At 66.0% G+C, this 230,686-nt stretch carries 177 protein-coding genes, 2 tRNA genes and 5 pseudogenes (1 of these 184 cut by a window edge); 77 read left to right on the plus strand and 107 right to left on the minus strand.

The features are described from left to right. The 3 genes from ACQR0W_RS23015 to ACQR0W_RS23025 all read right to left on the minus strand — a co-directional run. A partial coding sequence (locus tag ACQR0W_RS23015; RefSeq protein ID WP_316235348.1) for a cytochrome c3 family protein occupies positions 1–974 on the minus strand: 974 nt, incomplete at its 3' end. A 490-nt stretch (positions 975–1,464) separates the two neighbouring features. Further along, positions 1,465–2,823 carry a cytochrome c3 family protein gene (locus ACQR0W_RS23020; protein ID WP_316170822.1) on the minus strand — a complete coding sequence of 453 codons (1,359 nt, stop codon included), beginning with the start codon at positions 2,821–2,823 and terminating at the stop codon, positions 1,465–1,467. A gap of 12 nt (positions 2,824–2,835) precedes the next feature. After that, positions 2,836–3,714 carry a pyridine nucleotide-disulfide oxidoreductase gene (locus ACQR0W_RS23025; RefSeq protein WP_315717740.1) on the minus strand — a complete coding sequence of 293 codons (879 nt, stop codon included), beginning with the start codon at positions 3,712–3,714 and terminating at the stop codon, positions 2,836–2,838. A gap of 358 nt (positions 3,715–4,072) precedes the next feature. On the opposite strand from ACQR0W_RS23025, the gene ACQR0W_RS23030 reads away from it, so the two are divergent. The 8 genes from ACQR0W_RS23030 to ACQR0W_RS23065 all read left to right on the plus strand — a co-directional run bounded on the left by ACQR0W_RS23030 (position 4,073) and on the right by ACQR0W_RS23065 (position 13,616). After that, positions 4,073–5,374: an NAD(P)-binding domain-containing protein gene (locus ACQR0W_RS23030; protein WP_315754742.1), complete on the plus strand. Its 1,302-nt coding sequence runs from the start codon at positions 4,073–4,075 to the stop codon at positions 5,372–5,374. A gap of 46 nt (positions 5,375–5,420) precedes the next feature. Next, positions 5,421–6,863, plus strand: coding sequence for an ankyrin repeat domain-containing protein (locus ACQR0W_RS23035; RefSeq protein ID WP_316217534.1), 1,443 nt, complete (start codon positions 5,421–5,423; stop codon positions 6,861–6,863). Between the two features lie 299 nt (positions 6,864–7,162). Then, a complete protein-coding gene (locus ACQR0W_RS23040) occupies positions 7,163–9,151 on the plus strand; it encodes a heme lyase CcmF/NrfE family subunit (RefSeq protein WP_315717736.1) in 1,989 nt (662 codons plus the stop codon). Positions 9,152–9,159: 8 nt separating this feature from the next. Beyond that, positions 9,160–9,696: a DsbE family thiol:disulfide interchange protein gene (locus ACQR0W_RS23045; RefSeq protein WP_315754748.1), complete on the plus strand. Its 537-nt coding sequence runs from the start codon at positions 9,160–9,162 to the stop codon at positions 9,694–9,696. After that, complete coding sequence (locus ACQR0W_RS23050; protein ID WP_315717734.1) at positions 9,693–10,205, plus strand: cytochrome c-type biogenesis protein; 513 nt, start codon at positions 9,693–9,695, stop codon at positions 10,203–10,205. Before ACQR0W_RS23045 ends, ACQR0W_RS23050 begins: the two co-directional genes overlap by 4 nt. Next, on the plus strand, positions 10,202–11,521 hold the full coding sequence (ccmI, locus tag ACQR0W_RS23055; protein ID WP_315827884.1) for a c-type cytochrome biogenesis protein CcmI: 1,320 nt from the start codon (positions 10,202–10,204) through the stop codon (positions 11,519–11,521). The genes ACQR0W_RS23050 and ccmI overlap by 4 nt, the downstream gene beginning before the upstream one ends. Positions 11,522–11,584: 63 nt before the next feature. Next, positions 11,585–12,238: a response regulator transcription factor gene (locus ACQR0W_RS23060; RefSeq protein ID WP_315717732.1), complete on the plus strand. Its 654-nt coding sequence runs from the start codon at positions 11,585–11,587 to the stop codon at positions 12,236–12,238. A 4-nt stretch (positions 12,239–12,242) separates the two neighbouring features. After that, the gene (locus tag ACQR0W_RS23065; protein WP_316170824.1) at positions 12,243–13,616 is read left to right on the plus strand and encodes a HAMP domain-containing sensor histidine kinase; all 1,374 of its coding nucleotides are present in this window, start codon (positions 12,243–12,245) and stop codon (positions 13,614–13,616) included. 179 nt (positions 13,617–13,795) lie between these two features. Here ACQR0W_RS23065 and ACQR0W_RS23070 read toward each other — a convergent pair whose 3' ends face one another. Further along, positions 13,796–14,287, minus strand: coding sequence for a c-type cytochrome (locus ACQR0W_RS23070; protein WP_316170825.1), 492 nt, complete (start codon positions 14,285–14,287; stop codon positions 13,796–13,798). Positions 14,288–14,380: 93 nt separating this feature from the next. Here ACQR0W_RS23070 and ACQR0W_RS23075 point away from each other — a divergent pair, with 93 nt between their 5' ends. Together ACQR0W_RS23075 and ACQR0W_RS23080 are read left to right on the plus strand one after the other, a co-directional pair. Further along, positions 14,381–15,553: an FIST N-terminal domain-containing protein gene (locus ACQR0W_RS23075; protein WP_316170826.1), complete on the plus strand. Its 1,173-nt coding sequence runs from the start codon at positions 14,381–14,383 to the stop codon at positions 15,551–15,553. Then, on the plus strand, positions 15,550–16,902 hold the full coding sequence (locus ACQR0W_RS23080) for a hybrid sensor histidine kinase/response regulator (protein ID WP_315717728.1): 1,353 nt from the start codon (positions 15,550–15,552) through the stop codon (positions 16,900–16,902). Before ACQR0W_RS23075 ends, ACQR0W_RS23080 begins: the two co-directional genes overlap by 4 nt. Here the strand turns inward: ACQR0W_RS23080 and ACQR0W_RS23085 are convergent. From ACQR0W_RS23085 to ACQR0W_RS23110, 6 genes are all read right to left on the minus strand, one after another. Further along, positions 16,856–17,590: a response regulator transcription factor gene (locus ACQR0W_RS23085; RefSeq protein WP_316170827.1), complete on the minus strand. Its 735-nt coding sequence runs from the start codon at positions 17,588–17,590 to the stop codon at positions 16,856–16,858. The genes ACQR0W_RS23080 and ACQR0W_RS23085 overlap by 47 nt on opposite strands. A gap of 207 nt (positions 17,591–17,797) precedes the next feature. Then, positions 17,798–18,487, minus strand: a complete 690-nt coding sequence (locus ACQR0W_RS23090; protein ID WP_316170828.1) for a response regulator transcription factor — start codon at positions 18,485–18,487, stop codon at positions 17,798–17,800. A gap of 69 nt (positions 18,488–18,556) precedes the next feature. Further along, on the minus strand, positions 18,557–19,768 hold the full coding sequence (locus ACQR0W_RS23095) for a c-type cytochrome (RefSeq protein WP_316170829.1): 1,212 nt from the start codon (positions 19,766–19,768) through the stop codon (positions 18,557–18,559). 142 nt (positions 19,769–19,910) lie between these two features. Continuing rightward, positions 19,911–21,602 (minus strand): PQQ-dependent methanol/ethanol family dehydrogenase, encoded by a 1,692-nt coding sequence (locus ACQR0W_RS23100; protein ID WP_410051268.1) that lies wholly within the window; start codon positions 21,600–21,602, stop codon positions 19,911–19,913. A gap of 469 nt (positions 21,603–22,071) precedes the next feature. After that, positions 22,072–22,776, minus strand: a complete 705-nt coding sequence (locus ACQR0W_RS23105; protein ID WP_315717723.1) for a Crp/Fnr family transcriptional regulator — start codon at positions 22,774–22,776, stop codon at positions 22,072–22,074. A gap of 171 nt (positions 22,777–22,947) precedes the next feature. Then, positions 22,948–23,244, minus strand: coding sequence for a putative quinol monooxygenase (locus tag ACQR0W_RS23110; RefSeq protein WP_315717722.1), 297 nt, complete (start codon positions 23,242–23,244; stop codon positions 22,948–22,950). A 352-nt stretch (positions 23,245–23,596) separates the two neighbouring features. Here ACQR0W_RS23110 and ACQR0W_RS23115 point away from each other — a divergent pair. The 4 genes and pseudogenes from ACQR0W_RS23115 to ACQR0W_RS23130 form a co-directional block, all read left to right on the plus strand. Next, a pseudogene (locus ACQR0W_RS23115) lies at positions 23,597–23,917 on the plus strand (SDR family oxidoreductase); the annotation flags it as partial. Between the two features lie 97 nt (positions 23,918–24,014). Beyond that, positions 24,015–24,386, plus strand: a complete 372-nt coding sequence (locus ACQR0W_RS23120; protein ID WP_410051269.1) for an SDR family NAD(P)-dependent oxidoreductase — start codon at positions 24,015–24,017, stop codon at positions 24,384–24,386. Between the two features lie 8 nt (positions 24,387–24,394). Continuing rightward, positions 24,395–25,237, plus strand: a pseudogene (locus ACQR0W_RS23125) (SDR family NAD(P)-dependent oxidoreductase); the annotation flags it as partial. After that, positions 25,234–25,731 carry a nuclear transport factor 2 family protein gene (locus tag ACQR0W_RS23130; RefSeq protein ID WP_316170832.1) on the plus strand — a complete coding sequence of 166 codons (498 nt, stop codon included), beginning with the start codon at positions 25,234–25,236 and terminating at the stop codon, positions 25,729–25,731. The pseudogene ACQR0W_RS23125 and the gene ACQR0W_RS23130, both read left to right, overlap by 4 nt. 863 nt (positions 25,732–26,594) lie before the next feature. Here the strand turns inward: ACQR0W_RS23130 and ACQR0W_RS23135 are convergent. After that, a tRNA-Leu gene (locus ACQR0W_RS23135) sits at positions 26,595–26,679 on the minus strand. Between the two features lie 135 nt (positions 26,680–26,814). Further along, a complete protein-coding gene (locus ACQR0W_RS23140; RefSeq protein WP_409997775.1) occupies positions 26,815–27,108 on the minus strand; it encodes a FliM/FliN family flagellar motor switch protein in 294 nt (97 codons plus the stop codon). A gap of 20 nt (positions 27,109–27,128) precedes the next feature. On the opposite strand from ACQR0W_RS23140, the gene lipB reads away from it, so the two are divergent. Beyond that, positions 27,129–27,851, plus strand: coding sequence for a lipoyl(octanoyl) transferase LipB (lipB, locus tag ACQR0W_RS23145; protein ID WP_315754767.1), 723 nt, complete (start codon positions 27,129–27,131; stop codon positions 27,849–27,851). A 2-nt stretch (positions 27,852–27,853) separates the two neighbouring features. On the opposite strand, the gene ACQR0W_RS23150 is transcribed toward lipB, so the two are convergent. Then, the gene (locus ACQR0W_RS23150) at positions 27,854–28,282 is read right to left on the minus strand and encodes a tautomerase family protein (protein WP_316170833.1); all 429 of its coding nucleotides are present in this window, start codon (positions 28,280–28,282) and stop codon (positions 27,854–27,856) included. 108 nt (positions 28,283–28,390) lie between these two features. Between ACQR0W_RS23150 and ACQR0W_RS23155 the strand changes: the two genes are divergently transcribed. Both ACQR0W_RS23155 and ACQR0W_RS23160 read left to right on the plus strand, forming a co-directional pair. After that, positions 28,391–29,248, plus strand: a complete 858-nt coding sequence (locus tag ACQR0W_RS23155; RefSeq protein ID WP_315717715.1) for a LysR family transcriptional regulator — start codon at positions 28,391–28,393, stop codon at positions 29,246–29,248. Positions 29,249–29,307: 59 nt separating this feature from the next. Continuing rightward, positions 29,308–30,354, plus strand: a complete 1,047-nt coding sequence (locus ACQR0W_RS23160; RefSeq protein ID WP_315754769.1) for an AraC family transcriptional regulator — start codon at positions 29,308–29,310, stop codon at positions 30,352–30,354. A 16-nt stretch (positions 30,355–30,370) separates the two neighbouring features. On the opposite strand, the pseudogene ACQR0W_RS23165 reads toward ACQR0W_RS23160, so the two are convergent. The 3 genes and pseudogenes from ACQR0W_RS23165 to ACQR0W_RS23175 form a co-directional block, all read right to left on the minus strand. Continuing rightward, positions 30,371–31,807: pseudogene (locus ACQR0W_RS23165) on the minus strand (TIGR01777 family oxidoreductase). Continuing rightward, complete coding sequence (locus tag ACQR0W_RS23170; RefSeq protein WP_315827875.1) at positions 31,804–32,463, minus strand: DUF4166 domain-containing protein; 660 nt, start codon at positions 32,461–32,463, stop codon at positions 31,804–31,806. Before ACQR0W_RS23170 ends, ACQR0W_RS23165 begins: the two are co-directional and overlap by 4 nt. A gap of 16 nt (positions 32,464–32,479) precedes the next feature. Continuing rightward, entirely contained in the window at positions 32,480–33,040 is a 561-nt protein-coding gene (locus ACQR0W_RS23175; protein WP_315717711.1) for a GbsR/MarR family transcriptional regulator, read from the minus strand. 148 nt (positions 33,041–33,188) lie between these two features. Here ACQR0W_RS23175 and ACQR0W_RS23180 point away from each other — a divergent pair, with 148 nt between their 5' ends. Then, entirely contained in the window at positions 33,189–33,998 is an 810-nt protein-coding gene (locus ACQR0W_RS23180) for a class I SAM-dependent methyltransferase (RefSeq protein ID WP_315717710.1), read from the plus strand. A 24-nt stretch (positions 33,999–34,022) separates the two neighbouring features. Here the strand turns inward: ACQR0W_RS23180 and ACQR0W_RS23185 are convergent, their stop codons facing one another. From ACQR0W_RS23185 to ACQR0W_RS23205, 5 genes are all read right to left on the minus strand, one after another. Continuing rightward, on the minus strand, positions 34,023–34,325 hold the full coding sequence (locus ACQR0W_RS23185; protein ID WP_315717709.1) for an acylphosphatase: 303 nt from the start codon (positions 34,323–34,325) through the stop codon (positions 34,023–34,025). Then, positions 34,322–35,188, minus strand: a complete 867-nt coding sequence (locus tag ACQR0W_RS23190; protein WP_316170834.1) for an isocitrate lyase/PEP mutase family protein — start codon at positions 35,186–35,188, stop codon at positions 34,322–34,324. The genes ACQR0W_RS23185 and ACQR0W_RS23190 overlap by 4 nt, the downstream gene beginning before the upstream one ends. A 181-nt stretch (positions 35,189–35,369) precedes the next feature. Continuing rightward, entirely contained in the window at positions 35,370–37,385 is a 2,016-nt protein-coding gene (locus tag ACQR0W_RS23195; protein ID WP_315827872.1) for an acetyl/propionyl/methylcrotonyl-CoA carboxylase subunit alpha, read from the minus strand. A gap of 156 nt (positions 37,386–37,541) precedes the next feature. After that, entirely contained in the window at positions 37,542–37,769 is a 228-nt protein-coding gene (locus tag ACQR0W_RS23200) for a hypothetical protein (RefSeq protein WP_315754780.1), read from the minus strand. A gap of 68 nt (positions 37,770–37,837) precedes the next feature. After that, positions 37,838–38,965 (minus strand): zinc-binding metallopeptidase family protein, encoded by a 1,128-nt coding sequence (locus ACQR0W_RS23205; protein WP_316165053.1) that lies wholly within the window; start codon positions 38,963–38,965, stop codon positions 37,838–37,840. 226 nt (positions 38,966–39,191) lie between these two features. Between ACQR0W_RS23205 and ACQR0W_RS23210 the strand changes: the two genes are divergently transcribed. The 3 genes from ACQR0W_RS23210 to ACQR0W_RS23220 all read left to right on the plus strand — a co-directional run bounded on the left by ACQR0W_RS23210 (position 39,192) and on the right by ACQR0W_RS23220 (position 44,333). Further along, positions 39,192–41,657 carry a PAS domain-containing hybrid sensor histidine kinase/response regulator gene (locus ACQR0W_RS23210; protein ID WP_315827871.1) on the plus strand — a complete coding sequence of 822 codons (2,466 nt, stop codon included), beginning with the start codon at positions 39,192–39,194 and terminating at the stop codon, positions 41,655–41,657. 122 nt (positions 41,658–41,779) lie between these two features. Continuing rightward, on the plus strand, positions 41,780–43,060 hold the full coding sequence (locus tag ACQR0W_RS23215; RefSeq protein ID WP_316170835.1) for an MFS transporter: 1,281 nt from the start codon (positions 41,780–41,782) through the stop codon (positions 43,058–43,060). Positions 43,061–43,082: 22 nt separating this feature from the next. After that, a complete protein-coding gene (locus ACQR0W_RS23220; RefSeq protein WP_316170836.1) occupies positions 43,083–44,333 on the plus strand; it encodes an arsenic transporter in 1,251 nt (416 codons plus the stop codon). Positions 44,334–44,377: 44 nt separating this feature from the next. On the opposite strand, the gene ACQR0W_RS23225 is transcribed toward ACQR0W_RS23220, so the two are convergent. Then, the gene (locus tag ACQR0W_RS23225; protein WP_316170947.1) at positions 44,378–45,502 is read right to left on the minus strand and encodes an FAD-dependent oxidoreductase; all 1,125 of its coding nucleotides are present in this window, start codon (positions 45,500–45,502) and stop codon (positions 44,378–44,380) included. An 81-nt stretch (positions 45,503–45,583) separates the two neighbouring features. Between ACQR0W_RS23225 and ACQR0W_RS23230 the strand changes: the two genes are divergently transcribed. Further along, on the plus strand, positions 45,584–46,255 hold the full coding sequence (locus ACQR0W_RS23230) for a TetR/AcrR family transcriptional regulator (protein WP_316170837.1): 672 nt from the start codon (positions 45,584–45,586) through the stop codon (positions 46,253–46,255). A gap of 184 nt (positions 46,256–46,439) precedes the next feature. Here ACQR0W_RS23230 and ACQR0W_RS23235 read toward each other — a convergent pair whose 3' ends face one another. Then, positions 46,440–46,934, minus strand: a complete 495-nt coding sequence (locus ACQR0W_RS23235; RefSeq protein ID WP_315737676.1) for a ferritin-like domain-containing protein — start codon at positions 46,932–46,934, stop codon at positions 46,440–46,442. 204 nt (positions 46,935–47,138) lie between these two features. Between ACQR0W_RS23235 and ACQR0W_RS23240 the strand changes: the two genes are divergently transcribed. After that, a complete protein-coding gene (locus ACQR0W_RS23240) occupies positions 47,139–48,995 on the plus strand; it encodes an alkaline phosphatase family protein (RefSeq protein ID WP_316170838.1) in 1,857 nt (618 codons plus the stop codon). A 205-nt stretch (positions 48,996–49,200) separates the two neighbouring features. Here the strand turns inward: ACQR0W_RS23240 and ACQR0W_RS23245 are convergent, their stop codons facing one another. Together ACQR0W_RS23245 and ACQR0W_RS23250 are read right to left on the minus strand one after the other, a co-directional pair. Continuing rightward, positions 49,201–50,325, minus strand: coding sequence for a S1C family serine protease (locus ACQR0W_RS23245; RefSeq protein ID WP_315717696.1), 1,125 nt, complete (start codon positions 50,323–50,325; stop codon positions 49,201–49,203). A gap of 160 nt (positions 50,326–50,485) precedes the next feature. Beyond that, positions 50,486–51,055 carry a hypothetical protein gene (locus ACQR0W_RS23250; protein ID WP_316170839.1) on the minus strand — a complete coding sequence of 190 codons (570 nt, stop codon included), beginning with the start codon at positions 51,053–51,055 and terminating at the stop codon, positions 50,486–50,488. 365 nt (positions 51,056–51,420) lie between these two features. Here ACQR0W_RS23250 and ACQR0W_RS23255 point away from each other — a divergent pair, with 365 nt between their 5' ends. Next, positions 51,421–52,080, plus strand: coding sequence for a peroxiredoxin (locus ACQR0W_RS23255; RefSeq protein WP_315717694.1), 660 nt, complete (start codon positions 51,421–51,423; stop codon positions 52,078–52,080). A 108-nt stretch (positions 52,081–52,188) separates the two neighbouring features. Here the strand turns inward: ACQR0W_RS23255 and ACQR0W_RS23260 are convergent, their stop codons facing one another. The 3 genes from ACQR0W_RS23260 to ACQR0W_RS23270 all read right to left on the minus strand — a co-directional run bounded on the left by ACQR0W_RS23260 (position 52,189) and on the right by ACQR0W_RS23270 (position 55,317). Beyond that, the gene (locus ACQR0W_RS23260) at positions 52,189–52,590 is read right to left on the minus strand and encodes a DUF2177 family protein (protein WP_315717693.1); all 402 of its coding nucleotides are present in this window, start codon (positions 52,588–52,590) and stop codon (positions 52,189–52,191) included. 72 nt (positions 52,591–52,662) lie between these two features. Continuing rightward, entirely contained in the window at positions 52,663–54,630 is a 1,968-nt protein-coding gene (locus ACQR0W_RS23265) for a DEAD/DEAH box helicase (RefSeq protein WP_316170840.1), read from the minus strand. 180 nt (positions 54,631–54,810) lie between these two features. After that, positions 54,811–55,317, minus strand: a complete 507-nt coding sequence (locus tag ACQR0W_RS23270) for a Spy/CpxP family protein refolding chaperone (RefSeq protein WP_315754798.1) — start codon at positions 55,315–55,317, stop codon at positions 54,811–54,813. Here ACQR0W_RS23270 and ACQR0W_RS23275 point away from each other — a divergent pair. Then, a complete protein-coding gene (locus ACQR0W_RS23275) occupies positions 55,316–55,939 on the plus strand; it encodes a DUF6789 family protein (protein ID WP_316170841.1) in 624 nt (207 codons plus the stop codon). The genes ACQR0W_RS23270 and ACQR0W_RS23275 overlap by 2 nt on opposite strands. Before the next feature lie 548 nt (positions 55,940–56,487). Next, positions 56,488–56,631 (plus strand): annotated as a pseudogene (locus ACQR0W_RS23280) (C4-dicarboxylate ABC transporter permease); the annotation flags it as partial. A 9-nt stretch (positions 56,632–56,640) separates the two neighbouring features. Here ACQR0W_RS23280 and ACQR0W_RS23285 read toward each other — a convergent pair. After that, positions 56,641–58,344: a methyl-accepting chemotaxis protein gene (locus ACQR0W_RS23285; protein WP_315717688.1), complete on the minus strand. Its 1,704-nt coding sequence runs from the start codon at positions 58,342–58,344 to the stop codon at positions 56,641–56,643. 126 nt (positions 58,345–58,470) lie between these two features. Here ACQR0W_RS23285 and ACQR0W_RS23290 point away from each other — a divergent pair, with 126 nt between their 5' ends. Together ACQR0W_RS23290 and ACQR0W_RS23295 are read left to right on the plus strand one after the other, a co-directional pair. Next, positions 58,471–59,916 carry a cryptochrome/photolyase family protein gene (locus tag ACQR0W_RS23290; protein ID WP_316170842.1) on the plus strand — a complete coding sequence of 482 codons (1,446 nt, stop codon included), beginning with the start codon at positions 58,471–58,473 and terminating at the stop codon, positions 59,914–59,916. A 72-nt stretch (positions 59,917–59,988) separates the two neighbouring features. Beyond that, positions 59,989–60,282, plus strand: a complete 294-nt coding sequence (locus tag ACQR0W_RS23295) for a histone (protein ID WP_316170843.1) — start codon at positions 59,989–59,991, stop codon at positions 60,280–60,282. A 248-nt stretch (positions 60,283–60,530) separates the two neighbouring features. On the opposite strand, the gene ACQR0W_RS23300 is transcribed toward ACQR0W_RS23295, so the two are convergent. Continuing rightward, positions 60,531–60,974, minus strand: coding sequence for a hypothetical protein (locus tag ACQR0W_RS23300; protein WP_315717685.1), 444 nt, complete (start codon positions 60,972–60,974; stop codon positions 60,531–60,533). 221 nt (positions 60,975–61,195) lie between these two features. Here ACQR0W_RS23300 and ACQR0W_RS23305 point away from each other — a divergent pair, with 221 nt between their 5' ends. Both ACQR0W_RS23305 and ACQR0W_RS23310 read left to right on the plus strand, forming a co-directional pair. Continuing rightward, positions 61,196–61,456 carry a hypothetical protein gene (locus ACQR0W_RS23305; RefSeq protein WP_315717684.1) on the plus strand — a complete coding sequence of 87 codons (261 nt, stop codon included), beginning with the start codon at positions 61,196–61,198 and terminating at the stop codon, positions 61,454–61,456. Between the two features lie 116 nt (positions 61,457–61,572). Next, positions 61,573–61,649 (plus strand) — tRNA-Arg (locus ACQR0W_RS23310). Between the two features lie 119 nt (positions 61,650–61,768). Here the strand turns inward: ACQR0W_RS23310 and ACQR0W_RS23315 are convergent. The 5 genes from ACQR0W_RS23315 to ACQR0W_RS23335 form a co-directional block, all read right to left on the minus strand. Further along, positions 61,769–72,310: a LysM peptidoglycan-binding domain-containing protein gene (locus tag ACQR0W_RS23315; RefSeq protein WP_316187174.1), complete on the minus strand. Its 10,542-nt coding sequence runs from the start codon at positions 72,308–72,310 to the stop codon at positions 61,769–61,771. A 14-nt stretch (positions 72,311–72,324) separates the two neighbouring features. Continuing rightward, on the minus strand, positions 72,325–73,740 hold the full coding sequence (locus ACQR0W_RS23320) for a hypothetical protein (RefSeq protein ID WP_316170845.1): 1,416 nt from the start codon (positions 73,738–73,740) through the stop codon (positions 72,325–72,327). Continuing rightward, positions 73,737–77,360, minus strand: a complete 3,624-nt coding sequence (locus ACQR0W_RS23325) for a hypothetical protein (protein ID WP_316170846.1) — start codon at positions 77,358–77,360, stop codon at positions 73,737–73,739. The genes ACQR0W_RS23320 and ACQR0W_RS23325 overlap by 4 nt, the downstream gene beginning before the upstream one ends. A gap of 7 nt (positions 77,361–77,367) precedes the next feature. Further along, the gene (locus ACQR0W_RS23330; protein ID WP_315717680.1) at positions 77,368–78,120 is read right to left on the minus strand and encodes a hypothetical protein; all 753 of its coding nucleotides are present in this window, start codon (positions 78,118–78,120) and stop codon (positions 77,368–77,370) included. A gap of 222 nt (positions 78,121–78,342) precedes the next feature. Continuing rightward, positions 78,343–78,738: a hypothetical protein gene (locus tag ACQR0W_RS23335; RefSeq protein WP_315717679.1), complete on the minus strand. Its 396-nt coding sequence runs from the start codon at positions 78,736–78,738 to the stop codon at positions 78,343–78,345. Between the two features lie 318 nt (positions 78,739–79,056). Between ACQR0W_RS23335 and ACQR0W_RS23340 the strand changes: the two genes are divergently transcribed. Beyond that, complete coding sequence (locus ACQR0W_RS23340; RefSeq protein ID WP_316170847.1) at positions 79,057–80,481, plus strand: acyltransferase family protein; 1,425 nt, start codon at positions 79,057–79,059, stop codon at positions 80,479–80,481. A 129-nt stretch (positions 80,482–80,610) separates the two neighbouring features. After that, complete coding sequence (locus ACQR0W_RS23345; protein ID WP_315717677.1) at positions 80,611–80,823, plus strand: hypothetical protein; 213 nt, start codon at positions 80,611–80,613, stop codon at positions 80,821–80,823. 75 nt (positions 80,824–80,898) lie between these two features. Here the strand turns inward: ACQR0W_RS23345 and ACQR0W_RS23350 are convergent, their stop codons facing one another. Beyond that, positions 80,899–81,138 (minus strand): hypothetical protein, encoded by a 240-nt coding sequence (locus ACQR0W_RS23350; RefSeq protein ID WP_409999270.1) that lies wholly within the window; start codon positions 81,136–81,138, stop codon positions 80,899–80,901. A 456-nt stretch (positions 81,139–81,594) separates the two neighbouring features. On the opposite strand from ACQR0W_RS23350, the gene ACQR0W_RS23355 reads away from it, so the two are divergent. After that, entirely contained in the window at positions 81,595–81,780 is a 186-nt protein-coding gene (locus tag ACQR0W_RS23355; RefSeq protein ID WP_315752594.1) for a hypothetical protein, read from the plus strand. 158 nt (positions 81,781–81,938) lie between these two features. Continuing rightward, a complete protein-coding gene (locus ACQR0W_RS23360; protein ID WP_315827831.1) occupies positions 81,939–82,133 on the plus strand; it encodes a hypothetical protein in 195 nt (64 codons plus the stop codon). Positions 82,134–82,199: 66 nt separating this feature from the next. Here the strand turns inward: ACQR0W_RS23360 and ACQR0W_RS23365 are convergent, their stop codons facing one another. From ACQR0W_RS23365 to ACQR0W_RS23380, 4 genes are all read right to left on the minus strand, one after another. Beyond that, positions 82,200–82,646, minus strand: coding sequence for a host attachment protein (locus ACQR0W_RS23365; RefSeq protein ID WP_315717673.1), 447 nt, complete (start codon positions 82,644–82,646; stop codon positions 82,200–82,202). Between the two features lie 70 nt (positions 82,647–82,716). Continuing rightward, positions 82,717–83,130, minus strand: a complete 414-nt coding sequence (locus ACQR0W_RS23370; RefSeq protein WP_315752592.1) for a DUF3775 domain-containing protein — start codon at positions 83,128–83,130, stop codon at positions 82,717–82,719. A 202-nt stretch (positions 83,131–83,332) separates the two neighbouring features. Then, entirely contained in the window at positions 83,333–83,797 is a 465-nt protein-coding gene (locus tag ACQR0W_RS23375) for a hypothetical protein (protein ID WP_315752591.1), read from the minus strand. A 114-nt stretch (positions 83,798–83,911) separates the two neighbouring features. Further along, on the minus strand, positions 83,912–84,622 hold the full coding sequence (locus tag ACQR0W_RS23380; protein ID WP_316187173.1) for a hypothetical protein: 711 nt from the start codon (positions 84,620–84,622) through the stop codon (positions 83,912–83,914). Between the two features lie 222 nt (positions 84,623–84,844). Here ACQR0W_RS23380 and ACQR0W_RS23385 point away from each other — a divergent pair, with 222 nt between their 5' ends. Next, positions 84,845–85,228 carry a VOC family protein gene (locus ACQR0W_RS23385; protein WP_315717669.1) on the plus strand — a complete coding sequence of 128 codons (384 nt, stop codon included), beginning with the start codon at positions 84,845–84,847 and terminating at the stop codon, positions 85,226–85,228. A gap of 16 nt (positions 85,229–85,244) precedes the next feature. Here ACQR0W_RS23385 and ACQR0W_RS23390 read toward each other — a convergent pair whose 3' ends face one another. From ACQR0W_RS23390 to ACQR0W_RS23425, 8 genes are all read right to left on the minus strand, one after another. Continuing rightward, positions 85,245–85,706 carry a hypothetical protein gene (locus ACQR0W_RS23390; protein WP_315752605.1) on the minus strand — a complete coding sequence of 154 codons (462 nt, stop codon included), beginning with the start codon at positions 85,704–85,706 and terminating at the stop codon, positions 85,245–85,247. A gap of 120 nt (positions 85,707–85,826) precedes the next feature. Further along, the gene (locus ACQR0W_RS23395; protein ID WP_315827826.1) at positions 85,827–88,508 is read right to left on the minus strand and encodes a PAS domain S-box protein; all 2,682 of its coding nucleotides are present in this window, start codon (positions 88,506–88,508) and stop codon (positions 85,827–85,829) included. 113 nt (positions 88,509–88,621) lie between these two features. Then, positions 88,622–89,425: an NUDIX hydrolase gene (locus ACQR0W_RS23400; protein WP_315717667.1), complete on the minus strand. Its 804-nt coding sequence runs from the start codon at positions 89,423–89,425 to the stop codon at positions 88,622–88,624. Positions 89,426–89,427: 2 nt separating this feature from the next. After that, positions 89,428–90,381, minus strand: a complete 954-nt coding sequence (locus ACQR0W_RS23405; RefSeq protein ID WP_315717666.1) for a dihydrodipicolinate synthase family protein — start codon at positions 90,379–90,381, stop codon at positions 89,428–89,430. 75 nt (positions 90,382–90,456) lie between these two features. After that, a complete protein-coding gene (locus tag ACQR0W_RS23410; RefSeq protein ID WP_315717665.1) occupies positions 90,457–91,335 on the minus strand; it encodes an SDR family oxidoreductase in 879 nt (292 codons plus the stop codon). Positions 91,336–91,421: 86 nt separating this feature from the next. Continuing rightward, on the minus strand, positions 91,422–92,282 hold the full coding sequence (locus ACQR0W_RS23415; RefSeq protein WP_316187172.1) for a MaoC family dehydratase: 861 nt from the start codon (positions 92,280–92,282) through the stop codon (positions 91,422–91,424). A 249-nt stretch (positions 92,283–92,531) separates the two neighbouring features. Further along, positions 92,532–92,921, minus strand: coding sequence for a Zn-ribbon domain-containing OB-fold protein (locus ACQR0W_RS23420; RefSeq protein WP_315752583.1), 390 nt, complete (start codon positions 92,919–92,921; stop codon positions 92,532–92,534). Beyond that, positions 92,921–94,069, minus strand: a complete 1,149-nt coding sequence (locus tag ACQR0W_RS23425; RefSeq protein WP_316165024.1) for a thiolase domain-containing protein — start codon at positions 94,067–94,069, stop codon at positions 92,921–92,923. The genes ACQR0W_RS23420 and ACQR0W_RS23425 overlap by 1 nt, the downstream gene beginning before the upstream one ends. Before the next feature lie 1,064 nt (positions 94,070–95,133). On the opposite strand from ACQR0W_RS23425, the gene ACQR0W_RS23430 reads away from it, so the two are divergent. After that, positions 95,134–95,868 carry a metallophosphoesterase family protein gene (locus ACQR0W_RS23430; RefSeq protein WP_316165023.1) on the plus strand — a complete coding sequence of 245 codons (735 nt, stop codon included), beginning with the start codon at positions 95,134–95,136 and terminating at the stop codon, positions 95,866–95,868. Positions 95,869–95,930: 62 nt separating this feature from the next. Here the strand turns inward: ACQR0W_RS23430 and ACQR0W_RS23435 are convergent, their stop codons facing one another. Further along, positions 95,931–96,659 (minus strand): sulfite exporter TauE/SafE family protein, encoded by a 729-nt coding sequence (locus ACQR0W_RS23435; RefSeq protein WP_315752581.1) that lies wholly within the window; start codon positions 96,657–96,659, stop codon positions 95,931–95,933. 38 nt (positions 96,660–96,697) lie between these two features. Beyond that, on the minus strand, positions 96,698–96,880 hold the full coding sequence (locus tag ACQR0W_RS23440; RefSeq protein WP_315752580.1) for a hypothetical protein: 183 nt from the start codon (positions 96,878–96,880) through the stop codon (positions 96,698–96,700). Between the two features lie 119 nt (positions 96,881–96,999). On the opposite strand from ACQR0W_RS23440, the pseudogene ACQR0W_RS23445 reads away from it, so the two are divergent. From ACQR0W_RS23445 to ACQR0W_RS23465, 5 genes and pseudogenes are all read left to right on the plus strand, one after another. Beyond that, positions 97,000–97,113, plus strand: a pseudogene (locus ACQR0W_RS23445) (LysR family transcriptional regulator); the annotation flags it as partial. A 134-nt stretch (positions 97,114–97,247) separates the two neighbouring features. Beyond that, positions 97,248–97,571 (plus strand): ArsR/SmtB family transcription factor, encoded by a 324-nt coding sequence (locus ACQR0W_RS23450; protein ID WP_315717658.1) that lies wholly within the window; start codon positions 97,248–97,250, stop codon positions 97,569–97,571. Beyond that, positions 97,568–97,978 (plus strand): SRPBCC family protein, encoded by a 411-nt coding sequence (locus ACQR0W_RS23455; RefSeq protein WP_315717657.1) that lies wholly within the window; start codon positions 97,568–97,570, stop codon positions 97,976–97,978. Before ACQR0W_RS23450 ends, ACQR0W_RS23455 begins: the two co-directional genes overlap by 4 nt. Positions 97,979–98,014: 36 nt before the next feature. Further along, entirely contained in the window at positions 98,015–98,236 is a 222-nt protein-coding gene (locus tag ACQR0W_RS23460; RefSeq protein WP_315717656.1) for a hypothetical protein, read from the plus strand. A 170-nt stretch (positions 98,237–98,406) separates the two neighbouring features. Further along, the gene (locus tag ACQR0W_RS23465) at positions 98,407–99,042 is read left to right on the plus strand and encodes a LysE family translocator (RefSeq protein WP_316170854.1); all 636 of its coding nucleotides are present in this window, start codon (positions 98,407–98,409) and stop codon (positions 99,040–99,042) included. Positions 99,043–99,241: 199 nt separating this feature from the next. Here ACQR0W_RS23465 and ACQR0W_RS23470 read toward each other — a convergent pair whose 3' ends face one another. From ACQR0W_RS23470 to rpiA, 4 genes are all read right to left on the minus strand, one after another. Next, a complete protein-coding gene (locus tag ACQR0W_RS23470; protein ID WP_316170855.1) occupies positions 99,242–100,000 on the minus strand; it encodes a DUF4336 domain-containing protein in 759 nt (252 codons plus the stop codon). Positions 100,001–100,144: 144 nt separating this feature from the next. Then, positions 100,145–101,530 carry a glutathione-disulfide reductase gene (gene gor / locus ACQR0W_RS23475; protein ID WP_315827820.1) on the minus strand — a complete coding sequence of 462 codons (1,386 nt, stop codon included), beginning with the start codon at positions 101,528–101,530 and terminating at the stop codon, positions 100,145–100,147. Between the two features lie 33 nt (positions 101,531–101,563). Then, complete coding sequence (locus tag ACQR0W_RS23480) at positions 101,564–102,085, minus strand: DUF2059 domain-containing protein (RefSeq protein WP_315717652.1); 522 nt, start codon at positions 102,083–102,085, stop codon at positions 101,564–101,566. A 48-nt stretch (positions 102,086–102,133) separates the two neighbouring features. Continuing rightward, a complete protein-coding gene (gene rpiA / locus ACQR0W_RS23485) occupies positions 102,134–102,826 on the minus strand; it encodes a ribose-5-phosphate isomerase RpiA (RefSeq protein ID WP_315752604.1) in 693 nt (230 codons plus the stop codon). A 174-nt stretch (positions 102,827–103,000) separates the two neighbouring features. Here rpiA and ACQR0W_RS23490 point away from each other — a divergent pair, with 174 nt between their 5' ends. The 13 genes from ACQR0W_RS23490 (at position 103,001) to ACQR0W_RS23550 (ending at position 115,479) form a co-directional block, all read left to right on the plus strand. Beyond that, positions 103,001–103,687: an HAD family hydrolase gene (locus ACQR0W_RS23490; RefSeq protein WP_316170856.1), complete on the plus strand. Its 687-nt coding sequence runs from the start codon at positions 103,001–103,003 to the stop codon at positions 103,685–103,687. Between the two features lie 266 nt (positions 103,688–103,953). Beyond that, entirely contained in the window at positions 103,954–104,337 is a 384-nt protein-coding gene (locus ACQR0W_RS23495) for a hypothetical protein (RefSeq protein WP_316165017.1), read from the plus strand. A 185-nt stretch (positions 104,338–104,522) separates the two neighbouring features. Next, positions 104,523–105,554 carry a GTP 3',8-cyclase MoaA gene (gene moaA, locus ACQR0W_RS23500; RefSeq protein ID WP_315717648.1) on the plus strand — a complete coding sequence of 344 codons (1,032 nt, stop codon included), beginning with the start codon at positions 104,523–104,525 and terminating at the stop codon, positions 105,552–105,554. 232 nt (positions 105,555–105,786) lie between these two features. Then, entirely contained in the window at positions 105,787–106,419 is a 633-nt protein-coding gene (locus ACQR0W_RS23505; RefSeq protein WP_316170857.1) for a DUF1326 domain-containing protein, read from the plus strand. Between the two features lie 36 nt (positions 106,420–106,455). Beyond that, on the plus strand, positions 106,456–107,277 hold the full coding sequence (locus tag ACQR0W_RS23510) for a DUF2182 domain-containing protein (RefSeq protein ID WP_315717645.1): 822 nt from the start codon (positions 106,456–106,458) through the stop codon (positions 107,275–107,277). A gap of 137 nt (positions 107,278–107,414) precedes the next feature. Then, positions 107,415–108,092, plus strand: a complete 678-nt coding sequence (locus tag ACQR0W_RS23515; protein WP_315752574.1) for a spermidine synthase — start codon at positions 107,415–107,417, stop codon at positions 108,090–108,092. Between the two features lie 227 nt (positions 108,093–108,319). After that, entirely contained in the window at positions 108,320–108,706 is a 387-nt protein-coding gene (locus ACQR0W_RS23520; protein ID WP_315752573.1) for a nuclear transport factor 2 family protein, read from the plus strand. Positions 108,707–108,925: 219 nt separating this feature from the next. Continuing rightward, entirely contained in the window at positions 108,926–111,187 is a 2,262-nt protein-coding gene (locus tag ACQR0W_RS23525; RefSeq protein WP_316170858.1) for a DUF2235 domain-containing protein, read from the plus strand. A gap of 31 nt (positions 111,188–111,218) precedes the next feature. After that, positions 111,219–111,362 carry a hypothetical protein gene (locus tag ACQR0W_RS23530; RefSeq protein WP_316170859.1) on the plus strand — a complete coding sequence of 48 codons (144 nt, stop codon included), beginning with the start codon at positions 111,219–111,221 and terminating at the stop codon, positions 111,360–111,362. Positions 111,363–111,479: 117 nt separating this feature from the next. Next, a complete protein-coding gene (locus ACQR0W_RS23535) occupies positions 111,480–111,752 on the plus strand; it encodes a hypothetical protein (protein ID WP_315717640.1) in 273 nt (90 codons plus the stop codon). 237 nt (positions 111,753–111,989) lie between these two features. Beyond that, positions 111,990–112,880, plus strand: a complete 891-nt coding sequence (locus ACQR0W_RS23540) for a cation diffusion facilitator family transporter (protein ID WP_315752571.1) — start codon at positions 111,990–111,992, stop codon at positions 112,878–112,880. Positions 112,881–113,197: 317 nt separating this feature from the next. After that, the gene (locus ACQR0W_RS23545) at positions 113,198–113,779 is read left to right on the plus strand and encodes a TRAP transporter small permease subunit (RefSeq protein ID WP_315752570.1); all 582 of its coding nucleotides are present in this window, start codon (positions 113,198–113,200) and stop codon (positions 113,777–113,779) included. Positions 113,780–113,802: 23 nt separating this feature from the next. Further along, positions 113,803–115,479, plus strand: a complete 1,677-nt coding sequence (locus ACQR0W_RS23550) for a TRAP transporter large permease (RefSeq protein ID WP_316170861.1) — start codon at positions 113,803–113,805, stop codon at positions 115,477–115,479. 98 nt (positions 115,480–115,577) lie between these two features. On the opposite strand, the gene ACQR0W_RS23555 is transcribed toward ACQR0W_RS23550, so the two are convergent. The 4 genes from ACQR0W_RS23555 to ACQR0W_RS23570 form a co-directional block, all read right to left on the minus strand. Next, on the minus strand, positions 115,578–116,666 hold the full coding sequence (locus ACQR0W_RS23555) for a TRAP transporter substrate-binding protein (RefSeq protein WP_315752568.1): 1,089 nt from the start codon (positions 116,664–116,666) through the stop codon (positions 115,578–115,580). Positions 116,667–116,844: 178 nt separating this feature from the next. Next, on the minus strand, positions 116,845–117,939 hold the full coding sequence (locus ACQR0W_RS23560) for a TRAP transporter substrate-binding protein (RefSeq protein ID WP_315752567.1): 1,095 nt from the start codon (positions 117,937–117,939) through the stop codon (positions 116,845–116,847). Positions 117,940–118,119: 180 nt separating this feature from the next. Continuing rightward, positions 118,120–119,250 carry an Mrp/NBP35 family ATP-binding protein gene (locus ACQR0W_RS23565; RefSeq protein ID WP_315752566.1) on the minus strand — a complete coding sequence of 377 codons (1,131 nt, stop codon included), beginning with the start codon at positions 119,248–119,250 and terminating at the stop codon, positions 118,120–118,122. Positions 119,251–119,382: 132 nt separating this feature from the next. Further along, complete coding sequence (locus tag ACQR0W_RS23570; RefSeq protein ID WP_315827817.1) at positions 119,383–119,829, minus strand: VOC family protein; 447 nt, start codon at positions 119,827–119,829, stop codon at positions 119,383–119,385. Between the two features lie 261 nt (positions 119,830–120,090). On the opposite strand from ACQR0W_RS23570, the gene ACQR0W_RS23575 reads away from it, so the two are divergent. The 6 genes from ACQR0W_RS23575 to ACQR0W_RS23600 all read left to right on the plus strand — a co-directional run bounded on the left by ACQR0W_RS23575 (position 120,091) and on the right by ACQR0W_RS23600 (position 127,706). After that, on the plus strand, positions 120,091–120,960 hold the full coding sequence (locus ACQR0W_RS23575; RefSeq protein ID WP_315717630.1) for an NAD(P)-dependent oxidoreductase: 870 nt from the start codon (positions 120,091–120,093) through the stop codon (positions 120,958–120,960). 365 nt (positions 120,961–121,325) lie between these two features. Next, positions 121,326–123,725, plus strand: a complete 2,400-nt coding sequence (locus ACQR0W_RS23580; RefSeq protein ID WP_315827816.1) for a TonB-dependent receptor domain-containing protein — start codon at positions 121,326–121,328, stop codon at positions 123,723–123,725. A 7-nt stretch (positions 123,726–123,732) separates the two neighbouring features. Then, the gene (locus tag ACQR0W_RS23585) at positions 123,733–125,163 is read left to right on the plus strand and encodes a PepSY domain-containing protein (protein WP_315827815.1); all 1,431 of its coding nucleotides are present in this window, start codon (positions 123,733–123,735) and stop codon (positions 125,161–125,163) included. 137 nt (positions 125,164–125,300) lie between these two features. Further along, positions 125,301–126,896 (plus strand): sensor histidine kinase, encoded by a 1,596-nt coding sequence (locus tag ACQR0W_RS23590; protein WP_315717627.1) that lies wholly within the window; start codon positions 125,301–125,303, stop codon positions 126,894–126,896. 47 nt (positions 126,897–126,943) lie between these two features. After that, positions 126,944–127,141, plus strand: coding sequence for a DUF1289 domain-containing protein (locus ACQR0W_RS23595; protein ID WP_315717626.1), 198 nt, complete (start codon positions 126,944–126,946; stop codon positions 127,139–127,141). Between the two features lie 28 nt (positions 127,142–127,169). Continuing rightward, positions 127,170–127,706: a TIGR02281 family clan AA aspartic protease gene (locus tag ACQR0W_RS23600; RefSeq protein WP_315717625.1), complete on the plus strand. Its 537-nt coding sequence runs from the start codon at positions 127,170–127,172 to the stop codon at positions 127,704–127,706. 78 nt (positions 127,707–127,784) lie between these two features. Here the strand turns inward: ACQR0W_RS23600 and dusA are convergent, their stop codons facing one another. Next, positions 127,785–128,804 carry a tRNA dihydrouridine(20/20a) synthase DusA gene (gene dusA / locus ACQR0W_RS23605; RefSeq protein ID WP_316187169.1) on the minus strand — a complete coding sequence of 340 codons (1,020 nt, stop codon included), beginning with the start codon at positions 128,802–128,804 and terminating at the stop codon, positions 127,785–127,787. Between the two features lie 373 nt (positions 128,805–129,177). Here dusA and ACQR0W_RS23610 point away from each other — a divergent pair, with 373 nt between their 5' ends. After that, entirely contained in the window at positions 129,178–131,805 is a 2,628-nt protein-coding gene (locus ACQR0W_RS23610) for a spermidine synthase (protein WP_316170893.1), read from the plus strand. 4 nt (positions 131,806–131,809) lie between these two features. Here the strand turns inward: ACQR0W_RS23610 and ACQR0W_RS23615 are convergent, their stop codons facing one another. The 3 genes from ACQR0W_RS23615 to ACQR0W_RS23625 form a co-directional block, all read right to left on the minus strand. Beyond that, positions 131,810–132,433, minus strand: coding sequence for a 2OG-Fe(II) oxygenase family protein (locus tag ACQR0W_RS23615; RefSeq protein ID WP_316187168.1), 624 nt, complete (start codon positions 132,431–132,433; stop codon positions 131,810–131,812). 93 nt (positions 132,434–132,526) lie between these two features. Continuing rightward, complete coding sequence (locus ACQR0W_RS23620; RefSeq protein ID WP_315717488.1) at positions 132,527–132,856, minus strand: hypothetical protein; 330 nt, start codon at positions 132,854–132,856, stop codon at positions 132,527–132,529. Positions 132,857–132,976: 120 nt separating this feature from the next. Continuing rightward, a complete protein-coding gene (locus ACQR0W_RS23625; protein WP_315827811.1) occupies positions 132,977–135,001 on the minus strand; it encodes a hypothetical protein in 2,025 nt (674 codons plus the stop codon). A gap of 281 nt (positions 135,002–135,282) precedes the next feature. Between ACQR0W_RS23625 and ACQR0W_RS23630 the strand changes: the two genes are divergently transcribed. Genes ACQR0W_RS23630 through ACQR0W_RS23650 form a run of 5 tightly spaced genes read left to right on the plus strand, consistent with a single transcriptional unit; the run spans position 135,283 to position 138,928 of the window. After that, positions 135,283–136,167: a peptidylprolyl isomerase gene (locus ACQR0W_RS23630; RefSeq protein ID WP_315717486.1), complete on the plus strand. Its 885-nt coding sequence runs from the start codon at positions 135,283–135,285 to the stop codon at positions 136,165–136,167. Further along, complete coding sequence (locus ACQR0W_RS23635; protein WP_316170895.1) at positions 136,164–137,144, plus strand: HupE/UreJ family protein; 981 nt, start codon at positions 136,164–136,166, stop codon at positions 137,142–137,144. The genes ACQR0W_RS23630 and ACQR0W_RS23635 overlap by 4 nt, the downstream gene beginning before the upstream one ends. A 17-nt stretch (positions 137,145–137,161) precedes the next feature. Beyond that, positions 137,162–137,773, plus strand: a complete 612-nt coding sequence (locus tag ACQR0W_RS23640) for a HupE/UreJ family protein (RefSeq protein ID WP_316164902.1) — start codon at positions 137,162–137,164, stop codon at positions 137,771–137,773. Continuing rightward, positions 137,770–138,390, plus strand: a complete 621-nt coding sequence (locus tag ACQR0W_RS23645) for a HupE/UreJ family protein (RefSeq protein WP_316170896.1) — start codon at positions 137,770–137,772, stop codon at positions 138,388–138,390. The genes ACQR0W_RS23640 and ACQR0W_RS23645 overlap by 4 nt, the downstream gene beginning before the upstream one ends. Positions 138,391–138,436: 46 nt before the next feature. Further along, positions 138,437–138,928, plus strand: coding sequence for a prepilin peptidase (locus ACQR0W_RS23650; RefSeq protein WP_315717476.1), 492 nt, complete (start codon positions 138,437–138,439; stop codon positions 138,926–138,928). Between the two features lie 18 nt (positions 138,929–138,946). On the opposite strand, the gene ACQR0W_RS23655 is transcribed toward ACQR0W_RS23650, so the two are convergent. The 10 genes from ACQR0W_RS23655 to ACQR0W_RS23700 are packed head-to-tail and all read right to left on the minus strand — an operon-like array spanning position 138,947 to position 147,095. Then, a complete protein-coding gene (locus ACQR0W_RS23655) occupies positions 138,947–139,573 on the minus strand; it encodes a hypothetical protein (protein WP_434840834.1) in 627 nt (208 codons plus the stop codon). Continuing rightward, a complete protein-coding gene (gspM, locus tag ACQR0W_RS23660; protein ID WP_316193699.1) occupies positions 139,573–140,136 on the minus strand; it encodes a type II secretion system protein GspM in 564 nt (187 codons plus the stop codon). Before gspM ends, ACQR0W_RS23655 begins: the two co-directional genes overlap by 1 nt. Beyond that, complete coding sequence (locus ACQR0W_RS23665) at positions 140,133–141,209, minus strand: PilN domain-containing protein (RefSeq protein ID WP_434840833.1); 1,077 nt, start codon at positions 141,207–141,209, stop codon at positions 140,133–140,135. The genes gspM and ACQR0W_RS23665 overlap by 4 nt, the downstream gene beginning before the upstream one ends. Next, positions 141,206–142,150, minus strand: a complete 945-nt coding sequence (locus ACQR0W_RS23670; protein WP_434840832.1) for a general secretion pathway protein GspK — start codon at positions 142,148–142,150, stop codon at positions 141,206–141,208. Before ACQR0W_RS23670 ends, ACQR0W_RS23665 begins: the two co-directional genes overlap by 4 nt. Continuing rightward, positions 142,150–142,869 carry a PulJ/GspJ family protein gene (locus ACQR0W_RS23675; protein WP_434840831.1) on the minus strand — a complete coding sequence of 240 codons (720 nt, stop codon included), beginning with the start codon at positions 142,867–142,869 and terminating at the stop codon, positions 142,150–142,152. The genes ACQR0W_RS23670 and ACQR0W_RS23675 overlap by 1 nt, the downstream gene beginning before the upstream one ends. After that, a complete protein-coding gene (locus ACQR0W_RS23680) occupies positions 142,869–143,267 on the minus strand; it encodes a PulJ/GspJ family protein (protein ID WP_434840830.1) in 399 nt (132 codons plus the stop codon). The genes ACQR0W_RS23675 and ACQR0W_RS23680 overlap by 1 nt, the downstream gene beginning before the upstream one ends. Beyond that, a complete protein-coding gene (locus tag ACQR0W_RS23685; protein WP_315717469.1) occupies positions 143,260–143,724 on the minus strand; it encodes a prepilin-type N-terminal cleavage/methylation domain-containing protein in 465 nt (154 codons plus the stop codon). Before ACQR0W_RS23685 ends, ACQR0W_RS23680 begins: the two co-directional genes overlap by 8 nt. Continuing rightward, a complete protein-coding gene (gene gspG / locus ACQR0W_RS23690) occupies positions 143,717–144,199 on the minus strand; it encodes a type II secretion system major pseudopilin GspG (RefSeq protein WP_315827805.1) in 483 nt (160 codons plus the stop codon). The genes ACQR0W_RS23685 and gspG overlap by 8 nt, the downstream gene beginning before the upstream one ends. Positions 144,200–144,219: 20 nt before the next feature. Further along, positions 144,220–145,431, minus strand: a complete 1,212-nt coding sequence (locus ACQR0W_RS23695) for a type II secretion system F family protein (protein ID WP_434840829.1) — start codon at positions 145,429–145,431, stop codon at positions 144,220–144,222. An 8-nt stretch (positions 145,432–145,439) separates the two neighbouring features. Next, entirely contained in the window at positions 145,440–147,095 is a 1,656-nt protein-coding gene (locus tag ACQR0W_RS23700) for a GspE/PulE family protein (RefSeq protein ID WP_316170898.1), read from the minus strand. 255 nt (positions 147,096–147,350) lie between these two features. On the opposite strand from ACQR0W_RS23700, the gene gspD reads away from it, so the two are divergent. The 4 genes from gspD (at position 147,351) to ACQR0W_RS23720 (ending at position 153,645) form a co-directional block, all read left to right on the plus strand. Then, on the plus strand, positions 147,351–149,654 hold the full coding sequence (gene gspD, locus ACQR0W_RS23705) for a type II secretion system secretin GspD (RefSeq protein WP_316170899.1): 2,304 nt from the start codon (positions 147,351–147,353) through the stop codon (positions 149,652–149,654). Then, a complete protein-coding gene (locus ACQR0W_RS23710; RefSeq protein ID WP_316170900.1) occupies positions 149,626–150,174 on the plus strand; it encodes a tetratricopeptide repeat protein in 549 nt (182 codons plus the stop codon). Before gspD ends, ACQR0W_RS23710 begins: the two co-directional genes overlap by 29 nt. 244 nt (positions 150,175–150,418) lie before the next feature. Further along, the gene (locus tag ACQR0W_RS23715; protein WP_316170901.1) at positions 150,419–152,296 is read left to right on the plus strand and encodes an alkaline phosphatase family protein; all 1,878 of its coding nucleotides are present in this window, start codon (positions 150,419–150,421) and stop codon (positions 152,294–152,296) included. A gap of 230 nt (positions 152,297–152,526) precedes the next feature. Continuing rightward, the gene (locus tag ACQR0W_RS23720) at positions 152,527–153,645 is read left to right on the plus strand and encodes a hypothetical protein (RefSeq protein WP_316170902.1); all 1,119 of its coding nucleotides are present in this window, start codon (positions 152,527–152,529) and stop codon (positions 153,643–153,645) included. 79 nt (positions 153,646–153,724) lie between these two features. Here the strand turns inward: ACQR0W_RS23720 and ACQR0W_RS23725 are convergent, their stop codons facing one another. Continuing rightward, positions 153,725–154,594: a ferritin-like domain-containing protein gene (locus ACQR0W_RS23725; protein WP_316170903.1), complete on the minus strand. Its 870-nt coding sequence runs from the start codon at positions 154,592–154,594 to the stop codon at positions 153,725–153,727. A 209-nt stretch (positions 154,595–154,803) separates the two neighbouring features. On the opposite strand from ACQR0W_RS23725, the gene ACQR0W_RS23730 reads away from it, so the two are divergent. The 7 genes from ACQR0W_RS23730 to ACQR0W_RS23760 are packed head-to-tail and all read left to right on the plus strand — an operon-like array spanning position 154,804 to position 163,728. Continuing rightward, complete coding sequence (locus tag ACQR0W_RS23730; RefSeq protein ID WP_316170904.1) at positions 154,804–157,104, plus strand: 4Fe-4S binding protein; 2,301 nt, start codon at positions 154,804–154,806, stop codon at positions 157,102–157,104. Between the two features lie 10 nt (positions 157,105–157,114). Next, a complete protein-coding gene (gene nosZ / locus ACQR0W_RS23735; RefSeq protein WP_316170905.1) occupies positions 157,115–159,040 on the plus strand; it encodes a TAT-dependent nitrous-oxide reductase in 1,926 nt (641 codons plus the stop codon). A 3-nt stretch (positions 159,041–159,043) separates the two neighbouring features. After that, positions 159,044–160,435, plus strand: a complete 1,392-nt coding sequence (locus tag ACQR0W_RS23740) for a nitrous oxide reductase family maturation protein NosD (RefSeq protein WP_316170906.1) — start codon at positions 159,044–159,046, stop codon at positions 160,433–160,435. Next, the gene (locus ACQR0W_RS23745; protein WP_316170907.1) at positions 160,432–161,352 is read left to right on the plus strand and encodes an ABC transporter ATP-binding protein; all 921 of its coding nucleotides are present in this window, start codon (positions 160,432–160,434) and stop codon (positions 161,350–161,352) included. Before ACQR0W_RS23740 ends, ACQR0W_RS23745 begins: the two co-directional genes overlap by 4 nt. Beyond that, positions 161,349–162,179, plus strand: a complete 831-nt coding sequence (locus tag ACQR0W_RS23750; protein ID WP_316170908.1) for an ABC transporter permease — start codon at positions 161,349–161,351, stop codon at positions 162,177–162,179. Before ACQR0W_RS23745 ends, ACQR0W_RS23750 begins: the two co-directional genes overlap by 4 nt. Next, positions 162,176–162,733: a nitrous oxide reductase accessory protein NosL gene (locus ACQR0W_RS23755; RefSeq protein ID WP_315717454.1), complete on the plus strand. Its 558-nt coding sequence runs from the start codon at positions 162,176–162,178 to the stop codon at positions 162,731–162,733. Before ACQR0W_RS23750 ends, ACQR0W_RS23755 begins: the two co-directional genes overlap by 4 nt. Then, positions 162,730–163,728 carry an FAD:protein FMN transferase gene (locus ACQR0W_RS23760; protein ID WP_316187167.1) on the plus strand — a complete coding sequence of 333 codons (999 nt, stop codon included), beginning with the start codon at positions 162,730–162,732 and terminating at the stop codon, positions 163,726–163,728. Before ACQR0W_RS23755 ends, ACQR0W_RS23760 begins: the two co-directional genes overlap by 4 nt. Before the next feature lie 106 nt (positions 163,729–163,834). On the opposite strand, the gene ACQR0W_RS23765 is transcribed toward ACQR0W_RS23760, so the two are convergent. The 34 genes from ACQR0W_RS23765 to ACQR0W_RS23930 form a co-directional block, all read right to left on the minus strand. Continuing rightward, a complete protein-coding gene (locus ACQR0W_RS23765; protein WP_316187166.1) occupies positions 163,835–164,461 on the minus strand; it encodes an FMN-dependent NADH-azoreductase in 627 nt (208 codons plus the stop codon). A gap of 3 nt (positions 164,462–164,464) precedes the next feature. Further along, on the minus strand, positions 164,465–166,060 hold the full coding sequence (locus tag ACQR0W_RS23770) for an isochorismatase family protein (protein WP_316187165.1): 1,596 nt from the start codon (positions 166,058–166,060) through the stop codon (positions 164,465–164,467). An 18-nt stretch (positions 166,061–166,078) separates the two neighbouring features. Further along, the gene (locus ACQR0W_RS23775) at positions 166,079–166,927 is read right to left on the minus strand and encodes an MBL fold metallo-hydrolase (protein ID WP_315717450.1); all 849 of its coding nucleotides are present in this window, start codon (positions 166,925–166,927) and stop codon (positions 166,079–166,081) included. A gap of 39 nt (positions 166,928–166,966) precedes the next feature. Then, a complete protein-coding gene (locus tag ACQR0W_RS23780) occupies positions 166,967–167,854 on the minus strand; it encodes an amidohydrolase family protein (RefSeq protein ID WP_316187164.1) in 888 nt (295 codons plus the stop codon). Beyond that, complete coding sequence (locus ACQR0W_RS23785; protein WP_316187163.1) at positions 167,851–168,969, minus strand: VWA domain-containing protein; 1,119 nt, start codon at positions 168,967–168,969, stop codon at positions 167,851–167,853. The genes ACQR0W_RS23780 and ACQR0W_RS23785 overlap by 4 nt, the downstream gene beginning before the upstream one ends. Then, positions 168,966–169,847: an AAA family ATPase gene (locus ACQR0W_RS23790; protein WP_315717447.1), complete on the minus strand. Its 882-nt coding sequence runs from the start codon at positions 169,845–169,847 to the stop codon at positions 168,966–168,968. Before ACQR0W_RS23790 ends, ACQR0W_RS23785 begins: the two co-directional genes overlap by 4 nt. Positions 169,848–169,853: 6 nt before the next feature. Further along, the gene (locus ACQR0W_RS23795) at positions 169,854–170,876 is read right to left on the minus strand and encodes a xanthine dehydrogenase family protein molybdopterin-binding subunit (RefSeq protein WP_316187162.1); all 1,023 of its coding nucleotides are present in this window, start codon (positions 170,874–170,876) and stop codon (positions 169,854–169,856) included. A 1-nt stretch (position 170,877) separates the two neighbouring features. Next, complete coding sequence (locus ACQR0W_RS23800; protein WP_316187161.1) at positions 170,878–172,452, minus strand: xanthine dehydrogenase family protein molybdopterin-binding subunit; 1,575 nt, start codon at positions 172,450–172,452, stop codon at positions 170,878–170,880. 12 nt (positions 172,453–172,464) lie between these two features. Beyond that, positions 172,465–172,944: a (2Fe-2S)-binding protein gene (locus ACQR0W_RS23805; protein ID WP_315717444.1), complete on the minus strand. Its 480-nt coding sequence runs from the start codon at positions 172,942–172,944 to the stop codon at positions 172,465–172,467. A gap of 3 nt (positions 172,945–172,947) precedes the next feature. Then, positions 172,948–173,769 (minus strand): FAD binding domain-containing protein, encoded by an 822-nt coding sequence (locus ACQR0W_RS23810; protein WP_316187160.1) that lies wholly within the window; start codon positions 173,767–173,769, stop codon positions 172,948–172,950. A 15-nt stretch (positions 173,770–173,784) separates the two neighbouring features. Further along, entirely contained in the window at positions 173,785–174,228 is a 444-nt protein-coding gene (locus ACQR0W_RS23815) for an SRPBCC family protein (RefSeq protein WP_316187159.1), read from the minus strand. Between the two features lie 4 nt (positions 174,229–174,232). Then, a complete protein-coding gene (locus ACQR0W_RS23820; protein ID WP_316187158.1) occupies positions 174,233–174,670 on the minus strand; it encodes an SRPBCC family protein in 438 nt (145 codons plus the stop codon). A 6-nt stretch (positions 174,671–174,676) separates the two neighbouring features. Then, positions 174,677–177,574, minus strand: a complete 2,898-nt coding sequence (locus tag ACQR0W_RS23825) for a flotillin family protein (RefSeq protein ID WP_316187157.1) — start codon at positions 177,572–177,574, stop codon at positions 174,677–174,679. Positions 177,575–177,650: 76 nt separating this feature from the next. Beyond that, positions 177,651–178,496: a phosphoenolpyruvate hydrolase family protein gene (locus tag ACQR0W_RS23830; RefSeq protein ID WP_316170917.1), complete on the minus strand. Its 846-nt coding sequence runs from the start codon at positions 178,494–178,496 to the stop codon at positions 177,651–177,653. 5 nt (positions 178,497–178,501) lie between these two features. Then, positions 178,502–180,721 carry an ABC transporter permease gene (locus ACQR0W_RS23835; RefSeq protein ID WP_316170918.1) on the minus strand — a complete coding sequence of 740 codons (2,220 nt, stop codon included), beginning with the start codon at positions 180,719–180,721 and terminating at the stop codon, positions 178,502–178,504. Next, positions 180,714–181,496 carry an ABC transporter ATP-binding protein gene (locus tag ACQR0W_RS23840; protein WP_315717437.1) on the minus strand — a complete coding sequence of 261 codons (783 nt, stop codon included), beginning with the start codon at positions 181,494–181,496 and terminating at the stop codon, positions 180,714–180,716. Before ACQR0W_RS23840 ends, ACQR0W_RS23835 begins: the two co-directional genes overlap by 8 nt. Next, the gene (locus tag ACQR0W_RS23845) at positions 181,489–182,577 is read right to left on the minus strand and encodes a branched-chain amino acid ABC transporter permease (protein WP_315752527.1); all 1,089 of its coding nucleotides are present in this window, start codon (positions 182,575–182,577) and stop codon (positions 181,489–181,491) included. Before ACQR0W_RS23845 ends, ACQR0W_RS23840 begins: the two co-directional genes overlap by 8 nt. Position 182,578: 1 nt before the next feature. Beyond that, positions 182,579–183,589: a branched-chain amino acid ABC transporter permease gene (locus tag ACQR0W_RS23850; protein WP_315752526.1), complete on the minus strand. Its 1,011-nt coding sequence runs from the start codon at positions 183,587–183,589 to the stop codon at positions 182,579–182,581. Positions 183,590–183,788: 199 nt separating this feature from the next. Then, positions 183,789–184,613 carry an AraC family transcriptional regulator gene (locus ACQR0W_RS23855; RefSeq protein WP_315752525.1) on the minus strand — a complete coding sequence of 275 codons (825 nt, stop codon included), beginning with the start codon at positions 184,611–184,613 and terminating at the stop codon, positions 183,789–183,791. Between the two features lie 119 nt (positions 184,614–184,732). Then, positions 184,733–185,983: an ABC transporter substrate-binding protein gene (locus tag ACQR0W_RS23860; protein ID WP_315752524.1), complete on the minus strand. Its 1,251-nt coding sequence runs from the start codon at positions 185,981–185,983 to the stop codon at positions 184,733–184,735. 314 nt (positions 185,984–186,297) lie between these two features. Continuing rightward, positions 186,298–186,651: a hypothetical protein gene (locus tag ACQR0W_RS23865; RefSeq protein ID WP_316170919.1), complete on the minus strand. Its 354-nt coding sequence runs from the start codon at positions 186,649–186,651 to the stop codon at positions 186,298–186,300. Positions 186,652–186,848: 197 nt separating this feature from the next. Beyond that, complete coding sequence (locus ACQR0W_RS23870) at positions 186,849–188,180, minus strand: lysine N(6)-hydroxylase/L-ornithine N(5)-oxygenase family protein (RefSeq protein ID WP_315827783.1); 1,332 nt, start codon at positions 188,178–188,180, stop codon at positions 186,849–186,851. Positions 188,181–188,198: 18 nt separating this feature from the next. Next, entirely contained in the window at positions 188,199–189,260 is a 1,062-nt protein-coding gene (locus tag ACQR0W_RS23875; protein WP_410051247.1) for a GNAT family N-acetyltransferase, read from the minus strand. 133 nt (positions 189,261–189,393) lie between these two features. After that, positions 189,394–191,127 carry a cyclic peptide export ABC transporter gene (locus ACQR0W_RS23880; RefSeq protein WP_316187156.1) on the minus strand — a complete coding sequence of 578 codons (1,734 nt, stop codon included), beginning with the start codon at positions 191,125–191,127 and terminating at the stop codon, positions 189,394–189,396. Continuing rightward, positions 191,124–192,107 carry an alpha/beta hydrolase gene (locus tag ACQR0W_RS23885; protein ID WP_316164880.1) on the minus strand — a complete coding sequence of 328 codons (984 nt, stop codon included), beginning with the start codon at positions 192,105–192,107 and terminating at the stop codon, positions 191,124–191,126. Before ACQR0W_RS23885 ends, ACQR0W_RS23880 begins: the two co-directional genes overlap by 4 nt. 7 nt (positions 192,108–192,114) lie before the next feature. Then, entirely contained in the window at positions 192,115–208,521 is a 16,407-nt protein-coding gene (locus ACQR0W_RS23890) for a non-ribosomal peptide synthase/polyketide synthase (protein ID WP_316187155.1), read from the minus strand. Continuing rightward, positions 208,514–215,104, minus strand: a complete 6,591-nt coding sequence (locus ACQR0W_RS23895; RefSeq protein WP_316187154.1) for a non-ribosomal peptide synthetase — start codon at positions 215,102–215,104, stop codon at positions 208,514–208,516. The genes ACQR0W_RS23890 and ACQR0W_RS23895 overlap by 8 nt, the downstream gene beginning before the upstream one ends. Next, positions 215,101–224,826 (minus strand): non-ribosomal peptide synthetase, encoded by a 9,726-nt coding sequence (locus ACQR0W_RS23900; protein ID WP_316170925.1) that lies wholly within the window; start codon positions 224,824–224,826, stop codon positions 215,101–215,103. The genes ACQR0W_RS23895 and ACQR0W_RS23900 overlap by 4 nt, the downstream gene beginning before the upstream one ends. 43 nt (positions 224,827–224,869) lie before the next feature. Continuing rightward, positions 224,870–225,754, minus strand: a complete 885-nt coding sequence (locus ACQR0W_RS23905; RefSeq protein ID WP_315827776.1) for a TauD/TfdA family dioxygenase — start codon at positions 225,752–225,754, stop codon at positions 224,870–224,872. Between the two features lie 165 nt (positions 225,755–225,919). Further along, on the minus strand, positions 225,920–226,648 hold the full coding sequence (locus ACQR0W_RS23910; RefSeq protein ID WP_315752515.1) for a thioesterase II family protein: 729 nt from the start codon (positions 226,646–226,648) through the stop codon (positions 225,920–225,922). Between the two features lie 20 nt (positions 226,649–226,668). Further along, entirely contained in the window at positions 226,669–226,899 is a 231-nt protein-coding gene (locus ACQR0W_RS23915; protein ID WP_316170926.1) for an MbtH family protein, read from the minus strand. 332 nt (positions 226,900–227,231) lie between these two features. Next, positions 227,232–229,511, minus strand: a complete 2,280-nt coding sequence (locus tag ACQR0W_RS23920) for a TonB-dependent receptor (protein ID WP_316170927.1) — start codon at positions 229,509–229,511, stop codon at positions 227,232–227,234. A 687-nt stretch (positions 229,512–230,198) separates the two neighbouring features. Continuing rightward, positions 230,199–230,474: a hypothetical protein gene (locus ACQR0W_RS23925; protein ID WP_316170928.1), complete on the minus strand. Its 276-nt coding sequence runs from the start codon at positions 230,472–230,474 to the stop codon at positions 230,199–230,201. Beyond that, positions 230,471–230,686 carry the final stretch of a PepSY-associated TM helix domain-containing protein gene (locus ACQR0W_RS23930; RefSeq protein WP_316170951.1) on the minus strand. 915 nt of this gene lie beyond the right edge of the window, so the window shows 216 of its 1,131 coding nt (coding positions 916–1,131); its start codon lies off the right edge, out of view — the gene reads right to left on this strand; its stop codon occupies positions 230,471–230,473. Before ACQR0W_RS23930 ends, ACQR0W_RS23925 begins: the two co-directional genes overlap by 4 nt.

Raw genomic sequence — 230,686 nt, forward strand, 5'->3', positions numbered from 1 at the left:
GCATGCTTGAACGCCGCACCGCCCCAGCTGGTGAAGCCGCCCGAGGCCGCCTTGGCGTGACAGCTGACGCAGTCGGCACCGCCGGTGGCGACGTGGTTCGGGTACGACGCGGTGCCCATGGCGCCCTTGGTGCCCTGGCCGGTGAAGGAGCCGTTGTGGCAGCTGTCGCAGCGCGCGGTCGCCACCGCGGCGTGGTTCATGGTGTAGGTGGCGAAGCTCGCCGCGGTGTTGCTGTGGCAGTTCGAGCACTGCAGCGTCCCGGTCGGGATGTGCGGCGGCGTCGTCATCCCCATCGCGGTCTTGCCGTTGTGGCAGGTGGCGCAGTTGGTGTCGGTCGCCGCGTGCTTGAATGCCGCGCCGCCGAAGCTCGCCGTGCTGGTGTGACAGGACTCGCACGGCAGATTGGTCTGGAGATGGTTGCTGGACTTGCCGCGCGCCGTCGTCCCGTTGTGACAGTTGGCGCAACCGGCGACGATGCCGGCGTGGTCCATCTTCATTCTGATGCGAAAACTCGCCGTCGACCTGTGGCACACATCGCATGGCGCCGCCGTCGTGATGTGATCCTTCGACTTGCCCCGTGCCATCACGCCGTTATGGCAGGTCGTACATGACGCCTTCGCCTGGGTATGATCGATCGCCCGAACGTCCTTCCATGTCGAGGTCTGGTGGCAGCTCTCACATCGCCTCGTGGACATCGGGTGGTTGACCGACATGCCCGCCGTCTGCGCGCCGTTGTGGCAACTGGCGCACTGCGTCTGCGTGCCCTTGAACCGCCCGCCGACGTGACAGGACGAGCACTCCACCCCGACATGGCTTCCGGTCAGCGGAAAACCTGTCGAGACATGGTCGAATGAGCTCTGCGCGGCAGCATGCCCTGCCAACACGAGAGCGAGCAGCATACAGGCGAGCAGCCACTGCACCATACGGTGCGAGGCTCGCGCCACCAGCCCCAGCTTGCTGTAGCAGCTGCTCAACTCCAACTCCGCTCTTCACTCTCGACTCGATCGCCAGCCGGACATCCGACGGAGACCGGCCGACCCCAATCCAGCCGAGACCGTTGAGCGTCCGCTGCTCGGCGGTCGCCCCGACAAATCCAAGACACCCTTGCGGATTTCCCCTACGGCCCGGCGGCACGTCTTCCCCAGCCACCGAATACTCGGAACGCTCCGTGCTCCCTTGATCGAGCGCTGCATCGATCGGGCGACGACGGAGTCATCGGCCAGATCACGCAGCCTTCGCTACGCCTACGACAGGGCTTCCAGAGACGCGCAAAGCTGGCCCAAAACTGGGCCAAGCTGAACTCAAGCTGAATGGAGGTTAAGGTTTCTGACGTCGCGCGCGCGCAATGGTCCCGCAAGCTCATCATGCAAGCCATTGATCTGCATGCGAACTGATAGCTGCTGCGAGCCGATGTCAGCTCGACACGATCTCAGACGCCGTGTGCGGCCAACGCAGCCGTTCGAATCAGTTCCTGATCTGAACGTTGCGCCATCCCGTTGCGACATGGCAGCGCTCGCACGTCTGACCGAAGGTGCCATTGTGCACGTCCGAGCTGCGATGACAGCTGAAGCAATCCATCGGCAACTTCAGATCCGGCGGCGACTTGGCCTTGTGACAGGCCTCGCACGTGATCTTCTGGTGGACACCGACCAGCGGGAATCGTGTCTGCCGCGCGTGATCGAAACGCCAAAGCCGCCACCCATTCGGATTGTGACAGCTGGCGCACCGCCCTCCAAGCTTCCCCTGGTGGAAATCCTTGTGGCAGCTTTCGCAGCCCATCGGCGTATTCTTGTAGGTCGGCGTCCGGTGGCACTCCTCGCAAGGCACCGACTTGTGCAGACCTATCAACGGAAAACGCGTAATCTCGTGATCGAAGGTGAGCTTCTTCCGCCAGCCCGCATCGCTATGGCACGTCTCGCAGCGTTCGCCGAGCTTGCCCTGATGCGGATCCTGCTTGCGGTGACAGGACACGCATGACGTCGCGAGTTTGTCCCGATAGAGATCACCCGTATGGCAGCTCTCACACTTCACCTTGGCATGCGCATTTCGCAGCGGGAAGCGGGTCTTGTCGTGATTGAAGCGGACCGTCTTCCATTTCTCCTGATCGTGACACGTCTCGCACTTGTCGCCGAAGCGGCCGCCATGGACGTCCTGAAGACGGTGGCATGAGCCGCACGACGTCTGCAGATCCTTGTATTGCTCGCCGGAGTGGCACGTCGCACAAGCGACCGACTTGTGGGCGCCCACGAGGGGAAACCGGGTCTTCGTGTGGTCGAACTCCTTGGTCGCGCGCCATTTCACCGCCGTGTGGCAGTTCTCGCAGCGTTCACCAAGCCGGCCGCGATGCGGATCGAGCGCCTTGTGACACTCGAAGCAGGTCGAGGGCGTGTTGCGGAACTTCACCTTCGCGACGTGACATCCCGCACAAGGCACGGTCTTGTGCGCATCGACCAGCCGGTAGTTCGTCATGTCGTGGTCGAAGGTTTCCTTGTCGAGTTGGACGATGTCGGTTCCACGCCCCTTGTGGTCGGTGTGACACTGCCTGCACTCCTGGCTCAGCGCCGCCTGGTCGCGTCCGTGCAGGCGCTCACGCTGCCTGCGATCGACGGCAATCTCCTTGTGGCAATCGAGGCAGAGGCCCGACTGTGCCTTCCGGGTATAGGCTTCGTGGCACTTTCCGCACTCGCTCTCGAGCTTGGCATGCTTCTCGGCCAGCGGGCCGGGCATGACCAGCTTTTCCAGCAACGTCTGTGCTCGAACTCCGGCCGATAGCATGGCAACGCCGGCCAGGACGGCGACAACGACCGCAACACGCCACCGCATCACGCAACTCCGTCAATAGTGATGGACGGCCCAGACATGAACGACGCCCGCCAGCAGCATGAGAAAAAACAGCGGCAGATGAAGCACATGCCACAGCGAAAACAATCGTTCGAAGAACGTCAGCTCAGCGGCCTTGCGCACTGCGGCGGCGTAACGCCGCACCACCTCCTCGATTCGCTTCTCGCGACGCCGTCGCTCGGACCACGACCATCGCGCGCGCTTGGCTTCGGCGCGAATGAGCCGGCGCGCTTCCGCAACCACATTGGCGCGCAGCCGTCTCGTCCGCGCTGCGATGACCGCGCCAGTCCGCAGGCTGCCCAGCGCAGTTCGCGGCACCTTGTTGTCGAGCCCCTTGCTGAAGGCAGCCAGCTCCCGCGACACGAACGAGACGGCCTGCATCTCCTCACCGAGCTCCGTTCGCATTGCCTCGGCCTCGGCGAGCAGCTCCTTGACACGCGCTCTCCCGCCATGGAGGCCCATATGGATCTTGCCATAGATGTAACGGCCGATCACGCCGCTGATCGCCACGATCAGCATGGTGAAGAATGCCACGTTGCTGTTGAGCGCCCCCAGTTGGAAATTCGCATGGAATAGGATGAGCACGGGACCAACGACGCCGAGCAGCATGTGGGTCCTGAACCAGAACGGCACCGAGCCGATGCCGCGCAGCGACTTGAAGCGCTTGCGCATCGAATAGGCCAGCAGCGACAACATGGCGACGCTGCCGTAGATCCCGAGCCAGTATCCGGTGCCGGAGCCCGGCGTAATATACTCCTCCTCCTTCTGCAGCCACCCGACGGCAATCGCTCCGAGGACGATGACCGTGATGACGACCGGAATGGTTCCTCGAAGAGGATTGCCGCTCGCGCGAGCGACCGCTGCTCTGCTCATGACCTCGACGTTTCCTGTGAATCCCGAATGCCGGATCGGCGGAAGCCAGACCCGTTCGCGGAGCCCCGGATCTCAGTCGAGAGAGAACTTAGTGATAACCACTTGCAACAACCCTCTCCGTCTTCCGACACCGACGTCATTAGTCCGAAATCAGTGCGAGCCATATTTCCGCCGACGGCATCTGTTCAACGAATGATCCAATCCTAGTCTCCAAGACGTCAGATCATTCTGGAATTTCTATGTCGGCATCTCTTGAGAGGAATTTGCATCTAGCACCGCATCCGACCTTTTCACGCGGAGTTTGCGGTCGGCGACTCTCTATCTTCCGCTGTTAGTTCGTAAGAAAGAGAGAGACGACATGGCGATCGATCTCCTGATTGTCTACGCCGCGCCAATGCTCGGCGTCTGGGCCACTTACATGGCCGTGCGCAAGCGGAAGGAAATAAAGAGCGTCGCGAAGCTCTCGGCCGCCAAGGACGCCGGTCTTCTCGAGCCGGCATCGCTCCATCCCATCATCGATCCTGCCTTGTGCATCGGCTGTGGCTCATGCGTCAGGGCGTGTCCGGAGGGTGACATTCTCGGCCTGATCGGCGGCAAGGCGTCGCTGGTCGAGCCTTCGCATTGCATCGGACACGGCGCCTGCAAGGCAGTGTGCCCCGTGAACGCCATCACGCTGGTGTTCGGCACCGAAACGCGCGGCATCGACATTCCGAACGTGGACGAGGCGTTCCAGACCAACGTGCCCGGCATCTTCATCGCCGGAGAGCTCGGCGGGATGGGGCTGGTCCGCAACGCCATCGAGCAGGGACGCCAGGCGATCGACTCCGTCCGCAAGGTCAAGAACATCGGCAAGTCCGATATGCTCGACGTCGTGGTCGTCGGCTGCGGTCCGGCCGGTCTCTCCGCCAGTCTCGCCTGCCTGCAGCATCGGCTGCGCTTCGTCACGCTCGAGCAGGACTCGCTCGGCGGCACCGTCGCGCACTTTCCCCGCGGCAAGCTGGTGATGACGGCACCTTTCACGCTGCCGCTCGCGGGCAAGTTCAACTTCAGAGAGCTCAGCAAGGAGCAGTTGATCGCCTTCTTCATGAGCATCGTGCGCAAGTCCCGCCTCAAGGTGAACGTCGGCGAGCGCGTCGAGGCCGTCACCCGAGTCGGAGAAGGCTTCGACGTCAGGACGAACCGCGGCAGCTACAGAACGCATGCCGTGCTCCTGGCGATCGGGCGCCGCGGAACGCCGCGCAAGCTGGAGGCTCCAGGCGAAGAGCAGACCAAGGTCGTCTATCGACTGGTCGACCCCGAGCAGTATCGCGGCCAGCACGTGCTCGTCGTCGGCGGCGGCGACGCTGCATTGGAAGCCGCTTGCTCCATCGCCGATGAGCCTGGAACGACGGTGACCCTGTCGCATCGCAGCGAGTCGTTCGGTCGCGCCAAGCTGAAGAACCGTCAACGGACGGAAGCAGCCGCCCAATCGGGCCGGCTCCGCGTCATCTACAATTCGTCAGTCAAACGGATCGGCGGTGACGACGTCGAGATCGATGCCAATGGCAGCACGAGCACGATCCCAAACGATGCCGTCATCGTGTGCGTCGGCGGCATTCTGCCCACCGCATTCCTGAAGAGCATGGGTATCGAGGTCGAGACGAAATATGGCACGGCTTAAGTCCTCTTACGTCATCATCCCCCTGATCTGTCTTGTCGGCTCGACCGTGCCGTCGGTCGCCCCGGCCGGCGAAACGCCGGCCGGCGTGAGCTCCGAAGCATCCGCGAGCCAGGCGGCCGATGCCGCGATCCGCGCCGGACATCCCGAGGACGCACTGAAGCTGCTCGAGCGCGCCGCCAGCGCCGGCAATCCGGAGGCGCAGTACCGACTTGCATCACTTTACCGCGCCGGTCTCGGCACCAGAGCAGACGACACGCTGGCGTTCAAATGGATGGAGGCAAGCGCAAGGAAGGGACATGTCAAGGCGCAGTATAATGTCGCAGCGATGTGGCTTGCGGGCCGTGGAACGCCGGCCGATCCCGACCGGGCGCGGGACTGGCTACGCAAGTCGGCGGCGGCCGGCTATCAGCCCGCCGAGCAGTTGCTGGCCGACATGGTCAACCGAAATGCGCGCCCGCGCGCCGGGGAGCCGGCGCGCGAAGCTGCGCGCAGGCCGCCCCCGACGCTCGATGCGCAGGCCGCCATGCGAAACGGCCATCCGGCCATCATCGACGCCGCCCTGCGCGGCCAGTTCGATCCGATGCGCCAGCTCATCGCTGCGAAGGCTGACGTCAACGCGGTCAACGAGGACGGCGATACGCCTCTGGCGATCGCCGCGGCCGCCGGGCATCTTCGGCTGGTGGAGCTCCTGCTCGCCTCGGGAGCCAATCCGAACACCAGCAACCGGCGCGGCGACACGCCATTGATGCTGGCAGCGGACAAGGATCATGGAGACATCATCAGACTGCTGCTGACCAAGGCGGCCGACCCGTCTGCAGCGCGTGCAGATGGCGCGACCGCACTACTGATGGCGCTCAGCCGCTGCAACGGCGCCGCTATCGCCGCGCTCCTCGACGGCGCCTCCGGCAGTCTGCCCGCGTTGGCAGACGGCCGGACCCCACTCATGATCGCGGTCGCGTCGTGCCCAAATGGCCCGCTCGATCGGCAACTCGTTCAGAGATCCGACCTCAACGCCGCCGATGGGCAGGGCCGCACCGCACTCTGGCACGCGGCCGGCAATGGCAATACGCACGCGATCGGACAACTGATCCGCGCAGGTGCGGACGTCAACCGCGCGGACACCGACGACAAGACGCCGTTGCTGAATGCCATCGAGGGCCGCAGCGCCGCGGCCTCGCTGCTTCTGTTGGACCATGGGGCCGACCCGAAACGCGCGACAAGAGGCGGAAATACCGCTCTCATCCTCGCCGCGCGCGCCGGGCTTGCGGATGTCGTCAGTGAGCTTCTCAGGCGCAAGGCCGACCCGAACATGCGCAACGGCCAGGGCATGAGCGCGCTGATGATGGCGGCCCATGAGGGGAATATCGGCATTGCGCACAGCCTTCTCGCCGCCGGTGCCGAAAAGCAGTTGAGGAACAAGCGCCGCGAACGTGCCACCGACATCGCCGCTGCCAGCGGTCACGGCGATATCGCCAAGCTTCTGGAATAGCGGACGATTTCGTTTCGCCACCCTGCCTATCATGCGGTCGACGTCGCGTTCGCTGCTCGATGGCGCGGCAGATGATTCGCGCGATATATCTCATTGAATATCACGCTAAGTACCAAGACGCCCCGATGATACCGTTCTCCGGCCGCGGGTGCGAATGAGTTGCAGTTACACTACGATGCACGTCGATGGATCATCATCATTCCGTACGAATGATGCCTCATTCGGCGCATTGATTGTCGGCGCATCACAGACACTTGATAGTTAGCTGCAGGAATATCCGCTGCAGTCGGAGATACCAAATGACAGCGGAGGTCGGATCGTTTGCGCTCATTCTCGCGCTCCTCGTATCGCTGGTGCAGTCGATCGTTCCGTTCGCAGCGCTGCGCCGCCAATCCGCGATGATCGCCGGCTTCGTTCGTCACGCTGCCTTGACCCAGTTTCTGTTTGTCGCGATCGCATTCGCATGCCTGACGTCGCTGTTCGTCCACTCCGACTTTTCAGTCCAGGTCGTCGCAGCGAATTCGCACACGCTGAAGCCGCTGCTCTACAAGGTCTCCGGAGTCTGGGGAAACCATGAGGGATCCATGCTGCTGTGGGTCCTGATCCTCTCCTTGTTCGGCGCGGCAGTTGCATTGTTCGGAACGAACCTTCCGGAGCGGCTGCAGAGCAACGTTCTCGGCGTGCACGGCATGATTGGCCTCGGCTTTCTGGCGTTCATCGTCTCGACGTCGAATCCGTTCGCGCGGCTGGTCGATGCTCCCCTCGAAGGCAACGGACTGAATCCGATTTTGCAGGATCCTGGCCTCGCCTTTCATCCACCGTTTCTGTATCTGGGTTACGTCGGCTTCTCGATGGCGTTCTCGTTCTCGGTCGCCGCGCTGATCGAGGGAAAGGTCGATGCCAGCTGGGCCCGCTGGGTCCGACCGTGGGTGCTCGCGGCCTGGTGCTTTCTCACGATTGGAATCACGCTGGGCAGCGCATGGGCGTACTACACGCTCGGCTGGGGCGGCTGGTGGTTCTGGGACCCCGTCGAGAACGCCTCCTTCATGCCGTGGCTTGCGGGGACTGCGCTCCTGCATTCCGCCCTGGTGGTCGAACGTCGGAGCGCCCTCCAGAGCTGGACGATCCTGCTGGGGATCGTGACCTTCTCATTGAGCCTGATCGGGACTTTCCTGGTGAGGTCCGGCGTGCTCACCAGCGTTCATGCCTTCGCACAGGACCCGTCGCGTGGCGCATTCATCCTGGCGCTCATCCTGGTGGCGACCGGCGGGGCGTTGACGCTGTATGCGATCAGAGCCCCAAGCCTGAAGCACGGTGCGCTGTTCGCGGCCGTCAGCCGCGAGAGCGGCCTCGTCCTCAACAATGTGCTGCTCACGGCAGCCGTGGCCACCGTGTTTCTCGGCACGTTCTACCCGCTCCTCGTCGACATGCTCGGAAACGACAAGATCTCCGTCGGTCCTCCCTACTACAACTTGACGTTCGTTCCGATCATGGTTCCGCTGCTGCTTGCCATGGTGATCGGCCCGGTTCTGAAATGGAAGCGCGATCTCCTCGTTGCGGCCCTGCAACGACTCCGCCTGGCCGGGGGACTTGCGGCATTCATTGCCGTCGCGATCCTCGTCGCGACGTTCGGACAGCGTTTCCTGGTTGCGTTCTTCTTCGGCATCGCCGTCTGGCTCGTGATCGGCTCGCTGATGGTGCTGGCTCATCGCGTCCGCCTCGGCATGACGACTCCCTTGGCGACCTCGCTCAACCTCGCGCGCACCACCCCGCTCGCGGTCTACGGCCTGGTGCTGGCCCATGCGGGAATGGGCGTCACCGTCGCAGGCATTACCGGGATGACCGCGTGGGCCAGCGAGAAGGTGCAGATGCTGCGGCCGGGCCAGAGCCTGCAGCTCGCGGGCTACGACATCAAGCTGCGCTCGATCGGAAAATTTCCAGGCCCCAACTACGAAGCCGAGCGTGGCACGTTCGACATCACGCGGAACGGCAAGCCGTTCACGCAGCTTTCCAGCGAGCGCCGCTTCTATCCCGTCAGACAGCAGCAGACGACCGCCGCCGGCATTCGAACCAACCTGATCTGGAACGTCTACGTGACGCTCGGTGATCCCGACGACAAGGGCGCGTGGGCGGTGCGCTGCTACTATCACCCTCTGGTGCCGCTGGTCTGGATCGGCGCACTGATGATGGCTTTCGGCGGCTTCATCTCGCTGGCCGACCGGAGATTTCGTGTCGGTGCTCCGCGACGGGCGATGCGGGCCGTACCGACTGCCGTTCCTGCTGAATAGGACGAGATATGCCGCGCCTCCCCTATCTCATACCTCTCGTGGCTTTCGCCGCACTGGCCGCTGGACTGGCTTTCAGCCTGACCAACGATCCGCAGCGAATGCCCTCGACCCTGATCGACAAGCCGACGCCGCGTTTCCAGCTCGCGTCGCTCGACGGCAAGAGCGGCGGTCTTGCCAATACCGACCTGCAGGGCGACGTGGTCCTGCTCAACGTTTTCGCATCCTGGTGCCCCGGATGCCGCGTCGAGCATCCCATGCTGCTCAAGCTCGCAGAGAGCTCCGCGATCCCGATCTATGGGCTGAACTGGAAGGACGATCGGAACGACGGCAAACGTTGGCTTGCCAAGCATGGCAGTCCCTATGCCCGTGTCGGCTCCGATGAGTCCGGCCGGGCCGGCATCGATCTTGGCGTGACCGGCGTTCCCGAAACCTTCGTGATCGATCGGGCCGGCCGCATCCGCTTCCGCTATCCCGGCCCGCTGACCGAAGATGTATGGCGTGACGATTTCGAACCTCTGCTGAAGGCACTCAGGAGCGAGTCATGAACTGCCGGCGGATCAAGCGCGCGGCCGAAGCGCTGCTCGTCAGCTCGCTCGTGCTGACGGCGACATGGTCACCATCTCGTGCGGTGCTTCCCGACGAAATGTTGCGCGACGAGGGACTGGAGGCGCGCGCGCGCGCGCTGGGCCAGGAGCTGCGCTGCGTCGTTTGTCAAAATCAGAGCATTGACGACTCGAACGCTCCATTGGCGCATGATCTGAGGGTGCTGCTGCGCGATCGCCTGCAGGCCGGCGACAGCGACCGGCAGGCGGTGGACTTCCTGGTCGCACGCTACGGCAACTTCGTCCTGCTCAAGCCTCCCTTGCAGTGGAATACCATCGCGCTGTGGATCGGTCCCCTGCTCGCCCTGCTCACGGCCATCGTCGGCTTCGGCCGCTACGTGCGCCGGGCGGCAGCCAATGCGAGTGCGCCCGAGGCGGAGCACGTCGCTCCGCTCAGCGCCGACGAACTCGAAGCCATCGAGGCGATCCTCGATCGACGGAGCCTTTCATGATGCTGTGGCTGATCCTGACGGCGATGATTTCCGTGGCCGCCGTGCTCATATCGACGCCATTCATCCGCAGCTACGAGCGGAGACGGTTGGCTTCGGCTCAGGGACTTGCCGTCCACCACGACCAGCTCCGCGAGATCGAGAACGAAACCGCACGCGGCCTGATCGACAAGTCGGATGGCGAGAACGCGGCCAGCGAGATCAAGCGGCGCATTCTCGCCGCAGCGGCCGCCGAACAGCCGCCGGCGCCCTCCCTCACCAGCTCCGAACGAAAATTTGCGCTCAGTGTCGTCACGCTGACGGTGGTGTTCGGCTCCGTCGGTCTGTATGCGGTTGTCGGAAATCCGGATGTCCCCGCGGCCGGACCGGGCCAGACCGCCAGCAGCACCACGGCGAGGTCGGTTGGCGAGGCGCGATCCGACGCCGGCACCCAGGCCATTGCCTCGCTGGAGCAGATGACCAGCCAGGACGGTCGCGCCCGACCGCAGCAGAGCAGCGGACTGCCGCCGGTCGAAGAGATGATCCAGCGTGTGCAGACCAGACTGGAGCGGAATCCCAAGGATGCCGACGGATGGCGGCTGCTGGGCTGGTCGCTGTTCAACATCGAGCGCTTTGCAGAGGCGGCACAGGCCTATGCGCGCGCAATGGAGCTGCGGCCAGGCTCGGCAGAATACCGCAGCGCACGCGGCGAAGCGCTGGTGCGGGCCGCGGACGGCACCGTCACGTCCGAAGCCCGCGCGGACTTCGACGAAGCACTCAAACTGGATCCCAAGGACGCGCGCGCCCGCTTCTTCATCGGCGTCGTGAAAGAACAGGAGGGAGACAAACGGGGTGCGATGGCCGACTGGACGGCGATCGTATCGGAGGCCGATCCGAACGAGCCGTGGCTGCCCGATCTCAAGCAGCGGCTCGGCGCGCTTCGTCGCGAGCTCGGAGAGGATGACGGCTCGCCATCGCCTGCCCGGCCGAACCTGTCCGCCGAGCGCATGCAGGAACTCCTGCGCTCCGGCAAGACCTCCGCGACCGAGCCGACGGAGCCGCGCGGCCCCCGCGCCGAGGACATCCGCAAGGCGGAAAGCATGTCCACACAGGACCGCAACCTCATGATCCGGGGCATGGTGGATGGCCTTGCGAGCCGACTCGAGCAATCACCGCGCGATGCAGAAGGCTGGATCAAGTTGATCCGCTCGCGGGTGGTACTGGGCGATGTCGAGGCGGCGAAACAGTCGCTGCAACGCGCACTGTCGGTCTTTGCGGAGGACGTCCCGGAGCGCACGCGCATCGCTGACGCAGCCAGAGAGCTCGGGATCAATCCATAGCGTTCGAGGCCCGATCAGCGTGTCCGCATCGTCGGAACGCGTTCGGCAACCGGAGGAATGGCAATGCGCATTCTGCTCATAGAGGACGAGCCCATCTACGCGGAGCGCATCAGGGAAAGCCTGGCCGATGCCGGTTTCGAGGCGGATCTCGCCACCGATGGCAAGCAGGGCTGGATGCTGGGCAACAGCCAGCCCTATGATGCCGCGGTGCTCGACCTCGGACTGCCGTGCATTTCGGGCCTCGACGTGCTGCAACGCTGGCGTCATACCGGGCACACGCTGCCGGTGCTGATCCTGTCCGCCCGCAGCGGCTGGGTCGAGCGTGTGAACGGCCTGAACGCAGGCGCGGACGACTATCTCGAAAAGCCCTTCAAGGCGCAGGAGCTCGTCGCGCGGGTCAAATCGCTGCTCCGTCGGGTCTCCAGCAGACCGGACGCCGTGCTCCGCCTCCGGCAGATCGAATTCAACGCGGCGGCCGGCCTGGTCAAGAAGGACGGGGAGATCGTCGACCTGACTGCACTCGAGTTGCGCGTTCTCGAACTCCTCATGCGCCGCGCCGATCATATCGTGTCGCAGACCGAGCTGCTGGAGCACATCTATCCGAGCAGCGACCATCGCGACTCCAATACGGTCGAAGTCTACATTGCCCGGCTCAGGAGAAAGCTGGGGCGTGACTGCATTCGCACCGTCAGAGGCATGGGATATCGCTTCGGGTAGAGCAATGTTCAGCCGCAACTTCCGAGCCCGGATGCTCGCGGTCGCCGCGATCTGGATTTCCATCGTCTTGTTCGCCAGCGGGCTCGGGCTCTCGATCGTCATTCGCCGTGTCGTCGAGGCCCACTTCGATCATGACCTGCTGGATCACGCCCGCGAGCTCGCCGATCTCGTGGAACTCGACGCCACGCAGCGGCTGTTCATCGCCCGCGATCTGAGCGATCCGCGTTTCTCCCCTGCCCGTTCCGGAATGTATTGGCAGGTCATCCTGCAGAACGGCGAAAGCGCGCGCTCGCCGTCGTTGCAGGATGACCTTTTCCTTTCATTCACGCCCGACCAGAGTCGCGAGGGTTCCCTGCCCTCCTCCACGGCGCTTAGTGTGGAGGGACCGACCGGGCCGATGCGCATGGTCCGAAACATCAGCGAGCCGTCTCGCCTCGGGCAACCCGTCGAAATCCGTGTCGGTGCAGACGAGCGACTGATTAGTGACGAGATGCAGCACCTCAATCTGACGCTGATAGCGACGCTTGGTATCATGGCCCTCGCCATGGTTGGCACCGCCTACGCTCAGGTCGCTTACGGCCTGCGGCCGCTCCAGCGCATGAGTCGCGCCATCGTGGACGTGCGTAGCGGCAAGACCTCAAGGCTGCCTGAGGACCTGCCGGAGGAAATCATGCCGCTCGTCACCGAGCTGAACGGAATGATTGCGGCAAATCTCAACATGGTCGATCGCGCTCGCGTACTCGCAGGAAGTTTTGCACACGCGCTGAAGACACCTCTGGCAATTCTCGACGAGGAGGCAGCACGGCTGAAAGCGTCCGGTCAGGAGATCCACGCTCAGATTCTGTCGGAGCAGTGCTCGCGAATGGCGCTGCTCATCGACTACCAGACGGCGCGCGCAAAGGCCTCCACGATCGCGAATGCAGGTGCGTTTGCGGTCGTCGCAGACGTCTTGAGGAGCGTCATCAATACCTATTCGCGATTCAGCCCAGGGCACGACCGGCGGTTCGAAGTCGAAGGAGCAGCGGACGTCGTCGTTGCCTGCGACACCAACGATCTGACCGAACTCATCGGCAACCTGCTCGACAATGCGGCAAAATGGGCACGTGACCGCGTCGTGATTTCGATCGAGGATCTCGACAGCACCGTCTTGATCACGGTTGAGGACGACGGGCCCGGCATTCCAGTGGAACACCGAATGCGCGTGTTCGACGTGGGCACGAGACTTGACGACGCGAAGCCCGGCACTGGGCTCGGTCTGGCGATCGCCCGCGACCTGACCAGCCTCTATGATGGCCGACTGTGGATCGAGGATTCGAGAATTGGGGGCGTCGCCCTGAAGCTTTCGCTTCGAAAGAAGGGTGATCCAAGCTCATCGTGACATGCCTGGTACCCGCAGCCTCAAAACCGCTTGCAGAAACGCCGGCCCGACACCCAACCCGCTCATAGCGATGATGCCCTGGGCCAGCGCGCCAACGATGCCAGTCGTAATCGGTGAGCGGCTCTTTTCCAACGGCGCGGCCTGCAGCGTCGGCAAAGTCGCCGGCTTCCCCGGCTACGCTATTTCAGAGTCGACAGATAGGCGACGACGTCGGCCCGCTCCTTCGCGTCCGCCAATCCTTTGAAATACATCTTGACGCCGTGAACGTCCCCGCGAGGATCGGCGATATAGGCATCCAGTGCCGTCGCGGTCCAAGGCGCATTGTTCTTTTTCATGCTCTCCGAATAGGCGTAGTCCGGCACAGCCGCTGGCTGCCGTCCAACGATGTTCCAGAGGCTCGGGCCGACCTTGTTGACGCCGATCTCGGCAGAGTGGCAGTTCTGGCAGATGCGCTGGAAGATGCTTTTCCCGGCGGCCGGATTTCCGTCGAGCGCGCGGGCGCTCGGTGCCAGGCTGGCGAGAACGGCGACAAGAGCGATGCGGCGGAGCATGCGAAATCTTTCCCTTTTCGATCCGGAGCGGGCGCGGGCCAGCCCCCCGGGCCAGGCCGGTGAGCAGATCCGCGCGGATGATCGGACGACAGCCCGGCCCAAGTCCTTGTCCTGGATCAAGCCGCGCGGTTGCCGTTGCTGCTCAATTGGCTTAATATTCTAAAAAAACGAACGATCGCCAACAAACCAAAGTGTCGTTCTGGGAGGTGCCCGATGGGAGACGCCGATCCTCGGCCCTCGCGTCCGTCTGGCGTGACTGCTGCAAAGTCCAAGGCTGCGACGGAGGCCGCTGCGGCGGCCGACATCTGCGGCCAGTTGCCGGCCGGGGGGTTGGCGATGGTGCTGATCTTCCTGTCGCCCCACTACGATCCAAACGAGTTCATGGTGGAGGTGACGACCCGTCTTGCGGACGTCCCCGTATACGGCTGTACGACGGCCGGAGAGCTGTCGCCCGATGGCTGGGACGACAACAGCGTCGTCGCTCTCGGATTTGCCGCCGAGGATTTCACGGTATTCGCACAGCCCATCTTCGGGTTGTCGGGCTTTCGCGTCGATGAAGGACGTCGCCTCGGCAACCAGATGAGGCAGGACCTCTCGCGGCACGGTGGTCGCGACGACGACGGCGTGTTCGGGCTCGTCCTGATCGACGGCATGTGCCAGCGCGAAGAGGCGATCATGTCGGCGATCTACGCCTCGCTCGACAATATTCCCCTGGTTGGCGGGTCGGCCGGCGACGGTCTGCGGTTCGAGCGCACCTGGGTCTTTCACGACGGCAAGGCCCACACGGACATGGCCGTGCTGATCCTGATCAGGACGTCATTGCCGTTCCGGCTGTTCAAATGCGACAATTTCGAGCCGACCTCGACCAAGATGGTGGTGACGGAGGCCGATCTCGAGCAGCGTATCGTCAAGCAGCTCAATGCCGAGCCGGCGGCGGAGGAATATTGTCGCGCGATCGGAATAGCCGATTCCGAGCTCGACCCGTTCCTGTTTGCGGCCCATCCGGTCCTGGTGCGCGTGGGAGGCTCCTATTTCGCGCGCTCGATTCAGCGCGTCAGCCCTGACGGCTCGCTCCGGTTCTTCTGCGCGATCGACGAAGGAATGGTGCTGACGGCGGCGAGGTCACGCAACTCCGTGGCGGCCGCCCGCGAGATGCTGGCCGAGGTCCGCGACGAGATCGGCGAGGTCTCGATCTTCATCGGTTTCGAGTGCATCCTCAGGCGTCTTGACGCAGAGCAGCATCAGTTTGCGCGGGAAATGTCCGATCTCTATCGCGACAACCGGATCGTCGGATTCCATACCTATGGCGAGCAGTACGGTTCAATGCACGTCAATCAGACGCTGACCGGGGTCGCGATCGGCAAACGTGGAGCGGCGCAGCCATGACCGCCGCGGGGTCTCCGGAAGACCTGCAGCGCGAGGCGGCCAAGCTCAGGAAGATCAACGCCGCGCTGATGTCCCGGGTCGAACGCTCGATGGACCAGCAGTTCAATGCGTTCTCGCTGTTCGAAACGGCGATCGCGCTCGATCAGCAGGTGCGCGAGCGGACGCGCCAGCTGCGTGATGCGCTGCGTTCGATCGAAACCGCCAACAAGGACCTCTTTCGGGCCAAGCAGCAGGCTGAAGCGGCCAGCTCCCTGAAATCCTCGGTTCTCATCTCCGTGACGCATGATCTGCTTCAGCCGCTCAACGCCGCGCGGCTCACGCTCTCGACCTTGGCGGACGAAGTCTCGTCCGATCGCGGAACGGCCATGGTCGGCCAGGTCGACCATTCGCTGGCCATGCTCGAGGATCTGCTGCGATCCCTGCTGGAGATTGCCAAGCTCGATGCCGGAGCCCTGCGCCCCGATGTCAGGCCCGTTCTGCTCTCGACCCTGTTCGAGCCGCTCGAACGCGAATTCGCCCCGATCGCTGCCAAACGCGGGTTGTCCCTGCGCATTTGTCCGTGCTCGATCGCCGTGGTCTCGGATGCCATGATGTTGCGGCGCATCTTGCAGAACCTCCTCGCCAACTCTCTGCGCTACACGCGGCGAGGCGGCGTCGTCATGGGATGCCGGCCGGGGCCGGGAGCAGGCCGGGTTCGCATCGAGGTCCACGACACCGGCCCGGGCATTCCCAAACCGCAACAAGAAGCGATCTTTCTCGAATTCCAGCGCGGTCAGCCGAGCGCCGAGGATCAAGCCGGCTTCGGGCTGGGCCTGTCGATCGTCCGCCGCTTCGCCAAGGCATTGGACCATGAGGTCGGGCTGGCTTCGCGGGTTGGACATGGATCCACATTCAAGCTCGAGCTCGACCGCGCCGACCCGGCAGCCGTACTGCCGGATCCGCATCCTGCGGATCACGTCGACCACGACTATGGCGGGCTCGAAGGCGCCAAGATCCTGCTGATCGAAAACGACCTGGCCACCGCCGAGGCCATGGTCAGTCTGTTGGAAAAATGGGGCTGCGACGTCGTGGCGACGGCGTCGCTGAATGACGCTTTGCAGCGTTTGAGTGCGCTCGGGGCGGTCCCCGAGACGATCATCGCGGATCTCCACCTGGATGGCGACGAGAGCGGGCTTGCCGCCATCCGGGACATCAGGCAATTCCTCGGCCGTGATGTTGCGGCCATGATCGTGACCGCCGACTATTCCGAAGACGCAGCCAGGGAAGCAAGCCAATACGGGCTCGAGATCTTGACCAAGCCGGTCAGGCCTGCGGAGCTTCGCGCGCTGTTGTCGTTCTTGCTGTCATGAGCGCCTCAGCGCCGTTTGCCCGAGCCGGCGCGCGCGGCTCGCCGATGAGGTTCACGAAGTCGATCTTTTCCATCTCGATGATGGCCTTGGTCCTGCTCATGACGCGAAGCTTTCGCAGGATCTCCGAGACGTGGACCTTCACCGTCGTCTCGCAGATCCCGAGCTCATAGGCGATCTGCTTGTTCTGCAGTCCGCGGCGGATCAGGTCGAGCACGCGCAGTTGCTGCGGCGTCAGTTCGTGAAGACGCTTCAGGAGGTCCTGAGCAGGAAGTCGGCCACGGCGCGCACTGGCGCAGAGGGAGCCGCCTTCAACATGGACCTCGCCCCCCAGCACGGCCTTGATCGCGTCGGCAAGTTGCTGCTTCGAAGTCGACTTCGAGATGTAGCCGGAGACACCCAGCGCGAGAACATGGGCGACGAGGTCCGGGTCCCGATGCGCGGAAACCACCAGGATCGGTGTGCGCGGCGCGGTCTTGCGGATGCGGATGACGCCGGAGAGTCCGGTCGTTCCGGGTGTCGAGAGGTCGAGCAGGATCAGGTCGAATCTCGGCGGAGATGAAAGAAGCCCGACGGCCATGTCGACGGACGTCGCCTCGCGCATCTCGGCATCAGCCAGAGCGGCGCGGATCGCGCTCTCCAGCGCCTCCCGAAACAGCGGATGGTCCTCGACGATGAGCAATCGAGCCACGTGCCTGCCTCCCCCGGCCGGATCGAAGATCCGGATCATTCAGTGTCGCGGATCCGACATTCAACCAGCGTGCGGGCTGCGTCTTCGAAGGAACGTCAGAACCGGAGCATCAGCGATACCGCGTTGGTTGGCATCAATCAACGACCAAGACGCCATCGACGTCGCCACGCCTGCGGTGGCCGTGGAGTCGTGCGGCGCAACAATTCGCTACGGGTGCTTTCGACCCGAAGCGGTGCGCGATCCCTGCCGGTCGGCCGGCACGTTCAGCGCGATCTTGCCGATCTCGATGACGGCCTTGTTGCGGCTGAACAGACGGAGTTTTCTCAGGATCTCGGTGATGTGCGCCTTGACGGTCGACTCCGCAAGCTGAAGCTCGCCGGCGATTTCCCGGTTCTGATAGCCACGCCTGATCAGGTCGAGGACGCGAAGCTGTTGTGGCGTCAGCTCCTCGAGACGCGCCTGCAGCGCGCGAGATGACCCCGTCCCGTGGCGCTCGACGACGGGCACGAAGTCTTTCGGGACCGAGATCGAGCCGCTGAGCACGCGCTCGATCGCGGACGTCAGCTCGCGCTTCGAGGTCGACTTCGGCAGATAGCCGGCCGCGCCGAGCGAAAGCGCCTCGCGCACGACGTTCTGGTCCTCTTCACTCGAGACGATCGCGACCGGAAGCCGCGGATACGCGGCGCGAAGCCGCTGGAATCCCGAGAAGCCCATGGCATCGGGCAGCGTCAGGTCGAGCAGCGCCAGGTCGATGTCGGGTTTCATTGCGAGGGTGGTGAGCGCATCGGCAATCGACAGCGCCTCGAAGATCTCGGCGTCGGGATGCGCCAGACGCACCGCATTGCCGAGAGCTTCGCGAAACAGCGGATGATCGTCGATGATCAGAAAGCGCGTCATGTCCGACCTTCACTCGCCGCCAGCACGTGCCGGGTGATCCGGCAGATCGTGTCGGCCGGTGTCCCTCCTTCAATTTGCCGTTTCTGACGACTGCACGGTCAGCAGGAACGTATAGATGCTCTCGAACTGGTCGTCGGTAAAGACCTCCTTCCAGGCGGGCATGCCCTTGGAGGGACGGCCTTCATGCACGGTGGTCCAAAATTTGTCGCGCATGTCCTCGCCGTAGCGGGTCCGCAGCCGTCGCAGGTCGATGCGCCGTTCCGCCTGCACGGCGTCTGGTCCGTGACAATGCGCGCAGGTGCCGTTGAAGATCTCTTTGCCCAGCGTCACCGCCTCGGTCTTCGACTCGCTCGCAGTCGAGTCCGAAACCCTCATCACGGCGGCCTCGGCGACCGGCTGGCGGAGAAGCTGAGCAGGGTCAGTCGCCGACGCCAGCTTGATCGGGCGCGGCACGGCGCCGAGCCTGATCGACGGCTCGCTCGGCAGCCCGTATTTGACCGCCAGCTCGGCGATCCGCGGTGCGAGCTGCGGCAGCGCGGCGTCGATCTGATCGCGCAATTGCGTGGAGCTCTTGGCAAGGCCGATCGCGGCATCCCAGGACAGACCGTCGCCCTCGACCGGCTGGATCCGGAAACTGCTCTGGTAGATCGTCTTGTTCAGCCAGCCTGCAACCGGCCCCCAGATGAAGGCGATGTCGGCCTTGCCGTGGGCCAGCGCCGCCAAGCCTTCGTCCGGTGTCAGCACCGTCACCTTCTCGATGTCGTCGCGCTGGGCCAGCAGATTTTGCGGCGTGGTCTGGTATTGCACCGCAACCCGCTTGCCTCGGAGGTCGTCGATGCCATGGACGAGCAACGTTCCGCGGCTGACGAGCGCGTAGGTTTCGGTTGCGATCTTCTGCGAGAAGATCACTGCCGGTCCCATGAAGTCCGCTGACAGCGGCAGGCCGATCATCGCGTCGCACTGCTTGCCCAGCAGCGTCACGCGCACGGTGCGCTTGCCGAAATAGGATTTGTACCAATCATACGTCACGGGGCGGCCGAGCTCGCGTGACAGCGCCTGGCCAACCTCGAGATAGAATCCCGGCTGCGTTGGATTGTCGCTCGAGAACGGAAGATTGGTCGGGTCCGCGCAGAGTCGCAGCGGCTCCGCCTCGTTGGCCCGGCCCGCCGCCGACGCGGCCAGCACGGTGGAGGCCACCAAGGCGACGAGAGCCGTCGCGCTTGCTGCCAGTTCGGCGGTGGCCCGCCAATTCGAGCCAGTCTGACGGCGATTCAGGCGCATCCTCGATCCCTCAGGTCTTGTCTATCTGCTTGTACGGCTCGGTCTCGCGGCCGGGCCGTCTTCGTCCGCTTGATGCGGATTGGCTGAACGCCGCGCGTGTCCCCGCGGCCGGGGCCACGCGCAGCCGTCGCGAGCGTTGCGGTTATTGGACCGCGAACACGAACAGAGCGCCGCCCTCGGGAGCTGCGTTCGTCATCTTCTTGCCGATCTCGCCCAGGAACGCCGGGATCGAGGCGGTGCGGCCGACGACGACGGCAACGTACTGCTTGCCGTCCACCGAGTAGGTCACCGGACCGGCGCCGATGCCGGAGCCGAGATTCTTCTTCCACAGGATCTTGCCGGTCTTGGCGTCGATGGCGCGGAAGTCGCCGTGAAGATTGCCGGAGAACACCAAGCCGCCGGCGGTGCTCAGCGTGCCGCCGTTGAACGGAAGGTCTTCCTGGATCGACCAGACCTTCTTGTTGTTCACGGGATCCCAGGCGATGAGTTCACCGAGGAACCCGCCGGGGCCTTCCTTGGTCGGGAATTCCGCACCGAGATAGAACACGCCGCGCTTGTACGAGACGTCGCTGACCGACCAGTCCATGCAGACATTGTTCGCCGGGACGTAGACCAGGCCGGTGTCCGGATTGTACGACATCGGCTGCCAGTTCTTGCCGCCGATCAGGTTCGGGCAGACGTCCTTGACGGGATGTCCGGGGCCCGGCCGTTTGTCCGGATCCTCGACCGCGCGCAACGTCGAGGTGTCCCATTTCTGCGCCCAGTTGGCGAAGACGTATTTCTCGGCCGAGATCACCTTGCCGGTCTCGCGGTTGGCCACGAAGAAGAAGCCATTGCGGTCGGCCTTCATCAGCGTCGGGACAGCCGCACCGCCAACCTTGAGATCGGCGAGAATAGCCTCGTTGACGCCGTCATAGTCCCAGGCATCGGCAGGCGTGGTCTGGATGTGCCACTTGATCTTGCCGGTGTTCGGATCGAGCGCCAGCGTGGATGCCGTATACAGATTGGTCAGCTTGCCGAAATCGCCATTGCCGGTCGAGCGCACGGCGGTGTTCCAGGGACCTGGATTGCTGGTGCCCCAATAGACCGTGTCGCTCTTCGGATCGTAGGAGCCGACCAGCCAGGCCGCGCCGCCACCATGCAGGCCGGTGTCACCCTTCCAGGTCTCGCTGCCGGGCTCGCCGGGCGCAGGCACCGTGTAGGTCTGCCAGACCATCTTGCCGGAGTTGATGTCGTAGGCCTGCAGCGAGCCGCGCACGCCGTACTCGCCGCCGCCGAAGCCGGTGATGACCTTGTCGCGCACGACCAGCGGCGGCGAGGTGATCACCGAGCCCTGCTTGTAGTCCACCACCTTGGACGTCCACAGCTCCTTGCCGGTGGCGGCATCGAGCGCGGTCAGCTTGCCGTCGAGCCGGCCGACGAACAGCTTGCCGTCGGCATAGGAGATGCCGCGGCTGTTCACGTCGCAGCAGGCATATTGCAGCGTATCGTCCGGAATGTCCGGCTCATAGGTCCATTTGCGCGCGCCGGTCGCGGCATCCAGCGCATAGACGTATTTCGGCCCCCACGACGTCGAGACGTAGAGCGTGTTGCCGATCACGATCGGCGAGGCCTCGTTCGAGCGTAGCGAGGCCAGCGAGAACGAATAGACCAGCGACAGCTTGCTGGCGTTCTCGGTGTTGATCTCCTTGAGCGGGCTGAACCGGGTGTTGCCGTAGTCATGCCCGGTCATCGCCCAGGCGCCGGGCTCGCTGGCGGCCTTCAGCGCCGAGTCGTTGGCGCGGACGCCCAGCGTGCCGGCGACAAGGAAGGCAACCGTCGAGATGCCAGCCAAGAATCTCCTGCTCGTGAAGTTCATCAGTTCCCTCCGCTTATGTCTTTGTTGTGGTCGTATGGCGCGTGCGCCAGCCCCAAGATGAGCAGTCGCGCTGCAAGCAACGGGGCGATTACAGCATCAGCTCCGCCCGGCTCTCATAGGCGGAAGGTAGTAGGCGCAGGGGATCGGGGTTGAACGCCGATTACCGCGCCTTTTCAGCGACTTACCTGAATTCCGTGACCTGCGGGCCGAAGGATCGTTGTCGCCATGATGAACGAGGCGCGCGTCTACTGTGCGGTCTCGTGGCAGCCCGGCGTCCTCGCGATCGCCACACCGAGGGAAGCCCTCGCTCTCGAGATGACGCCTTGAACAACCCGGACCGAACGGCGGCATCTTTTAGTTCAGACGCGCCGCCCGCTGGAATACGCAGGGCTCGGCGCCAGACAGGGAAACCCGAGCGCAAAGCTCGCTTTTGGCCTGGTGATGCCTAGCTCTCCGCGGGGTCGCTCGAACTGAGACGTTCGATCGCCTCCAGGTCGTGAATCGTGACCGACGCGTACTTTGCCGTCGCAATTCCATCCTGCTCGAGACTCTTGAGCAGTCGGTTGATCGTCTGCCGGCCGACCCCGATCATCACCGCGAGGTCCTCCTGCGACAATCGCAAATCGATGATCATCCCCTTCTCGGTCTGGCGCCCGTGACTCTCTGCGAGCCTCTGCAATTCCTGCGCAAGCCGGTGAAGTGGACGCCGATTGCGCAGAATGATCAGGTTCTGCATCGAGACGCGCAGATGATCGCAGACCATTCGGACGAACGCAGAATAATACTCATTGCTCTCGCTGATGAGCGCCTCGAACCGCTCCTGGCTCACGTGAAACAGCACCGCCCTGCCAACGGCGAACGCATCGTAGCCATAGGGGCGCCCGTCGAGGGCCGAGGTGACGCCGATCCAAGATCCAGGCGAAGAGATCAGCAGGAAGGAGGGATTGCCGGACAGCGAAAAGCTGGTCAGTCGCACCTGCCCCGACACCAGGGCAATCAATCCGTCCCGGGAGTCGCTCGCGGAATAGATCAGGGAGTTGTCCACGTTTCGGATGCGACCCAGACGAAGAATGCTGTCCGCCAATGACGAAGGAAGGCCGGCAAACCACTTGTTCCTGCGCAGAACAGCCTTGAGCACCGCTTTGTTCATTCGTCGCCACACATGAAGACGGGCTTTGTCGCTGTCGCAACATCTGTGATCCCATATCAGTCTAGCGGAGATCAATCGAGGTGGTCGGGTTCGCTGCGGTGCAGGCCCACCCCAGCGCGAGTCGCCGGGTGGGGTAAAATGATGCGCGTCAGACCTGTGGGCCGGCTGGCGCTAGAACGATTTTTCCTCGGCCTCATAGATGGTCATGACTGGCGGTCTCGCGCACAGCTTGGCGACCTCCTGCACGAACGCCCGTGACTCGGGTCGGGCGAAATGCGCCTTGAGCGCGACGGCGTCACGCCAGCGCTCGAAGAAGCGCAGACGGAGGGAGTTTTCGCAATCAACCTGCACGGTGTGCTCCACGCAGCCGTCTTCCGCACGCGAACGATGCACATGCGCCAGGCAGATCTTCATCAGACGATCAAAGCTTTCGCCAAGCCCATCCACAGATCCCACAACGATGATCATCGGCTCTCATCCTCTCACATTGTCTTCTTCAGCAGGCGCCGGATGGCTGTCCTCGGCGAATGGCATGAGCGGGATCGTCCGGACGTCGAGACCTCGACGCCTGGGATGGACACCACAACATTCGTTGCCTCGGTTGTCATGGACCGCCCGTCCCCCTCGAAATTGTTGATGTTCTTGCGCGCGGCGACCTGCGTCCCGGCCCCCTCGCCGGCTCAAAGCTAGGGTGATTTTGTGCATCGATTGTCGCGATTGCGACAGTCTCGGCCATGATCTGCGCTTGTCTCTTGGCGGCGTCACGACGCGGCTCGGCCGGAGGCGCAACGGGCGGCCATGTCGAAACGAGGAGCCCCTCATGTCGCTGACGGCCGAACGCCTCTTCGCAGTCAACGGCCTCGTCACCATTGTGACCGGGGCCGCGAGCGGACTTGGCCTGGCCATTTCCCGGACCATGGCGGCCAACGGCGCCGATTTGATCCTGGTTGACAGGAACGAGAAGGAACTGAGGCGGATCGGCGAGGAGATCATCCCGGGGGCAGATATCGCGACGGTCGATGTCGCAGATCCAGACGCCATCCGGCGGACGGTCGATGACGTCGTCACGCGCAAGGGCCGGCTCGACGTGATGTTCGCGAACGCCGGAATCAGCGGGGGAGCCGGAATTCGATTGCCGCAGGGCCACATCGAGAACGTCGATTTCGCTGCATGGGAGCGAGGTTCTCGCCATCAACCAGACCGGTGCATTCGCGACCATCCAGGCTGCGGCGCGACACATGAAGGTGCAGCGCAGCGGCCGGATCGTGGTCACGGCATCGGTCGGAGGATTGCGAGGCTCGGCAGCGACCGCCTATGCGTATGCGGCCGCCAAGGCCGCGGTCGTGAACCTGGTCAGGCAAGCCGCGCTCGAGCTCGCCACATTCGACGTCAAGGTCAATGCCATTGCGCCCGGCTTCTTCCGGACAGGGCTCGGCGGTGGCCGCCTGCTGGACGAGGCCGCGACAGCGCCGCTCCAGGCCATGGTGCCGATGAACCGGCTTGGGATGCCCGACGAGATTGCCGGCGTCAGCCTGCTGCTGGCATCGCCAGCCGCGAGCTATATCACCGGATCGGTGTTCACCGTGGACGGCGGAATCAGCGCGGCATGAAGCAGCTCGGGGGCAAGGTCGCGGTGATCACGGGAGCTGCGAGCGGCATCGGTCGCGAGCTGGCTGCGGCCTGCGCCGCGCAAGGAATGAAGCTCGTTGTCGCCGACGTCGATCGCGACGGACTATCAGCCACGAAAGACCTGATGCCGAGCGGGATCGCCGTGCGCACCGCACAGTGCGACGTGTCCAGCGTCGAGGCGGTTCAGCGCCTCGCCGACCTTGCATTTGAGGAGTTCGGCAACGTTCACCTGCTCTTCAACAACGCCGGTGTCGCGGCGCTTGGCCCGCTCTGGTCCGCAACTCCCGAGGACTGGAAATGGGTGCTCGGAGTCAACCTCCTGGGCGTCGCCAACGGCATTCGCAGCTTCGTGCCGCGCATGATGGCTGCAGGCGACGAGGGCCACATCGTCAACACGGCGTCAGCCGCGGGGTTGACCGCCGTTGCGGGCTCCGGCGTCTACTGCGCCAGCAAGCACGCGGTCGTCGCCTTGTCCGAGTGCCTCTTGAAGGACCTTCAGCTCGCCGGCTCTCCTCTCAAGGTCAACGTGCTGTGCCCCTCGCTCGTCAAGACTGCCATCGCCGACTCAGGCCGACATCGCCCCATACATCTGGCTTCAACAAACCCCGACACTGCAGCGTATGATCAGCGCGTCAGAGCGGGAATGGCGGCATCCGAGGTCAGCGCCGCCGATGTGGCCCGGATGACGATCCAGGCCATCCACGACGACGAATTCTACGTCCTTCCGCATCCAGCGGTACGGCTCCGCGTCGAGGAGCGGCTCCGCACCATCATCGGTGATCACCAGCACCTCCAGCCAGACGGCCTCCCTGCCGAGACGGATGAACCATGAGCAACTCAGACGACAACGTCGATCTCAGAGCCAGGATCGAGGCGCTCGAGAAGCGCCTCGCCGAACATGACGATCGCGAGGCGATCCGGACACTGCGCTGCACGTACCACGAATACGTCAACCAGGAGCGCGTCGCCGATCTGGCCGATCTTTTCGCGGAGAACGCCACGGTGTCCTATGGCGGACGGCCACCGGTCACCGGCCGCGAGGCGATCCGCGACTTCTTCCTCAATTTCCCGATCAAATGGGCGCGCCAGTTCATCCACGCGCACGTCATCGAAATCGATGGCGACCGCGGCAGAGGCTACAGCCATCTCGACGGCCGTCCCGTTCTCAACGGCAAGAGCCTCATGGTCGGCGGCCGGTTCGATGATGAATATGTCAGAGAAAGCGGCCGTTGGCTGTTCTCGAAAGTCGTACTGACGACCTGGTACATGGTCCCGGTCGAGCCCGGCTGGGAAGCTGCGGCCGCAACCAAGCCGGCCCAGTCGTGAGCTGCACGAACTCAGGCTTGCTGATTTGACGGCCGAACTCCATCAGACGTGATAGCGGCACGCCCCCGCTCATCTGGCGATCATGGTTGAGCGATGACGCCACGCAGGCGCCGCAGGGTGGGCAAAGGCGCGCCAACAGCGATGGCGTCATGCACGATCTCTCATGGGCCGTGCCCACCGCCCCCACTGGCGCCAATGGTGGGCACGCGTCGCCTTCGGCGTCGCTTTGCCATCCCATGGCAGCGTCACGTGCGGCGGAGTCGGGGTGCACGGCGCGACAGACTCCATCAGCGTCATCAAGCTGATTTGGCCCGCCCAGACCTTCTGAAGAAAATAATCTTGTTGCTATTTTTCCGAATATGTGCTTGTGTATCGCCATCCTGGACCCGCCGAGAGGGGCGCTTCGCGATCGTCACGAGACGTGGGGTCTGGGGATGCGGTGGCCGCAGGCGTGCTGCAGCGGGCTCACGGGCTCGCCGACGAACGGCAGGTTTGCGGACGTGAAGACGCGTGGTCCTGGCGCCCCGATGCTGGCGCCAAGTCGTCGGGCGATGATCCCGAGGGCGACGGTGGCTAAAGAGCCGGACACCGGGGAGATCGCGACATAAGCGTGAAAACCATCGCGCGGGGAATGCCGGGATGTCTCGGCTGAACCTGTGGTTCCTGCCGCCTGCATTTTTTTCGCAGGCGGGCCATGGGTGCGGCCAGCGCCCGGCATTCCCTGCGCCCTCTCATTCTCGAGGGCGGAACGACCGGCACAACTCGGACGCCATCGCGCCGCGGGATCGCAGCCCATCGCCCGAACAAAGGGCGCGAGGCCGGAACAAACCGCAAACAGATTTGAAGTTTTGGGGAGAGAGGGATGGTGCGCTCGGAGGGACTCGAACCCCCACGGTGTTACCCACTGCCACCTCAAGGCAGCGCGTCTACCAATTCCGCCACGAGCGCGAAGAAGAAGCCGGAGCCAGAGGAAGGGCGGCACCGGATCAGTGGCGCCCGTGTATCAAATCGATGTCGGGGGGACAAGGCCCGCCCTGCCCTAAAATACCGGATTGTGGACGGTTTTGGCTTGGCCGGGGCGCGCTATCGCGACGTCGGCGTCGGCGAGCGCGGCAGCATCTGCTTGACCTCGACCGCGATGCGGTTGCGGTCGACCAGCACCACCCCATTTGCGATCGGCAGATTGTTGGCGAGCACCTTGACGTCGTCGGCCTCGGTGGCGTCCAGCTCGATGATGGCGCCGCGGGACAGGCGCAGAACCTGGTGGATGGGCATGGAGCAGGTGCCGAGAACGACCATCAGGTCGACTGTCACTTTATCGAGGGTTGACACTGCAGGACCACCGAAGTCACGACTGGATTTTCGTTGCCCAGACATCACCATGTTGTGGTTAGCCAATGGTTAACAGCCGCGAAACACTCGATCTGACCACCTTTGCTGGGCCCCCCGGCAACGCCGTGGCGTGGCGCATCTCCGATTCGCTGATCGACTACGCCCAGGCCACCGAGTTCATGGAGGCGCGGGCGGCCGCGATCGCCGCTCACGAGGCCGCGGAGATGGTCTGGCTGCTTGAGCACCCGCCGGTCTACACCTCCGGTACGTCGGGCAAGGCCGAAGACCTGCGCGATCCGCGCTTTCCGCTGGTGCCGACCGGGCGCGGCGGCCAGGTCACCTATCATGGGCCCGGCCAGCGGGTGGCCTATGTCATGCTCGACCTCAAGCGGCGCCGGCCGGATGTGCGAGCCTATGTCGCGGCGCTCGAGGAGACCATCATCCGCACCCTCGATGCCTTCAACGTGCGCGGCGAGCGGCGCGAGGATCGCGTCGGCGTCTGGGTCAAACGGCCCGACAAGGGCGAGGGCCATGAGGACAAGATCGCCGCGATCGGCGTGCGGCTGAAGCGCTGGGTCACCTTTCACGGCATCGCCATCAATGTCGAGCCGGACCTGTCGCACTTTCAGGCCATCGTGCCCTGCGGCGTGACCGATCCGCGCTACGGCGTCACCAGCCTGGTTGATCTCGGCCTGCCGGTGACGCTCGCCGATGTCGACATCGCGTTCCGGCAGGCGTTCGAGAGCGTCTTCGGCGCCGTCAGCGTCGCGCAGCCGGAGACGGCATGAGCTCACGCGCCGCCCTGCTGCGGCGGCACGTCGAGCTTCGCCGCGACATAGCGGCGCTCCTGGCTCAAGCCACCGAAGCCGTAGGCATCCGCCTTGACCTCGTCGACATGAAGGTAGGTCTCGTGATGCAGCGGGCCGATCAGCTCGGCCATGCGCGCGAACACCGCGGCCAGATAGGCGGCCTTCTCGTCCTTGGTGTTGGTGCCCTCGCTGACGTGAACGTCGATCCAGTAGCTGGCAAGCCCCTGCTCCGCCAGCGAGGCGCCGCCGGCGAACCAGTCCGCGGCATCCGCTTCCGAGACGATGACGGCGGTGACCTTGGGATCCTTGCGCAGGATCCGCGCCGTCAATTCGGTGACGGCGTCCGCGATGGCCTTTTTCAGCGACGGCGAGCGGCGCTGGCTGGCATAGACGATGTTGATCAACGGCATGGTTGGCTCCCGGTATCCAGCGCGTGACTGCGCCTCGACAGCAAAGCTAGCCGCGCGCCTGTCATTTTGGTATCTTATCGGGATGGATATCAATGATAACGATCGCATATGACAGCCACGCTCGACATCGCGACCGTCCGCGCCTTTCTGCTGGTGAGCGAGCTGCACAGCTTCACCCGGGCGGCCGAGACGCTCGGCACCACGCAGGCCGCGGTCAGCCTGAAGCTGCAGCGCCTGGAAGCGCTGCTCGGAAAGCGGCTGGTCGAGCGTTCGCCGCGCGCGGTCCGGCTCACCGCCGACGGCGCGGCCTTCGCCGAGAACGCCCGCGCGCTGGTTGCCGCACATGACCTCGCGCTGACCGGCGCTCCTCGTGCCCGGCCGCTGTTGTCGCTGGGGATCAGCGATCACGTCGCCGGCCCCGAGCTGGTGCCGATGCTCGAGCAGTTGCATGCTGCCATGGCGGACCTCGTCCTGTCGGTCAGCATCGGCTTCTCGCGCGACCTGCTCGACCGCTACGATGCCGGCAAGCTCGACGCCGTGATCGTCCGCCAGGAGGCGAGCCGCCGCGGTGGCGAGGCGTTGATCACGGACGAGTTCGGCTGGTTCGCAGCTCCCAGATTTCGTCTGCCGGCGGCCGGCACGCTGCCGCTCGCCACGCTCGCGCCGCCCTGTGGCGTGCGCAGCATCGCGGTCCGCGCGCTCGAGCGCGCCCGAATCAGCTTCAGCGAGACGTTCGTCGGCGGCGGGGTGACGGCCGTTGCGGCCGCCGCGCGGGCCGGACTTGCGATTGCGCCGCTGGCCCGCCGGATCGCACCCAGCGGACTGATCGATGTCGGAACGGATCTCGGCCTGCCCAAGCTCGGCCGCTCCAAGGTGATGCTGCATGCGAAGGCGGGCGATGCGGCCAAGCGCGCGGCCTTGCGCACGCTGGCCGCAGCATTCCGAAGCGCCGCGATCTCGAAGTAATTGACGCCCGCGGAGCCTGATGTAGCATGGATTAATAATCGGAGTTCAGGAGCAGCGGCTTGAACCGTCTCTTGACCGCAGCTGACCTCGTCAGCGCCCCAGCAAAGCCGAGCCCGGCCTCGACCGGCGCGACCGGCCTCGAACCATTGCATCGCCACGCGCTGATCCGAACCTCGAACGCCGACGTGCTGCGCGACCTCGCGGGGCGCCGGCTCGGCGCCGAGCGCGTCGACTTCAGGAACGCCGAGCGCTTCGAGGCGATCGTCAACCTGATCGAGCTCGAGACCATCGGCCTCGCGTTCGGCACCACGACCTGCGACATGGTCTGCGACCATCGCGCCGCCGATTTCATGAGAGTGCAGATCGCCCTGAAGGGACGCGCGGTCAGTTGCGCCCGCGGCGAGGCGACCGACGTCAATGAGCATCAGTTCGCAGTCGCGCCGGCCGGCGTGCCATGGCAGATGGCGTGCCAGGGTGGCCATCGGCGACTGACTCTGCGGCTCGATCCGCAGGCGCTGCGACGGCGCCTGACGGCGCTGGTCGGCGTGCAGCCGCGCGCCGACTTTACGATCGACCCTGCCATTCCGGCCGCCGATCCGCAGGCCCGCAACCTGATGCGGCTGCTGGATTTCCTGACGACCCAGCTCAACGAGCAGGATGCGGCGTTCCCCGCCGCGGTCTATCGCGAGCTGGAGGATGCGGTGCATGTCGCCTTCCTCTGCGCCAGCCGTCATCGTTTCCGCGACACGCTCCTGGATCCCTCCCCGATGCCGGACTTCGGCCTGGTCAAGCGGCTCGAGGACTACATCGAGGCGAACTGGCGCGAGCCGATCACGATCGAGCACCTGGCGCGCGAAGCCGGCGTCAGCGCCCGCTCGATCTTCCGTCTGTTCGAGCGCGTGCGCGGCTATTCGCCGATGGCCTTTGCCAAATCGGTGCGCCTGCGGCGCGCCCGCGAGATGCTGCGCTCCGGCGATCCCGACGTCACGGTGGCAGCGGCCGCCACCGCCTGCAACTTTGCCAATGCGGGACACTTCGCCCGCTACTACCGCGCCACGTTCGGCGAGCTGCCATCGGCGACGATGGCACGCGCCGAGCAACCGTGACGCTTTTTTCGACCGCTCACAGGATGGCTTCGAGCGCGCTACGCAGGCTCTGATGCCGGAACACGAAGCCGCTCGACAGCGCCTTGTTCGGCACCACGCGCTGGCCGCCGAGCAAAAGCTCCTCGGCGAAGTCGCCGCCGATCCGGCGCAGCAGGCCGGCGGGGACGCGCAGCAGCGCCGGACGCCGCAGGCAGCGCGCGAGTTCGGCGGTGAAGGCGAGATTGCGCACCGGCAGCGGCGCCGTCGCATTGACCGGCCCGGTGATGGCCTCGGTCGCGATCACATGCGCGATCAGCCGAACGAGATCGTCGCGCTCGATCCAGGACATCCATTGCAGACCGGAGCCGAATGGCCCGCCGAGGCCGAATTCGAACGGCGTCAGCATCCGCGCCAGGAAGCCACCGTCGCGGCCGACCACGAGCCCGATCCTCAGCAGTGCGACGCGGACGCCGTGCGCTTCGGCACCGCGAGCCGCTTGCTCCCAGGCGTCGCAGAGGTCATGGCTGAAGCAGGCATGCGACTTGGCGGATTCGGTCAGCGGCTGGTCCTGCCACAGGCCGTACCAGCCGATCGCCGAACCGTTGACCAAGACCTTCGGCTTACGGTCGAGCCGCGCAATCAGGGATAAGACGGCTTCCGTCGTAGCCAGCCGGGACTGCAGGATCGTCGCGCGCCTGGCCGCGGTCCACGGCGCATTGCCGATCGGTTCACCGGCGAGATTGACGATCGCGTCGATACGGGTGTCGGACGCGAGCTGGTCGAGATTGGTGATCAAGGTCAGCGGCGCCGGCAACATTGCGGCCTTTGCCGGATCACGTACCAGGGCGACGACGTGATGACCGGCCGCGGCGAGACCGGCCACCAGCCGCGCGCCGATGAAACCGGTCGCGCCGGTGATGAGGATGGTCTGCGCCGGCGGCAGCGCCGCGACCAGCCCGGCCGCATCCGGCTGCGACATCCGCGCAAGGCGCCGTGCCGCGGTGAAGTCGCGCAGGCCGCACAGGGCAGCGCCAACCGCGGCGGCAGCCGCAATCCAGCTCAGCAAGCCGGCAAAGGCCGGCACGATCGCCGAGGGCTGCATCGCCCAGCCGATCAGCAGCGGCACCAGCAGCATGAGGATCGCGCCGTAGTTGATGGCGAGCAGCGTGTGGTTCACGCGTTCGCTCGGCGGCAGCTTGCGCGTCAGATCCTCCTCGACGAAATCGGTCAAGGTGATGCCGATCTCGGCCACGAGCACCGCGAGCACGAGGATTGCGAACAATCCATGCACCTCGCACCAGCCGATGACGGCGAACAGCAGCGCATAGAGCATATTGCGGACGCCGTGCAGCTTGAGCTCGCCCTGCTGTGACGGGCGCTAGGCCAGGCGCTCGGTGAACTCATGGTGATAGACGGTGTCGAACACGCCCATCACGATCTGAAGCGCAATCAGGGACCAGAGCAGCGGCGTCATGGTGCGGACTCCCGGAACATTGCGCTCTGGCGGATGATGCGCCCGAAGCGCGGATGGATGATCTCGAGCGAGAAGCGAAAGACGCCGCTGCCGAGATCTGAATGGGTGACGGTGAGGTCGCCGGGCGTGAGCCATGCCGGCAGCGCCCAGCGCCGGCCCGCGAAGTCGAACGTGTAGCCGGCGCTATGGAAATGAAGCGCGCCATCGGCGACGCCGACGCGCAGGCTCATGCTAAGGCCCCAGCCGAGATATTCCTCGAGCCCCGTCGGACCGGCGAAGCGCTTGGCGGAATGGATCACCTGCGGGAAGCCATGCGGGCGTCCGCAGATGCGCGTCCAGATCTGGCCGCCTCTCGCCGCGTCCTCCGTCACCGCGACGATCATCGGCACACCGATGTCTGCGTGCGTCGGCAGCGGCCCGCCGATCAGCCGCGCCAGATGCGCGAACCAGAAGCCGGCACGACTGATCTCGGCCTGATCGACCTCGCCGACATAGACGACGGTCGCGCCGTCGGCGAGTTTCTTGGAGAAGCGGCGCCAGATCGACACCGGCAGCCGCCCCCAATCCTCGGCGGACAACAGCGCACGAAACCTGTGATCGTCATGAAGCCGGGCGTTGGAGGGCGTTGAAAGTCCGAGATGTCCCATGGTCACCATGACGCCCTCCGCTCATCTACGACCTTGATCTTCCCGACGGCAGCAGATTTGCGATCTTCTCGCCGAGCTTGATCAGCGCGACGAGACGCGGCCGCGGCACCTTCAGCATCTGCACGTACCAGCGGTCGACCAGCTCGGTGAACGCCAGCATGTCTTTCAGCCGCCTGGCTGCGACCGTGCTGATCGCGGGATCGCCGGTCGCTTCCGCGACGCAGGCGCGCAGCGCAGCGATCGCGGGATCGATCTCGCGCTCCTTGCGGCCGGCCGCGATCCGCTGTGCGACCTCCCAGATGTCGGTCTCGGCCTCGAAATGATCGCGGCGGTCGCCGAGGATCGGCACGCGCCGGATCAAGCCCCAGGCGAGCAGCTCCTTCAGCGAGTTCGAGACATTGGAGCGGGCCATGCCGAGCGTGTCGGCGATGTCCTCCGCCGTCATCGGCTTCTCGGCGAGGTACAGCAGCCCGTGGATCTGGCTCACCGAGCGGTTCACGCCCCACCGGTCGCCCATGTCGCCCCAGTTGAGGATGAAACGCTCGACGGCGGGCGGAAGTTTTCGATGACCTGTAATTTCTGTCATGACAGAAATATCTGACGTACGAGGATGAATGTCAAGAGACCCGCTCTTGAACCGGGCTGGGGGCTGGCCCGACGGATGTTACGGCGCCCATTTTGCGCCTGCCGACCGCCCGGTTCCCCGCCTGCCCCCTCTGCAACAGGAGCAAGCCATGACGGCATCCGACAAGGCGTTCACTGGATCGATCCCACAGATCTACGATCAACTGATGGTCCCCTTGATCTTCGTGCCCTATGCGCTGGACCTCGCGCGGCGCATCGCGGCGTACCTGCCGCGCGACGTGCTGGAGACGGCGGCGGGCACCGGCGTGGTTACGCGGGCCCTGCATGCTCAACTGCCGCCGGAGGTCCGGATCACCGCCACCGACCTCAACGAGCCGATGCTCGCGCAGGCGAAGACCCATCTCGCCGCTGCGGACCGCATCGCATTTCATCAAGCCGATGCGCTGGCCCTGCCCTTTGCCGACGCGAGCTTCGATGCCGTCGCATGTCAGTTCGGCGCGATGTTCTTCCCCGATCGCGTCAAGGGCTATGCGGAGGCCCGCCGCGTGCTCAGGCCCGGCGGACGTTTCGTCTTCAACGTCTGGGACCGGATCGAGGAGAATGAAATCCCTCACGTCGTTCACGAGACGTTGCAGCAGGTCTTCCCCGAAAGCCCGCCGCAGTTCTTCACCCGGACTCCGCACGGCTATTTCGATGCCGGGCGGATCGAGGCCGATCTGACCGCAGCGGGCTTCACCGACATCGCGATCGAGACGGTGACGCATCGCAGCCGCGCGGCGTCGCCTCAGGACCCGGCCACGGCATTTTGCCAGGGCACACCGATGCGCGGCGAGATCGAAGCACGCGGCACGCCCGGCCTCGCCGCCGTGACGCAGGCGACCGCGGACGCGCTGGCGCGCCGGTTCGGCAACGGACCGATCGAGGGCCGCATCCAGGCGCTGGTGATCTCGGCGGGGTGAGCGGCGGGCTCGCGCGCCGTGTCGTTAGAGCGTCGGCAACACGGAGAACGCCTCGCCCGGCCGGCGCGGTTTGAGCTGATCGGCCGTCGCCGGGTTTTCCATCACGGCATCGACATGCGCTGCTGGCGGTCCCTCGCGGCAGGCTGCCAACACGGCGGCAACGTCGTCCGAGGGACCCGCGAACAACGCCTCGACACTGCCATCGGTGCGGTTGCGGACCCAGCCTTCGAGGCCGTTCAGGATGGCCTGGTCCTCGACCCAGGCACGATAACCCACTCCCTGGACGCGGCCGCGCACCAAGACGTGGACGATGGCGCGATCGATCATGATCCGAGCCCCAGAAAATCGCGCAGGCGCTTCTTCACATCCGCCTCGCGCATCACGCGTGCCGTCAGCTCCGCCGACGGCAGCCCCTTGAGCTGCTTCGGCGAGGCGCCGTCGCGGAGCGCCTTCAGCGTCTCATACACCGCCTGCGTCGCCGCGGCGATCGGCGCATGGCCCTGTAGCGCGACGCGGACACGGCGCGAGGCGAGATAGCCGAGATCGGACATCTCCTCCGGCGCGCCGCCGAGCACGATCGGCAGCGTCGTCGCCGCCGCGACCGCATCGAGTTGGTCGCGCGCGGTAATGCCGGTGAAGAACAGGCCGTCGACGCCGCAGGCCTCATACGCCCTGGCTCGCGCGATCGCGTCGTCGAGCGAGGTTATGGAAACGGCGCCCGTCCGTCCCAGGATGACCAGCGCGGGATCGTCGCGGCCATCGAGCGCGGCCTTCACCTTGCCGACCCCTTCGGCAAGCGAGATCAGTTGCGGCTTCGCTTCGCCGAAAGCCTGCGGCAGCAGGGTATCCTCGATGGTGAGACCCGCGGCACCGGCCGCTTCCAGTTCCTGCACCGTGCGGCGCACGTTCATCGCGTTGCCGTAGCCGTGATCGGCATCGACCAGCACCGGCAGCGCGGCAGCGCGCGACATTCGCCGCATCTGCTCGGCCAACTCCGTCAGCGTGATCAGCGCGATGTCGGGGTCGCCGAGCACGGCGAGCGAAGCAGCCGAGCCGCCGAACATGCCGAGCTCGAAGCCGAGGTCCTCGGCGATCCGGATCGAAATCGCGTCGTATACCGATCCCGGATGGATGCAGCGATCGCCGGCGAGGATCGCACGGAGCGCCTCTCGACGTGCACGGAAAGTCATCCTCGCCTCCTCTCTCCCGTCATTGCGAGGAGCCAACGGGTCCGCACAAAGCGCGGCCCGATGACAGGCTCCGCGACCAGGCAATCCGGAGTCGTCTCCCGAGCCCCGGATTGCTTCCGCCTTCGCCTACAGGCTTCGGCGGACAAAGTCGCTTCGTTCGCAACGACGTCGACTTCTGAGCTTACGCAAACTCCAGGATCAGCGCGTCCACCGCGAGCGTAGCGCCGGCTGTCGCGTGGATCTTCTTCACCGTACCGTCCTGCTCGGCGCGCAGCACGTTTTGCATCTTCATGGCTTCGACCACGGCGAGCGTCTCGCCGGCCTTGACCTCCTGCCCTTCGGTCACGGCGATCGAGACCACGAGGCCGGGCATCGGGCACAGGAGCTTCTTGCCGCTATCACCTGCGGTGACGACCGGCATCAGCCGCGCCGCGGTCGCCTCGGCTTCCGTGTAGACGTAGACCGGCGCTTCGACGCCCTGATGCGCGAGCCGCACACCGTTCGCAATGAGGCGCGTCTGCACGGCGATGGCCGCGCCATCGATGGTGCCGTGCCAGACCGCATCGCCCGGTTTCCAGTCCGACACCAACTGATGCGCCGGACCGACCTTGCCGTCGGCCCCGACGAAGCGGACCGTGATCGCGCCGTTCTCCCTGGTGATGTCGAGCAGGATCTCGTCACGCCCGAGCCACACCGCGCGGCGGCCCTGTCGCTTCACAGGCCGGCCGATCATCTGCTGCGAGATCTGCCGCTTGCGCTCGCCGAGCACGTGGTCGATCGCAGCACCCACCGCCGCCAGCCGGCGCGCGATCTCGCCTTCCGGCGCACGCGCGGCAAAGCCCTTGGGAAACTCCTCGGCGATGAAGCCGGTCGACAGCCGGCCCTCGCGCCAGCGCGGATGGTTCATCAGCGCCGACAGGAACGGGATGTTGTGGCGGATGCCATCGACATAGAACGCATCGAGCGCGGTCGACTGCGCCTCGATCGCGGCAGCCCGCGACTCCGCATGGGTGACGAGCTTGGCGATCATCGGATCGTAATAGATCGAGATCTCGCCGCCCTCCTGCACGCCGGTGTCGTTGCGCACGGTGATGCCGTCAGCCTTGCTCTCGGCCGGCGGGCGATACTTCACGAGGCGGCCGATCGACGGCAGGAAGCTGCGGAACGGATCTTCCGCATAGACGCGCGATTCCACCGCCCAGCCGGTCAGCGTCACGTCCTTCTGCGCAAGCGAAAGCTTCTCGCCGGCGGCGACGCGGATCATCTGCTCGACGAGATCGATACCGGTGACGAGCTCGGTCACGGGATGCTCGACCTGCAGGCGGGTGTTCATCTCGAGGAAGTAGAAGCTCTTGTCCTGGCCGGCGACGAACTCGACGGTGCCGGCGGAGTCGTAGTTCACGGCCTTGGCGAGCGCGACCGCCTGCTCGCCCATCTTGCGCCGCGTCTCCTCATCGAGCAGCGGCGACGGCGCCTCCTCGATGACCTTCTGGTTGCGGCGCTGGATCGAGCATTCGCGCTCGCCGAGATAGATCACGTTGCCATGCTTGTCGCCGAGCACCTGGATCTCGATGTGGCGGGGATCGACGATGAACTTCTCGATGAAGACGCGATCGTCGCCGAACGAAGCCTTGGCCTCGGCCTTGGCGAGATTGAAACCCTCGGCGACCTCGGCGGTCGAACGCGCGATGCGCATGCCCTTGCCGCCGCCGCCGGCGGAGGCCTTGATCATCACGGGGTAGCCGATCTCGTCGGCGATGCGCACGGCGTGCTTGTCGTCCTCGATGACGCCGAGGAAGCCGGGCACGGTCGAGACCTTGGCCTTGGCGGCCGCCTTCTTGGATTCGATCTTGTCGCCCATGGCGGCGATGGCGCCGGGATTGGGGCCGATGAAGACAGTGCCGGCCTCGGCCAATGCCCGCGGGAAAGCCTCGCGCTCGGACAGGAAGCCGTAGCCCGGATGCACCGCCTCGGCGCCGGTCTTGCGGCAGGCCTCGACGATGCGGTCGATCAGGAGATAGCTCTCGGCGGCGGCGGGCGGGCCGATCAGCACGGCGTCATCGGCCATCTCGACATGAAGCGCATCGCGGTCGGCTTCCGAATAGACCGCAACGGTTCGGATTCCCATGCGGCGGGCGGTCTTGATGACCCGGCAGGCGATCTCGCCGCGGTTCGCGATCAGAATGGTTTTGAACATTTCTTGCTTGATACCTTTGGGCGGGCTCCCCGCTCGTGGCACAGGCGTAACACCGCGAGCTTGACCGGTTCGTCTATACCAAAATCGCCCGCGCGCAACCCGCCTCTCGTTCCGCCCCTGCCGTCCGGCGAGGCATGCCAGCCGTGTCCCCTGCCGTCAGCCGGAATAGCTGTGGAAACGTCCGCGGGCATAGGCGTGCGACACCGCCTTCATCAGCTCGCCGACCTCGGTCTCGAGGAAATCGTTCGCAACGATCAGGGCACGAATGGCCGCCCGCGGATCGCCTTCGCAGGCAGCGATGGCCTCGTCCACGGCGGCCTCCAGCGCGAGGTCTTCGCTGTCCGCGGCTTGAGCATTGGTCTTGGATTGCGATCTGGGCTGCATGCGCGATGACGGTCCTCGCTCCGGTCACGCCTTCATGTTCACTTTATGTTCTCAAGAGTCAAGGCGGATCACGCCGCCCCGATCTCTTCCTGCTGCGGCTCGGCCTGTGGCTTTTCGGGAGCCAGAGCGACAGACTCTTGCTGTGCACCCTGCCGCACCAGGCGGTGGATGAAGCCCAGCTTGCCGATGACCGGCGGCGTCAGGATGAAAGGATAGAGATCCCGCGCGCCCATCGCTCGCGCGACGCTGTTCATCGCAAAGGTGAACGGCAGCCAGGCGTTGACGATGGTGTCGAAGTCCTCCGCGACGTACGGATCGAAGGTGACGCGCGCCGTCAGCCCGCCGATCTGGTCGGCGGGCGGATCAATCTCGATACCGAACTCGGAGGCCATCTCCAGCGTATCGACGATGTGGAGGTAGTGCGCCCAGGTCTCGGCAAAATCCTCCCACGGATGTGTGGTGGCGTAGGCCGAAACGAAATTGTCCTGCCAGTCCACCGGCGGCCCCTGATCGTAATGCCGCCTCAGCGCCGCGCCGTAGTCCTGGGTATCGTCGCCGAACATGGCCCGGCATTCCTCGAGCCTGCCGGCATCGCGCACCAGCACGTCCCAGAAGTAGTGCCCGACCTCGTGGCGAAAATGACCGAGCAAGGTCCGGTACGGCTCGCCCATTTCGAGCCGGCGCCGCTCGCGCTCGAAATCGTCGGCCTCGGCCAGAGCGATGGTGATGAGGCCGTTGTCGTGGCCGGTCAGGACCCTCTGCTGACCGGCGGGGTCATCGGCAAGGAAGTTGAAGATCAACCCGTGCCCGGGATCCTCGATCCGTGTCTTCACAGGGAGTTTCCAGCGGATCAGCGAATAGAACAGCCGGTGCTTGGCCACCTCCAGCTCTCGCCATCCGGCGAGTTGCGCGGGATCAGACAGATTGGGAATCGTACCGTTGTGCCGGCAGGCGCGGCAGAAGCCCGAAGTCTCGCCGATCTCGAGCAGCCAGTTGCAGGCGTCGTGCTCGGCATTGGCGCAGAAGAAGCGCCCCGTCCCGTGGTCGGCGAGCGTCCGAAAGCCCTCCTCCGCCGGCTCGATCGCCGACAGGATCTGGCGCTCCGGCATGAAGGCGAGCTGATGGCCGCAGCGCCCGCAGCTGCGATTCTCGAAATACAGGATGTTCTTGCAGGCCTGACAGACGAAGAGCTTCACAGCGTGGACCTTCGTGTTGCGGTGTTCAGGGCCTGACGACGCACGACAGTAACAGTCCGTTCCGGGAGCACGGAACTTTTTATCTGCCCTCACGTTCACGTCATGCCGGCGTTTGCCCGCCATAATCTCTGGTCAGTTTGCTTTCCTTGGTCCCAATGTCGCCACGCTTCCGAACACCCGCGATGGAATGCTCGGGCGACTGCTCGCCACATCAGTGCAGGTCAGCATGAACAGCGCGGATGCGCCCAGAGACGAAGTGAGGCCGGAGGCTGCCGCCGATGCGCTGCGCCAGCATATCGAGGAGATAGCGCGCGATCGCGATGAGGCCTATCGCGCGCTGCAGGAACGCGAGGCGGAGCTCGCGCGCATCCAGCGGATCGCCCGGGTCGGCGGCGTCGAGGTCGACCTGCGCGAAGGCTACCGCAACCGCCGCTCCCCCGAATACCTGATCATTCACGGCCTGCCGCCGGAGGCTGTCCACGAGACTCACGAAGACTGGGTCAGACGCGTGCATCCCGACGACCGCGTCAAGGCCGAGCAGGACTTCATTGCTGCAGTCAAGAGTAAGCAGGAGGACTACACCACCGAATACCGCATCATCCGTCCCAGCGACGGCGAGATCCGCTGGGTCCGCGTCATCGCCCGCATCGAGCGTGACTGGAACGGCCGCGCGATCCGTCTGGTCGGCGCGCATATCGATGTCACCGACCAGATGCTGGCGCAAGCCAAGCTGCGCGAGAGCGAGGAACGCTTCCGGCTGATCGCCGACAGCGCGCCGGTGCCGATCTGGGTGACGAAGCTCGACCGCACCCGCTCCTTCGTGAATCGCGCCTATATCGATTTCCTCGGCATGTCCCCTGACGAGGCGCTGGCCTTCGACTGGCGCAAGGTGCTGCATCCCGAGGACCTTCCGCGCATCCTCGAGCAGCAGCAGTCGGGAGAGCGCTCGCTGAAGCCGTTCTTCCTCGAGGCACGCTACCGGCGCGCCGACGGGGAATGGCGCTGGCTGCGATCGGAATCGCAGCCGCGCTGGGATGCGAACGGCAAACATGTCGGTTTCATCGGCGTAGCTCACGACGTCACGGCCGCCAAGCAGGCCGAGATCGAGCTGCGCCGCATCAACGAGACCCTCGAAGAGCGGATCAGGGAGCGCACCGCCCAGCTCGAGGCCAATGAAGCGCGCATGCGCGCGATCTTCGACACCAGCAATCAGTATCAGGCCATCCTCGACGTCGAGGGCCGCGTGATGCATGCCAACCGCATCGCGGTCGCCGGCATGCGCGCCGGTGAAGTGAACGTCATCGGCCAGCCGCTCTGGGATGCGCCCTGGTTCACCCATACGCCGGGCGTGACCGAGATGCTGCGCAAGGCGTTCGCCCGCGTTCTCGCCGGCGAGAGCTTTCGGACCGAGATGCGGCTCGACTTCGCCAGCGGCCAGCGGCATTTCGAGCTTTCGATGCGGCCGCTGTTCGACCAGCATGATGTCGTGACCGGCGCGGTCGCCGAGGCGATCGACGTGACCGAGCGCATCCAGGGTGAGGAGCTGTTGCGGCAGTCGCAGAAGATGGAGGCGATCGGCCAGCTCACCGGCGGCGTCGCACACGACTTCAACAACCTGCTCACCATCATCCGCTCGGCCACCGACTTCCTGCGCCGCCGCGATCTTCCCGAGGAGCGGCGCCGGCGCTATGTCGATGCGATCTCGGAGACGGTGGAGCGCGCCTCGAAGCTGACCGCGCAGCTCCTGGCCTTCGCGCGGCGACAACCCTTGACGCCGCAGGTGTTCAATGTTGGCGAGCAGGTCGAGAGCGTCGTGCAACTGATCCGTCCTCTCGTCGGCAGCCGCATCCAGATCGAGCTCGCGGTCACGGACAGCGGGCTGTTCACCCTCGCCGACGTCGCGCAATTCCAGACCGCGCTCATCAATCTCGCCGTCAATGCGCGCGACGCCATGAACGGTGAAGGACATCTGAAGATCGGCGTGCAGCGGACCGAGAGCATCCCGGCCTTGCGTGGCCAGAGCACCCGGCCCGGTGCCTTCATCGCGATTTCGGTCGCCGACACCGGGGGCGGCATCGCGCCTCAACATCTCAACGCAATCTTCGAACCCTTCTTCACCACCAAGGAGGTCGGCAAGGGCACGGGTCTCGGCCTCAGCCAGGCGTTCGGCTTCGCCAAGCAGTCCGAAGGCGACATCGCGGTCGACAGCCGCATCGGCGACGGCGCGACCTTCACGATCTATCTGCCGCAGGCCACGGCTCCGCAATCCGGCACGGAAGCCGGCTCCGCGCGCATCGAGCCGGCGACCATCGGGCGCGGCTACCGCGTGCTCGTGGTCGAGGACAATGACGAGGTGGGGCAGTTCTCGACCGAGCTGCTCGAGGATCTCGGCTATGTGACGCGCCGCGTCGCCAATGCCGCCGATGCGCTGGCAATCCTGGCGAACGACGAATTCGCGGTCGACCTCGTGTTCTCCGACGTCATCATGCCCGGCATCAACGGCCTGGAGCTCGCCGGCATCATCCGCGACCGCTATCCCGGCCTGCCGGTGGTGCTGACATCCGGCTACAGCCACGTGCTCGCGGAGAACGCCCATCACGGCTTCGAGCTGATCAAGAAGCCCTATTCGGTGGAGTCGCTGTCGCGCATCCTGCGCAAGGCGATGGCCGAGAAGGCGCCGCTGCCGCGCTGAGTAGGTAGTGCGCGCTTCGCGCGCCCCGGAATGCCACGTGGACGGAGTGGGTCACACCGAGGGCCCTGCGGAACCAAATGGCGTACACCGCTGTTGCGATGGATCACGCGCAACGAGGCGGCATGGCGGACTTCGATAGCGGCAAGGACCTGGCCCGCGCCGGCCATGCACTCGACACCACCAATTTCTTCCTGGCCGATGTGCGTGACGGGCTCGGCCCTTATCTCGCGATCTATCTCCTGACCGAGCAGAAATGGGACGAGGCCTCGATCGGCGTCGTGATGTCGCTCGCAACGATCGCGGGCATCGTCGCGCAGACGCCCGCCGGCGCGCTGGTCGACGCCACCAGGGCAAAACGGCTGGTCATGATATCAGCCGCGATCGTCGTCACGGCCGCTTCGCTGCTGTTACCTCTCATGACCAGCTTCTGGCCGGTCGCGATCTCGCAGAGCATCGCCAATGCCGCCGGCGTGATCTTCGCGCCGGCGATCGCGGCGGTGTCGCTCGGGATCGTCGGCGCCAAAGCCTTCACCGCGCGGGTCGGCCGCAACGAGACCTTCAACCATGCCGGCAACACGGTCGGCGCCGTCATCGCCGGCGCTGCCGCCTACGCGCTCGGACCGTCGGCGGTGTTCTATCTGATGGCGGTGACGTCGGCCGGTAGCCTCATCAGCGTGCTCGCCATCCCCGAGCGCGCCATCGACCATGACGTCGCGCGCGGACTGGCGCATCAGGCGGAGGGCAATCGCCCGAAGCGGGGCGAGCAGCCCTCGGGCCTCAGCATTCTCCTGACCTGCCGTCCGCTGCTGATCTTCGCGGTCTGCGTCGCGCTGTTTCACCTCGCCAACGCCGCCATGCTGCCGCTGGTCGGCCAGAAGCTGGCGCTGCAGGACAAGAATCTCGGCACCAGCCTGATGTCGGCCTGCATCGCCGCGGCCCAGCTCGTGATGGTACCGATGGCGCTGCTGGTCGGCGTCCGCGCCGACCGCTGGGGCCACAAGCGCTTCTTCCTGACGTCGCTGCTGATCCTGCCGCTGCGCGCGGTGCTCTATACGCTATCGGACGACAAGGCGTGGCTGGTCGGCGTGCAGCTGCTGGACGGCGTCGGCGCCGGCATCTTCGGCGCGATCATGCCGGTGATCGTCGCGGACCTGATGCGCGGTACCGGACGCTTCAACATCGCCCAGGGCGCTGTGATCACAGCGCAGAGCATTGGCGCGGCGCTGTCGACCGCGCTGGCGGGCCTGGTCGTCGTCCATAGCGGCTACAACGCCGCATTCCTGGTGCTCGGCGCGGCGGCCGCGCTCGCCGTGATCGTATGCTGGCTGCTGCTTCCCGAGACCGGTGGAGCAGAGGCCGCGCACCCGAATGCGGCGCCCTCGCCCGCTATCCCCGCCGAATGATTTGCTCTATCGATCCCTGATCATGTCCCTGCACGATACCTGGCTCGCCTACGCCATCATCATTCCCGCCACCGCTGGCGTCATCATCCGCCCCTTCCGGCTGCCCGAGGCCGTGTGGGCCGTCGCCGGCGCGATCCTGCTGGTCGCGCTCGGCCTGCTGCCTGTCGCTGAAGCGCTCACCGGCATCCGCAAGGGCGTCGACGTCTATCTGTTCCTGATCGGCATGATGCTGATTGCCGAGCTGGCGCGCCGCGAGGGCCTGTTCGACTATCTGGCGGCCTATGCGGTGGAGCATGCGCGCGGCTCGCCGCAGCTCCTGTTCCTGCTGGTCTATGCGGTCGGCACCCTGGTCACCGTGCTGCTCTCCAACGATGCGACCGCGATCGTGCTGACGCCGGCCGTCTATGCCGCCACCCGCGCCGCCGGCGCCTCGCCGCTGCCCTATCTGTACGTATGCGCCTTCATCGCCAATGCCGCGAGCTTCGTGCTGCCGATCTCCAATCCGGCCAATCTGGTCGTGTTCGGCGAACGCATGCCGCATCTCACCGAATGGCTGCGCCAGTTCACCCTGCCCTCGATGGCCGCGATCGCCCTGACCTTTGTCGCGCTATGGCTGACCCAGCGCCGCGCGCTCCGTGAGGAGACGCTGCGCACCGATGTCGAGAAACCGCACCTGAGCCGCGAGGGCCGGCTCGCCGCGTTCGGGATCGGCGCCATCGCAGCGGTGCTTCTGACTGCCTCGGCGCTCGACGTGCAACTCGGCCTGCCGACCTTCGTCTGTGGCGTCGTCACGGCGACCGCGATCCTGCTGGTCAGCCGGCAATCGCCTTGGCCGGTGATCCGCGGCATCTCATGGGGTGTGCTGCCCCTGGTCGGCGGCCTGTTCGTGATGGTGGAGGGTCTAAGCCGCGCCGGCGCGATCGGACAGCTCAGCGCCTGGTTGCACCAGGGCGTGACGTCGTCGCCGCACGGCACGGCGTGGGCCGCGGGCCTGATCACGGCGGTGGCCGACAACATCGCCAACAACCTGCCGGTCGGCCTGGTTGCGGGCTCCGTCGCCGCCAGCGACCACCTGCCGCATGAGGTCATCCGGGCCATCCTGATCGGGGTCGATCTCGGCCCGAACATCTCGGTCACAGGCTCGCTTGCCACCATCCTTTGGCTGACGGCGTTGCGGCGCGAGAAGATCGAGGTGACCGCCTGGCAGTTTCTCAAGATCGGACTCGTCGCAACGCCGCCGGCGCTGATCGCGGCGCTGGCGGCAGCGATCTGACATCGATTGATTCGCGATGGGCACGTTGATGAGTGTGGGAGCCCCTACCGCTCCAGGGCTCCGTTGAAGAAGTCGACGAGCCCGAATGGCGCGCTGTCGCCGAGGCAGAGTTCGAGGATCATGTGCGCGCCCGCGGCCGCCGACTCGCTGCGCGGGAATAACGCCTCTTCGTAGACGGTGAGTGCCGCTTCGATGTCGCCGGGGTGGGCGGCAATTGCCTTGCCGAGCTCGGCGCCGTCGAACATCGCCAGGTTCGCGCCCTCGCCCGCCGGCGGCGCCAGGTGCGCGGCATCACCGAGAAGCGTCACTCCGGGCACACGGTCCCATCGATGATCGTTCGGAAGCGTGTGGATCATGCGCGGGACCGGCGGGGTTTCGCCGTCGGTGATCAGCGCGGTGAGCGCAGGCGCCCATCCGTCGAACTCGGCAGCGATCTGGGCCGTCGCGGCGGCAGCGTCCGTGAAGTCGATGCCGGCGATCCACGCGGCGGAGCGGTTCAGCGCGACGTAGGCGTGAAGAACGCTTCCCGTCTCACGGTGGGCGAAGATCCCCTGTCCCGGAGCGAGCGCGAACAATGCGCCGCCGCCGACCGCCTCGGCCGCCGCGGTGTGCCGCTCGTCGGCGTCATGCAGGTAGGTCTCAATGAACGTCGTGCCGACATATTCCGGCTTGGCGGCCGACAACAGCGGCCGAACCTTCGACCAGGCGCCGTCGGCGCCGACCAGGAGGCTCGTGACCACGCTCGACCCGTCCGCGAATCTCAGTTCATGCCTGTGGTCGCCGAGAGGCAGGGCGCCGGTCAGCTTCTTGCCCCACCGGATCGTCTCATCTGGAAGGGAATCGAGAAGAAGCCGCCGCAGATCGCCGCGCAACACCTCGGGGCGTCGACCGTCATCGGGCTGTGCGAGCAGCACCGTGCCATGCGGGTCGAGCACGCGCGAAGCCGCGCCGCCCTCATGGATGATCGCACGGAACGCGTCGATGAGGCCGGCGTCTGCGAGGGCACGTTGCCCGTCGTGCTCGTGAATATCGAGCTGGCCGCCTTGCGTCCGAGCTTCCGCGGACGGCTCCGCCTCATAGATCGTCGCCGGGACGCCGTGGACATGGAGGACGCGTGCGAGCGTGAGGCCACCGAGGCCCGCACCGACGATCGTGACGGGTGTCGTCATCATCTGCCTTTCAACCGGCCTGGAACACCGTTCCATGAAAGTTGATTGGAACAACGTTCCAATCATGTCAAGATGATGGTCATGGCGACCAGATCAATACGGACGGAACGGCGCGCGGACGCGCTCTCGAAGGAGAAGATCGTCGAGGCGGCGATCGAGATCCTGGACGCCGGCGGCGAAAGCGCTCTGACCTTCCGCGCGCTCGCGGCTCGGCTGGCAACCGGGAGCGGGGCGATCTACTGGCACGTCGCCAACAAGAGCGACTTGCTCGCAGCGGCCACCGATGACGTCATTGCCCGCGTCATGACCGGTGTCGGCGGCGATGCCGAGCCGCGACAGGCAATCCGTGCCGTTGCGCTCGGGGTGTTCGATGCGATCGACGCCCACCCGTGGGTCGGCGCCCAGCTTTTCCGTGAACCGTGGCGGTCCGCGATGCTGCAGATCGTCGAAAGCGTCGGCGGACGGCTCCAGACGCTCGGTGTCCCCGAAAGAGCCCTGTTCGATGCCGCGTCTGCGCTCGTGAACTACATCCTCGGCGTGGCCGGGCAGAACGCCGCGAACGCCCGCCTGCTGCCGCGCGAGACAGACCGCGCGGCGTTCCTCGGATCGGTCGCCGCGCAATGGGCGCAGCTCGATTCCGCGGAGTACCCGTTCGCCCATCGCGTGGCGACGGACCTGCGCGAGCACGACGACCGCGAGCAGTTTCTTGCCGGCATCGACCTCATCCTGGCCGGGATCGGGACCATCCGATAGGCAGCGACCGACCTGCAGCCCCTGCTTCGTCAGAACGCAGGGAAAGACGCAACCGGCGGGAGAAGATCGAGGTCGGCACCTTGGCAGGCTCCAACCAGCCTCCAAAGGTGCGACTCGTGACGACGCCGCCGGCGCTGGTGGCACGCTGGCGGCGGCGTTGTGGTCACGACGATCGACCTGACGATCAGGCCGCAGCTTCGTAGTTGACCGCGGTCTCAGCGATCTTGGTCAGCGTCTCGTCGGTCTTCCGCTCTTCATTCAGCGTCTGGTCGAGCAGCTTGGCGGCTTTCGGCAGGTTGAGCTTGAGGGCCCAGGCCTTCAGGGTGCCATAGCGCGACATCTCGTAGTGCTCGACCGCCTGCGCTGCAGCAAGAAGGCCGGCGTCGAGCGCCTGGGTCCCCTTGTACTCGTCCATGATCTCCTTGCCCTCGTCGATGATTCCCTCGATCGCATCGCACTTCTTGCCGCGGGCGGGCTTGCCGATCAGCTCGAAAATCTGCTCGAGCCGCTCGATCTGGCCTTCGGTCTCGTCGTGGTGCTTCTCGAACGCCGCCGCCAGCTTCTCCGACTGCGCCGCCTTGGCCATTTTCGGCAGCGTCTTCAGGATCTGCTTCTCGGCGTAGTAGATGTCCTTGAGGGTATCGAGGAAGAGCTCGTTGAGGTCTTTGTCGGCAGGCATGGTGTGCTCCTGTTGATTGTGAGCCGACAACCAGAAAGCCATACCCTAGTTCCTGCCACCGACGAGCCCGCCGCAAGAAAATCCTGTCCTGAGCGCTGCCGGCGGCCTCCGAGCCTCTTGTAACAAAACTGTCACCCGGCAAAACTAAAGCTCTTCCCTGCGGCGAGACGCCGCGATTCCGCCGAATGCCTTCAGGAGTTTTCAATGCGCCGCCCGCTCGTGCTGCTGTGCGCCGGACTGACCTTGCTGTCGTCCGGAGCCGCATTTGCGCAGAACGCCACCCCCCATAATCTCATCCTGTTCATTCCCGACGGCCTGCGTGCGCTCAAGGTGACGCCGGAGACCGCCCCGGCCATGGCCGCCGTCCGCGACAAGGGCGTCAACTTCAAGAATTCGCACTCGCTGTTTCCGACCTTCACGATGGCCAACGGCTCGGCCATGGCGACCGGCCACTATCTCGGCGACACCGGCACATTCTCGAACACGATCTTCACGGGCTACACCTCGGCGCCGGCCGGCGATACCGTCGTGCCCTTCATCGAGAACGACGCCGTGCTCGGCGACATCGACGAGCATTTCAACGGCGACTACCTCAACGAGGACACGATCCTGAAGCTTGCCCGCAAGGCCGGTTATTCGACCGCCGCGATCGGCAAGCTCGGCCCGACCTATCTGTTCGACCACACCGGCTGCCCTTGCAAGCCCGGCGCGACCTCCTCGATCGTGATCGACGACTCCACCGGCAACAAGAATGGCGTGCCGGTGACCGACGAGGTCAAGGACGCCATGACCAAGGCCGGCCTGCCGCTGGCGACGCCGTCGCGCGGCGACAACGGAAAGGCGGGCGACGCCAAGACGCCGGGCACGACCTCGGCCAACGTCGCGCAGCAGGCCTACATGGTCGACGTCGCCACCAAGGCGGTGCTGCCGATGTTCAAGGCCCGCAACAAGCCGTTCGTTCTGGTGTTCTGGTCGCGCGACCCGGACGGCAGCCAGCACAATCACGGCGACAGCCTCAACACCATCACGCCGGGCATCAACGGCCCGACCTCGATGGCCGGCATCAGGAATGCCGACGACAATCTGGCGGCGCTGCGCAAGGCGCTCGACGATCTCGGGCTTGCCGCCTCGACCAACATCATGGTCCAGGCCGACCACGGCTTCTCGACCATCTCCAAGGAGAGCAAGACGAGCCCGTCGGCCAAGGTCGGCTACGACGACACGCCGAAGGATTTCCTGCCGATGGGCTTCCTGGCGATCGACCTCGCCAAGGCGCTCGATCTGCCGCTGTTCGATCCCAACGACAAGAACGCGGCCGTATCTGAGGGCAAGCACCCGAAGGCCGGCAACGGCGTGCTCGGCAAGGATCCTGCCAAGCCCGACCTCGTCGTCGCCACCAATGGCGGCTCCGACCTGATCTATCTGCCCAACAACGACAGGAAGCTCGCCCGCCGTACCGTCAAGGCGCTGCTGGCGCAGGACTACGTCTCCGGCATCTTCGTCGACGACAAGCTCGGCGAGATTCCCGGCACGCTGCCGCTGTCGCGGATCAACCTGCAGGGCAAGGCGGTGACGCCGCACCCGGCGATCGTGGTCAATTTCCGCTCCTACGTCGCGCCGGACTGCGACCAGCCGTCCAACTGCCAGGTCGAGGTCGCCGACACCGTGCTGCGCCAGGGCCAGGGCATGCATGGCTCGTTCGGCCGCGGCGACACCTACAACTTCATGGCGGCCATCGGACCCGACTTCAAGGCTGGCTTCGTCGATCCCCTGCCCGTCAGCAATGCCGATGTCGGCATCACCGCGGCGAAGCTGCTCGACCTCAAGGTCGCGCCGAAGGGCAAGCTGATCGGCCGCATCATGACCGAGGCGATGCCGAACGGCACAACGCCCAAGGCGACGTCGGACGTCATCAAGTCGGACCCGGCCGCCGGCGGCCTGCGGACCGTGCTGAAGCTGCAGCGCGTCGGCACCCAGCGCTATTTCGACGCTGCCGGCTTCCTCGGCCGTACCGTGGGGCTCGACGAGGAAGCGCCGAAGCAGAAGGCGGCGATGAGGTAGTCAGACAACGCGAATACATTCCTCCCCGGGCGAGCGGAAGCAAACCCGGGGACGTCGTCCCGCATACTGTTTCGCCTTGCGAGCCACTACTTTCTCCACGTCATTGCGAGCGCAGCGAAGCAATCCAGAGTCCCGCCCACCACTCTGGATTGCTTCGCTGCGCTCGCAATGACGCGTGGAAACATCCCGCTGCTTCACGACCACCTCATCGCGCGACATCGAGCGTCACCTTGACCTCGATCGTCTTGCCGCCGCGGAGCACGCGCAGCACCACCCGATCGCCTGGGTTCTTGTTCTCCAGCGCGCGCGTCATGTCCTCGGGCGACTCCACCGCCTGCCCATCGATCGCCAGCACGACGTCGCCGAGCGCAAAGCCGCCGTCGCGGGTCAGCCGCGCCGGGACCAGCCCGGCCTTGTCGGCCGCGGAATCCTGTTCGACGTCGAGCACGAACACGCCGGACAGGCCGAGACGCGTAGACAGCGCCTCGTTGGCCTTCGGATCGGTGCGGATGCCCAGGCTCGGCGTGACGTAGCGGCCGCTGGCGATCAGGCGCGGCACGATGCGGTTGACCTTGTCGACGGGCACCGCGAAGCCGATGCCGGCGGAGGCGCCCGAGGGGCTGTAGATCGCGGTGTTGACGCCGATCAGCCGCCCCGCGCTGTCGAGCAGCGGCCCGCCGGAATTGCCGGGATTGATCGCGGCATCGGTCTGGATCAGTCCATTCAAGACCCGGTCCTGTGTGACCTGCAGGTTGCGATTGAGCGCCGAGACGATGCCTGTGGTCAGCGTGCTGCTGAGTCCGAAGGGATTGCCGATCGCGAACACCTTCTGCCCGACCTTGAGGTCGGCGCTGGTGCCGATCGGCAGCGGCTTAGGCCGGTCGACGCCGACGCCGATCACCAGCACCGCCAGATCGTTCTCCGGACTGGCGCCGACCAGCGCTGCGCGGAACGAGCGTCCATCGGTCAGGCTGACCAGCGCCTCGGTGGCGCCCTCGATGACGTGATAGTTGGTGACGACGTGACCGAGGTCGTCCCACACGAAACCCGAGCCGGTGCCGGAGCGCTCCTGCTGCGCGTTGCCGGTCCACGGGTTGACCGATTGTTGAACGGTCGTGATGAACACGACCGAGCCGCTGCGGCTCTCGAACAGTGCGATCGTACTCTTCTCGTCGGCGGCGAGATCGCCGCGCGGCGTGATCTCGCGCGGCTTGGCGCGGAGGCCGAGCAGCTCGGCCTGGATCAGCGGAAAGGTCTGCCAGGCCATCATGAGCAGCAGCGCCGTCGCCGCCACCGCGAACAGACGCGCGGCGAAACTCCATCGGCTCATCTTCGACATCTCCGTGTTCGGTCGCATCACCGCCGATTGATTCACCGGCCGGGCGGCGCCATCAAGAGCCGTGATGCGACCGCCGCCGGTCAAAACGAAAAGAGCGCGATGATGTCATCGCGCTCCTCGAACTCGGTCTCGTGGATGAGGCGTGCTGCGCCTACATCCCGATGTCGATCATCGACGGCAGTTGCGCCAGCGGCAGCACGGTGACGCCGACGAGCGTCGCGACCATGGCTCTCAGGACGCGGTTGCCCTGGCGCTTGCCGCGCATCTGCTTGGCGACCCATTCCAGCACGTCGGTGCGGACGCCGCGCGCATTGGCCGGCGCCCAGCTCGCGATGTCGGTCTCGGCGGCCAGCGCGACGCTGCGCGGCGGCACCGGCAGGCCGGATGCGGAGGCGGTGTGATGCGCAATCGCCTTGGCGAGCAGGTCCTCGAACCGGCCGTCATCATTGCGCTCGGTCGCGGCCTGGTCGATCGCGAACAGGGCCTCGGCTTCGGCACGGCTCACCGGTGCATCGTTCACCGCAGCGGCGGTCAGGATGCGCGCGCACCAGGCCGCGTCATCGGCATCGAGCACCCGGGAGAAATGCACGCGTCCCGCGGTGGTCGGACCCTCACCGGTGATCACGCCGTCGCGCACGATGCCGAGCGCGAAAGCAGCGGTCTCACAGGAGGACGGTTCGAGACCATCGATGCCGATGGTTTTTGGTGCAGAGGTAGCCATGTTCTCTTCTCAGTTGCTGTGTTGACCCACCTTGTCGGCGCGCGTCTGAACGAGTGGTTAACGGTTCGAAACGGTGCTGTGGGTTTTTGTATCGGTTGCCGATTTGCCGCAGTGACCTCGATCACGGTTCAAAGCCGAGGGGCGTCAGGGGGCGGCGTGTTGCGACCGCCAGATGGCGAAATCTGGGCAGCCGGTCGTCTCACGGATGTTTCGTCGCAGCCCGGAAACTCAAAAGAAGTTGTTAGCCGCGTGAGTTCCAGAGAAATCTTTTTCTCTTTCTCGTGAGACAGTTCCCTTGAGGAGCAGTATTTCCTATAGTGTTTAGAAGAATTTATTTCCGCCACTGCAATGAATTGAGGACTGCCATGGCTCTCCAGATCGGCTCCACTGCCCCGGACTTCGAGGCGCAAACCACCGAAGGCAAGATCAAATTCCACGACTGGATCGGCGACAGCTGGGCCCTCTTGTTCTCGCATCCGAAGGATTTCACCCCGGTGTGCACCACCGAGCTCGGCGCGCTGGCGCGCCTGAAACCGGAGTTCGACAAGCGCGGCGTCAAGCTGATGGGCCTGTCGGTCGACCCGGTGGAGAACCACGCCAAGTGGTCCGAGGACATTCGCGAGACGCAGGGTGCCGCGCCGAACTACCCGATGATCGGCGACACCGACTACAACGTCTCCAAGCTCTACGACATGCTGCCGGCGGCGATCTCCGGGGACCCGTCCAAGCGCAGCGCGGCCGACAACCAGACCGTCCGCAACGTCTTCATCATCGGGCCCGACAAGAAGATCAAGCTGATCCTGGTCTACCCGATGACCACCGGGCGCAACTTCCAGGAAATTCTCCGCGTCATCGACTCGCTGCAGCTCACCTCCAAGCATCGCGTCGCCACCCCCGCCGACTGGAAGCAGGGTGAGGACGTCATCATCGCCGGCTCGGTGTCCGACGACGAGGCCAAGACGATCTATCCGAACGGCTGGAAGGCGCCGAAGCCGTATCTGCGCGTGGTGCCGCAGCCGAAGTGACGGCGGCAAACGACGTTTAACGACGTCATCCCGGGACGCCTCGCAGAGGCGGACCCGGGATCTCGATAGACTGGGCTCGAACTCTGAGCGCTTCGGGCCGACGCCACTTCAGCCCCGTGGCGTCGCCCAGTCCGCGATCAGCAGCCCGAGTGTCGCCGACACCGCAGTGACGAACACGCCCCAGCTGATGTCGACCGCCACCACCGCCCAGGTCCATTGCTTGAGCATCGCCAGCGACGTCAGCTCGAAGGTCGCGTAGCAGAACAGCCCGAACAGCGCGCCGTAGAGCAAGGTCGAGCGCCATGTCGCGTCGGCCGTCCCGCTGACGAAGATCAGCACGCCCACGACATAGAGCAGATAGAACAGCACCGCCGGCACGGGGCGGATCTCGCCCAGCATCTCGCCGACCTGCGACTGGAAGAAGCCCCTGGCGACGACGCTCAGGAACGGGATGTCGAAGCCGAGCAGCACGGCCAGTGTCGCGAAATACAGAACGGCGTACCGGCTCATGCGCGGCTCCTCCCTGGTAGCTCACCTGCCGATAACGCGGAGCGACGGCAGCCCCCGCCCGGGCCGGGCCGATCAGCCGCGGCGCTTGGCCTTGGCCTTCTTTCCACCCGGCGCCTTGGCCCGCGAGGGTCTGTCTGAATACGTCTGTCCGCCGTGGCTGGACTTGTCGCGATGCTGCTTTTTGTTCGCGAACGCCGGCTGTTGGCCGGGTTTCGCCGGCCCCTCGCGATGCGGCTTGCCGCGCGGCTTGGCGTCCCTGCCCCCGCGCGGCTCATCGCGCTGCAGCGGATGGTAGGCCGTCTCGTCCGCCTCGCGCCGCGGCGGCCGCTTGTCGGCGCGCGGCTTGTCCGGTGACGCCTGCCCCGAGGGCGCACCCGCCAGCGGCTCGATCCGGATATTGTCCTCCTTGTCGGGACGGCGGATGTTCGCAGTGAAAGCGTCGGCGACCCGCGCGGCGATCTCGAACTCGGTCGTCGTGTCCTGGATCTTGATGGCGCCGATGTCGTGCTTGTCGATGCCGCCGCGGCGGCAGATCATCGGCAGCAGCCAGCGCGCTTCCGCATTCTTCCTGCGCCCGATCGCCGCCCGGAACCAGACGCTCGGCTCGCCCATGCCGTGGCGCGCCGACGGCTTTCCTGTCTTCGTTCGGGGCGCCGGCGGCCGCTCCTCGCCGCGCGCCGGCCTGGCGGTGTCGCGACCGCGATCCTCCCGCGCACGGCCGCGATCCTGGCCCGGATCCAGAATGTCCTCGGGTGACGGCAGCCGCGCGCGATAGAGCCGCGCCAATGCGGCGGCGATGTCCTCGGCCGACCGCTCCGCCAGCAGCGCCTGCGCGAGCGCCAGATCCTCCGCCGTCGTCTCCTCGGTGAACACCTGGTCGTGGAGCATGCGCTCCTGATCGAGCTTGCGGATCTCATCAGCTTGCGGCGCCGCGCCCCACGCGGCCTCGATGCCGGCGAGGTTCAGCAGCGTTTCCGCCCGCCGCCGCCGCGCCGGCGGCACCAGCAGCACGCTCACGCCCTTGCGGCCGGCGCGGCCGGTGCGGCCCGAGCGATGCTGCATCACCTCGGGATCGTTCGGCAGCTCGGCGTGGACCACGAGGTCGAGCTTGGCGAGATCGATGCCGCGTGCTGCGACGTCGGTTGCCACGCACACCCGCGCGCGCCCGTCGCGCAGCGACTGCAGCGCCGTGGTTCGCTCGTTCTGGGTCAGCTCACCCGACAGCGCGACGACGGAAAAGCCGCGTTCCAGCAACGCCGCCTGCAGATGGCGCACCTTCTCGCGGGTGTTGCAGAATACGATCGCGCTCGGCGACTCGTAGAAGCGCAGCACGTTGACGACCGCGTGTTCGACATCGTCGGCGGCGATGCGGATGGCGCGGTACTCGATGTCGGCATGCCCGCCTTCGTCGCCCTCGACCTCGATCCGGAACGCGTCGTCCTGATACTGCTTCGCCAGCGCCACGATGCCGCGCGGGAAGGTCGCCGAGAACAGCAGGGTCCGGCGCGTTTCCGGCGTGGTCTCGAGGATGAACTCGAGGTCCTCGCGAAAGCCGAGATTGAGCATCTCGTCGGCCTCGTCGAGCACCACGGCCTTCAATTCCGAGATGTCGAGACGCCCGCGCCGCAGATGGTCGCACAGCCGCCCGGGCGTGCCGACCACGATATGGGCGCCCGCCTCGAGCTCGCGCTGCTCGCGGCGCGGATCCATGCCGCCGACGCAGGAGACGACGCGCGCGCCGGCGTGCTGATAGAGCCATGCGAGCTCGCGCTGCACCTGCAAGGCAAGCTCGCGCGTCGGCGCCACGATCAGCGCCAGCGGCGCGGTCGCCCGCGCAAACCGCTCGGCCTCGCCGAGCAGGTTCTTCGCAAGCGCCAGCCCATAGGCCACGGTCTTGCCCGAGCCGGTCTGCGCCGAAACCAGCAGGTCACGGTCGACGGCGTCATGTGCAAGCACGGCGAGCTGTACGGGCGTCGGAGTCTCATAATTGCGCTCGGCCAGGGCGCGGGCGAGCGGCGGATTCGTCGTGGGAAAGGACAAGTGACGGGAAACCTCGTTTCGATCCGGCTGCTTTACGCCATGCCGCGCCGGAACACGAGGGCCGTGAACGGTCAAATGCCGTCCTGCTCAGTGCGCCCAGCCCGCCCGGACGACACCGATGGTCGACGGCCGCGCGGCCGGGAAGGCGAGACGCGCGGCCACTGCCGCGCCAGGTCTCGGCTACTCGTCGCTCCACGGCCAATGCCAGTGATGCCAGCCCCAGTTGCGCGGACCGCTGGCGTCCATGGCCGCCTTCTGCTTGTCATCGAGCGAGTCGTAAAGCGCCTGAAACGCCGGGCGGACGATCTTGATCGCCTGCTGCATCGTGTCGAGGCGCTGTTCCGCCAGTGCGAGGCGGTCGGTCGCCTTGACCGGCGGCGTCGCCGGGCAGTCCTTCGTGATCAGCTCCGCGGCCTTTGCCGATGCCGCCTTGAGATCATCGAGCCGCGCCCGCTGCGTGTCGTTCGGCTTGATGGCGGCCTCGATCTGCGACATCCGCCATTCGGCAAATCCGGCCATGCGGGGATTGCACAGGAAGCCGAAGCCCCGACCGCCCATCATCCCCGGCCCCATCATCATGCCGGGGCCCCACCCTGGTCCGCCCGCGCCCGGCTGGGCAAAGGCCGGCGCGGCGGTGACGGTCACGATTGCGGCCGCGAAGACCAGCGCGCGTGGATCTAATCGCATGGCAGAACTCCTTGACGTGGCACCGATGAGTTTGCGCAAACTAAGCGCGCGGCGAGCTTTGATGCTTGAGCGAGATCAACGGATCACTGCAGAGCCATGGCGAATTGAGGAGATGACAACGATACGCAGCTATCGCTGGATATGGACATCGGCGGTCGCATCGGGCTGCGGGACGCTGGCGCATATCGGCCTGATGGAGCTCAAGAGCCGGCTTCACCTGTTGCCGCAGTTCGATCCCGCCACGGCGCTTCTCGACACGCTCTCGCCCCTGTTCGCCCGAGCGATGCATGATGGGGCGCCGCTGTGGTTGCTCTCGCAGCTCAACGGAGCCTTCCTGATCGGCCTGCTGTTCGGGCGCTTCTTCCACCGCCTGCCCGGCGGCAGCGGTGTCGCCAAAGGCTTCCTGCTCGGGCTTGCCGGCTGGTTGCTGCTCGGAATCGGGTTGTTTCCCGCCATCGGCCTTGGACCGTTCGCAACGTCGCTCGGCCTGGGCGCCGGCCCGGCGCTGTTTTCGCTGGCGATGGTCGAGGCGTATAGCGTCGTGCTGGGCGCCGTGTATGCGGCCCTGCAGAGACCGGATCAGAAGATCGAGCCTGGCCGCGGAGACAGCAATCACGCCTGACCGCCGCCGGGAGGTCGGCCGCCCCATTTCGAAAAGGCCGAATTTTTCTCTTTCGTTTTCTCGTAAATCGTGTATGATCCGCGTCGTCCTGCCCCATGCAGAGGGACGTACGCGTCGTCACGAACGTCGGTGCGGGATGCGGTGGCCGCGAACCATGCCGGACGCGCGTTTCGCGCAGACGACCGGCATGATCGCGGACGTGAAGTCGCAGCGTCCTGACACCCCGAAGCTGGTGTCACGTTCGCGACGGCGCTAACGCGCCGCGCGGATCATGGTGGCCAACACGCCCGGCGCACCAGGGAGACTGCGTATAAGCGTGAAGACATCGCGCAGGGAATGCCGGTTGATCGGCTTTGCCTGTGGTACCTGCCGCCTGCATTTTTTTCGCAGGCGGGCCATGGGTGAGGCCTTCACCCGGCATTCCCTGCGCCCTCTCGTTTTGCAGAGGGTGAGCATGCAGCAGAACTCGGGCTGATCATGCCGCGGGAATGCGAGGTCATGTCTTGAGACGCTTGCGCAGATCTCTGTTGTCGTCCCGGGCACCGTCCGTGATCCAGGGCCTGACGGAGGACGGTCTCGGCTACATCGCGCGCGTGACCGCCCCCTACCTCGTCATCACGATCGGCTTCGTGCTTCTGCTCACGCTGTTTCCGGGCATCGTGACCATCCTGCCACGATTGCGCTACGGGTGAGCAGCCGTGTCAGGCCGCGCGCATGCCGTCGAGGAACTTCTGCACCTCGGCCTTCAGCCGAAGGCTCTCGCCGGACAGCGCCTGGGCCGAGGCGAACATCCGGTTGGAGCTTTCGCCGGTCTCGCCTGCCCCGCGCGCCGCGCTGCGGATGTTCTCGACGACCTCTGCGGTGCCGGTTGCGGCCGAGCGGACGCTCTGGGTGATGTTCTGCGTAGCGGCGCGCTGCTGTTCGACGGCGGCGGAGATCGAGGCGGCGATCCCGTTGATGCGCTCGATGGTCGAGCCGATTGCCTTGATGGCGTCGACCGATTCCTGGGTCACGGTCTGCATGTTGGCGATCTGGCTGGAGATCTCCTCCGTCGCCTTGGCGGTCTGGCCGGCCAGGGTCTTGACCTCCTGAGCGACCACCGCGAAGCCGCGGCCGGCATCGCCAGCACGGGCGGCCTCGATGGTGGCGTTGAGCGCCAGCAGGTTGGTCTGCTCGGCGATCGAGGTGATCAGCTTGACGACGTCGCCGATGCGGTTGCCGGCGTCGGACAGCTCCTTGATGCGCTGGTCGGTCGCGGTCGCCTGGTTGACCGCCTCGGCGGCGATGGCGTTGGACTCCTGCACGCGGCGGATGATCTCGGCGATCGAGCCGGACAGCTCGTCCGAGGCAGCAGCCGCAGTGCGGACGTGCTCGGATGCGGTCTCCGACGCGCCGGCCGAGTGGCCGGACAGGTCGGCGGTGGTCCGCGCCGTCTGGGTGAGCTGGCGCGCCTCGCGCTCGAACTCGCCCGACGAGGTCAAGACGTTCTCGATGATGCCGCCGATGCTGGCCTGGAACGAATCGACGAAACGCTGCAGCTCGGCCTTGCGCTGCTCGACAGCCGCTGCGGCCGCAGCGGTCTGCTCCTCGCGCATCCGGCGCCGCTCGCTCGCGGCACTGCGGAACACGACAAGGCTGCGGGCGATTTCACCGATCTCGTCGCTGCGGTCATCGGACTTGATCGCAACGTCCTCGCGGCCCTCGGCGATGGCGGTGAGCGCGTCGGTCACCGCGGCGAGAGGCTTGGTGACGCGGCGAACCGCCAGCATGGTCAAGCCAAGCACCAGCAGCGCGGCGATCGCAGCGGCGACGACCATGGTCCGCATCGCCTGCGACAGCATGGCGTCGAGCTCGGCCATGGGCACGCCGACATAGAGAATGCCGATCACCTTTCCAGCCGGATTGGTGACAGGAAAATAAGCGGTCATGAACGACTTGCCGAACAGCGTCGCGGGGCCCTTGTAGGCCTCGCCGCGCCGCAGCAGCGCCTGCGCCGGATGATCCGCGGCAAGCTGGGTGCCCACGGCGCGGTCGCCATTCTCCTTCTTCACATTGGTCGAGCGGCGGACGAACTGGCCGCTGTCATCAACCACGAACAGCGTGGCGCTGCCGCCGACATAGGACACCGCGCGATCGACGATCGCGTGATCCTTGATCTCGGGAATCGCCGGAATCTCGATGCGCGTAACGACGCCGTTCTGCACGCTGACTTTCGCGTCGCCGAACGTTTCGGTGAACGTCAGCGCGAAGGTGCGCAGATTGCCTTCGATGTCGCGTTTGGCGCGATCCGTGAAATCGGAGGACAGCGACCAGTACGCCGCGCCGACCACGAGAGCTGTGTTCAGGGCGATCACGACAACGGCGCCAATCAGCGCCTTGGTGCCGAGCTTCAATTTGACGGACACGAGATAAACCTTCCAGGGGAACTGCAACTGAATCTCAAACTGCCCGTAGTTGGTTTCAAAGCGGTTATTTTCCGGAGCGTAGAATACCGGAACTCTCGATAAAAACGGCAATAAGATACCCCGATCATGTCCTCCTCCCCCATCATCGTATGGTTTCGCGAGAGCCTGCGGCTGTCCGACCACCCCGCGTTGCATGAAGCAGCGAAGTCGGGCACGCGGATCGTTTGTAGTTACGTCCACGATCAGGAAAGCCCTGGGTTGCGTCCGCTCGGCGGCGCGGCGCGCTGGTGGCTCGCGCAATCGTTGCGTGCACTCCAGGCCGAACTACATGCGCTCGGCGCCGAGCTCGTGATCCGGCGCGGCTCCGCGGCCAAGGTGCTCGGCGAGCTGGCGCGCCAAACCAGGGCCAGCGCGGTGTATTGGAACGATGTCGCGCAGGCCGGCCCCCGCGCCGTGGCTGCCCGCGTCGAAGCAGCGCTCGCCGAGATCGGCGTCTCTTCACGCGTGTTTCCCGATGACCTTCTGGTCGATCCGGCCGAGTTGCGCGGCAAGGATGGGCGCGGCCCGCGCGTGTTCACACCGTTCTGGAAGCGTGTGCTCGCTCTGGGTGATCCGCCGAAGCCACTGCCGCGGCCGGCCCGGCTGTCGCACGCCCCCGGCGGCGCAAGCTTGCCGATCGGTGAGCTCGCGCTCGAGCCGCGCAAGCCCGACTGGGCCGGCGGCCTGCGAGCGTCATGGCAAGCCGGCGAGCGCGCGGCACAGGCGCGCCTCGCCAGCTTTCTCGAAACGGCCGTGCAGACCTATGCCGCCGATCGCGACCGGCCCGACATCGAGGCGACCTCCCGGCTGTCGCCGCATCTGCGTTTCGGCGAGATCAGCCCGCGCCAGGTCTGGCATGCGGCGCGATTTGCCGCCGCCGAGCGGCCAGCTTCCGCCGCCGGCATCGACAAGTTCCTGAGTGAGCTCGGCTGGCGCGAGTTCAGCCGCCACCTGCTCTACAACAATCCCGACCTCGCAACCCGCAATCTGCAGCCGGCCTTCGATGCCTTTCCCTGGGCGCAGGATCATTCAGCGCTGCAGGCCTGGCAGCGCGGGCGAACCGGTTATCCGATCGTCGATGCCGGGATGCGCGAGCTCTGGCATACCGGGAGCATGCACAACCGCGTCCGCATGGTGGTCGCCTCGCTGCTCGTGAAGCACCTTCTGATCGACTGGCGGCTCGGCGAACAGTGGTTCTGGGACACGCTGGTCGACGCCGACCCGGGCAGCAATCCGGCAAGTTGGCAATGGGTTGCGGGATCGGGCGCCGACGCCGCGCCCTACTTCCGCGTCTTCAATCCCGTGCTGCAGGGCGAAAAATTCGATTCTCGCGGGACCTATGTCCGCCGCTGGGTGCCGGAGCTGGCGCGCCTGCCGGCCACGCTGATCCACCAGCCTTGGGCGGCGAAGCCGCTCGAGCTCGCCGAGGCCGGGGTTGAACTCGGCCGCACCTACCCGGCGCCGATCGTGGATCACAAGCCCGGGCGGGAGCGCGCGCTGGCAGCCTACGCGAGCTTGCGCACAAGTGATTAGTTGGGGCGCGCTTTGACAGTACAGAGAATCCAGCTATCGTCGCAGGGTTTCCAACAAATCGGGGGACCCGATATGGACGACACTCCACTCTCTGATCCGACCGTGACCGAGACCAGCATGCCCGCCGAGGTGCCGAAGGATCCGGTGATCACGACGGCGCCTAAGGCCCGACGAGCGGCCAAGAAGACCGCGAAGAAGACCTCCAAGAGGGCTGCACCCAAGCGGGCCGCCGCCAAGGCCAAGAAGGTCGCGACCAAGAAGTCCGCCAAGAAGACCGTGAAGAAGGCGGCCAAGAAAGCTGCGAAGAAGACGGCCAAGAAGGCCACCAAGAAAGCGGCGAAGAAGACGAAGAAGGCCAAGCGCTGATTCTGCCTGGCTCGAGACCGAAGGCGACTCGTCACCTTCGCTGATGGTCTTGGCGAAACAATCCAGTGCCCGGTAGTGGGGACGATCTGGCGCTGGATTGTTTCGTTTGTCGCCGTGCGGTTGGGAGCCGGGACCTGGCATCCGCCGCGCGACGCAGCGACCGGTGATGCCGCGCGGACGCCGGCCGGCTTGCGATCGGATTGCCGGCAGAGGTCTGCTGGGACAGAGATTCCGTGCGGGCGGTGCCCTCACCAGACGTCGGGACAGGGGTCGACGATCTTCCAGAGCTCGATGCCGTTCTTGATCCGCTTCATCTCGGTGGTGAGCCCGCCGTTGCGCCGGATCCAGTCCTTCACCGAATCGGGGTAATAGGACATCAGCTCGGACGTCCCCTCCATGCTGGTGACCTTGATGCCGAACGTGAACGCCTTGTCGTAATAGGCCTGGTGGAAGCCGAGGCTGGCCCTGGGCGTGACGCAGATCCTGTTGAGCGGCACGAAGCCGAAGACGAGCGTGCAGGCGGAATTGCAAATGCCGTCGATGATGACGCGCTGACGCGTTTCCCTGACATGCCTGTACTTGGCCTTGTACTCTTCGATGTAGCCACCATGGTCACGCGTAATGTGCAAATCCGCACGCGCCGGGCTAGCGGCGACCAGCAGGAGCACGACGCTTGGGATCAGGCGATTCATGGATCGGACGGCAAACCCGGTCTTTTCTGGCGCTGTCGCGACAACGCCTCGGGCCCAATGCACGACGGCACTTGCCGGACCTTGTCATGATCTTCTTAAGCACGCGGAAAAGGCCAAAATTTTGACGGGTTATCGCCTTTTGCGCACCCTTTCCGCCACTTCCGCGTTAGGCTATCAGCCAGACGGCCGGCCTTGACGTCGTTTTCCGGAGAAGAAAAGTCATGAGCAAGCTCGCATCCCTCGCCGCCGCCTTGATCGTGTCAATTGCCGCCCTGGTGCCGGCCACGTCCGAGGCGCGCAGCCATCATCGGCATCATCGCCACCACTACGGGCTGCCCTACGCCATCAGCTTCCTGCACAATTATGGCCCCGGCCCGCTGCCCGGTAGCTTTGCGTTCTATGACGGTCCTTCCACCAACCACTGCTACCAGAGCTCGGCGGCCTACATCGGCCAGGACCGACGCCGGCATCCCTGCTTCTGACGCCATCCATGGACGCCCCGCCAGCTTCGGCGAACGACCGTTCATGTCCTGCGGAGGCTGGCCTTGGCCATCCAAGTCTGGTATCCCGGTGACGCGGGAGATTTGGCCCGCATCGCGCGCTCGTAGCTCAGCTGGATAGAGCATCGGATTTCGATTCCGAGGGGCGGGAGTTCGAATCTCTCCGAGCGCGCCAGAGCCTTTGACCAGCCCAACTCCGGCGCCCTGAGCCGGTGCGATCCGACTCTGCGGGCTGGGCCTGTCCAGATGACCTCCCACGGCGGCCGCAGTTGCGATGCCGGGACCGACACGGCCTCAAGCGGTTGTGACCTCGTGAGTGAGCCGGCCGACCTGGATCAACGGCTGCGTCGCATCGCCGACGCCACCGAAGACCTTCAGCTCGATCTCGACGCGGGCACGGCCCGACGTCGTTGGCTTCGTCGTCGCCCGCCACGTATCGATCATCTGCGCGAACGGGGCCACGAAGGGCGGCTTCACGCCCGGATCGACCGCTGACGGGGTCGGCGTCAGCAGGTTGATCGGCAGCCGTACGCGCGGGATCGCCGGCTGGCCGGCCACGATCTCGTAGCTGTACATGCCCTGCATCGCGACCTCGTCGCTGGTGCCGCCATTGCCGCCGGCATAGAGCCCCGCGAAGAACGTCGTCAGGCGCGCGTCGAGGTCACCGGTCGCCCCCGACATCGCGTCGAGCGAGAACGCCGTGTAGTTCAGCTGCGGAACCACTGTGGACGCGAACCGCACCTCCGGCGTCTGGAACAGGAACGCCGGGTTGGTGCTGGTGGTCTTGAGATCTGCCAGCGGGAACAGCGCGAGATTGCGCTGCACGAACACCGACGCCCAGCCGCTCTGGTATAGCAGCACGTCGAGCGGAGCGATCGAAACGGTTCGGGCCGGCAACTCACGTGCCTCCTCTTCGCCGAGATAAACCGTCTTGCCGTCGACCTGACGCGCATAGACGTAGGCGATCTGCACGCCGACGGGCAGCTCTGCCGGAGGCACGGCCTGGGGCGTATAGAGCTCGGGTGCAATCGCGATCGCGGGCGCCGGAAGCGTGGTCGTGCCGTTCGAGATCGTGTTGGCCGCCGCATTCCAGCTCGCCGCCGTTCCATCGATGGTGATGTTGACGAGATTGATGCGCGCGTGCCCGTCGCTGGTGCTGTCGAGCGTCGACAGAAACTTCACGATCACATGCGCCGGTGCGACCGCCAGCCTTGCAGGCCCGACCGTCTCCCGCGCATAGGCATCCGCGATCTGCCTGGTCTCCAGCGCAAAGGCGGCGGTCGCCTTGCGCGCGGCAGCCAGCGTCGCCGGATCCGGCTCGGCGCCATCGATGCCGACCAGATACTGGTTGAGGTCGCGCAGGATCGCCGGATAGTTGGTGACGAATTGCGCGAGCGCGGTGAACAGGTCGGGCTCGCCGCTCAACCTGGCCGAGCCGCGCAGCGTCGGCTCGGTCGGCCGGTTGAACTCCATCGTGCAGGACACTGCGTCGGCTGCCGCCTGCTGATAGAGGTAGTCGAACAAATAACCCCAGGCGTTCAGCTTCGATGGATCGGTCGTGCCCTCGCCGGTGAGCTGCCGCGCCTGCTGCGCGGAGACCGTCGGCGGCGTCGGCAGATCGCGGTTGACCACGGGAATGTTGGTGACCTGCGTCCCCAGCGGATAGCTGAACGGCCCGTTGACGAAGGCGAGCCATCGCGAATCGACATAGCCGTCGATTCCGGGGACGGTGCGCCGCTCGAATTCGAGATGAGTGAGCGAGAGCGTGAGCTCGAGCGGCACATAGGCCTGGTCGACGACGTTCTTGGTGGCAAATACGAAGGCCAGCCGCGGATCGTACCAGGTCTTGCTGGCGGGATCGTAGACTTCGCCGAGCGGGATGCGCGTCGACGTCAGCGTGAAATTCTGATTGTCCGCGGCGCCCTTGATGCTGCCGCCCGGCTGACCGTAGAGGTTCGGCGGACCGGCCGGGTTGCTATCGCCTCCGCCGGTCACCTCGGTCAATCCGAACACGACGGCCGCACCGGCCCGATAGGCTGCGCCAAGCTGATTGAGCAGCTGCTGGCGCAGCTTCTCGCTGGCCGCGAATCCGGTTGAAGGATCGCCCGCGCTGGTCGACAGCACCGGCAGCGTCTTCAGGCTGATCGTATCGGCCAGCGATTCCTTGGTCGACAGCACGCTTCCCAGCGAACCGTCCTTGAGCGGATCGGTCACGCCGTCGATCCGGTCGAGGATGAACGCGTGCGGCGCGTAGTCGGCCGACAGGAACTGATCGATGGCATCCAGCGCGCTCTGGAACCACTGGTTCAGATCGACACCGTCGAGATGCAGCGTGTCGGTGTCGCCGCTGTCATAGCGCGTGATCGTCGCATCGCCGCTGGCAAGCGCCTTGGCGATCGGCTTCGGCGCGAAATAGCTCGGTGACGTGCCCAGCTTGAAATGGATGCCCTGCCCGGCCGCCTTGCCGAAGCGGACGGCCCAGAGCTGCTGAGCGCCGTCGGCCGCATCCTCACCGTCGCGGGACAGGCCCTGCCCGACCTTGAGATACCAGTCGGCGGTGACGAAGACCGTTTCGACGATCTTGCTGAACTCCGTGTAGGATACATTGCCGTCGCCGTCGGCACGCGGCAGGATCGCCGCGGCCACGCCGGTGCCGCCCTGCAACGCCGCCACCGCCGGGTCGACCAGCAGCGGATTGCGGCTGAACGTGAGCGTGACATCGAGCTCGAGGATGTTGCCGGCGGCGATCGCATTGACGTCGACCGGAAGCGACAAGGTCACAGCCGGGGCTGCGGGCGCCTGGCCGCGCGTCACGAGCTTCAGATACAGCACGCACGCGCGCACATAGCCGCGAATGATGTCCGCCTGCGCATCGCCAAGATCCACATCGGGCTTTGCCATCAGCGAATTCGACAGCCGCATCGCCACCGCGTTACCGGAGACGCCCGGCACGGGAACGGCGACATCGGCGGAATAATCCTGATGCAGCTGATAGTAGATCCGGGTGTAGAGCGAGAGATCGTCGGCGGCCCGCGCCGCACCGTCCGGCCCGGCATAGGCGGCGGCGTTGAGGGACAATGCAAGCTTGAACGCGGCACCGCCCGCCGCGTCATAGCTGTAGCTGGCATTGGTATTGATCCAGGACCCCAGCCCGATCAGCTCATCGCGGTACAGCATCGACACCGCAGCCCCGTTGAGCGCGCCGCGGTACCCTTGCGGCGGCGCCTCGAACGGTGTCACCGTGGTGTTGCCGAAGATGTCGCGCCATTGCAGCGCGACCTGCGCCATGGTGCCGACGCCGAGATAGGGATTGGCCGCCTTCGGCGGCAGATCCGGATCAGACGGGTCCGGCGCGGCGTTGACCAGCGCGAACTGCGCACCAATGCCGATCGACTGGCGATAGTCGAGATCAGCGATCGCAACCTGCGCCAGGCGGTCGCCGCGCGTCCGCGCCGAGCGCGCATGGCTCTCGAACGCACTGGACTCATCGTCGTCATGGTCCTGGGGACCGAACGGCATGCCCAGCGGAGTAGCCTTGTAGAAGACGTTGCCCGCGAGCCCCGCGGCCAGCGAGGTGTAGAGCTGATACATCGTCTTCTTGGCAAAGTCCGGCGCCGCTGGATCGTCCGGCGGCAGGCCGAGATTGTCGCGCGTCAACGAGAACCCGATGTTCTGCGGTGGCAACTGGTCGCGCAGGGAGAACAGCTGCGGATCGAGATCGAGCACGGCATTGACCGGGAACAGCCCGGGCGCTGCGCTGGCGCCACGGGCGATCAGGTCGACATCCAACCCGTAATAGGAGGCCATGCTGGCAAAGCTCATCCCGGGCGCGGCCGAGGAACTGACCTGATAGGCCAGCGGCGGGATGTAGAACACGGCGGCCAGCGCAACAGCGACTTGTGGATTGAAGGCGGCGATGTCCTGGCCGGTGATAGGATGGACTGCACCGGCTGAGAACAGTTTGGCGAGCTTGTCGAGCGTGGCCTGCGCGTCGATGGCCCCCCCGGTGCCGCGAACCAGATCCGCGTCGGTCAGTTGGCGCACCGCGCCCACGATCGGCACCAGCGCGCCCGCGGCGAGCGGCTTGGTCGCGTTGACCTCGGCGATCCGCCCGGGCCCGGGGCCGTAGATCGCCGCGAGCGCATCGAGCGATGCTCCCGCCGCAACCGGTGCCGTCTGGGCGGTCGAGGCGAGCGACACCGTCTGTACCAGATCGCTCTGCGGATCGACAGCGTCGGTCGTCACGAAGGCGTTGACGAAGTCGGGAAGCGTGGTGCCGAAGGACTCGCTGCCCTGCGCCGCGAACGTCACGACCATTGTCACAATGCCAGAGCCGGAGGAATCGAAGACGGCCGCCGGCAGGCCTTCCTCGCTTTCGACGTTCTCGTAGTAGAGATAGTAGCCGCCGCTGCGGACCGTGCTGAGCTCCCACATCAGGCGGATGAACTGCGCCGGCGAATTGGCAATGCCGCGCGGCGGAGCGTCCTCGGCGCTCAGCATCAGGCGCAGCGCCGCCGCAGGATTGGTCTCGGTCGACAGGTTGGTCTGGGTGATAAAGGCGAGGAAGTCGGCGTCCGCAGGCGTCACCAGCATCGGCGCGCCGGGTCCGGACTGGTTGTAGAGCAGGAAGACGGCGGAGGCGATGCCTTCGCCCAGCGCATCCATGGCGGTCAGGATGCGCTGCAGCCGCACCGCGTCCTCCGAGCTGGGTCCGACGAGCTCATAGACGAACGGCAGCGACGGCGCCGATGCCGGACCGCTCGGCAGATCGCCTGCGCCGGTGCCCTGAGCAGCCAGCGCCGCCGCGTCCGGCAGACGCTTGATCTCAATATCGAGCCGCGTGCACCAGGCCCAGCGCCCCAGGTCCGCATAGTCTGTGCGTCCGGTCGCGGGATTGCTGCGCCCGGTCTGCGGCTGGAACTTCGGCAGCAGCGCAAAGGTCGAGCGGAGATCCGGCATGACAGCGCGGATCGACTGCTCCCGCGTGGCGACCAGATTGGTCTGCGCCGGCGGCAGGCTCCATAGCGTCGGCTGCACCTGCGCGCCGGCATCGGCCGCCGCGGCCACGCCGCTGCGGTTCGTCAGAGCCAACAGGCTCGCGACGGATCCGCTCGACCAGCGCGCGTAGCCGCTGGCGGTAAACGGCCGCGGCTGACGCTCGGCGAGCGGCAGCGCCGCAAACGTCGGGCTCGGGACGAAATTGCCCGGCGCCCTGGCCCAGCTGACGACGACGTTCAGCGCGGCATAGGCCTGACTCAGATCGACGTCCATGCTGAGGTCGGTGGTGTCGTTCAGCAAGATGAAATCGAGCGGGACGTCGTGGCTCTGAGTCTCGCGTGCGAAGCCGACCTTGTAGCTCGTGGCAGAACTGGGCGTCGGGAATTGCTGGCCCGTGAGCTGATAGACGCCGTAGCCCGATTGCGTCCTCGGATAGAGGAACGCAGGCGACAGGGTCAGTCCGTCCCGGACCGGCAGCCGCAATCCATAGACCAGGAAGCGCGAGACCATGCCGGCGGTCTGCCCGACCTGGCCCGTGGCCGCGATGGCCGACCACAACGCGCCGACCGACAGGGCCTGAAGACTGCCGACCGTGAGCAGGCCGCGCTCCGCCTGCACCGAGAACAGGCCGGCGACGCCGCGATTGGCGTCCGCCACCGCAACCGCAGTGGTCTGGAACAGGTTCGCGACCGTCGACAAGGTATCGGATGACGGGCCGGAGGTCCCTGCGGTCCTGTAGGCGATCGGCCAGATCGCGAGCGGCAAGGTCGGCTGCAGCAGGCCGGCGACGCCGTAGAGCACGCTCTGTGCAGCGAGCGCGTCGATCGAGATCGCGCCGAGCTGCAGCGCGATGTCGTCGAAGCTGTCGCCCTGCCGCGTCACACAGATCTGCTCCTGGCCGTGGCTGTTGGTGAGCAGCAGGACGACGCCGCCCTGCAGCATGTGACGGGCCCGGTTGGCCACGATCAGGCGGTCCGGAGTCGTGATCCAGCGCGGCGGCAACGCCGCATCGGAATAGCGGCCGGCGATGCCTTGCAGGGTGTCCCCGCTCTGCACCACATATTCGAGGCCGTCGATATGCAGGGACAGCCCGGCCCCCAAGGCATGGTCGACATTGGGCTGTACGATATCCGCAATCGTCAAGGCGTTGCCGGCGATCCCGTTGAGCTCATCGAGAATAGCACCGATGCTGCTCGTCGGGGTCAGCGGATAGGCATAGCTCTGCAGCGCGTCGGCCGCGGCCTGGAGCAGTTGGCGCGCGATCAGCGTGAAGGTGTCGACGAACACCAGGGCCGCCATCGACTCCGCCGAGCTCGCATCGGTCTCCGCGGCAAGCCGGCGCGTTTCCTTGTTCTGGGCCTCGATGTTCGCGGCGACCTGCGCGAATATTTTGCTGACCGCGGTCGCGTAGCCGGGCGTGGCCGTGGTGTAGGTCTCGAACGCGATCGGCGAGGTCTGGCCACCGGACATGCCGGGGACCTGCAGCTTCAATCCGTCGAACACCGGAAACAGCACCGAACCGGCATCGAGCTTGGTCTTCAGCCCCGACGATTGCGCCGTCGCCGGATTGAAGATGTCGAGCGTGAAGCCGTCGGCCAGGAACTGCAGCAGGCCCTTGATCGACAGGAACGGATCGGCCGTGTCAGCGAGACGCGCGACATAGGCCTCGAGCTGGGTGAGCGTCACCGACATGGCCAGCGTCTCGGTGAGCTCGGCCGCATCCCCGCTCTCGTTTCCCAGTGCGTCGATGATCCAGGGGAAGTAGACCTCGGCCAGCACGTCGAAGGACGTCTTGGTGGCGGACGGCGCGCTCGCCGCGGCATCCGGCGCGTCCATTGCGAGCAGGAGCACGAATGCCCCCTGGTTCGAGGCTGCGTCTGTGGCTGCCTCCGGAGCAAGCACGGTGTACTGCGCGCCCGCCATCAGCGACAGCTTCGGCTTGTTGCCATCTGCGGCGGCAAGGCCCATCCGGCGGGCGCTAGCGGGCCCGAGCCGCTTCGGTCGCGGCTTCAAGCTGCGCGCCAGCCGCATGGCCGCGTCCGGTCCGCGCGCGTGAGCCCGCTGCATCAGCAGCGCGTCGGCGCGTGCCCCCTGAACCTCCCATGGCGCCGTGCTGGTCTGTCCGATCACGAAGGTCGCAGAGACCTGGGCCGAGAACGACAGGCTGATGGAGATCGAGAACAGGCCGAGATTGATCTTGACCTTGAGGCTGATCGTCACGCTCGCGTTGGCGACCACCGGAATCTCGCGATAGCTCTCATAGGTGAGCTGGATCGACAGCACGATCTTGACATTGACCGAGGCTGAAATGATCGCGAAGTCGACGCTGCCATACAGCAGGCCGATGATGCCGACCGTTCCCGACAGCTTGAAATAATAGTCGCTCTGCAGCGCGCCGCTGCTGGCGCGCGATGCCAGCGTGCGCGCGGGGTCATAGGGATGCCACGGCGCCACGACGCCTTCGACGATGCCGAAGACGGTGAGCGCAAAGCCCGCCTTCAGAGGCCCCTTCTCGAAATTGTAGCCCAGGCCGAGCTGCAGCCCTATGCCGAACTCGATGACGGGATCGAAAGTGCCGAGGTTGGTCTTCGGGATCTTGGTCGAGGTCGCGTTAGACAGTTTGCCGATGTAGAAGCCGCCCGCGCCCAGCACCGGCACGCCGTACACGATCACCGAGATCGAGAAGGAGCGGCGGAAATCGAGATTGTACGGGAAGCCGATGTCGATGAAGAAATCGCCGTTGGTGTAGACCTTGATCCCGAGCTGCGGCAGCGTGATCGACACCGCACCGAAATTGAGGTTGCGGATGATGTCCGGGAAGGTGAAGTCGATCTGGTAGACGCCGATGTCGTCGGTGATCTTCTTGTAGAGGATGTCGACGACGAGGTTGGCGAGCCCGCCCATCTTCTCGCCGGCGAGTGCCAGCCGCAGGCCGTAGAGATTCGGGTCATTGAACACCAGCATGGCATCGATCGACCAGGCGCCGGCCACCTTCATCAGGCCGAGATGCCCGGCAATGAGCCAGTTGTTGGACTGGTCGTAATAGGGCAGTCCGGGCGTCCCGCCGTCGTCCGCATTGGGATCGACCGGATTCATCTTGCCCGTCGTGCTGGGGACAGACTGCAGTGCGCAGATCACTTCCTTGGTACTGTTGAAGCTGGAATGGCCGGTGATGCCGATGCGCTGCCCGAGCACCAGCAGGAACAGCTTGAACCATTCCTCGCCCCGGCCGGGCACCGACGGCAGGTTCTGCACGTCCTGCCCCTTGGCGGGATCGAGCAGATTCTTGAATGCCGGATCGTCGGCGACGAGCGGGCTCGAGCCCTCGATGGCGAGCGTCACCTTGCCGTCGGTGCCGCGACGGAAGGTCAGCGCGGTGATGCTGATGAAGCCGAGATTGATCGGGCTCGACAGCTCGTAGCTGGCCGACAGGCGCTGCGAGAAGCTCTCGCCGCTCTTGAGCGAGACGTTGACACGCAGCGCATCGAGCGAGATCTGGTTGAGCAGGTCCCATGGCGAATCCAGCGTGAAGTAAGGATTGCCGAGCGTACGCACCAGCGCCTGCACCAGCGAGCCGATGCTCCAGCCCTTGAGGCTGAACGTGACCAGCTCCTTGCCGCTCTCCCAATCCGCTCGAAAACCCTCCCACTCGACGAACAGAATGTTGTTGGAGCCCGCATCCGTCGTCTTGAACTCATAGCCCATCGTGAGCTTGAGGTTGATCGCCGAGTAGATCCAGGTGCCTTGCGCGAAGCCGGAGAACTGCTGCTGGGCCGGCTTCTGGCCGTCATAGCTGACGCCGAGCCGCGCCGGATCGATGCCGACGGTCTGATCGCCGAAGGCGAACGTCCAGCTGAAGCCGACGGTGATGTCGTAGCTCGTCTTCAGCTCGCCCTGCTCGGCCGGAATGGTCGCGGTGATTGCGAATTCGGAGATGATGAGGTCGCCGGGCAGGAAGCTCGGGAAACCGTAGGCGCTGCCGGGCGAAAAGAACTGGTTGATCAGGTCCGAGACCTCGAGCGGTTCCTCCAGCGAGGCGGCGAGGTCCCACCGCTTCGGCGTTTCGAACCCGTCATAGGTCACGCTGACCTTGGTGTGCAACGGGCCGACATCGAGGAAGCCTCCGACGCTCGACTTCCATTGCGTCTGCGAGGCGGTTTGCAGCGCGCCCCCTCGCGAGGTCCGGAGCATCGGCAGCGGCGCCGCCCGCAGCAGCGTCGTCGCATTGCCCCCGTCTGGCGTCTGCGTCGGAGTCTGCGCCGCGATCGAGACCGTCCCCTCTCGCACGGCAAGGATCGGCTGGTTGTTGATCTTGAGCAGATTGAGCGTGAGGCTGAAGCCGGCGTCGAACTGAAAGCTCTGCGCGCCGTAGTCGACCGCGACCGCGATGTCGCCAAGTTCGAAATCGCCGACATTCTCGACGTCGAGCACGACGGCACCGCCGGACAGTGCCGTCAGGAAGTCGCTCAGCTTCGCGGTCCCGGCGAAGGATGCGAAGAACTGCTTCGCGGAGGTGAACTGGACGGTGAACACGCCGTCGCCCTCGCCGTCGGGCCCCTTGAAGACGCTCGGCGCCAGTACGAATTCGGTCGTGAAGTCGTAGGTCTGTTGCCGCTTGGTGCCGTCGAACGGATAGGCCATCGACCATTGCAGCGCGAAGCTCGTGATCTTGAAGTCGAGCACCCCGGTCGGCGGCAGGATTTGCCAGCTCGTATCCTTCGAGCTGCCGATCTCGATCGAGACCGCCGTGATCGTCGGCGAGCGGCCGAGCGTGCCGGCGATCGAGAAGCCGTTGAGACCGACAAAGGCGAGGAACTGCTGCAGCACATCGGGAGTCGCGGCGAGATAGCCGCCATTGCCGCCCATCACCTCGATCACCGTGGCCGGCGTCAGCGGCGCGCCGCCTTCGACGACGGCAAGTGCCACCGAATAGTTGGCATCGGCGCCGGGTGTGATCTCGACGTCGAGCTGATAGGAGCCGGTGCTGCCGACGTCGAACTGCGAGGAGATCGCGAGCGTCGGCGCCTGATCTCCGGCATCCGGATCGGCGGGATCGGCCAGCACCAGCACGCCGTCGACCTCATCGGCGCCATCGGGCGCGGGAATGGTCAGAGCGAGGCTCGGATCCCTGACCGTGAACTGCGACGCGAGCTTGAACGTGCCGTCCTGGATCGCGGCCCGCAGCTGCCCCGGCGGGAACAGCACGGTCTCGCCGTTGAAGATGCCCATGTTGAGCGCGCCGCTCAGCAGCAGATCGCCGGTCGGCGCGGTGAGGCCTGGAAACAGCAGCAGGAACGGCTTGGCGACATCCGGCAGAGCGACCTTGGCAACGAAATTCTGCACCGCGCCGCCGCTCACGGCACGCCCTGCGGAGTCACCATACGGGTAGGTGCCGGTCGCCGTCGAGAACACGAAGCTGACGTTCTTCAGGGTGCCGAACTGATTGAACGGGAAGCCGCCCATGAAGGCGAAGCTGCTGGTCCAGGTCCAGTTCGATGGCGTCGCCTCGGCCTGCACGATCAGTTGGTCTCCGTCCACGGTGAAGACAAGCGTGGCCTTCGCGGCCAGCGGAGCCGAGGCGCCGATGAACGGGATCGTCGCCGACTGCACCGTGAACGCCGTCCCTTCGACGGGCCCGACATCGGATTTTGCCACCGTCACCTTGAAGTCGGCCGCGGCCTTGAGGAAGAAGGCCTGGCTCAGCCAGGCGTCGTAGTCGGCGGGGACCTTCACGGCGGGATCGGCGAGGCCCGCCGTCAGGAAGGCGGCATCGAGCGCGAAGGCGGTGTCGCCGGCGGCGGCTTCGACAGCGGCGCGGAGATTGTCGATAGCGCTCATCAGCCGGCGCTCCCTCAGATGTCGGCAGAGATGCCGAAGTGATCGCTGGTGTTGCGAACGCGTCCGTAGTTGCTCCAGCCGGTCAGATTTCCGGCACCGCCGATCCCCGGATAGTTCGCCGCCGTCGGTGCGCCCGGCCACCCCATCGGCGGCGCGGTGAACTGGTTGGCCAAAGCGATCGCACCGGGGGGAGGATTGTCCGGCGGCGCCATGACCCCGTTCATCGGCGTGCCGGTCACCGTGTTCATGATCGTGGTCTGATAGTTGTGCATGCCGTTGTGCGGCCAGACCAGGACGTTGTCGATCGAGTAGAACGGCGCGGCGACGAAGTTCGAGCCGACATAGCCGTAGCCGGGATAGAAGCTCTGTCCCGGCCCGCCGCCGTTGGACCAGAGGAACTTGGACGCCGCCGTCTTGTCCTTGCCGCGAATATGGGTGGAGAAATAACCCTTGTACTGGTCGAGATTGACAGGAACGCCCACCGCCGTCGGACTGACGAGCAGCGTGTAGGCACCGGGACCGCCGGTGAGCGGATTATAGAGGCCCGAGGCGGTACCATTGACGGCGAACAGGTTGACGTTGAAATCGCCGCCGATCACCCGCGTCTCGTTCACGCCCAGAGCGCCGACGACGTCGTTGATCGTCGACAGCGTGGTGATGTAGTTCGCCGCCGCCGGATTGTTCGGCGGGGAATGGATGCCGAAGATGGTAAGGTCTCGCTGCACGACGCCGAGATTATTGGCCTCGGTGAACGTCGCCATGAACGGCTCGCGCAGCCCGGCAAAGGCAACAGGAGCGCCGAGCGTGGTCGTGAAGGCGATCCTCGCCGCGACGACGTCCTCGTTGAGGCCGCCATTGTGCTGGGCACCCGCAGGGATCTGGCGCACTCCGCCCAGGCCCGGAGGCACCAGCATTCCATTGACGTTGACGGCACCGAGGGGCACCACCATGCCATTGTACGGCATGGCGACGCCGCCGCCCGGCGGCACCGACACGCCGCCATGCCCGCCGGTCCAGATGTTGGGCCCGGTGAAGTAACGGTTGAGGGTGCCAGCGGTGTTGGTGCGGCGATAGAGAATGCCGACCGTCTCTGAGCGCCCACCGACCCCGGTGTAGAGCGGCGGCACGGCGTTCCATCCGCCCGCCACCATCGTGGCGGGGTTGTTGAGCCCGAACTGCACCATGGCGAGCGCATTGATGCCGCCGGTCTGGCTCGCCAGAGCGTTGGGCGCATTGTCGCCCGAGCTCACCTCGATGATGACGATGATGTCCGGCTGCACGGCCGCCAGCACGGCATTGATCACCGCGCGGCGCTGGATCGCGCTCTGCATGTCGTTGAGACCGCCATGCCCGCGTTGCCGCTTGATCGAGGCCGAAAAGATCTTGTTGACCGAGAAGTTTTCGATATTCCAGAACAGGATCCGCGTCATGATGACGGCTCCTGAAGCTCGGGCTTGCGTGCGGCGAATGCGAGCGACTGCTCGCAGCCCGGATTGTCGTCGGCGACATAGGCGGCGTACCAGCCGAGGCTGCCGGTGTTGTCGGGATCGCCGAACAGGAAGAACTGGATGTTGGCGGACGGCGGCAGCTTGGCGATGCCGAATATCTTGATGGCGATATCGTCGATCCGCAGGCAGTAGAACCACTTCGGACCGTCCTCGGCCAGCATGCGCCCTTTTGCGGTCGGAACCGGCTGGCGCAGGATCGAGATCGCACCGACCGCAACCTTGATGACGCCCTGGATGCTGAACAGGCTGGCGCCGGGCGCCGCGCCCGGCAGGCTCATGCCGATGAAGACCGCGTGCTGCGCATCCGACCCGGTGGTGACCGGTGACCATGCCGCGAGCAGCTGCGACTGGAAGCCGACGCCAGAGGCGAGCGCCCCCGGACCGCCCAGCGTGATGTCGTAGACCACCCCGAACCAGGGCCCCTCGAGTTCGGTGAGGTTGAGCTGCGACGTCACCGGCAGGAAGCCGAGATCGGACGGCTTCTGATCACCGGTCGCGTTGACGAAGCTCTTCAGTTGCAGCGCGAAGCCGCGGAACAGGCTGGTGTCGCGCATCGTCGAGCCGTTGAGATTCCAGGCCAGGTTGCCGGTCGCGACCCCAAACCTCTTGGCTCCGGGCGTCGCCTGCGGATAGGTCATGCCGATGACGAGGCCGGAGAAGGCGAGCCCGACACCGAGCGCCTCCTCGGGCGTATCCGGCGGACTGCCGAACGACAGCAGGTCGAGCGTCTCTCCGATGGTGCTCTGAAGCGCCGTGAAATCGAGCTGCCCCCAGACGAGGAAGTTGCTCGCCACCGTGGCGCCCTGGTCCTGGGTGCCAATCGTGTTGAACTGCACCCGGTCGAAGGCCACGGCCGGCAGCACGTTCGACGGGCTGGTCAGCACGTTGGTCGTGTTCTGCTCGAAGACATAGGCGCCGCGGCCGCCCTGATCGACATAGCTGCCCTTGAGCACGATTCCCGTGAAGGGCTGCGGCTTGCCGCGCGAGTACAGCCGCGACACCGGCGCGCCGAACAGCGCCGCGACCGAGAGCTGGACGTGGCTGTCGAACCGCGTCAGCCTGGCGTTCTCGAACAACGACTGCAGCTGCAGCACGGTGAAATCGAACTCGCCGCTCATCTGCACCGCCACCGGCACGTCAGGCGCAACGCCGTTGGAGATGTTCATCGCATAGCGCGGATCTTCGTAGTCGATCAGCCCGAACAGGCTCGAATTGCCCTGGGGCATCGTGATCCGACCGCTCCGGCCGTCGACCGTGACGCGGCTGACGGTGAAGCCGAAATGATGAGCGTTGAAGCGGGTGAAGTCGATGCCGGCGGCAAGCCCCGCAATCTCCGGCGGCATGTCGCGCTGGCCGAGGTCGGCCGCGAGCACGATGACGCCGGTCCAGTTCGGGTCCTGGGCGATGCGCGCGAAATTCTCGTAGAATGGGCCGGACGGTCCCTTCGAGCGTGCGATGGCGTCCGCGATGTAGTCCTGTAGCCATTGCGACAGGCCGGTGTAGGACAGCGCAGCGGTCACCGGCGGTGTGCCGGGCAACAAAGAGAACTGCTCCGCGGACGTCCAGCGATTGGCATTCGTGACCCGCTCCAGCAACGAGCCAGAGCAGAACTTCATGATCATCACGTTGCGGTAGGCGGTGGCCGAGGCGCCGGCGCCGACCGCCGCGGTCATGGTCCAGCCCGCAATATTGACGGTGTTGGCGAACTGGGCGCCTGTGCCGAACGGCTCCGGATTGACGGCGACCAGAAAGAGCTGGTTGGTCTGCAAGGCGTCCTGCATCGCCTGGGAGGGAGCGGATAGCGCGAATGGCAGGGTGTTGCCGTCGCGGTCGATCGACTGCGCCATACTGACCTTCAGATAGGCCCCCGTCGTCGGATCTCGCTCGATGATGAAGCCCTGCGGCGTCGTCCCATCGGCGCTCGGGCCGTCCGGCAGCGTGCCGCGCAACGCGTGAGCCCGCGCCGCCTGCACCCGCGCCGACCACGTCTTGCTGCCATAGCTCGAGATCAGCGACTTGCGGGTTGCGGCCACGATCTGGCTCTCGAACTGGACGAGCGTCGCGCCATCGAGGCCGCTGCTCGCAGCAGCTCCATAAGGCGCCAGCGGGAACGTCTTGTCGTTGCCCTGGGCGAGCGGCATGAACGGCGGCGCGGATTGGAGTATCTCCGCATTCGCGGCGCCGGCCGCGGCCGCACCGTAGATCGCGCTGCCCTCGGGCTCGGCCAGATAGTCGACGGTCCCGCTGCCGGCGACGATGGTCACCCAGGAGGTCTGGTGGTCGTCGGTCAGGCGCGGCGCAACGGCACCGCTCGCGGGACGGTTGAGATCCGCCGTCTCGAATGGGAACACCGGCGCGTAGCCGGGCTTCGAGGGAATGGCGTTGAGACGATCGTTCTGCGCTGCGGGCTGGCTGGCGTCGTACGCCTTGAAGCTGAGCGCCTCCGATCCGAATAGTCCACCCATCAGTTTCGCAAGCTGCCCCGCCGAACTGCCATCGGCGCCGAGCGCATAGTGGCCGGCCAGGCTGAGATAGGTCGTGCCAGTGTCGACCGCGGCCGTCTTCGCGGCGCTGGTCGCAAAGGCGAAGCCCCCTGCTCCGAGCGCCGGCGCCGTGTCCGTGCTGCTAGCCCCGAGCGGCGTCAGTTGCACGACACGCCCGCCGGTCGTGCGGAATTCGCTCGTCAGCGCAGGCGCCCCCTTGATGGCGAACCCCGAACGCAGATACCCCTGCTCGAGCTGCTCTCGGCCGATCACGCGGTTGGCCGGATCGCCGAGGTCGAAGGCACCTGCGATCGAAAGCTGCGACGGCAACGCCGCCACCGTCATGGCTGCATATTGCGCAGCTTGCAGCGACGTCGTCGCGCTGTTGTTGATGACGTAGCGGATGCCCTGCTCCAAGCCCTGGCTGACGAACGCCTGCTTCGAATCGAGCAGCCCATCGAAGGTTACGCAACCGGTGTTGGCGCCGCCGAACGGCACATAGGCGTAGATGCGATTGTTGGAGGTCGGCGCAAGGCGAATGCCCAGCGGGTTGTCGCCCTTGCCCGAAAAGCCGATGAACGGAGGTGAGCTCAGCGCCGAGCCCGACAGGCGCAGCGCCCCACCCTCGATATCGATCCGGCTCTGATCGAGGATGTAGAACTTGGCGTTGCTGGCAAACCACAGGTTCAGGTTGCCCGAGACCTGGTAGACCGGCGGCAGATTGATGAAGGAGACGCCATAGCGCTCGAAGTCGCCGAACGCGACCGGGTTGGCCGACGCGAGCCAGACGACAGCACGATTGCGCGTCGCCTTGCTGATATAGGCCCGGACACGCTCGGCGAACCCGCCGGGATCCCGATCGAGATCGGCGGGCCGCTGTGTCGCAAACAAATAACTGCCACCGTACTTCTTCAGCGAGTCGTCGTAATTGATGAACGGTGGCAGAGACGAGCCCGTGCCGAGAAGGTAGCCGGCCCAGCCAACCGAGCCGGCAACCCTGGTCTCGTAAATCGCAGAGGAGTCGACCTGCTCGAACTGCGCTGACGCGGACGCGTCCATGCTCGTATCACCCGATCGGGAAGATGCCGAGCAAGGTGCCCGCCAGTGAATAGAGGGCACGATCGTCGATGATGTCGCCCTTGATGATGGTCACCGTATATTGGGCCGAGCCCAGCGCAGCATATTGCACCGTGATGCCCGCCTTCCACGTCGTCGCGCCGATCGTGATATCAGCGGCGAGGACCGCAGTGATCTGGGACTGCGAGACGATCGGCGTCCAGACCGGAATTCGTCCCTGGTACTGGAATGAGACGTAGGTCGTGTTGTTGGTGTCGCCGCTCGGCGTCGTCACCACGTTGCTGTTCGGGCTGGTCGGGGTGTTCACCGTCGGCAGCGCCGTGAAGGCCGCGCGCGGATATTCCTCGGTCCGCGCGGTCGCGGATGGCGCTGCCTTGACATCCAAACCGATCGGGAAGATGCCGAGCGTCACGCCCTGGAGCAAGTAGAGCCCACGATCGTCCACGATCTCGCCCGAGATGATGGTCACGGTGTACTGGGTCGATCCCAGCGCCGCATACTGGATCGTAATGCCCTTGCGCCAAGTCGTTGCGCCGATCGTGATGTCAGCCGCCAAAACGACCTGAGGTTGTGCCTGCGAGACCACCGGCGTCCAGACCGGAATGCGCCCCTGATACTCGAACACGAGCTGCGTCGTGTTGTTTTGATCGCCCGTCGGCGTCGCGACGACCTCGGTGTTGGGGCTTGTGGGAGTGGTAACGACGGCAGGAGCCGAAAAACGCACGCCTTCATGATGAGCCATGGCTATCTCCTTTTATAAAACACAGATCAAAACCCGCAGTACGCAACTGCCGGCGCGGCTGAAACGAATGGAAAATCGACTAAGCTACCAATGATTGAAATCTATCAGAGGTTGTGGCGTGTAACAGGGTTCGCGACGGTGGTCAATCGGGCCAGATCACAGTCTTCCCCCAACGCCCGGTCACATTCTGGTGTTTACATTTCGGGCGAAGCCGGGCGCCGCTCAGCGGCTGACTTGTTTCCGAAGCATCTGCATCGCACGCTTCATCGCTGCGGACCGGATGAACGAGCCGAGCACGAATCCGGTAAAGCTGCTCTCCTTTCCGGAATCGACAATCTCCCCGCTCATCGTGACCGTGTAGTAGCGACCCATCGGGTGCATGGTCACCGTCAGCCCCTTGCGCAGGACAATGCCTGCAATTGCAATGTCCTCGGTCAGTTCGACCTCTACTTCGCCAATCGACACCAGCGCTCTCCAGCACGGGATCGTACCGTTGAAAAAGAAGGTCACCCAGGTGCTGTCATTCGTGTCGAACGTTGCAGCCACCTGCGCATTGCAATTCGTCGTCAGCTGGGTGTTGACGGTTTGATCGGTGAGCTGAGATGGCGCAGCGGGCAAGGCGGCTTCCGTCCTCGTTCAAGCGCTCAGCGTCATGCAAAATGACCAGCCGGAGGGTGACAAATAACTAGCCTCCGCCGGTTTGCGAGTCCATTTGCAATCCGGTCCCGGCCCCCGCCCGGACGGGGGCTCCGCACCCCACGCAGGTGCGACCATGGCCCTGGCCGTCACCTCCCGCGGATCGAGGAGTCCCGGCGGCTTTTCGCAACGGGCACGATCCGCTGCAGGAGCTGCTCTACCCGGATTTCTTCAAACTCTGTCGGCCTGTTGCCCGACCTTCCCGCCGATCGTCTGCCGCGCCGGGAAATCGCTCGACCGTTGGCCGCCGATGCCAAGGCTAATTTTTCTATATTTTTCAGTTCGTTGACAGCAACGTGCAACGCCGCCACGGCGGACGTCGGAGCGATCACGGTGCAGAGTCATCTCTGGCCTGAACGCCAGATCGTCGCTCGAGCGGGCGGCAATCCCGTCTCCGGCCGGCGTCGGGTTGCCTCCAGGCCCTGCTGTTTCTACAACAGCCGGAGCGCCTCCCAAGCATCAGGACCATCCCTCAAAGTGAACGAGCAACGCTTCATCGGCTCGCTGACCGGCTTACGCTTCGTCGCGGCCGCAACGGTCGCCGTCGGCCATGGCGCCCCGTCGTTGGCGCAAGGCCTGCTGCCCGAGCTCATCGCACAAGTCAGCAGCATCGGAATGACAATGTTCTTCGTGCTGAGCGGATTCGTCCTGTGGCTCAACTATGCCGCGCGCTTCCAGTCGCAACCGCTCGGAGGCGCTCTTCGCGAATTTGCCATCGCGCGCTTCGCCCGGCTCTACCCCATGTACGCCGTGATTACGCTCGCAGTCGTCGCATACGTCGTGATCGCGCGAGGTCTCTCGGCCCCGTCGCTCGGCTTCATCCTCACGATGACGCAAGCCTGGTTTCCCGTGCAGAACGGCACCGTGCTGGTCGCAGTCGTGCCGTCGCTGCAGCACCTCTGGTCCATCAGCGTGGAGCTGTTCTTCTACCTGCTGTTTCCATTCGTCTGCCTGCTGTTTGCAGCCGTCGTCCGGCTGCCCACGATCATCTGGATCGCGCTGGCGAACATCGTGACGTTCGCGCTGACGATCGCGGCCGCCTTCACCTTCGGCGATGCGTTGCTACGGGCCGCCGCGCCGAGCCTTACGCAAAACGGGATGCAGTGGCTCACCTACTACTCTCCCTATCTTCACATCGCTCAGTTCCTGGCCGGATGCCTTGCCGCCATGATCTACAGGAACCGCGCGGATGCCTGCGTCGGTGACCGGGAGCGACGCTGCGTGAGGCTCCTGTTCTGGCTTTCGCTGGCGAGCCTCGTCTGTGCGCCTGTGCTGCTGTTTCTGCAGCCTCGTCTGCCCGGCTGGTCGTTCGCGATCGAACTTGCCGTACGTCTCATCGAGATCTCGGGATTTTCGATCGTCTTCGTCGCAGCCAGTCGGTACGGTCATGCCGCTTGGCTGTCGTCCAGAGCCCTGATCATTGGTGGCGAATGCAGCTATTCGATCTATCTGCTGCATCCCTTTCTCATTCGGCTTGCGATGATCGGAAAGTCAGATGCTCCTGGCGCTCTTGAGCTCGCGCTGCGGCTCGGTCTGTTCGTTGCGATTGCGACGGCGATGGCCTGGGTCACCTACATGCTCATCGAGGCGCCCTCGCGAACATGGTTACGGAGAGCCTTCGGCACCAGCGCACCGCGCGACGTGATCCATGCGAGCCCGGTCTGAGCGCGCCGGCTCATCGGCCGGCCCGTGCTTCGCGGTGCCTTTCTACCAGCGGTTTATTCGGACCATTTTGCACCAATTTAACATGATTGCCGCCAATCTCAGGCCTCCGGAACGGCAAGGGATGCAACGATGATTGTTGAGATCAAGGCGATGTGCGAAGCCAACGGGACCGTCCTTGCGACAACGAGCTACGACGATACCAACGAACGGGCGCGGGCGGTCGCGGTCATCGCCCTGCTCGAACAGGTGCTGGCGCATTCGGAGACCGCTGGGGATCAGCGCCTGTTCACTTTGGACGTCTCGCCCGTGTCGCCAACGGCAGCAGCTTCGTCTGCCTCCTGATACAAGGCACGGCAAGGCTCGCGGCAGCCGGCAGTCCGATCCACGCTCCCGCGCCGATGATCAGCCATCGTATGTTCACCTGCTGACACAGGCCTTCGCCTGTTTGCTCCATTTGAACGCGGTTCCGCACGGCGGCCTTGGCCGAGCGCCCGCAGGGCATTCGTTCCACACCGGCGCTCCTACCTCCCAGCCATTCACGACGCAGCCGCCATTCGGCGCGACGTGGCACCCAGGGCCGCACGACTCATTGGCGACCAACCGGCCCGCCCCTGCCGCAAGGCCGGTCAGCAGCACAACCCAAAACATCAGCCTCATCGCTTCGCTCCATTGGCTCTGAGGCGACGAGCCCCTGCGACCGCGCCCCAGCGGAAACCATGAAGGTGCCAAACCGTTCCTCCGACTGTCCCCGCCTGCTCGGGCTGAGATTTCGTCGGAGATCGTCGCCGCCAGCCTGTGACGAAACACCGCGCCGCCACCACACTCCAGCCCTACTACGCGCACGACTGCGCCATATCCGTGCACGGGAATGGGAAACCATGTAGCGAGAAGGTTTTCACCATGTTGGGCGATGATTGCGCAGCCTGGGCGAGCCGGAAGCGAAAAAGTCACCTCTCCACGCCAGTTGATCAAGGCGTTGGGGCGCGCGCGCTTAGAAACGTGACGAGCCAAACAACATCAGGAGCCGGCGGCACGAACTGCCGGCCAGCCTTGGATCGTCCGGATGCGTGCCGGACGGGCCGTGGCGAATGCAGGGAGCGATAGATCGACATCATGACACGAAAGCTTTCAGTCCGCGAAGTCATCGCCAGATCCTATCCCAGTTGGGACTATGCCATGGCGGACCGGTTGATCGCATGGCTCGATCATTGCGGTTACGAGATCGTGGAGAAGAAGCCGGAGCGCACCGCGGCTCTCGTGACCGATGACGCGCGGCCACACCTGATCGGCGCTCGATGAATGGAGCCCCTTCCGCCGGGGCGCTGTGAACGATCGGCGCTCCTCAAGTGGCAGCGCTCGGGCGGCGCAGGAACTGCGCATCCCGTTCTGGGGTTCAAGATGACAAGACCAACGCTCGACGTTTCATCGAGCACCATGAGATCAGGGAAGGATCACCAATGTCTCGCAAGCTCACACCACGCCAGGTCATCGCACGCTCCTACCCGACCTGGGATTACGCCATGGCCGATCGCCTGATCGCTTGGCTGGATGATTGCGGCTACGAGATCGTCGAAAAAGGAGCTGCGCACCTGGGCGCAAGCTTGGTGCCTGCTGCGCCGGAATCGACACCGTCGCATGAAAGCACACATTGATCCCGTCGCGGTCACCGGGACCGCGAACAGGGTCTCCGGACAGTCATTGGCATGAGAAAGCCCGACTCAGGCGAGCAGTTGTTTTTCGATTTCGTAGACCGGAAGCTTGACCAGATCCTTGTGGACCTCGCCATGCAGCACCTTTCGTACCGCGTCGGAATAGTCGGCGCGGATGATCCCGAGCGCGCGCGGCGACGCCACCATCGTGACGGCTTTGGTTTCGCCTGAAATGACAGCATGATGCAGGCGATCAGCAAGCTGCTTGAGAAAGGCGCGCTCAGCCTGATCATGCCAATCCGTCTGATCCACTGAACTCCGAGCATTGCCGAATGACTGCTGCACCGAGCCGGGAGCGTCGGTGCCCTGAGCGCTCGTGCGGTCGTTCTCCTGCTCACGGACCTCTTTGGTGTGCAGGTTCGGAAACATGCTGTCACCGACGTTCTCGAGGATCAGCGCCTTGCGCCCGTCGCACACGACGATCCAATCACCGGTTCCGACCTTCATCTTGTCCATGAGATTACTCCATCATCCGAATTGCAGCGAAGAATGTGCTGGCGAGCCCATCGGGAGAAACTGCCCCCAGCTATATGCCTTCTTCGAAATCTTCCAAGGAAAGGCCGAACTCCGAGAGAGCCTCCTCCAGATAGTCGCCGAGCATCGGAGTTTCGATCAGGTACGTCGCGGTGCGATTGTTGTGTGCCTGAGCGGCCTGCGCACGAAGCTCATCCCAATTGTCCAGCGAGCCGTCGCCCCGGCCCAGCCACATCAGCGTGACCAGATCGATCTGTTCGTCGACATTGAGGCCCCTGATGAAGCTGACGAGCTCCGACCTGTCAGTGTTCAGGCCTCGCCCAGCGGTACCGGGCGCCGCGTCGTCATCTGCCAAATCTGCCAGCAATTCGGGTTCGGTCGCTTCCATTTCGTGCTTGTGGATTTTGGTCACGACGAAGGCGACCTTCTCCGGCGAGATTGAGAGGGTGGGCGTGGTAGTCGTCATTCAGCGTCTCCTGGGTCCCCGGGCAAACGCTCCCAGGTCCCATGCAGAGACGCTAGGCGTTCCGGAAGGAGCGCACTTTGCGCAAGATCAAGGCAGCGTGGCGGCGTGAAAAACGGCGCAACAGCCCGCGCGAGTTCAACCGCCCCGCGGCGCGATTGCATCGGGACTGCTTGGATCGACCAGGGACTGCGGGCGATCGATACTACCAGGTCCAATCGAAAGAGCCGACACGCGGCTGCTGCGCGACCAGGATCATCGGTCTGCCCGGATGAGCTCTTGCGGTCCTTCGCTTCTTCACCTCTGCAGCCGGCTTGCCTGTGTCGGCAATCCGGGTCGCGCGAGGCTTCTCGGCGGCCTTCACTGCCGCAACCTGCGGGTTGGCCTCGACGGCGCTCATCTGCGCGAAGGCGTCTCGGGGACTGCTCTTGGCGACTTCTGCTGCAGGCTGCTCCGCCTTCGCGAGCTTCACCGGAGCTGGCGTGGCGATCGAGGTGTCCATCACGATCCGCTCCGGCCACTTTCTCGTGGACTGAATGCGCACCGGGGGAAGATCCGACGCAGACGACAGGCTTGCAGGCAATGGCACGCTGGGAAGCACGGCATCCGCCAGGACGAGCAGCGCCAGCAGAGTTCCACCGACGAACATAAAGTAACGCAGAATGGGCATAATTTACCGCTCCGTCGGCACCTGCGCCGACATCCACCTAACGGAGGATCATGACAGTATGTTCCCGCGTCGAACGCTCGGGTTCAAAGACCGCGGGAGACTAGCGCGACATAATTAGATTTTCGTCGCTGCAACCAGCGCGCATTTGGCCGCGCTGACGTTAACGTTGACGAATCCGACATGGACCGCCACGAAGGTCTTCCGGCTGCGCGACCCGACTTGGCCGGGCACGATCCGTCGGCGGTCGGTGACGTGACCACCGTCCCGCCGGCTGAAGGCGCAGGTGATTTCGACGTCCTTGATTGCGAAACTGTTGGCATTCCGTAGCGTGAAGGTCACCAGCGCCTTCGATCCAAGACCGCCGCGCCGCCAGGACTGGGAACTGATCCGCAGGCCGGACAGAGCCGCCGGGTCGAGCGCAGGGGATGACGCAGGCGGCATCGTCGGCGACAGGCTGGCATTCGCGTCCATGACGTTCCGGCCGGAGCCGACCACGGGGGACGAATCGGGGTGCGGATTGGATGCATCCGCCAGACTGGGCACCACGGGCGAGAGCCGACGCGACGTCTCAGTCCCGTCCTCGTCTCCTTCGTAGCCGCTGCTCGGGGGGGCCGATCCGACCCGCGTGAGGCTGGGGTCGGCCACCTCCTCCTCTTCGACCGACATGATCAGCCACCCGACTGTGCTGAACATGACCAGCGCGAAGATGGCCAACCCCGACACGGCGGCTCCCAAAGGGATGGACGCTCCGTCGCTTCGGCGCATGGCCAGCGACGCCGCGGCATCGGGCTTGCGTCCCAGCAAACGAAAGAGACCCGCGCTCATGTCTGCACCATCGGCTGCCCGGCGGGGGCATCTGGAAGCTTCAATCGGCAAACATCGATAGGGTTGCATGCAAAGCCGACAATTGGAGGGCAGGCCCGGATACCGGTCGGTCGGGCGGGCTGGCGCGGCCGCTGACAGACCGGTAGACATCCGCACAGTTGCCGACACCTCAAGAAACGCCGCCCCGCCGCGGGCGGTTCACTCTTTCGAAAGATCTCGACGATGTTGAATGTCACGTGGGACCACATCCATCTCCGCAGTCCGGACCCGGAAGCCACCGCCAGCTGGCTTCACGACATTCTCGGCGGCGAGATCATCCGCAATCCCGGCCGCATCGACGTCAGGCTCGGCGGTGCCAGCGTGTTCATCGCCAAGGTCGAGCCGGGCGACGGCGTCAACGCGCCGCCTATGACGCCGCACCAGGGCCTCGATCATTTCGGCCTCACCGTGAAGGACATCGACGCCGCGGCCGCCGAGCTCAAGGCCAAAGGCGTCACCTTCACGACCGAGCCGACCACGATCCGCCCCGGTGTTCGCATCTGCTTCATCCGCGGGCCGCAGGGCATTTCCATCGAGCTCCTGGAGCGCGACAAGAAATACGTCTGACCGCCGCCCCGCACGGCTACGTCATGCTGCCCGGCATGAAGCAGCGAATCTGGAGGCCCTGATAGCCGCGCATCGGCCATACCATGGTGCGGCCGACACGGTTGGGCTCGGTGATCACAGCGTCGTCGGGAACATCGAGCCATTCCCCCTCGATACGGACGCGGTAGTGACCGCCCCTGCTCTCCCAGTCGACATCGCTGACGGCGCTGCCGTCGGCGTCAGAGCAGCATGGGCCCTTGCCGCTGCGCAGACCGTCGAACCATGCCTTGATCTCCGGCGACGAGTTCGCATACTGGCCGCGATCACGCGCCAGTGACGGTGGCGCGGCGAGTGCGATCAACAGCGCCGCACTGCTGACTTGGACAGGCGGCTTCCATCGCGCGACCGCCTGCCGCCTCGAACCCGTGTTGCTGATGTCGGCACGATCAGCGCGATGCGGCCCATGGCCGCGGGACACGATCCATTTGCTCATTTCCATCTGGTCCATCTGGCTCCTGCACCACCCCAGGGTGCGCGGGATGGAAATGCATCAACCGGGCCAGATTTCGATTCGATCTCGGCTTCGTGAGAGTCAATCCGGGGGGTTACGCAGATCTCCCTACTCGGCCGCCTGCTCGAGAGGTGCGACCCGCGGCAGAATGATCTGGATGCGCGTGCCCGCGCCAGGCTCGGAGTCCAGATCGAGCCGGCCGCCGAGCCGGCTGGTCACGATGCTGTAGACGATGTGAAGGCCCAGGCCGGTGCCGCCCTGGTCGCGGCGCGTCGTGAAGAAAGGATCGAAGGCGCGGCGGCGGACGTCGAGCGACATGCCGCAGCCATTGTCGGAAAAGACGATCTCGACATTGTCGCGGCCGGACTCCCGCGCCCTGATTTCGATCACACCGCTCCTGCCGTCCGGAAACGCGTGCGCGACCGCATTGAGGAACAGATTGGTCAGGACCTGCCCGTAAGGCCCGGGGTAGCTGTTCATCACCAGATCGGGCTGGCAATCCACGTTCACCGTCAGGTTCTGTCTGCGCACACCCGGGCGCAGGCTCATCACCACCTGCTCGGTGAGATCGGCGAGATCGAAGGTGCGCTGATCGGAGTAGTTGCGGTCCGCTGCAACCTGCTTGAACGACTGGATCAGTTCGGCCGCGCGATTGAGGTTGGCGACGAGCTGCCCCGCGGCGCTGCGGCTCATCTCGATGAACTCGTTGAGGCTCGACCGCCGCAGCTCACCCCGGGTGACCGCCTCGCCGAAGCGCTCGGTCTTGCGCTCGAGCGCGGAGGCGACCGTCAGGCTGATGCCGACGGGGTTGTTGACCTCGTGGGCAACGCCGGCGACCATACGCCCGAGCGCCGCGAGCTTCTCGGCTTCGATCAGCGAGGCCTGGGTGTCGCGCAGGTTCCGGAGCGCCGTCTCGGCGGCCTCCTTGGCCTTGCGCATCTCCAGTTCGCTCTTCTTGCGCTCGCCGATGTCGAGCGCCACCGTGACGATCTTGTCGACCTCGCCGTCGGCGTCGAGAAGCGGCAGCTTGTTGACCAGCCATTGCCGCATGACGTTGCATGAATCGAGGTATTCCTCCTCGTAGAACCCGAGGCCGGCCTTCGTCGCCAGCACGCGCTTGTCGTTCGAGTCCGTCTTGTTCGCGCCGTAGCGCGACATCAGCTCGCCCGTGGTGCGGCCGAGCGCATCCTCGGGCTCGACGTTGAAGATGCCGGCCATGTAGCGGTTCATCAGGACATAGCGCAGCTCGCGATCCTTGACGTTGATCACCGCCGGCACCGTGTCGATGACCTGCTGCAGCAATCGCCGGCCTTCAGCGATCGCGTCCTCGGCGCGCTTCTGATCCGTGATGTCGCGGACCACGCCTTCGTAGCGAACCACCTCGCCGTTCTCATCCCGCACCACCGTGCCGCTGTCGGAAAGCCAGCGGATCTCGCCGGTGCGCCGCCGCACCTGGTATTCGAACTCGCGCACCATGCCGTCGCGCCGCATCAGCCGCTGATAGCGTTCGCGCGCCAGGGGATGGACATAGATCGTATCCGCGATGTCGTTGACGCTCTGGATCAGCTCGCTCGCGGATTCGTAGCCCATGATGCGCGCGAGCGCCGGATTGGCATTGAGCACGAGACCACTCGGTGTGGTCACATAGATGCCGTCGATCGAAGCTTCGAACAGCTTGCGATAGCTCTCCTCGGCCAGCCGCTGCTCGGCCAGCGCGCGGACCGCCGCCTCACGCGCCGCGTCGGCATCCTGCAAAGTCTGCCGGAAGACTTCCGCCGCCCGCGCGATGTCGCCGATCTCGTTCTGAACGTCGGTCTGCGGGATCGACGCCGCCTTTTCGCCCGCCGCCAGCGCCCTGATCGAGCGCGCGATCGAGGCCAGCGGCCGCACGGTGCGCCGGACCACGAAGGACGCAGCGAAGATGCCGATCAGAACGCCCGCCGTGCCGAAGATGATGCTTTGCCATTTCGTCTCCGCCAAGGTGCGGGCGAAGTCGCGCGACAGCACCTTGCCCTGGCTTGCGCTCAGGGCGCGCAGCAACTCGGTGACCCGGCCGATCAGTCGCCCCTCGATGCCCAGCACCTCCTTGTCGAGGCGCGCGATCTCGTCCTCGGTGCCGGCAATGGCGATGATCGCCTCGGCATACCGGTCGGCGGCCGCACGAAGCGCGCTGTCCTCGATCGGCATTGCGCGCATGCTGCGGGCGGCCTGCTCGGCGCCAGCCGGGTCGCGCGCCAGCAGCGCCGCGCCGACCTGATTCTGCACCTGGAACAAGGCCCGCGCCGTGGCGCGATCAGTCAGGCCGGCGATGGCGTCCTCGAAGCTCTCGCGCGCCGCCGGCAAACCCGACAGCAGCTCGGCACGCCGCGCGATCAGCGCGCTGATGCGGTCGATGCCTTCGCGGTAATTGGCGAGCCGCTGGGCAACGCCGTCGATGGTCGCCTGCTGCTCCGGTGCGAGCTGCAGGCGCGTCTTCTTCAGGAGCGCGCTGAGCTCCGTCGCCGCCTCCATGGCACGGTCGGAGCGCGAGCCGGGATCGGTGACGAAATCGCGCGCCGCGAGCCGCAGCTCGTTCATGCGCTGGTCGATCTCCTCGGCGAGATCGCCGACGCCCTGCAGCCGCTGCAACTCGGCAAAGGTCGAATCGATATGCCGAATGGCGATCACGCTCGCCATGCTGGTCGCGGTGATAACGGCAAGCAGCAGCAAAAAGCTGCCAAAGATCATCCGCCCGATCGTCATCGATCGGAGGCTGCTGCAGGCCGTGTCGAGGTCCGGTAATCTACTCATGGGATCCGATGGTCGGAACCGCACTATATACGAGCCGCTGGGCGGCCAAATGAACATATAGAGAACAATTTTCGTCCGCGCATCATCCGCCGGACGAAAAATAGCCTGTGCGGTTAACCGGCCGCACCGAACTCGAACACCTCCCCATCATAGCCCGCCTCGCGCGGAATGCGCAGCTGGCGACCGCCCTCGGCGGTCTTGGTCATGACCGGCATCACGGTGACGATGTCCATGTCCCGCGCCGCCGCCAGGGCGTCGGCCACCGCGGGCTGCTTGCCGAGCCGGATCAGGTTGCGCGTGGTCGGGAACGGCAGCTTGAACCGGCCGTCCTCGCCGCCAGCCAGCGCCTCGCGCGGCGAGACCCAGACGGAGTCGGTCGATTCCCGGCCGTCATGGGCGCCGAGTTGGTCCGGCGGCGCCGCCGCCAGAAAGAACCAGGTGTCGAAGCGTTTCGGCATGCCCTCGGGCGTGATCCAATGGGCGTAGGGAACGAGCGCATCGAGCGCCAGCACCAGACCGTGAGCTTCCAGAACCTGGAGAAAGCTGATCTTGCCCTCGCACAGTGCCAGACGATGCGCCGCCTCGATGTCGCGAGCGGCAGCGGCATCGATCAGCGCGTCCGATCGGCGCAGCCGCGCCAGCAGGATGCCGCTCTCCTCGAAGGTCTCGCGCACCCCGGCGATGCGGAAGCCGAGCGCCTCGGCTTCAAGACCCTCGTCGCCGGCATAGAGCTCCGGCCTGCCGGCGATCTCCTGATCGCCTCTGTCGACGCTACCGCCGGGAAACACCAGGGCGCCCGAGTTGAACTCGATCTGATGGTGACGCACCATCATGAACACCTCGATCTCGCGCGCGACTGCGCTGTCGCGCAGCAGCAGCACGGTCGAGGCGGGACGGACGGCGGCAGCGTCAGCCATGGTCACTCCGCGGCGGTGGCACGAGGTTGCAGATTGGCACGCGCGTCGTAACGCGCCACGCGCGACAAGAGATAGTCGACCTCGGCCCTGGCCGCGGCCGTGATCGCGGAGGCCGGCTTGCGCTGCGCGCTGGAGGCGATCGCGCCGCGCTTCTGCAGCACGTATTTGCGCACGGCGAGCCCTGCCCCCGGCTGCTGCTCGTAGCGCACCAGCGGCAGATGCGCGTCGAACAGGTCATGCGCGGCGTCGCGCTTGCCCGCCTGCGACAGCTTGACCACGTCGACCAGCATTTCAGGGAAGGCATAGCCGGTCATGGCACCGTCGGCGCCGCGCTCCATCTCGAAGTCGAGGAACAGGCCGCCATTGCCGCACAGGATCGACAGCGGCCGCAGCGAGCCGTCCTTCTGGAACGCGCGCAGCGTCGAGATCTTCTCCAGGCCCGGCCAGTCCTCATGCTTGAGCATCACGCAGGAGGGGCTGTCCATGACGATCTTGCGGATGACGGCCGGCGTGAACTGGACGCTCAGCGTCAGCGGGTAGTCCTGCAGCACCCACGGAATGTCCTCGCCGATGGCCTCCTGGGCCTGCTTGAAATAGCCCGTGATCTGATCATCGGTGCGCAGGCTCGGCGGCGGCGCGATCATCACGCCGGCAGCGCCCGCATCCATCGAGGCGCGCGCCAGCGCGCGCATGGTGGCAAAACCCGGCGCGGAGACACCGACGATGATCTGCAGGTTCTTGGCCCGCTTGGCAAAGCGCACTGCAACCTGCTCGGATTCAGCGGCGTCCAGCTTCGGCGCCTCGCCCATGATGCCCAGCACGGTGATGCCGTCGCAGCCGGCCTCGGCATAGAAATCGACCAGCCGGTCGATCGAGGCCTCGTCGATGCGACCGTCATCATGGAACGGCGTCGGCGCGATCGCGAAGGTGCCTTTGGCGGCGGCGGTGAGCTTCATCTCGTCTGGTCTCCAATCTCTCTGGCGTCATTCCGGACGCGCCAGGCGCAGGCCCGGAATGACGACCTGAATACATCAAAACCGCCGTGCGGACTTGGCTATATCGGCCTCCGAAAAGAATATCTCCTCTGCATGGGCGGCGATGTCCTCCGCTTTCCACGCCGACGACGGCGGTTTCCAGCCGTCCATTTCCATCATACGCAACTCGCGCACGCCGCGCGGACCGGACACGCCGAGCACCTTGCCGGTCTGATCCCCCGAGAGTCTGCTGACCATGTAGAGCACGGCTGGCGCGATGCCCTCGGGCGTCAGCGCCGCGCCCGGGTTTTCCTTGTAGCGCGGCAGGTCCGCGGTCATGCGGGTCAGTGCGCCCGGCGCCAAGGTCCACACCCGGATGTTGTACTTGCGTCCCTCGATCGCCAGCACGTTCGACAGGCCCCAGATACCGCCCTTCGCGGCGCCGTAATTGGACTGGCCGAAATTGCCGATGAGGCCCGATGTCGAGGAGGTGTTGACGATGACACCGCCGCCATTGTCGCGCATCCAGCGAAACACGGGAAGCGTGCAGCAGAAGGTGCCCTTGAGGTGCACCTGGACCACCTTGTCCCAGTCGGCCTCGCTCGACTTGGCGAAGGTCTGGTCGCGCAGGATGCCGGCATTGTTGACCAGGATGTCGGCGCGGCCGAAATGGCGGATGGCATCGTCGAACACCGACTGGCCGCCGGCCATGGTCGAGATGTCGGCGCCGTTGGCGACGGCGCGGCCGCCTTCAGCGGTGATGGCCGCCACCACCTGCTCGGCCATCGACAGGTCCGAGCCGGAGCCGTCGCGCGGGCCACCGAGATCGTTCACGACCACCGCCGCGCCCTCGCGTGCAAACAGTTTGGCGTAGGCCTCGCCGAGACCGCCACCTGCGCCGGTGATCAGCGCCACCTTGCCGTCGAGCAGTCCCATGGATGTCTCCTCCTGCGCCGTGTCTTTTGTTGCCCGTCATGGCCGGCCATGACGGCAACTAACAGACGTGCCTCACATGGCAATAATCAACCCAGCACGGTCTTGCCGTTCTTGATCACGGTGACGTTCCGCTCCTTCACCCGCGCCTCGAACGAGATCACGTCGCCGTCCTTCCACAGATCGACCGTCACGGTCTCGCCGGGAAACACCGGCGAGGAGAATCGCGCGGCGTGCTGGCGGAAGGCTGACGCATCGTAGTCGGCGTAGGTCTGCAGCACGGCGCGGCAGGTCAGGCCGTAGGTGCACATGCCGTGCAGAATCGGCCGCGGGAAGCCGGCGCGGCGCGCGAATTCGGGATCCGAGTGTAGCGGGTTGCGGTCGCCGCAGAGGCGGTAGATCAGCGCCTGGTCGGGCCGCGTCGAAATCTCGACGCTGCGGTCGGGTGCACGCGACGGCACCGGATGCGGGTCGGGGATGCCGCCGGAGGGACCGCCGAAGCCGCCGTCGCCGCGGGCGAAGCGCGAGGCCACCAGGGTCGCCAGCGGCGCGCCGCTCTCGTCGCGCAGGATGGTCTGGTGGCGGATCACGGCACCCTTGTCCTTGCCCTTGTCGGACACCGCGAGCACGGAGGAATCCGCGGTGATCTTCGCCGCCACCGCCAGCGGCTTGTGAAAGGTGATGTCGCGCTCGCCGTCGACGACCAGCACGCGGTTCAGCTTCATGTCGCCGGGGCCTGCGCCCCAGGCGGCGACGGAGGCAAAGGTCGGCACCACCTTCAGTGGACGCGGCCCGGCCGTGGCCTCGTTGACGAAGGCAAGCTCCTTCTCGTCCATCGGATCGGCCCCCATGCCGATGCCGTAGGCGTAGAGCATCACCTCGCGATCGGTGTAGGCGTAGTTCTGCCCGATCGCCTTCATCGCCATCAGCTCATCGTAGTTGATCGGCATGTTGCCTCCCCAAACCTCGTTCTTTGTAGGGTGGGAAAAGCGAAGCGTGCCCACCGCCTTTCTTGGTAGAACGGTGGGCACGGCGCTCTGCACCTTTGCCCACCCTACGCACTCGTCGTGGAGCACACCGCTCGTTCCGCATCCGTCATTGCGAGCGGAGCGAAGCAATCCAGGGCTGCGCAAGGACTCTGGATTGCTTCGTCGCTTCGCTCCTCGCAATGACGCGTGGATGCATCTTTGCTCCCTCTCCTAAACCGGCGTGAAGAACGGCAGCGGGGCGCCGTCGGTCGGCTTGAACACCACCTTCACCTTCTGGCCGATCTTCAACGCGTCGAAATCGCAATCGACGAAATTGGTCTGCAGCGACGGGCCCTCCTTCAAGGTGACGTAGCCGATCGCGTAAGGGCCGGTCGGCGACTTCCGCATGATCGAGAACGTGTAGATTTCCCCCTCGCCCGCGCTCTGCTCCCACACCGTCTGGTCCGAGAAGCAGAACGGACAGATCGAGCGCGGAAAATAATGCGCCTCGCCACAGGCCGTGCAGCGCTTGATCATGAACTTGCCCTCGGCCGCGGCATCCCAGAACGCCTTGGTCTCGGGATTGGTGATGGGGGCCGGCAGTTTCTTCGCTTCGGACATCAGACGCGCTCCAGAATGCAGGTCGAGGCGGCGTGGCGCACGCCGAGCAGGCCACCGGTGCCATGGGCGATGGCGAGATCGCAGTTTTGCACCTGCACCTTGGGATGGGCTTCGCCGCGCAGCTGGCGCACGGCCTCGATCACCTTGGTCATGCCGCCGCGGTTGACGGGATGGTTGCTGCAGAGGCCACCGCCATCGGTGTTGAACGGCAGCTTGCCGACACCGGAGATGAGATTGCCGTCGGCGACGAACTTGCCGCCCTCACCCTTCTTGCAGAAGCCGAGATCCTCGAGCTGCATCAGCACGGTGATGGTGAAGCTGTCATAGATCGAGGCGTATTTGATGTCCTTGGGGGTCACACCCGCTTCCTCGAAGGCGCGCGGGCCGGACCACACACCGGCGGAATAAGTGAGATCGAGGTTCTTGCCGCCGCGCGGCCCCTTCATCGCCTCGCCATGGCCGATGAGACGCACCAGCGGCTTCTTCAGACTCCTGGCGATCTCCGGCGTGGTCACGATCAGCGCGCCGCCGCCGTCGGTGACGACGCAGCAGTCCATGCGGTGCAGCGGATCGGAGATCATCGGCGAGTTGATCACGTCCTCGACCGTGACGACCTCCTTCAGCATCGCATGCGGATTGTACTGCGCGTGATGCGAGGCCGCGACCTTGATCCAGGCGAGCTGCTCCGACGTGGTGCCGTAATCGTGCATGTGGCGCATCGCGCACATGCCATAGGCGTTGTGGGTGGTGGCGCCATAGGCCATCTCGAAATCGGCCTCGGCGCCAGCGGCACGCGGCGGCATCGGCCCGGTGCGCGGCTTGCCGGCCAGGGTGATCAGCGCGATCGAGCATTTACCGGCGGCGATGGCCTCGGCGGCATGGCCAACATGGATGAGATAGGAGCAGCCGCCGGTCTCGGTGGAGTCTATGTGCCGGACCTTCAGCCCGAGATAGTCGACCATCGGCCACGCGCCGCCCGGCGCGTCGCCGGCGCAGAAATAGCCGTCGACATCCTTCGCGCTGAGACCCGCATCCTCGAGCGCGCCCTTGGCGACCTCGGCATGCAGCTGCGCGGTGGATTTGTCGGGTGCATGCCGGGTCGGATGCTCATAGATCCCGGCAATGTAGGCCTTGCCCTTGATGGTCAACTCCGTCTCCGCTTCCTGTCGTTTCGTCCCGGGTGGTTGGAGATTTTTTGGACCGTTGGATAGAGCTTGGCAAGCGTGGAAAATATTCCGCAGGGTGGAGATGGTCACACCCGAGCGACATATTTCGATGTTGCACGCGACAGCGCCCACGCTGTCATCGTCCGGCTGACCGGACGTCCAGTCGTCCAGGGATCGCAACGATTGAATCGAGACGCCGCGGCGTACTCGATCGCCCGTTCAAGCCGGGCGTTGACAGCGGAGTGCGTGGTCGGCCTCTTGCAAAAGCCGCGCTTTCTCGTTCCCGCGACAGATCCTGCCCGAGTCATGCTCATCTCGTTTGCCCTCATCAAGTCGGAGGGCGCAGGGAAGGCCAGGCGTCGGCTGACGCCTGCGGCCCGCCTGCGAAAAAAATGCAGGCGGCAGGTACCACAGGTGCAGCCGAGAACGCCCGGCCTTCCCTGCGCGATGGTCTTCACGCTTATACGCAGTCTGCCTGGTGCGCCGGGCTTGTTGGCCACCATTGCCCGCGCGGCGCGCAAGCGCCGTCGCGAACGTAGCACCAGCGTCGGGGTGCCAGCACGCTGCGACTTCGCGTCCGCGGCCTCGCCGTTCGTCCGCGCATCCAGGGACACGCTGCGGCAAAACCACGGCCATCGCTCCCCGCCCCGCGTGTCGTGACGATCGCGCGCTACGCCCCTCCGTACCGAGACGGGATACGCACAATAGAGCATGATTTCTGATATTCGTAAAGAGAAATCTTTGGGCTGGAATGGTGCTTGCTGAACCGCTCCAACGAAGCAGCCGAGATATTCCAAACCGCTCTGCGGTCGCTACCGCACGACAACAAGGGCGGCGCCGGAGAATAGCGTTTCAGAGATCAGCGGCAACACGGCTCGAGCTGCACGCCTGCTGCCTACAGGTTGTTCGCCCCCGACGGCCCATGCTATCAACACCGTCAAGCGCCGATTTGACCATCAGCTTGCGGGCGCGTCTCAAAATGCAGCTAAAGCGAACGGGTCCCGCATGGAAAATCCCTGCCGGCCGTTCTCTGAACGGAGGCTCCCATGCGGTTTGCGGCCATTGCCGACATTCACGGAAATTCCGACGCGCTGGCCGCGGTCCTGAAGGACATTGCGGCGCTCGGCATCGATGAGGTCGTCAATCTCGGTGATCATCTCAGCGGCCCGCTCGAACCGGTTCGAACGGCGGAGATGCTGATGGCACGCGACTTTCCGTCGATCCGGGGCGATCAGGACCGGCACATGATCGATCTCTATCGTGCGGGAGACACGGGGCGCAGCGACGTCCGCGCCCTCGATCAGGTGCATGTCGGCTGGTTGGCGGCGCAGCCGGCGACGCTGATCTATCACGACGACGTCTTCCTGTGCCATGCCGCGCCGGACGACGACGCCGTGTTCTGGCTCGATGAGGTCACCGCCTATGGCACGCTGCGTCAGAGCCCCCTTGCGCGTATCGAAGCACGGGCCGCCGGCATCGATGCCTCGCTGATCCTGTGCGGACACAGCCACATTCCGCGCATTGTCCGGCTCAGCGATGGCCGGCTCGTCGTCAATCCCGGCAGCGTCGGGCTACCCGGCTATCGCGGCCGCCCTCCGCACGGCTACCACGTCGAGACCGGGACGCCCGATGCCTGCTATGCGATCGCGGAGCAACGGCTTGGACGGTGGTCGCTGACAATCCGCTATGTGCCGTACGATCCCGCGCGGATGGCGGCACTCGCACGACGCAAGGGCATGCACGACTGGGCGAATGCCATCGCGACCGGCTGGGTCGGGTGACGGCCGTCGCCGGCCCTCATCGCAGGGCGTGTCGGCGCCGGCGCGATTGAGCCGGCCGGGGGTCAGACAACAAGCAGCACACCGGACAGCAGCAGAATGCTCAGGATGAGCCTCCTGAACAAGGTGTCGTTGACCCTGCGGAAGGCGAAGATGCCGAGCGCCGTGCCGGCGAGCAGAGCCGGAATGCTCAGCGCGAGATCGACGATCACCCTCGACGACAGGTCCTGCCGGGCCAGCATCATCCCCAGCGAGGCGATCTGCATCACGGCAATGAAGGGCTGCACCAGGCCGCGCTGGTCGGTTTTCGGCAGGCCGTGCATCTCGCACCAGATGGTCGGCAGTGCTCCGGGCATCGCGGTCAGGCCACCGATCAGACCGCCGCCGAATCCGACGATCGCCGTGCGATGTCTGCTCATGCGTCGAACGCTGCCGAGGCCGGGCTTGAACAGCATGGTGGCGGCGTAGATCGCAATCGTCGCTCCGAACACCTGCTGAAACAGCCGGGCGTCCGCGTTGTGCAGCAGCCAGAGCGCCAAGGGCACGCCGAGCAGCCCGCCCAGGATCAGGACCAGGCTGTCCTTCCACCGGATGCTGTTGCGCAACGCCCACAGATTCGTCGCCTGCACGCCGACGCTGCACGCCATCATCAGCGGCACCGCCTCCAGCGGTTGCAGACCATGCAGCAGGATCGCGCCGGCCACGGCCGAGAAGGCAAATCCGGCCAATCCGGAAACGAAGGCGCCAGAGAACACGGCGGCGCTGAGCAACAAGAAAGAGGCGAGCCCGGGCATGAATATCTCCGGCTGATGAGGGTTGAAATGAGCGAGCTTCAATCGTGGGATGGGAGCGTCGAAACCGGCTTCGCCTGCGTGCCGTCCCGCATGGCAGCACCTCGCAGGATCGCACCGGCGACAACGTGCAGGAGCAGAAAGATGGCGAGGACGCTCGCCGCCAGCGCCGCCTGCGGCGTGATCGACAGCTTGCGCCGCGGCGGGGTCTCGTTGGCCTGCATCTCCGTCACCTCCAGCTACTGCTGTCAGGCTGGTAGCACCGCGACGTCCCCTGGCCGTCCCTTGTGCCGTGATCCCGGAGCTCGTCACGAAGGCGTGTTCGGCGGCGGAGTCTTGTTTGCTCGCCGTGCGGCTGCTGTCGCGCACGACGCGATCGGTCGCTCCCACCGAGGCCGGCGAGCGTCTGCTGCACCGGATCGGGCCGCGGTCCGAGAAGATCGAAAGCGAGCTCGTCGGGCAGACCACACCCGCCTTCGCGGTTCTGTGCGAGGCGCTACGCCATCGCGCCTGACCGGCGAAGGATTCCGCTTGACTAATCCATAACCAACCGGTTATGCGTCAATCCATAACCAATGAGTTATGGATCGAATGCCGCGCTCTCCCGACATGCTGTTCCGAACGCTTGCCGACCCGACGCGGCGCGCCATCTTCGAAGGCCTGTGCCGGCATGGCGAGCAGACCGTCGGGGCGCTGACGGCCAAGGCCGGCGTATCGCAGCCGGCGGTGTCGAAGCATCTCGGCCTGCTCAAGCAGGCGGGCCTGGTGCGGGAGCGTCACGAAGGCCGCCAGACGCATTACCGCGCGCAACCCAAGGCGCTGGCGCCGCTGCTCGACTGGACGAGCCGGATGGCTGCGTTCTGGGAGAGCCGGTTCGACCAGCTCGACACTCTGCTCAACAGGATGGATCAATGAGCTCACCCGCGCCAGAAACCCGCACCGTCGTCGTCGAGCGCGAATTCGCGCATCCGCCCGAAAAACTCTGGCGCGCGCTGACGCAGCCGCATCTGATCGCGGAGTGGCTGATGACCAACGACTTTGCGCCGTCGGTCGATCATCGCTTCAAGCTGAAGGCCGACTGGGGCGTCGTCGACTGCCAGGTCGTGACCATCGAGCCGCACAAGACGTTGTCCTACACCTGGGCGGCGGCCGGCCTCGACAGCGTCGTGACCTGGACGCTGACGCCGACCGCCTTGGGCACGCACCTGCGCATGGAGCAGACCGGCTTCGCAGCCGACCAGACCCGCGCCTATCAGGGCGCACGCTACGGCTGGCCGAAATTCTTCGATGCGCTCGAACAGAGCGTCGCGCGCCTCGGCTGAGGCGTGCGCATCACGACGTCATCAGGGGAGAAGCACTTGAACTGGAACAACACCGTCCGGCAGGTCCATCGCTGGGTATCGATCGCCTTCACGGTCGCCGTCATCATCAACATCGCCGCGATGACGCAGACGCAAGCCCCGCTGTGGGTCGGCCTGCTGGCGCTGATTCCGCTCATCGTGCTGCTCGGCACGGGGCTGTATCTGTTCGCGCTGCCCTACGTCGCGACGAAGTTGACCGCCTCGCGGGTGGAGCGCTGAACGGGCAATCGCGCCCAGCGGCGTTTTCCGGGAGGGAGTCAAGCCTCTTGGCGATCCGGCAGGTCGAGCGTGCGTCAGCGAAGACGATCGCTGGCCGCCTCCAAGGAACGTCTTGCGTTCGCGGCCGAACCGCGCCCTATTGGCGCGTCTTCCAACGAGGCTATTCTGACGTGAACGCTCTTACGCTCTTCAGCTTCGCCATCGTCGCCTTCATCGGGATCGCGACCCCCGGTCCGACGGTGCTGCTGGCCCTCACCAACGGCTCGCGTGTCGGTGTACGCCGCGCCTGGGCCGGCATCGCCGGCGCGGTGGCTTCGGACTTCATCCTCATCGGCGCCGTCGCGGTCGGCCTGGGCGCGCTGCTGGCCGCTTCCGAATTCTGGTTCTCGGTCGTGAAGTGGACCGGCGTGGCCTACCTCGCCTATCTCGGGCTCATTCTGCTGCGGTCCAGCGGGTCGATCGACCTTGCGGCGTCCGCAGACGGCAAGGACGGGTCACGACAGCCGCACGCGCTGTTTCTGAAAAGCTTCCTCGTCGCGATCACCAATCCAAAGGGCTATCTGTTCTTCTCGGCATTCCTGCCGCAGTTCGTGGTGCCGTCCGCGCCGCAGCTGCCGCAATATCTCACGCTGGCCCTCACCTTCGCGATGCTCGATGTCCTGATCATGCTCGCCTACGCGAGCGCGGGCTCGCAAGCGATGCGTTTCCTCAAGCGCTCCGGTGCCCTCTGGCTCGATCGCATCTGCGGCGGCGCGCTGCTGAGCCTTGCCGGCGCCCTTGCGCTTTACCGGCGAGCCGGCCCCTGACCCGGCCGCGCGTCGCGGTCGTCCACCTACTCCGCCGACCGCCGCATGTGGCGCTCGGTCACCGTGCGCATCGTCACCAGCTCCTCCGCGGCCGAGGGATGCCTGGCGCCAACCTCAATCGCACGAGCTTATACGTCCGTCGCGGGACGAGAAAAGCACGGCATCACGAAGGCCGGTCTCGTGAAGCCCAGCCGGCGGTTCAAGGCCGCAGCAACCAGCAGAATGCCTCGCGCAGGATCTCGGTGCCGTTCGTCCGGTGCCAGGCGCCATGGGCGATCACGATCCGCTCGGGATGCCACGCCAGCATGGTCTCGACCGCGGCCCGCAACTCGGGTCGGTGCCGCCAGGTAAATGTCAGCCGGAGATCGCGCGGCAGGCCGCCATGCGGCGGACCGACGCCCCCGATCCAACTCAGGTAGCGCGCCAAGCCGGCACCGATCTTGGCCGGCTCGAAATTCTCCATCAGATCGGTCAGGATCAGCGTGCGCGAAGGGCGATGGAAGAACACGACCTCCGTCATATAGCTGCCGAGGACGGGCAAGGTCGCGATCTCATCATCCCAGGGATAGCCACCGCTATGATCCAGTGGCCTGCCCTGGAATTCGATGCGGCCCTTCGCCTGCGCGCGAATGCCCGGCGCCAGATAGATTGCCGCGTGGGGAAAGGCCGCCTGCCAGTCGGGGATCCACCAATAGTGGATGCGATTCGGACCGATGATGTCGCGCACCCGGCCTTCCCGGTCGATCTCGGCCCGCAGCGCCGGCGTCAACGGCGTGGGCGAGTGGATGAACAGATCGCCGGAGGCGCAGCGCACCACGGTCATGCGGGTGGGAAACGGAAATTTCAGCCCGGGAATGCCGAAGCGGATCAAGGGCCCGTCGACGATCCAGATGTTCTCGGCAACGGGCTTCAGGGTGTTGAGCGGCGGATAGGTCGCAAGGCAATCATCTTGGGACATGCTGGTCGCTCTCCAACCGCTGAACGGTTCCAACGGCAGCATGCCCGATCGGCCACGGTGTGGACCGTCGTCAGACCATGAGCACCGGCCCACGCAGTCGCTACGGACGCCGGCCGCGCACGAGCCCCAAAAGCAGTTGGTGCCCTACTCCGCCGCCTGCCGCACGTGGCGCTCGGTCACCGTGCGCATCGTCACCAGCTCCTCGGCGGCGGAGGGATGCAGCGCGATGGTGGCGTCGAAATCGGCCTTGGTCGCCTTCATCTTGATGGCGATCGCCACGGCCTGGGTGATTTCGGCGGCCATGTCGCCAACGATGTGGCAGCCGAGCACGCGATCGCTGGCGCCATCGACGACGAGCTTCATCAGCACCCGGGTGTCGCGGCCGGACATCGTCGCCTTGATCGGGCGGAAATTCGTCTTGTAGATGTCGACGCGGTCGTAGAGCTCGCGCGCCTGCGTCTCGGTGAGACCGACGGTGCCCACTTCAGGCTGGCAGAACACGGCCGTCGGAATGTCCGCGTGGTCGACGCGCACGGTCTTGCCGCCGAACACGGTGTCGGCAAAAGCGTGGCCCTCGCGGATCGCGACCGGCGTCAGGTTGAAGCGATGGGTGACGTCGCCGATCGCGTAGATGCTCGGCACCGAGCTCTGCGAGAACGCGTCCACCGCGATGCCGCCGTTCCTTGGATTGATTGCGACCCCGGCCTTCTCGAGGCCGAGATTGGCCACCGCCGGATGGCGGCCGATCGCGAACATCACCTTGTCGGAGGCGATGCTGGAGCCGTTCGACAGATGCGTGGTGTAGTCCTGGCCGTGCCTGTCGACGCTGGTGACCGTGCAGCCGGTCAGGATGGTGATGCCTTCCTTCTCCATCTCGGAGCGGACGTGGCGGCGGACGTCCTCGTCGAAGCCGCGCAGGATGTTGTCGCCGCGATAGACGACGGTCACGTCGGAGCCGAAATTGGCGAAGATGCAGGCGAATTCGAGCGCGATGTAGCCGCCGCCCTGGATCACGATGCGGCGCGGCAACTCGTCGAGATGAAACGCCTCGTTGGAGGAGATGACGTGCTCGATGCCGGGAATCGGCGTGCCGTGGTTGGGCGCGCCGCCGGTCGCGATGAGAATGTATTTGGCGCGGACGGTCTCGCCGGTCATCAGCCGCACGGTGTGGGCGTCCTCGAGCACCGCGCGGGTCTTGACGATCCTGGCGCCAGACTTCTCGACGTTGCTGGTGTAGGCCGCCTCGAGCCGGGCGATCTCCTTGTCCTTGTTCCTGATCAGCGTCGGCCAGTCGAAGGTCGCGGTCGGGATGGTCCAGCCGAAGCCGGCGGCATCGGCGATCTCCTGGCGGACATGCGAGCCGATCACGAACAGCTTCTTAGGGACACAGCCGCGGATCACGCAGGTGCCGCCCATGCGGTATTCCTCGGCGACCATCACGCGGGCGCCATAGCCGCTGGCGATGCGGGCGGCGCGCACGCCGCCCGAGCCGCCACCGATCACGAACAGGTCGACGTCGAATTCAGCCATCTCTCCCCCGACCTGGCCTTTCGGCCGCAAGCCTCAGATCGGCTTGTTGCGTTTGCGCATCTCGGCGCGGAACTGCGCGGTGACGGTGTCGGAAAACTCCGCCGCCCACAGGTTCATTGCCTGCATGCTCATCTGGATCGCCTTCGGCTCCGCCGCAAGCAGCTTCTGGCCGATGGCAGACTTGTAGAAGGCGACGAGGTTGGCGATCTCCTGGTCGGAGAACTCGTTGCAGTAGATCTGCGCCATCTTCTCGCCGATCTCCTTCTCCTTGCCGGCGTAGGTCTGCGCGACCACCACGGCGACCTCGTCGAGGTCCTTCTGGTAGTTGAGATTGGACTGCAGCAGCGCCTGCTTGGTCTGCTGCACGATGCCGGGGACGGCATTGGCGTACATCGCAGCCGCGTTCTTCATCCCCAGAATCTCGCGCGCGCCGGCCATGCAGGCGGGCGAGGCCGGCTTCAGCGCAGGTGCCTGGCCCTGCGCCGCAACCGGGCTTGCCGAGGCCAAGGCCAGCACGATTCCGGCGGCCGGCAAGATTCTGAACACGCTCTTCATTCCAAGTCTCCTGTGAGTTGCCGCCATGAGCGCAGCCTCGTGCCGCGCTCAGGGCCGCTGGATAACGCGAATTCCCTGTGCGCCTGCCAGGATCGCCGTGCTGCCGAGGCCGATGAACAGCCCATGCTCGACCACGCCCGGAATTGCGCTCAAAAGACCCGCCAGGCGCGGGGGATCCATGATCTCCCCAAGGCGGACGTCGATAATCCAGTGGCCGCCATCGGTGACGAAAACGTGGCCGTCTGCGGACTTGCGCAGGCTCATCGGCCCGGACACGCCGGCCGTGGCGAAGGCGTCACTCATCTCGCGCTGGGTCGCGGCGAGGCCGAACGGAACCACCTCGACCGGCAGCGGATAGCGGCCGAGCTGCGCCACCCATTTGCTGTCGTCGGCGATCACGATCATGCGATCCGAGGCGCTGGCGACGATCTTCTCGCGCAGCAGCGCGCCGCCGCCGCCCTTGATCAGGTCGAGCGCCGGATTGATCTCGTCGGCGCCGTCGATGGTGATGTCGAGCCGGTCGATCTCATCGAGCGTGGTCAGCGGCACGCCGCACGCTTGCGCCTGCGCCCTTGTCGCCTCCGAGGTCGGCACGCCCACGATCTTGAGGCCGGCGCGCACCTTTTCTCCGAGCAGATCGACGAAATGCTTGGCAGTCGATCCGGTGCCGAGACCGAGCTTCATGCCGCTCTCGACCTCCTCCAGCGCACGCGCCGCCGCCTGCCGCTTCAATGCATCCATGTCGACCAAGGAACCCGCCCTTCACACCCCGAGACCCCCACGGACGGGGGCCGAAAGCCGGCGCATATCTAGCGATGTTTTGACGCGGGGCCTAGCTCTCGCCGGCCACGAAATCGGACAAAAAGCCATTGCGGGCCTCTTGCAAGGACGTAAGCCGGCCGCTAGCGGATACCGATGCCCATCTCCAGCACCATCGTCTTCGATCTCGACGGCACCCTGGTCGACACGGCGCCGGATCTCATCAGCGCGCTCAACCACGTCCTGCAGCGCGAGGGTCTGCGGCCGGTGCCGCTGGCCTCGGCCCGCAAGATGATCGGCCACGGCGCCCGCAAGCTGATCGAGCGCGGTCTGGAGGCGGAGGGTCGCTTCGCCAGCACCGATGACATCGGCCGCCTCACCACCCATTTCATCGATTTCTACGCTGAGAACATCGCCATCGAATCGCGCCCCTTCGAGGGGCTGGAGGCGGCGCTCGACGAGCTTGCCGGCCGCGGCTGCCAGTTCGCGGTGTGCACCAACAAGCTGGAATGGCTGTCGAAGCGGCTGCTCGACCAGCTCGGCCTGTCCTCCCGCTTCGCCGCGATCTGCGGTGCCGACACGTTCGGGGTCGCCAAGCCGGATCCGGCGATCCTGCGCCAGACCATCGCGCAGGCCGGCGGCGAGGTCGGAGCCGCGATCATGGTCGGCGATGCCGGCACCGACGTCGGCGCCGCCCGCCGCGCCGGCGTGCCGGTGATCGGCTGCACCTTTGGCTATACCGACGTACCGATCGCGGAGCTCAATCCGGACCACCTGATCGACCACATGCGCGAGCTGCCGGCCGCCGTCGCGGCCCTCAGCCCATCGCTCAGGATCGCGTGAGTCAACTTGCGATTCCACTGCCGCATCGCACCCTAACCCACTGCCCTGTCGACCTGAATCCGCACCTTGCGGTGCGTTAACGTTCTGTTGAGAATAGGGTTGACCGCAGTTGCGCCGCTGTTCTGACGCTCCTATGGTCGCCCTGGGATTGCGGCCGATGGCCGCAGGGTTGTGGGGCGGACATCATGATGCGGCGTGTCATCGCAATTGCGGTTGCGGGAGCCGGCTTGGCCGGTTGCTCGTCCTTCTCCATGGACAGCTTCAAGATGGCAGCGCCCGAGGTTCCGGTGCAGCTCGACTCCGTGCCGCCGGGCGCCGACGCCAAGACCTCGCTCGGACCGGGCTGCAAGACGCCGTGCACCGTCTCGGTGCCGGCGCCCGATGCGGGCTTCAGCGTCACCTTCACGATGGACAAGTACCAGCCCGCGACCATCCCGGTGCAGGTGATCCGCAACTCCGGCGATTTCAACACCTCGCCGCCGGTGGTGATGGACCCGAGCCCGGTCGTCGCCGAGCTGCAGCCGATGCCCGGCGCGCCGCCGAAGGCCGTCAAGCGCATGCGGCCGAAGAAGCCGAAGCCGCAGAAGTCCGCCGCTGCACCGGCGGCCACCGGGTCCGCCTTCCCCGCCCCCGCGCCGGGACGCCAATAGCGGACCGTCGTCCCGCGCGTCCGCTTGCCAAGGCGAAGCTGCATTGCAGCATCGACGGATCCACGTCGATGATTGTGGGGCGCGGCGATCATGATTAGATTGTCGTGAGACCGACATCCGGCCGCGCTTGCGCGGCCGCCGCGTGGCATCGCCGCCACCTGGGCCGCCACCAGCCAAGGCTTTCCATGACCGCAGAGACGTTGAGTGACACCGCCCTGACGCGCCCGATGACCGACCCCTTCGGTCGCCGCATCAGCTATCTGCGCGTCTCGGTGACCGACCGCTGCGACTTGCGCTGCTTCTACTGCATGTCCGAGGACATGACCTTCCTGCCGAAGGCCGACCTGCTGACGCTCGAAGAGCTCGACCGGCTGTGCTCGGCGTTCATCCACAAGGGCGTCAAGAAGCTCAGGCTCACCGGCGGTGAGCCGCTGGTCCGGCGCAACGTGATGGGCCTGGTCCGCTCGCTGTCGCGACATCTGAAGAGCGGCGCGCTCAACGAGCTGACGATGACGACCAACGCGACGCAGCTCGCCAAATATGCCGCCGAGCTCGCCGATTGCGGCGTCCGTCGCATCAACGTCTCGCTCGACACGCTCGACCCGGACAAGTTCCGCGCCATCACCCGCTGGGGCGATCTCGAGCGCGTGCTGGCCGGCATCGAGGCGGCGCGCGCCGCAGGTCTCGCCGTGAAGATCAACGCCGTCGCGCTGAAGAACATGAACGAGGACGAGATACCCTCGCTGATCGACTGGGCGCACGGCAAGGGCATGGCGTTGACCTTGATCGAGGTGATGCCGATGGGCGAGATCGGCGAGGGCCGCATCGACCAGTATCTGCCGTTGTCGCTGCTGCGCGCGCGTCTGGCGCAGACCTACACCATGACCGACCTCGACGAGACCACCGGCGGCCCGGCCCGCTACGTCCGCGTCGCCGAGACCGGCGGCACGATCGGCTTCATCACGCCGATGACGCATAATTTCTGCGAGAGCTGCAATCGCGTCCGCGTCACCTGCACCGGCACCCTGCACACCTGCCTCGGCCACGAGGACGCCTCCGACCTGCGCAAGCCGCTGCGTGCCTCGGCCAGCGACGAGGAGCTCAGCGCCGCGATCGACCGCGCCATCGGCCTCAAGCCGAAGGGCCACGACTTCATCATCGACCGCCGCCACAACCGTCCGAGCGTCAGCCGGCACATGAGCGTGACGGGCGGGTAGTCGGAGTCCATAACCATCGGGCCCTGCGATCAATCGCAATCGGAGCCGGCCTGTTGGCCGGCCATTCAGCCGACGATCACGCATACCGTATGAGCGGATCGGCCCGAGGCGCAGTCACGACGCGGAGACTGATCATTTATCGGCTTGCGGCACGTCCCCATGCGGCGTAGCTTTCAGCTGCAGATCGCGCATTCGAAAGCAATTTGTCGGTTCGGCCTAGCGGGAGACAGCGATGGCAGACCCAGTCGCATGGCACCTGTCCGGTGACTATTTCGAGAATTGCAGCTGCAGCCTGCTGTGTCCGTGCCTCATGTCGGCCGCCCCTCCCCTGACCGCGCAACCGACCGAGGGGTTCTGCAACGTACCATTGCTGTTCCACATCGAAACCGGCCGCTATGGCGATGTCGCGCTCGATGGCCTCAACGCGGCGGTGATGCTGCATGCGCCCGGCGTGATGGGGGATGGAGACTGGTCGATCGCCGCCTATGTCGATCAGCGCGCCGACGATCCGCAGACGGAGGCGATGGCCGCGATCTTCACCGGGGTTGCCGGCGGCCCGATGGCTGCGTTCACGCCGCTGATCAGCACCAATCTCGGCGTGCGCAAAGTCGCCATCAACTTCCGGATCGATGGCAAGACGCGATCCGCCGACATCACCGACATTCTGCACATGTCCGTCGAGCCGCTGCCGACCATGCACCCGAGCGGAGAGATGTGGGTGAACATCGGCCATCCCGTCAGCCCGGACAGGATGGCGCTCGCCGTCGGCGCGGCGGGCAACACCTACAACGATCACGGCATGCGTTGGGACAATTCCGGCAAGAACGGCCTGTACGCGTCGATCAGTTGGTCCAACCAGGCCTAATTCGACGTGGCGCAAGGCCGGCAACCCGCCTTGCAGATGACCGGCAGCGCCCTGGAAGCCGTGCTGCGGCGCGATCGCTGGATCGTCGGCGGCGCGATCGCGGTCATGGTCGCCCTGTCGTGGGCTTATGTTCTCTGGCTTGCCAACGACATGGACATGGGCGGCATGGACATGACCGGCTTCCGCATGATCCCGGCCGGCATCGGAATCATGTTGCCGGCCAGCGAGCCGTGGCGCGCGATCGAGTTCGCCTATGTGTTCCTGATGTGGGCGGCGATGATGGTCGGGATGATGGCGCCTTCGGCGGCGCCCATGATCCTGATGTACGCCCGTGTGGGTCGACACGGCCGCGCGCAGGGCCAGCCGTTCGCGGCGACCGGCTGGTTTGCGGCCGGCTATCTGCTCGCCTGGAGCGGCTTTTCGCTCGTGGCGACCGGCCTGCAATGGGGTGTGGAGCGGACCGCGCTGCTGGATTCGCGGATGGCGATCGACAACCATCTGCTCGGCGCCATCGTGCTGATCGCGGCAGGCATCTATCAGTGGACGCCGCTGAAGAGCGCCTGCCTTGCCCAATGCCAGTCGCCGCTTCTGTTCCTGATGCGTCACGGCGGCTTTCGCGGCGACCTGCAGGGCTGCGTGCTGCTGGGGCTTCGACACGGCGGCTATTGCATGGGCTGCTGCTGGGCTCTGATGGCGCTGCTGTTCGTCGGCGGGGTGATGAGCGTGATGTGGATTGCCATTCTGACCCTGCTCGTGCTGTTTGAGAAACTGACTCCGGTCGGACGATGGATCGCGCGCGCGGCCGGCATTGCTTGCAGTGCCGCGGGCGCCTGGATGCTGGTGTCCCCACCGCAATGACGCGCAACGACGCGATGCAGGTCGTCGCGAGAGTGGCGACTGCCCCTTGGCATGGGATGCGGGCAACATGGTAAGCAGGCTCCAGCGTGGCGACTCTGTCGCCTGGAATGCCGCAACCGAACTGACGCGAGACGCCCGTGATTCCCTGGAAGCTGATCGACACCGCAGACGTGCCCGGCGGCGGTGAGCCGCTGCGGCTGATGCAGCGCGGCAAGGAGTTCTCGATCAAGCTCGGTTCGAACGAGCTGATGAACAGCCGGCTGCACGGATCCGAGGAGGCGCTGGCGACCCTGAGCTGCGCCCGCATCAAGGCCGAGCCGGCTCCGCGGCTGCTGATCGGCGGCCTCGGCATGGGCTTCACCTTGCGGGCGGCGCTGAAGGTGCTGGGTTCGCAGGCCCGCATCACCGTCGCCGAGCTGGTGCCGGCGGTGATCGCCTGGGCGCGCGGGCCGATGGCCGAATTGTCCGGCGCCAGCCTTGCCGATCCGCGCGTCGACGTCCGCGAGGGCGACGTGGTGAAGCTGATCGCCGCGGCGCGCGGCACCTATGATGCGATCCTGCTCGACGTCGACAACGGCCCGCAGGGACTGACGCGGCAATCCAACGACGCGCTGTATGACCCCTCGGGCCTGCGCACCGCCTTCACCGCCCTGCGCCCCGGCGGCGTGCTGGCGGTATGGTCGTCCCACCCCGACGATCGCTTTGCCCCGCGCCTGCGCAAGGCAGGCTTCGCCGCCGAGGAGATCAACATCCGCGCCACCGGCCGCGGCGGCGGCGCCCGTCACGTGATCTGGATCGCGACGCGGCCGGCGTGATTGCGCCTCGTCGCGCGCGGAGTTCTCTGTCCTGAGAACTTTCTCCACCGGCTGTACTACCAGCGCTGATATTCTCCACGCCCGTTTGGATCAGCGTAGTGACGCGTCGGACATCGTCCTATGATACGTCGGCGGCGACGAGGGATGCTCCATTCTCCGGCTTGTAGACCGCAGTGGCCAGGGGCACGCTATGCAATGAGGGCGCGCCCCTGAATGGGAGAATTGCCATGGATGACAGAGCGAAGCGCGCTGCCTTGCAGCACCATTGGGATGCATCGGACGTGAATGATTTCGAAGCCGAGCACGACATCTATCGCGACGATGCCGTGCTGGATTATCCGCAATCGGGCGAACGTATCCACGGCCGGCGCAACATTCAGGAGAGCCGCTTCGTGCAGCCCAGCAGGAAGCGCTTCGCAGTGCGCCGAATCATCGGGAGCGGCGATCTGTGGGTGACCGAACTGGTCCTGACCTATGATGGCGTGCCGTCTTACGTGGTGAGCGTCATGGAATTCCGGGACGGCGGAGTAGCGCACGAGACCCAATATTTCGGCGATCGCTTCGACCCGGCGCCCTCGCGCGCGCATCTCGTCGAGCGCATCAACTCGGCCTGAAGGGCGACGAACGGCCACGGCAACCGCATTTCGGTGACGGCGGCATTTCGGTAGCAGGGCAGTGCATTTCTCGTCCTCGGGTCGCCGCGTCGCTGCAGCGGCGCCCTCCGCATCATCCGGCCACGCCGCCGAAAGCCTCACACCATCTCAGGTTGATTTCTCTCTCCTTCAGTTTACCCTTCCGCTCCTCGGCTCTCAATGTCGAGCGGGGTCCTTTGCATGGCGAGTCCCAAGATCATCATCCTGTCCGACGGGACCGGCAACGCCGCCTCGAGCGTGTGGCGAACCAACGTCTGGCGCATGTTCCAGGCGCTCGACCTGCAGGGCAACGCCCAGGCGGCCAAGTATGACGACGGCGTCGGCGCATCGTCGTTCGTTCCGCTCGCCCTGCTCGGCGGCGCGTTCGGCTTCGGCCTCAAGCGCAACATCCTGGATGCCTATAAGTTCGTCTGCCGCAACTACGACCACGCGAACGGCTCGAAGATCTATCTGTTCGGCTTCAGCCGCGGCGCGTTCACCGTGCGGGTGCTCGCCGCGCTGATGCTCGATCAGGGGCTGATCGTTGCCGACACCGAGGTTGAGCTGCACGACGGCGCCGTGAAGGCCTATCGCGCCTATCGCGCCAAGGGGTACCATTCGATCTGGCGGATCGAAGTGCCGCTCCGCTGGATTCGCGATCATGTGCTGGTGCCGGTGATCGACCGCATCATGGGCCGTAAATCTCTCGACCTCATCGAGCGAAAAAGCCTCCCGGCGATCGAGTTCATCGGGCTGTGGGACACCGTCGCAGCCTATGGGCTACCGATCGACGAGATGACGCGGGGCATCTCCAACTGGGTGTGGCCGCTCGAGCTTCCCAATCGCGTGCTCAGTCCGCGGGTGACATGCGCGCGCCACGCGCTCGCGCTCGACGACGAGAGGACGACCTTCCATCCGGTGCTCTGGACCGAGGCGGGCGAGACCAAGCCACAGGATGCCAAGACGATCGATGACGAAAGACTGGTGCAGGTCTGGTTCGTCGGCATGCACGCCAATGTCGGCGGCGGCTATCCGGACGATTCCGTCTCCTATGTTCCCCTGACCTGGCTCGTGGGCGAGGCCGTCAAGCGCGGCTTGATCTTCAAGACCGCGCCCGAGGCCGATCCGGATGCGATCAAGTCGATCGTCACGTCGCAGGACAAGGACGGACGCCTCTACAACTCGCGCTCCGGGCTCGGGTCCTACTATCGATACGGTCCGCGCAAGGTGTCGGAGCTCTGCAACGACCAGGCGGCGGGCGTCCAGGTATCGATGCCGAAGATCCACGAAAGCGTCTTCGACCGCATCGACAGCGGCTGCAATGCCTATGCGCCCATCGGGCTGCCCGACAACTACATGATCGTCCGCTACGACGGCACGCTGACGCCGCTCGGGCCGACCACGTTCGAAACGCCGGCCGGCGCGGCCGCCCGGTTCGCGGCCCAGGAGAAGCTGTGGAATCTGGTGTGGTTCAGGCGCCTCGCCTATTTCGCAACCCTGGCGGCCTCGCTGCACCTCGCGGCCTTCTGGCTGTTCCACGACCTCGATCGCACGCACGAATACGACTCGCGCATCAGGATGGTCTCCGAAGCAGTCAGGCTGATCGAATCGTTCCTGCCGACATCGCTGCACTGGTGGACGGACTGGTACGCCGCCAACCCCGAATGGTTCGCCGGCGGGATCATCATCCTTGTCATGCTGACCGCGCTCGGGACATTCCTCAGCGACCGCATCGGCGACCGGATGCGCGTGATCTGGCGCGAACGGGCATCGCCCCCGATGCCGTCCGGCCCGCTGCATCGGGCCATCTACGCGCTCCGGACCAATCGCGCCTATCAGTTTGCCATCAGGAACGGCAAGCGGCATGTCGGCCCGTTCTTGCTCGCTATCGGCACCGTCTGGCTCGCAGCCACGCTGATCAGCCATTTCCTGTTCAACGCCGCGGATTCGATGGGCGCCTTTTGCCATGGCACCCCTGCCCGCGAGCTCGTCGCAGTCGACAAAGGCATTCCGCAGGATGCCAGGGATTTCTCGACCGATGCGGTTTGCGCTCCCACCGGGTTGAGAGTCCGTCCCGGCTTCTCCTACGAGATCGTCGTCACCATGACCGACCCGTGGGAGGATGCCGGGCGACCGGTCACCCCCGCGGGCTATCGCACCTCGACGGTCCGGGGCTACGCCCGCTGGACGTTCCGCGCAGGCATCCTGCTGCGCCGCGTTCTCTTCCGTCCCTGGTATCGGCTGATCGCCAGGGTCGGCGAGACCGGCGTCGACGAATATTTCCTCGACCCCGTTCCCGCCCCCAACACGACACCTCAAGCCTACAAAGCCCGCTTCAAGGCCGAGCGCGGCGGTGAGCTGTTCCTCTATGTCAATGACGCGGTGATCGGGCTGCCCTGGGTGTACGATGCATTCTATCCGAACAACACCGGCAAGGCGAAGGTGACCGTCAGGCTGCTCTGAACCGCCGACGCCACCAGGCGGAGACGAGGTCATGATCGACGGTTCGCCTGCCAACCGCGGCGCGACCGCTTGGGGCCGTGGCAAGCGCGCCACCGCGCGCGTGTCGCTGCGCCCTGACGAGATCTCGCGTCCATCGCTGCCGACACTGCACCGCGTCAATACAGGCTCCGCTTGAACCGCCGGAACTGCGACCAGCCGGCCGAGTTGCAAACACGGAGCATCGAACGACGAGGCAGAAAACTCCTCATCAATCCCGCTCCCCTTTTGGCTGTTCTTGAAAAGAGAGGCGACGATGAAAGCACCCCTTCTTCTTGCCGGCGCAGTGATCATCGGATCGGTCGCGCCAGTGCTCGCTGACGAATACTACATCGTGCAGGGACCGAGCCATCGCTGCACCATCACCACCACGCGCCCCGCCGACCGCGAGGTCGTCACGCAAATCGGACCGATGGCGTTCACCAGCCGCGTGGAAGCCGAGGACCGCATCCGCCAGACCAAGGTCTGTGAGGACGAAGGCACGGTCGGCAGCTCGACCAGCACCACCACGGTCATCAAAGAGAAGTAGTCGGCGGCGTCATTGCGATCGGCGTTTGCCGCGACACGGTCGCGCCCATGTCCGTGGGCGCGACTTTCTGTTGTCCACAGATCAGTTTTCGATCGGGGCCACGCCGCCGATAGACGCAGTCGCGGCGGCCACAGAAAACCGGGGTTATCAGTCCCTTCCCGACACCGAACCGCGTCCACCCTGGTTGCGTTCCGCCGCAGCGTTGGGTACCCCAGCGCGGGATCGGATCAGGACATCATGGCCTCGCAATCGCTCAAGCTCGCCATCGGCAGCCTCGTGGTCGGAACGATCGTGCTCGGCCTGAAGTATCTCGCCTATTGGATCACCGGCTCGGTCGCGCTCTACTCCGATGCCGTCGAGAGCATCGTCAACGTCGTCACCGCCGTGGTCGCGCTCGTCGCGGTGCGCATCGCCGCCAAGCCCGCGGATGCCAACCATCCGTTCGGTCACCACAAGGTCGAGTATTTCAGCGCGGTGATCGAGGGCGTCATGATCGTCGTGGCGGCGCTGCTCATCATCCATGAGGCCTACGGGAATTTCTTCGATCCGCGGGCGTTTTCCGCACCCGTCGAGGGGCTCGCGGTGAATGCGCTGGCGAGCGCGATCAATGCGGTCTGGTGCTGGCTGTTGATCACGCGGGGCAAGCGGTTGCGGTCGCCGGCGCTGGTGGCAGACGGCCGGCACCTGCTGACGGACGTCGTGTCCTCGGGCGGCGTCGTGGTCGGCCTCGGCCTCGCGGTGATGTTGCAGCTGCCGATCCTCGATCCGGCACTGGCCGTGCTGGTCGCCGTGAACATCCTGTGGTCGGGATGGCAGGTGCTGAAGGAATCCACCAGCGGGCTGATGGATGAAGCGGTCCCGGACGCCACGCTGGCGCGCATTCGCCTGATCATCAGTCAGCATGCCGGCGGCGCGCTGGAGGCGCATGATGTCCGGACCCGCCATGCCGGCAAGCTGACCTTCATCGAGTTCCACCTCGTGGTGCCTGGCGAGATGTCGGTCAACCAGGCGCACGAAATCTGCGACCGGATCGAGGCAGCCTTGCGCGAGGACGACGAGCACAGCTGGATCACCATCCACGTCGAACCCGAAAACAAGGCCAAGCATTCCGGCGTGGTGGTGCTGTAAGACCGCTGCGCACCGGACGTGGTCCGTCGGCCGCACCCGAGAGTCCCCCGCCCTCACGCTCGGCCCGTTGACCTTCATTCGCCGGCCGGCGATCGCCAGGCCCCGGCGACCTGCGACAGCTGTGGCGCGGCGTCGCCACTGCTGCAACATGTTGCGGCAACGCTCATTTTTGCCCATTTTTCCGATTGACGGCAACACGAGGCGCTGAAATGGTGCCCCCGTTTTTGAGCCTGCCGGGCCGGATAGGCCGTTGCGCCATGTGCTGCGCAGCCAGAACGGGCCATGGGACGTCGCAAGACATTTGGGGGAGGATTGCGTTGCAAGCGTTGCTGAAATTGAGCCGTGGGATCGATGCGTTCACGACCTGGACCGGCAAGCGGCTGGCGTGGCTGATCCTGCTCGCTGTCATCATCTCGACGATCAACGCCATCGTCCGCAAGACGCTCGACACCTCGTCGAATTCCTGGCTTGAGCTGCAATGGGTGCTGTTCTCAGCCGTCTTCCTGCTGTGCTCCCCCTGGACCCTGCTCGACAACGAGCACATCCGCATCGACATCGTCAACGCCATGATGCCCAAATGGCTGCGTGACACCATCGACGTCGTCGGTCACGTGCTCTTCCTCATCCCGCTCTGCATCGTGATGATCATCACCAGCGTGCCCTTCTTCCTGCGCTCCATCGAGATCAACGAGCAATCGAGCAACGCTGGCGGCCTGCCGCAATGGCCGGCGAAGTCCCTCATCATGCTTGGCTTCGCCTTCCTGCTGGCGCAGGGCGTGTCCGAGCTGATCAAGCGCATCGCGGTCATGCGCGGGCTGATCCCGGATCCCCACGCTTCGAAGCCCCACGGCATCGAGGCCGAGGTCGAGCACCTCGTCGAAGCGATCGAGAAGAAGTAAGCGGCGGGCTGGGGGATCATCCAATGGAAGCGTTTCTGATCGCCAATATGGCGCCGATCATGTTCGGGTCGCTGGTCGTGATGCTGCTGCTCGGCTATCCGGCAGCGTTCTCGCTCGGCGCCGTCGGCCTGTTCTACGCCCTCGTCGGCATCGGGCTCGGCGAATTCCGGCCGGACTTCCTGCAGGCGCTACCGGAACGTGTCTACGGCGTGATGAACAACGACACGCTGCTGGCGATTCCGTTCTTCACCTTCATGGGCCTGGTGCTGGAACGATCCGGCATGGCCGAGGATCTGCTCGACACCATCGGACAGCTGTTCGGCACCATCCGCGGCGGCCTCGCTTATGCGGTCGTGTTCGTCGGCGCGCTGCTCGCGGCCACCACCGGCGTGGTCGCCGCCTCGGTGATCTCGATGGGCCTGATCTCGCTGCCGATCATGCTGCGCTACGGCTACGACCGCCGGCTTGCCTCGGGCATCATCGCCGCCTCCGGCACGCTTGCGCAGATCATCCCGCCGTCGCTGGTCCTGATCGTCATGGCCGACCAGCTCGGCAAGTCCGTCGGCGACATGTACGAAGGCGCCTTCATCCCTGGCCTCGTGCTGTCGGCGATCTATGCAGCCTATGCCTTCCTCACCAGCATGATCTTCCCGAAATCGGCCCCCGGCCTGCCGGCCGATGCGATCGGCTTTCGGGAGGACTCAGGCGACCGCGGCCTGAAATCGCTGGGCGTGCTGTTTCTGGCGAGCTGTGTGTTCGGCTGGTTCATGATGCGCGGCTCGGAATATCACGGCGCCGACTTCGTCGTGCTGAGCATGTTCTACGGCATCGTGTTCGCCTTCGCCGTCGCCGTCGTGAACTGGGTGCTGGAGCGCACCACCGGATACCGCTTCCTGTCCCGCATGGCGCAGCAGACCACCTTCGTGATGGTGCCGCCGCTGTTCCTGATCTTCCTGGTGCTCGGCACGATCTTCATCGGGCTCGCGACGCCGACGGAAGGCGGCGCGATGGGCGCCGCCGGCGCGATCATCCTTGGTGCGATCAAGCGGCGGCTCAGCTTCGACCTGGTCCGCCAGGCGGTGGAATCCACCGCCAAGCTGTCGGCCTTCGTGGTCTTCATCCTGGTCGGCGCGCGCGTGTTCTCGCTGACCTTCTACGGCGTCAACGGCCATGTCTGGGTCGAGCACCTGCTCATCTCCCTGCCCGGCGGCCAGATCGGCTTCCTGATCTTCGTCAACGCCTTCGTGTTCGTGCTGGCCTTCTTCCTCGACTTCTTCGAGCTCGCCTTCATCATCATCCCGCTGCTGGGACCCGCAGCCGAAAAGCTCGGCATCGACCTGATCTGGTTCGGCGTCATCCTCGGCGTCAACATGCAGACCTCGTTCATGCACCCGCCGTTCGGCTTCGCGCTGTTCTATCTGCGTTCGGTGGCGCCGAAGGATTCCTATCTCGACCGCGTCACCGGCAAGAGGATGGAGCCGGTCACGACGGGGCAGATCTATTGGGGCGCGGTGCCGTTCGTGGTGATCCAGATGATCATGGTGATGCTGGTGATCCTGTTCCCATCGATGGTCATGCACTACAAGGGCGCGGCGTCGACGGTCGATCCGAACTCGATCAAGATCGATATCCCGCAGATCGACGCGCCGCCGCTCGATTTCGGCCCGCCTCAGATCGATGTCGGACCGCCGAAGCAGTGATGGCCGCGACGCGCAATCGCTCCGCCCACGAAAAACCCCGGCGCAACGCGCCGGGGTTTTGTTTTGTCGCTGGCTCCTGACGCGATACGGCGCCGGTCTCAGCTCAGCGGATTGCGCGCCATGAAGGCGTCGTAGCCGATCTCGGCGACCTGGAACCAGGAGTAGCCATTGCCGGCGAAGGCCGACAGCGACTCATAGGTCTTCTTGAAGTCGGGGTTGGTGGCCGCGACCTCGTTGTGCAGCTCGCGGGCAGCCTTCAGGCAGGCCTGCATGATCTCCGGCGAGAACGCATGCAGCTTGGCACCGGCGGCGAGCAGCCGGCGCAGCGCCGCCGGATTGCTCTGGTCGTACTTCGCCATCATCCAGTTGTTGGCATAATGGCCGGCATGCTCGAGGATCTTCTGATAGTTCTTGGGCAGCGCATTCCAACGATCCTGGTTGACGAAGGAAAGCAGTATCGGTCCGCCCTCCCACCAGCCCGGATAGTAGTAGTGGGGCGCGACCTTGACGAAGCCGAGCTTCTCGTCGTCGTAGGGTCCGACCCACTCGGCCGCATCGATCGTGCCCTTCTCCAACGCCGGATAGATGTCGCCGCCGGCGATCTGCTGCGGCACCGCGCCGAGCTTCTGCAGCACGCGGCCGGCAAAGCCACCGACGCGGAATTTCAGCCCCTTGAGATCGTTGACGCCGGTGAGCTCCTTGCGGAACCAGCCGCCCATCTGGCAACCGGTGTTGCCGGCAAGCAGCGAGACGACATTGTACTTCGCGTAGAACTCGTTGAGGATCTCACGTCCTCCGCCGAGCATGTACCAGGCCTGGTTGATGCGCATGTTCGGCCCGAACGGGACCGACGAGCCGAAGGTGAACGTCGGGTCCTTGCCGAAATAGTAGTACGACGCAGTGTGGCCGATTTCGACGGTGCCGTTCTGCACGGCGTCGAGGACCTGCAGGCCGGGCACGATTTCGCCGGCGGCGAAGGGCTGGATCTGGAATTTGTTGTCGGTGGCCTCACCGACCACCTTGGCCATGATCTCGGCGCCGCCATACAAGGTGTCGAGCGATTTCGGCCAGCTCGTCGGCATGCGCCATTTCAGCTCCGGCATCGATTGTGCGATGGCCGGCGCTGCGATCGCGGCCGCGCCAGCGGCGCCAAGCCCGGTCACCTTGATGAAGTCTCTCCGCTTCATAGTTCTTCCCTCCCTGGGGGTCATTGTGTTCGTTTCCTGAGCAGCCTTCTTTGTGAGGCTTCAGTTCCAGTGTGGATCAAAGTGCGTCGGAGTGCCATTGCGAAACGTTGTCGCAACGCAAAAGCCCGGCCTCTCGCGAGGCCGGGCTGACGTCGATCCGCCGATCTGAAGTTTGCGATCAGCCGCGGGTACGCGAGCGGATCATGAAGCTGTCGTAGGTATACTCGGCAACCTGCCACCACAGATATTCATCCGAGCGGTAGGCCTGCATCGCGTCGATGACCTTCTTGAAGTCGGCGTTCTTGGCCGAGATCTCGCCCCACAGCTCGTTGGTCGCCTTGAGGCAGGCCTCGAGCACCTCGTTGGTGAACGGCCGCAGCTGCGTGCCGCCGGCGACCAGGCGCTTCAGCGCCGCCGGGTTCACCTGGTCGTAGCGCGCGGCCATCCAGGTGTTGGCATTGACCGTCGCGTTGGCGAGGATCGACTGATAGTGCTTCGGCAGCTCGTTCCACTTGTCGAGATTGGCGAAGGCGTGGACGGTCGGACCGCCCTCCCAGAAGCCCGGGTAGTAGTAGTACTTCGCCACCTTCTGGAAGCCGAGCTTCTCGTCGTCATACGGACCGACCCACTCGGCGGCGTCGATGGTGCCCTTCTCGAGCGACGGGTAGATGTCGCCGCCCGCGAGCTGCTGCGGCACGACGCCGAGCTTCTGCAGCACCTGGCCGGCGATGCCGCCGATGCGGAACTTCAAGCCCGAAAGGTCGGCGACGGTCTTGATCTCCTTGCGGAACCAGCCGCCCATCTGGGTGCCGGTGTTGCCGCAGGGGAAGCCGATGACATTGGCGGCCTTCTTGAAGAACTCGTTGGCGAGCTCGTTGCCGCCGCCCTGATATAGCCAGGAGTTCTGCTGCCGGGCGTTCAGGCCGAACGGCACCGAGGCGAAGATCGCGAAGGTCGGGTCCTTGCCGACGTAATAATACGACACCGTATGGGACATCTCGACGGTGTTCTTGGAGGTCGCGTCGAGCGCCTGCAGGCCCGGCACCAGCTCACCAGCCTGGAAGACCTGGATCTGGAACTTGTTGTCCGTCATCTCGGCAACCTGCTTCGCCATATATTCGGCGCCGCCATAGATCGTGTCGAGCGACTTCGGGAAGCTGGAGGTCAACCGCCATTTGATCTCGGGCATCGACTGCGCGATCGCAGGCGAGGCCACCGCTGCCGACGCGGCGGCACCGGCGGCCGAGACCTTCAGAAAATCACGACGCTTCATATTAAGGCATCTCCTTGTTGGGGGCGTTTTCCCGTTGAAAAAGCATTTATCCGCCGATGCGATTGGCCGCACACGGTCGAAGGCGATCCGGGCCGGGCTTTAGCACGGAACCGGTTAAGCGAAAACGCGACGTTGGAATGACAAACGGTCCAATAGTCGCACACGCTTCGCTGCAGTGCATCAAGCAGCGGCGATCGCATCCTTGAGCTGATCCCGCACCGACGCGGCGATGGCCCGGTAGATCGCGGCATGTGGACCCTTCGGCTCGCTCTCGACCACCGGGTTGCCGGCGTCCGACGTCGAGCGGATGTCCATGTGCAGCGGGATTTCGCCGAGGAACGGCACGCCGAGCCGCTCGGCCTCGTGGCGCGCGCCGCCATGACCGAAGATGTCGGAGCGGGTGCCGCATTGCGGGCACTGGAAGTAGCTCATGTTCTCGATGATGCCGAGCACGGGCACGTTGACCTTGCGGAACATCGCAAGCCCGCGGCGGGCGTCGATCAGCGACAGGTCCTGCGGCGTCGACACGATCACGGCGCCCTTCAGCGGCACGTTCTGCGCCAAGGTCAGCTGGGCGTCGCCGGTGCCCGGCGGCATGTCGACGACGAGCACGTCGAGCGTGCCCCACGCGACGTCGCGCAGCATCTGGTTGATCGCCGACATCACCATCGGGCCGCGCCAGATCATCGGGCTGTCCTCGTCGACGAGAAAGCCGATGGACATGATCGATAGGCCGAACCGCGACAGCGGAATCATCTTCTTGTCGTCGGTGAGCTTGGGCTTTTCCTGCAGCCCGGTCAGCCGCGGCACCGACGGGCCGTAGATGTCGGCGTCGAGCAGCCCGACCTTGAGGCCGAGATCGCGCAAGCCCAGCGCGAGATTGATCGCGGTGGTCGACTTGCCGACACCGCCCTTGCCCGAGGCCACCGCGATGACGGCCGCGATACCCGGGATCGCGGCCTGCCGGGACATCGGCGAGTCCGCCGGATGCTGGTGCTGATGCGGACGATGCGCCGCGACCGGCTGCACGCCGCCCTGTCGCGGCGGCGGGGCGGCAGCGCCCGCCTTGCGCTCCGCGGTCAGCGCGATCATCGCCATGGTCACGCCGGGTATGGCGCGCACGGCGGCTTCGGCTTTCGCGCGGGTGTCTTCCCAGGCGCGGGCCTCGCTGGCCTCGACATTGATCGAGAAGAACACCTTGCCGTCATTGGCCGTGATCGGCGACAGCACGCCGGCGTCCGGCAGCGCCACGCCACGTGGCGAGCGGACCCGCTTGAGTGCCTCGATAACCTGCTGCTGCGTCACGCTCACGGCGCGTCTCCTGAAGAAGTTCAGAACGCGCCACATCGTCGCGCCCTATCCCGTTGGCCGGACATGATCTTCCGTCGTCTGCGACGGCACCGCTCCGGCCCTGCGTTGCGCTGCTTCATAAGGCCGACCGGCTCAAAACGCCACCATGGTTCCGATGTCGGAGGCGGTCTCGACCGGCGCATCCTCGGCCCGCTCCTTCGCTGCCTCGTAATTGAGCTCGATCATCACGCCGTTGGGGTCGCGCACGAAGATCTGCCACAGCTCCCCGCCCGGCACCTGCCGCGCCTCGAACGGCATGCCCTTGGCGGCGAGCCGCGCCTTCATGCCGGCGAAGCCGCGGCTGACGAAGGCGACGTGGTGGACGACGCCGGAGTCCGGCTTCTGTGCCTCTGAGGTCGGCGAGATGTCGACGAGGTGCACCACCGGGCGCCCCTCGCTGTACATCCAGGCGCCAGGAAAGGCGAAGTTCGGCCGGGCGCCGTTCTCCAGCCCGAGCACGTCTTCATAGAAGCGGACCGTCTCGGCGAGGTTGCGGGTCCGGATGTTGAAATGATCGAGCACGCCGACGCTGACGCCCATGCGAGACACTCCCCTGGCTGGTTCGTTGGTTGACTGGATTTCGTTGCGCAATGACGGCTTTGCAAGCCGTCATGATGATGCCTCTTTAGCACGCGGCGCCGCTTTCGCATCCGTCACGAAGCCGTTGCCCCCGCCTCTCAAGCCGTTATGGTGCGGCGTCCAGCACCGCCGCGACCCGCGCCGGATGCTGATGTGTTCCTTTCAAGAACAGCCCGGCCCTCTCAAGGCTGTCGGCAGAACCCCAAGGTCAAGGTAGCTCATATGGCTAAAGTCGCTTTCATCGGTCTCGGCGTCATGGGTTTCCCCATGGCAGGACATCTCGTGAAGAAGGGCGGTCACGAGGTCACGGTCTACAACCGTACCGCGGCCAAGGCGAAGGAATGGGCCGACAAGTTCGGCGGCAAGGCAGCCCCCACGCCGAAGCAGGCCGCGGAAGGCCAGGACTTCGTGATGTGCTGCGTCGGCAACGACAACGACCTGCGCGCGGTCACGATCGGCCCGGACGGCGCATTTGCCGGCATGGCGAAGGGCGCGACCTTCGTCGACCACACCACCGCCTCGGCTGAAGTGGCACGTGAGCTCGACGCCGCAGCCACCAAGGCCGGCTTCAAATTCATCGACGCGCCAGTGTCCGGCGGCCAGGCCGGCGCCGAGAACGGCGTGCTGACGGTGATGTGCGGCGGCACCGCCGACGCCTATGCCGGCGCCGAGCCGGTGATCGCGGCCTATGCCCGGATGTGCAAGCTGCTGGGACCGGCCGGCAGCGGCCAGCTGACCAAGATGGTCAACCAGATCTGCATCGCCGGCCTCGTGCAGGGCCTGTCCGAGGGTATCCATTTCGCGAAGAAGTCCGGCCTCGACGTTCCCGCTGTCATCGAGACCATCTCCAAGGGCGCCGCCCAGTCCTGGCAGATGGAGAACCGCTACAAGACCATGAACGACGGCAAATACGACTTTGGTTTTGCGGTGGAATGGATGCGCAAGGACCTGTCGATCTGCCTCAGCGAAGCGCGCCGCAACGGCGCCCATCTGCCGGTGACCGCGCTGGTCGACCAGTTCTATTCCGAGGTCGAGAAGCTCGGCGGCAAGCGCTGGGACACGTCGAGCCTGCTGGCCCGGCTGGAGAAGTGATTCCGCCGCTCTCCGACTGATCGATCTGCCGCTGCGCGTGTGCTGCGGCGGCAGATTTCCGATCCGGGACCTTGGCAGGCCCCGGCTCATCTGCCTTCCCCCATGTATTGCCGCAGACACGCGGCGGGATACGTCCGCCGCGGACGGGCGCCATTGCGCCATCTGCGACTCGCTGATACCCCTTGCAATCGCTAATCGTTCGCATGTGTTGCCCGATCGTCGAGACACCCACTCAGAGAAAAATGGATATGTAATGTTATAACATTACATATCCGTTGGGCTGGGCTAACTCTCGTCGTGGTGATCATGAACGTTGGCTGGGGGCGCAGATGGCCGGAAAGCCGGCTGCTGCGATGGGGAGCGGAATGAGCGTGCGCGACGTCTGGGGTTCGATATCGCTTGCGGGGCTGCTGGTGGCAGGCTGGTCGGCGGTGCCGGCGGCTTATGCCCAACAGACCTCCCCTCCGGACGGGAGGCAGGCCGCCGCAGACACCCTGCTGCCGGACGTGACGGTCGATGCGCCGCGGCAGCGCCCGGCGGCCGGCCGCGCGCCCTCCTCGACCCAAGCCGCCCGTCGGACCACACCTCCGGCGTCCCGGCGCATGGCCGCGCCCACGCCCGCAGCAGCGCCGACGCGGCCTTCGTCCAACACGGCGGCCACCACGCCGCTCAACGGCAATGCGACGCCCGCGAGCGGCAGCCGGCTCGGCCTCACCGTACGCGAGCTGCCGGCCTCGATCGAGGTGGTCGGCGCCGAGACGCTGCGTGAGCAGGGCTACCACACGACCGTCGACGCGGTGAAAGGCGCCGCCGGCGTCAGCGCGGGTGATGCCCCGAACGATGTCGGCTTCGCGATGCGCGGCTTCCAGGGCAATCAGGTCAACGTGCTCTACAACGGCATCAACATCGGCCCGACCGGCTTCACCGCGCTGACGATGGAGACGTTCAACCTCGACCGGGTCGAGTTTCTCAAGGGCCCCTCCTCGCTGATCTCGGGCCAGGGCGCGGTCGGCGGCACCGTCAATTTCGTGACCAAGACCCCGCACACCGGCCCGATCGAGAGCGAAGCCTTCGTCGGCTTCGACCAGCGCGGCACGTTCCGCAGCGGCTTCGGCTCGGGCGGCAGCACGACCGTCAAGGGCCTGGACTATCGCTTCGACATCAGCCGGACCAGGGAGGTCGGCTTCATCGACGACACCGAGTTCAAGAATATCCATGTCTCAGGCCAGCTCGACTACCGGCTGTCCGACAGCTTCAAGACCTTCTTTGCCGCCGAGTTCAAGGACTACAAGGCCAAGCCCTATGAGGGCACGCCGCTGGTGCCGGTCACCTTCAGCGGCGCCAACGCGACCAGCGGCATCGTCTCAGGCACCAAGGTGTCGGCCTACAACGGCACCGATCTCGGCGCCGTCACGATCGACGGCCGCACGCTGTCGACCAACTACAACGTGGTCGACGGCCACAAGACGATCAAGGAATCGTGGGTCCGCAGCGGGTTCGAATGGGACCTGAGCAACGACGTCAGGCTGCGGAGCCAAGTCTACAACTACAACGCCAGCCGCGACTGGTACAACAACGAGGTCTCGGCGTTCAACGCGACCACCAACACCGTCGATCGCGAGCGGTTCTTCGTCCACCACAACCACAACATGGTCGGCAACACCACCGACCTCACCTGGAACGCCAACCTGTTCGGTCTGGCCAACCGGCTCGTGACAGCGGTGGAAAGCTCGCATACCGACTTCACGCGGCCTGGCGCGGCGATCTTCCCGGGTGACAGCATTCCGCTGACCGGCTTCGACCGAGGCGTCTACGGCCCGCTCGGAACGCAGTTGCAGACCGCCACCATCGACAGCGTGGCACTCAATCTCGAAGACCGGCTGAAGCTCACCAACAATTTCGCGCTGGTCGGCGGCCTGCGCTACAACCCGTTCTCGCTCGACCGCAACTCGATCGACAAGAACGGCGTCGTGAAGAGCAGCTTCCCCTACTCGAAGAGCTGGCAGCCGGTCACGGGCCGCATCGGCTACACCTGGGAAGTGTTCCCGGGCACCACCTTCTACAGCCAATATGCGACCGCCACCGACATCTCCGCCGACAGCATCTTCCTGCTGAGTCCGACCCAGAACCTCACGCTCTCGGACTCCCGCAGCTATGAGACCGGCGTCAAGCAGCTCGCGTGGAACGGCCGTGCGGAGTGGACCTTCTCCGCCTTCGACATCGAACGCAAAAACGTCTACAGCGCCCAGGCCGGCCAGCAGCTCAACCTGGCCGGCAAGGTGAAATCTCAGGGCATCGAGGTCGCAGCCGCCGTGCGGCCGACACCCGAGAGCAGGCTCTGGGGCAACGTCGCCTATGTCCGCGCCCGCTATGCCGATTATGATCTCGCCGGCGGCGGCTCGTTCTCGGGCAACACGCCGCCCAACATTCCCGCCGTCATCGTCAATGGCGGCGGCTCCTACCGCTTCCTCAATCCCGGCTGGTGGCCGGTCGAGCTTGGTTTCTCCGTGCGCCACGTGGGCGATCGCTGGAGCACCGATGCCAACACGGTGAAACTGCTCGCCTACACCACCGCCGATCTGTTCGCGTTCGTCGACCTGCCGAGGGTGCCGCTGTTCGCCACCGCGACCAGCACGCGGCTCGCCTTCCGCGTCCGCAACGTTGCCGACAAACGTTATGCGGCTTGGAGCGATCCGTTCTATCCCGACCAGATCTTCCTCGGCGCGCCCCGCACCTACGAGGTCGAAGCCTCGTTCAAGTTCTGATGGCCGCATGATCCGGGCGCTGATCCTCACGCACCGCTGGCTGAGCATCCCGCTGGGTCCGCTGTTCGTGCTGTGGTTCGCGACCGGGATCGTGATGCACTACGTGCCGTTCCCGGCGCAGACCGAGAGCGAGCGCTTCGCCGCGCTGCCCGTGCTCGACACCGCCCTGTCGCTGCACGGTCCCGCGGAGGCCCTCGTCGCAGGTGGCATCGATCATCCCGACCGCATCCGGCTGATGCAGCGCGTGGATGGTCCGGTCTATGTCATCTCGGCCGCCGGCCGCAGCGCGGCCATTCGTGCAGACACGCTGGCCGCGGCCGATGTGAGCGCCCCCGACCTCGTGCTGTCGATCGCGCGCACGGCAGCCCGGCGGCGCGGGCTCGACGCCGATGGCGCCACCATCGCCTCACTGGAGCACTACGACCAATGGACGGTGCCGAACCGTTTCGACGTGCATCGTCCGCTGCACCGGATCGCGCTCAACGATCCCAATGGCACCGAACTCTACGTGTCCTCGATCACCGGCGAGGTCGTGCTCGACACGACACGGTCCGAACGCGCCTGGAACTACGTCGGCAGCGTCGTCCATTGGATCTATCCGACCGTCCTGCGCAAGGACTGGGCGGCCTGGAACGCCGTCGTGTGGTGGCTGTCGCTCGCGGCGGTCATCGCCGCCGTGAGCGGCGCGCTGCTCGGCCCGATGCGGCTGAGATATCGGAAGGCGCGGCTGTGCTCGCGCTACCACGGCTGGCACCTCTGGCATCATTGGGCCGGCCTGATCTGCATGCAGTTCGTGCTGACCTGGATGGTCAGCGGCTGGCTGTCGATGGACCATGGCAGGCTGTTTGCGACCGGCCATCTGACGCCGTCCGAACAAGCCATTCTCGTCGGCGCACCGGATTGGACCGGCCTGGCGACGGCGGCGCTCGCGGCGGCGCATGGCGAGGTCCGCGAGATCGAGTGGTTCGCCTTCGGCGGCCGCCTCTATCAGCGCATCCGGCGCGCGCCGAGCCAGCAGCAGATTTCGGTGCTGGACGGCGCATCAGCACGCATCGTCGGCCGTTTCCTGCAGCCGGCCGACGTCAATACCGCGGTGTCGCGCCTGCGCGGCGATTGCGCGCGCTCGACCGAAGTCGAGCCGGGCGACGACTATCCGTTCGTCTCCGATGTGCCGGGCGCGCCGGTCCATCGCGTGATCTGCGGCGACACCTGGTATCATGTCGACGCCGCGTCCGGCGCGGTGCTCGAGAAGCTCGATCCGTCCCGACGCGCCTATCGGTGGCTCTATCAGGCGCTGCACACGCTCGACTTTCCGGCCCTGCTCGCCCATGCGGCGCTGCGCACGGTTTTCATCGTCGGCCTCTGCGCGATCGGCCTCGTCTTCAGCGTCACGGGCGTGGTGATCGGCTGGCGCCGCCTGCGAATGCAGCTCCGCTGAGCCTCGCCACAATCGTTAATTTAACGCGCGGTTAACGCAAATTTTTCGTTGTCTATAATCCGTCTTAAGGATTTGGGCCCAGTTATAGACAATGCAGAAAGCAGCCCGTACCTCGCGGGCAGGATTTGTGTTGTTTGATGAGTAAACCCGCTGAAAAGCCTGAGGTCGTCGAGCTTCCGGCAGATCCGCCGGCGCTTGCACCAGCAAGCCAGCGCCGGGCCGCGCAGCAGCGGGTGCGCGAGGCGCGCGACCGGTTAACGTCGACGTCGGGAACACGTCCGGCCTTCGATCGCGAGCTGCTGCGCCAATACGCACAGACCCGCATCTCCGCCTCCTACATCGTCGTGCTGCTGGTGGTCGCAACCGGCCTGATGCTCAGCGTCTGGCTGCATACGATCGCGGCTGGCGCATGGACGCTCGGCGTGCTCTGCATTCATGCCGCGATCGTGCGCAACTGCTCGAACTTCCTCGCCGACCAGCCGTCGCTGGCGGCGACGCGGCGCTGGCGCACGCGCTTCGTGCTGCTCGACTTGCTCTACGGCGTTTGCTGGATGGCGATCCTGATCCATCCGGCGCTCGCGGCGGTGTCGGGCACGCTGATGATGTTCCTGATGCTGCTGGTGATCGCGGTCTCGAGCATGCTCGCCGCCAACCTGCCCGTCGCCGCCGTCGCCGTCACCGCACCGATGACGGTCGCCATCACCCTCAGCCTCGCGCTGTCGGGCACGTTCGACAACTACCTGCTCGCCGGGTTCGCCGTCGCCGCCGAAGGCTACTTCGTGCTGCTCGCCCATCAGCTGCATGCGACGACGCTGGCCACGCTCGAAGCGCGCGCCGAGAAGGACGCCTTGATCGGCGAACTCGAGCAGGCCAAGGCGATCTCCGACGAGGCACGCTACCGCGCGGAGGCCGCCAACGTCGCCAAGTCGCGCTTCCTTGCGCAGATGAGCCATGAGCTGCGGACGCCGCTGAACGCCATCCTCGGCTTTTCCGAGGTGATGAAGAGCGAGATCTTCGGCGTCCATGCGGTGCCGGTCTACAAGGAATATTCGGCCGACATCCACAATTCGGGCGTTCACCTGCTCAACCTCATCAACGAGATCCTCGATCTCTCGCGCATCGAGGCCGGCCGCTACGAGCTGAACGAGGAAGCCGTGGCGCTGGTGCACGTGATCGCCGACTGCCACCATTTGCTGAAGCTGCGCGCAACGAGCCGCGGCATCACCATTCACGAGGTGTTCGAGCAGAAGATGCCGCGGCTGTGGGCCGACGAGCGCGCGATCCGCCAGGTCGTGCTCAACCTGCTCTCCAACGCCATCAAGTTCACGCCGCAGGGTGGCGACATCTGGCTGAAGGCTGGCTGGACGGCCTCGGGCGGACAATATCTCAGCGTCAAGGACACCGGCTCGGGCATCCCCGAGAACGAGATTCCGATCGTGCTCGCGTCGTTCGGCCAGGGCTCCAACTCGATCAAGTCGGCCGAACAGGGCGCGGGATTAGGCTTGCCCATCGCCAAGAATCTGATCGAGATGCATGGTGGCACGTTCACGCTGAAATCGAAGGTCCGCATCGGCACCGAGGTGATCGTCACCTTCCCGCCGGAGCGGGTGATGTCGGCGCTCGCTCCGCTGTCGGACGAGGCACCGCCATTGCAGCCGGAGCATGCGATCGCCCCCGCTCAGGAGAAGCGCCGGGTGCGCAAGCCGATCATGAATGCCGGAACGGGACTGTGAGATGATTGCACTTGCACGACAGTGTCAGAACCTTTCAAACTCGCGCCATGAGCCAGGATACGCCCTGCATCGCCGTCTGCATGATCGACCCCAAGACGAAACTCTGCTTCGGCTGCGGACGCACGCTGCCGGAGATCGCCCGCTGGGGCCGCATGTCGACCGACGAGCGGCTCGCGCTGATGGACGGGCTGCCGTCCCGCATGCACGACGCCGGTCTGCCCGCGCTGGCGCGTCGGCGCGACTGAGCGCCTCCGTGCCGACGGGAGGCGCGGCATGAACAAGGTCGTGCTCGTTTTCGTCACCATGGTGCTCACCGCGGGCGCCGTGATCGTCTACAAGGATCCCGAGCAGGCGGCGCTCGCGAGCGACACAGTGTCGGAGGTTCTGCGCAGCCGCGCGCTCAGGGCCAAGGCGAGTCCTCCGACCAACGCGGTCGAGATCGAGCGCACCAGAGGCGGCGAGTTCGCGTTGCGCGCCAAGATCAACGGCGTCACCGCGCCGATGGTGGTCGACACCGGCGCCACATCGGTGGTTCTGACCTACGAGACCGCCAAGGCCGCAGGCCTGCCGCTCGAACTGCTCGCCTACGACGTCGACGTCGAGACCGCTGGCGGCCACACCAAGGCGGCGCGATTGACCTTGGACCGGCTCGCGATCGGCAAACTGGTGGAACGCTCGGTTCCGGCGCTGGTGGTGCCGCACGGCCAGATGAAGACCAACTTGCTCGGCATGAGCTTCCTCGACCGGCTGGAGCGCTGGGAAGTGCGCTCCGACCGGCTGATGCTGCACGGCTTTCCCGATCGCAGCTGAGGGGCTGAGCCTCGTGGCAGCCTGCAATCCGGTCGCGCGACAGGCCGTTGTCGAACTGCCGCCGCTGGCCTGAGCCGCTCAGGCCAGCGCAGCAACCGCAGGGCGCTCCTCGACCATCGCGACCGCCTCGCGCAGCACCTCGATGCCGGCGCCCGGCTTGACGCCGCGCTCGGCGAGATGGCGGCGGAACGCGCGTGCGCCGGGCACCGCGTGATAGGCGCCGACGAGATGCCGCGTGATCGCGTGCAGCCGCGTGCCCTGCCCGAGCTGGCGCGCGATGTACGGCTCGAACGCCGCCAATGCGCCCTTCATGGTTCGATGCGGCGCGACGTCGCCGAACAGGACGGGATCGACATCGAGCAGCCGCCACGGCTCCTGATAGGCCGCTCGCCCGAGCATCACGCCATCGACATGCGCGAGATGACCTTGCGCAGCTTCGATGCTGCCGATGCCACCATTGATGATGACGGGCACGTGCGGCAGCCTCGCCTTCAGCCGGTACACCCTGTCGTAGTCGAGCGGCGGGACGTCACGGTTCTCCTTCGGCGACAAGCCGTCCAGCCACGCCTTGCGCGCGTGCACGATCAGCGCGTCTGCGCCGCTGTCGACGACCGCGTCCGCCAGCATATCGAGTGCGATTTCCGGATCCTGATCGTCGATGCCGATGCGGCACTTCACCGTGACGGGAATGCGAACGGCGTGCTTCATCGCGGCGACGCAGGCGCCGACGAGCGCAGGCTCGGCCATCAAACAGGCCCCGAAGCGGCCGTCCTTCACCCGGTCCGACGGGCAGCCGACATTGAGATTGATCTCATCGTAGCCGAACTCCTCGCCGATCTTGGCTGACGTCGCGAGATCGCCGGGATCGGAGCCGCCGAGCTGCAGCGCCACCGGATGCTCGCTTCGATCGAAGCCGAGCAGCCGCTGGCGGTCGCCATGTATCACGGCACCGGTCGTGACCATCTCGGTATAGAGCAGCGCCCGGCGCGACAGCAGCCGATGGAACACCCGGCAATGCCGGTCGGTCCAATCCATCATCGGCGCGACGGAGAAGCGCCAAGACGTTGATTCCACTGTTTTATTCGAGACATCAGCCATTGGAAGTGTACCAGAGCCACCCGATCACCGCGCATTTACACCGGTTTCCACCGATTTCGACCCGTTTTTCGTGCGCAGCACAACAATGTCGGATCGGAGAGGATCGATGGTTTACCGAATTCAACCACAACGTTCCGCAGATCGCGGCTGCGTCTGGTCATCGCTCCCTGACGGGTCTCATGCGATACAACCATCTGCGCCGAGCCGCGTGCTCCCACAGCTTCTGTCAAACCACCGTCACGAAACACGAACACAAGGAAACGATCTCGACCTTGGCGGCCCATGCAGCCGAGCTTGATCCAGCGCTCGGAGCAGTATCCCGCACGGCGCGCTGCATCCGAAGACCGATCACGGGAATTGCAGGTACCAGATCTTGACCGAGGCACGCCACGCAGACCCGCGCGACAATGATCTGGTCGCGGAGAAGCAAGGCGTCCGGTCTTCCGGCGTCGATCTCGTCGCCCGCCAGAGCATGGCTCGGCTGAGAACGCTGAAGCTGCTGATTGCAGCATCCGGCCTCGCCGGGCTGGGCTATGAGATCGTCTGGACGCGCCAGCTCGCCCTCGCCCTGGGCACGGAGATGATGGCCGTGCTCGGCGCCATCGCAGGATTTTTTGCCGGGCTGGCGGTGGGCGCCTTCATCCTCGATGGCCGGATCCGCCGCGCCGCCAATCCGCACCGGGTGTATGCCGTCCTCGAAACGGTCATCGGCCTGTGGGGGCTATGTGCGGTCTGGCTGCTTCCCGCGTGCGCGCGCGCCCTCGCGCCGCTTCTCGGCACGGCGCCTTCCCCCATCTTGTTGTGGAGCGCGAGCTTCCTGCTGCCGACGCTGATGCTGTTGCCGGCGACGGTGGCGATGGGCGGCACGCTGACCGCGCTGGAACGCATGATGTCCGCGGCGCATGGCACGCGGCCGGTCAGCGCCGGCGTCTATGGCGCGAACACCGCCGGCGCCGTCGCCGGCACGCTGCTGTCCACCTTCGTGCTGATCCCCGCGCTCGGATTGTCGGCGACGCTGCTTTGCCTGGCAGCCGTCAACGCAGCCTGCGCGCTCGCAGCGCTTCGCCTCGACCGAGCCCCAAAGGTCGACGCTCGCGCGCGCGACGATCGCAGGCGTGCTGTCGCCGGCCTCCGCCTGACAGGAACCCTGTTCGTCACCGGCCTGCTCGGCATCGTGTTCGAAGTGCTGGTCGTGCGCCTGGCCGCGCAGATGATGCAGGACACGGTCTATAGCTTCGCCTGTCTGTTGGCCGCCTACCTGCTGGGCACTGCGATGGGCGGCATGATCTGGCAGCGCGTGGGGCACACGGTTGCGCGCGGCAGAACCGCGTTGATCAGCGGCACCGCGCTCGTCTGCCTCGGCACGGCGCTCGTGACGCCCTTGCTGGGCGGCCTCGCTGACAGCGCTGCGAGCCTCGGCGTCGTCGGCGAGCTCGGCATTGCGCTGGCGCTGTTCCTGTTGCCTGCGATGGCGATGGGCGCCTTGTTCGGCCAGCTCATGCAGGATGTCCGCGACGTCAGAGGATCGGTCGGCTGGGCCGTCGGCATCAACAGCCTCGGCGCAGCCATTGCGCCGCTGGTCGCGGCACAGCTGCTGATTCCCGCTTTCGGCACTTGGAGAGCATTGGTCCTCGTTGCCGTCGGATATCTTCTGCTGCTGCAGCCCCGACGCGCTGCGCTGCGCTGGGCGGCGGCGCCCGCTCTGCTTGCACTCGCGCTGTTGTGGCTTCCCGCCCCGCTGCTCATCAGGGTCCCGCCGGGCGGCAAGCTTCTGGCCGTGCGCGAGGGACCGATGGCGACCGCGAGCGTCGTCGACGACGCCTCAGGAGCACGCTATCTCGAGGTGAACGGCCACTTCCGCATGGGCGGCACCAGTTCGGTCCGATCCGATTTCCGCCAGGCCATGCTGCCGCTGCTCTTGCATCCAGCGCCGCGCAAGGCCCTCTTCCTCGGTGTCGGCACCGGCGCGACCGTGCTCGGCGCAGCGCAGATGCCGGATCTCGACGTGCGCGCGGTCGAACTCTCTTCCGAAGTCGTCGCGCTGCTGCCCTGGTTCGACAACCCCGCGGCCGAGAAGGAAAGGCCGCCGATCTCCGTTGCCGATGCCCGGCGCTTCGTCATCGCCGATGACGGACGCTACGACGTGATCGTGGCCGACCTGTTCCACCCGGCGCTCGATGGCAGCGGCGCGCTGTACACGGTCGAACATTTCGCGGCCGTCAAGCGGCGACTGGCGGCCGAGGGCGTGTTCTGCCAGTGGCTGCCGCTCTATCAGCTCGATGCGCCGTCGCTGCGCGCGATCATCAGGAGCTTTCTCGCAGTCTTTCCACAAGGGTCCGCCTGGCTGAACCATTACAGCGTGCGCACGCCGATGCTGGCTCTGATCGGATCAGGCGCCCCGAGCCCGATCGCCCCCGAACTCGTCGCCGCACGGTTCTCCGACCGGAAGCTTGACCCGATCATTCAACCTCTCGGCTTCGATCAGCCGGTCGACCTTCTGGGCCAGTATGTCGCTGGCGCGAAAGCACTCGCGAGCTTCGCCGGTCCGGGACCGCGCAACACCGACGATTTCCCATTCGTCACGTTCGACGCGCGCAGCAACGTCCACGCTCTCTCGGCGGCCCCATGGCAATTGCTGCTGACGGTCCTGAGCCAGACAAAGACCGACGCGGCCGATTTGCTGGAAGACTCGAAACGCGGAATGTGGGAGCAACGACTCGGCGCCTATTGGCGGGCCCGCAACCAATTCATCCAGGTCGGCGCGGCGCTGACCGGCGAACCGCGCGGGCCGGCGCTCATCGCAGCCGCCGCGCCCGGTCTCCTCGATTCCATTCGCGCCAGCGCCGAGTTCGAGCCGGCCTATGCGCCGCTGATGAGCATGGCAAAAGCGCTGCTTGCATCGGATCGCGCGGCTGCTGAACGCCTGCTTCGGGCAATCGACTCCGCCGCGCCGTCGCGACGCGAAGCGCGCGACCTGCTGTCGCGCGAGTTCGAACGATAGAGCGTCAGGACGAGAAGCTGACGCGGTAGCCCCAGCAATCCAGATGATCAGGAATCGCGTTGAAAGCGATCGTGATACGTTGGTCGCCCTGATTGCGCGGCACCTCGTGGTAGAGATAGCTCGGGAACAGCACGAGATCGCCGGGCTCCGCCTCCGGCAGCACGTATTTGCCGGCATTGAACGGGCCGACCGCGGCGCTGCGCGTGTGATGGCGGAACGAGAAGTCGCTGCCGCCGGGCGGCCGCACGAACACGGTGCGGCTGCCGGGGTGAGACGGCGTCAGATAGAAGATGCCGGAGATGAAGCTGTTGGCGTGGGCGTGCAGGGTCTGGTTGCCGCCGGTCTCCAGCATGTTCGTCCACATCTCCTTGACCGTCCAGCGCAGCTTCTCGCCGAACAGCAGCTCGCCGAAATCGATCAGCTTGGGCACGGCGAGCTCGGCGATGGTCTGAAACAGATTATTGGCGCGGGGATCGGCGACCTCGGTGTGGAACAGTTGTCCGGACCGCAGGTTGTTCTCGATCTTCGAATGGCGGATGGCTGCCACCGCCGCGTCCTTGAGCTCGGCGCTCAAGAGCCCAGGCGAACGCAACAACGGTATCGGAAAAAGAGCTTCGATCTGGTCCATGTCTCAAGGCCTTGCACGCGCCGCAACGGGACCGACAATTTGCCGACTTGCATGACAGCCGGATGACGAGAGTGGAGACGCGGTGCGCGCCCGTCAGCGCGTCGGCATTTCGTCGGCACTGAGAATGTTGAGCCGCTCGCCGGGCCTCAGGCTGTGGGGCCGGTCGCGCACTTCCAGCACGGCCCTCTCGGCCTTCTCGACACAATCATCGAACTCGCCATTGCCGGCCTCGACCAGCGCCTGCTGAATGTCCCGCTCGGCGAAATAACGCGACACGTCGTCCGCCGGCAGGGTCGCCGCCTGTGCGCGGGCCTCCGCCACTGCGGCGTCGCAGACCTCCTGCGTCGGCTCCTCGTCATGCGCCGATGCGACTGCGATCGTGAGGACTAGAACGGCGAGACTCACGGCGGACAAACGCGACATCACCTCGACGAACCCCAGGGAAAAGCAGGTTTCAAAGACGAAGCGCCGGTTCGCAAACTGGCGCTCGGAGTGAGCAGGATCCGACGGGACGATATGTCCCGCCGGATTGGTGCCGATCAATCAGTCGCGGTTGAACGCCCAGCGACCCCAGTGGCCCCAGTGACCCCAGTGGTCCCAATCGTGCCAGTGGTGATGCTCGTGAGCCAGCTTGCGGGCCAGCTCCTGATTCTTTTCGACCAGCAGCTTGGGCGTGCTGTAGGTTCGGACGAAGATCGGGTTCGCGTAGAACCAGACGTTCGACCAGGCCTGCACGTCGTTGGTCACCTTCTTGACGCCGCCGACCGTGCCGAGGTGCGAGGGACATGCCGGATCTGTGCAACTGACGGTGGCGTTGTTGGCATCGAGCAGCGGATTGCCGGCGCTGTCGGACACGTTCGGAGTCGCCGGCGGGATGTTGGTGCCGCGGGCGCGGATGTAGAACGGTGTCTGGCCGGCGATGAAGGTGGTCGTGAAGCTGAGGCGGGTCGAACCGTCGCGCAGCTTGTGGCTCCGCATCTTGGTCGCCGGGATCTGCTTCGCGATCTTGGCCGACGTGTTGTAGACGATGGCCGCACCATCGACACCCTTGGCATTGGCCACCGCATAGCCAGGGGCGCCCGGCGCGATCGGACCGGTGATGTCGCCGGTAATCAGATCGACGTGGTCGAGATAGGGCTTGTTCAACGGCTGCTTGATGCCGACCGGCAGCAGCAGCGGGTTGTTGAAGCCGTACGGGCTGTTGTTGGAGGCCGGAACGGTCATCTCCATCTCGAGCGTGACCTTCTCGCCCGGGCGCACGACGAGCGTCTCGCCCATCGTCTTCCAGTCGTCGTCCCACTCACCCTTCGCACGGAACTCCATGTCGGAGCCGATGATGTCGGCGTTGACCGAGTAGGAATTACCCGAGCGCATGCCGTCGATGATCGACTGCTGGGAGAAGCGCCGCTCGTTCGGCACGTACAGCCTGGTGTACTCGCCGGGGATGAAGTCCGCCGTCGTGCCGGGATCGCGCGCGCCATAGACGCCGCGGCTGTGCCAGTCCGAACTCTGGAACAGGAAGAAGTTGCGGCCTTCGCCGAGCAGACCGTCCCACAGCCCGCCAACCTTGGCGGTGTAGACGCCCTGCATGCCGTAGGTGCCGCCGCCGACTGCGCCCGAGCCATAGGAGCCCGAGCCGCCGTTCACGCCGCCCTCGGCCATGTGACCCGGGGCTTCGATGCCGAACGCGACCGTCGGGCCGGCGTTGTTGAAGTCACGGAAGTGCTCGATGTTGTAGCCGGCCGAGCCGTTCGGATTGAACGGTCCCTGCCGCTCGGTATGGGTCGGCACAGCATAGGATTGCAGCGGGTGGTTCGCCTGCAGCCAGGCGATGCCGGCGACGGCCTTCTGGTGACCGGCCGTGCCGGAATTGTTGACATTGTCCTTGCCGGCCCAGACCGGGTTGTTGCTGGCATCGACCGGACCGATGGCGTCGGTGTCGGCGCGGTCGAAGCGATATTCGAACTCGGCCATCTTGTCGGCATTGCCGTAACCGCGCGGGTTCTGGCCGGCGATCACGGCGACGTCGCCATGCTCGTGACCGGGCAGGATCCACTCCAGGCCCTCGACCAGCACCTTGTTGTAGGTCGCGGTGCGATTGACGATGGTTGGGTACTCGATCTCTTTGATCGACTGCCAGCGCCACATCTTGGCGCCGGTATCGGTGCCGTTCGGCGTGCCCTTCAGACTGGTGATCGTAATGCCGTCGATGGTCTTCCCGAGCGTCTGGCTCCAATACGTCGTCGTGTTGTCGCCGGGGATGTTGGCGCTCGCATCGCTGAAGCGGCAATCGCGGTTGCCCGAACCGCCGTGGTTGCCGAGCGTGAACCAGTCGAGATCGAAATTGTTGCCGCCAGCCGCCGCGGTGCCCTTGCCGACCGAGCGGTCGATCGCATAGCCGGCAGCAACCGAACCGTCGGTGCAGGTGTTGTGGTTGTGCATGTCGCCCGCGACATACGGATTGTTCTTGGTCGTTTCCCCCCAACGCTCCCCAGCGTCGGCGCTCTGTGACAGGGCCAGCGAGACCGAGGCCGCTGTCAGCAGGATTGTCTTGGTAGATGGAACCATTATCGTCGCCCCTAAAGAATTCGATCGATCTCCAAACCGAGATGACAACGCGACCGATGCGCCGTCGTCATTCGCGGCGCGACCAAACCAAAACTCGGAGACAGTTTGTTGAAGGATTTATTTTTGCTGGCGTCTTCCCCACGAACATCGCGGTCGGCCGTCGTTGCGAAATTTTTGTGACACTGACGTTTGCCCGGTGACAACGGCAAGTGTGCCGTTGCATATACGCGCCGCGCAACGAGCGCGGTCCGAGTTGTAAAGAACGTATGTCAGCCCCTGCCATGTCGAATGCGGCGCAGACCTTCGAGAGCGCCTCTGCACGCTCCAATCAGCAAGATGGCAACAGCTCTTCCCCTGCGCGATCATCATCCGTGACCGCCCTGCGCGGGCTCAGCAGGGAGCCACTCCTGCACTTCCTCGTTCTCGGTGGCCTGATCTTCGCGGCCGATGCCATCATCCACCCGCCGGCGAAGGACGAGAAGGTCATCACCGTGACCAAGGCCCTGCGCCAGTCCTTCATCGACACGTTCGACGAGGACAAGCAGCGGACCCCGAGCGAGGCCGAGCTGCAGAAGATGGTCGAGGCCTGGGTCGCCAGCGAAATCCTCTATCGGGAAGGCAAGACGCTCGGCGTCGACCGCGGCGACGAGATGATCCGCGACCGTGTCGCGTTCAAGCTGCAATATCTGATCTTCGATCAGGTGCGCGTGCCACAGCCGAGCGAGGAGCAGTTGCGCGCCTGGTTCGCCGACAATCATGCCCGGTTCGACGAGCCCGAGCGTGTCAGCTTCTTCATGACGCCACCCAGCGACGAGGCGACGGCGCGGCGCTATCTGGACGACATTCGCGAGCAGCGCGAATCCGAGGAGCTGCGCGATCAGACGCGCGCGATTCTCGACCGACCGGTGCCGAGCCTGGCCGCCGGCTTCGGCGACGGCTTCAGCGACGGCCTGCTCAAGGCGCCCCTCCAGGAATGGACCCTGCTGCAGTCGAAGGACGGGTGGCACGTGGTTCGTCTCGACGCCCGGAAGCCGGGCGCTCCGGCGAAGCTCGAGGACATCCGCGCCGAGGCGGCCAAGATCTGGCACACCGAAGAGACACGGAAACGGGCCTGGGAGGCGGTGAGCCGGCTCAAGGCCAACTACACGATCAGGTACGAGCCGTGACCGGCGCGCGCGCCCTGATCGCCATCGTGCTCGCGCTCGCAGCGCTGCTGCCCGGGCGGCCGGCGGCTGCGCATCAGGCGACGATCGCCGTGCTCGAGTTTCGCGAGATGCGCCCCGGCGCGTATATCGGGCGATGGACGACCTTGCCGAAGGATGGCGTCAACCGCATCGATCTCAAGATGCCCCCGCATTGCTACCTGCGCCTGCCGGAGCTCAATTGCGGCGACAAGGGCCTCGTCGGGCAGATGACGATCGCCAATCTCGGCGAGGACATGTCGGCCGCCATCATCCGCGTGACGTCGCTCGCTGGAGAGACGCGCAGCTACACGATCTCTGCGGCCAATCCGGTCGTGACCGTGCTGGGCACCGATGCGCCGACGCTCGACACCTGGCTCGAGCTCGCCAAGACATACGTCAATCTCGGCATTGACCACATCCTGCTCGGCGCCGATCATCTGCTGTTCGTGCTCGGGCTGATCTGGATCGTCCAGGGCGGCTGGCGCCTGCTCAAGACGATCACGGCTTTCACGATCGGCCATAGCGCCTCGCTGGCCGCAACGGCGTTCGGATGGATCGGCGTCGCCGAAGGGCCGCTCAACGCCTGCATCGCGCTCAGCATCGTGTTTGTCGGCGTCGAGATCGTCAAACAGCAGCGCGGCGAGACCGGGCTGACCGCCCGCTACCCATGGGCTGTCGCTTTCAGCTTCGGTCTGGTGCACGGCATCGGCTTCGCCAGTGCGCTCGCAGGCATCGGGCTCGAACGACGGATCCTGCCTGCGGCATTGCTCTTCTTCAATGTCGGCGTCGAGATCGGACAGGTCCTGTTCGTGCTGCTGGTGCTGGCGCTGATCTGGGCACATCGCCGCCTCGGCGCGGCGCTGCCGCGCTGGGGCGCCGAGCTGCCGGCCTATGCAATCGGCTCGGTATCGATGTTCTGGTTCCTGGGCCGCCTGGTGCGGGTTCTGGCGGCCGCATGATGACGAATGGGACGAACATGATCGCGCGCAAACTCCTGCACGCCGTGTTGGGTGCGGCGCTGCTCTCGCTGCTGACAGCGAATCCGAGCCTTGCCCACGAGCAGACGGGCGTCGGCGGCGGGCTGGCCAGCGGCCTGCTGCATCCCTTGACGGGGCTGGATCATCTGGTCGCGATGGTTGCAGTCGGCATCTGGGGCGCGCAGCTCGGCGGCGCGGCGATCTGGATCCTGCCGGTCGTCTTCCCGCTGGTGATGGCGTTCGGGGCCGTCCTGGGAATCCTCAAGGTCGGATTGCCCGTCCCGGAGCTCATCATCGCGCTGTCGGCGCTGGTGCTCGGGCTCGCGGTCGCGATCCGCATCCGTGTCCCGTTTGCAGTTGCGGCCATCATCGTTGCGATCTTCGCCATCTTTCACGGCCACGCGCACGGCGTCGAGCTTCCGACGGCGGCAAATCCCCTGGCCTATGGCTGCGGCTTCGTGGTCGCGACCGGTCTTCTCCACGCCTGCGGCATCACCATCGGCGCGCTCGCGCGCTGGCCCGGCGGCGAGCGCATCATCCAAGGCGTCGGAGCAGCCATCGCCGCGCTCGGCGGCTACTTCCTGGTCGCGAGCCTCGGAGTCGCGGCATGAGCACGTACCGCCGGACCGCCCTGCTCGCATCGGCGCTGCTGCTGACGCAAGCGCAGCTCGCCGATGCCCATATCGTGTCGGCCCGGCTCGGCGACTTCTACGCCGGCGCCCTGCACCCGCTGCTCGCGCTGCAGGACGTCGTGGTCTGGGTCGCCCTCGGGTTGCTGGCCGGCTCGCTCGGTACGGCGAGCGGACGCTGGCTCGTCGTGGTGTTCCCGCTCGGCTTGTGCACGGGGCTTGCACTCGCCGCCGGCTCTGGCGCAACGGCGGTGTCTCCACTCGGCGATGCCGCGACCATTCTGATTCTCGGGCTGCTGCTGGCGGCGGCCTTGCGCATTCCCGTGGTCCTGCTGAGCGTGATTGCATTCGTGCTCGGCGTGATGCGCGGCGCCGCCAATGCCGGCGAGCTCGTGCCGCAGACCGACCGCCTCCTCTACGCCGCCGGTCTCGCCAGTGTGGGCTACGTCACCATCACCCTCGTGATGGCGCTGGCGGTCACCTTCAGGCGTCCCGAGACCGAGCCGGTATCGAGCTGGCGCGGGATCGCGGTGCGCGCAGTCGGTGGCTGGGTCGCCGCAATCGGCCTGATGATGGCGGGACTATCGCTCGCAGCCTGAGCTGGCCTATGCTCGGGCGATCCGACCCCGCGAATTCCAGGGCTGCGTGACCGACGCCATCAACATCGTTACGATCGTCGTGCTGCTCCTGACCTGCGCCGGACTGATCTGGACAGATCTGCGCAGCGGGCTGCTGCCGGACTGGATGAATGCACTGGTCGCCGCCAGCGGCTTCGCAAGACTGGCGACGCTTGTCGATCTCCCCGAGGCACTGTGGAATTGCGCCGCAGCCCTCGCCCTCGGCTCGGCGCTGCTGCTGCTGCGGCTGCTCTACGCAATGGCCCGCGGCCGCCAAGGATTGGGCCTCGGCGACGTCAAGTTTCTGATGGCTGCGACGCTTTGGGCCGGCCTGCCAAATATGCCGATCCTGCTGCTCATCGCCGCGACGACGGCACTCGCCGCAGCGCTCGTCCTCTTCATCATGGGCCGCCGGCTGACAGGCCAAACGGCGCTGCCGTTCGGCCCGTTCCTCGTCCTCGGCCTGCTTGCCGTACTCGCTCTGCAGGCCACCGGGAGCGAATTGCTCGTGACCTTCTGAATGCGGTAAGCCGTGACCTCAACGCGCCCGCCGCGCCATCCGCTCGCGTCCGCCCGGCGGCGCAGGCGGGGTCATCGGTCCCGCCTGCACGTCGCCGCTGCCGGCTGTGCCGAGCTGCGGCATTTGCAGAGTGACGGTCTCCGGCGCCTTCAGCAGCGAGGCCTCACGCGGTCGCAGCGACTGCAGCACCCATCCCTCATGCGAGGCGCCGACCCGCAAGCGCAGCGATGCCTGCGACGACGCATCGACGAAGATGCCGAAGCTCTCCTCGTCGCCGATGACCGTGCCGACGAGCTGCAGGTTTGGTCGTTCCGGCTCTTGCGGCGGAGGCGGCGGCGCTCGCATGACCATGACGGGTGCGGCAACTGGTGGCGGCCGGCGCGAGGCCGAGAAGATCGGACGGTCGCGCGTCGCCGAGAGAGCGCTGATCGGAACATCCCACAGCGGGTTGGCACTCCTGCGCCCCGGGACTTGCGCGCTGGGCGCCTCGGAAACGGCCGGCGGGTCGGAGGCGCCGGGCGCGGCCTGCACGGGCGCAGCGGGCTCGAGACCATCCGCCGTCTCACCCCAGGCACGGCCGAGCGAAGCTGCAAGCACGCATACGGTCGCAACGGTGACGAGACCTGAACCGACGAACGATCGCATCACATCTTTCCCTGCCATTGGCCCGACACGGTGACCAGCACCGTCAGCCGCCCCACACCGCCGGCCGCGGCCGCCAGCGGTTGCTGCACGTGCAGCTGATCGACGAAGAGAAACGGCAATCCCGCTTCGAGATCATAGAGCAACTGCTGCAGCGCCGGCTGTTCGAGCTCGCAGCTGGCGACGACGCTGATCAGGTTCTCGTTGCCGCGCGCCGCCGGTAGCTCGACCTGGGTCGACAGCACGCTGCCGCCGGCCTTGCTGATCGCCTCCGTGAGGCGCTGCACCAGCGCCGCGCCCGCGATGGTGACCGTTCGTCCCTCGACGAACACCGATCCGCCCGGAGCCGTCGCGCTGTCCGAGGAGGAACTGCTGGCCGGCCGTTTGCGTCCCGAAAACTGCGCCAGTTGCGCGTTGGTGTCATTGAGCTGGTCGCGCTTGGCGACGAGATCGGCGACCGCTGCAGCACCAAGCCAGAGCAGTGCGACGATGGTCGCCGCATAGAGGATCGCAGAAGCGGCCGGCGAGTTCACGAAGATCCGGCGCAGCGATGTCGACCAGTTCATGCCCGGTCCCCGAAATAGGCGTTGATGCGCGCCTCGATATGGAAACGCTCGCCCGCTTCCCCGGCGGTGCGCGTCGTCGGCGCATAGAAGGTGGCGCGGCTGAACTGCGGCGACTGCTCGATCAGCCGGATCAGCGCGGGGGCGTCCTGGGTCAGGCCGGAGATCTGCAGCCGATCGTTCTCGACATGCATCTCGACGACATACGTCCCGTCGGGCAGAATCTTCGACAGCGTGTCGAGCACGATGACGCTGGCGGGACTGGTCTGCTTGCGCTTGGCGAGCAGCCCGTCGGCGGCGGTGGCGCCCATCGCGGGCCGCAGCGCCGCGCGCAGCCGCGTGACCTGCGCCTGCGCATCTTCGAGCTCGCCATCGAGATATCCGCCGATCAATGTTGTCGCGATCAGCAGCACGGCCGTGGTCGCAGCAACCGACAGCCAGCCGAGCTTGAGCACGCGCCCGAGATCGCGCCCGCCGGCAAGCGACGAGCGCAGCGACGTCTTGAAGATCTGGATCTGGCCGCCATCGGCTGAGTCGACATCGGCGGTGATGACGAGCCTGGCGGCGCCGACCTGATCGGCCAAGGCAAGCAAGGGCTGGACCAGAGCACGCGGCGTCGCCGCGAGCGTCAGCGCGATCCGATCCCCGGCTGCGCGCGGGGCGCTGCAACCGTAGAGGACCTGATCGAGATTCCACGGCGTCAACCTGCCGATCTGAGTCCGGATCATGCCATCGAGAAACGGCTCGGCCTGCCTCGGAAAGTCGAGCGGGCGGACCAGGACGCTCTCGGCGGCCAGATGGATTTCCAGCGCGGCGCCGCGCAACGTTCGCAGCCACTCCGGCGAGAGCCCGGCCTGCGCAGCGCCGGCCGCCGGATTCACCCTTGCCGGGGCCGGCATCGGCTTCACCTTCGCCTTCGGTTGCGCCTGAATCGTCAAGACGACGCTTTCTGTTCGGTCATGGCGGACCAGGACCTGCGGACGTCTGAGCTGCCGATCGGCCACGGCTTCGATCGCTGTCGCGACGCTGGCCGTCCATGCCGTCAGTCCGCGCTCGATCGCTTCGGTCAGCTTCATGGCATCCTCCGCGCCTGAAGCGCTCCCCTCGGTTGCGGCCCCTCGTCTTGGCGCGCCAGCAACCGATACGGCTCCTCGCCTTCGCCGGGAACGATCACCGCCGTCGCCGCATGACGAAGCCCGCCCGCCGGACCGACGAGGATGCGCAGCCGATAGGCCTTGCTCTTGCCCTTGGCAGCATCCTTCGCAACAGGACCGAGCGTCTTGGCCAGCGTATCGGCATCCTGTGACAGCGACGCCCTTGCGTTGAGGAAATCCTTCAAGATCAGCGGCGTCATTCCCGGCAATGCTGTAACGACCTCCGGTGCAGCGATCGTCGGATCGATTCCGGGAGAGCCGTTGAAGACGGTCACCAACGGAAGGGCCCGATCGACGAGCGATGCGGGAATGCCGAGGACGAGCGACAGCTCGCCGACATGCGCGAACGGCGCCATGCGCGGGACACGCTTGAGACCGGCCGCCGCATAGCGCGCCTCCTCCGCCTGGGCCTTGGCTGCATCGGATGGCTTGGAGCGCCACGCGACCACCCGCTCAGCATGATCCTTGGCGGCATCCCGGTCGACGCCCAGCGTGACGAAGAGGTTTTCGAGCATGTCCTTCGACGCCGTGTTGAGATCGATCCGCGCCGCTTCGTTGACGAACGAGACAGCAATGTCGTTGCCTGCAAGGGCCAGGCGGAAACCGCCCTGCCGCGGCCGCTCCTCATCCTTGGACAGCAGCAGACGATAGGCCGACAGTTCGATGGCCGCCGAGATCAGCGCATCGGCCTCGACCGCCTCGTCTTCGAGTCGCAGCAACCGCGCCGAGCTGCCCAGCTGCTGCGAGACGACCACGACGAGGGCCGCCAGCGCCGCGAGCATCCACAGCGCCGCGATCAGGATGAAGCCATCCTGCGCGCCGCGCCGGTCGGCAGAGCCATTGCTGAAGAAGCGAACGGGCATCAGTCGACCGGCTCGCTCTTGTTCGGTTGGGCCGGCTCGGCCACGGCTGGCTGGTTCGCGGTGCCGCCCGCTCCCGTATCGGCAAAACCGCCCCCCGGCGCATCGACCTGAATACGGACTGCGCTGACGAGTACGGCCGCGCCGCCACGGCTGTCGTCGTAGATCGTCATGCGGACGGCGGACGGCAGCTTGGTCGCATCGCGCCATTCCGTCGTCCAGGCCATCGTCCTGTCGGCATAGGCGAACGACATCCGGAACGGCGCCGACAGCAGCACCACGGGATCGACGAATTTGAAATGCTCGGCCACGGGCTGGCCGACCGACACGGGCTCGAACGCGGCACGCGAGCGCCGCAGAGCGCGCTCGCCCCTGCCCCCTTCCTCGCCGATGCGCACGATATCGAGGCCATGTCCCGCATTCGGACCAAACTCGGCGCGCACGAACACCGCCGAGACCTCGTCGCCCACGAACAACGGTCCCTTCTGCTCGCGATTGGCCGAAACAAACTGCGCGGCAGCGAAATCATCGCCGACCCGCCGCAGCGCGGCGGCCACCATCTCGGCGCGCTGCACGCGATCCAATCCGCGCTTCCATGCCGGCAGCCATTGCGACGTCACCGCAGCCAGCGCCGACAACACGATTCCGGCAATCGCGAGCGCGCCCAGCGCCTCGATCAGCGCAAAGCCCTGCTGTTTCGGTCGATCGGGTGGGACGCGCATCAGCGCGCTCCTCGCGCGAGGCGAACCGTCTGCACATCGGCGACGGCGCCCGAGCCGGTCTTCACACGCAAGGTCACTGCCTCCGGAATCCACTCGGTCTGCCCGGCCGGCTCATTCCAATCACCACCGAGCGGCCTGACCTGCAGCACCACCGCCCCGGAGCCGGAGCGCTGATCGATCCTGCCCGGCTGCAGCCGGCCGCGATCGGCCAGCATCGTTGCCAATGCCAGCCTCATGTCGGTGACCAGGGTGACATGCTGTTCGAGCTTGCGAACACTGGCCGCGTTGCGCGACACCACGGCGCCGATGGCGATGATCGACACGCTGACGATGGCAAGCGCGACGAGCACCTCGATCAGCGTGAAGCCTGCGTCACTCCGGTCGCCTATATCAACCATTGGCAAGCGCGCGCGAGACAATGTCGATCCTCCCCGTCAGCCAGTTCACCCTGATCTCCAGGCTCAGATCGGCGCGCGACAGGGTGATCGCGCCGCCGCAGGACAGGCCGTCAGGAAAGAAGCTGATCGTCGCCAGCACCGGCCGATGCTGGCAGCTGCGCGGCAACGTCGCCAGGAACGCGACGTCGTCGGGCAGCTTCAACGCAGCCGCGCCGCTGCCGGAGCGGATCAAGCGGCGCGACGTGTCGATCTCAGTGTCGACGCGCGTACCCGTCCGCATCGATGAGGCACGATCCGACTTCAACAGCGTCGCCGCCTGCAGCGCATAGGCCTGCAGCCGCGGTCGCGACGTCTGCCGCGGCAGATAAGGCAGCGCGACCGACGCCAGCAGCGCGACGATCGCGAGCACGCAGACCATCTCGAGCAGCGTGAAACCGCGCTGGCCGTCGTCACTCACTGCGCGCGCTCGTCTGCGTCGGCGTTCCCAGGACGATGTCCGCCGCCGTTCCGCTGCCGCCCTCCTGGCCATCGGCACCGTAGGACAGGATGTCATACGGGCCGTGGTCGCCCGGCGCGCGGTAGACATAGGCCGTATTCCACGGATCCTTCGGCACGGCACCGCCCTTGAGATAGGGGCCGTTCCAGGCGCTCAATCCGGCCGGCCGTTGCGCCAGCGCCGCGAGACCTTCCGAGGTCGAGGGGTAGCGGCCGGCATCGAGATAGAACAGATCGAGCGCCGCCGAGAAGCTCTGCAGTTGGATCCGCGCCGCCTTGGTCTTGGATTCGCTGAGATAGTTCAGAACGCGCGGACCGATCAGCCCCATGATCAGTCCGATGATCGTGATCACGACCAGCATCTCGACCAGCGTGAAGCCGCGCTCCTGTTCGCGCCCGGCCCTCGTGGCCGGCTCGATCTGCGTATCTGATCTCATGTCGTTCTCCTTGATGTCGGTCAGCCGACCAGTTGCGTCACCGAAAGCAGGGCCGTCATGATCGAGACGATCAGGCCCCCGACGACCACGCTGATCAGCAGAATGGCGGCGGGACCGACGATGCCGACGACACGGTCGAGTCCCCGCTGCAGCTTGGCTTCGTAGAATTCGGCGATCCGAGTCGACAGCGTCGGCAACTGGCCGGTCTCCTCGCCGAGCCGCAGCATGCGCAGCGCCATCGGCGGCAGCATGTTGTCGGCCGACAGCGCCTGGGACAGCTTGCCACCGTGACGGACGCGATCCGCCGCCGCCGACCATGGCGCGCGCGACGACGTCACCGCCATCACGTCGACAAGGATGCGCAGGGCAGCGCTCAGATTGACGCCGCAGCCGAGCAGCAGGCCGAGATTGCGACAGAACAGGCTGGTCCGATAGAACAGCAGGAGGCCGCCGATGCCGGGCGTCACCGCCAGCACACTGGTCAGGCCGGCGCGAACCGCGGGCTGACGCAACAGCCACCAGCCTGCCGCAAGCAGCGCCGCACAGCCGAACGTGATCGCAACTGCATTGGCGCGCAGCAGATCCGACATCGTCATGAAGAAGCCGAGCGCGGTATCGGCACGGCCGCCGAAGTCGCGCAGCACGGCGGAGAAGTTCGGCAGCACGGCCACGAGAAAGAACAGCATCACGCCGATCGCCGCGAGGAAGACGAAGGCGGGATATTGCATCGCGTCGGTCAGTTTGCGTCGCGTCGCCTCGGAACGCTCGCGTTCGCCGGCCAGCGCAGTCAGCACGTGGTCGAGCGTTCCCGACGCTTCGCCGACGCGCATCAGCGCGACATACATCGGCGAGAACAGCCGCGGCTGGGCAGCCGCCGCGTCGGCGAAGCTTTCGCCGGCCATGATCGCCGCGCGCAGCCGCGCCACCACGGGACGGAGGCGGCCGATGTCGGAATCGCCGGACAACAGATCGAGCGCGTCGTCGAGCCGCGCGCCGGCCTTGAGCAGCAGGGCCAGGTCACGCGTGAACGTGGTCACTTCAGCCGCGGACAGGGCGCCGAACGAGAGCCCGGACGCAGCCCCCGTCCGCTCCTTCTTCTCCTCCACGGTTTCGATCGGCAGCAGTTGCAGATACGAGATGCGCCGTTCGACCTCGCTGCGCGACGGCGCGACGAGAGATCCCACGACGATTTCACCGGACTGCGTCAACGCGCGATAGCGATAGCTCGGCACGATCCACCTCACCGCGCCACGAGGACACGAAGCAGCTCGGAGGCCGACGTGACACCCGCACGGCACTTGGCGACACCGTCATCGAGCATAGTCGTCATGCCTTCCCGGATCGCCAGCCGATCGATCGCGAGGCCGTCGGCACGATCCGCGATCAGCTCGCGCAGACCGCTGCTCAGCTCGAGCAGTTCGAACACACCAACCCGGCCTCGATAGCCGCTCTGGCCGCATCGCTCGCATCCCCTAGGGTGCCAGGTGATGTCGCCGGGGACGAGGCCAAGATGACCGAGGCGTGGGTCCTGGCGACAGGTGTCCTCATCGAGCGGCTTCGGCGTCTTGCAGTGATCGCAGAGCTGGCGCACCAACCGCTGCGCGATCACCGCGCGCAGGGTCGACCGCAACAAGAAGCCTTCGACGCCGAGGTCGAGCAGGCGCGGCACCGCCGCCGCGGCGGTTTCCGTGTGCAGCGTCGTCAGCACCAGATGGCCGGTCAGCGCAGCATGGACGGCGACATGCGCCGTCTCGCTGTCTCTGATTTCGCCGACCATGATGACGTCGGGATCCTGACGCACGAAGGAGCGCAGCGCGCTCGCAAATGTCAGCCCGATCGCCGGCTTGATCTGAGACTGATTGATGCCGGGGATCTCATATTCCACCGGATCCTCGACAGTGAGGATCTTGCGCTCCGGCGTGTTGAGCATGGACAGGATCGTCGCCAAGGTCGTGGTCTTGCCGCTGCCGGTGGGCCCCGTGATCACGATCATGCCGTGCGGCAGCGTGATCAGGCGCCGGAGTGCAGCGTCGTCGCGGGTCGCGAGGCCGAGGCGGCTCGCAACCAGCTGGGAGCGATCCTTCGGCAGGATGCGCAGCACCGCCGATTCCCCGTGCTGGGTCGGCATGACCGCGACGCGGACGTCGATTTCGGCCCGGCCGGCGCGAATGCGCGCCGCGCCGTCCTGCGGCAGGCGCCGCTCGGCGATGTTCAGACCGGCGACGATCTTGATGCGCGAGATCACTGCCTGCGGCAGCACGCCGGCCGGCGCCGCGATCGGACGCAACAGGCCGTCGACACGCAGCCTGACCACGAGGCCGGTCGAGAACGGCTCGATGTGGATGTCGCTGGCGCGCATCTCCACCGCCTTCTCGATCAGATCGTTCACCGCGCGGACGACCGGCGCGCCGCTGGCGAGATCGCGCAGACTTTCGATGTCGTCGTCACGGATCTCCTGTGCCGGCGAGATCTCGGCGTCGTCGGAATCGCCAAGCCGCTGGTCGAGGACGACGGCGATATCCTCATGCGAGGCGACCTTGAAGAGAGTCTGCGGGCCGAGCACCAGTTCGGCGGCCCGCCGCACCGCCTGATCGGTCGGATCGACCATCGCGAACACGGCGGCGCCGTCAGAATCTTTGTATGGATAGCCGAGCACCTCGCGGAGGAAGCGGTCGGAGAACTCGCTCACCGCGGGCAGTGCCGCCATCAGTTCGCGCAGCGCGACGCGCTCCAGTCCGGTGAAGCCGGCGACCTCCTCCGCGAAAACGTCAGCGGTCAGGCCGAACCTGTCCCAGAGCGCGATCTGCGTTTCGCCCGCAGCTCCGCCTTCGCCCGCCGCCTGGGGATGGCGCTCGCGAAGATAGGCATGAAATTGGGTCGACAGTGTACCGCTCATGGCGTGATCCGGATGGTCCCGTGCCGGGTCCAACGTCTCGGCACGCCGCTACTGGTGACCCACGTTATTGATCGCGAACATGACGGCTGTACGAATGCCGGAGGCGCCGACATTTCCGACACACATGCGGCGCAAAGGTCGGGCGGCAGCCGCCAATTATACATAAGTGTCATATTGGACCGCTATGCAGGCTGCGCGGTCAAAACGAGGCGCTGCTGCGTTTCGGCCGGTCAACACGAGTAGATCGGTAAGTCCATGTTTCGTATCGGCAATCGAAGCCAGTCCGCTGCGGTTGTCAGACCTGCCTCGCTGCTGGCGATTGCGGTGCTGCTCGCCTCCTGCAACATGGCAACGCTCAATTCCCAGGCCAGCGCGCCGGCCGATGTCGACGTCATCGACAAGGTGCGCTCGCTCGATATCCTGCCGCGCGACAATGGACCGGTCGCGTCGATCCAGGGACGCCCCGAGGTCGAGCGCGCGAGCGCGCGGACATATCAGGGGACCACGGTTCAGGAGGTCGCCGAGGTCAGGCCGCTTCCGGCGGCCGATGGCAAGGGCTATGACCTCAATTTCGAGAACACACCGATCGCAGTGGTCGCGAAGGTCGTGATCGGCGACATCCTCGGCGCGGGCTACTCGATCGATCCCCGCGTGCAGGGCAGCGTCAGCCTGGTGTCGGCGCGGCCGGTGCCGAAATCCGACATCCTGTTCGTGCTGGAGAGCGCGCTGCGCCTGTCCGGCGTCGTGCTGGTCCGTGAAGGCGGCGGCTACAAGCTGACCCCGCTCGGCGACGCCATCGGCGCCGGACGCGTCGACGGCGAGGCCGGCCGCGCCGAGCCCGGCTACGGCGTCTCCGTCGTGCCGCTGCAATATGTCGGTGCGCAGACGATCCTCAAGCTGATGGACAGCTTCGCGACCCGCGCCGGCAGCGTGCGCGCCGACACCACCCGGAACTTGCTTCTGATCCAGGGCACAGGAGCCGAGCGACGCTCCGCGATCGAAACCGTGATGAGCTTCGACGTCGACTGGATGCGCGGCCAGTCCGTCGGCATCTTCCCGGTCAGCAATTCGGCGCCAGAGCCGTTGATGGCGGAGCTGGAGAAGATCATGGACTCCGGCGAGAACGGATTGAGCCAGAATCTCGTCAAGCTGCAGGTCGTCAATCGCCTGAACGCGATCATGGTCGTGACGCGCAAGCCGGCGCTGCTGCAGAGCGCGGCCACCTGGATCCGCCGGCTCGATCAGGCCGACTCCGGGCGCACCAGCGTCCACGTCTACCGGGTCCGCTACGGCGACGCGCGCCAGCTCGCCAAGGTGCTCACCGACATGTTCGGCGGCGCCGGCTCGTCCTCCACCGACGGCACCGACGGCCAGACCGCGCCGGGGTCCGACGGCACCACGACGTCCGTCGCGGACCGGCTGTCCTTCAACACCAATGCAGCCGGCTCATCGAGTTCGAGCGCCAATCCGACGAGCAGGTCCCAGGGCGGTGGTCTCCCGAGCATGTCATCTTCGAGCACGTCGTCCTCCAGCAGTACGCCGTCCTCGACCGGGCTGGAGCCACGCAGCAGTGGTGCTGGCGGAGGCCAGGCCATCATGCCGAATGTCCGGATCACCCCGGACACGGTGAACAACTCGTTGCTCATCTATGCCGACCGCGAGAACTACCGCATCATCTCCAGCACGCTGCAGCAGCTCGACCAGCCAGTGCTGCAGGTCGGGATCGACGCCACGATTGCCGAAGTGACGCTCACCAACGAGCTGTCCTACGGCGTGCAGGCCTATCTTTCGAGCAAAGTGCTCGGCCTCGGGACCGACAAAGGGTCGATCACCAATACGCAAGCCACGTCGGTGGCCACGGCCACGACATCCGCGGCGACGACGGCCTTGATCAACCGCGCTCTGCCCGGCTTCAACTTCCTGATCGGACACGAAGCCTCGCCCAACATGATCCTCGACGCGCTCCATACCGTCACCAGCGTCAAGGTGCTCTCCAATCCCTCGCTGGTCGTGATCAACAACCAGACCGCCACCCTGCAGGTCGGCGACGTGGTGCCGGTATCGACCGGCAGCGCGACCGTACTGTCGTCGAGCAACACTGTCGTCAACACCATCGACTATCGCAACACCGGCATCATCCTGCGCGTCGTGCCGCGCATCGCCGCCAACGGCAATGTGCGGCTCGAGGTCGAGCAGGAGATCAGCAACGTCGCGGCCCAGACCGCCACGAGTCTCACGCCGACGGTGTCGCAGCGCAAGGTCAAGAGCGCCATCTCGGTCGCCAACGGCCAGACCGTGCTGCTGGCGGGCCTGATCAGCGAGCAGCAGACCGGCAATCGCAACGGCATTCCGGGCTTCGACGAGATTCCGGTTCTTGGCGATGCGTTCTCGCATCAGGGGAAGAAGGGCACACGCACCGAGCTCATCATCTTCATCCGGCCGCAGATCATTCGCGACGGCAGCGATGCGCATCAGGTGGCAGAAGAACTCCGTTCCAAGCTCCGCGGATCAGTCGGAGCGAGCATCACGGATGATTTGCGTGTCCGCACCACCCGTTGACCCCAGCCAAGTGATCCTGCCGACGATGGGGCGCCTCACCATCGCGTGCACCGCAGCCACCCTGCTGCTGGGAGCACTCGCCTCGCCCGTTCGCGCCGATTCGGTCAGCACCGCACGCATCGCCTATGCGCGCGGCGACTTCGTCCGCGCCGTGCGCGTGCTGACCCCGCCTGCCCTGCGCGGCGATCCACGCGCTCAGGCGATGCTCGGCTTCATGTATGAAAACGGCTTTGGAACCCCGCAGGCCTACGAGGTCGCGAGCGATCTCTATTGCCAGGCCGCCGCAGCCGGCAATCCGTTCGGCCAAGCGATGCTCGGCCTGATGTACGACAAGGGTCATGGCGTTCCACAGGACGTCGTGCTCGCCTACAAATGGCTGAACCTTGCTGCCGGACATGCCAAGTCGACCCAGCGCAGCTACTTCCTGCGGCTTCGCAACGCCGTCGCATCCAAAATGTCGGCCAGCCAGATCGCGCAAGGCCAAGCCCTCGCGCTGAGCTGGGTGCCCGGCCAGCTCTGACCAGTATCACCGGTCCATAGCCCGGCGAGCGCTGGCTCCCGACAGCAATGGAGTCAAGCTCCTGGCGGCACACGCGCTGCCAAGCTGGTGCTGTGACGTGCGTGTCCAGTATCCGCGCTGCTCGGCGCATTTCACAAAACCGAAGCAAGACCGACACCACGTTGCAATTTGTTGCCGCGATAGATCGTCGCAGGCAAGCGGCCATCAGCATGCGCGCCACCACCCTCCTCCGTCCGGAGATCTCATGACCAGAACAGTCACTCGGTCCAAGGCGCTCGCCCTTGCGACCACCGCCGTTTTCACCGCGACCAGCGTCGCACCAGCCTTCGCCGGGGCGGCGACCAGCACCCCGATCGAGCACGTCATCATCATCGTCGGCGAGAACCACACCTTCGACAATCTGTTCGGCACCTACAAGCCGAAGGCGGGTCAGACGATCGACAATCTGCTCAGCAAGGGAATCGTCAACGAAGACGGCACGCCGGGCCGGCATTTCAAGAAAGCGGAGCAACGGATCGGCCGCGACGAGGTTCGCTACACTGCCGAGACCGCGTCCACCGGCGCCTATGCGACACTTCCGCAGCCCTACACCACCTACGGGATCGGCCTGCCGCAGAACGTCCTCGACACCCGCTTCCCGGCCAATCTTCCCAACGGCCCGTACCAGATTTCGAAATACGTCTCCTATGCCGCCTACACCGGAGATCCGGTGCACCGCTTCTTCCAGATGTGGCAGGACATCGACGGCGGCAAGCACGACAAATTCGTGTGGGTCGAGCAGACCATCGGCACCGGCTCGAACGGTCAGCCCTATCCGGCCGGCGGGTTCAACCCGATGGAAGGCGCCATCTCGATGGGCTTCTACAATATGAACCCGTTCACCGACGCCGCCGGCAAGGCCCAGCCCGGTGACGCAGCGTTCTTCAAGCAGCTCGCCGACGAGTATGCGATCAGCGACAACTATCATCAGGCGATCATGGGCGGCACCGGAGCCAACTTCCAGGCGCTCGTGACCGGCCACGCCGCGTTCTTCACCAATCCCGAGACGCTGAACGGCGCCCCCGCCGTGCCCTACGCCAACCAGATCGAGAACCCGGATCCGGTTCCCGGCACCAACAACTACTACAAGCAGGACGGTTACAGCGGCGGCTCCTACGTCAATTGCTCGGACCCCAGCGCGCCCGGCGTCGCCGCCGTCAACGAGCAGCTTTTCAAGAACGGCGTCTATAGCAACAACTGCGCGCCGAACCACTATTATCTCGTCAACAACTACAGCATGTTCTGGAACCAGACCAGCGCCAAGCCGAATGCCCTCGGCTCGGACAAGTTCGTGCTGCCGCCGCAGAGCGCGCCGACCATCGCCGACGTGATGACCGCAAAAGGCGTGTCCTGGAAATACTACAGCGCCGACCGCGGTGACGATGCCACCACCTTCGCCAAGAGCGTCGACGGCGTGCCGCTGCTGTTCCACTCCTATTGCGGCATCTGCGACCCGCTCACCGGCTTCAACAACATCATGAAGAACCCCGCCGAGGAAGCCAAGCTGCAGAACTACGGCGCCTTCGTGAAGGACGTGCAGAACAACACGCTGCCCGCAGTGTCATTCGTGCGTCCGTTCGAGGCGCTCGCCGGGCATCCCGCCGATTCGACCACCGACCTCTACGAAAAATTCCTCGAGGCCCTGATCAATCGTGTCAAGGCCAACCCGCAGCTCTGGGCCAAGACCGCGATCTTCATCACGACGGACGAGGGCGGTGGCTACTATGACTCCGGCTATGTCCAGCCGGTGGACTTCCTCGGCGACGGCACCCGCATTCCCTTCATCCTGGTCTCGCCGCTGGCCAAGAAGGGTCATGTCGACCACACCTATTACGATCACGTCTCGCTGCTGAAATTCATCGAGCGCAACTGGCGGCTTCCCACGATCTCCGCCGTCAGCCGCGACCGGCTCCCCAATCCGATCCATGACCGGGACGACAACCGCTATGTCCCGAAGAACCGTCCTGCGATCGGCGACCTGATGAATCTGTTCGCCTTCGGCGATAACGATGGCGATCACGATCACGACGGCGGCTGGCATCATCACGACCACGGTGAGCACGGATACGGCGACGACCGCTGATCGACCGGGAGTCTGCCGCTGTCAAGAACAGCCCGCCGCACACATTGCGGCGGGCCATCTGCGCATTGCGCGCGGCGACGACATTGATGGTGCACCGAATTGCAACATCGTGACGCCGTCAGCGGATTGTCAGCCGATCGTCACGCCCCCGTTATCGAGCCTCCGCATCGTCCCGCCGCCGCTTGAATGAAGCTGCGCGGTGCAACCGAGGTCTTGGGGGATCTTGCAGAATGTCACTTCGATCATCTTTCAAATCTGCCTTTCATGAATTGCTCGCATTGTCCGTCACGGTGTCTTTGCTGGCGTTTTCCGCTGCCGCGCCGAGCCTTGCGCACGACCATGGCTTCGACGACGATGACGACAGCTACGCCATCGGCCTGTGGGGCGACCTGCCCTACTCCACGCTGCAGGCCACCGTCGGCGTCCCCAACCTGATCGCCGACATGAACGCCCATCGGCTGAAATTTACGGCGCACGATGGCGACCTGAAGCAGGGCTCCAATTCCGCCTGCGACGCCGGCCTCTACGCCCAGGCGCTCGCCTTCTTCAACAGCCTCGAGGCGCCCGCGATGTTCACCCCGGGCGACAATGACTGGGTCGATTGCGATCGCCCCTCGAATGGCGGCTTCAACTCGCGCGACCGGCTCGATTACGAGCGCAAGGTGTTCTTCTCGACGCCGTTCTCGCTCGGCCAGCGCAAGCTGCGCCAGGAGGTGCAGACCGATCCGCTGTGTCTGAGCGCCAACGGCACCAAGGTCGGCTGCGTCGAGAATCGCCGCTGGACCGTTGGCCGGGTCACCTACGCGACCCTCAACATCCAGGGATCCTGCAACAATCTCTGCGACACAAATCCCGATCCGGACGAATACAACGCGCGCAACGCGGCCGTGATTCTGTGGATGCAACAGACCTTCGCGGAAGCCAAGAGGCGCAACTCCGCCGCCGTGATGTTCATCACCCAGGGCAACCCGGGCTGGGACCAGGCCGATCCGACGCGCGCGCCGCTGCGCGATCCCAGGACGCTCGCCGAAACCGACGGGCAGCCCGATGGCTTCGTCAGCTTTCTGACCGCCTTGCGCACCGAAGTCGAGGCGTTCCGCAAGCCGGTCGCCTACGTCCACGGCGATTCCCATTACTTCCGGATCGACCAGCCCTTCCTCAACAGTGCCGGCCAGAGGCTTGAGAACTTCGTTCGCGTCGAAACGTTCGGCGACAATCAGGGCAACGGCAACAACGACGTGCGCTGGCTCAAGGTGACCGTCGATCCGCGCAGCCGCGACGTATTCTCCTTCCAGCCCGTCACGGTGCCGGCGAACCGCACCGCCGTGCCGGTGCCGACCCGCAACTGAGCCTCATGATGATCGGGTCGTCCAGCTTGGCTGGGCGACCCTTGTCTTTCGCCTCTTTCGCCGAGTTCTGAAGTCGGACTCAACCGAGCGACCGCAGCCAGGCCAGCCGGGCGATCGCCTGCGACGCCAGCCGCTGCATCAGATCGAGCCGGTCCGGTTCGGTCGCTCGCTCCGCATGCTCCAGATACGCGTCCGCGAGCGCCTCCGCCAGCACGGCTGCATCGGCTTGCGCGAGCCCAGCCGGCAGGCGCAACAGGTCCGCAACCTCCGATGCCATTGCCGCGGCTTCCTGCGCAAGCTCGCGCACGCGATCCGCCGGGCGGCCAGCGGCGCGCGCAGCCATCGCGTCGAGCAACTCGGCGAGTCGACGCTCCAGCCGGCCGGCGTCGATCGTGCCGGCGTCCGACGCCACCGACGCCGCGCGCCTGGCGTCGGTCTCAAGATGATAGGCACGGCGCCGCTCCTTGCGCAGCGTCGCGACATGACCGAGTTCCTCTCGCGCCATCGCCTCGGACGCCCTCTTGACCTCGGGATCATCGGCAAATGCCGCGAGATAGGACCAGAACGCGAAGGCCCGCTCCTCGTTGCGCACCGCCATCGACAGCGCGCGGTACGGCGTCATCAGCCGCGAGGCCTGGATTTCGCGCGTCGCCTCGGGCTCAAAGGTCTCCGGCGGCTGCCAGCGCACCAGCGACGCATCGGGGGCACGCCCCGTTCGTGCTTGCGACCATTGCGCGACACTGTCGACATGCTCGCGCTCGGCCGCGGCCAGCCTCGCGAAGACAGCGGCCAGATCGAGCCGGCCTTGACGCTGCATCTCTCCGGACAGCTCGTCGTAGCGATCGGCCGCCTCCTGCTCCATCGCATTGGCGAGCGCGAACAGCTCGTCGATCGAATGCAGGTTCCCGGCCGGTTCCGACTTGAGCGAGAGCGTGCGTGTCAACAACATATGATGGTCCGCCTGATTGTCCTGGCTTGTTTGATCCAGCGCAACGTCCGTCGGATTGCGACCCACTAGACAACCGGCACGATAAGGAGTCAATTTAGCCCGACTCTATTTGCTCAGGGATTGTCAATGGCGACGATCCTTCCTTCCCCGAAACAGTCCTGACTGGAATACGGCCCCTTCGCGGGCCGTCCGTTCCGCTTGAGGTGATCATGGTTGCGAGTGATGTCGCCACCAATCGGTGGCGCATGCCTGCTATCCTGGTAGCAATCCTCATCGGGCTCTGCGCGATCGCGGCCCCGCGCGCAGCACATGCGGCCGGCGATCTCGCAACCTACCTCTCGAAGATCACGCCGGGTGAGCTGTTCCCGGATGCGGATCGTTTCGGCGTGCCGCAAGGCGAGCCGCCGATCATGCCGGTGTATCGCGGCGATCAGCTCAAGGGTTACGTCTATCTCAACTCCGATTTCGCCAATTCCGTCGGCTATTCGGGCAAGCCGATCCACATCCTCGTCGGCATCGATCCCAAGGGCGTCATCACCGGGCTGAAGCTGGTCGATCACAAAGAGCCGATCGTGCTGATCGGCATTCCCCAGCCACGCATCGTTGCCGCACTCAACGGCCTGCTCGGCAAGGACATGATGCCGATTGCGCAAGGCGCGGAACATGCGCCGCAGGCCGACATCGTCTCAGGTGCCACGGTCACCGTGCTGGTGATGCACGACAGCATCGTGCGCGCCGCCACGCGCCTGATCCGCAGCGGCCGCATCGGCGCCGGCTCAGCGGCGAGCGCCGCCGGAGCGCAGCCCGGCGTGACCAAGACGGTCGATCCCGACAAGAGCGAGATCCGCGACTGGAGCAGCCTGCTCGGCGACGGCTCGGTGCGGCGCCTGCATCTCAGCATCGGCGACGTCAACGACGCGTTCGCCAAGTCGGGCAATGCGGCGGCGGCGCAAAATCCGGAGCCCGGCGATGCCGGCGACACCTTCATCGATCTCTATGTGGCGATGGCCAGCGTGCCCACCATCGGCCGCAGCCTGCTCGGCGACGAGGGCTATCAGCGACTCAAGCAGCGATTGCAGCCCGGACAGCAGGCGATCGTCGTCGCCGGCGACGGCGTCTACTCGTTCAAGGGCTCCGCTTATGTCCGAGGCGGCATCTTCGACCGTATCGAGGTGCTGCAGGAGGGCGGAAGCACACGGTTCCGCGACAAGAACCACATGCGACTCGGTGCGCTGGCCGCCGCCGGCGCCCCTGCCCTGCGCGAGATCGGACTGTTCGTCACGCCGCCCGAATTCACGCTCGACCCGACCGAGCCATGGCAGCTCCAGCTCCTGGTGCAACGAAGCACAGGCAGCCACGACAAGGCGTTCCTGACATTCGATGTCGACTACACGGTGCCCGACGCCTACTTGAAGCAGCAGACGCGCCCCGCTGTGTCGGCAGCGAAGGCGACGTCCGCGCGTCCCGCCCCGACCACGGCGCAACCGGTCGCCGACGACACCGAGGAGCCGTTATGGATGCGCATCTGGCGCTCGCAGACGGTCTCCATCGGCATCACCGCGCTGGCGCTGGCCGCGCTCACAGGGATCTTCTTCTTCCAGAACATTTTGGTGCGCCGTCCCCGGCTCTACACCTCGGTGCGCCGCGCCTATCTGCTGTTCGTGCTGGTCTGGCTCGGCTGGTACGCCAACGCCCAGCTCTCGGTCGTCAACGTCGTCACCTTTGTCAACGCGCTGCTGACCGGCTTCCATTGGGAGTTCTTCCTCGCGGCGCCCTTGATCTTCATCCTGTGGGCGGCAACGGCGGCTGGACTGCTGTTCTGGGGCCGCGGGCCGTTCTGCGGCTGGCTCTGTCCGTTCGGCGCGCTGCAGGAGCTGACCAACACAGTGGCAAAATGGCTCAAGGTGCCGCAGATCACGGTGCCCTGGGGGCTGCATGAGCGGCTGTGGCCAATCAAATACATCATCTTCCTCGGCCTGTTCGGCCTGTCGCTCTATTCGGTCGCGCTCGCCGAGCAGGTCGCGGAGGTCGAGCCGTTCAAGACCGCGATCATCCTGAAATTCTCGCGCAGCTGGCCGTTCGTGCTGTATGCCGCGGCGCTGCTCGGCATCGGCCTGTTCATCGAACGCTTCTTCTGCCGCTATCTCTGCCCGCTGGGCGCCGCGCTGGCGATTCCCGGACGCATCCGCACCTTCGAATGGCTGCGTCGCTGGAAGGAGTGCGGCTCGCCCTGCCAGCGCTGCGCCAAGGAATGTCCGGTGCAGTCGATCCATCCCGAGGGACACATCAATGTCAATGAATGCATCTACTGCATGCATTGCCAGGAGCTTTACTACGACGATCAGCGCTGTCCGCACATGATCCAGGTCCGGCTCAAGCGCGAGAAGTTCGAGGCGATGTCATCGCCGTCGATGCGCGCCGCCAAATCCGGTCCGAAGACCGTGATCACCCATGCCGGTCGGCCGACGACGGCGCCGGCCCAATCCAACGATCTCACTCATCCATCATAAGGAGACGACGATGGCGCACGACGACGACCAGACGAAACTCAGCCGCCGACAGATCGTCGGCACCGCCGCGCTCGGCGCGGCCGGCGTGGCCGGCAGCATCGGCCTCGGCAAGAGCATCGAGACCACACCGGCCGCGGCGCAGGCGCGAGCTGGACAGAGCGGGGGCAAGGCCGAGGTCGCGCCGGGTCAGCTCGACGAATACTACGTCTTCTTCTCCAGCGGCCAGACCGGCGAGCTTCGCATCGTCGGCATGCCGTCGATGCGCGAGCTGATGCGCATCCCGGTCTTCAACCGGTGCAGCGCCACCGGCTGGGGCCAGACCAACGAGAGCCGCAAGATCATGACCGAGGGGCTGCTGCCCGAGACGCGCGAGCGGCTCAAGGACAGGCTCGGCATCTGGATGAACGGCGACTGCCACCATCCACACATGTCGTTCACCAACGGCACCTATGACGGCCGCTACGTCTTCATCAACGACAAGGCCAACACCCGCCTCGCCCGCATTCGCACCGACGTGATGAAATGCGACAAGATCATCGAGCTGCCGAACCAGTACACCATCCACGGCATGCGTCCGCAGAAGTTCCCGCGCACCGGTTACGTTTTCTGCAACGGCGAATATGAGGTGCCGCTGCCGAACGACGGCAAGGTGCTCGACGACAAGTCGAAATACTGGTCGATGTTCTCGGCCGTCGACGGCGACACCATGAAGGTCGCCTGGCAGGTGATCGTCGACGGCAATCTCGACAACACCGACTGCGACTACCAGGGCAAATATGCGTTCTCGACCTGCTACAACTCTGAGAAGGGCGTCACCCTGGCCGAGATGACGGCAAGCGAACAGGACTGGGTCACGATCTTCAACATCAAGCGCATCGAGGAGGCCGTCAAGAAGGGCGACTTCAAGGAGATGAACGGCGTTCCCGTGATCGACGGCCGCAAAGGATCGCCTTACACGCGCTACGTGCCGGTCTCCAACAGTCCGCATGGCCTCAACACGGCCCCCGATGGCATCCACGTCGTCGCCAATGGCAAGCTGGCGCCGACGGTCACGGTGATCGACGTCCGCCTGATCGACAACCTGTTCGACGACAAGATCAAGCCGCGCGACGTCGTCGTGGCCGAGCCGGAGCTCGGCCTCGGGCCGCTGCACACCGCCTTCGACGGCCGGGGCAACGCCTACACTACGCTGTTCCTTGACAGCCAGGTCTGCAAATGGAGCCTCGATCTCGCCAAGCGCGCCTTCAAGGGCGAGAAGGTCAACCCCATCATCCAGAAGCTCGACGTCCACTATCAGCCGGGCCACAACCACGCCTCGATGGGCGAGACCAAGGAAGCCGACGGCAAATGGCTGCTGTCGCTGAACAAGTTCTCCAAGGATCGCTTCCTGAATGTCGGCCCGCTCAAGCCGGAGAACGACCAGCTGATCGACATCTCCGGCGACAAGATGGAGCTGGTGCATGACGGCCCGAGCTTCGCTGAGCCGCATGACGCCGTGATCGTGCACCGCTCCAAGCTCGAGGGCCGCGTGACCTCGATCTGGAAACGCGACGACCCGTTCTTCGCCGACGCCCGCAAGCAGGCCGCAGCCGACGGCGTCACGCTGGAGAGCGACGCCAAGGTGATCCGCGACGGCAACAAGGTGCGCGTCTACATGTGGTCCAGCGCGCCCGCCTACGCGCTCGAGAAGTTCGAGGTCAAGCAGGGCGACGAGGTGACGGTCTATGTCACCAACATCGACGACGTCGAGGATCTGGTGCACGGCTTCTGCATCGTCAACTACGGCGTCAACATGGAGATCGATCCGCAGCAGACCTCGTCGGTGACGTTCATCGCCGACAAGCCCGGCGTGTACTGGTATTTCTGCACATGGTTCTGCCACGCCATGCACATGGAAATGCGCGGACGCATGCTGGTCTCGCCGCGGAACGCGTGAGCGATGCGGCGCATGCGCCATATCAAGACTCTGGGGCTGGCGGCGCTCGTCGTCGCCGGCCTGCCCTTCTACGCCCGGGCGGCGACTCTGCAGGTCGGAGCTGACAACACCGACCTGCAGGCCCTGCTCGACCGCGCCGCCGACGGCGACGAGATCGCGCTCGCCACCGGCACCTATCGCGGACCGCTACGGATCAGCCACCGCTTGACGCTGGCTGGGGCTCCGGGCGCCGTGATCAGCGGTGGTGGCGAGGGCAGCGTCATCACCGTGGCGGCGCCGGGCACCGTCATTCGCGGCCTCGCGATCGACGGATCCGGCCGCGCGCTGGAGAAGATGGATTCCGGCATCTTCGTCGAGCAGGCCGCGCACGACGCAGTGATCGAGAACAACCGCATTGAAGGCAATCTGTTCGGCGTCTATCTGCACGGATCAGCCAATGCCATGGTCCGCCACAACAGCATCATCGGCCTGCGCGCGACGCGCGGCGGCGTCACCGGCAACGGCGTCTCCGTCTGGAACGCGCCGGGCGCCAAGGTGATCGACAACCAATTCCGGTACGGCCGCGATGGCGTGTTCGCCATCACCAGCCGCAACAACGTCTTCAGCGGCAATCGCTTCAGCGACCTGCGCTTCGCGGTCCACTTCATGTACACCAACGACAGCGAAATCTCCGGCAACGTCTCGACCCGCAACATCATCGGCTATGCGATGATGTTCTCCAAGGCGCTCGTCGTGAGGGATAACGTCTCGGATCACGACCGCGACCGCGGCTTGCTGTTCAACGCGGCCAACGGCTCGCAGATCGCCGGCAACAGCGTGATCGGTGGGCTGCAGCCGGCAGAGCGCTGGGCCACCGCGGAGAACCGCGGCACCGACGAAGGCGTGCCGCAGGCCGATGCGAGCACGGCCACGCCGACCGCCGGCGCCCGTCCCGGTCCCGAGAAATGCGTGTTCATCTACAACACCAACAACAACCATATCACCGACAACTGGTTCGAGGGCTGCGAGATCGGCGTTCACTTCACCGCCGGCTCCGAGGGCAACGACATCAGGGGCAATGCCTTCGTCAACAATGCCAGCCAGATCAAGTATGTCGGCACCCGCCATCTCGACTGGTCGAAAGACGGCCGCGGCAATTATTGGAGCGACAACCCGGGCTTCGACCTCAACGGCGACGGCGTTGCCGACACCGCCTACCGGCCGAATGATCTGATCGACCGCGTGCTGTGGACCGCGCCGGCCGCCAAGGTCCTGATCAACAGTCCGGCCGTGCAGGTGATCCGCTGGGCACAGGCGCAGTTCCCGGCGATCCTGCCCGGCGGCGTGGTCGACAGCCATCCGCTGATGTCGCCACCGCCGGCGCGCCGCACTGCCGCTAGGAGCAGCGCCCGATGAGCGCGACCGTCCATATCGCCGACGTGATCAAGCACTACGGCAAGGTCGAAGCCGTCAAGGGCGTGTCGTTCGATCTCGCGGCCGGGGAGATGGTGGCCCTGATCGGCCACAACGGCGCCGGCAAGACCACGCTGATGAAGATGATGCTCGGCCTGATCCGACCGACCAAGGGCGCGATCGCGCTGCTCGGCGAAAACCCGGCCGCGGGCGAGTTCTCCTCGCGGCGTCGGCTCGGCTATCTGCCGGAGAACGTCGCCTTCGATGCCGCGCTCACCGGCCGCGAGACGCAGAGCTTCTACGCCCGCCTCAAGCGCGAGCCTGTGAAGGGCGCGCTGGCGCTGCTCGATGTCGTCGGGCTGGGCGACGCTGCCGGACGCCGCGTCAATACCTACTCGAAGGGCATGCGCCAGCGCCTCGGCTTGGCACAGGCGCTGATCGGCCGGCCACGCGTGCTGCTGCTGGACGAGCCGACCACCGGTCTCGATCCCGAGCTGCGCCAGACGTTCTACGAGGTGATCCAGAAGCTCGCCGCCGAGGGCACGACGGTGCTGCTGTCATCGCATGCGCTGACCGAGCTGGAGGAGCGGGCCGGCCGTGTCATCATCATGAACAAGGGACTCAAGGTCGCCGACGGCACGCTCGACGAACTGCGCCGCCTCGCGCGACTGCCGACCCGGATCCGGGTCAAGGTCGCTGAGCTGCCGCCATCCGGCCGGCCCTCGTGGCTGCCAGAGACGACCTCCTATCGTCGGGTCAATGGCCACATCGTCGAGATCGACGCGGCGCCGGACGAGAAGATCGCTCTGCTGCGCCGTGCGACGGCCGACGGCACCGCCGTGCAGGATCTCGAGCTCATCCCGCCCAATCTCGACGAGCTCTACGCGCATTTCCTGCGCCACGCGGAGCGTTCGCAATGAATGCCGTGATCACCATCGCCGCGAAGGAAATCCAGCAGGCGATCCGCAACCGCTGGGTGCTGGCGTCGACCCTGCTGCTGGCAGGGCTCGCGCTGTCGCTGACCTTTCTCGGCAGCGCACCGACCGGCACCGTGGGCGCGCGCGCGCTCGACGTCGTCATCGTCAGCCTGTCGAGCCTGACCATCTTCCTGATCCCGCTGATCGCGCTTCTGATCTCGCACGACGCCATCGTCGGCGACATGGAGCGCGGCACCATGCTGCTGCTGCTCAGCTATCCCGTGGCGCGCTGGCAGGTGCTGCTCGGCAAGTTCCTCGGTCATCTCGCGGTGCTCGCCTTCGCGACCTGCCTCGGCTATGGCGCCGCTGCCGTAGCGCTGCTGATCGCCGGCAGTCACTTCGACAGTGACGGGCTCGCGGCCTTCGCCGCGATGATCGGCTCCTCCGTTCTGCTTGGCGCGGTGTTCGTCGCGATCGGCTATCTCGTCAGCGCAGTGGTGCGCGACCGCGGCACCGCAGCGGGGGTCAGCATCGGTCTGTGGCTCGTGCTCGTCCTGATCTACGACATGGCGCTGCTCGGCCTTCTCGTGATCGATCAGGGCCGCAACGTTTCCAGCGGCGTGCTCAGCGCGCTGCTGCTGCTCAACCCGACCGACGCCTACCGGCTGTTCAACCTGACCGGCTTCGCCAATGTCAGCCTGTTCTCCGGCATGGCCGGGCTCGCCGGCAGCAGCACGCTGTCGGTGCAGGTGTTGCTCACAGCGCTGGTGCTTTGGACGTTGGTGCCGCTCGCCGGCGCCGCGCTGGCCTTCTCCCGGAGGGAGCTATGAAACGCCTCGCTTTCGCCGGCTTGCTCATCGCCGCCTTTGCGCTTGCCGCCTGCAACGACAGGCAGGCGGCCGCGCCGCCGCCGCCGATCAAGCTGACGGCGGAGGCGATCGGGCATTATTGCGGCATGAATCTGCTCGAGCATTCTGGCCCCAAGGGACAGATCTTCGCCGCCAGCCTGATCGAGCCGGTGTGGTTCTCCTCCGCGCGTGACGCCATCGCCTTCACGATGCTGCCCGACGAGCCCAAGGACATCCAGGCGATCTACGTCTCCGACATGGGCAAAGCCGCGAGCTGGGACAATCCGGGCGCCGACAATTGGGTCGAGGCGCGCAAGGCGGTGTTCGTGATCGGCAGCCGGGTCAGGAGCGGCATGGGCAGCGACGAGGCGGTGCCGTTCTCGGATCGGACCGCGGCCGAGCGGTTCGCTGCCGAGCACGGCGGCCGCATCGTCGGCTTCACCGAGGTGCCCCGCGACTACGTGCTGAGCTCCGCCGACGACAACGCCGGTCTGGCCGAGCCGGGTTCGAAGCAAACCACGGGAGTCCAGCGATGACACTTCACCTCTCGCGCCGGCGCTTCATCCGCATCAGCGCCGCATCGGCGGGCCTCGCGGTTGCTCCTTCCTGGGCGCAGGCGGCCGACAGCACAAGCGGATCGGTCGAATGGCGCGGCACGCTGCTCGGCGCCGTCGCCACGATCAAGCTTCATCACCGCGACCGGCAGGAAGCCGAACGGCTGATCACGGTGTCGATCGGCGAAGCCCGGCGGCTCGAGCGCCTGTTCAGCCTGTATCTGGAGCAATCGGCGCTGGTGACGCTGAACCGCACCGGCGTGCTGGTGGACCCCGCGCCCGAGCTGGTCGACATCCTCACACGCTCGCAGCGCTACGCCGCGATGACCGACGGCCGCTTCGACCCGACGGTGCAACCGCTGTGGACGCTCTATGCTGATCATTTTTCGCGCCCGAATGCCAATCCCGACGGGCCGCCGCAAGCGGCCGTGCAAGAGGCGCTGGCGCGGGTCGGCCATCAGCGGCTGAGCGTCAGCCGCGATCGCATCGTCATGCCGCGCGGCATGGCGCTCACCCTCAATGGCATCGCGCAGGGCTATGTCACGGACCGGATCGTCGAGCTCCTGCGCAGCGAGGGCGTGCAGCACAGCCTGGTCGACATGGGCGAAGCCCGCGCCATCGGCGCGCGGCCGGACGCTCAGCCCTGGGAGATCGCAATCGCCGATCCGGACATTCCCGACCGGACCGCTGCACTGCTTCCGATCATCGATCGCGCCGTATCGACATCGGGCGCCTATGGCTTCCGCTTCGATCCGCGAGGCCGCTTCAATCATCTGTTCGATCCGCACGACGGCGGCTGTGCGCAGCGCTATCGCAGCGTGACCACGGTCGCCGGCAATGCAACGGCGGCAGACGCGCTCTCGACCGCCTTCAGCCTGATGTCGGAGCCTGAGATTCGTGCCCTGCTGCCCCGCACCGAGGTCGAACGTGTCCACCTGATCGACGCGACCGGAGCGACAGTCGAGCTTGTCGCTTGAATTAGCGGCCGAATCAGTCGAGAGCGCGGCTAGAGGATAACGGTCGCCGGTCGAAGGCTGCACCGCTTGCTGCTAGGACCTGATGCGCGCTGGCGCGGCTGCCTCGTCAAAATCGCGCGGCCATCTCGACGAGCCGCCTGTGCGCCCGCTCACGCGCCACGCCGGTGTGCGCCGCCGGCCCGCTGGTCGGCCCGATCGCCACGAAGTGCAGGTCGCGAAGCCCCATGAAGCGCAGCGCCTCGCGCAGATAGGGCGTCGCGAGGTCGGTGCGCCCCCGGCTGATGCCGGTGGTGAAGTCGCCGCCGCTGGCGAGGATCACCAGCGTCGGACGATCCTTCAGAAGCGGCAGGTAGCCACGCGACGGATCGAAGCGAAAGGTGAGGCCCGGCTGATTGATGATGTCGAGCCAGTGCTTGAGTTTGTAGGGAATGCCGAAATTCCACATCGGCGTCGAGATCACGACGCGCTCGGCCAGATCGAGCCGCACTGCCATGCGCTCGGCCACAGCGAACGCCCGGCGCTGGCCGTCGGTGAAGGCGCGGCCGCCCATGCGGGCATATTTCGCCTGCAGGATCTCGCCGTCGAACTCGGGCAGACTCTCGCGCCACAGATTCATCTCGTCGACGTCCCAACCCGGCCGCGCCTGCCTGAAGCGGTCCAGGAAGGCGCGCGCGCCGGTGCTGGATTCCGAATCTGCCCGCGGCGAGGCGACGAGATGCAGCAGCTTTGGCATGCCTCACCCCAGCGCCCTGATCACCGCGTCGGCCGTGGTCACGACAGCAACATTCTGCATGGCGAAGTTGATCGACGCATTGTGCCAGTCCGCGTTCATGGTCGAGCAGCAATCCTCCGGCACCACGATGAAATAGCCCTTGTCGGCCCCGGTGCGCGCGGTGTGCTCGACCGACATGTTGGTCCAGGCGCCGGTATTGATGAGGACGTCGCGCCCCGTCGCCTTGAGAATCGTCTCGAGCCGCGTGCCTTCCCACGCGCTCATGCGCATCTTCTCGACGACGAAGTCCCCGCCCCTCGGCTCCAGCCCGGCGACCGGCGCAGCCCCCCAGCTGCCGCGCACCATCGCCTTGCTGTCGACCACCCCCTCGAACAGCGGCGCATTCAGGGTCACGCCGGGCGCGCCGGGCTCGACCACGAACCAGACGTGAATGATGACGACGCCGCGCGCGCGGGCGACCTCGGCAAGCCGCCGGACGTTGTCGACCACGCGCTGCTGCTTGGCATGACCGGGCGCGCCGGAATCCGCGAAGGCGCCACCGTCCATGATGACGTCGTTCTGCAGATCCTGGATGATCATCGCGCAGCGGCGCGGATCGAGCTGCATGTCGCCAGATGCCAGCTGCGGCGCCGATGGCGCGGACGTCGCGCTGGACATCGCCAGACCTGCCGTTGACGCCCCTCGACTTCGCGCGCTCATATACGGCTCGTGGCGCGGACCGACCTTGGTCGCGATCGCATAGACCGAATGGGTCGCGGTGAGATAGAGCGTGCGAAACTCGGGACCGCCCCAGGCGAGATTGGCGACGAGCTCCGGCACGCGCACCTTGCCGAGCAGTTCGCCCGTAGGCGCATAGACCCAGACGCCGCCGGGTGCGGTGACCCAGACATTGCCGCGCTGGTCGCATTTCATGCCGTCGGGCACGCCTGGCTCGAGCTCGGAGCGGATGCCGCTGGCAAAGACGCGCCCGTTCGCCAGCGCACCATCGCCGCCGACGTCGAACACGCGGATCACCGCCTGCACCGTATCGTTGACGTAAAGCAGCTTCTCGTCCGGGGAAAAGCACAGCCCGTTGGGCTGGTCGAACAGATGGCGGTCAACCAGAAGCCGCGGCGGACCGCCGCCCGGCGGCACCCGGTACACGCCCTGGAAGCCGAGCTGGCGCGGCCGCTCCACACCGTAGACCGGCATGCGGCCATACCACGGGTCGGAGAAGTAGATCGCCCCGCTGGAGTGGACGCACACGTCGTTGGGGCTGTTCAGCTCCTGGTTCTCGAAATGCGATGCCAGGATCTCGCGGCGGCCGTCGGGCCGCTCGCGCACCAGCGACGACGTCGCGTGTTCGCAGACGATCAGGTTGAGCTCGGCATCATAGGTCATGCCGTTGCACTTGTTCGAGGGCCGCCGCATCTCGACCACGCCGCGCTTCGCATCCCAGCGGCGGCGGACATCAGCCGGCATGTCGGAGAACAGCAGGAACTGCTCGACGGGATGCCAGATCGGCCCCTCGGTGAACTCGAAGCCGGTCGCGACCTGCGCCACCGGCGCATACGGATCGATCAGAGTTTCGAATTCACTGCGCAACGTCACGTGGGTCATGGGGGCACCTTGTGCTGCTCACGCCGGAAACCAGTGCCGCTGCGGCAGCGACTGCACCAGCGGCCCCGGCACCTGGTCGTGCAGCCGTCCCACCACCACACCGCCTTCGATCTTGGCGGGACGATCGTGCACCGGCAGCAGATAGCGCGAACTCGACAGCAGCTTCTTGATCGCTGCCTTCTCGGCGCGTTTTGTCGTGCCGTGATTGCCGGTGGTGCGCGGCTCCCCATCCTGGATCTCGTTGAACGGCGTCACGATCTGGTCGTTGAAGTCGTAGATGACGTCGCCGCAGATGGTAGCGATGCCATCGGCAGTGTGGACGTGGATGTTCATCGAGCCTTCGGTATGGGCATTCGCAGCGTCGCAATAGACGCCCGGCATCAGCTCGACCGGGCCGGTGAGCTCGAGGTCGAGGAAACGCAGCGCGCTCTTGGTGTGCAGCCGGTCGATCAGATGCTTGATGTCGGGCGCCGGATATTGCGGATGCATCAGGCCGGACACCGAGTATTCGAGCTCGCGGCGGTTGAGCACGACCGTCGTGTTCATCGGGAACAGATCGTCCTTCCCGGCGTGATCGATGTGCAGATGGGTGTGGCAGACGTAGCGGACATCGCCCATGCGCACGCCGTGCCGCGCCAATTGGTTCTCGATCATGTTCTCATGGTACTGCAGCCCGCGCATGCCCAGCGTCTCCATGATCTGGTTGGAGCGGTAGCCGGTATCGACCACGACCGGATACGGCCCGCCGAGGATCAGGAAGCCGAGCGTCAGCACCCGGCGGGTGCGGCCGCAATCACGGCCGAGCACAAGGAAGCTCGATTCCAATTCGATATCACCATAGTCGAGAACCTTGATTTCCAGCGCCATGAGCGTTCCCTGTTGCTTTTGTTGTCGTTGCAGGCGGTATCATCCCAGCCGATAGACGCGCTGCGCCGTCCCTCCCATGACCTGCGCGCGCGCATGCTCGTCGAGGTCCCGGATGGCAGCCTCATAGGCCCCCACCAGTACGCGATAGTCGGTCCAGAGCTTCTCGATCGGAAAGTTCGAGCCGAACAGGCAGCGCTCGGGGCCGAACATTCCGACCGTCTCCCGCACCACGTCGGCGACATGCGCCGGATCGTTGCGGCGAATGAAGGTGCCGAGGCCCGAGAGCTTGCTGACGACATTGCTGCAGCTCGCCAGCCGCTGCATGCCGGCTCGCCATCGATCGCGACCGCGCGTGGACAGATCCTCCAGCATGCCGGCATGCTGGAGGATGAAGGTCACCGACGGACAGCTCTCGGCGAGCGCTGCGGCGCCCGCCATCTGCGGCGCGAAGACCTGCAGGTCGAAGGACCAGCCGTAGTCGGCGAGCCGCGCGATGTTGGCGCGGATATGGGTATCGCTGCAAAGGTCTGGGGACGAAGCGAAACGATAGAGCGGGTTCTCATGCCAGTGCAGCTGCATCCGGACCCCGCGCAGCAGGGGATAGCGCGCCAGCCGGTTGAACTGCGGCCGCGCATCTTCGAGGCTCAGATCGGCATAGGCGACGATCGCGTGCGGAAAGCCGTGCTGCTCAGAAGTTCGCTGCACCCAGGCGGCTTCGTCCTCGAAGCCGTCCTTGGCCCAGTTGGTCTGGACGTAGACCGATTGCGTGACGCCGCTGCCGGCGATGTCGTCGAGATACTCCTCGATCGTGTAGTCGCGCCTGATCGACTCATAGGGGCCGAAAATCCGCGGCTGCATCGGCCCGACCAGCCAGGGCAGATCGGCCTGACGCCAGATGTGGTGATGCGCATCGACATAACCGGTCATGCCGCCCTCCTCTGTGCCAGCGACAGAACATGCGCGACGATGGTCTCGTCCGACCCGCCGGCTGCGATGTCGTCGACGAATGGCGCGATCGCCTGCAACGCCTCGGTCTGCGGCTTGAAGCCGGGCCCCGTCGCGAGCGGCGTCAGCCAGCTCAGGCGCCAGGCGCGCAGCGACAGCCTCCACACGGCGTCACGGAGCACGTGATGGTCACCACGCTCGAGCCCGTCCGAGATGACCAGCACGACGGCGCCCCGCGCGTAGGTCGAGAACCGCGGCACCGCGAGGAAGGCTTGCAGCGCCTCGCCGATACGCGTGCCACCGTCCCAGTCGCTGACGAGATGCGAGGCAGCGAGCAGCGCCTGTTCGCGCCGCTTCAGCCGCAAGGGCCGCGTCACGCGTGTCAGTCGTGTGCCAAGCGTGAACACCTCGGCCTGGGGTACGGCCTGCACCAGCACGTGGGCGAGCCGCATGTTATCCTCGGTCCGCGCCTTCATCGAGCCGGAGACATCGATCAGCAGCAGCAATCGTCGCAATCGAGGTCGCCGCTTCAACCGCCGCAGCGACAGCACCTCACCGTCGCGCCTTATGCTCTCGCGCAGGGTCCGGCGCAGGTCCACGAAGCTGCCGCGCCGCGCGCGCATGCGCCGGTGGCCACGCCGTTTCGGCAGTTTTGCACGCGCCTGACGCGCGAGACGCTGCAGGGCATGGCCGCCCGTCGTCGCAGCCAAGCGGCGGGCGACCAGCGCTTCAACGCGCGTCGCAGCCAGACCGGACTCGTTCTGCTCCTCGGCGAGATCGGGATGGACAGCGCCGTCCCCTTCCTCCTGGAGACGCACGACATCGTCCTGCCTGTCGCTCTCGCTGAAGGCCGTTGCCTCGGCGACACCAAAATGGACGTCGAACAGCAGATTGTAGGTCGCGAGCCGCTCGGGAGGCGGCGCGAGGGTCGCCGTCCCGGCACGACGGATATCCTCGATGCTGACAGGCCCCAGCAGTTCGATCGCAGCGAGGAAGGCGGTGGTCTGCTCCGGCGCAATTGCGAAGCCGTTTCGCCGCAACAGCGCAGCGAATGTCACGAAGATCTCGGTCGCCTGCGGCAGGCGGGGCTCGCTCATGTCATCGCCTCCGCGAGCAGCGCGTCGAGCCGAGGCGCGATGAAGGACAGATCCTCCTCATCCTTCAGCGCGACGCCAATCGCGCGCTTGAACGCATCGGGCCAGCGCGCGCCGGTCTGGTTGAGCAGCGTCGCCGCCTCCGCCCAATCGACCGCCTCGGCAATCCCGGGCGCCTTGCTCAGCGGCTCGCGCCGCAGCTTCGCCACTGCCGCCACCACGGCCCGCGCGGTCGCTTCGGCAACACTGGAGGCCCGCATCATCACGATGCGCGCCTCGCGCTCCGCATCGGGATAGTCGATCCAATGATAGACACAGCGTCGGCGCAGCGCTTCGTGCAGGTCACGGGTCCGATTCGAGGTCAGCACCACGATCGGCCGCTCCGCGGCGCGCACCGTGCCGCGCTCGGGGATCGATATCTGGAAATCGGAGAGAAATTCGAGCAGGAACGCCTCGAACTCCTGGTCGGCCCGATCGATCTCGTCGATCAGCAGCACGGTCGCATCAGGCGCGCGCAGGCATGCCAGCATCGGCCGCTCGATCAGAAAGCTCTCGCCATAGATGTCGATGCTCTCCTCGCCGGCTTGGCGGATCGCGAGCATCTGGCGCGGATAGTTCCACTCGTAGAGCGCCGCAGCAGCGTCGATACCCTCGTAGCATTGCAGGCGAATCAGCTTGCGGCCGAGCACCGCGGCGATCGCCTTGGCCGCCTCGGTTTTTCCGACGCCGGGCGCGCCTTCCAAGAGCAATGGCTTGCCCAGCGCGAGCGCGAGATAGGCCGCGGTGGAGAGCCCGTCATCGGCGAGGTAGTACGCCGCGCGCAGTGCCTTTTCCAGCGCCTGCGGCGAGTCGATGCCGACGATGTTGCTGCGGACCACCATGCTGCGTCACCGCCGCGTCTGCGGCCGGGCGCCGCCCTGGGCTTTGATCGCGCGCAGCACTTTCTCTGGCGTGATCGGCAGCTCGTCGAGGCGCACGCCGACGGCGTTGAAGATCGCATTCGCGATGGCAGGAAGCACCGGATTGGCGCACATCTCGCCAGGGCCCTTACCGCCGAACGGTCCGTCGGGCGCCGGCCGCTCCAGCACGGCGATGTCGTGCGGACAGATGTCGCCAGGTCCCGGCATCAGGTATTCCACGAAGTCGCGCGGTCCTTGCTTCGGGTTCGGGTAGTACGGCTCCGTCGTCTCGTAGAGCGCGTGGCTCATGCCCATCCAGGCGCCGCCGACCAGCTGCTGCTCGACGAGGCGGGGATTGAGCGCGCGTCCCAGCTCATAGGCGCTGTCCATCCTGACCACGCCGACCTCACCGGTCTCGTCATCGACCTCGACCTCGGCGACGAGACAGGCATGCGCGTAGCAGGTCGCCGGGGACATTTCGCCAGTCTCGGGATCCACCTCCGACAGCGGCACCAGGAAGATGCCACGGCCGGAGATGGTCTTGCCCTGGCGGAACTGCGCGGCGATGGCGACGTCCTTCACCGAGATCGAGCGATGCGGCGCGCCCTTGACGTGGATGTTGCCGCGACCATCCGTTTCGAGATCGCTGGCGTTGACCTCGAGCTCCTCGGCCGCGGCCTCCATCATGACGCCACGCGCCTCCTTGGCCGCCGCCATCACGGCATTGCCGACGCGATGCGTGCCGCGCGAAGCGAACGAGCCCATGCAATGCGGTCCGGTGTCGGAATCGGCGGTGTCGACATAGACGTCCTCGACCGGCACGCCGAGCGTCTCGGCACAGATCTGCCGCGTCACCGACTTCATGCCCTGCCCGAGATCGATCGACGACAGCGCCACCGTGAACTTGCCGCTGGGGTTGGAATGCACCAGCGCCTGGCTCGGATCGCCGCCGAGATTCATGCCGATGGGATAGTTGATCGCCGCCATGCCGCGGCCGCGGTGCCTCGTCATGTCAGCGCCTCCTCGTGCCGAACACCGACGAGAACCGCGTCGCGCCGTGCCCCGGCGAAGGCGCCGGGCTCGTTGGCGGAGGTGGTGGCGGCTCGGGCTGTGGCGGCGCCGAGAGACCACGATCGTAGCTGGTGCGTTGCTGCGCCGGCGCAGGCCGCGCGCTCACCGGCTCTCGTGCCGTGGAGGGAACAGCCGCCCGCGCCCCGCCGCCATCCTTGCGCGAGGACATGCGCCGGAACTCCTCGCGGATCGGCCATTTGGCCTTCTCGGCCGCGACCTGGACGCATTCGATCAGCGCGGTGTTCTTGGCCTCGCGGCGATGCGCCTTCATGTCGCCGTCGCGATAGGCGTTGAGGATACGAAACTCCATCGGGTCCATGCCGATCAGATGCGCGAGCTTGTCCATCTGGCATTCGAGCGCGAAGTCCATGCCGGTGATGCCGAAGCCGCGCATCGCGGTGGCCGGCGTGCGGTTGGTGAAGATGCAGTAGATGTCGCCATGGACGTTCGGGATCGTGTAGGGCCCCGGCAGGTGCGCGGCGCATTTGACCACCGCGTAGCTCGACAGCCGCGTATAAGCGCCAGAGTCGAAATAGCCGCGGATCTGGCGCGCCACGATGCGGCCGTCGCGCATGACTCCGTCCTTGATGTAGATGCGCTCGGCGCCGCGGGGCGGCCCGAACTGCATCTCCTCCTCTCGTCCGAGCACGTAGCGCACCGGGCGCCCCGTCAACATCGCGGCGAGAATGGCGAGCGGCTCGGTCAGCGTGTCGACCTTGCCGCCGAAGCCGCCGCCGACCGTGCCGCCGATGAAGTGGAATGTGTTCGACGGCAGATCGAGGATCTTGGCGCAGGTGTCGAGCGAGAAGAACAGCGCCTGGGTCGAGGTATAGACCACGTAGCGGCCGTTGGTGTCGGGCGCGGCGATCGAGCCGTTGGTTTCGACCGGCGCGTGCTCGATCGGCGACATCTGGTAGCGCTGTTCCAAGACATGATCGGCGCCGGCAAAGCCGCGCTCGACGTCGCCAAAGCGCAACTTCTGGTGGTCGTAGCGGTCGTGATAGGTGAACGTATTCTTCGGATAGGTCTCGTTGACAACAGGCGCGCCCGGCTTCAGCGCCTCCTCGACGTCGAACACCGCCGGCAACGTCTCGTAGTCCACGCGCACCTTGGCGGCCGCCTCGTACGCCGCGCGCGGCGTATCCGCGACCACGGCAACGATCGGCTCCCCCTTGTAGCGGACCTTGTCGACGGCAAGCGTCGGCTCATCGTCCTTGCCAAAATTGATCAGGCTGAGCAGCGTGTTGAGATTGCGCGGCACGTCGCTGCCGCGGATGATCCGCCGCACGCCCTCGCTCCGTTCGGCCTCGCTGGTCTCGATGCGGCGCAGCCGCGCATGCGGCTGCGTGGATCTGACGACCTTCAGATGCAGCATGCCCTGCAGCTTGTGATCGTTGAAATAGGTCGAGGTCCCCGTGACATGGCCGAGCATGTCCTGGCGTTGGGTGCCCTTGCCGACCTCGTTGAGATTGTCGTCGCGCTCGTCGGCGAAGATGTCCTTGCGCAGTTCCAGCATGGCGATCTCTCCTCACGCACTCGCGCGCAGCGACGCGGCCGCCGCCAGCACCGCATTGATGATCGGCTCGTAGCCGGTACACCGGCAGATGTTGCCCGAAATCGCCTCTACCACCTGCTCGCGGCTTGGCTGCGGGATCTTGTCGAGCAGCGCCTTCGCCGCCATCAGCATGCCCGGCGTGCAATAGCCGCATTGCGCGGCAAAACCCTCGGCGAAGGCGCGCTGCAGCGGATGCAAATTCGGACCGCTCTTGATGCCGTCGAGCGTCTCGACCGCGCGGCCCTCGACGGCTTCGGCGAGCGTCAGACAAGACAGGTGCGCGTCGCCATCGATGAGGACCGTGCAGGCGCCGCAGCCGCCCTGGCCGCAACCGAATTTCGGCGTGAGGTCGCCGATCATCTCGCGCAGCACGACCAGCAGATTGGTGCCGCCGTCGACGAACAGCGCGACATCGCGACCATTGTGCCGGAACTGAAGTGGGGTCTTGGCCATGCTCTAGCTCTCCTGTCCCGACAGCAGCCGCCGCAGATGCACGCCGACCACTTCGCGGCGATACCACGCGCTGGCCAGCGAATTGTCGGTGGGTGCCGTTCCCTCGGCCGCCGCAGCAGCGGCGGCACTGATCGCGCCGGCGTCGAACGGCCGCCCTTCGAGCGCGCGCTCGGCCGCCTTGGCGCGGATGGCGGTCGGGGCCATCGATCCCAGCGCGATCCGCGCGCCGGTCACGCGGCCGCCACTCTGTGGAAGATGCGCCGCAAGCGTGATCACCGATCCGCCCTTCGGCTTGATGCGGGCGATCTTGCGATAGCGGAACGCATCCGCCGACGCAGGACGGATGCACGACACGCCGACCACCAGCGCACCGGCCTGGCGGTCGCGCGATTGCAGGAACTCCTCGATCGCCATGTCCCTGACGCCAAAGCCGCCCTGCAGCGAGACGATGCCGTCGAGCGCCAGCAGCGCCACCGTGAAGTCGCCGAACGGCGCCAACGCGAACAGATTGCCGCCGACCGTCCCCATGTTGCGCACCGCCGGGCCGCCGATCGAGCGCGCCGCCGGATGCAGGAAGGCGAGATCGCGTTCGGCCAGCACGCGGGCGAAGGTGACGCCGGCGCCGATCCTGATGCGCGCGCCTGCCGCATCGATGCCCTGCAAGGTCCGGTCGGTGGCGCGGATGACCGTCGCAATCGAGACGTCGCCCTCATTGAGATCGCGCATGACCAGCGTGCCGCCGCCCAGGTAGCGCGCCGCGCGGTCCGACGACAGCGCAGACGCAGCTTCGCTCGCGGCCTGAAACGTCTTCACCGTGACCGGCATCGATTCACCTCGTCCTCATGCCGCCTGCTTCAGATGCGATCGGATCGCCTCGAAGCCGGCCTGGTAGATGTCTTCTGCCACCATGCGCGACAGCGCCTCGGCCTGCTCGGGCCGCGTCGTGAAGCGGCTCTCCCAGTGCCAGAAGGTGCGATCGCCGTCGGTGACCGGCAGCAGCCGGACATGGGCGACATAGTTGAACATCGGGATCGGCGTATCGAGCAGGCAGTAGCTGAAGCTCTGCTCGAGATCGGACAGCGCCAGCAATTGCTCGCGCAGCTCGGAGCCGTCCTTCAGACGAAAGCGCCTGACACAGCCGATCTTGTCGGACGTCTGCGAACGCTCGATCGTCGACGTCGCGACCGCCGGGTGCCAGCGATCATGGCCGTTGAAGTCGCGCAGCACCTCCCACACGGCCTCGGTCGGCGCATCGATGATGGTGCTCTTGACCACGTGCGGCACGGCGTCAGCCTCCGAACGCCCGCTTGAGCGCATCGAAGCCGCCCTGGAACACGCCGCCGCCGATCGAAGCCACCAGATCAGCCTCGCGCTCCGGCGCGCAGTCGAACTCGGCGGTCCACTCCAGAAACGTCTTGTCGCCATCCGTGATCGGTGTCAGCCTGAGGGTCGCGACGTAGTTCGATACGCCCATCGGCGATTCCAGGATCGAGTAGGTGCAGAACATGTCGTAGTCCGACAGGCCGAGCAGCTTCTCGCGGATGCGGTCGCCGTTGCGCAGCCGGAAATCCCTGACGCAGCCGATCTTGTCGGCGGGCTCGCCGCCCTCGATCCGGCTTTCGGCGGTCGCCGGATGCCAGTTCGGCAGGCCGTTGAAGTCGCGGACCCGCGCCCACACCCGATCGTTGCGGGCATTGACCACTGTGGAGACGTAGACCCTCGCCATGACGCCTCACCCCTTCTTCCGCGGGCCGCGATCGGTCGGCGGCTCGGACGGGCTGCCCTCGCCCGATCCGGCGCCGCCGCCTGTCTCCTTGCGCGCCGAGGTTTCTTTCCGGATTCCCTGCATGTCCCTGGCCTCGCGGATCAGGCCCGGCATCTTGGCGAGGCTGCCGCCCTCGACTCCGATGTCGGAGAGGATGGAGTCGATCAGCGGCGCCTGGACGCGGTAGCGCAGCGCGGAGTCGATCACCTCGTCGGTCGCACTGCGGCCGCCATTGCCGTTGCCGCCATTTCCGTTCAAGCCGTCGACCTGCAGGATGCGGATGCCCTCGATCTTCTCCATCGGCTTGACGCTCTCGCGCACGATGCCCTCGATGCGGTCGAGCAGCTTGCGCCGGAACAGCGAGTAGCGTGCCTGGTCGGTCAGGACGTTCTCGGCCTCGTTGAGCAGCTTCTGCGCCTCCGCTTCGACCGCGGCACGAACCCGCTCGGCCTCTGCGGCGATCCGCGTCTCCTCGGCCTGCTTCTCGGCCAGCAGCACCTCGACCGTCTTACGGCGGCGGGCAATCTCGCTCTCGCGCGCGGTGACGACTTTCTCCGCCGCTTCCGTTGCGCGCGAGCGCGCCTCTTCGGCCGCGACCTTGGCCGCGGATTCCTCCAACGATTTTTGATACAGCGCGATGGCCTTCTCCATCAGCGCCGTCTCGACGTCCTTCTCGCGGTTCACTTCGAGCTTACGCAGCTCGCGCTCGCGGCCGATGCGGGCCTCGTCGAGACCACGATCGGAGGCGATGCGGGCGCGTTCGACCTCCTCACGGGCCGCGATCTCGGCCTCCTGCAGCGACTGGACGCGCGCGACCTCGAGCTGCTCGATCGCCCGGCGACGCTCCAACCGGACGGCCTCCAGCGCCTGCTCGCGCGAGACATCGGCGGTCTCGACCTGCTTGCGCGCGACGATCTCGGCTTCCTTGACCTGACGATCCGCATCGATGCGCTCGGCTCGCTTGGCGGCGAGCTCGATGACGCGGGTTTCGTCGGCGAGCTCGATCGCCTTCTTCTGGTCGATGTTGAGCACCTCGCGCGTCCGCGACGAGGCAATGCGCTCGGCCTCCAGCGCCAGCTCGACTTCGATGCGGCGCCGCTCGACCGCCTCCCGACGCTTCAGATCGGCGGCCTCGACGGCCTCAGTGCGCTCGATCTCCAGGCTGCGCGTCTCCTTCTCCGACTGGATCCGCTTGGCTGTTACAGCCAGCTCCTGGGCGATGCGGGCCGCTTCGATCGCCTCGCGCGAGGCGATGTCGGCCTCCTCGATGGTCCTGACGCGCGCGATCTCCAGTGCACGCACGCGTTCCTCCTGGGCGATGCGACTTGCCTCGGTGGCCTCGCGCGCGGCAATACCGGCGATCTCGATGCCCTGGTTGCGCTCGATCTCCAGCTTACGCGTGGCGTGCTCGGCGGCGATCCGTTCCGCCGACAATGCCTGCTCGCGCGCGATCCGGGCGGCCTCGACCGCTTTCTGCGCCCCTATCTCAGCCTCCTGGATGTTGCGCACTTGGGCAATCTCGGTGGCGCGGGTGCGCTCGTCGGAGCTGATGCGCTCCAGATTGACGATCATGGTCTGCGCGATGCGCGCCTTCTCGGTCGCCTCGCGCGCGGCGATCTCCGCCTGCTCGATCACGCGGGTGCGTTCGATCTCGCGGCGGCGTGTCTCCTCGTCATTGGCGATGCGCGCATCGGAGACGACGCGGTCCTGCTGGATCCTGGCCTTCTCCACCGCCTCGCGCGCGGCGATCTCGGCTTCCTCGATGGTGCGGGTCCGCTCGATATCGCGTTGGCGCACCTCGCGCTCAGATTCGATGCGCGCGGCGTCGATCGCGCGCTGGTTGGCGATCCGCGCCTTCTCGATGTCCTCGCGCGCCAGCAGCTCCCTCTCTTCGACGGCACGCGTCCGCTCGATCTCGCGCTGCCGCGTGTCGCGCTCGGCCGCGATTCGGGCCTCGGCAATCGTCAGCTCGTTCGCGATCCGCGCCTTCTCGATCGCCTCGCGCGCCATGATCTGTGCCTGCTCGGCCTCGGTCTCGCGCAGCGCCCGCTCGCGCGCCACCTCCGTCCGCTGCAGGGCGCGGCGCATCTCGATGTCGCGCTCCTGCTCCAGCCGCGCCGTCTCGCTCTCGCGCTCGATATCGAGCGCCTCGCGCTCGGCTTTGAGGTTGCGGGTGCGAATCTTGATCATCGAGTCCTGCTCGATGTCGTTGCGCAGCTTGCGCTTGCTCTCGATGTCCTCCATCAGCCGCGTCAGGCCCTCGGCATCGAACCGGTTCGACGGATTGAAGAATTCGAGATCTGTCTGGTCGAGATCGGTGATCGCCACCGATTCCAGCTCCAGGCCGTTCTGGGCCAGCGCCTCGGCCGCGGCCGCCTTGAGGCGGGACACGTAGTCGCCGCGCTGCTCGTGCATCTGCTCCATGGTCATTTCAGCGGCCACCGAGCGCATGGCCGAGATGAACTTGCCGGACAGCAGCGCATGCAGCCGCTCCGGCTCGAGCGTGCGACGGCCGAGCGTCGCCGCCGCGATCGACACCGCCTCGCGCGTCGGCTGGACACGAACGTAGAAATCGGCCTCGACGTCGACCCGCATCCGGTCCCGCGTGATGACGGCGTCCTGCCGGGCGCGCGTGATACCCATCGGCAGCACGTTCATGTTCACCGGCGTATAGTCGTGAATGAAGGGCAGCACGAACGCGCCGCCATTGATCACGACGCGCTCCCCGAGGAAGCCGGTGCGGACGAAGGACACCTCCTTCGAGGAGCGGTGATACAGCCAGTTGACGATGTAGACCGCGACCACGATGACGATGATCGCAATGATCAGCCAAAGAATCAGCTCACCGATCAAAGCCCCGGACATCTCATTCCTCCCTCAGTCTCTCGTCCGGCGAATGCGGCGCCTCAGCGCCGCTGCTGCCGGATCTCATGTTGTCGCCTCAGACGCGGCGCGGCCGCGAGCTGATCGCCTTGAAATGTCGCACCTGCTCCGTCAGTGCGCGCTCCACCGGCAGCCGCTCCATCGAGGAGGCGCCGTAGAAGCCATGGCAGTTCTTGGTGTGCTTCATGATGAAGTCGGCGTCGGACGGCTCCGCGATCGGGCCGCCATGCGCCAGAACCAGAATCTCGGGATTGACGCTGAGCGCGGCCGAGGCCCAGCTGTCGATCAGGCCGGGGCAGTCTTCGAGCTTGGGCGCGGTCTGCGCGCCGATCGAGCCGCCGGTTGTCAGACCGAGATGGCAGACGATGATGTCCGCGCCCGCGATCGCCATGCCCGCGGCCTGGGCTTCATTGAAGACGTAAGGCGTCGTCAGCAGGTCCTTGTCATGCGCGCGCCCGATCATGTCGATCTCCAGCGCGTAGGAAATGCCCGTCTCCTCGAGATTGGCGCGGAAAGTGCCGTCGATCAGGCCGACGGTCGGGAAGTTCTGCACACCGGAGAAGCCAAGCGCCTTCAGCTCATCGAGGAACACATCCATGTCGCGGAACGGGTCGGTGCCGTTGACGCCCGCGAGCACCGGGGTCGACTTCACCACCGGCAGCACCTCGCTGGCCATCTCGACCACGATGGCATTGGCGTCGCCATAGGCCATCAGTCCGGCGAGCGAGCCGCGGCCGGCCATGCGATAGCGGCCGGAATTGTAGATCACGATCAGGTCGATGCCGCCGGCCTCCTCGCATTTGGCCGACAGGCCGGTGCCGGCGCCGCCGCCGATGATCGGCACGCCACGGCGCACCATGTCGCGAAACTTCTTCAGCAGCGGTGCGCGCTCATATCTCGGCATGACCATCACCTCGCCTGTCTGCGCCGCGCCGGCAGCCGCCCGAGCATCGGCCGGATGGCGCCGACGACCACTGCTGCGAACTCATTGTCGTTGATGTGATGCGGCACGCGGATCAGGCGCCGGCTCGAGGTCTGCCGCACGGTCTGCTCGAGACTGCGGAACAGCGCCTCATCCGCCTCGCGATCGAAGAACGGCTGCCCCGGCGCATCGAGCGCGGAGACGCCCTTTTCCGGCAGGAGAAACCGGACCGATCCATCCATGCGATTGAGCCGCTCGCCGATCCAGCGCCCCATCTGCGCGTTCTCCGCGGCCGTCGTCCGCATCAGCGTGACCTGCGGATTGTGCACGTGGAATTTGCGGCCGCGGTAGCGCTCGGGAATGGTCTCGGGCGCGCCGAAATTCACCATGTCGAGCGCGCCGACCGAGCCGACATAGGGCACGCGGGTGCGGATGATCGCGCCGAAGCGATCCTCGGTTGCCGGAAACACACCGCCCATCAGCAGGTCGCAGACCTCGGTCGTGGTGAGATCGATCACGCCGGCGAGCATGCCGGAATCGACCAGCTTCTCCATCGAACGGCCGCCGACGCCGGTGGCGTGGAAGACGAGGCACTCGTAGTCATCGCGCAGCTCGGCCGTGAGCTTCTGCACCGCCGGCGTGGTCACGCCGAACATGGTGATGCCGATCGCGGGACGTTGCGGTCGGGTGCTGTCAGCGACAGCGGACTGCCGCTCGCGGGCCATCACCATGCCGGCTAGCGCATGCGCGCCATTGCTCAGCACCGCGCGCGAAATCGAATTGAGACCCTGAACGTCGGTGACCGAGTACATCATCGCGATGTCGGCCGGCCCGACATAGGCGCCGACGTCACCGGATGCGACAGAGGAGATGATCAGCTTGGGCACACCGACGGGGAGCTCGCGCATGCCCGGCGCGACCAGCGACGTTCCGCCGGAGCCGCCCGCCGAGATGATACCTGCGACATTGTCCTGCCGGCGCAGCCAGCGCCCGAACGCATCCGCCATCGCGGTGACGGATGCGCCGCGATCGGCACCGAACACGGCGGGACCGCCGCGCGGATGATTGAGTGCGATCTCCTGGGCCGAGACGTCGCAGCTCGTATGGCGTCCGCTGGTGGAGACATCGACAAGTCGGGTGCGCAGGCCGTGGCCCGCGACGATGTCGCGGATGAAGCGCAGCTCGTCCCCCTTGGTGTCGAGCGTCCCGGCGACGATCACCGCGGGCGGACCTGACGTGATCGGCGCGGCGCGCTCGCGGCCCTGGCGCGCGGCCTCGTCAAGTCGGCTGACGCCGGTGGAGAGCGTGCGCGCCTTGGCCTCGATCTGCGCGATCGGCACCGGCTGCGACCAGCGCGTCGGCAGCACGGGATTAGAGACGTAAACCTTGACGGGCGCAGCTTTCGGCGTCGTTGACACCGCCGCACGTGCGGCGGGCCTCTCCTGAACTTCGCCCGTCCCGAGATCGGTCTCGTCGCCGGCATGCTGGCCGACACCGAGCAGGCGCTGCTGCAGTTCGCGGTCGGCGGCGAGCCGGGCCGAGTCGATGATACGGTTGATGCGGCCATTGACCATGATCGCGACGCGGGACGAGATCGCGGTCGCAACGCCGATGTTCTGCTCGATCACGAGCACCGCCATGTCGCCGTCCTGGCTGAGCCGGATCAGCATCTCCTCGACCTGGGCGACGATGACCGGCGCCAAGCCCTCTGTCGGCTCATCCATGATCAGGAGCTGCGGATTGGTCAGCAGCGCGCGCGAGATCGCCAGCATCTGCTGCTCGCCGCCCGACAACTGGCCGCCGCCATTGTTGCGGCGCTCGGCGAGCCGCGGAAATGTTTCGTAGACGCGCTCGACGGTCCAGGCGCCGCGGCGCAGGCCGGCGGCGAGTCGCAGATGCTCGTCGACGCTGAGCGAGCGCCACAGACGCCGCCCCTGCGGCACATAGCCGACGCCGAGCCGCGCGATGCGCGCCGGATTGAGCCCGGTGATATCATTGCCGCGCAGACGCACCGTGCCGGCGGACGGCCGCAGCAGGCCCATGATGGCCTTGCACAGCGTCGTCTTGCCCATGCCGTTGCGGCCGACCAGCGAGAAGACGCCGCTGTCGAGCCGGAGATCGACGCCCTGCAGCGCATGCGAATGGCCGTAGTACACGTCGAGGCCGCGGACCTCGAGCGCAGGCGCGGAGCGGCGGACGTCATTCATGGCCGCCTCCGAGATAGAGCTCCTGCACCTCCGGATCGGATTCGATCTCCTGCGGTGCGCCTTCCTTGAAGATGCGGCCGTTGTGCATCATCGTCACGCTCTCGACGACGCGCAGCGCCACGTCCATGTCGTGCTCGATGATGATGTAACCGATGTGCGGCGGCAGCGACGTCAGGATCTCGACCAGCTCGCGCCGCTCGGTCGGCGACAGACCCGCCGCCGGCTCGTCGAACAGGATGAATCGGGGCGCGCCGGCCAGCGCCAGCGCGATCTCGAGCTGCCGCTGCTGGCCATGGGCGAGCTCCGAAACCAGTTGATCACGCACGGACGTCAGATGCACGGCCTCGATCAGGCGCTCGGCCGCCTGCATCAGGGCGTCATTGGCGCTGGGACGCAGCATCGAGAAGCGCGCTCGCGAGACGCCACGGCATGCCAGATAGACATTGTCGCGCACCGACAGGCCGAGGAACAGCGCCGAGATCTGGTAGGTGCGGCGCAGCCCGCGGCGGATCCGCTCGTAGGGCGGAAAGGCGGTGATGTCCTCGCCGAAGAAGCGGATCGTGCCTGAGGTCGGCAGGAAGTCGCCGGTCACGCAGTTGAACAGGGTGGTCTTGCCGGCGCCGTTCGAGCCGAGCACCGCGCGCCGCTCGCCGGGCCGCACCGTGATCGTGATGTCGGTCAGCGCGGCGAGCGCACCGAACATCCGCGTGACACCGCGCAATTCGAGGGCTGCAGTCGAGCCGAGCGCCGAGAGCCGGTCAGCGACCCTATCCATGGCCGTGACCTCCGGGGCGCGACCGCGGCTCCGAAGCCTCGCTGCGACGGCGCCACCGCTCATAGAGGCCGATGACTCCGTCGGAGGACCAGAACACGATAGCGAGAAAGCCGAGCCCGATCAGCAGCCGGAACCGGTTGCCGTCGAGCCCGACCTTCACCAGGAAGTCGAGCGCGAAAGTGCGCAGGATGACGAAGATGAAGGCGCCGATATAGGGCCCAACCGGCCGGGTGATGCCGCCGACGACGGCGACGATGAGAATGTCGATGCAGCGCTCGACCGCGACAGATCCGGGCGAGATCTGCCGATAGTTCCAGACCTGCAGCACACCGCCCATGCCGGCGATCAGGGCCGCGAACGCATAGGCGGCGATGCGATGTGCATTGACGTTGAAGCCGAGCGCGGCCATGCGCCTGGGATTGTCGCGCACGCCCTGCAGCGCCAGGCCGAACGGCGCGCGCGACAGATAGAGCACAGCGAAATAGCACAGTGCGGCCACCGCCAGCGTCAGGTAATAGAACGCGACGTCCATGCGCCAATCGACGCCGAGAAAATGTGGCGTGGCGATCGTGTTGATGCCGGTGTGGCCGTTGAATATCGCCCAGTTCTGATTGGTGAAATAATAGAACGCCGCGCCGATCGCGAGCGTGATCATGATGGTGTAGATGCCCTCGGTGCGTACCGCCAGCGCGCCGCCCAGCGTGCCGAACAGCACCGCGAGCACCAGGGCCATCGGCGTCGCCAACCACCACGGCCATCCGAGGCTGATATTGGCGTTGCCGCTGACGCCGAACACGGCGACCATGTAGCCGGCAAAGCCCGCGATCGTCAGCTGCATCAGGCTGACCATGCCGCCATAGCCGGCGAGGAACATCAGGCTCAACGCGATGGTGCCGAGGATCAGGGTCGTGCCGAAGATCTCGATCAGGAAGAAGCCGTTGGCGATCAGCGGCATGATCAGCAGCAGCGCGGAGACCGCCCAGGCCCAGGGCTGCTCGGTGGCCGACCATGCGGCCGGCTGCCGTGCGGCGCCGCCTGCCAGCATGCTCTCCCGCGCACGTGCCTCCTGGATCAGCGACATCTCATCGCCTCGCCAGGAGGCCCTGGGGCCGCAGCGCGAGCACCAGCACCATGATCAGGAAGGTCACGACGATCGCATAGGTCGGGATGTAGACCGAGCCGAGCTGCTCGGCGAGCCCAATGATCAGCGCGCCGAGCGCGGCTCCCGGGATCGATCCCATGCCGCCGACGATGACGACGACCAGCGAGGCCAGCAAAAAGCGCGTGTCCTCGCCGGGTGAGATCGACTGGAAGGTTCCGCCGACCACGCCGGCAATGCCGGCCAGCCCCGCGCCCAGTGCGAACACCAGCACGAAGACGAGCTGAATCTGCACACCGGTCGCCGCCAGGATCTCGCGATCATCCACGCCGGCGCGCACGATCATGCCGACGCGGGTGCGGTTGAGCGCGAGCCACATCGCGACGCCGATCACGACGGAGCCGCAGAAGATCACCAGCCGCACCAGCGGATACTGCAGGAACACAGCCTCGCCCGACGATTTCATCGCCGTCATCAGCGGCAGCTGTACCGGCCCGATCAGCCAGGCTGGCGTCTGGATCTGATAGAAGTCGCCGCCGAACGCCCACAGCATCAGATCGGCGAACACGATCGAGAGGCCGATCGTCACCATGGTCTGGCGCAGGTCCTGGCCCTCCATGCGACGAAAGACGAGCAGCTGCAGGAGAACGCCGATGGCCGCGACGAGGATGAAGGCGGCGACGAAGGCGAGGATCCATGACCCGGTCGCGGCGGACACGCCGTAGCCCACATAGCCGCCGAGCAGATAGAGCGAGCCGTGCGCAAGGTTGACGTTTCGCATCAAGCCGAAGATCAACGTGAACCCGCTCGCGACCAGGAAATACAGTCCGCCCAGCGTGATGCCATTGAACACCGCACTCAGGAACACCTTCTTGCGGCCGATCGCCTCCTCGAGCCCCGGCGGCCAGACGGCGAAGATCAGCCACGCCAGCAGCGCCAAGGCGAGAAGAACAATGAGGGACCAGATCGGGTGACGCTCGATGAAGCGGCTCATCAGCCCGCCCTCACGACAAGAGGGACGGATCCGTCGTCACAGCGGAAAGGTGCATTCAGCCGAAGATCGCCGGGTCTGCCGGCCATCGCTCGTCCTCCCTCGTCGGATCCTTTTGCGGATCACGTTGCCCAGAGTGTAGCGGCAGACGAGAGTGCGCACTTGATCGACAGTCTCTTTTCGCGCGACGCGCAGCAGCACGTCAGGCGCGCAGCACCTTTGCAGCGCGGCGATAGTCGGTCGGCGCCATGCCGACATTGCCGGCGAAGAAGCGCGTGAAGCCGCTCTGGGAGGTGAATCCGAGATCGAAGCCGATGTCGGCAATCGGTGCTTCCGTTGCCACGACGGCATCGAGCGCCCGCTCCATCAGCAGCGTATTCAGATAGAGATTGGGCGTCACTCCGGTCTGGCTGCGGAACAGCCGATAGAAATGCGGCCGCGATAGTCCGGATTCGCGGGCGATGTGATCGAGCTCGATCTCGGCGCACGGACTGTCCGACATCAGCTTGATGCACTTGCGAACACGAAAATCCGTCACTTCCGCGCATGGCCGCTCGGGCATCTGCTCCGAAACGCGCCAGCTTTCCTCGTAGCAACTGTCGATCAGCTGCCGCAGCTCGCCGTCGAGGCAACCGAGCGATGGCGCGCCACATACCAACGCTGCGGCGCGGCGAATGCAGCGGTCGAGCGCGGCGGTCCGCCGGAAGCAGGTACGACCAAACCGCAGGCCCTGCTCGCGCGCGGCCGACGGCATGAACCACTCCGCATTGACGTAGAGCACGAAGAAGATGGCGCCGTTGCCGACATCGTTCGGCAGGAAGTTGTGCGGTTCCCACGGATTGACCGCGACGATCCAGTTCTCGCCGATCTGATAATGCTGATCGCAGACGTCAATATCGGCCGGCGTGCCGCCAACGTGAAAGATCAGATGTCCCTCTCGATGGGCATGCACATTGAATGGCCGATTGAGCTGATAAACCGTCGCACGGCCGAAGCGAGCATGAAAGACGGCGAGCGCCCTACTCATCACTTCCTCACCGAAATGGTTCTTATTGTTCGTCAGCGTCGATCATTGCTTGGCAGAACGCAAGGGACGCGACGACGCGGCCCGAGCCCGCTCGAGCCGCGTCGCCCTCTGCAGAAAGGTCAGTACTTCTTACATTCAGGCACGGTGCGGCTCGGCAGGCCGATCTTGGCGAAGGTGGCGGCATCATATCCCAGCGTCTGGTTGACGTCGGGAATCACCTTCACCACCTTGCTGAACAGCGCGCCCTTGCCGTCGTCGACGACCTCGGTGACGAAGTTGGTGCCGATGGCCTGGCGGTTGGCGTCGAGCTTGATCTTGCCGTTGGGGGCATCGATCTCGATCTTCGCCAGCGCCGCCTTGAGCTTGGCCTGGTTGTTCGACAGATCGCCATTGACCTCGCGCAGCGCCAGGATCAACGCCATGGTCGAACCATAGTAGTTGGTGGCAAGCAGCGACGGGCTCGGGAAGCGCTTCTCCGGCGGGAACGAGTCCTGATAGGCCTTCACGAACTTCTGCCAGCGCGGATCCTCCCAGGTATCGGCCTGACCCGACGCCGCAATCGTACCGATCAGGGCGTTCTTGGCATTTCCCTTGGACGACAGGATGGTCTGGTCGATCATGATCGAGCCGCCCATCAGGTGCGCCTTGCCGCCGGCCTGCTGATACTGGTTGAGGAAGTTGACGGCATCGGCGCCGCCGAGACCGAGATAGATCGCATCGACGTCATCGGGCAGCGCCGCAATCACCGACGCGAAATCCTTGGTGCCGAGCGGGACCCATTGCCGGCTGGTGATCTTGCCGCCCAGGCCGCAGAACTCCAGCGCCAGGCCGAACACCTGGGTGTAGATGAAGGAATAGTCTTCGCCGACGGTCGCGATCTTGCGATAGCCCTTGGTCTCGTAGGCATATTTGCCGAGGCCGACCTGCCATTGGGCGCCGTCCATGTTGAAGCGGAAGAAGTTCGGCGCGGGATCGACATAGGTCGTCTCCTGTGCGCCGGACGCGGCGTTCACGAAGGTCAGCTCAGGGTGCGTCTTGGCGAAGTTCTTGACGGCGATGCCCTCGTCGCCCGACAGCGGCGACAGCAGAATCTGTACCTTGTCCTGCTCGATCAGCTTGCGCACGGCACGGACGGCCGAGTCCGGCGTGGCGTCGGTCGACGCGACGACGAATTCCAGCTCCTTGTCGCCGACCTTCTTGCCGAGCACGTTCAACGCGGTGACATGTCCGCGCATCCCGTCCTCACCGAGCACGGTATAGGTGCCCTCCAGCGTCGCCGTGACGCCGACCTTGATCTTTTCCTGCGCGAATGCCGTGCCGGACAGCAAAAGCGCCGTGAACACGGCGATACCTACACTTCGCATGTGCATCGAACTCCTCCCTTGTCGCCCATTGCTGGGGCACACGAGCGTGTGCCGGCCACTGTTTCTCTGGCCATGTTGGCAGCGGACCTTCCCGGCGCCTCGCGTCATCTCTGACGAGCGACGGTCAGTCCCCATCGACCGCGGAGGCTACCGGATGAGCCGAGCGCGCGTGCAACCCGCCTGGCCTCGACCTTGACGACGAGTCTCATTTTCCATGATGCGACGCGATAAGGGCGTAACGCATTCCGCGTACGTCGCGGTCCCGTCAGTCCCCGGCAAGCGTGGTCGGCGGCCTCGCCGCGCTGCAGAGCCCGAGCAACTCAACTGCCTCGGCCCGGCTCCCTCGGGATCGTCTTGGCGTTCAGTCGCCGCGATCGTACCGTCACCCGGGAGCGACGAATGCGCCGCTTCCGGAATTCCAATCCGCACATGACGATATCGATGCTTTCATTCGGGTGCCGCACGCGGCGCCCGTGGAACGCGAGCCATTTCTCGACCTGCCGCACGACCACGCGGCCGAGGTCCAGCCGCCGCACCAGCTCTTCACGCGTATGCAGCGAGGCGATGTCGACGATGTAGTCGAGCCGCTCCGACATGGTCCGGCCGACGAGCCGCGCGTACTCACTCGATACCAGCAAGGTTACGACCCGCTCAGGCAGATGCGGCTCACCCATTTCCAATCCTGCACTCCACCGTGCCCACCGGCCGACCCGAAAGGTCGGCAATCCGGCAAATGCAGGCACGGCGCCCCCCGATGACAATTCGACCGTGACACGCCAGGGACGGCCCGGTCGCCGCGACGATATCCTTTCGCCTCATTCCACGACGCCGCGCGCGGCGCGCTCATCGTCGCTCTGCACTCGACTTTCCATCACGAGTACACGCGCTCCGCCCGGTCGTGAGACGGCGCTGCATCCTGGTCTCTCCCCGTTGTCGACACGAGCGACTTCGTGATCTCCTGAGCCCGCATCGGCAACACCGAGAGCAGCGTGTCGCTCAGGCCGTGCGAGGTTTCGGCGCAGCCTTGGACATAGACTTGTGGACAAAACGCCGGGCTTGTCTGCAGACGATAGTCGCGATCGAGCGACGCCGACTCGATGTAGCGGCTGATCGGATCGAGACACGCCGGGACCGGAGATCGCTCGTAGCCGGTGGCGAGCACGACGGCATCGTACACTGCCCGGCGGCGGACCTCCTCGTCCTTGTTGACGAACTCGAGCTCCATCCCCTCCGGGACGGCATGAGCTGCGACGATCTCGCTGCGCGGATGGAGCGTCAGCTTCCGAGCCCCGGCGACACGCTGTTGGTACGTCATCCGGTAGAGCTGATCGAGCAGGTCGGGGTCGACCACCGCATAATTGGTATTGCGGAAGCTGCGGACGATTTTATCGCGCTGGCTGTCGGACCGCGAATGGAAATAATCGGTGTAGTCCGGGTTGAAGATCTCGTTCACGAACGGGCTGCTATCGGCCGGCTTGAGGGCGTGCCCGCGGAAGACCAGATCGATGTGGGCGTCGGGAAACCGTTCGCTGAGATCGAGCGTGACTTCAGCCGCACTTTGCCCGCCGCCGACGACCGCCACCCGCGGCGACCGGCCGTCCGATCCTGCCGCAAGCAACGAGCCGAGATAGCCGCTGGTGTGCACGACGCGCGGATCCATCGCGATCGCTCGAAATACCGACGGGATGTGCGGCACGCCGCCGACGGCGGCCACGAGGTGCCGCGTGACGCGTGACCGTTCTTTCCCGTCAGCCATGCGCGTGAGCACGCGAAGCGCGGTGACGGACTGGCCGGCGTGCACGGGCTCGACAGCCTCGACCGTCTCTCCATACGCAACCATGCCGCTGAACTGACCGGCGACCCAACGGAGGTAGTCGTTGAACTCGATCCGGCTCGGATAGAACGTCTTGCAGTTGGTGAAGTCGAGCAGCCGCCCGGATTTGTGCAGGTAGTTGACGAAGGTGAACGGACTGGTCGGATCGCGAAGCGATACGAGGTCCTTGAGGAAGGAGATCTGCATGTTGCTGCCGGGCAGCAGCATGCCGCCATGCCACTTGAAGTCCTGTTGCTTCTCCAGGAACAGGGACCGGCATTTCAAGCGCTGCTGTCTCGCGCAATCGTCGAGCGCGATCGCCAGTGCGAGGTTCGATGGCCCGAAGCCAATGCCGACGACATCATAGTCAGGGGCAGGATGATACGACATGGTGATGCTCCGTCCGCGCTAGGCTTCTGTGGGTGCTTCATTGATCGCCGGCTGCCACAGCCGGTCGCCGAAGAAGCGCTCGCGCAGCAACATGACCAGGGTTGCCCGCTTGTGTGGGAAATCGAAGTTCTTGAGCCGGGCAAACCCAGCCAGATCCAGGTTGCGCAGCTGCTGCGAATGCGCCGCCGCCGGCTCGCCGACGATGCGCTCGGTGCGGCAATCGTCGAGGAACATGTAGTGCATGAGCGAGGGAAGCCAGGCCGTGATGAAGCGGCGGCCCCGGAAGCCGTCCTCGCCAACGATCACGTGCCAGCCGCGATCATAGTCCGCCGCATCGTAGAACGGCGCGATGCGATTTTCCTTCGCCCAATAGAGCTCGAAATAGCCGAACGGCTGATCACCGAAGGAGCCGATCAGCGGCACCATGTGCGGGTCCGACATGATCCGCGACAGATACTGTCGGTGCTTGTCGATATCCCCCGCTTCGTTCCAGAACGAGTCCACCCGCGGATCGTTGAGCCAGCGGTGGACCAGCGGGAGATCGTGAGCGATGTCGACGACGCGAAAACTGACGACGTCGGACAGCCAGGGAATGAAGCGGGCGTAGACGGTGCCGACCGGCTTGGGCGGCCGCCGCGGATGGCGCCTGCCGTCGGTCATCGCGTAGGACAGTGGAAACGCCGGGCGTGCGGCGTCCGTCAGCCAGTTCTCGCGAAGCTGCATCACCATGTCCGGATACAACGCCAGCCTGCCGTCGGTCACGACCGCAACGCCGTCTTTCGCCAAGGCCGATGCTGCCGCCGGTTTGTCGTCAAGCGTGATGACGAGCCTCTCGAGCGACGGCGCCCAGCCGAAGACCGCTTCGGCCATTGCCGCCACTCCGCGCGACACCCGGCGCCAATCATCGATCCCGTCGTGCACGATCAGACGCGTCAGTTCGCCATCCGGCCGAAGCGACAGCAATGGCGCGCCGTCCGCGATCACCCGGAGCCCGTCATCGTCGCGAACGACCGACATTGTCGCATCGGTTGCGACGGGGAATGTCCGGACACTACCCCTAGCGCTCGCAGTCGCGCTCATGCGAACTCCCTCCCTCTCATTGATCTGCACGGGCGCCATCTCAGTCCACTCCCGCTCGGGATGTAGATCGGCCGGCACGAAGAAGACAACAAAGTCTGTAGCGCTGTCTTTAGATTAACTACAAAGATGCGGCTCACGGATTCGATGCTCCAAGCGACGGAGCGGGCTCCTGCATAACGGTCGTGAGCGTGCGTTGCCTTTGTGCCGGCTCGCGGCGTTCAGCGGCGTCGCTGGCGTCAATCCGACCGTCGCGCAGGCGAACGATCCGATCGGCGCACTGGAAGTAGCGATCGTCGTGTGAGATCACGATGATCGTCTTGCCCAGACGTTTTAGGTCGGCGAGCAGCTCGGTGTAGAAGATTTGACGGAACGCCGGGTCCTGATCGGCCGCCCATTCGTCGAACACCAGCACCGGCCGTCCCTCGATCCAGGCATTGATCAGGGCGAGCCGCTTGCGCTGGCCCGTCGACAGGTCGGTGGTGGAGAATGCGCCGCCATCGATCGAGACCTTGTGGGCGAGCTCGAGACGGTCGAGATAGCGCTGCGCGAGCTCCGGCCGCTGACTGCTCTGCTGCGCCAAGGTGTCGAACAGGAAATAGTCCGAGAATATTGTGGTGAAGAGCTGCCGATAATCGTCGCGGGTCTCGTTGACGACCGGGCTGCCGTCGCGCAGCAGCACGCCGCGGTCGGGCACATAGAGTCCGAGCAGCAGCTTGATCAGCGTCGTCTTGCCGCTGCCGTTTTCACCGACGATGAAGACGATCTCGCCGCGGCGAATGCGAAGGTCGATCGGTCCGATGGTGAAGGGGCGCTCGGACGACAGCGCGGGGAAGGCGTAGGAGACGCCGCGCAGTTCGATCGATTCGATCTGGTCGGCGGTTCCATCCTGCGGATCATCGAGCAGTTCCGCCTCTGCGGCGGTGAAACGGTCCGACAGCTCGGCGATCCGGCGCATCGCGACCTGCGCGCGGCCGAGCGACGGCAGCATGCCGATCAACTGGTCGATCGGTCCGCGCATGAACAGCAGCACCAGAACGAAGCCGCTGGACACCGAGGCCGGGCTGTCGGGCCACAGCAGTGGACGCAGCACCAGAGCGGTCCCGATCACCAGGAACAGGAGAACCGTCCCGAGCGCACGCGCCGTCACGAGCAGATTGATGGCCTTGATCTGCACGTTGCCGATCCGGTCGACCGTCCGCCCGATCAGATCGACATGGACGTGGTGCCGGCGCGGGCGATGCAGGCGCAACTCCTTGGCGCCTTCGGAGATCGCGCGGTAATGCTTCTGCAGGTCGTCTTCGTATTGGCGCGCGAGAGTGAAGCCCATCATTCCGCGCTTGCGGGCGAGATAATGGACGAACGACCCGAGCGCGATCAAGGCTGCCGTGACCAGGAACAGCGGCCACGATAGCACCGCCAAGTAGATCAGGCAGCCGGCGACGATGACGCCCGACACCAGGAAGGCCGGAAAGAAGAACGCGAAATCGCTGATGGCGTCGACATCCTTGGTCAAGACCGGGATGAGGCGGTGCGACCGATAGGATTCGAGCTGGTCGATCGGCGCCATCAGTATCTTGGCGGCCAGCGACTTGCGCAACGAGGCCACGATCCGCTGGCCGACGACATTCGCGCTGATGTCAGAGCCGACCGACCCGATCACGATCAGAATGCAGAGACCCGCGAACGAGGCGACGAGGCCACCGACGTCGCCTGCCCCTGCGTAGAGGCCGCGGTTCACCACGGCGAGCAGGCCCGCAACGCTGGCGCCGCCGAGGAGACCGAGCAGAATGGCTGCGGCGAGCAGCAGCCAATAGGGCCGCAGCAGGCTTCCGACGCTGGCAACGCCTGGATTGGATGGCGTCATCATGGATTGCCGGCTCCCATTCGCGTGGCGAAGACAGCGGCGAGCTTGGCGCCGATGTCGGCGCGGGCGTGCAAAGCGTCCGGAACCACGTTGCCCATGCGCAGGAACTCGTGGATCATGCCGGGATAGACCTTCAGATCCACGGCGGCGCCGGCCGCGCGCAAGCGTGCGGCATAGGCCCTTCCCTCGTCCGCCAGCGGATCGAACTCGGGGAGCACGATCAGCGCGGGCGCGACGCGCGTGAGATCGGACGCGGCCAGCGGCGCAAATCGCCAGTCGTGGCGATCGGCGTCATGGCGGAGATAGTGGTCGAAGAACCAGTCCACGGTCTCGCGCTCAAGCAGATAACCCGAACCATATTTCTCGTAGGAGTCCGAGACCTGCTGCGGGCTGAGCCCGGGATAGGCGAGGACCTGAAGGACAGGCTGCGGTAAGGCCCGGTCGTCGCGCGCGGCGATCGCCAGCGCCGCGGCCAGCGTGCCCCCCGCACTGTCGCCGCCGATCGCGACCCGCCGCGGGTCGAGGCCAAGTGCAGGCCCCTCGCGCCCGATCCAGGCGAGGGCATCGACGCAGTCCTCGAATGCCGTCGGAAAGCGGTGCTCCGGCGCCAGCCGGTAGGCGATCGACAGCACTGCCGCGCCGCTGTCATCGGCAAGGCCCCGGCACAACGGCTGGTGCGAGTCGAGGCTGCCGACGACGAAGCCGCCGCCATGCATGTAGAGCAGCACGGGCATCGGATCGGCGACGTCCAACGGCCGCGCTGCATAGAGGCGCCCGGCAATCTCCGTCGCGTCGCGCATCGGCAGCGCAAGCTGCCTCTCGAAGGCGAGCGGCGGCGGATCGACATCCAGCAGCGGCGAGGAGGCGTCGAAATCGGCACGCGCCTGCGCTGGCGTCAGTTGCGGAAACGGAATGCGCGCGCCCGATTCCGTTCCGAGCTGGATCATCTCGAGCAGTGCCGCGATATCAGGATGAAGGCCCATGGTCACCTCATTCAGCCGGTTCCGGCTGCAGAGCCGGTGATGTCTGCGCCGCCTGGTCCGGCTCCAGCCACGCGCCGAGCGCCGCCAGGAAGGATTCGTTGCCAAGGATCGAGAAGTGGTCGTCGCCGACCACGCCCAAATCTGCCGCCTGCGGCAGTCCCGCCGCGAGCCGATCGCGCTGTCGAAGCCGGCCGGAGGTCCACCAGCAGCCGGGCGCTGCAACGAGATCGGCCGGCCATTCGGCCGCCCGAGCCAGTTGCGCGAGGTGGCGCCCGACCCTGAAGGCCGAGACGATGTCGTCGGCGCCGAGAAGACCGTCGCGCGGCTGCAGCGGCGCCGTGCCGATTGCATCGACGGCCAGGCGCCGGATCACCTCGTCCGTCACCGGCGCATCGCCGGAACGAATCGCCGTCACCTGCGACGCAATGGCTGGAGGCTGCACGCCCGGCGCCGCGACCGACAGCAGCGTCAGCAAGTCGTCGGTCCAATGCCGCCCGGGCGACGGCTGCTCGTCACCATGCGGAACGAAGCTGTCGATCAGCGCCAGGCGCTCGACTCGCTCGCCGCGCCGCTCGAGTTCGGCAGCAACCAGGCACGCGACCAGTCCGCCAAGCGACCAGCCGATCAGATGATAGGGTCCCTTGCTCTGCTTCCGCGCGATCTCATCGACATAGTCCACGGCCATTGCCGTCAGCGACTCGTCGGTGAAGGACGGTTCGATCAGCGTCCGGCACTGCAGTCCGATCAGTTGCCTCCGTCCCTCCAGGCGCCGCGCCAGCGGCGCGTAGTCGAACACCGTGCCGAAGCCGCCGTGAAGACAGAACACCGGCGGCGTGCCATCGATCGGCGAACTCAGGGGCAGCAGCGCCGACGGCCGCATGGATGATGCTGCGGGCGTGCCGAGCAAGGCGCGAATGGTCGGCTTCTGGAGAAGATCCCGCAGCTTGATCTCGCCATCGAGGATCGGGGCACGGCGAAGGCGCGCGATCACATTGAGGCTCAGGATCGAGTTGCCGCCGAGCTCGAAGAAGTTGTCGGTGACGCCGACTTGCGCAACACCGAGGATCTCCGCCCACAGCTTCGCCATCGCGACCTCGGCGGGACTTTCCGGGGCGATGAACGCGCGCCCGGCTGCGATATCAGGCGCGGGCAACGCCTTGCGATCGACCTTGCCGCTCGACAGCGTCGGCAGACGCTCGAGCACGATGATGCGGGATGGAATCATGTAGGCCGGCAAAGTCCGGCGCAGCGCGGCAGTCAGCGTTGCAGACAGCCGCTCGGCCGCAGCCGCGGCGGCGTCGCCTGGCGCCCGTGGCGCCACATAGGCCACGAGCTGATTTCCTCCCGCACCCACCACGGCGAGCACGGCAGCCTGCGCGACCGCTGGGTCGCTCAGCAGAGCCGATTGGATTTCGCCAAGCTCGATCCGGAAGCCGCTGACCTTGACCTGATCGTCGCTGCGTCCGAGATATTCGATCGTGCCGCTCGCATCCCATCGCGCAAGGTCGCCGGTGCGGTAGAGGCGTGCGCCCTCGTCCGCCGAAAATGGATCCGGCACGAAGCGTTCCGCCGTCATGCCTGGCTTGGCGTGGTACCCGCGCGCGAGCCCGAACCCGCCGATGTAGAGCTCGCCGGCTGCGCCTGCCGGAACGAGATTCAGCGAGCCATCGAGGATGTAGGCGGTGCGGCGGCCGACGGGAATCCCGATCGGCGCATAGGCCTTGTCGCACGCCGTGTTGCCGTCGACCTTCCACACGAGCGGTGTCACGACGGTCTCGGTCGGTCCATAGCCGTTGATCAGGATTTGCGGCTTCAGCGTCCGCCTGACCTTGTCGAAGCCGGCCTTGGGCATCGCCTCGCCGCCGAACGAATACAGCCTAACGGGCGGCGGATTGCCGGCCTGCTCCACCCACTCTGCGACCTGCTGCAGATAGGCCGGCGGCAGGCCGATATGCGTGATCCGCTGCGCATGAAGCTCAGCGACGGTCTGTTCGGGCGTCCACAGCTCCGCATCGCGCATGACCAGCCGAGCGCCCTGCGACAGCACCGTGAGCCACCGTTCATGCGCGCCGTCGAAGGCCAGCGACAGGAAATGCAGCTCGCTTGCGTGCTCGTCGAGCTCGTAGAGCGCAGCGGTCGCTCGGCAATGCATCGCCAGCGGTCCATGCGCGACGGCGACGCCTTTCGGCCGCCCGGTCGAGCCGGACGTGTAGATCACGTAAGCGAGACTCTCCGGATGCAGGCGTGGATCCGGCGCATGGTTCGGACCGCTGGCAGAATCGAACGAGGCCAGATCGATCGCCTGGACGCCTTCGATAACGGAGATGTCACGCGCGCCGGACAGCAGCATCCTCATCCCGGAGTCGCGCATCACATGAGCAACGCGGTCCGGCGGCAGCTCGGGATCGAGCGGGACATAGGCTCCGCCGGCCTTCAGCACGGCAAGCAGCGCGGCCATCGTCGCTTCGTTGCGCTCGACGACGACGCCGACGCGCTGGTCGGGCCCGAGCCCGGCCTCGACGAGGTGGAGCGCGATCCGGTTGGCGCGACGATCGAGCTCACCGTAGGACAGGTTCCGGCCGCCGATCGTCAGGGCGACACGTTCCGGATCGCGCTGTGCATGATCGCGGATCATCTCGTGGACGAATGGACGCATCGCGGCAGACGCCGCCCGGCCATTGCAGGCATCTGCGCGCTGCACATCCTGAGCGGTGGACGCATCGATCGCGCCAAGCCTGGCTTCCGGACCTCGTAGCATGGCCGCGAGCAGATGTTCGAATTGCGCCCTCACCTGCTCCGCCTGTTCCGGCGTGAAGTGGCTCGGCATATAGGTGAATTCGACCTGCAGCGTATCCTCGACCATGACGGACAGGTCCATCGGATAGTTCGTGACGTCGACGTTGCGCAGCTCGCCGAATTGAAGCGAGCCGTCCCCCTGCAGCAGGCCTCGGTCGACGGGATAGTTCTCGAACACGATGATGCTGTCGAACATGGTCTCGCCGGCACGTCCGGCCCAGCTCTGGATGTCGTAGAGCGGCGTCTGCTCGAAGTTGCGCATCGCCGCGTTGCGGTCCTGCATGGCGCGCAGCCAGTCACCGACCGTTGCGGCCGGCGAAGGCGTCTCGATCACGGGCAGCGTATTGATGAACAGGCCGATCATCTGCTCGGCCCCGTCGAGACCAGCCGGACGGCCGGCGACGGTGACTCCAAATGTAACGGTCTGCTGGCCGGTGTAGCGTTGCAGCAGCAGCGCCCAGACGCCCTGGATGAGCGTGTTCAGGGTGATGCGCTCGTGCCGGGCGAACGCCTTCAATGCCGCGGTCGCATCCTTGTCGAGCCGGGTGTAGCAGCGCCGGTGTCCGTGCGCGTCGTAGCGCCGCGCGCCGAAGGCATCGGCCAGTTGCGTCGGCTGGTCGAAGGCCGTGAGTTGTCCTCGCCAGAAGCGCTCGGCGGCCTGCGCGTCCTGGGCCAGCAGCCAGGCAACATAATCGCGATAGTGCGCCGAAAGAGCCGGGAGCGCCCGCCCGGCATAGCACCCTAGGATTTCGCCGATGAAGCGGGCCGAGCTCCAGCCATCCATCAGGATATGATGGTAGGTCCAGATCAGGCGATGACGATCGTGGTCGAGCTGCAACAAGCGGACACGCTGCAGTGGCGGCACCGCGAGATCGAACTCGGCGCCGCGCTCCGCGGCCAGCGCTGACGACAGCCGCGCCTCATCGACAGCTTGCCCACGCCAGTCTTCCGTTGCGAACGGCACACTGGCCGCGCGATGGACGGCCTGCAGCGGTGCGCCGGACAGCTCGCGCCAGAGAAATCCGGTACGCAGCATCGGATGACAGGCAGAGACCTCCTGCCACGCGGTGCGCAGCCGCTCGACGTCCAGCCCGCGGATCTCGACGCTGACTTGGTTGACATAGACGCCACTTCCGGCATCGCGCAGGCTATGGAACAGCATGCCCTGCTGCATCGGCGAGAGCGGGTAGACGTCCTCGATGCGGTCCCAGTCGACACCGAGCCGCGCGAGCTCCTCGCTCGTCAGCCCGGACAATGCGCCGCGCGCGCGAGTGATTGCGGGCTGGTCGTTCCGCGCCGCCACGCAGGCCGGCGCGAGCAGCTCGATCGTCTGCAGCCGGAACACGTCTCTCGGCTCCAGCTCGAGACCAGCCCGGCGTGCGCGACTGACCATCTGCAGCGAGATGATCGAGTCGCCGCCGAGCTCGAAGAAATTGTCGGTGACGCCGACGTCCGGCTGGTGCAGCAGCTCGGCCCAGATCGCAGCAAGTGCGGCCTCGGTCGGATTGCGTGGCGCGACGCGCTGTCCCTGCCCAAGCCGCGTATCGGGCAACGGCAACGCCTTGCGATCGATCTTGCCGTTCGGTGTCAGCGGCAGCCGCGGCAGCACCATCACGCGCGACGGCACCATGTAGTCCGGCAGCGTTGACGCGAGAGTCGCGCGCAGCTCGGCTCCGTCGAGCGCATCGTCGCCGCTGACATAGCCGACGAGCTGCCGGCCGCCGCCGAGCTCTTGCGCCACCACGACGCTGTCGCGCACGCCGGTCTGCGTGCGCAGCCGCGCCTCGATCTCGCCGAGCTCGATGCGGTGGCCGCGGATCTTCACCTGATGGTCGGCACGGCCGACATAGTCGAGCAAACCGTCGGCGCGCCACCGCGCCAGATCGCCGGTGCGGTACAGCCGCGCACCGGGATCGCCGAATGGATCGGGAATGAAGCGCTCGGCGCTGAGCGCCGCTCGCCGCCAATAGCCGCGGGCCAGGCCCTCGCCGCCGATGAAGAGCTCGCCTGTCACGCCGACGGGGGCGGGTTTGAGATTGCCGTCGAGCACATGCAGCGTGGTGCTGCCGATCGGGCCGCCCAGGACGGGTGCGGGATCGCGTGCGTCGAGCCGATGGCGCGCCGACCACACCGTGGTTTCGGTCGGCCCGAACAGGTTCCAGGCCTCGCCTCCGAGCGCGAGCAGCCGAAGCGCCAGGTCGGGCGCCAGCGCCTCGCCGCCGCTCAGCAAGCGGCAGCCTTGAGGCAGCCAACCGCGCGCACCATCGTCATGATCGAGCAGCATGCGCCAGCTCGACGGCGTGGCCTGGATCAGGGTCACGCCATGATCGGCGACGATCGCCTTCAGCCTCGCCGGATCATGGGCCGAGGCGTGATCCGCCAGCACGATCCGCGCGCCATGAATGAGCGGCAGCCAGAGCTCGAGCACCGCGATGTCGAACGATAGCGAGGTCAAGCCAAGCACACGGTCATCGCGCGCGATGCCCGGTTGCTCAGCCATCGTCGCCAGGAAATTCGTCACGGCGCCATGGCGCACCATCACGCCCTTGGGCAGGCCGGTCGAGCCGGAGGTGTAGATGACGTAAGCCAGGTTGTCTGGATGGATGGCGACGTCGAGATCGCCGACGCCGACCGAATCTTCTCTAAACTCCTCGTCCAGCAGCCAGGCCTGGGCGTGGCCGTCCGCCAGCACAGGCGCGAGCTGGTCGTGGAGCGTCGCCTGCGTCAGCAGCAGCTTCGCGCCGCTGTCGGACAGCATGTGCGCGAGACGCTCGGCCGGATAGTCCGGATCGAGCGGCAGATAGGCTCCGCCCGCCTTGAGCACCGCGAGCAGCGCCACCATCATCGTCACACTGCGCTCCAGCGCCAGTCCCACCACCACATCGGGACCGACGCCGTGCTCCCTGAGCCTATGGCCCAGCCGGTTCGCGCGCGCATTCAGCGCTCCGTAACTGATCGTCTCCTCATTGTGCACGAGCGCAATCGCATCGGGCGCGCGCCCTGCCTGGGCCTCGAACTGAGCGACGACACCCGGCGCTATCACGGCCCCGGCCGTTGCGTTGACCCGCGCCAGCAGCGCGATGTCCGTGGGATCATCAGCCGCAAGGCAGCCGACCGCCTGCTCGGCATCGCCAGTGATGGCCGCGAGCAGTTGCACGAACGCCTTGTGCAGCCGGCGAATCTGGGCCTCGTCGAAATGTTGCCGCTGGAAATTGAATACCAGCCGCAGCTCTGCTTCGAGACCGACGCTCACGAACAGCGGGTAGTTGCTCGTTTCGAGGATCCTCGTCCGGCCGACGCTCACGCGGCCGTCTCGGGTCTTCAAGGCCTCGTCCACCGGATAGTTCTCGAACACCAGGATGCTGTCGAACAGCGGACGCCCTGCCTGGCCCGCGATCCGCTGAATGTCGGCCAGCGGCATCCAGCCATGATCCCGCAAGGCGAGATTGCGATCCTGCAGGTCGCGCAGCCACGCACCAACCCGCCGCTGCGGATCCTCGGCATCGACCACGGGCAAGGTGTTGATGAACAGGCCGACCATCTCCTCGGCGCCAGCGAGCCCAGCGGGCCGGTCCGACACCGTCACGCCGAAGCTGACCGTATCCTGCCCGGTGAACCGACGGAGCAATTGCGCCCATGCCGCCTGCACCACCGTATTCAGCGTGACCCGTTCGCGGGTCGCGAAGCGTTGCAGCCGCTCGCTGAGATCGGCGTCCACCGCCATGGTGAGCGAGCCATGGCCGACGCGAGCGTCGACCGCAGGCCGCGACAGCAGGCTCGGCTCGTCGAGCCCGGCCAACGCCGCTCGCCAGAACTCGGCCGCAGCACCGTGGTCCTGCGCCTGCAGCCATGCGATGTAGTCGCGGTAGCGCGGCGGCTGTCCTTGCAGCGCCCCCTGCCCCTCGTACTGCATCACCTCGGCGATGAATCGGGCCGAGCTCCAGCCGTCCATCAGAATGTGATGATGAGTCCAGATCAGCCAATGCCGGTCGTCGGCGATCCGGATCAGCCTTACGCGCTGCAGCGGCGGCCGCGAGAGATCGAAGCCGTCGGCGCGCTCGCGGTCTGCAGCCGCCATGAGCGCAGCATCCAAAGCGGCCGGAGCGAGCTGCGCCGCACGTTCCCGCCAATCCTCCGCGACGAAGGGAACGTCGGCACTGCGATGGACGACCTGCTGCGGTGGTCCCGGCAATTCACGCCACAGGAAACCGGTGCGAAGCACGGTATGGCGATTGCTGACCGCCTGCCACGCGGCTTGCAGCTTGCCGGCGTCGAGACCGCGGGTCTCGGCGGCAACCTGGTTGACGTAGACCCCGGTGCCGTCGTCGTGCAACGCGTGGAACAGCATGCCCTGCTGCATCGGCGACAGCGGATAGATGTCCTCGACCTCGCGCCAATCCAGCGCCAGCGCATCGAGCTCGGCCTGGCTCAGCTTCGACAACGGCACATCGGACGGCGTCACGCCATGGACGCCGCTCGTGCAGTGATCTACCAGCTCACGCAGCGCCGCCTCAAAACAGTCCGCCAGGCGCGCAATCGTTTCGCGGCGTTGACGCTTCCCGCTGAAGCCGAACGACAGCTCCAGACGACCGTCGAGCACCCTCGCATTGATCGCGATATGGTGGCGCAACGGGCTCGATGCGGCGCGCGACGGGCCGGCGCTCTCGGGCGCGATCGAGAACAGCGCCGTCTCGTCCGCGCTGCCATCGACCTGTCCGAGATAATTGAACCCGATGCGCGGCTGCACGCCCGTCGTCAGCGCCGCGCGCTGGGCATCAGAACCCAGGTAGCGCAGGACACCGTAGCCAAGTCCCCGGCTGGGGACGGACCGCAGCATCTCCTTGGTCGCCTTGATCAGCACCGCGGGCGGCTGCGATCCAGCCGCCAGTCGTACCGGGAACGCGGTCGTGAACCAGCCGATGGTTCGCGACAGGTCGAGCCCGCCGCCGAGATCCTCGCGGCCGTGACCCTCGAGTTCGATCGCCATGATCTCCCGGCCCGACCACAGCCACAGCGCACGCGCGAGCGCCGACAGCAGCAGATCATTGACCTGGGTTCTGTACGCCCCGTGCGCCGTGCCCAGCAGACGCGCGGTCAGCTCAGCGTCGATCGCGAGCGGCACGTCGTCGGCGTCTGCAATCGTATCCCGATCCGCATGATCGAAATCGCTCGGCACGTCCTCCGTCTGCCGGAGACCGGACCAATGATCCCACTCTGCAGCCGGCACATCCGAGGCCGCGTGCGCGCGCAGCGCTGCGCCCCATTGGGCATAGGCGTGCGTCTTGGGCGGCAGCGTCGCCTCTTGTCTACGCATGAGCTGCTCATAGGCAGCCGCGAGATCCTCCAGCAGCACACGCCACGACACGCCGTCGGTCACGAGGTGATGAATCACGATCAGGAGGCGCTGCCCGCCCTCCGGCAGATCGATGCCGACCAGCCGCACCAGACGTCCCTCCGCGAGCGAAAGGCTCGCCTGGACCTCAGCGGCGAGCGCGGTGACCGCCTCGCCATCGGCCAGCTCGCACGACCGAAACAGGTCGGAGACCGCCGGCGCCGGCCCGTGCTCGGCGCGCCAGATGCCGTCGATGCGTTCGAAGCGCAGTCTCAGCGCATCGTGATGAGTGACGACGGCCACTGCCGCGCGCCGCAGCACGTCCCAGTCGAGCCGCTGCTGCGGCCGCAGCAGCAAGGCCTGGTTCCAGTGATCGGGCGCCTCCAGCTCCTGCTCGAAGAAACGGAGCTGAATCGGCAGCAACGGGAGTGGCCCGGAGACGAGACCCTGCTCCGCCGTCGTCTCCAACCGGACGACCTGCCGCGCGTCGCGCGCCAGGGCTTCCAGCGTCTGATGCTTGAAGACGTCTCGTGGCTCGATCAGAAGGCCGGCCCGCCGCGCACGACTGACCATCTGCAGCGAGATGATCGAATCGCCGCCGAGCTCGAAGAAATTGTCGGTCATGCCGACATCGGGCTGATGCAGCAGCTCGGCCCAGATGGTTGCCAACGCAGCCTCGGCCGGCGTCCGCGGCGCAATCCGCATCGCTGCAGCGGGCGCCTCCGGCGCCGGCAGCGCGTTGCGATCGACCTTGCCATTCACCATCAGCGGCAGGCGGTCGAGGACCACGATCCGCGCCGGCACCATGTAGTCCGGCAACGTCGCGGACAATGCGTCGCGCAGCACCTCGCCATCGAGCGCGCCGTCACCGCAGACATAGCCGACCAGTTGCCGGCCAGCCCCGAACTCCCTCGCGATGACGACGGCCGCAGTGACCGATGGCTGCTGCAGCAGCCGCGCCTCGATCTCGCCGAGCTCGATGCGGAAGCCGCGAACCTTTACCTGGTGATCGGCCCGGCCGACATAGTCGATGGCGCCGTCGCTGCGCCAGCGCGCCAGATCGCCGCTTCGATAGAGCCGCGCGCCGGGAGGTCCGAAAGGATCGGGAATGAAGCGCTCGGCCGTCAGCGCCGCGCGCCCGAGATAGCCGCGCGCCAGCCCGTCTCCGCCGATATGGAGCTCGCCCGTCGTGCCCTCGGCGACCGGATTGAGGTCGGTGTCGAGAATGCGCAGGATCGTGCCTGGAATCGGAAAGCCGATCGGCACGCGCGCCCCGCTCGCCGCGCGGCAGTTCCAGAAGCTGGCATTGATCAGCGCTTCGGTGGGCCCATAGCGGTTGTCGAACCGGATTGCTGGGAATACCGCGTAGACTTGGTCCTTTAGCGGGACCGGCAAGGCCTCGCCACCGGAGAACAGCCGCTTCAAGCTCACGCATCGGCGAGCCTCCGGCTCAGCCACGAATTGCGCGAGCATCTGCGGCACGAAATGCAGCGTGGTCACACCATGCGCGGTGACCGCATCGACCAGCCGCTTCGGCTCGCGATGGGCCCCCGGCGCCGCGATCGCAAGCCGCGCACCGACCGTCAACGGCCACAGGATTTCCCACACCGCGACGTCGAAGCTGAACGGCGTCTTCTGCAACAGCGTTTCGCCGGGATCGAGCCCGTACTCCCGCTGCATCCAGGCGAGCCGCGCTGCCAGCGCACCACGCGTGCAGGCCACGCCCTTCGGCACGCCGGTCGAGCCGGACGTGTAGATCACATAGGCGAGGCTCTCGGCGTGGGTCGGACTCTGGAGATCCAAGCTGCCGGTGTCCGTGTCCTGCGAGGCGCGTCTGTCGCCGACGGCGATCAACTCGGCGCCCGCCCCTGCCGTGATCTCCATCAGCCGATCACGCAACTGCGGCTGCGTCAGCACCAGCCGCGTGCCGCTGTCGCCCAGCATCGCCGCGAGCCGCTGGCTGGGATAATCCGGATCGAGCGGCAGGTAGCCGGCCCCGGCCTTCAGAACGGCCAACACAGCCACGACCAGGTCGGCGCTGCGCTCGAATGCCAAGCCGACCGGAGCATCCAGAGCGATGCCGGCCTGCATGATCTGTCGCGCCAGGCGGTTCGCCTGCGCATTCAGTTCCGCGTAGCTGATCCCCTCCTGATCGGAGATCAAGGCCATGGCCGCAGGCGCCCGTGCGACCTGCTGTTCGATCTGCGTCACGACGTCGACGAAGCCGTCTTTCACCGTCGGCGCGGCGGGTCCCGAGCTCCAGCCGAGCACCCGTTGCAAAGCGGCGGCGTCCAAACCATGCAGCTCCGCGACCAGGCGGCTGCTGTCGTCGGCGATGCGCCCGAGCAGGCAGGCGAACGCCGCCTGTATCCGCTCGATCTGCACCTGGTCGAACCGGCTGCGATCGTAACGGAAGCCGAGCCGGATGCCGGCGTCGGTCACGAACACCGCGACCGTCAGCGCATAGTTGGTGATCGAGATCTGCTCGGCGCGGCTGGCGCGCGGCCCCCCGCCGGCCTGATCGCGCAGCGCCGCGTCGACCGGATAGTTCTCGAACACGAAGATGGTGTCGAACAGCGGCCGGCCGGCGCGGCCGGCAAGGCGCTGGATCTCGTGCAGCGGCATCCAGCCATGCTCGCGCAGGTCGACGTTGCGATTCTGCAGGCTGCGCAGCCACTCGCCGACCGGCGTTTGAGGTCTCGCGTCCTCGAGCGCGGGCACGGTATTGATGAACAGGCCGACCGCCTCTTCCACGCCCGCGATCTCGGGCGGCCGGCCGGAGATCGTGGCGCCGAAGCAGACGACATCCTGGCCGGTCAAGCGCCGCAGCAACTGGCCCCACGCCCCCTGAAGAAGCGTGTTCAACGTCACCCGCTCGCGCCGTGCCGCGACCTGCAGCCGCTCGGTCTTCACCGCATCGATCACGAGATCGATCGAGGCATGGCCGTCGGCAGGTGCGGCCGGCCCGCCCAGCGCATCGGCCAGCAGGCTCGGCTCGCCGAGCGTCGAGAGCGAGCGCGACCAGAACATGCTCGACGCCTCGGGATCCTGCCGCTGCAGCCAGGCAATGTAATCGCGATAGCGGCCGCGCGGTGCGCCCAGCGACGCGCCGCCGACATGCTGCATGATCTCGCCGATGAGCCTTGCTGCGCTCCAGCCGTCGAGCAGGATGTGATGATGGGTCCAGATCAGGCGGAAAACGCCGCCGTCGAGATCGATGAGACGGACCCGCTGCAGCGGCAGCCGTGACAGGTCGAAACCGGCGCGCCATTCGGCTGCCGCCACCTCGGCCAGCGCCGCGTCACGCGCGGCCTGATCCATCGAGTCCACACGGTCGCGCCAATCCTCCTCGACGAAGGGAACGGGAGCCTGCCGATGGACGACCTGCTGCGGTGCGCCCGACAATTCTTTCCACACGAACGCGGTCCGCAGCACCGCGTGTCTCGCCGTCACCGCCTGCCACGCCGCGCGTAAACGCGCCGCATCGGCGCCGCTGACGTCGACTGCGATCTGACTGACATAGTTGCCGCTGTCGCCGTCGCGCAGCGCGTGGAACAGCATGCCCTGCTGCATCGGCGACAGCGGATAAATGTCCTCAATATCGCGCCAATCGCGCGAGGCTCCGAGCAGGTCGAGCTCCGGCTGGCTGAGGCCCGACAGCGGAACGTCCGACGGCGTGAGGCCATGTACGCCGCTCGTGCAATGCGCGACGAGTTCGCGCAGCGCCGCGGAATAGCACGCGGCCAGCCGCTCGATCGTCGCGCGGCGATAGCGTCGGCGGCCGAAGCTGAATGTCAGCCTCAGCTGGCCGTCGAGCACCTGGCCGTTGATGCTGAGCCAGCGGCCAAGCGGTGCGCCGGCGCTGCGTGACGGACCCGCGCCTTCCGGCGCGAGCGCGAAGGCAGGGTCAGGGCCGGCGCCGAACTGGCCGAGATAGTTGAACACGATCCGCGGCTCGGCGCCGCCCGCCAGGGCGGCGCGCTGCTCAGGGCTGCCGCAGTAGCGCAGCACGCCATAGCCGAGCCCACGCGCCGGGATGGCCCGTAATTCCTCCTTGATCGACTTGATGAGCGTGGCATCGTCGCCCGCGCCACCGGAGAGGCGAAGCGGAAATGCGGTCGTGAACCAGCCGACCGTGCGCGACAGGTCGATGCCTTCGAACAGATCCTCACGGCCATGGCCTTCGAGCTCGACCAGGCATTCATCGAGTCCGCACCAGCGGTTGACGGCGCGGGCCAGCGCCGCCAACAGCAGATCATTGACCTGGGTCCTGTAGGCAGCGGGTGCCTGCTTGAGCAGCTGCCCGGTCATGTCGGCATCGAACGACACGGCGACGTCTTCGCCATCGGCGACGCGGTCGGTCTCATCGTGATCGTCGTCGCATGGCAGGCCGCCGGCGGCACTGCGCTGTCTCCAATAGTCGAGCTGATCGGCCAGCTCCTCGCTCACCGCGTAGTCTTCAAGCCTCCTGCTCCACGACGCCATGGACTGGCTCTTGGGGGGCAACGCAATCGCAACCGCGCCCTGCGCCGCCTGTCGATGCGCCGACATGATGTCTTCGAGCAGCACACGCCAGGATACGCCGTCGACGACGAGGTGATGCACGACGATGAGAAGCCTCTGGCTGCCGTCCGCGACGTCCATGCCGACGAAGCGCAGCAACGGCCCCTGCAGGGACAGGCTTGCCTGCGCGGCGGCGGCAACCGAGGTGATCTCCGCCGCATCCTGAACAGCGCGGGTCCAGAGCAGATCGGCGCTCGCCGGCATCGCGCCATATCTCGCCTGCCACGCGCCGTCGCTCTGGAGGAATTGCAGTCGCAGGGACTCGTGATGCGCCACCACGGCCTCGACCGCCGGCGCCAACACCCGCCAGTCGAGCCGTGCCGACGGCACCAGCATCAACGCCTGATTCCAGTGATGCCGTTCGCCGGCGTCCTCGGCAAAGAAGCGGCGCTGGATCGGCAACAGCGGCACCGGATCGCCATCGCGCGCGAGCGGCTCGGCGAAGACGACCGCCGCCCGATCGCGGCGCGCGACCTGCGCCAGCCCTTGCAGCGTCTGATGCCGGAACAGGTCGCGCGGCTCGATGGCAAGCCCGCGCTGGCGCGCACGTCCGACCACCTGCAATGAAATGATGGAATCGCCGCCGAGCTCGAAGAAGTTGTCGGTCAGCCCGACCCGCGAATGGCCGAGCAATTCAGCCCAGATCGCCGCCAGCTCCAGTTCAGCCGGGGATTGCGGTGCGACGTAGTCGGCCTCAGCAGACAACTGCTCGGGCGCCGGCAAGGCGTCGCGATCGACCTTGCCATGCGCCGTGAGCGGCATCCGCGACATCAGTACGATGCGGGCCGGAACCATGTAGTCGGGCAGTTCCTCGGACAACGCCGCGCGCAGCCCGGTCTCGTCGAGGCCATCCTCGCCGCAAGCATAGCCGATGAGCTGCTGGCGTCCGCCGATCTCGCGTGCCACCACCACCGCCGACTGAACACCCGCCTGCCGCGTCAGCCGTGCTTCGACCTCGCCCGGCTCGATGCGGAAGCCGCGGATCTTGAGCTGGTGGTCGGACCGGCCGACATAGTCGATGATGCCATCGGCGCGCCAGCGCGCCAGATCGCCGGTGCGATACAGCCGCGTGCCCGGTGCGCCGAACGGATCGGGGATGAAGCGCTCCGCCGTCAACGCCGGCCGATTCCAATAGCCGGCCGCGAGCCCCTCGCCGCCGATATGAAGCTCGCCGGTGACGCCGACCGGAACGATGTTGAGATCGCCGTCGAGAACATAGGCCGAGCGCCGGCCGACCGGGCGGCCGATCGGCGCATAGGCGCAGTCGATCTCGGCATCGACGTCGACCTTCCAGACCAGCGGCGTGACCACTGTCTCCGTCGGACCATAGCCGTTGATCAGCTTGCGCGGCCGCAGCGCCTGCCTGACCTTGTCGAAGCCCGATTTGGGCATGGCCTCGCCGCCGAACGAATACAACGACACGGGCGGCGGATCGCCGCGCCACGCCGCGAAGTCGGCGAGTTGCTGCAGATAGGCCGGCGGAAAGCCGGCATTGGTCACGCGCTCCGCGCCCATCACGTCGAGCGTCTTCTCCGCCGACCAGAGATCGGCGTCACGCATCACCAAGGTCGCGCCGCAGCTCAGCGCGGTCCACAACCGCTCATGCGCGCCGTCGAAGGTGAAGGAGAGGAAGTGCAGCTCGCGCGACTGCCGGTCCATCTCGTAGAGACCTGCGGTGGCGTCGCAATGCATCGCGAACGGTCCATGCGCGACCGCGACGCCCTTCGGTACACCGGTGGAGCCGGACGTATAGATCACGTAGGCGAGGCTCGCGGGATGGACATCGACCGCCGGATCAATCTCCGTCGTCTCGGCCGGCATCGCGCCGGGATCGACGACCGCGATGCCCGGCATCGGCGGCCATTGCGATCGTCCCGCCGCATCGACCAGCACGACGCGCGCGCCGGCATCCCGAACGGTGGCGGCGAGCCGCGCCGGCGGATGATCGGGATCGAGCGGCAGATAGGCCGCGCCGGCCTTGAGGACGGCAACAAGACTTGCGACGAGATCGCGCGAGCGCTGCATCGAGAGCCCGACGAGCTCGCCGGGTCGCACGCCGAGCGCCAACAGATGCTGCGCGATGGCATTGGCGCGGCGATCGAGCGCCTGATAGCTGATCGTCTCGGCCCCGAACACCAGGGCTGTCGCGCCCGGCCTCTCCTTTGCGTGCCGCGCGAGCATCCGGTGCACCGGCTGGAATCCCGCGAGTGCGGGCGCGCAGGCATTCCACTGCCTGACGTCGTCGCGCTGCCGGTCCGACAACAGCTCCAGCGCCACGATCCGCTGCATGGGATCCGCGACCGTTGCCCGCAGGATCGTCAGCCAATGCCCGGCGAGCCGTGCGATGGTCGACCGGTCGAACAGCGCGGTGGCAAAGGAGAACAGCGCCGAGACGTCTCCCGACGGCGCTTCCTCGCTGTCGAGCGCGAGGTCGAATTTCACCGTCTCGATCTCTGCCGCGATCGTCTCGATCTGCAATTCGGACGCAGCCGGCGCATGTGCCGGCTCGCGCCGATGCTGATGGTTGTAGAGCACCTGGAACAGGGGCGTCTGGCTCTGGCTTCGCTGCGGCTGCAGCACGTCCAGCAGCCGCTCGAACGGAAGATCCTGGTGATCCTGGGCCTCGAGCGAGGCCTCGCGCAGGGCGTGAATGACGTCGGCGATCGTGCTCCGGCTGTCGATGCGCGTGCGCAGCACCTGGGTGTTGACCAGCAGCCCGATCAGCCGCCGCGTTTCCGACCGGTCGCGATTGGCGAGCGGAACGCCGACGCAGATGTCGCCCTGCCCGCTGTAGCGATAGAGCACCAGCTTCAGCGCCGCGAGCAGCACGACGAACAGCGTCGTGTGATGCTGTCGGGCGAGCCCGCGCAGACGATCGGAAAGCTCGGCGCCGAGCGACAGGCGTATGGCATCGCCGGATTGGTCGGTCTGGGCCGATCGGGGGCGATCGAACGGCAGTTGCAGCATGGCCGTGTCGTGCAGCCGGTCGGTCCAGTACCGGAGCTGCCGCTCTTCCTCCACGGCGCCGAGCCACAGTCGCTGCCAGGCGGCGAAATCGGCGTAGTCGACCTCGAGCGCCGGCAGTGAGGCGGTCTCGCCGCGGACGGCAGCGCGATAGAGCTGCCAGAACTCCTCGGTGAGGACCTGCATCGACCAGCCATCGGCGACGATGTGGTGCAGCGTGACCGAGAGGATATGCTCGTGCTCGCCGAGCCCGAGCAGCGCCGCGCGCAGCAGCGGTCCGGATTCGAGATCGAACGGCAGCGCCGCTTCCTCACGCAGCAGCCGGCGCGCCTGCTGGTCGCGATCGTCGCCCGCAATCTCGATACGGCGAAGCGCGACCGGCGCCGGCTTGCCTACGATCTGCTCCGGCTCGCCGCCGTCCTGCCGGAACGTGGTGCGGAGCGCGGCATGGCGCATGACGAGTCCGTCGAGCGCCTTCTGAAGCGCAGCGGCGTCGAGACGGCCCCGCAGGCGGATCGCGACCGGCATGTTGTAGGCGGAGCCGCCCGGATCCATCCGCCACAGGAACCAGAGGCGGGCCTGCGCGAATGACAACGGCGCGCGCTGCAGATGCTGGCGCGCGATCGGCAAAATCGACAGATCGATGCCCTTGGCCGCCAACTGCGTCAGGAAGGCGCGCTGCTTCGGCGCATCGAGACGCGCCAACCGGCGCGCGATCTCGCTGAGCTGCTGGGCCTGAAGTCCGGACTGATCATTCATTGGCGAACTCGACTTCCTCAAGCAGATCGAACATGGCGGCGATGTCGTCGCTGCGCCTGCTCGTCGGCGGGTCCGCGGCGAGCGCGGACGCCATGGCCTCGACCGTGGTCAGCTCGAACAACCGCTTCAGCGGCAGCTCCCGCGCAAGATCGCGCTTGATGCGGCCGACGAGCTGGACGGCCACCAGCGAGTCGCCGCCGAGCTCGAAGAAGTTGTCGGTGACGCCGACCTCCGGCCTGTGCAGCAGCTCGGCCCAGATCGTCGCGAGCGCCGCCTCGGTCGGATTGCGCGGGCCGACTCTGTGCGCCCCCGGCGGCTTCGCGTCCGGCCGCGGCAGCGCCTTGCGGTCGATCTTGCCGTTCGGGGTCAGCGGCAGTTCCGGCAGCACGATCACGCGCGACGGCACCATGTAGTCCGGCAGCGCCGTTGCGAGCGCGGCGCGGAGGTCACTGCCATCGAGCGAGGCCTCGCCGCTGACATAACCGACCAACTGACGGCCGCCGCCGAGCTCCTGCGCGACGACGACGCTGTCGCGCACGCCCGGCAGCTCCCGCAGCCGCACCTCGATCTCGCCGAGCTCGATCCGATGTCCGCGGATCTTCACCTGATGATCGGCGCGGCCGACATAGTCGAGCACACCGTCGGCTCGCCAGCGCGCGAGGTCGCCGGTCCGGTACAGCCGCGCGCCGTCGCTGCCGAACGGATCCGGAATGAAGCGCTCGGCACTCAGCGCCGCGCGTTTCCAATAGCCGCGCGCGAGTCCGTCACCGCCGACGAAGAGCTCGCCGGTGACGCCCATCGGCGCAAGGTTGAGATCGCCGTCGAGCACGTACAACCGGGTGTTGCCGATCGGGCTGCCGAGCAACGGCACCGGATTCGTCGCATCGAGGCGGTGACGCGCCGACCATACCGTGGTCTCGGTCGGCCCATACAGGTTCCAGACCTCGCTGCTCAGCGCGCTGAGCCGCCGCGCCAGATCCGAGGCCAGCGCCTCCCCGCCGCTCAGCAGGCGGCAGCCTTTCGGCAGCCATGGAGCGGTTTCGCTGGTATTGGCCGCATCGTGATCGAGCAGCATGCGCCAGCTCGACGGCGTCGCCTGGATCATGGTCACGCCGTGCCGTGCGACCAGCGCCTTGAGCGCCGCCGGATCATGGGCCGCGGCGCGGTCGGCGAGCACGATCCGGGCGCCATGGGCCAGCGGCAGCCACAGCTCCAGCACGGCGATGTCGAAGGACAACGAGGTCAGCGCCAGCACGCGGTCGTCGGCCGCGATGCCAGGCTGTCCGGCCATCGTCGCCAGGAAGTTCGTCACCGCGGCGTGGCGCACCATCACGCCCTTGGGGAGCCCGGTCGAGCCGGAAGTGTAGATGACGTAGGCGAGGCTCTCCGCATGCCCATCGACGGAAAGATCATCGGTCTGGCCGAGGCCATCGCCGGCCGCCACGTCGAGCAGCCAGGCCTCGGCATCGCTCCGGGCCAGCACCGGCGCGAACCGGTCATGCAGCGTAGCCTGTGTCAGCAGCAGTTTGGCGCCGCTGTCGTTCAGCATGTGCGTGAGACGCTCGGACGGATAGTCCGGATCGAGCGGCAGATAGGCCGCGCCCGCCTTGAGCACCGCGAGCAGCGCCACCATCATCGTGACGCCGCGCTCCAGCGCCAGCCCGACCACCACGTCCGGCCCGACGCCGCGATCCCGGAGCCGTCGCGCCAGCCGGTTCGCCCGCGCATTGAGCGCGCCGTAGCTGATCATCTCCTGCCCATGCACCAGTGCGACCGCATCGGGAGCTCGCGCCGCATGGGCCTCGAACTGCCGGTGCACGCAGAGCACATTTGCATCGTTGGTCGCCGTCGCGTTCCAGGCCTGCAGCAGCCGCGCGCGATCATCCACTGGAACGACGTCGATCCGGCGCACCGGCGTGTGCGGCGCCGCTTCCAGCGCAAGCGCCAGCTGCTCGAGCGCGTGCTGCATCATCGCGCCGACCCGCTCGGGCGCGACTGGCGCCACGGCCTGGACCGTCAGGTGAAGCCCATGGCCGTCGTCGTCTACCGCCAGCATCAGCGGATAGTTGGTGCGCTCCTCGCCACCGAGCCATTCGACGCCTTGCAGGGACTCTGCGTCTGCCGGCGCATCCTGCCTCCGGCCGTGCCGATAGTTCAGGATCGCGGAGAACAGCGGCGTCGGCGGCGCGACGCCGCTGCAGCGCTGGGCCATTGCCAGCGAGGCATGCTCATGCGCCATCAGCTCCGCCAGCCGCCCATGCGCTGCGCGAACGCTGTCCTCAACCGACGTGCCGTCGAGATCGAGCCGCAACGGCAGCGTGTTGATGAACAGGCCCAGGCTGCGGCCGGTATCGTGGCCGGCCTGCATGCGGCCGAGCAGCACGGTGCCGAACACGACCTGATCACGTCCGCTGCTGCGCGCCAGCACCTGGCCCCAGGCGACATGACAGAGGCTGGCGAGGCTCGCGCCAAGGCGCCGCGCCTGCGCGCGCAGCCGCGCGTCGAGAGTAGCCGGCACGGGCAGCTTTGCCTCGCGCGCGCCGTCGCCGTTGCTGCGCACCTCCATCAATCCGAATGGTGCCGTCGGCGCATCGATGTCGGCGAGCATGCTCCGGAAGAAGCGCTGCTGCGCATCCCGCCCGCCGGCCTTGCGGGTCTCGGCCACGAGGTTGCGGAACGGACTCGGTGGAGGGAGAGCGCTGCGGCGGCCCGCCAGGATCAGTTGCACTTCCTCATGCAGCGCCTGCAGAGTGGTATGGTCGCCGACCATGTGATGCAGCAGGACCAGCAGCAGCAGGCGATCATTTCGTGGGTCGCGGGCGACAACGAGACGCAGCAATGGCGCCTGGGTCAGATCGAGCCGGCAGGATCTCGGATCGAAGCGACGCGCCAGTTCGACCTGGGCCGGCTCGTTGCCTTCGAGCTCAACTTCGGTGACGCTTAGCGGTGCCTGGCGCCAGACCACCTGCGCCGGCACCGACAGCCCATCCCAGAGGAACGACGTCCGCAGGACGTCATGCCGGTCGATCACGTCCTGAACGGCCGCAAGATAGCGATCCAGCAGATCACGGCCCGCAAATGCCATCTGCGCGACCAGCACGTAGGGGTCGCCATCGGTCGCGAGCAGATGATGAAACAGGATTCCCTCCTGCAACGGCGACAGCGCGTAGATGTCCTGGACGTTGGCGACGCCGCCCGGCACACGGCCCACCAGGCGGTCGATCTCGCCCTGGCTCAGCGCGACCAGCGGCAGCATGTCCGGCGTGATGACCGGGCTCTGCGCCGTGATCGGGTTGTCAGGAATTGCGGTCTCCTCGCTTTGCCGCAGGCTGGCCGCGAGATCGCGCAACACCGGCTTGGCGAACACCATCTGCGCATCGATCGTCAGCGCATGGCGCTTCAGCCGGTCCAGCATGCGGACGACGAGCAGCGAATGGCCGCCGAGCTCGAAGAAATGATCGTTGCGACCGACGCGCTCGATGCCCAGCAGCTCGCGCCAGATAGCAGCGAGGACCTGCTCGATCTCGCCGTGGGGCGGATCATAGGCGCCACGGCCGAACGCCTCGTCGTCCGGCGCCGGCAGCGCCTGCCGGTCGACCTTGCCGTTGGGTGTCAGCGGAAACGCATCGAGGCGAACGATCGCCGAGGGAACCATGTAGTCCGGAAGACACGCCTGCAAATGCGTGCGCAGGCGCGCAGCCCATGCGCTGGGATCACCTGCATCGTCCGCCGGCACCACATAGGCGACGAGCGTGAGATCGCCCTGCGCATCGCGCCGCGCCAGCACCGCCGAGTCCCGCACTCCGGCCTGCGCATTCAGCCGATGCTCGATCTCGCCGAGCTCGATGCGGAAGCCGCGGATCTTCACCTGATGGTCGTTGCGGCCCAGGAATTCGATGTTGCCGTCGGCGAGATGGCGGCCGAGGTCACCGGTTCGATACATCCGCGCGTCGGACGACAGCCCGAACGGATCCACGGCAAAGCGCTGCGCCGACAAATCGGGACGGTTGAGATAGCCGCGGGCAACCCCTGCCCCGCCGATCCAGATCTCGCCGACGGCACCGCGCGGCACCGGCATGCCCTGGGCGTCGAGCAGATAGATCCGCGCGTTGGCGATCGGGCGACCGATTGGGACGACACCGCCGGCGAAGCCGGGCGGACGGCGCCATGCGGTTGCGCAGACGGTTGTTTCCGTCGGGCCGTAGGCGTTGAAGACCGCGATCTCCGACGGCAGGGCCTCGAACAGCTCCGGCTTTGGCAACTCGCCAGCGAGAACGAGCACCTCGAGCCCGGAGAGCCGCGCGAGGTCCGAGCGGCCGTGCAGTATCGCCGGCGGCAACGTGGCATGGGTGATGCGATGTTCGGCGAGATAGTTCACCAGCTCCGCCGCATCGCGGTGCTCGCGGCTTCCGAGCAGATGCAGTTCGGCGCCGGCGCCAAGCGCCATGACGATGTCCCACACGCTCGCATCGAAGCTGAAGGAGGCGAATTGCGCGATCCGGCTGTGCGGACCGGTGTCGAACAGCCCGATCTGGGCCTGCGCGAGATTGACCAGGCCGTGGTGCTCGATCATCACGCCCTTCGGCTGTCCGGTCGAGCCCGACGTGTAGATGACATAGGCGAGGTTGCGCGGCGTCAGGCCACGGGCAACAACATCCGGTGCGCCCTCTGGCAGCCCGCTCCAGGCCGACGCATCGCTCTCCACATCCACGACCGGACATGCCACGCTGCCGAGCGGGCCGGCGCTCGCGCCGTCACAGAGCAGCAGCGTCGGCCGGGCATCGGTCACGGTCTCGCGCAGCCGCTGCGGCGGATAGGTTGGGTCCAGCGGCAGATAGGCCGCTCCCGCTTTGAGGACCGCGAGCACGCTGACGATCGCATCGATGCCGCGCTGCTGGCAGATCGCGATCAGCCGGTCCGGACCAGCGCCCAGCGCGACGAGATGATGCGCGAGGCGATTGGCGCGCAGCTCGAGCTCGCGATAGGTCAGGTTGAGCTCGTCATGGACCAGCGCCACCGCCGACGGCCGGCGGCGCGCCTGCTCGGCAACGAGATCCTGAATGCAGCAGTCAGGCGGCGTGAACGAGCGCGTGCGGTTCCAGACATCCAGCAGCAGCGCACGTTCCTCGGCTGGCAGCAGCTCGATGCGATCGACCGGCTGGCTGGTGTCGGCGACCATGGCGCGCAGCACCGCCAGCAGATAGGTGCGATAGCGCTGCACGGTCTCGGCGTCGAACAGCGCCGTCGCGTAGTTGATCTTGCCGGAGATGCGTCCACCGCTCTCACTGAGATCGAGCTCGAGATCGAACTTGATCTTGTGCTGCTCGGTCGCAAGGCGCTCGACCGCCAGGCCGGGCAGCGCCAATGAGCCGATATCATTGCTCTGCCATGCGAACACCACCTGGAACACGGGCGTGTATTCCGGATGCCGCGGGGGCTGGAGCGCCTCGACAAGATGCTCGAACGGCAGGTCCTGATGATCCTGCGCCGCAAGGACGGCCGTCTTCACCCGCTCGATCAACTCGGCCACAGCTAGACCGCCCGAGAGGTCGAGCCGCAGCGCCAGCATGTTGACGAAGAAGCCGGCCAGGCCTTCGAGCTCCGAACGCATCCGATTGGCGGTCGGCGTGCCGATGACGAGATCCTGCTGGCCGGCCAACCGCGACAGCACGAGGGCCCAGGCGGCCAGCACGATGACGAACGGGGTGGCGCCGAGCGCGATGCTCAATTGCCTGATATCGGCCGAAAGACCGTCGTCGATCTCGACAGGCACCGCGGCGCCGGCGTTGGATCGCGGTGCAGATCGCGCCCGGTCCGTCGGCAGTGCCAGCAAGGACGGCGCGTCGCGCAGCACGGCGATCCAATGATCGAGCTGCCGCCGCAGCCGATCTGCCGTCAGCGAATGGCGCTGCCATGCAGCATAGTCCGGATACTGAATCGCCAGCGGCGGCAACGGATCATTGCCGCCTGCAACGAAGGCGGCATACAGCGCCGAGAGCTCGCGGACGATGACGCCCATCGACCATCCGTCGGAGATGATGTGATGCTGGCTGAGCAGAAGGACATGATCATCATCGCCCAGGTCGATCAAATGGCTGCGGATCAATGGACCCCGCGCAAGATCGAACGGCGCGCGCGTACACTCATTCAGCAGATCGGCCAGCCGCGTTTCGCGGTCCGGCCGCCCGCGAAGATCGTGCACCTCCAGCGGCAGGCTGGTGTCCGGCGGCAACAGCGCGACCCGCGGCTCGCCCTGCTCGGCGACGAAGACCGTCCGCAGCGCCTCGTGGCGGGAGAACAGCCGGTCGAGGCTGCGGCGCCATGCGCCGATGTCGAGCCGGCCGCGCAGCCGCAGCGCCACATCGATGTGATAGTTGGTACTTCCATTCTCGAGCTGGGCCAGCAGCCAGAGCTGCTGCTGCGCGAAGGAGAGCGGCAGCGAGCCCCCGCGATCGGCGATCGGGATCGTGTTTGTATCGCGTCTGGGGACATTGCGGCCGCGCTGTCGCGCGCGCGATGCCAACCGGCGCAGCGCCTCCGGATCGAGGTTGTGCAGAAGAGGCTGTCCTGATTGTCCGCTCATGATAGCTCCGCTGTCATCAGGTCCTCGAGTTCACCTTCGGCGAACTGCTGCTCGATCAGTCTGATGGAGAGGACGCGCGCGAACTCCGCCAATTCCGGATGAACGAACAGCTCGGACAATCGCATCGATGTGCCGAACTCCTGCGCGACACGGCTGAGCAGCCGTACTGCCAGCAGAGAGTGGCCGCCGAGATTGAAGAAGTGATCGCCCCGCCCGACCCGGTCGAGGCCGAGCAGCTCCGCCCAGATGCCGGCCAGCGTGATCTCGATCTCGCCGACCGGAGCTTGATAGTGGGCCCCCGCGTCGCCTTGTGAGGCCAGCGGCAGCGCCTTGCGGTCGACCTTGCCGTTCGGCGTCAGCGGCAGCCGCGGCAGCACGACGACGCGCAACGGCACCATGTAGTCCGGCAGCGCCGTCGCGAGCGCCGCGCGCAGCTCGCCGCCATCGAGCGCGCACTCACTGCCGACATAGCCGATCAGGTTGCTACCGCCACCGACATCCTGCGCGACCACGACGCTGTCGCGGACGCCGGGCAGCGCGCGCAGCCGCGCCTCGATCTCGCCGAGCTCGATGCGATGCCCCCGTATCTTGACCTGGTGATCGGCGCGGCCGACATAGTCGAGCGCGCCATCGGCACGCCAACGCGCCAGGTCGCCGGTCCGGTACAGCCGTGCACCGGGGCCGCCGAACGGATCCGGAATGAACCGTTCCGCGCTGAGCCCGGGCCGCTTCCAATAGCCGCGCGCCAGTCCCTCGCCGCCGATGAACAGTTCGCCGGCCACGCCGGGCGGCGCCAGATTGAGATTGGCGTCGAGCACATAGAGTGTGGTATTGCCGATCGGACCGCCGAGCACCGGCATGGGATCATTGGCATCGAGCCGGTGGCGCGCAGACCACACCGTGGTCTCTGTCGGCCCATACATGTTCCAGGCCTCGCCGCTCAGCGCGACGAGCCGCCGTGCCAGATCGGGAGCCAGCGCCTCGCCGCCGCTGAGCACGCGACAGCGACGAGGCAGCGCGGCGGCCCCGTCATGATCGAGCAGCATGCGCCAGCTCGACGGTGTCGCCTGGATCAAGGTCACGCCGTGCCTGGCCACGATCGCCTTCAGCGCCGTCGGATCCTGCGCGGAGGCGCGGTCGGCCAGCACGATCCGGCCTCCCCGGGTCAGCGGCAGCCACAGCTCCAGCACCGCGATGTCGAACGACAGCGAGGTCAATGCCAGCACGCGGTCGTCCGATGCGATCCCCGGCTGCTCGGCCATCGTCGCCAGAAAATTCGTCACTGCGCCGTGACGCACCATCACGCCCTTGGGCAGGCCGGTTGAGCCCGAGGTATAGATGACGTAGGCGAGGCTCTCCGGATGACTGGCGAGGTCGAGGTTACCGGCGTCGCCTCCATCGTCGATGCGATCGAGCAGCCAGGCTTCGGCTCCGCTGTCGGCCAGCGCGGGCGTGAACCGATCTTGCAGCTCGGCTTGCGTGAGCAGCAGTCTTGCGCCGCTGTCGCCGAGCATGTGGGCAAGACGCTCGGCCGGATAGTCCGGATCGAGCGGCAGGTAGGCGGCGCCGGCCTTCAGCACGGCGAGCAGCGCCACAATCATCTCGGCATCGCGCTCCAGCGCCAGTCCAACCACGACATCGGCGCCGATCCCGCGCGCGCGCAGTCGCCGCGCCAGCCGGTTTGCCCGCGCGTTCAGTTCGCCGTAGCTGATCCGGCGGTCGCCGCAGACGATCGCAACCGCGTCCGGGACGGCCTTCGCCCGCGCCTCGATCTGCGCCACGAGGCCAGGCGCCGCGCCGATCGACAACGGTCGGGGTGACGTCTCGCCGATCGCAGCTCCGCTCCAGCGCAGGACGCACGCCAGCGCCTCTCCGTCGACCGTGCGAAGGCTGCCGGTCGGACGGGTGGCATCCGCCGAAATCCGCGTCAGCCAGTCTCGCAACGACGCGCTCACCCGGCGAACCGCATGGTCGTCCAGTTGCGCGCGATCGTAGTTGAAGTCGAGGCGCAGGCCCTCGGGTCCATCGAACACGATGACCGCGATCGGATAGTTGGTCGGCGTCACGTGTTCGACCCGCCCGATCTGCGGCCCGGCACCGTCGCGCGCAGTGAGCGACTGATCGATCGGATAGTTCTCGAACACCATCAGGCTGTCGAACAGCGGCTGCGCGGCCCTGCCGGCCAGGCGCTGGATCTCGTGCAGCGGCAGCCACTCATAGTCGCGCGCCGCGACGCTCTGCGCCTGAAGGGCGCGCAGCCAGTCGCCGGTCGCGGTCTGCGGATGCGCGCGATCGATCAGCGGCAGCGTGTTGATGAAGAGGCCGACCATGTTCTCGGCGCCGGCAAGCTCGGCCGGACGGCCCGAGACCGTGACGCCAAAGCAGACCGCGCTTTGCCCGGTATATTGCCGCAGCAATTGGGCCCAGGTCCCCTGTAGCAGCGTATTCATCGTGATGCGCTGCTGCGTCGCGAACCGCCGCAGGCGAGCCGCGAGATCACCGTCCACGCGCAGCGTCAGCCGGCCATGGCCGCTCGCAGCGTCGATCGCGCGGCTCGCACGCAAGGCGTCGGCGAGCGGCGTGGGCTCGAAATCGCGCAGCGTCTCGCGCCAGAAATCAGCGGCTGCCGCCTGGTCGCGCGTCTGCAGCCAGGCGATGTAGTCGCGGTAGCCGCCTTGCGCCGCCGACGGCGCGGCGCCGCCGATCTGCTGCAGCACATCGGCGAGCAGCCGCGCCGAGCTCCAGCCATCGATCACGATGTGATGATGCGTCCAGATCAGCCACAGCCTGTCTTCGCCGAGCCGGATCAGCCGCAGCCGCTGCAGCGGCGGCCGGGTAATGTCGAAGCCGAGTTCGCGCTCGCGCCGTGCCGCCTGCGCAAGCGCCGCATCGATCTCCGCCGCCGCAGCCCCGCCCGTGATACGGCTGCGCCAATCCTCGTCGACGACGGGCACGTCGAGCTGCCGGTAGACGATCTGCTGGGCTGCTCCGGACAATTGTTGCCAGGCGAACCCGGTCCGCAGCACCGCATGCCGCGCACTCGCCGTCTGCCATGCCGCACGCAACCGCGCCGGCGTCACACCTCGAAGCTCGATCGAGAGCTGGTTGACATAGACGTCATCAGCGCCGTCGCGCAGCGCATGGAACAGCAAGCCCTGCTGCATCGGCGACAGCGGGTAGATGTCCTCGACGGAGCGACAGTCAACGGTCGCGCAGAGCCGGTCGAGCGCCGCCTGATCGAGCCCCGCGAGCGGAACGTCGGACGGCGTGAGACCGCCGGCGCCGCCGAGGCAATGATCGACGAGACCATGCAGCGCCGCGCGATAGAGTTCGGCGAGCCGTTCCACGGTCGCGCGCCGATACCGCCGGCTGCCATAGCGGAAGCCGAGGCGCAACCGCCCGTCACGCACCTCGCCGTTGATGCTGAGCCAGGCCCGCAACGGCGTGTCGGCGGCCCGCATCGGTCCCGGATTCTCCGCCGCGATCCGGTACGGCGCGGCCGCACCGAGCTGGCCGTCGAAGCGGCCGAGATAGTTGAAGACGATACGCGGATTTGGCGTTTGTGATAGCGCCTCGCGCTGCTCCTTCGCGCCGAGATAACGCAGGACGCCATAGCCGAGCCCGCGATCGGGTATGGCACGCAGCGTCTCCTTGACGCGGGTGATGAGCGCACGATCGGGCTCGCTGCCGCCGTCGAGACGCACCGGGAATGCGCTCGTGAACCAGCCCACCGTCCGCGTGAGATCGATGTCCGCGAAGACATCCTCGCGGCCGTGGCCCTCCAGCTCGATCACGACGCCTTCGATCCTGCTCCAGCTCCAGAGCGCGCGTGCCAGCGCGGCCAGCAGCAGGTCGTTGACCTGCGTGCGATAGGCCGCAGGCGCGGCATCGAGCAGCCGTTCAGTCAGCTCCGCCTCGAGGTTCAGCACGACCTCCTCGGCGTCGGCCTCGGCGTCGGTGCCACCATGATCGTCGTCACAGGGCAACTCGCTGCCGCGGGAGGACGCGAGCCAGAACGGCAGTTCGCCTGCGAGCCGATCGGAGGCCGCATGCGCGCGCAGTCGCTGCGCCCAGGAAGACGGCGCGGAGCTCGTGGGCGGCAGGCTGACGGCGGCCGCCTGCCCCGCCGCCTGTTCGTAAGCCGACGCGATGTCCTCGAGCAGGATCCGCCATGACACGCCATCGACGGCGAGATGATGGATGGCGACCAGCAGCCGCTGGCTGCCGTCGCGCATGTCGAATCCGACGGCGCGCAGCAGAGATCCCGATGCCAATGACAGGCTCGCCTGCGCCCCCGACGCGATCGCGCTGACGTCGGCCGGCTCGACTGCCGTGCGGAGCCAAAGCAGCTCGGGCGCAGCAGGCAGGTCGGCCGGCACCGCCTGCCATTCACCCGCGATCCGCCGATACGTCATGCGAAGCGCATCGTGATGCCTCACGACGGCAGCGAGCGCCTGCTGCAGCACGCTCCAGTCGATCCGGTCCCGCGGGGTCAGCAGCACCGCCTGGTTGAAGTGATCGCGGTTGGAGATTTCCTCGGCAAAGAAGCGCAATTGGATCGGCAGCAGCTCCGCAGCGCAGGCGTTCATTGCGTTGCGTGCTGCTGCCGGCGGCGTCATGGCCGGCGCGGAGGTGGTCGCAACCACGCCGGCCAGCGCCGCTATCGTCTGCTGCGCGAACATCTGCTTCGGCGTCAGCATGACGCCGCGCTTGCGCAGCCGTGCGATGATCTGCAGGCTGAGGATGGAGTCGCCGCCGAGCTCGAAGAAATTGTCATTGCGGCCGATCCGCTCGCGGCCCAGCACGTCCTGCCAGACGGCGGCGATGGCCTGCTCCACCGCGCCGACCGGGGCGACATACGACAGCACGGCGTCATCGTCCGGCTGCGGCAGCGCCGCGCGGTCGAGCTTGCCATTGGCGGTCAGCGGCAGCCGCTCGAGCACGACGATGCGCGACGGTACCATGTAGTCCGGCAGCATCGCCGAGAGTTGCTGCCGCAGCGCCTCCGGCTGCAACACGACGCCGGCCGCGGCGACGCAATAAGCCACGAGCTCCTGGCGTTCCTGCTCGGCGTCGACGGCGCGGGCCACGACGGCGGCATCGGCGACGCCGTTCAACGAGGAGACGACGCGGCTGATCTCGGCCGGTTCGACGCGGTAGCCGCGCAGCTTTACCTGATCATCGCGTCGGCCCAGGAACACGATCCGGCCCGCTCGATCACAGCGCACCAAATCGCCGGTCCGGTAGAGGCGTTCGCCTGCAGGTCCGAACGGATCGGGAATGAAGCGCTCGGCCGTCTGTCCAGGCGCACCGCGATAGCCGCGCGCCAGCCCGGCGCCGCCCACATAGAGTTCACCGGCGACCCCGGCCGGGACGATATTCAACGCATCGTCGAGAACGTAGGCGCCCAGGTTCGCAAGCGGCAATCCGACCGGCAGCACGCCTTTGGCTTCGGCGTCCGTCCACTCATGGGTCGTCACGCCGACCGTCGTCTCGGTCGGGCCGTAGTGATTGACGATCCGGCAGTGCGGCCGCAGCCGGCGGACCTCTTCGATCAAGCCGGGATCGCAGGCCTCGCCGCCAAGGATCAGCACGTCGCGCGGCAGAACGTCGGCCGAGCGCCGCGCCCGCAACAGGCCGCGCAGATGGCTCGGCACGATCTTGAGGACGCCGATCTCGCCGTCGCGCATCGCTTGCGCAAACGCATCCGCATCGAAGGCGGCATCGGCCGGCAGCAGATTCAAGGTCACGCCGCTCGCGAGCGCGCCGAACAGCACGGTATGGCCGAGATCGGCGGCGACCGTCGAGACCATCGCCATGCCGGCGCCGGCGCGCGGCTGCAGCCGGGACAACAGCGCCTGAACGTAGTTGGCGAGCGCGCCGTGCGACACGGCGACGCCCTTGGGCGCACCGGTCGAGCCCGACGTGTAGATGATGTAGGCGGTCTGCGCCGGATGCGGCCGCGGGGCATCGAACGCGCCGGAGGACGCATCGCCGCGCAGTTCACCGTCGAGCGTATGACACTCCAGCGCCCTCGCCGCAGCCAAGTGCTCGCCGGTTGCGACCAGCGTGCCGATGCCGCCGCCACGAAGGATGCGATCGACGCGCGCCACCGGCCATGCCGGATCGAGCGGCACTGCGGAGCCGCCCGCCTTGAGGACGCCGAGCAGCGCCGCGACGAAGGCCGGCGACCGCTCGATCCACAGCGCCACCGGCGCCTCGCGCGTGATGCCGGCCGCGACGAGCACACCCGCGATGTGGTCCGACCAGCGCACGAGCTCGGCTGCGCTGACGGTGTCCCGTCCCTGGCGCAGCGCGATCCGATCATCGCGGCGCGCGAGCGCAACACCGATCAGATCGAGGATGTCGGTCGCGGGGAAGCTCGTCGCCTCCGCCACGACGGTCTGCTCGACGCCGCGCGCGATCGCGAAGTCGCGCAGCGGCCGGTCGGTGGCGGCCGCGATCTGCCGCAGGAAATCGACGAGCTGGTTCCCGATCCGCTCGACCGTCGTCACGTCGAACAGATCGGTTGCGAAATTCAGGCTCGCATTCATGCCCGTCGGGCCGTCGACGATGTCGAGCGCGAGATCGAAATGCGAGCCGGCGAGATCGACGATGCGCGGCTGGGCGTGCAGGCCGTCGCCGAGCGCAAGTCCGGCAGGCGCGGCCATGTAGTTGAACTTGACCTGGAACAGCGGATTGTGGCCGCCGGAGCGAGTCGGCTTCAGCGCGTCGACGAGACGGTCGAACGGCAGATCCTGATGCGCCAGCCCGGAAATGACCTCCTCCTTCGCCCGCGCCAGCAGCTCGGCGAAGCTCATGCCGTCGGTCACGTCGGCGCGCAGCACCAGCGTATTGACGAAGCAGCCGATCAGCGACGCCAGCTCGGCCTGGCGGCGCCCGGCGACGGGCACACCGACGCGCAGGTCGGAGCGGCCGGAGTAGCGGAACAGCAGCAGCTGATAGGCGGCGAGCAGCAGCATGAACATGCTGACGCGATGCTCCCTGGCGAGCGCGCGGAGCCTCAGCACCAGATCTGGCGCGATCTCCACGTGGATGGTGTCGCCGCGATAGCTCTGTACGGGCGGCCGCGGCCGGTCGAACGGCAATGCAAGCGGCGTATCCGCATCACCGAGCCGCTCGCGCCAGTAGGAGAGCTGCTGCGCGGCCTCGGGGCCGGAGAGCCAATCCCGCTGCCATGCGGCGTAGTCGGCATATTGGATCGCGGACGGCGGCGGCAGCGCCCCTGCCCCGCGCCGGAGCCCGTCATAAAGCGCGGCGATCTCGGCCAGCAGCACGTCGAGCGAGAGCCCGTCGGCGACGATGTGATGCGCCGACAGCAGCAGTTCGTGGCGGTCGTCCGCGAGCTGCATCAGCACGGCGCGCAGCAGCGGGCCATTGACGAGATCGAACGGCCGCGCCAGCTCCTCGCGTGTTCGCGCCGCGACGCGCGACGCGCGCTCCGCCGCCGGGCTGCGCCGCAGATCCTCGACCGCGACGGGAATGTCCGGCGACGCATGGATGACCTGCACGACGCGGCCATCCGGGGCAGAGAAGGTGGTGCGCAGCGTCTCGTGGCGGGCGACGATTTCGGTCAGCGCCTGCACCAGCCGTGCTTGATCGAGCGGGCCGTCGAAATGAACCGTGCAAGCGATGGTGTAGGCCGTGCCGGCCGGATCCATGCTCCAGAGAAACCACAGCCGCTCCTGCGCGGGTGACAGCAGCTCGCGCAGCCCCGCTGGTGCGGGCTGCAGCGGCGGGAGCACTTTCGCGTCCGCGCCGGCCGCATCGATGAGCGCTGCGAGCGCGACGAGCGTCGGCGCATCGAAGAAGCCGCGCAGCGCGAGCTCGACCCCGAACTGCTCGCGCACCATCGCCGCGATCTGAGCGGCCGCGACCGAATTGCCGCCGAGCATGAAAAAGTCGTCGTTGCGGTCGACGGTCGCGCGCCGCAGCACATCCCGCCAGATCAGCGCAAGACGGCGTTCGGTCGCCGTCGCAAGCTCCGGTGACGGCGAGGGGTCCGTCGCCTCGCGTCGCCGTTCGAACACCATGAAGCTGTCGAGCGTGCCCTGCGCCCACCTGGCGCGGCAGGCGGACCGCTGCAGCTTGCCGCTGGTGGTCAGCGGCATGCCTTGCGGGTTCAGCAGCACGACCACCGCCGGATATTCCTGCGTCTGCCGCATGACCGAATCGCCGATCGCCTTGATCAGCACGTCGGCCGGCGTTCGCCGCAGTACCGCCCTGCCGAACTCGGCGGCGACGCCGATGCCTTCGACGCCATCGATCTCGACCGGGAAGGCCGCGACACGTCCCTTCCGCACCGAGGCCACCTCGGTCTCGACGGCCTGCTCCAGATCGAACGGATAGATGTTCTGGCCGCGGACGATCAGCAGATCCTTGAGCCTGCCGGTGACGACGAGATCGCCGTCGCGGACGAAGCCGAGATCGCCCGTCCGCAGCCAGCGCGCGCCATCGCGAAGGACGAATGTCTGCTGCGTCGCCTCGGGATTGTTCCAATAGCCCTGCGCGACGCTCGGACCTGCGACCCAGATTTCGCCGACCTCGTTCGTCCCGGCGTCGGCGGACGCATCGACCCTCATGATGCGCACGGCATGGCCGTCTGCCACGGCGCCGCACGCCATCAGGTCCGTGCCCTCGCCGGCCTCCGCAACGCGGCCACCCGCGAGCGCCGCGGGATCGAGCGTGTGACAAACCGCCCGGCTCGCGCGGTCGCCCGCCGTCACCAGCAAGGTCGCCTCGGCCAGGCCGTAGCACGGCGTCAGCGCGCGAGGATCGAGGCCCGCCGGCCGGAAGCGCGCGGCAAATCGATCCAGCGTCGCGCGGCGCACGAACTCCGAGCCGGAGAACGCGAACCGCCATCGGCTGAGGTCCAGGCGCGCGATCGCTTCGTCCGAGATCCGGTCCGCACAGAGCGCGAACGCGAAGTCCGGCCCGCCGCTGCAGGTGCCGCCGTGGCGATGGATGGCGTCGAGCCAGCGTCGCGGCTGCTCGAGGAAATTGCGCGGCGACATCAGCACCGCCGTGAAGCCCGTGAACAGCGGATTCAGCAATCCGCCCATCAATCCCATGTCGTGATAGAGCGGCAGCCAGCTGACGAAGACGTCGTCCCTGGTCCCGCCGAGCGCCGCTTCGATTGCGATCTCATTGGCGACCAGGTTCCGGTGAGTGACGCAGACTCCCTTCGGCTGCGACGTCGAACCCGACGTATATTGGAGGAAGGCGATCGCATCGCCGTGCAAGTCCGTCTCGCGCCAGGATGCGGCGGCATCGACCGGCACCTCGTCGACGGCAATAACATGAGCATCGGTCTCGCCGACCGAAGCGACGACGGCGTCGCGAAGCCGCGCCTGGGTGAGAATGAGTCGTGGCGCCGCATCGCGCAGGATGCCATCGAGGCGGCTGGCGTAGCGCTCCTTGCCGGTCTCCGGCGGATAGGCCGGCACGGCAATGACCCCGGCATAGAGGCACGCGTAGAATGCGACGGCATAGTCCGGACCGTTCGGCAGCAGAATCACGGCGCGCTCGCCGGCACGCGCGCGCTCCTGCAGATGCGCCGCAAGCGCGCGGATGCGCCGGTCCAACGCAGCGAATGTCAATTCGTCGACGACATCGTCGCCTTCGATGAAGCGCAGTGCCGGATGGCCGGCGCGCGAGGCGGCATGCTCGCGGAGTCGTTCGACGAGGGTCTGTGTCGGCATTTTCCAAAGGTCCGATGACAACGTGAGGATCGATGCCGCAGGCTCAATTGACGCGATGGGCTTGCGCCATCGCGACGATCACCCTGCGCGGCCCCTTGAATGGCTCGCGCGCGTGCGCCGTCAGCATGTTGTCGAGCATGACGACGTCGCCGGTCTGCCAGGGAAAGACGATCTTGTGCCGGTCGAGCACGGCTCTGACCGTGGCCAGCGTCTCGTCCTCGATCGGCGCGCCGTCGCCGTAGAACGCATTGCGCGGCAGCTCGAGCGGATCGCCGACGATGTCGAGAAGACTTTCCCGAACCTCGGGCGCGAGACTGGAGACGTGGAACAGATGCGCCTGATTGAACCACACCATGTCCCCGGTCACGGGATGCACCGCCGTCCCCTGGCAGACCTGCCGCGTCCGTAGCTCGTCGCCATCCTTCCATTCGCAGGCGATTGCATGGGAGGCGCAATAGGCCTCGACCTCGGCCTTCGACTCCGTGCCGAACACCTGTCGCCAGTCGACATCGAGTCCACTGCCGTAGTTGCGGACATACATGACGCCCCGCTCGGCGAAGCGGTTACGGATCGCGGCCGGCATGTCGCGATGGATCGACCGGCTGTCGGCGACCGGCGTCTCACCGCCCTGCTGTGCCGCCTGCTCGCAATAGAACCAGATCTTCATCGGCCAGTCGCGCGTATAGGCCTGCTCGTTGTGCAGCGGGATGCTCTGGTGCGGCGGATATTCGGTCGAGGTGTAGACGCCGGCGCTGACCTGCGATCGGGGCGTCGAGCCGAATTCATAGGACAGCAGCGGATGGCCGAAGCTCGCGGCGAAGCTCCTGAACGCCTCGGCGCCGTCGAGATGGAAGCCACGGAAGAGAATTCCGCCGCACGCATAGAGCTGGCGCTCGATCATGTCGCGGACCTCGCTGACGGCCTCCATCAGCGGCTGCTGCGTGCGGCTGGCCCGCAGAAGGAACGGTAGCGATTCTTGTTCTATTTTAGATTGTATTGCGAACATGACTTCTCCCCGTCTCCCGTCGATTTCAGCATCGAAGTTTCTTCACCGGCCGGCTTTTCCGGCTGGGTCGTGCTTTCGGCACGCCGCTCAAGGCCCCGCGCGAGCAACGGCGAGTCCCGGCCATGCCCGACGTGCCAGCAATGCGGCAACGAGCTTCAGCAGATCCGCCTGTCGGCTATGGATGAAGAAGTGGTCGCCCGGCAGCATGTCGCGACCGAACGCGCCGGAGGTCTCGGCCCGCCACGCCTCCAGTGCCTCGGCACGCGTCTCGTCGAGATCTCCGCCGAACACGTGCAGCGGACACGGCAAGGGCCGGCGCCGCCGATAGACGTAGTTTCCGCACATCAGGAAATCGGCTCGCAGGATCGGCAGCGTGCCGCGCATGATCTCCATGCTCTGCAACGCCTCCGGCGGCGTGCCGTTCAGCCTGAGAAGCTCCTCGCGCAATGCGTCGTCACCGAGCGGCTCGCGCCAGCGGCTGCCGTCGCGCACGGCCGGCGCCTCCGTTCCGGACACGAGCAGCATCTGCGGCTTTGGCGCGCCGAGCGCGAGCAGCCTGTGCGCCAGCTCGAAGGCGAGCAAGCCGCCGAGGCTGTGCCCGAACAGGACGTAAGGCTCCGCCAACGGCGTCCCGATCAGTTCGGACGCGAGCTGATCGGCCAATGCTGCCGCGTCCGTTTGCAGCGGCTCGTCCATCCGCGCGCCCCGTCCGGGCAGCTCCAGCGGCACGATTTCGATCCAGGACGGAAGAGCTCTCCTCCAGCGCGCATAGACCATGGCGCTGCCGCCGGCATAGGGCAAACAGATCAGCCGCATGGCAGCCAGCCTCCTTCGCTTCAGGATTCGGCAGAGGCCTGGGCGTTCTCCTGCATGAATTTCCGCAGCGAGAGCGGCCGCATGTCGGTCCACACCTGTTCGATATGGTCCAGACACTCCTTCTTGCTCCCGGTCACGCCGACGGCCGTCCACCCGTTCGGGATGTCCTTGAACGTCGGCCAGATCGAATATTGTTCTTCGTGATTCACGACGACGGTGAAGGTGACGTCCTTTCTGTCGAAGACCATCATGCCCGGCTACTCCTACTAACAAACGACGTTGATGAACTACGAGTAATGCAGTTGATAATGACAGTCAAAAGGATACCGCCGATCGAAGTTTTTAATCTCTCCAAGGTGACACGTAGGTGACGATTCAACATCAGGATGCATCGGCTCCAACGAGATGATTTGCTGACCCGATCGCGTTGTCACCGCGGAGATGATCACGCCTCAACGCGATCGATGAGCTACGCAAATTTTTATCAGATTGTAATTGAACGCCGTCCGCATCGCTCAGACTAACAAGGCCGCCGCACAATGGCCGTGCGGCGGCCTCATCATCGCCAACGCGTATCGACGTCCTAGAAATTGAACGTCGTGGAAACGAGATAGGTGCGCGGCGCCCCCAGGGTGATCACACCGCTATAGGCCGACGCCCAATACGCCTTGTCGAATACATTCTCGACGCTCGCCCGCAGCACGATCGGCTTGCCGTTCCAGGGCGAGGTGAAGGTGTAGCGGGCGCCCAGGTCGACGCGTGTCCAATCCGGCAGCGAGAGTTTGTTGGCCGCGTCGACATATTGTGCACCGGTGTAGACGACCCGCCCCGTGAGCGTCAGATCCCGCACAAACGGTGTATCCCACTCGGCGCCGAGATTCACGGTGAGCTCGGGCACGCCGATCGCCCGCTTGCCGTCCGTCAGGCCGCCCGAAGTCTTCTCCTGCACGCCGTGAATATACGCCACGCCCCCCAACAGCCGCAGCGTCGGCGTGACCTCACCGAATACGTTGAACTCGGCGCCCGTATTTCGCTGCCGGCCATTCAGCTCTTGAGTCAGCACTCCCCCTGAACTCGTGGTAATCACGCTCGGGCGTGAGATATCGAATGCGCTGACCGTGGTCGTGATTCGGCCGAAGTCGACCTTGATGCCGGTCTCGACCTGCTTGGTCTGCCCTGGCGGGAAGACCGTGCCGCTGTTGGCATAGCCGGCGGCAACGACGGTCGGGGTCTGCAGGCCCTCGATGTAATTGGCATACAGCGACACAAACTCGACGGGCTTGACCACGAGCGCATAGGCTGGCGTCCACACCGAGGTGTCCTCGAACGGGCGGCTCGATGCTGGAGTAACGAGATTCGTGACTTCCGTTCCCGCCGTTTGTCTGCGCACACCGACGGTCAGTTCAACCCGCTTGTTCAGCAGCGACATCGTGTCGGAGACGCCGATGCTCCAGAGATTTGCGCCGACGGTCTGATTGGCCTGGAGCGTCGGAAAGCTTGGCAACGCGATGTTGGTCGGCTCGCTGTAAAGGCTCCAGTTGGGCATCTTGCCGGAGACCACCTGCTGGGTATAGGTGCGGTCGGTGATGGAGTAGCCGACATTGACGGCATGGTTGATCGGGCCGGTATCGGCGGTCATGCGCAGGCCAGCCTCCCCGGCGTACGTCTTGTACGTCTCGCTTCCCGTTCCAGGAGTCCCGGACAACAGGCCAGCGTTGCTCGAGAGCACCGGCGACGGATAACGGTAGTTGATGTTGCTGTCGTGATAGCCGAATCCGGCATAGGCGGTGATACGATCGTTGAGATCGACCTCGCCTTTCACCGTCGAGAAGAAATCGGTCGGCGCATAATACGCCCACGGCACCTGGAAATTGGTGCCGGACGACGGTGGCGACGGAATGCTGGTGACAGCAGTACCCACGCCGAAGAATCGCAGCGGCGGATTCAGCTTGTCCGCCTGATAGCCGACATCGGCATCGATTCGGACATTCTCGCCATGATAGTCGACGGCGAGGTGGGCGTTGCCGAACTCGTCGGTCTGCCGGTTCCAGGGGGTATCGCCGTTCGAATACTTGCTGTTCAGCCGTACGCCCCACTCCTTGTGCTCGCCATAGCGGCGGCCGACGTCGATCTGCTCGCCGAATTGCGTCTTGGACGCATAGGTCGCCGTTAGCTGCGTGATGTCGGTGTCGAGCGCGTGCTTGGTGACGAGATTGACGCTACCGCCGACCGCGCCGCCGCTTGAGGCGCCAGTGCCGCCGACCGTCATGCCGTTGAGCAGAGCCGCCGGCCCCTTCAGCAATTCGACCCGTTCGATGAAATTGGCGCCCGTCGAATAATACGGCGCGATGCCGGCGAGGCCATTCAGGGCGTAGTCGCCGCTGTCGTAGTAGAAGCCGCGGATGAACAGGCTGTCGGCGCCGCCGCCGGCGGCTTGGATCGTGCGCACCGAGGGATCATTGATCAGCACGTCGCGGATCGTGCGCGCCTGCTGGTTCTGGATCAGCTGCGAGGTGAAGCTCGTCTGGTTGAAGGGCGTGTTCATGACGCCGCGGTTGCCGAGGAGTCCGAGGCCTCCGCCGCTCGCGACCTGGCCGCCGGCATAGGGCGACGGCGGCGCGCCGACCGTTCCCGTCGACGGCGTCACGTAGGCCACCGGGGCGGTCGGCGGCAGGTTGCGCGGAGCGACGCGGCGCTGCTGAGCGGTCCGCGTTGCGGTCGTCTGCGGTCTCGAGGCGGTCTGCCGGACTTTCGGCTTCGGCGCGTCGACGGTCACATCGGGGAGCTTGGTCTGCGCGAAGGCCGATTGAACGCCTCCGACATTCAGCGTGAGCGCCAATGAGCTCACAAGTCCCAACGACATCGTCAATCCAATGTCTTTATCCCAAATGCGACAGACCATCCTGACACCCCGATCATTCCAAGTTCCAACTCGGCTCGTCGGTGGTCCTAACACACAGGTATTTGAGGATGGCGCCGCGCGACGTAGAACTCGTCTAACGAGCGACAGCTTCGCCGAATCGATCGACTCAACAGATTGTCGCTACTACGAGATTCTTTTCCCTCCGCTTCTTTGAAGCCTTCAAAAGAAGCGCATGTCGCGGGGAAGAGCGATGCGATCGCGTCGGCTGATGCAACTCACGACACCGATCGCCTCGAACTCATCGAAACAATTTCGATCAATCGTACGATGACAACTAATCACATTGCCACTTTTGAATCAATCTTTGCTTTCAAATGCGCCACATCTCCGCCGCGCCACGCGCAGATCGGAGAAGGCATCGAGACATTTGTATCTGCTTGTTTCCAGGCCGGAGCGACGCCGCTCGCGTCGGCGCTCGCTGTGCGAGACCGATCACGCACCGCCGACGCAGCGTGCTGCCATCGCGATGACGCGTCGCGCGAGAGAAGACACGTAAGACAAGAGATGCGTGGGATCGTTGGCTGGCCGAGCGCGTCGTTGCCGTCGAGCCGAGCGCGTAGTCCAGCAGCGCGGATCGAGATCAATGATGCGGGCTATCTTCCGTCGACCGACGGCGGACGTCAGCGCTCAGAGCGGCCTATCCTGCGTCCCGGCCCGAGCGCCTTGCGCTTCGGCCTTCGCGCCGCGGCTCCGTCTCGTGCCGTAGGCGAGCGACAGCAGAATCGGAATCGGAATCGACAGTCCGAGCCAGCACAGCGCGTCCCAAAGCCCGTCGCCGAACAGTCCGAAGGCGAGCCCGGCTGCGGCAACCAGACCGATCAGCAGCGGCGCACGAAACACCTGCCAGGTCGAGAGTTGCGCGGCGCGGGCAGATGGCCTCGCCGATGCCGCGGAGGAGCTCATGGCGACACCACCGCAGGCGCTGCCGATGTCACGACGCCGGACACCTTCCTGCGGAAGCCCCGCCGCTTGGCGGCCCACAGATAGAGTCCGCTGCACAGCACGACGATCGTGATGAGATCGAGAACGGCCCAGATGATCTTCAGCGGCAACCCGCCGTAGTCACCGAAATGCAGCGGCCGCGATACCTGCAATGCGGTGAGATACCAGGCGAG

The organism is Bradyrhizobium sp. HKCCYLRH1034, from assembly GCF_051168375.1.
Taxonomy (GTDB): domain Bacteria; phylum Pseudomonadota; class Alphaproteobacteria; order Rhizobiales; family Xanthobacteraceae; genus Bradyrhizobium.

Bases quoted from the DNA above. Each gene is read 5' to 3' on its own strand.
- ACQR0W_RS23020 (WP_316170822.1), bottom strand. From the start codon at position 2,823: ATGCGGTGGCGTGTTGCGGTCGTTGTCGCCGTCCTGGCCGGCGTTGCC.
- ACQR0W_RS23025 (WP_315717740.1), bottom strand. From the start codon at position 3,714: ATGAGCAGAGCAGCGGTCGCTCGCGCGAGCGGCAATCCTCTTCGAGGA.
- ACQR0W_RS23030 (WP_315754742.1), top strand. From the start codon at position 4,073: ATGGCGATCGATCTCCTGATTGTCTACGCCGCGCCAATGCTCGGCGTC.
- ACQR0W_RS23040 (WP_315717736.1), top strand. From the start codon at position 7,163: ATGACAGCGGAGGTCGGATCGTTTGCGCTCATTCTCGCGCTCCTCGTA.
- ACQR0W_RS23045 (WP_315754748.1), top strand. From the start codon at position 9,160: ATGCCGCGCCTCCCCTATCTCATACCTCTCGTGGCTTTCGCCGCACTG.
- ACQR0W_RS23050 (WP_315717734.1), top strand. From the start codon at position 9,693: ATGAACTGCCGGCGGATCAAGCGCGCGGCCGAAGCGCTGCTCGTCAGC.
- ccmI (WP_315827884.1), top strand. From the start codon at position 10,202: ATGATGCTGTGGCTGATCCTGACGGCGATGATTTCCGTGGCCGCCGTG.
- ACQR0W_RS23060 (WP_315717732.1), top strand. From the start codon at position 11,585: ATGCGCATTCTGCTCATAGAGGACGAGCCCATCTACGCGGAGCGCATC.
- ACQR0W_RS23065 (WP_316170824.1), top strand. From the start codon at position 12,243: ATGTTCAGCCGCAACTTCCGAGCCCGGATGCTCGCGGTCGCCGCGATC.
- ACQR0W_RS23075 (WP_316170826.1), top strand. From the start codon at position 14,381: ATGGGAGACGCCGATCCTCGGCCCTCGCGTCCGTCTGGCGTGACTGCT.
- ACQR0W_RS23080 (WP_315717728.1), top strand. From the start codon at position 15,550: ATGACCGCCGCGGGGTCTCCGGAAGACCTGCAGCGCGAGGCGGCCAAG.
- ACQR0W_RS23090 (WP_316170828.1), bottom strand. From the start codon at position 18,487: ATGACGCGCTTTCTGATCATCGACGATCATCCGCTGTTTCGCGAAGCT.
- ACQR0W_RS23095 (WP_316170829.1), bottom strand. From the start codon at position 19,768: ATGCGCCTGAATCGCCGTCAGACTGGCTCGAATTGGCGGGCCACCGCC.
- ACQR0W_RS23105 (WP_315717723.1), bottom strand. From the start codon at position 22,776: ATGAACAAAGCGGTGCTCAAGGCTGTTCTGCGCAGGAACAAGTGGTTT.
- ACQR0W_RS23110 (WP_315717722.1), bottom strand. From the start codon at position 23,244: ATGATCATCGTTGTGGGATCTGTGGATGGGCTTGGCGAAAGCTTTGAT.
- ACQR0W_RS23120 (WP_410051269.1), top strand. From the start codon at position 24,015: ATGAAGGTGCAGCGCAGCGGCCGGATCGTGGTCACGGCATCGGTCGGA.
- ACQR0W_RS23130 (WP_316170832.1), top strand. From the start codon at position 25,234: ATGAGCAACTCAGACGACAACGTCGATCTCAGAGCCAGGATCGAGGCG.
- ACQR0W_RS23140 (WP_409997775.1), bottom strand. From the start codon at position 27,108: ATGTCTGGGCAACGAAAATCCAGTCGTGACTTCGGTGGTCCTGCAGTG.
- lipB (WP_315754767.1), top strand. From the start codon at position 27,129: ATGGTTAACAGCCGCGAAACACTCGATCTGACCACCTTTGCTGGGCCC.
- ACQR0W_RS23150 (WP_316170833.1), bottom strand. From the start codon at position 28,282: ATGCCGTTGATCAACATCGTCTATGCCAGCCAGCGCCGCTCGCCGTCG.
- ACQR0W_RS23155 (WP_315717715.1), top strand. From the start codon at position 28,391: ATGACAGCCACGCTCGACATCGCGACCGTCCGCGCCTTTCTGCTGGTG.
- ACQR0W_RS23170 (WP_315827875.1), bottom strand. From the start codon at position 32,463: ATGGTGACCATGGGACATCTCGGACTTTCAACGCCCTCCAACGCCCGG.
- ACQR0W_RS23175 (WP_315717711.1), bottom strand. From the start codon at position 33,040: ATGACAGAAATTACAGGTCATCGAAAACTTCCGCCCGCCGTCGAGCGT.
- ACQR0W_RS23180 (WP_315717710.1), top strand. From the start codon at position 33,189: ATGACGGCATCCGACAAGGCGTTCACTGGATCGATCCCACAGATCTAC.
- ACQR0W_RS23185 (WP_315717709.1), bottom strand. From the start codon at position 34,325: ATGATCGATCGCGCCATCGTCCACGTCTTGGTGCGCGGCCGCGTCCAG.
- ACQR0W_RS23190 (WP_316170834.1), bottom strand. From the start codon at position 35,188: ATGACTTTCCGTGCACGTCGAGAGGCGCTCCGTGCGATCCTCGCCGGC.
- ACQR0W_RS23195 (WP_315827872.1), bottom strand. From the start codon at position 37,385: ATGTTCAAAACCATTCTGATCGCGAACCGCGGCGAGATCGCCTGCCGG.
- ACQR0W_RS23200 (WP_315754780.1), bottom strand. From the start codon at position 37,769: ATGCAGCCCAGATCGCAATCCAAGACCAATGCTCAAGCCGCGGACAGC.
- ACQR0W_RS23210 (WP_315827871.1), top strand. From the start codon at position 39,192: ATGAACAGCGCGGATGCGCCCAGAGACGAAGTGAGGCCGGAGGCTGCC.
- ACQR0W_RS23215 (WP_316170835.1), top strand. From the start codon at position 41,780: ATGGCGGACTTCGATAGCGGCAAGGACCTGGCCCGCGCCGGCCATGCA.
- ACQR0W_RS23220 (WP_316170836.1), top strand. From the start codon at position 43,083: ATGTCCCTGCACGATACCTGGCTCGCCTACGCCATCATCATTCCCGCC.
- ACQR0W_RS23225 (WP_316170947.1), bottom strand. From the start codon at position 45,502: ATGACGACACCCGTCACGATCGTCGGTGCGGGCCTCGGTGGCCTCACG.
- ACQR0W_RS23230 (WP_316170837.1), top strand. From the start codon at position 45,584: ATGGCGACCAGATCAATACGGACGGAACGGCGCGCGGACGCGCTCTCG.
- ACQR0W_RS23235 (WP_315737676.1), bottom strand. From the start codon at position 46,934: ATGCCTGCCGACAAAGACCTCAACGAGCTCTTCCTCGATACCCTCAAG.
- ACQR0W_RS23240 (WP_316170838.1), top strand. From the start codon at position 47,139: ATGCGCCGCCCGCTCGTGCTGCTGTGCGCCGGACTGACCTTGCTGTCG.
- ACQR0W_RS23245 (WP_315717696.1), bottom strand. From the start codon at position 50,325: ATGAGCCGATGGAGTTTCGCCGCGCGTCTGTTCGCGGTGGCGGCGACG.
- ACQR0W_RS23250 (WP_316170839.1), bottom strand. From the start codon at position 51,055: ATGGCTACCTCTGCACCAAAAACCATCGGCATCGATGGTCTCGAACCG.
- ACQR0W_RS23255 (WP_315717694.1), top strand. From the start codon at position 51,421: ATGGCTCTCCAGATCGGCTCCACTGCCCCGGACTTCGAGGCGCAAACC.
- ACQR0W_RS23260 (WP_315717693.1), bottom strand. From the start codon at position 52,590: ATGAGCCGGTACGCCGTTCTGTATTTCGCGACACTGGCCGTGCTGCTC.
- ACQR0W_RS23275 (WP_316170841.1), top strand. From the start codon at position 55,316: ATGGCAGAACTCCTTGACGTGGCACCGATGAGTTTGCGCAAACTAAGC.
- ACQR0W_RS23270 (WP_315754798.1), bottom strand. From the start codon at position 55,317: ATGCGATTAGATCCACGCGCGCTGGTCTTCGCGGCCGCAATCGTGACC.
- ACQR0W_RS23290 (WP_316170842.1), top strand. From the start codon at position 58,471: ATGTCCTCCTCCCCCATCATCGTATGGTTTCGCGAGAGCCTGCGGCTG.
- ACQR0W_RS23295 (WP_316170843.1), top strand. From the start codon at position 59,989: ATGGACGACACTCCACTCTCTGATCCGACCGTGACCGAGACCAGCATG.
- ACQR0W_RS23300 (WP_315717685.1), bottom strand. From the start codon at position 60,974: ATGAATCGCCTGATCCCAAGCGTCGTGCTCCTGCTGGTCGCCGCTAGC.
- ACQR0W_RS23305 (WP_315717684.1), top strand. From the start codon at position 61,196: ATGAGCAAGCTCGCATCCCTCGCCGCCGCCTTGATCGTGTCAATTGCC.
- ACQR0W_RS23315 (WP_316187174.1), bottom strand. From the start codon at position 72,310: ATGAGCGCTATCGACAATCTCCGCGCCGCTGTCGAAGCCGCCGCCGGC.
- ACQR0W_RS23320 (WP_316170845.1), bottom strand. From the start codon at position 73,740: ATGACGCGGATCCTGTTCTGGAATATCGAAAACTTCTCGGTCAACAAG.
- ACQR0W_RS23325 (WP_316170846.1), bottom strand. From the start codon at position 77,360: ATGGACGCGTCCGCGTCAGCGCAGTTCGAGCAGGTCGACTCCTCTGCG.
- ACQR0W_RS23330 (WP_315717680.1), bottom strand. From the start codon at position 78,120: ATGGCTCATCATGAAGGCGTGCGTTTTTCGGCTCCTGCCGTCGTTACC.
- ACQR0W_RS23345 (WP_315717677.1), top strand. From the start codon at position 80,611: ATGATTGTTGAGATCAAGGCGATGTGCGAAGCCAACGGGACCGTCCTT.
- ACQR0W_RS23350 (WP_409999270.1), bottom strand. From the start codon at position 81,138: ATGAGGCTGATGTTTTGGGTTGTGCTGCTGACCGGCCTTGCGGCAGGG.
- ACQR0W_RS23355 (WP_315752594.1), top strand. From the start codon at position 81,595: ATGACACGAAAGCTTTCAGTCCGCGAAGTCATCGCCAGATCCTATCCC.
- ACQR0W_RS23360 (WP_315827831.1), top strand. From the start codon at position 81,939: ATGTCTCGCAAGCTCACACCACGCCAGGTCATCGCACGCTCCTACCCG.
- ACQR0W_RS23365 (WP_315717673.1), bottom strand. From the start codon at position 82,646: ATGGACAAGATGAAGGTCGGAACCGGTGATTGGATCGTCGTGTGCGAC.
- ACQR0W_RS23370 (WP_315752592.1), bottom strand. From the start codon at position 83,130: ATGACGACTACCACGCCCACCCTCTCAATCTCGCCGGAGAAGGTCGCC.
- ACQR0W_RS23375 (WP_315752591.1), bottom strand. From the start codon at position 83,797: ATGCCCATTCTGCGTTACTTTATGTTCGTCGGTGGAACTCTGCTGGCG.
- ACQR0W_RS23380 (WP_316187173.1), bottom strand. From the start codon at position 84,622: ATGAGCGCGGGTCTCTTTCGTTTGCTGGGACGCAAGCCCGATGCCGCG.
- ACQR0W_RS23385 (WP_315717669.1), top strand. From the start codon at position 84,845: ATGTTGAATGTCACGTGGGACCACATCCATCTCCGCAGTCCGGACCCG.
- ACQR0W_RS23390 (WP_315752605.1), bottom strand. From the start codon at position 85,706: ATGGAAATGAGCAAATGGATCGTGTCCCGCGGCCATGGGCCGCATCGC.
- ACQR0W_RS23395 (WP_315827826.1), bottom strand. From the start codon at position 88,508: ATGAGTAGATTACCGGACCTCGACACGGCCTGCAGCAGCCTCCGATCG.
- ACQR0W_RS23400 (WP_315717667.1), bottom strand. From the start codon at position 89,425: ATGGCTGACGCTGCCGCCGTCCGTCCCGCCTCGACCGTGCTGCTGCTG.
- ACQR0W_RS23405 (WP_315717666.1), bottom strand. From the start codon at position 90,381: ATGAAGCTCACCGCCGCCGCCAAAGGCACCTTCGCGATCGCGCCGACG.
- ACQR0W_RS23410 (WP_315717665.1), bottom strand. From the start codon at position 91,335: ATGGGACTGCTCGACGGCAAGGTGGCGCTGATCACCGGCGCAGGTGGC.
- ACQR0W_RS23415 (WP_316187172.1), bottom strand. From the start codon at position 92,282: ATGCCGATCAACTACGATGAGCTGATGGCGATGAAGGCGATCGGGCAG.
- ACQR0W_RS23420 (WP_315752583.1), bottom strand. From the start codon at position 92,921: ATGTCCGAAGCGAAGAAACTGCCGGCCCCCATCACCAATCCCGAGACC.
- ACQR0W_RS23430 (WP_316165023.1), top strand. From the start codon at position 95,134: ATGCGGTTTGCGGCCATTGCCGACATTCACGGAAATTCCGACGCGCTG.
- ACQR0W_RS23435 (WP_315752581.1), bottom strand. From the start codon at position 96,659: ATGCCCGGGCTCGCCTCTTTCTTGTTGCTCAGCGCCGCCGTGTTCTCT.
- ACQR0W_RS23440 (WP_315752580.1), bottom strand. From the start codon at position 96,880: ATGCAGGCCAACGAGACCCCGCCGCGGCGCAAGCTGTCGATCACGCCG.
- ACQR0W_RS23450 (WP_315717658.1), top strand. From the start codon at position 97,248: ATGCCGCGCTCTCCCGACATGCTGTTCCGAACGCTTGCCGACCCGACG.
- ACQR0W_RS23455 (WP_315717657.1), top strand. From the start codon at position 97,568: ATGAGCTCACCCGCGCCAGAAACCCGCACCGTCGTCGTCGAGCGCGAA.
- ACQR0W_RS23470 (WP_316170855.1), bottom strand. From the start codon at position 100,000: ATGTCCCAAGATGATTGCCTTGCGACCTATCCGCCGCTCAACACCCTG.
- gor (WP_315827820.1), bottom strand. From the start codon at position 101,530: ATGGCTGAATTCGACGTCGACCTGTTCGTGATCGGTGGCGGCTCGGGC.
- ACQR0W_RS23480 (WP_315717652.1), bottom strand. From the start codon at position 102,085: ATGAAGAGCGTGTTCAGAATCTTGCCGGCCGCCGGAATCGTGCTGGCC.
- rpiA (WP_315752604.1), bottom strand. From the start codon at position 102,826: ATGGATGCATTGAAGCGGCAGGCGGCGGCGCGTGCGCTGGAGGAGGTC.
- ACQR0W_RS23490 (WP_316170856.1), top strand. From the start codon at position 103,001: ATGCCCATCTCCAGCACCATCGTCTTCGATCTCGACGGCACCCTGGTC.
- ACQR0W_RS23495 (WP_316165017.1), top strand. From the start codon at position 103,954: ATGGCAGCGCCCGAGGTTCCGGTGCAGCTCGACTCCGTGCCGCCGGGC.
- moaA (WP_315717648.1), top strand. From the start codon at position 104,523: ATGACCGCAGAGACGTTGAGTGACACCGCCCTGACGCGCCCGATGACC.
- ACQR0W_RS23505 (WP_316170857.1), top strand. From the start codon at position 105,787: ATGGCAGACCCAGTCGCATGGCACCTGTCCGGTGACTATTTCGAGAAT.
- ACQR0W_RS23510 (WP_315717645.1), top strand. From the start codon at position 106,456: ATGACCGGCAGCGCCCTGGAAGCCGTGCTGCGGCGCGATCGCTGGATC.
- ACQR0W_RS23520 (WP_315752573.1), top strand. From the start codon at position 108,320: ATGGATGACAGAGCGAAGCGCGCTGCCTTGCAGCACCATTGGGATGCA.
- ACQR0W_RS23525 (WP_316170858.1), top strand. From the start codon at position 108,926: ATGGCGAGTCCCAAGATCATCATCCTGTCCGACGGGACCGGCAACGCC.
- ACQR0W_RS23530 (WP_316170859.1), top strand. From the start codon at position 111,219: ATGATCGACGGTTCGCCTGCCAACCGCGGCGCGACCGCTTGGGGCCGT.
- ACQR0W_RS23535 (WP_315717640.1), top strand. From the start codon at position 111,480: ATGAAAGCACCCCTTCTTCTTGCCGGCGCAGTGATCATCGGATCGGTC.
- ACQR0W_RS23540 (WP_315752571.1), top strand. From the start codon at position 111,990: ATGGCCTCGCAATCGCTCAAGCTCGCCATCGGCAGCCTCGTGGTCGGA.
- ACQR0W_RS23550 (WP_316170861.1), top strand. From the start codon at position 113,803: ATGGAAGCGTTTCTGATCGCCAATATGGCGCCGATCATGTTCGGGTCG.
- ACQR0W_RS23555 (WP_315752568.1), bottom strand. From the start codon at position 116,666: ATGAAGCGGAGAGACTTCATCAAGGTGACCGGGCTTGGCGCCGCTGGC.
- ACQR0W_RS23560 (WP_315752567.1), bottom strand. From the start codon at position 117,939: ATGAAGCGTCGTGATTTTCTGAAGGTCTCGGCCGCCGGTGCCGCCGCG.
- ACQR0W_RS23570 (WP_315827817.1), bottom strand. From the start codon at position 119,829: ATGGGCGTCAGCGTCGGCGTGCTCGATCATTTCAACATCCGGACCCGC.
- ACQR0W_RS23575 (WP_315717630.1), top strand. From the start codon at position 120,091: ATGGCTAAAGTCGCTTTCATCGGTCTCGGCGTCATGGGTTTCCCCATG.
- ACQR0W_RS23580 (WP_315827816.1), top strand. From the start codon at position 121,326: ATGAGCGTGCGCGACGTCTGGGGTTCGATATCGCTTGCGGGGCTGCTG.
- ACQR0W_RS23585 (WP_315827815.1), top strand. From the start codon at position 123,733: ATGATCCGGGCGCTGATCCTCACGCACCGCTGGCTGAGCATCCCGCTG.
- ACQR0W_RS23590 (WP_315717627.1), top strand. From the start codon at position 125,301: ATGAGTAAACCCGCTGAAAAGCCTGAGGTCGTCGAGCTTCCGGCAGAT.
- ACQR0W_RS23595 (WP_315717626.1), top strand. From the start codon at position 126,944: ATGAGCCAGGATACGCCCTGCATCGCCGTCTGCATGATCGACCCCAAG.
- ACQR0W_RS23600 (WP_315717625.1), top strand. From the start codon at position 127,170: ATGAACAAGGTCGTGCTCGTTTTCGTCACCATGGTGCTCACCGCGGGC.
- dusA (WP_316187169.1), bottom strand. From the start codon at position 128,804: ATGGCTGATGTCTCGAATAAAACAGTGGAATCAACGTCTTGGCGCTTC.
- ACQR0W_RS23615 (WP_316187168.1), bottom strand. From the start codon at position 132,433: ATGGACCAGATCGAAGCTCTTTTTCCGATACCGTTGTTGCGTTCGCCT.
- ACQR0W_RS23620 (WP_315717488.1), bottom strand. From the start codon at position 132,856: ATGTCGCGTTTGTCCGCCGTGAGTCTCGCCGTTCTAGTCCTCACGATC.
- ACQR0W_RS23625 (WP_315827811.1), bottom strand. From the start codon at position 135,001: ATGGTTCCATCTACCAAGACAATCCTGCTGACAGCGGCCTCGGTCTCG.
- ACQR0W_RS23630 (WP_315717486.1), top strand. From the start codon at position 135,283: ATGTCGAATGCGGCGCAGACCTTCGAGAGCGCCTCTGCACGCTCCAAT.
- ACQR0W_RS23640 (WP_316164902.1), top strand. From the start codon at position 137,162: ATGATCGCGCGCAAACTCCTGCACGCCGTGTTGGGTGCGGCGCTGCTC.
- ACQR0W_RS23645 (WP_316170896.1), top strand. From the start codon at position 137,770: ATGAGCACGTACCGCCGGACCGCCCTGCTCGCATCGGCGCTGCTGCTG.
- ACQR0W_RS23655 (WP_434840834.1), bottom strand. From the start codon at position 139,573: ATGCGATCGTTCGTCGGTTCAGGTCTCGTCACCGTTGCGACCGTATGC.
- gspM (WP_316193699.1), bottom strand. From the start codon at position 140,136: ATGAACTGGTCGACATCGCTGCGCCGGATCTTCGTGAACTCGCCGGCC.
- ACQR0W_RS23665 (WP_434840833.1), bottom strand. From the start codon at position 141,209: ATGAAGCTGACCGAAGCGATCGAGCGCGGACTGACGGCATGGACGGCC.
- ACQR0W_RS23670 (WP_434840832.1), bottom strand. From the start codon at position 142,150: ATGCCCGTTCGCTTCTTCAGCAATGGCTCTGCCGACCGGCGCGGCGCG.
- ACQR0W_RS23675 (WP_434840831.1), bottom strand. From the start codon at position 142,869: ATGCGCGTCCCACCCGATCGACCGAAACAGCAGGGCTTTGCGCTGATC.
- ACQR0W_RS23680 (WP_434840830.1), bottom strand. From the start codon at position 143,267: ATGGTTGATATAGGCGACCGGAGTGACGCAGGCTTCACGCTGATCGAG.
- gspG (WP_315827805.1), bottom strand. From the start codon at position 144,199: ATGAGATCAGATACGCAGATCGAGCCGGCCACGAGGGCCGGGCGCGAA.
- ACQR0W_RS23700 (WP_316170898.1), bottom strand. From the start codon at position 147,095: ATGAGCGGTACACTGTCGACCCAATTTCATGCCTATCTTCGCGAGCGC.
- gspD (WP_316170899.1), top strand. From the start codon at position 147,351: ATGTTTCGTATCGGCAATCGAAGCCAGTCCGCTGCGGTTGTCAGACCT.
- ACQR0W_RS23710 (WP_316170900.1), top strand. From the start codon at position 149,626: ATGATTTGCGTGTCCGCACCACCCGTTGACCCCAGCCAAGTGATCCTG.
- ACQR0W_RS23715 (WP_316170901.1), top strand. From the start codon at position 150,419: ATGACCAGAACAGTCACTCGGTCCAAGGCGCTCGCCCTTGCGACCACC.
- ACQR0W_RS23720 (WP_316170902.1), top strand. From the start codon at position 152,527: ATGTCACTTCGATCATCTTTCAAATCTGCCTTTCATGAATTGCTCGCA.
- ACQR0W_RS23725 (WP_316170903.1), bottom strand. From the start codon at position 154,594: ATGTTGTTGACACGCACGCTCTCGCTCAAGTCGGAACCGGCCGGGAAC.
- ACQR0W_RS23730 (WP_316170904.1), top strand. From the start codon at position 154,804: ATGGTTGCGAGTGATGTCGCCACCAATCGGTGGCGCATGCCTGCTATC.
- nosZ (WP_316170905.1), top strand. From the start codon at position 157,115: ATGGCGCACGACGACGACCAGACGAAACTCAGCCGCCGACAGATCGTC.
- ACQR0W_RS23740 (WP_316170906.1), top strand. From the start codon at position 159,044: ATGCGGCGCATGCGCCATATCAAGACTCTGGGGCTGGCGGCGCTCGTC.
- ACQR0W_RS23745 (WP_316170907.1), top strand. From the start codon at position 160,432: ATGAGCGCGACCGTCCATATCGCCGACGTGATCAAGCACTACGGCAAG.
- ACQR0W_RS23750 (WP_316170908.1), top strand. From the start codon at position 161,349: ATGAATGCCGTGATCACCATCGCCGCGAAGGAAATCCAGCAGGCGATC.
- ACQR0W_RS23755 (WP_315717454.1), top strand. From the start codon at position 162,176: ATGAAACGCCTCGCTTTCGCCGGCTTGCTCATCGCCGCCTTTGCGCTT.
- ACQR0W_RS23760 (WP_316187167.1), top strand. From the start codon at position 162,730: ATGACACTTCACCTCTCGCGCCGGCGCTTCATCCGCATCAGCGCCGCA.
- ACQR0W_RS23765 (WP_316187166.1), bottom strand. From the start codon at position 164,461: ATGCCAAAGCTGCTGCATCTCGTCGCCTCGCCGCGGGCAGATTCGGAA.
- ACQR0W_RS23770 (WP_316187165.1), bottom strand. From the start codon at position 166,060: ATGACCCACGTGACGTTGCGCAGTGAATTCGAAACTCTGATCGATCCG.
- ACQR0W_RS23775 (WP_315717450.1), bottom strand. From the start codon at position 166,927: ATGGCGCTGGAAATCAAGGTTCTCGACTATGGTGATATCGAATTGGAA.
- ACQR0W_RS23780 (WP_316187164.1), bottom strand. From the start codon at position 167,854: ATGACCGGTTATGTCGATGCGCATCACCACATCTGGCGTCAGGCCGAT.
- ACQR0W_RS23785 (WP_316187163.1), bottom strand. From the start codon at position 168,969: ATGAGCGAGCCCCGCCTGCCGCAGGCGACCGAGATCTTCGTGACATTC.
- ACQR0W_RS23790 (WP_315717447.1), bottom strand. From the start codon at position 169,847: ATGGTGGTCCGCAGCAACATCGTCGGCATCGACTCGCCGCAGGCGCTG.
- ACQR0W_RS23795 (WP_316187162.1), bottom strand. From the start codon at position 170,876: ATGACGAGGCACCGCGGCCGCGGCATGGCGGCGATCAACTATCCCATC.
- ACQR0W_RS23800 (WP_316187161.1), bottom strand. From the start codon at position 172,452: ATGCTGGAACTGCGCAAGGACATCTTCGCCGACGAGCGCGACGACAAT.
- ACQR0W_RS23805 (WP_315717444.1), bottom strand. From the start codon at position 172,944: ATGGCCAAGACCCCACTTCAGTTCCGGCACAATGGTCGCGATGTCGCG.
- ACQR0W_RS23810 (WP_316187160.1), bottom strand. From the start codon at position 173,769: ATGCCGGTCACGGTGAAGACGTTTCAGGCCGCGAGCGAAGCTGCGTCT.
- ACQR0W_RS23820 (WP_316187158.1), bottom strand. From the start codon at position 174,670: ATGGCGAGGGTCTACGTCTCCACAGTGGTCAATGCCCGCAACGATCGG.
- ACQR0W_RS23825 (WP_316187157.1), bottom strand. From the start codon at position 177,574: ATGTCCGGGGCTTTGATCGGTGAGCTGATTCTTTGGCTGATCATTGCG.
- ACQR0W_RS23830 (WP_316170917.1), bottom strand. From the start codon at position 178,496: ATGCCGAGATATGAGCGCGCACCGCTGCTGAAGAAGTTTCGCGACATG.
- ACQR0W_RS23835 (WP_316170918.1), bottom strand. From the start codon at position 180,721: ATGAATGACGTCCGCCGCTCCGCGCCTGCGCTCGAGGTCCGCGGCCTC.
- ACQR0W_RS23840 (WP_315717437.1), bottom strand. From the start codon at position 181,496: ATGGATAGGGTCGCTGACCGGCTCTCGGCGCTCGGCTCGACTGCAGCC.
- ACQR0W_RS23845 (WP_315752527.1), bottom strand. From the start codon at position 182,577: ATGTCGCTGATCCAGGAGGCACGTGCGCGGGAGAGCATGCTGGCAGGC.
- ACQR0W_RS23850 (WP_315752526.1), bottom strand. From the start codon at position 183,589: ATGAGCCGCTTCATCGAGCGTCACCCGATCTGGTCCCTCATTGTTCTT.
- ACQR0W_RS23855 (WP_315752525.1), bottom strand. From the start codon at position 184,613: ATGAGTAGGGCGCTCGCCGTCTTTCATGCTCGCTTCGGCCGTGCGACG.
- ACQR0W_RS23860 (WP_315752524.1), bottom strand. From the start codon at position 185,983: ATGCACATGCGAAGTGTAGGTATCGCCGTGTTCACGGCGCTTTTGCTG.
- ACQR0W_RS23865 (WP_316170919.1), bottom strand. From the start codon at position 186,651: ATGGGTGAGCCGCATCTGCCTGAGCGGGTCGTAACCTTGCTGGTATCG.
- ACQR0W_RS23870 (WP_315827783.1), bottom strand. From the start codon at position 188,180: ATGTCGTATCATCCTGCCCCTGACTATGATGTCGTCGGCATTGGCTTC.
- ACQR0W_RS23875 (WP_410051247.1), bottom strand. From the start codon at position 189,260: ATGAGCGCGACTGCGAGCGCTAGGGGTAGTGTCCGGACATTCCCCGTC.
- ACQR0W_RS23880 (WP_316187156.1), bottom strand. From the start codon at position 191,127: ATGATGACGCCATCCAATCCAGGCGTTGCCAGCGTCGGAAGCCTGCTG.
- ACQR0W_RS23885 (WP_316164880.1), bottom strand. From the start codon at position 192,107: ATGGGCCTTCATCCTGATATCGCGGCACTGCTCGAGATGATCCAGCTC.
- ACQR0W_RS23890 (WP_316187155.1), bottom strand. From the start codon at position 208,521: ATGAATGATCAGTCCGGACTTCAGGCCCAGCAGCTCAGCGAGATCGCG.
- ACQR0W_RS23895 (WP_316187154.1), bottom strand. From the start codon at position 215,104: ATGAGCGGACAATCAGGACAGCCTCTTCTGCACAACCTCGATCCGGAG.
- ACQR0W_RS23900 (WP_316170925.1), bottom strand. From the start codon at position 224,826: ATGCCGACACAGACCCTCGTCGAACGACTCCGCGAGCATGCCGCCTCG.
- ACQR0W_RS23905 (WP_315827776.1), bottom strand. From the start codon at position 225,754: ATGGAGGCCGTCAGCGAGGTCCGCGACATGATCGAGCGCCAGCTCTAT.
- ACQR0W_RS23910 (WP_315752515.1), bottom strand. From the start codon at position 226,648: ATGCGGCTGATCTGTTTGCCCTATGCCGGCGGCAGCGCCATGGTCTAT.
- ACQR0W_RS23915 (WP_316170926.1), bottom strand. From the start codon at position 226,899: ATGATGGTCTTCGACAGAAAGGACGTCACCTTCACCGTCGTCGTGAAT.
- ACQR0W_RS23920 (WP_316170927.1), bottom strand. From the start codon at position 229,511: ATGTCGTTGGGACTTGTGAGCTCATTGGCGCTCACGCTGAATGTCGGA.
- ACQR0W_RS23925 (WP_316170928.1), bottom strand. From the start codon at position 230,474: ATGAGCTCCTCCGCGGCATCGGCGAGGCCATCTGCCCGCGCCGCGCAA.